Genomic DNA, 230,686 nt, shown 5'->3' with positions numbered 1-230,686 from the left:
GTTTACCTTTATATCAGTGCCGTTATTGCGCTACGGTTTTACGGACTACCCTTGTCGCTCATCTTTTCGCCGGCATTTACCAATCATAATTTTTCACAACAGATCAATATACACGCCACGTTCTTTTCATTGCAAGTAGCCCTTGCGCTGGTATTTATGCTGTCGCTGTTTATCAAAGAAAAGATTCGCTACAACAAAATATTTTGCGGCTTTGTCTCGCTCGTATTACTTGCTGGGATCATTCAATTGGGCTCAAAATCGGTATTTGCTGCTTTGTTCCTCACTATAAACGTTGCCTTGCCGCTGTTTCTTTTAACGGGCAAAGCCAGGAAACGATTCATCTTAATCTCGGCATCGCTGACAGCGCTGCTTATTGGCGTTATATGCAGTTCAGGTATCTTCAGAGAGCGCTATTTGATAGAGCTCCGGACAGATTTCTCAGGCTCAAAAAACGACATTGATGTAGAGCCCCGGGTTTTAAGATGGGGCGCCGCAGTTGACCTGATCAAACAGGCTCCGGTCATAGGGCATGGGGCAGGGTCGGAAATACCTTTGCTGAAGGAAAAATATTTTGAACGGAAATATTATACCTCGTACCTGAACGGACTGAATGCCCACGATCAATACTTAAGCCTGTTGATCAAATCGGGGATATGGGGACTGCTTGCTTATCTTACCACCTTGATCTTTGGGTTCAGGCTTGCCATCAAAATAAAGGATATTATGCTGTTTAGTTTGATGACGCTGGTAGCTGTTGTATCCGTTTCGGAAAACATACTGGACATGGATAAGGGGGTAATATTTTACAGCCTTTTCTTTACATTCCTGGTATTCAGGTCCACACAACAGAAAAATTTGATTTTAGCTGTAAAAAAGCACGAAAATCCCGAAAAGGTGGCAACCAATCACGCACTTGTCACGTCATCAGTATAGGAAAGCAACCGATACTATCTTGTCAGACCTCAGGAGAAATATATTAGCCACGCTCGCTTACTTCGACCTGTTCAGTTACCCGCTGACGATGGACGAGATATACCTGTTTTTGCCAACCAAATGCGCGGTTGAAGAATTTGAATACGCCTGCCGCGGCCTGGTTATCGACAGGCACGTACACAAATTCGACAAATTTTATACATTGCGTAACGATTATTTTTTAATCGAGCGGCGCGAAAAAGGCAACTTTAAAGCCGCAGAACTAATTGCCACCGCAAAAAAAGTAGGCGATTTGCTGATCCGATTCCCCTATGTGCGGGGTATCGCTATATCGGGCTCGCTTTCCAAAAACTTTGCCGATAACGATTCGGATATCGACCTGTTCGTCATCACGGCAAAAAACAGGCTCTGGATAGCGCGCACCGTAATGCACCTGTTCAAGAAACTGACCTTCCTGGTAAAAAGGGAGCATTATTTCTGCATGAATTATTATATAGATGAGCAGGATTTGCTTATCCACGAAAAAAATATCTATACAGCCACAGAGATTGCCACATTGATCCCGCTGAACGGCGACACAATGTTTGAGCAATTTTTTACCGCCAACACCTGGACAAGGGAGTATCTGCCTAATAAATACCTCCGCATCGCAAGTGCAAAACCGGTAAAGGATTCGCTGCTTAAAAAAATAACTGAATTCATTTTCAATAACCAGGCGGGCAATGCTTTGGATAATTTGCTGATGCGGATCACTGCAAATCGCTGGCACAAAAAAATGCTTTTAAAGAGAACGAACAACCGGGGTATCATATTGGCAATGGATGCCGGAAAACATTATACTAAACCCGACCCTGTAAATTTTCAAATGAAGCTGTTAGTGAGTTACCGCAACAAAGTGTCGCAAGTATTGGAGCGATGCGAGCGTGTGGTTGTGCAATAATAAAAGCAGCAGTTTTGTTATTCCACTTAGAACGCCACTGTTACTATTATTTCTTCCTTAGCGAAACAATATAATAGTCGCCGATCACTCTCCAGGGCCATTTGGTTTTCAGCCTGTTTTCCCATTTTTTAAGGAACCGGAAAGCTTTGGGGTGTTTCTCGGCGAAACCTTCGATATACGATGGCGGGACAATGGTGCACAGTCCTTCCAGTCCAGCAAGATCGAATTCATTTTTCAATTTTTGGGTAATGTAAGACGGGTTGTAATACCAGCATTTGAAAAACGTTCCTTCCACCCTCGCTTTTCGGCCGCGCCGGCTGAAGAATCGCCGGAAAGCTGTACGCAGCTTTCCCTTAAATATCAACAAGGTTTCCCACAGGCAAAATTTGGGGAGAACAACAAACGTTATCATTCCGCCAGGATTAAGCAATTGCGGTAAAAACGCCAGCACTTTGTCAAGCTCTCCGGTGCAGTTAAGTCCGGCGAAATTGGAGAATATAAGGTCGAAAGGTCCTTTGTTTTTTAATTCAGGCAGATTATTATAGGAACAAAGTTCGAAAGTGATCTTTTTGTTCATTTTATGTTTGCCCACCTTTTGTACCAGTTGGTAAAGCATACCTGCAGAAATATCTGTTGCGTGTACTTTATGCCCCTTGCCCGCAAAAAAGACGGCATCCTCCCCGGTACCGCAATTCAGCTCGAGGATAGACCCGCCGGGCTTTAGACGTTTTAATACATGACGGCGAACGCGCTCTCTTTTATAAGCGATGATAGTATCGTCGCCATAAATTTCGTCGAACACCGCAGACTGGCCGCTAAATGCTTCGGCGGCTTTCCTTTCGTTAATATAGTCCACAGCCGAGCTCATCCAAGTGCCTTCTCCAGCCGGTTTAGTTTGAATTTTTCTACCAGGGTGGCTGGCGCGTGATAAAATACGGACAGCGCTTTCCTGATGCTTTTGATATCAATACTTAACGGATCTTTTAACAGCTGTACTGCACTGTTGCGGGCCAGGTGCTGATGATAATTCTGGTGCACGTAACGATGCAGTTGCTTATAAAAAGTAGGCGGAAAGGTATTACGGAACATCAAAGCCATCTCGTCCGAGTCGGTCCAGTTAGTTTTGGTTCTAAGCTCTTCCTTTACCCGTTCGTAAAACGCCGTACCGGGCAAGGGGTATGAAACCGAAATGCCGATCTCGAAAGGCAGCAATGCGTTTATCATGTCGATGGTTTTGCCGATGTCCTCCTTCATCTCGCCGGGGTACCCAAACTGGATAAAAAACGAGGGCTTGATGCCGGCATTCTTCATCAACCTGGTGGCAGTAAATATTTGCTGAACCGTGATACCCTTGTCCATGGCATCCAGTATTTTTTGCGAGCCGCTTTCGGCGCCTATCCATACATTTTCGCAACCTGAGGCCGCCAGCGCCCGCACTAAATCCTCCTCCAGTAACAGATCGGCACGCGATTGTACTTTGAACCTGATACCGATCTTTTCCTTTTCCATCAACCCGGCAAACGCTAATACCCAGCCGGGTTTAAGGCCGAAAATATCATCGCAAAACCAGATGTGATCCATATCAAACCTATTTTTCAGCATTTTGATCTCTTCAACCACATTCTGCGGGCTGCGTGAGTTATAACGATTGCCGTAAATGGGTTTTGCGCACCAGTTACATTTGAACGGGCAGCCCCGCGTGGTACTCATATTCAGCGAAAAATATCCCACATGTTTTAACCAGCTTTGGCGGTATTGCTCTATGTTCACCAGGTCCCAGGCAGGGAAAGGCAAGGTATCGAGTTCTTTCAAAACAGGGCGCGGAGGGGTTTTAACAACACAACCGTTATACATATAAGCCAGGCCCATTACTTGCGAAAAATCGGTTGTTCCGGTTTTCAGAGCTTCCGCAAGCTCCAGTAAAGTATGCTCCCCCTCACCGAGAATGACAAAATCTGCCCCTTCATTTAAATATTTTTCATAACGGTCGGTAGAATCTGAGCTGCACACAATTACCTTACAACCACGCGATCTTGCCACTTTGCACATACCAAATGCTGCTTCGCGCATGTTGGTGAGGCACATTTTGGTTAGGTAATTAAAGCCGTCATCGTATACCACGAACAAACCTGGCTGATGCTGGTCGAGCGCGGCTATAACCTCCCCGGGGCCGTCAGCAAACATCACATCGAACAGGGAAACCTTATAACCGTTTTGACGCATCAAAGCCGCGGCATAAAGGGTACCCAGCGGCGGGTATGGTTGCCCCAGCGACCACTGTTTCGGATCGAAGCGCAGGAAATAGGAATGCGAGAACAGTATCGTGCTTTGCGGCTCCATTATAGGCACTACGCCCATGGTTGATAATGGGTTGCCTAAAGTTTTGGGTGTGCAAAAATAATTGCGGCGGAGATGACTCGCAGCGTCAGTGCACTTCCATAGAAAAAAGGAGGTGAATTAAACAACAGGATTCATTCGCGGCGGCAGGTTAAGCGAACAAACGCACTTTACACATGTTTCGTTCTTACTCATGTCAAGGGTTTTGCGGAAATGCACTGCGTTTTCGCTGTTAAGAATATGGGTAAGCGAGTCTTGCCTGATGTTACCGAGGGGATCATGAAAGAAACACGGGCGCACCGCACCGTCGGCTTCGATCACAGTTGAAACCCAGGGGGCGTTGCAGCGTTTATGCGGAAAAGGACTCAGCCCGTAAAAGGCAGCGTAGTACTCATATATCTGCTGTATCTTCTCCCGCGATTCAGCAATAAAACCGGTATCAAAATCCACACTGTTTTCCTTCAGCATTTTGTTTATCACGCTTTGCAGTTCCGGCAATTCCTTTTCCGATAACAATATCTCGTGCTGCCGCGGCTCTTCCCATGCCATCTGCCGGTTAAAGGCGTGGCTGCTTACATCGGCAGGCAAAAAGCTGATCTGATCCAGGCCCATCGCCTTTGCCTCATGAATCACAGAAAGCCAGTTCCAAAAATTGAGGCGGTGTATCACCGTCCGCGCAGTAATTTTATAGTTAGGATCCAGTTTATGAATGCATTGTACGCCATCCTTTAATTTTTGAAAAGCGCCCGGTATATTTCGAATGGCATCGTGTAATTGCTGGTCGCCGTCAAGTGACACGATGATATCGTTCACCCATTTAAGCAATAGTTCCGCATGATGTTTTATTGTCAGACCGGTGGTGAGCAACGATACCTTTATACCTACATTATTCAGCATTTCGCACAGCCTGAAAAAGTTCTGATTAAGCAGCGCCTCGCCACCCGACATTACCACCTGCTTTGTCCCTAACTCTACCAGCGACAAAAGTAACCCTACGACGTCCTGCTCGGTAAGCTGCTGCAGGTTTTTGTTATCCTTCCAGATGTCGCACATCACACAACGGCAATTGCACGCACTATGCGGCATCAGGATGACAATAGGCAGCGCCGAAATGCGGTGCGTACGCAGGGTTTTGTACCGTTGATAGGTGTGACGAAGAGATACCGCCATGCTTTAACGATTTACGGTGATCCAGTGAAACGGCCCGCGTTTATCCAGCAATCGCATCAGGCTGTTCGGGTTCAGCAAAATATGGTGCCGCATGCCGGAAAGTTCTTCCATGGAGTGATGAAAATAGTGCTCCGCCATTCCGGAGAAACCTAATGCGTTGTAATAGTTGTAACTGCGCACATTGGCACGTTCAATTTCGTCGGGTTTATAAAAGTGCGTATCCATAATATGCACCTCGCCATTTTCATTAAGCAATGAAAGCGCCAGGTCCAATACGGATCTCACCGATGGAAAATACTGTAAGGAGGCGGCAAACACGATCACGTCAAACTTAATGTCCGGGAAAGTATCCTCGTTAAAAACGTCGTAAACAAACTCGAGGTTATCTTTAATAAACACCCTGTTTGCCTGGTTGATCTCGAGCTGGTTAATGTCGAGCCCGATAACGTCTACACCGGGAATTTCGGCCATTTTAGCCGAAAGCCACCCATTACCGCAGCCTACTTCCAATATCCGTAACGAACGGCTTTTCCGGCGCAGGTAATTGATCAGCCTGAGCGACGAACGTTTGCGAAGGCTCCATTCCCCTGCGTGTACGTGCAATGGGCCGATATCGGGCAGTGCCCTAAGCTGATCGTCGGTATATATTCTTTTCTCGGCCTTCCTTACAGCAAGGTAAAGTTCTTCGAAATCGGTTTTATTAGCTATTGGCGCTTTGGCTATCATAGGTCGGTCGTTTTGAAACTATGCCACTTAAAACCCCGAAATTTCCGGCTGCCGGTATTTCCATACCCGCTGCAACAGTTTTATTTCGTACGGATATTTATACATATTAACCTTATAGCGCACACCGGCCACCAGTTTAATGGCGCGGCGCTTCAGATCGTTAAGGCGTATATCGGTTACGGTCGGATATACGCCGTTAAGAACTGTTTCAAAGTTCCTGATCTTATCTATCATTTCCGGGGTGAGCCATGGCGTAAGCGGATTTTTGCGCATGTCAAAATTTTCCCAGGCCGGGCTTATCCAGTCCTCCAGTACCCGGGGATATTTGAATCCCTGCTCCTGCACCTGCTTGAAAAGCGCCGAGCCTTCGGTAGGTACAGGGCTATACGTATACAATACAATTTCGGTGCGCGGGTTAACCGCCTTAACCCTTTTTATAAAATCTATCTCGAAATCTATCTGGGCCTCTACCTGCTTTGCGGTTGGCGCGGGCGTGCCCAGCACAAAGGAATATTCAGGTATAATATCAAATTTTTTTAAACGTTCGGCAAAGCGGATGATCTGGTCGCCGGTTTGGGTGCCTCCTTTGTCCAGTTGCTCCAGGATAAGATTGTTACCGCTTTCGGCACCGAAGAAGATGATCTTGCAGCCGCCTTCGCGTACAGCGGCCAGCGAGGCATCGCTGAATTTATCCATCGTGTCGATACGGGCCATTCCCCACCACGACATCTTTTCGGGCTTTATCAGTTTGGAAAATTCAACCGTGCGCTTTTCAGACACAAAGAAGTTATTATCATGGAATTCGATCGCGTCGGCGCCCCATTTATCGTGAATGTATTTGACATCATTATAGACATTCTTAGCCGATTTAGCTTTCCAGCGCGCCTCATAAATAGGCACCACCGCGCAAAATGAACAGGTAAAGGGGCAGCCAATACTCGAATGGTACGCCATGGTGCGTTCGCCCAGGTAAGTACGGCCGAGGTACCATTTATCTATCCCGTAAAAATCGTTCAGTTTATCATAAGGCAATGGCGGCAGGGGGTCCTGTTCAAACAGGTCTTCTTTAGGATTTTTGATAATATCCCCATTGGCATAATAGGTCACATTTTTGATAAACTCATAAGGCGTGCCTTTTTCCAATGCATCGATCAATGACGGAAAAGCATGATCGCCCGGGCCGTTGATCACGAAATCGACATACCCTGATTCGAGCACAGCTTTGGGCTGAGTGGATGGAAAATATCCACCCCATATCATAACCGTCCCCGGGAATCTCTCTTTTATCGCTTTCGCAAAGGGGATGCCCTGTTTTAACTGCGGGCCGGGCATAATCGTAAAGCCGATATATTTGTATTCGCCTGTTTCAAGGTAGCTTTCCAATTTGGCTAAGGGATCTGCCTCGCAATTACCATCCACAATGGCCCATTGATATTTCCCCTCGACAGACGCCGCGATACTTAATATGGAATTTGGTATACGATGTTTTGCAACCGCACTTTTGGGATTAAATAACAGGATCTTATTCATATAGGCTCAACCTTCTAAATAACGATGGGCCGAAACCCATCGTTATTAAACAGCTAATAAAACAGGAACAACCAAGCGATTAATTATGCTCCACGTCATAAACAGTTACGCTTTCCAAAATTGCCGGGTTGCCTGTGGGCCCAAATAAAAATTGCGTATGGCAACCCTTAATAAAAAGCACCCGTAACCCAAATAATAAGCTAATAAAACTTGATCCCCGCAATTAAAAACTATATCAGCCGGCGCATTTTAAAGCGTAGTATCCCGGAGAAGGGTTCGGCAGATGCTTACGATCTGTGGTCGGCAAATTACGACAGGCAGCCGGGCAACCTGATGCTTGATCTCGATGAGATACTTTTCAGTAAACTTTTAACGTCAATTGACCTTGAAAATAAGAATGTCGCGGACATTGGTTGCGGTACCGGAAGGCACTGGAACAAAATATTAGCCAAAAACCCGGCCCTGCTCACCGGGTTCGATGTATCTGAAGGCATGTTGGCCAGGCTGAGGGAAAAATACCCGACAGCTTATGCATACAAGATCAGGGACGACCTGTTCGAGGGCACGCGCAATGCGCCGTTCGATGTTATTCTGTCCACCCTTACAGTAGCGCATATCGAGAACCTGGAACGGGCCCTGGAAAACTGGTGTAATATACTAAAGGCCGATGCGGAGATTATAATCACAGATTTTCATCCAAAAATGCTTGCTTTTGGCGGCAAAAGGACATTTAAATATCAAAATAAGAGCCTTGCTGTACGCAACTATGTATACCCGGTAGAAACCATAAAGCATGTTTTGCAGAGCAATGGTTTTAGAATAGTGAAGGAAGAAGAATTCAAAATTGATGAAACGACGCGGAGCTATTACGCCGAACAAAATGCGCTGCCCGTTTACGAGCAATTTAAAGGGTTCCCGGTGATCTATGGCGTTTACTTGAAACGGGGTAATGATCCTGAATAATTTAAAAATGGCAATTACTGGCGCCCCGGTAAATATCAGGGTTGCCGGGGGCTGCATCGCAAATGTCTGGGCCTCCCCGCCGGATCACGTACCGGGGGAGTTTAACCTGGAATTTAAAAACGCGATCGTTTTTCCGGGATTGATCAATTCGCACGATCACCTGGACTTTAACCTGTTCCCTGCACTTGGCGACCGGACTTACAAAAACTATACGGAATGGGGCCGGTACATTCATAAAAATTACCCGGATAAGATCGGCCGTATCATGAGGGTGCCAACGGTATTGCGCGAACAATGGGGCGTGTATAAAAACCTGCTGAACGGTATTACCACTGTAGTGAATCATGGTAAAAAGGTAAAAAAAAATGAAGGTCCTATCACCGTCTTTGAGAATTGCCAGTGTATACATTCCGTCCGGTTCGAAAAAAAGTGGTGGCTTCAATTAAACAACCCGCTCAAAAAGAATGTGCCGGTAGCGATTCATACCGGTGAAGGTATCGATGAGGCATCGGCCAGGGAGATCGATAAGCTGATCAGCCGCAATATGCTAAAAAGGGACATTATTGGCATCCACGGCGTTGCGATGAACGAGGACCAGGCGCAATGGTTAAAGGCGCTGGTTTGGTGCCCGGAGTCCAATTATTTTTTACTTGGTAAAACAGCGCCAGTGGGCCGATTGAAGGAGAATGTACCTATTGTGTTCGGAACTGATTCTACTTTAACGGGTGACTGGAACTTGTGGGAGCATATCCGCAGGGCAAGGGCCACCAAACAATTAACAGACATTGAATTGTTTGAAACACTCACTATAAACCCTGCAAATACATGGAAGCTAAAAACCGGGGAAATAGCGGAAGGAAAGGATGCGGATATCGTTGTCGCAAAAGAAAAAAAAAGCGCACCGGCAAGTGATGCATTCTTCGGGCTTAACCCGGAAGATATATTGATGGTTGTACACAAAGGACATATTGTACTGTTTGACGAGGACATCTATCCCCAGCTGAAAAGTATTGACCTCGACAATTACGGCCGCGTGTATATTAAAGCTGCTTGCAAATATGTTTCGGGCAATTTACCACAACTCATGCACAGGATAAGTGAATTTTATCGCGGGGTTAATTTCCCGGTCATATGACAAAATGCCGTTTGCTACCAAAATGTGCTCAAAAACGACAGATGACAACCGGGACAATAAGTATGAGAATAGTGATAAGTATGTATTATCTTTATTACAGGAAATACCACACCAGGTGGTTTTGATGTTAACGCTGAGATGATGAAGCACTTGTATCCGCTGGCCCCCTTCAGAGAGAACAAGCCCACTTACACTGGTTGCCGGGAAAAACAATTCCCGGAAAAGGTAGTTAATACAACGGTACATAGCCTCACATTTCCTTGTACCGTTTATACTCGCGAAACGGTCGGTGAGGTTAAGAAAAACGGTTACTTAGTGTTGGCAGCGCCAGGGTATATTATTGCTAAATATCACAAGAGTATCGCAATAGAAACGTTTCTGACGGCAATCCTCTTGCAGTTGTTCATTTGCCGGCCACGCACTACCCTAACTGCCGCATGACATGAGCGATAACAACAAGGCACGGGATTATACTATTGAGAGGCTTAACAAAAGCAATTTGCCCGACCTTGACCTGTTACACAGGGCCATCTACCGGAAAAACCATGCCCCCGGGTATTATGAAAAAAAATATGATACTGCCTACACAGGTGTTCAGCATGTAGGGTATATCGCTTATGATATGCAACATGCTCCTATCTCTTTTTACGGCGTGGTCCCTTGTTTTATACGTTACAATAACGAGCTGCATCTGGCCGCCCAATCAGCCGATACAATGACGCACCCCAGGTACAGCTTCAAAAACCTGTTTGTGCAACTGGCTAATTTAACCTTCGACCTATGCCGCGAGGAAGGTATAGTACTTGTATTCGGTTTCCCAAATCAAAACTCACTCCATGCATTCCTGGTCAAACTTAAGCTGCAAATGACCGAAATGATGGATTGCTATGTTATCCCGGTGAGCCTGATTCCGGTAGAAAAACTGGTAAAAAAAATACCTTTCACCCGCCGACTTTACAAAGACCATGAGATGCGCGTATTGAAACCTTACCTGGCAGAGGCGAACGGGGTCGAAAATTCGGTCATCAAAAATGGGTTTGCAGGGGTAAACCGCAATGCCCATTTTTTAAAATACAAAGCCTATCATCCAACACACGTAATTAAAATTGGGAATGCCTTGCTATGGATAAAAATACGCAACGGGCTCATTATCGGCGATATCAGCTGCGATCCCGCTGAATTCGACAGCATGATGGATGAACTGCACAGGCTCGCTTTCCGGCTCGGCGTGCAACGCATCGTGTTTCATACGAGCCACCAGACGCAACTGGCGTCATTATTTGCCGGACGTTATGAAGCTATACCCTCGTACTATGTTTTATTTAAAGATATGGGCTCGCACATACCGCTCGAAAAAATAAAGTTCACCTACGCTGACATAGATATTTTCTAACCAAACGAGCAATATTCGCACATGAAATTTGTCTTTGCCAGCTACATTTCTACCGGGGAATTTACAGACCCGGCATCATGGATAGAACGTATAGGAATCTATACCGGCATGCTGGAAGCCCTGGCTGAAAAAAACGATGTGACAAGCATTGAACAAATAGCGTACGAAGGTGAATATAAAAAGGCAGGGGTTAAATACGCATTTAAACAGTACTCCCGGCTCGGTTTGCTGTTCCCTATCAGACTTAACAGGTTTATCCTTGCTCAAAAGCCAGAAGTAATTGTTATACAAAGCTTTCAATTTCCGCTACAGGTGATACAACTGCGATTGATGGCAGGAAAAAAAATAAAGATCATCGTCCAAAATCATGCTGAAAGGCCAATGAAGGGCCTTAAAAGATATGTGCAGCGGCTGGCCGACCGATGCATCAACGCCTACTTATTTGCATCGGAAGAATTGGGCGCCGAGTGGGTGGTTAAGGGTAATATTTCATCGGCGCGAAAGATACACGAGGTGATGGAGGTATCGTCTGTATTTTCGCCAATGGATAAGGAACTGGCAAGACAACATACCGGTGTATACGGCGGACCCGTTTTCCTGTGGGTTGGCAGGCTGAACGCTAATAAAGACCCCATTACGGTAGTAAAAGCATTTTTACGTTTTGCAAAAGTTAACCCTTCGGCTCGCTTATACATGCTTTATCATACCGAAGAGCAATTGGGCCAGTTAAAAGAGTTGTTGAATACATCGCCGCAAAAGGGAAGCGTTACCTTAGTGGGCCGGCTGCCTCACAGCGAACTGCGATACTGGTTTAACAGTGCTGATGTTATCCTGTCCGGATCGCACTATGAAGGCAGCGGAACAGCGGTGTGCGAGGCTATGTCATGCGGTTGTATGCCTTTAGTTACGGATATTGCTTCTTTCAGGATGATCACCAACCATGGCAATTGTGGCTTGTTGTACGAACCCGGGAACGAAGAAGCGCTATTATCCGCGTTGAAAAAAACAATGGAAACAGATATAAATGAAAAGCAAAAGCTTTCCCTGGATCATTTCAGAACCAATTTGTCTTTCGGGGCCATTGCTGCTAAAATTCATCAAATAGCATCTTCGTTATAATCAAACAGCTTCATGATAGCTTTATTGCTGTCGTCTACAAGATAAGGTATCACCGGCGTGTGGTCGGTACCGGGATCATCCAGCAAACCCTTTACAATTTTTAGCATGTCATCCTGCATGTGTGCAAAATGCCAGTTCCTGATCTCTGCATCCATCGGTTTTACAAAACTCACCACCTGTGCGCCGGCATATAACGCTTCAAGGCAAACTACGCCGAAGCCCTCATAGGCAGATGTGTGCACAAATATTTTTGCGCGACCCATCATGTCCAGCACGTCCTTGTGTTCCAGTTCGCCCATCAGTGTTATATTATTTTCCAGGTCAAGGTTCCTCACCATCGTTCTTAATGATTCCATTTCGGGGCCGTCACCGCAAATGATGGCCTTGATATCAGGGCGCGTTTCGCGCAAAACGCCTACGATATTTACCAGCAGAAAGTATTGCTTTAAAGGAATAAGCGAGCCCGCACCCAAAATATCGATATCCCGTTCGGCAGCAGGTAAATTAAACATAGCAGGGTCGATACCGACCGGGATAACATGAGTGGGCCTTATTTGGTAATTGCGGTTAAATTCGGCCGCAATGAAATCTGATAATGCTATGAGTGATGCGGCCCTGGGTTGTATACGATCGAAATATTTGTTCCATAATTTGGCGTCCTGCCCAAGTACCCAGCTGAAATGTTTCACTTTGTACCACCTTGCAAACCGGAACGCAACCAGGGTACATTCTCCCATCCAGAAGCTGAGTAAGCCGACAAGATTATGCTGCCGTTTTAGCTTTCTCAATTTTAACCAGGCACGTATCCAAACAAGCATGCGAAATACTCCTCCCCGGTTTTTCCCGCCAAAAGAGAACACGGTTACCCCCTGCCACTGGTAACGCGATGAAGTAAACGGGTACTGGAAAGCAAGCACCACAATGTTTAAAGCGGGAAAGTTCTTTTTCAGGTTTCGGACAAAAACCTGTTGCGCGGGAATACAAGTGCTATCTGCCTCATTTTCGGGGAAACCCGGGCTGAGGATCACCAGGGTATTCTGCTTAATCATCAATAGTAATCAATTTGTTACAAAACAATAAACTTGCCTGATTGTGTGTAATAAATAAAATTATTTTCCCCTGATTAGCAACACTTTGCAATTTTTCTAAAATCAAATTCTCCGATTGCTGGTCCATTTCACCGAATGGTTCATCCAAAATCAACAGGTCAAATCCATGATATAAAGCTCGCGCCAGCATGATGCGTTGTCTTTGCCCTCCGCTCAGGTTTTTACCGTTCTCGGTAATCAGCAGGTTTACACCATCGTCGTACGGTTTTAGCATATTGTCTAACCCGCAAAATGCTATCACTTCGTTCAGCTTCAATTTATCATACTCGTCGGCAAGTGCAATGTTTTTTGCGAGTGTATCATGAATTAAAAAGGGTTGTTGTTTAATGTATGCTACCCGGTTGCGGTACGCTTTCCGTTCTTCTGTTGTTACGATCTTGTTGTTAATGCTGATCGTTCCCTCTCCCTGTTCAAGAAAACCAAGTATGATGCTGATCAGGGTTGTTTTACCCCGTCCCGAACCGGCGGAAATGCCGGCAAGGTCCCCCGGCGATAATTGAGCACTAACACCGGTCAATACAGGCCGGTTGTTATATTTAAAATGGAGTTTTTCAAAATTGACGGACCGAATATTTTCTGTTTGAAGGTTGATCCTGTCTTTTCCGTTGTCGCCAGGTATGGCAAGGTCATTTAATATAAACCCATAAGTTTTCATTTGCCCTATGCTATTCAATATTTTTACCACACCAGGTATGATCTTGTAAGCGGCCGCGATAAATATGCCCACTGTTAGCAAGTCGATAGCAGCACTGCGCCCTGACCATTTATTGATAACGATCAATATAAACAGTCCAAAAATGGCAAATATCTCGATCAGCCGCGAAGGGAGGCCCTGCAATGTTTGTTGCAGGCGCATGTCATTATTCAATTGCGCCTGCCGTGTGTAATAGCGGTCGGCGAAAAAATCATCCTTGTTATAAATATTGTTTTCTATATATCCTGCCAGAGCTTCTTTCAGATTTTTAAGGGTATCGGCGCTTCTTCTTTTTATATTTTGCCGCAAGCGTTTCAGGCGTTGTTTCAGTACCATGCCGATAATAGTTACCGCCGGCATAAGAAGCAGTAAAAGAAGAAAAAAAAGCGTGGCGTTATAGAAAAGAATTGCCACCACACTAAAAAGAATGAGCACGCTTTGCGATACCACCTGCTGTAGGTTAGTAAGAATGTACGTACTGAACTCGATAGGCTGATGACTTATTTTGTAGATATTAACCGATGAATCGACATTGATATAATTTAAATAATCTCCGCGAAGGTACCTGCGGATGTTTCTTTTGGATAGCCTTGAGGCCACACCATAAATAAACCTGAATTGAAAAGTTGATATCCAATACGCAAATATATTTTTTATACCGAACAGTATAAAAAAGACGCTTATTAACAAAACCGAGTTTTGATCGGCTAACTGTTTGGGGAGGAATGTAAGACCGGACAGGCCGGTATTTTTAATATAAAAGTTGATAACTAATACGCTTAGGCCAAGGAAAGCAATATCAAGCGCGCTGACGATGACATCCAAAAAGGCGAGCAAAAATAATCGTGCCCGTTCTTTTTGATCAAGTATGTTTAATACACCTGATAAAAATCGCACCAGTTAGTGATAATTAGAGTAAACGCCGCAAACAGTTAAAGAAAATACGGAGAGGTAGCGGGTAATGGTTGCCTGGACACGATTTTAGGATTTGATTGATTAGATAAGTTGGATTGAGCTGGATATCCTGTCTATCTTTTCAATCCAAAAATCGTGTCTTAATAGGGTGATGGACTGGTAGCGGACCAGCCGCCATCAACAATGATGGTTTGGCCGGTAATGTGGCGGGACCGGGGCGAAACAAGGAAAAGTACTGCGTTAGCCACATCCTCAACAGTTCCGGGGCGGCCCATAGGTGTAATGCGCGACCAGACGGACTCGTAATCAGCATCTTCCAGCGTACGCTCGGTGGCGGTGGCGCCGGGAGCCACGGCGTTTATGGTGATATTTAAACGTGACAGTTCGAGTACCAGGCTTTTGGCCAGCATTTCGAGCGCGGCCTTGGTCATGCCATAGGCGGCAAGATTTTTATGCGCCTGGTGACCAGTGACGGACGACATCAGTAAGATGCTGCCCGCACCGCCTTGCTTCTTCATTTGGATGGCTGCCTTTTGCGCCAGGAAAAAGCTGCCAAACAGGTTGAGATCAATAACGCTTTTGAGGTTTTCGGGTTGAAAATCCAGAAACTCGCCATAGGCAGTGATACCGGCATTGGCTATAACGATAGTAACAAAACCAAATTTACGTACCGCTTCATCTACCATTTGCTGGATAAAATCGACATCGGAAGCATCGCCGGGAAATGCATGGCACTTGCCTCCCATCGCGCTGATAACGCCTGCAGCCCGGTTTGCCATAACCGCATCGATGTCATTCAGTAACACCGCGCCCCCCTGCATAGCTATCTGCCGGGCTATTTCAAAGCCGATACCCTGCCCTGCGCCTGTAATAATGGCTGTTTGATTGGTGAATTGGTTTTCCATAACACAAATATGCTGTCATTTCGACGAGGAACGAGGATAAATCTTATACAGGCAATAACGCCTATGAATGATGTATAAGATTTCTCACTATCGTTCGAAATGACACCCTTTTATATATCAATGCGAATCTTTATGTATCTCGCTCCCGCTGCCGCCTTTCAAAAAGTCGAGGTCCGCGCCGAGGTGTGCCTGTTCCACGTGCTGCTGGTAAAGATAAACATATCCGCGTGTCGCCCAATCGGTCGGCGCTGTTAGTTGTTTTTTACGTTCGGCTATCTCGGTATCAGAAAGATCGACATTCAATGTTCCTTTAAATACGTCCAGCGAGATCATATCGCCATCTTTTAATACCGCAATTGTTCCACCGGCAGAAGCTTCAGGCGATACGTGCAATACCACCGTTCCAAAACCTGTGCCGCTCATGCGGCCGTCGGACAAACGGACCATATCATGCACACCTTTTTCCAAAAGCTTTTTAGGGATATTCATGTTACCTACTTCGGGCATGCCGGGATAACCTTTAGGGCCGACGTTTTTCAGCACCATTACGCAGGTTTCGTCAATATCCAGGTCGGGGTCATCCAATCGCGATTTATAGTCGTCGATGTTTTCAAAAACCACAGCCCTGCCGGCATGCTTCATTAAGCCGGGTGTAGCTGCTGATGGTTTAATTACCGCGCCGTGCTCGCAAATATTGCCTTTGAGCACACTGATGCCAGCAAGTTTATTAAATGGAGTTTCAACCGAAGCGATCACATCACGGTTATAGCATTCGGCAGTTTTATAGTTATCCGCCATCGGTTTGCCGTTGACGGTTATTGTATCGCGGTAGAGGAATTTATCCAGTTCCTTCATCACCGCGGGGATACCGCCGGCGTAGTACAGGTCCTCCATAAAATATTTGCCCGAGGGCTGCAGATTCGCCAGCAAGGGGATACCAAGAGCGCTGGTATTGAAATCATCAATAGAAAGCTCTACCCCTATCCTGCCCGCAATAGCCAGCAGGTGAATGATAAAATTGGTGGAGCCGCCGATGGCAGCATTGGTAACAATAGCGTTATCAAATGCTTGACGTGTCAATACATCGGACAGTTTAAGGTCCTCCTTTACCATATCGACGATGCGCATACCGGATAGGTGCGCCAAAACTTTCCGGCGCGAGTCGGCTGCGGGGATAGCGGCGTTATCGGGCAGGGTCAAGCCCAAAGCCTCGGCCATCACCGCCATGGTAGAAGCTGTGCCCATAACCGCGCAATGTCCCCGGCTGCGCGACATGCAGGCTTCGGCGATGTTCATCTCATCTTCGCTCATCCGACCGGCGCGTTCTGCTTCTGAAAAACGCCACACATCGGATGTGGCAATATCACGCCCCTGGTATTTGCCGGTAAGCATCGCCCCCCCTGAAACAACGATGGTTGGAATATCCACACTACAGGCACCCATAATGAGGGCCGGTGTGGTTTTATCGCAGCCGCAAAGCAGTACTACACCGTCCAGCGGGTTAGCGCGAATGGATTCTTCCGCATCCATGCTGACGAGGTTGCGGTACAGCATAGCGGTGGGTTTGATCAGCGTTTCGCCCAGCGACATCACCGGGAACTCTACCGGGAAACCGCCGGCTTCGTAGATACCGTGTTTAACAGATTCGGCCAGTTCGCGAAAGTGAGCGTTGCAGGGTGTCAGCTCCGACCAGGTATTACATATACCAATGACCGGCTTGCCTTTAAATTCGTGCGCGGGTATGCCCTGGTTCTTCATCCACGAGCGGTAGATGAAACCGTCCTTGCCTGTACGGCCAAACCATTCGGCACTGCGGAGTTTTTTGTCTTTCATTGTAGTTATCAATTGTCATTTTGACGAGGAACGAGGAGAAATTCTATTGGACTGGCTTAAAGCTATGCAAAATGTATAAGATTCCTCTCTTCGTTCGGAATGACAAATCTATTTTTTCCTTAACTTATCGCCCGGTCCAAATGTACATAACCGCCGTCAACATGGATCAATTGCCCGGTGGTATGGCTGGATTTTTCCGATAGCAAGAAAGCAGCCATATTAGCTATCTCTTCGGCAGTGGTCATGCGCTGGTCCAACGGTATTTTGGATATGATCGATTCCAATTTCTCACCTGGGTTGGGTAATGTTTTTATCCAGTTCTCATACAATGGTGTCCAGCATTCTGCTACGATGATGGCATTCACGCGGATGCCATAAGGTAAAAGCTCTACCGCCCATTCGCGGGTCAAGGCATTGCGCCCGCCGTTGGCAGCAGCATAAGCCGATGTATTCCCCTGCCCCGTTTCAGCAGTTTTTGAGCCGATGTTGACGATAGCGCCTTTGCTTTTCTTTAACGCGGGCAGGGCGTGGTGCGCCAGCAGGTAATAGTGTACAAGGTTTTTATGCATCGAGGCCATAAACTTTTCATAGTTCCCGCTTTCCAGCCCTACGCCATCGTTTACGCCTGCATTGTTGACCAGGCCATCTATCCTTCCATATTTTTCTATAACCGCATCTATCGCTTGTTTGCACTCGTCCGGAACGGTCAGTTCGGCAATAAACTGGAACGCGTTGCCGCCATCGGCTTCAACCTCGCGAACGACTTTTAAATTATCATCTTCGTTACGGCCAATAATTACCGGGATGGCCCCTTCGGACGCCAGTACTTTTACGATGCCTTCGCCGATGCCCTTGGCGCCGCCGCTAACGACGATAACCTTGTTTTTAAGTTGCAGATCCATTGTATCTTGTTTATCAGGTTCCGTACCTACGGCACGGGTGGTTCCCTTTATATTTTTTTTCTACCGGCATTTGGCCCCGACGGGGCCGGTTGCGTGGCATTTATCCGTTGACTCACCCGACCGACGCTTCGCTCGGTCACCCTCTCTACCGCGAGCAGTAAAGAGGGTTATTTTTTGCTTTTCTACCGACGTTTGCGCCGATAGGGCCGGGTGCGTGGCGGATGCTTATCCGTTGACTCACCCCGACATCGCTACGCTTGTCGGCCCTCTCTACCGCGAGCGGTAAAGAGGGTTGTTTTTCTATTATCCCCTCTTTTTGGCTTGCCAAAGGGAGGGTGGTCGAGCGAAGCAACGACCGGGTGAGTCAATTCGCCACATCCCGGTCGAGATCTCTGCGTAATGAGATTTGGCAATTTACAAATTATAAAAACTAACCGCGTTTCCACCGAAAAACAGATCCTGTTCATGCTGCGAGAAACGGGAAAGATAAATTTGCAATATTTCCATCGCCCGGTTATATCCTCCAGCAAGCATGCATACCGGCCAGTCTGAACCGTACAGCAGCCGCTGAGTGCCGAAAGCATTAAAGACCGCATCAAAATAAGGTGTAAAATCCGATGTCTTCCAGCCGTACCAATCGGCTTCGGTTAACATCCCTGATACTTTACAATACACATTTGGATATCGGGCCAGTCCTTCCATATCTCTTTTCCAGGCATCCACCATTTGGGCCTTAATATAGGGTTTGGCTAAGTGATCGACCACGAATTTTTGACCGGGAAATTCTGCGACCAGTTGTGAAGCGTATTTGATGTGGTTTGGGTAGATAAGAATATCGTACGTAAAACCATATTCATTCAACAACCCTATACCACGTTTGAATGCGTCCCGCAGCATAAACTGCTCATCCGGTTCGGCTTGCAAAACATGCCGGAAACCTTTCATTTTAGGGTGATTGTCCTTATAAAACTGCAACCTTTCTTCAACGTTCAACGCCTGCAGATCGATCCATCCCACTACGCCTTTTATCCAATCGTTTTCCTGCGCCAATTGCAGCATAAACCGATTGTCCGTTTCGGCCTGGCAGGTTTGTACCAGTACCGTGCCTTCGATCTGATTCCGGTCGAGTATCGGTTTCAGATCATCCGGTAAAAAATCGCGGCGGATGACCGACATTTCGGAAGTTATCCAATTATCCCTTACCGGGTCGAATTGCCAGAAATGCTGATGGGCATCAATTCTTTGCATAAGCAACCAATTTTTGGGTGGATGAACCTAAGCCGTCAACACCTAATTCCACCACGTCGCCGGGTTTCAGATATAAATTCGGTTTCATTCCCAAACCCACGCCTGCGGGCGTACCTGTCGATATGATATCGCCGGGCAACAGTGTCATAAATTTGCTGGTGTAAGCGATAAGGAATGGGATATTGAATATAAAATTCGAGGTGTTACCGTCCTGCATCACTTTGCCGTTCAGCTTCAGCCAAAGGCGAAGGTTGTGCGGGTCGCTGATCTCATCAGTTGTGGCCATAAAAGGGCCTATCGGTGCAAAAGTATCGCAACCCTTGCCTTTGTCCCAGGTACCGCTGCGCTCCAGTTGAAATTCACGTTCGGACACGTCATTATGGAGCACATATCCTGCCACGTAGTCCATGGCTTCCGCTTCGTCAACGTAGCTTGCCTTTTTACCGATAACAACAGCCAGCTCCACTTCCCAATCGGTTTTCACCGAGTCTTTCGGGATCACAATGTTATCATTCGGACCGACAATGGCGGTAGTCGATTTCATAAATATCACCGGCTCAGGCGGCGGCGTTGCGTTGGTTTCGCGGGCATGATCGATATAATTCAGGCCGATGCACACAATTTTTGAGGGGCGGCCCAGGGGGCAGCCAAGGCGTACATCATCACCTACCTGCATCAGGTTGCTGGTCCGTACAAATTCGGCCAGGCGGTTGAGGCCGTCATTTTCAAAAAAGCGCTCGTCATAATCCTCGCCAAAGGCAGAAGTGTCATAACGTTTATCGTTGTGTATAATGCCTGTCTTTTCTTTGCCGGCTTCGCCGTAACGTATTAATTTCATAGGTTATAAATATAATGTCATTTCGAACGAAGAGAGAAATCTTAAACGATCTGCATAGCGGACCATGCCCGTTGTATAAGATTTCTCCTCGTTCCTCGTCGAAATGACATGGGATTATTGGGTTTTAGTTTATTGTTATTTTAATTACCGTATCATAAGGGTCCGTTTCCAAACCATTAGTGTAAACGAAAACGCCTTCGGGCTGCTGTTTAAATTTAAGCGGATTTCCGTTACCCAGGGCACTAACTTTCGCAATTTTTTCTTTCAGCGATGGTATCAGGATATAACCGTCAGCAGGATTGGAAAGTATATGCGCATAAATCGTTTTCCCCTTTGACGTTATCACACCCCATTGCTGCGGGGCTATCAAATTACCGCGGGTGCCATAAATGCTTTCGCCGTTCTTTTTCATCCAGTCGCCTACTTTGGTTAGCGTGTCTACAAACTCCTGTTGTATCTTACCGTTTGGCATGGGGCCAACGTTCAGCAGGAAGTTACAGTTGAGGCCGGCATCGGTTACCAGGTAGTGGATGATCTGCTTAACCGATTTGTAGCTCCTGTCGGTAATATTAAAACCCCAACTGTTGTTAATGGTTTCGCACGTTTCGAGTGGCAGAGCGCCTATCTTTGATTCGCCGCTGAAACCGGTTGTGTTGCCACCGGGGAGGTCCTTTTCAAACATCTGGAAATCCTCGCCTGTCAGCGGTGCCAGGTGATGATTATTGCCGATCAGGATAGCTGAATTAAGCTTATGTATAAGCGGGTATATCTCATCAAAATGCCAGTTCACCGAACGGCGTTCCCATTCACCATCAAACCAGATCCCTTTTACGCCCGGATAATTGGTTATCAGTTCGGTTAACTGGGTTTTCATAAAATTGATATAACTGTCCCAATCACCATCCACGGGCTTGCCATTTACGATAGGGCTGCCAAAGGCATAATCTGGTCGCCCCCAATCCAGCAGGGAATAATAGAAATGCAGTTCGATGCCTTCTTTTTTGCATTCTTCAGCCAGTTCCATTAATGGATCCTTGTGATATGGCGTGGCATCGACAATATTATACGGACTGGCCTTCGTTTTGAACATACTAAAACCATCGTGGTGGCGCGAGGTGATGGTGATATACTTCATCCCTGCTGCTTTGGCTATGGCAACCCATTCTTTCGCGTTAAAATCTTCAGGACGGAAAAAGCTGGCGAGCCGTTTGTAGTTATCATAAGGTATTTTGCGCTCGTGCATTACCCACTCGCCGGCACCAAGTTCGCTATAAATTCCCCAATGGATAAACATACCGAACTTCATATCCTGGAACTCCTTGCGCGACTCGAGGTTTTCCTGCGTCGGCGTATAGGACTTTAACATCCCCAAAGCCTCGTTCTGCGCTTTGGCTGTGATGGTTGCCACCAGGCCTAAGCCGATCAGTAAAAGTTTTCTTTTCATAGGTCAATTATTAAGTTTTGTAAACCCTCCATCGATCACGTAATCGCAACCGGTGACAAAAGCCGCCTCGTCCGAACACAGGTAAAGCGCAAGCGTGGCTATCTCGTCCGGGGTGCCCATGCGACCTATAGGCTGACTTTTTGATAGCTTGTCAAAAATCTCCTGCTCCTGCCCCGGATAATTTTTGGCTATAAAACCATCCACAAAAGGCGTATGCACCCGGGCCGGGGAAATGCTGTTACATCGGATATTGTCGTGCAGGTAATCCCGAGCTACAGAAAGCGTCATGGTATAAATGGCCCCTTTACTGGCCGAATAGGCAAACCTGTCGGTAATGCCCACCGTTGCAGCAATGGATGCCGTATTCAGGATGACACCGCCGCCTTTTGCTTTCATCAGCGGAATTACCGCAAAAAGACAATTGTACGCCCCTTTCACATTTACGTTCATCACCCGGTCAAAATCAGCTTCGCTGGTGGTATCGGCTTTGCCGATATGGGCTATGCCGGCATTATTCACCAAAATATCGATCTGCCCGATGCCATTAAAGGTATCTACCACCTGGTGCTGCTTGCTTACATCGCAATAATGATGAAATGCGGCACCGCCATTTTGTTGTATTTCGCCGACTGTAGCTGTGGCAGTGTCGATATCCAGTTCGATGATATGCACCTTAGCCCCCTGTTTGCCGAAAAGCATAGCCATGGCTTTGCCGATGCCGCTGCCGCCGCCGGTGATTACTGCTGTTTTATTTTGTAGGCTGAACATCAATTCTTATTAATAATCTAATCGTCTATTTGACTCACCCCGACATCGCTACGCTTGTCGACCCTCTCTACCACGAGTGGTAAAGAGGGTTGGGTTTATTATAATGAAACGCCCCGTTTCCATGGAATAAAATCATCCTGTTCCAACAGCACTGCTTTGGGTTGTATTTCGCCATTGGCTACCTGTATCACATATTCTAAAATACGCTCGCCGGCTTGCGGGATGGTCTCAGTGCCTTCGATGATCGTGCCGCAATTGATGTCGATAATATCCGGCATACGGTTATAAATTACCGAATTGGTTGATAATTTGATTACCGGGGCAACAGGGTTACCGGTTGGCGTACCGAGGCCAGTGGTGAATAAAACGACATTCGCCCCGGAACCTACTTCAGCAGTGGTGCTTTCCACGTCGCTGCCGGGGGTACATAGCAAATTGAGACCTGGTTTGCTGGCCTTTTCGGGGTAATCCAGTACGGCGGTTACAGGCGATGTGCCGCCCTTTTTTGCAGCACCGGCCGATTTGATGGCGTCGGTTATCAGGCCGTCCTTAATATTTCCGAACGAAGGATTGGCATAAAAACCAGAGCCCCCGTCCTCCGCTCTTTTATTGTAGGTAATCATCAGGTCCATAAAGCGTTTGGCAGTGTCCTCGTCAACACAGCGGTCGCTTAACTCCTGCTCTACGCCGCACAGTTCAGGAAACTCTGACAAGATAACCGAACCACCCATGGATACCAAAATATCTGATACATAACCTAAAGCGGGGTTTGCCGATATTCCTGAAAATCCGTCCGAACCTCCGCATTCCAGCCCAATACATAGTTTGGACAGTGGTGCCGGCCGGCGTTCGTTTTGGTTGGCTTCCATCAATCCGGTAAATGTTTGCTTCAAGGCATGCTGCAATAAATTACGCTCGGTACCCATTTTTTGCTGCTCGAGGATAATCATCGGTTTGCTGAAGGCCGGGTCGCGTTTAGCTATCTCTGTTTGCAAAATATGTCCCTGGGCATGCTGGCAACCCAAACTCAACACCGTGGCGCCTGCCACATTCGGGTGGGTAATATAGCCCGCTAACAACCCACATAATGCCTGCGAATCCTGCTGGGTACCACCGCAGCCGAGATCGTGCGTTAAAAATTTAATGCCATCGATATTTTTGAACAGGCGCTTGTTAGCAGCTTTTTCGGCAGAGGCCTGCATATCAGCCTGTAATATTTCCTGGGGCGATTTTCCGGCCTGGTAAAGGCTCATCAGCTGATCCACCTCACTTTCGTAAGTTTTAGCTTTTTTGTAGCCGAGCTTATCCACCAAAGCCTCCTTCATCACCTGGATGTTGCGGTTCTCACAAAATACCAGGGGTATAACCAGCCAGTAATTTGCCGTGCCTACTGAGCCATCGGCGCGGTGATAACCCATAAAGGTGCGGCCGTCAAATTTTGAAGTATCGGGTTTGTGCCAATTCAGTTTGCGCTTGCCTAAGTGAAACTCACTTGAAGCGTGATGGATATTTTCAGTGGAAACCAGTCCGCCTTTGGGAATATCTTTTGTCGCCTTACCAACCAGTACGCCGTACATGTAAATGCTGTCATCGGCGTGAAGGTCGGTCAGGGTAAATTTATGTTTGGCAGCAACACGGTCAATTAATGGGAAACTTTGTCCCTCAAAATCGATCACAGTGCCCTGCTCCAGGTCGCGCAGGGCGACGAGGACGTTATCATCTTTATGTATTTTTAAATAACTATGCATTACTTATCGATTACACCGATGTTGTTGTGATTACACCGATTTTGATCAATTGTTTAATTTAAAAACCCTGTCCATCAAAACCCACTTTTCGCCCGGTTTGGTATTTGGCAGGGGCTTTTGGAATTTCCACATCAGTTTCTCCCATTCCCGTACTTTCGGGTTTGCAGCGTCCATAGCCGCTTTTCGCTCGAAAGTAAAAGTGTCGTCCGTTTCCATGATCATGAACATGCGGTTGGAAAAGCGGTATATCTCCATATCGGTGACACCCGAACCGGTTATGCTCGCTTTTATCTCGGGCCACACATCCTCGTGATAAGCTTCATATTCCGCTATCAATAACGGATCGTCCTGCAGGTCGAGGGCCAGGCAATATCTTTTCATATTTATTGCAATACTAATTCAACAACAGGGATATCATACCGCGGTTTGCTTTTCGGCAATTCCAATGTCAGGTCATTACTACCTGAAGATTCGTACTTTAACTCAGAATAATCATTCAAAAACTGCGCGTATTTTACTTTGCCTTTATATCCAGGCAACTCCAGCTTGCCGTTTGCCGGGTATTCATATAAATGAACGTATAATCTTTTCGTCTGCGGATTATAGGTGAGTTTGGTATTGTCCGGCACTTTGAAATCTGCAGGCGCGTAAGTACAATTGTAGATGGCCTTGTCGTTGGCGTGCATCCAGTAAGCAAGACTATCGAGCGCGTTGGTGGCGCGGTAATCGAACTCGCCGCGGGCGGTTGGCCCGACATTCAATATCAGGTTGCCGCCGTTGCTTACTGATGTTATAAGCAAATCGAGCAATTGGCGGTGCGTTTTCCAGGTATTTTCATCGCGGTAATAGCCCCATGAGCCTGAGAATGTCTGGCAGGTTTCCCAGGTTTTGCCTTTGTATTTTTCAAGTTCTTTTGTGCTCACCTGCTCGGGGGTCACAAAATCTGCACCGTCGCTATAATCTTCAAGACCTAACCGGTTGTTAACTATAATGCCGGGCTGTAACTGGCGCACCATTTTCAGCAGGTTTACAGCGTCCCAATCCTTATCGCGCTTGCCGTGTTTTGCCCCCTTGTCCCACGACCAATCCAGCCATAAAATGTCTATCTTGCCATAATTGGTCATCAACTCCCGTACCTGGTTTTTAAGGTACAGGCGGTATTTATTCATATCGCGACCTTTGTTCAGTTTATCATAGTTGGCCTGGCTGGTATCTACCTGTGTTAGCGGGTGGGCGTCATCCATGGTATAATCAGGGTGGTGCCAGTCGAGCAGGGAATAATAGAAGCCCACCTTCAGGCCCTCTGCACGGAAAGCCTGCACATATTCTTTCACCAGGTCGCGTTTGGCTTTGGTATTAGTGGCTTTGTAATCGGTATATTTTGAATCGAACAAACAGAAACCCTCGTGGTGCTTGGTCGTAAGTACGGCGTATTTCATGCCAGCTGCTTTAGCTGCCCTCGCCCATTTATGCGGATCGAAATGATCGGGGTTGTACATATCAAAATACTTCTGGTATTGTTCGTTGGTCATATGCTCGTTATGTTTCACCCATTCGTGTCGCGCGGCCAGCGAGTAAAGGCCCCAATGGATGAACATACCGAAACGGGCGTCGGTCCACCATTCCATGCGTTTCTTTTTTTGTTCGGCTGTTTCGTTGCCGATCCTTTTCTTTTGAGCAGTTACCGATGAGGTGATAACCGACGCGAGTAATACAATAAGTGTGAGCTTTTTTAACATAGTTTGATGATTAATGGCCTGCAACCTGTTCAATATTTTTGACCCGGATATTGGTAAAAGCGAAATAAAGGATATAAGCAAAGCAGATGATTGGCACCAGGTAAGCTACACGAATATTGGTAGCATCCGAAACGCGGCCCAACAGCAGCGGTATTACCGCACCGCCTACAATACCCATGATCAATAACGAAGAACCCTTTTTGGTTTTCTCGCCAAGACCGCGGATGCTTAGCGAAAATATAGTCGGGAACATGATGGACATAAAGAACGGTACACCCATAATAGCATAAACGGCCAGGTTGCCCCGCAGGGTAAAGGCCAGCATCAACAACAAGCAATTGACAACGCTATAGGCGATTAGTATTTTAACCGGCGAAATAAATCGCATAAGGAAAGTACCAAAGAAGCGCCCGATCATAAAGCCAAGCATAGCCAGGCCGAGAAGACCGGCAGCATCTTTCTCGCCAATTGCTCCTGCAAATTTTGAAAACCTGATGAAGAAACTTGTAACACCCGCTTGTGCACCCACATAGAAAAATATACCACCAACGCCCAGCATCAGGTTTCTTTCTTTGAATATCGAACCTCCACCTTTATCGTCAGCAGCGGTATGTTCTTTTATATCGGGGAGTTCGGTTTTCCATATCAGTATTGCGACGGATAAAACAACCAGCCCGATAATGATATAGGGTATTTTTACCGCATTTGACTCGCCCTGCAAATAGACGCCCAAATCATGCGGTGATAAATGCGCGTTCGTCATGTCCTTACCTGAAAGAATAAATATCCCCCAAGAAATGGGGCCAGTGTAGCCGCAAGCCCATTAAACGATTGCGCAAAATTGATTCGCTGCGTAGCGCCCTCCGGCTCGCCCAGGTTGTTTATGTAAGGATTAGCAGCCGTTTCCAGGGTACCACAACCACTGGCCATAATAAATAGTGCAAAAAGGAAAAATGCGTAAGTGCGGGTTTCAGCGGCTGGGTAAAAAAGAAAAGCTCCTGTTGCAAATAATATCAATCCAAATACTATGCCCTTTTTATACCCGAATTTATGCATAAACAAGCCGGCAGGAATGGCTATGACGAAATAAGCCAGGTAAAATGCTGAGTCGACAAAGGCTGATTGCAGATCAGTGAGTTCGCAGGCCTTTTTCAGGTGGGGCACCAAAATTGAATTGAGGTTGAGAGCAATACCCCATAGAAAAAACAAAGAGGTAATAAGCGCTATCGCAAAGAGATAGTTTTTTTTGGTCATAATAGGTTTTAAATAAAAGTTCGCCCTTTTCGCCGCGCTTTAACTTCCCCTCACAAGGTTGATCTGTGAATAATTGGTTAATACAAAGAAATAAATATAGCGGGTTTAAACTTTTCTTTTATTATCAAAATATTAAGCTATTTTGGCATAAAATAAGGCAAAGACGCGCATTTAGTGTACTTTGTTCATAATTATGAGGCCCCAGCTATTAAAAGTTCCGCATCAGCCGTTAAACTCTTTCAGCGTGAGGCAGGACAAGGTACCGTATATTAATAACAAATGGCATTACCATGCCGAGGCCGAACTCATCTATTTTAAAAAAGGAAGCGGCACGCAATTTATCGGCGACCATATCCAGAATTTCAAGGACGGCGATGTGGTTCTTGTGGGCTCGAACCTGCCGCATTACTGGCGGTTTGACGATGCTTATTTTGAGGAAGGAAGCGACCTGCAGGCGGACATATTAGTGGCGCATTTCCGTGAAGATTTTTGGGGCACCCATTTTCTGAACCTGCCCGAGAACAAAGGCATTCGTGCTATGCTGGAAAAGGCTAAACGGGGTTTATCGGTTGACGGTGAGCGGGGAGAATTAGTAGCGGTATTATTAGCGGGAATGCTACAGGTTGAAGGCCCGCGCAGGATCATGCTTTTGATAGAGGCGCTCGCTGCTATAGCCGAAGGTAACTTTGGTGTCCTTGCATCTATCGGTTTTAATAATGATTTTAAGGAGGCGGAAAGTGAACGGATTAACGCTATATATGATTTTACCCTCGCCAATTTTAAAAGGCCGATAACTACCGAAGAAATTGCGGCAGTGGCCAATATCAGTCCGCATTCGTTTTGCAGATACTTTAAATCGAGAACAAGGAAGACGTATTCACAGTTTATCAATGAGATAAAGGTGGGACATGCCTGCCGGCATTTGATAGAAGATAAGATAAGCGTTAAGCAAATATGTTTCGAAAGCGGGTTTCAGAACTTTGCAAGTTTTCATAAGTATTTTAAAATGACAACGGGGAAGAGTCCACTACAGTATCAAAAGCAGTTTTTGGCAGTTGGGTAATTACTTTTCATAATAAACTTTGTTATATTGAGCGCAGCGAAATATCTTATACAGGAGACCGGTAATCAATAAATTTATTGGGAAATACAAGCGTCGGCCCGCTCAGTCGCCGCGGGGGGCTGTTACTTTTGGCTTGATCCAAAAGTAACCAAAAGATCAAGACAGAAAAAAGCTTCCGCCCGCTCTGCCGGTTCTTTACGCTTTTGTAGCGCTCCGCGCATAGCGAAAGCTAAACCGTCATTCACGCCTTTACCCCGGCCCGCTTTTCTGTCGAGCCTACGCTCTTTTGAATTATACTAATAGTTTCTTCTAATCACAAGTCTCAAATCACTAAAGCATACTCACCTTATTGGCATACTTGTCCAAATAATCCCGCGGCGAACTTCCCATAACGCTTTTGAATACACGGTTAAAGTTGGTTATGCTGGTAAAACCACATTTATAGGCTACTACTGAGATGCTTTCGTATTTGTTGCCGGTGAGTTTTTTACAGGCTTCGTTGATGCGCATTTCGTTGAGGAAAGATACGAAGGTATGACGGGTGTGTTTTTTGAAATAGCGGCAAAATGCCTGTGGTGTCATGCAGGCTTCGCGGGCGACATCGTCCAGCGTGATGGCACGGCTGTAATGCTGCAGGATATAGTTATAAATATTGCTGATACGTATGCCCTCTGCTTCGTTAATACTTTGAGACAGGCCAAAATCGGACAAATGCCCGGGCTTTACCGGCATGGAGCTAAGGATGCGCATCATCTGCAAAAACTGGATCAATTGGTCGGACCCTTTTGAGCTTTTGATATCGAGCATCGCCCTGGATATCTTTGCAACATACTCCGGCGGCAACTTAAACCCCAGTTTATGTTGCAGGATGAAGTCTTTAAAAGCCTTCATTTCGGGCAGCTCAAACATTGGCGCCAGTGCCCCGTTGGGATCGAAAAATACTGTAATGGCTTTGATGGAGAGTTTACTTTCAGTTTGAAAATATTCGGGGTTGCTTTTAAAAAGATGGGGCTGATCGGCGCCGATAAAGTATATCTCGCCTGCCTTAAAAGCGTGCATGTTATTACCCGCTATCAAAGTTCCCTCGCCCTGTTGTATCCACGTAACCTGTGCCTCTTTGTGGCGGTGCAAATGCGGGTAGAAATGAGGCATATCTTCTTCCTGTACAATGACGCTTTTATCGTGGGCGACGGGAATAGTGAACTGCAATACCTTCATCAGCAAAAAAACATTAAGCAAATATTAACAAACTAAAGATTACAATACGAATTTAAGGTTAATATATTGCACTCTCGAATAGTCTTTGTGTCCATTTGACACTTGCTATTGCCTAATAATCAATTATTTAACCTTTATTATTGATGATCAGGGTAGTTACAACTGCTATTTAAAGAGTTTTAAACCGATGCACTACATTTGTCAAATAACCGTTACATTTACATTAGTATTCTACCGATACTAAAAACAGTCTGATACGGGGGGCATGATCTTACGGTGTGCCGGGGAGATGATTCCCCTCAACTATATCTAAAAACGGAAGGCGCTTCGACCACTTAGGTCGGGCGCCTTTTTATTTACCTCAACCCGGCCCTCCAAAGGAGAGGGAGGAAATTGCTAACCTATTTTCTCTGTTAAAATATGGTCAGTATTGGTAAAAATAACCGCTGCCAATGAATTGATTTACCTTAATTTTACCTTATATACTATTTATACCTGATGAGGAATCAAACAAAGTCGATGCTATTACTATGTGGCGCTCTTGCTTGCGGTCACCAACTTTTTGCGCAGCAAAGAGACTACCCCATACAGCCAGTTCCTTTTACCCATGTGCATGTAAATGATAATTTCTGGGAACCGAAAATGGAAGTAAATGCCTCGGTAACCATTCCGTATGTGCTGGCGCAATGCAGGGCGCACGGGCGTGTAGATAACTTTTTACGCGCAGCAAAGCTGGAAAGTGGCGATAAACTGAGCGACTTCCCTTTTGATGATACCGATATATATAAAGTAATTGAAGGTGCATCATACGCGATGCAGGTAAAAAAGAACCCTGCATTGGAACGCTCTATCGATACGCTCATTGGCATCATCGGCGCCGCGCAGGAAAAAGACGGATATTTGTATACTTTCCGTACCGTAAACGCAAAAAAGCCACATGAATGGATAGGGAGCAAACGCTGGGAGAACGTTGAAGTACTGAGCCACGAGCTTTATGACGCCGGGCACCTGTATGAGGCCGCCGTTGCACATTACCAGGCGACGGGTAAGCGTACCCTGCTTAACATAGCCTTGAAAAATGCCGATCTGCTGGTCGCTACCTTTGGTTACGGCAAAGAGGAAAAGTATCCCGGTCACCAGATAGTCGAGATAGGCCTGGCGAAACTTTACCGTGTAACGGGGGACAAAAAATACCTGGACCTGGCAAAGTTTTTCCTGGATATACGTGGCCCGAAAGGCGACGCCTATAACCAGGCCGATAAAAAAGTTATTGACCAGCACCAGGCCGAAGGCCATGCGGTGCGCGCAGGCTATATGTACACCGGCATGGCCGATGTGGCCGCCCTTACCGGGAACGAACAATACCTGCATGCTATTGATGATATATGGAACGACGTTGTTTTCAAAAAGCTTTATATAACAGGGGGTATTGGCGCTACCAACGCGGGCGAAGCTTTCGGCGAACCTTACCAGCTGCCTAACATGTCGGCATACGCTGAAACATGTGCGGCCATTGCCAATGTGTACTGGAACAGCCGTATGTTTTTACTGCACGGCGATTCGAAATACATCGATGTGCTGGAAAGAACGCTGTATAACGGCCTGCTGTCGGGCGTTTCGCTCAGCGGCGATCGTTTCTTTTATCCTAATCCGCTGGCTTCCATGAACCAGCATCAGCGTAGTGCATGGTTCAGTTGTGCCTGCTGTATCAGTAATATGACGCGGTTTTTGCCTTCGGTGCCTGGTTATGTTTATGCAAAAGATAAAAACAACCTGTACCTGAATCTTTATATGAGTAATGCCAGCGACATCACGCTTGCAGGCGACAGGCTAAGCCTGATAGAAACTACGGATTATCCATGGAACGGAAATATAGATGTCATCGTAAACCCAGAAAAGAAATTTGATTTTACCCTCAGGCTACGCATCCCCGGCTGGGCACAAGATAAACCAATAGCCGGCGACCTTTATACGTTTGACAATAAACAACTGTCGCCGGTTGTGATAAGCATTAACGGTAAACCAATAAAATACACGACCGAAAAAGGTTACGCCGTTTTGGAACGCAAATGGAAAAAGGGCGACAGGATAACCATGAATCTTCCTATGCCAACCCAAAAAGTGATGGCCAATGCACAGGTAAAGGATGACCGCGACCGCTTTGCCTTTGAGCGCGGACCCATAGTTTATTGCCTTGAAGGGCCCGACAATAAAGATAGCCTGGTACAAAATATCACTATCGACAAATCGGCGATAGTGAATGCGGCTTTCAAACCCGATATGCTGAATGGAGTGGAAGTAATAACTACTGAAGGCAAGAGCACCAGGCGCCAGCTGAATACAGATGTATTACTGGAAACAAACCAAAAAGTGACCGCTATTCCCTACTATGCCTGGGCCAACCGCGGACCGAGTGAGATGACAGTATGGATACCTTACGAAGCATCGGCAGCAAGACCGCAGCCTGCACCAACAATTGCCAGCACAAGCAAAGTAACGGCATCGGTAAAAAACACACGGATGTGGAAAGCGCTGAATGATCAGTACGATCCTGAAGATTCAAAAGATGCCAGCGCCCCTTACCTGCATTGGTGGCCAAAGCAAAATACAACCGAGTTTGTGCAGTACGACTTTGACCGGGAGCATACGGTTTCCGAATCAAAGGTATACTGGTTCGACGATGGTCCTTGGGGGGGCTGCCGCATACCGGCTTCGTACAAAGTTTATTACAAAAAAGGCGACGAATGGATCCCGGTAAAAAACACCATTCCTTATGAGATAGCAAAAGACAAGTACAACGTGCTCACCTTTGAGCCGGTAACCACCACAGCGCTAAAACTTGAAGTACAGCTTCCGGCAGATAATTCAGCGGGGATACATGAGTGGGCGGTAAAGTGAATAGTCAATAGTCAATAGTCAATAGTCAATAGTCAATAGTCAATAGTCAATAGTCAAAGCCTCCATCTCCTTTGAAGATGGAGGCTTTGTTATTTGTCTGTACGATTATGGATCTTTCGGGGATAGTGTGGGCTATTAATCGACGGCAGTTTTAAATTTTTTTTTCGTTTGTTATTTACACGCATCATTTTTGTAATTTTATGCTTCATTAAAGTATCGTTATGCGCATTTTGAAATTTATGGCCATAGGCGCCGCTGTCGGTTATGGCATTTATTACCTTACAAAGGAAAAAGAAAACGGCAAATCAATACTGGAAGAACTCATCGAAGACGGGCCCGATTACTTCGACCGCGCCAAAAAATACGTCGAATTTACGGTCGATCAGATAGCCGAACGGTTACATACCAATTGAGCCCGGAAGGTATTGCAATAATATTGATACAGGCAAAATTGCCTGTAAAAGAAAAACCTCTCCAATGGAGAGGTTTTTCTTTGGCTGTTTATTTCTTTTGATAGATAATTATTCCGATCAGGCTTCGCTTAAGTTAAGCGCAAATTCACCTTCTGCGCCGACTGGCTGTTTAACAGCCTTGCTTTCCTCGTGCTCATGCAAAACTTTCGGGCTTGTCAGGTAGAAATAGATCATACTGAATACCAGCGACACCAATACGCTTGAGAGAATGGCAACCTTTGCGATATCGCGGAAGGCTTCGGTTTTGAAGGCAAGCATGGTAGTAAATATCGACATAGTAAAACCGATACCTGCCAACGCGCCCATACCGAAAACCTGTTTCCAGTTTACGTTGCGTGGCAGGCTCGCTACTTTCAAGGCAACCAAAATACGGCTGAAAAGGAATATGCCGATTGGTTTGCCTAAAACCAGTCCGACCATAATACCCAGGCTGAGTGTGGAACCGAAAGAACCCATTATATTCGCCGGCAAAAGTATAGCAGTATTGGCGAAGGCAAATAGCGGTAATATCAGGAAGTTGACATACCTATGTATGTACTTTTCAAATTCGGGCAGTATGCCTACAGGCGTTGCAAAAGCAATGAGTACCCCTGCAATACTGGCCTCTACACCTGAATTGAATAATGCGAACCATAGGCCAAAGCAAAGTACTATCTGTACTACACCGAATTTCAATTTGAAATAAGTACAGCCTATGAGCCCCAGGTAGAGCGCCGCGGCTATGCCAAGGAAAACCATATTGATATGCCCGCCATAAAACAGCGCGATAACTACAATGGCGCCCAGGTCATCGATTATAGCAAGGGCCATCAGCAATATTTTAAGCCCAACAGGAACACGTTTACCCAAAATTGAAGCTATGCCTACTGAAAATGCAATATCAGTTGCAGTAGGTATGCCCCAGCCTTTGCTGTAATGGGTGTGGATGTTAAAGTAAGCGAAAATAAGTGCAGGTACTATCATTCCGCCTAAAGCGGCGCCAAATGGCAGAACAGCTTTTTTGAAAGAGGATAACTCGCCGGTTACCAGCTCCCTTTTGATTTCCATCCCTGCCATCAGGAAGAAGAAAGCCATAAGGTAATTATTGATCCAGCTTAAAAGCGTTTCAGGAAGATGAAAATGAGCGGTAAACCACTCCATATCCCAAAGGTTTTTGTAAGCAGCACCGAAACCGGAAAAATTGGCTAAAAATATGGAAACCACTGTACACACAATCAGCATTACACCTGTGAACCGGCTATCGTTAATTAAAATACGCAGCGGGTCTATCGCTCTTTTAAGTATCCTTTCCATACTGGCCTCTCTTTCTTTATAATTAGTAGTATTAAATCAAAAAGATTACCTGCCATTTTAGCGGCAGGTAATCTTCTATATTTTATGTTAGTCAACGTATCCCTGAACACCCATCTCAGGCATATCCAAACCGGCAATTTCGTCAGCAGCAGGTACCCTGATAGGTGTGATCTTGTTCGATAATTTGAAGAAGACGTACATCACCACGAATACGAATATGAAGCAGGTTAATGTGCCTATACATTGTGCGCCAAACTGGCTTGCATCACCGTAGAATAAGCCGGTTACATTTCCCTTTACACCGTTCCAGCCATCACCGTACGAACCATCGGCAAATAAGCCAAGTGATAATACTCCCCATGCGCCGTTTACACCGTGAACTGCAAATGCACCAACCGGATCGTCAATTTTCAATTTGTAATCCATGATATAGATGGTTAACACAACCAACGCACCTGCAATAGCACCAATGATCACCGATCCTAAAGAGTTTACGAAAGCACAAGGAGCGGTAATTGCAACCAAACCTGCCAGCAAACCGTTGGCCAGCATACCAGGATCTGGTTTTTTACCTTGCATATATAAAATGATCAAAACAGATAATACACCTGCAGTACCAGCCATCATGGTATTAACTGCAACAATGCTTATACGAAAATCGGCGCCGGCCAATGTTGAACCCGGGTTGAAACCGAACCATCCGAAAGCAAGGATGAACGTACCAAGCAAAGCCATTGGGATGTTATGACCTGGGATCGTATTCGGAGTGCCGTCTGCATTGAATTTCCCGATACGCGGACCGATCACTATAGCACCTGCAAGGGCAGCCACACCGCCAACCATGTGTACAACTGATGAGCCTGCAAAGTCGACGTGGCCATGGCCTAAACCGAAGTTAGCGCCAAGCTGAGAAAGCCATCCGCCACCCCATACCCAGTTGCCAAACAATGGATAAACGAACATTGATATGAAAAAACCGAATATCAGGAATGATTTGAACGACCATCTTTCTGCCATCGAACCCGTAGGAATAGTAGCAGTAGTGTCCATGAAAACCATTTGGAACAAGAAGAGGGTAAATACACCCACATCATAAACCTTACTGTTCAGGAAGTAACCAACAGTACCGATAATGCCGAAATCGTGGCCAAACATATGTACAACATACTCGTGCGGGATAACGCCCGGCGCGCCGCCAAGTGTGGCAGCGTTAAGGCCGCCACCGAACATGAAAGCAAAACCGCAAATCCAGAAACCGAACATTCCCACCGCATACACCATAAAGTTCATACCCATAGTGTGGGCAACGTTTTTCTTTTGAGTGAACCCGGTTTCAACAAGAGCGAAACCAGCCTGCATAAACATTACCAGGAAACCTGCAAGCAATGTCCACATGATATTGGTGGCAATCCTGTTGTGGCCTACAGCATCACCTAATTCAGCCGGGGTGGGTGCACCTGCTTTAGCAGCCGGTATATCCGTGATAGTACCTGTCTTTGCACCGGTCGGGTCTTGTGCATGAACAGCATGTGGGGCAAATACCACTAAAAGTAAAACCAATATCGCACCCATTAGCAGGAACGACGGGACCTTTTTTTGTAAGTTTTTAAATTTCATAATCATGATTAATAGTTAAAGTTGATTGATATGTGTTTGTTTGAATGTTTGCGATGTTGAAATTGGCAAAAAGTGTAAATTTTTAAAAATAATTCAAGAAATCCGCCTTTCGAATGCCAAGATAGAAAAATATATTGCATTTTTTCAAAAATTTCATGAAAAAATTAATGATTTTTTAATTTTTTATTAATTTTATAAAAACAAAGCCTGTTTTACCGTTATTTTTTCGATTTTTTTATAAAAAATAAATTCATAAACCATAAAATTCATTTTTTGCAATAAACCTAACTGATTTCGTCAAATTTTTAAGCAATTCATACCTATTATCCCGGTCTTATTTCAAAAAAAGGGAGTAACAAAGATCAATTGCACCAATTGTGCCCTTTTTCGATCCTGAAAAGAAAAAAAAGTGTAGGGAGAACGCAATTATATCGCGATGATGAAAAAATCTAAATGCAGGAGGTTGAATTTTTAAAACCAACGCGAAAACACTGAAAGCTTAGTGGGCGCTTTACAAAACAAGCGAAACGCTTGTGAAGGAATGAGGAATGAGCAAAAAAAAAGCGTTCCGGGATCTCACTCCGGAACGCGATCAACTAAATCAAGCAATCTCATGCTTAATTCTTCCATCTTTCTCAAGGATGGGAAGGTCTTGTGTGGGGTTGATTGAGTTAAGTGGTTAATTAAATTTTTAACTTATTTGATTTAATCTAACTCACTCAAGTAAGGGTCATTGCTGGTGGAATTCGCCCACTGCCCTTATTTCAACATCGTCGCTCACCATAGCCGACGGCATGTGGCCCACGCCAAAATCGTTACGGTTAATAGTACCTGTCACCTTAATACCAACTACCGGCTTTTGGCTGCGCATGTCTTTTGTAAACCCGTTCACCAACATATCAAGCGTAACCGATTTGGTAACGCCATGCATGGTCAGGTCGCCGGTTATCTTGTAATGCTTATCATCAACCTTGCTTACACTTTTGCTGATAAAATGTATCTGCGGAAATTTGGCCGCATCAAAAAAGTGGTCGCTTTTCAGATCGTTATCACGAAAATCATTATCTGTATTTACTGATGCAACATCGGCGGTCATCTCAAAAATGGCATCGGTAAAGTCTGCCTTTGACGTGGTGATGCTTGCATCAAATTTTTTAAAGTTACCGTCAACGTCTGATACTGAAAGGTGCGTAACGGTAAAGCCAACTTTAGAGTGTGCTTTGTCGGCATCCCACTTGCCTTGCGCAAATGCTGTAGCGCCAAATACCAGGGCGGCTGCTAATAAACTGATCTTCTTCATTTTTTTGTTTTATGTTTAAATTATTGGAGTTAAATAATCGCAAGTTCCGATCAATCCGGTTCACCCGGAGGACGGCCGCCACCCGGGCCGCGGAAACCACCGGGGCCACCCGGACCGCGAGGCGGCTGCCCGGCAAACTTTTGCAGCCTTAAAGTAAAGGTAAGCAGGTAATACCTGCCCAAACGGTTTACATTGCTTTGCGAAATGGAATAAGCTGTCTGGGTTGAAGTAAAACCGGTATTTTCGTTAAATACATCGAATACCGAGAAACGGAGTGTGCCGACATTGCTCTTTAAAAAGCGGCGCTCCACATAAGTATTCAGGATATTCGGATTGGTTGCGCCGGTATACCCCTGGTAAATGGTTTTGGTATAGTCGTAGCTCAACGTCCAATCCTTCCACAAGTAGTTCTTGCCATTCAGACCTAAAGTGATCGTACGGAAATTATTATTGACGTTGGCCTGCGATATGGAATTGTTTGAATGGTTGATACTGTAGCTTGCATTGGCTTCCGCATCAATAATATCAGTAATATCAACCCTGAAACGGGCACCCTGTGTAAGCACCAAGTTTTTGGCGATGTTCTTTTGCGTGGTCTCATCAAAATTTACCGAATCGATATTACTTATATAAGATATGTTGTTGTTGTACGAGATATTACCGTTGATAAACAAGGTGTACTTACGTTTTTGCCATGGCTTGGCATACAAATAAAACGCTGATGCCGAATAATAGCCCGAAGCATTAGTATACTGCGTCAGGATAGTCCCGGCCAATTTAGGGTCGGTATAATTACGGGGGAAAGTTACCGTATTGGCGACGATCTTATTATTGGTCTGCGTGAAGTTCAGGTTCGAGAAGAACACGTTGCCCGAAGCAAAATCGAATTTGTTATAACGAAGGCTGAACGTATTGTTATACTGCGGACTAAGATTCGGATTACCCTGAACCGGGTAGCTCGCGCTGGAATAATCAACCACGGGCTGTAATTCGGCATACGTTGGCGACATTGGCGAACCCGTGTAATTGATGGTTATTGCCTGGGTGCGCGAGAAATTATAGATAAACCGCGCCACCGGCGAAAAATTAAAGGTGCTGACATGGGTAGGCGCCGATATAGATGATGAACCTTCCAGAACGCTTGGCACTGCGGCAACACCTAAGGTATAGTTGTATTTTTTGTCGATATACCTGAAATTCAACCCAACACGGTTAGTGATGAAATTAAAATTGTAATCGTTGCTCAGCAGATCGTACCGGTTGCTTTGGCCGGCATCGGTTAGCGTGTCCGTCAACTTATCGGCGGTGGTATGCGCGTTGTGATAGTTATAATTAAGCTCGAGGTACGATTGCTTGCCTATCGGTTCGATATAAGAGAACGATGCACCAACGCTGTCCGTACGGCTATCGGTATTGATCATCTGGTTCACCGGTGCATTCGCCTTCCCCGCCAGGTAATCGTACACCGGGTTTTGGTAGTAATTACTGGTGGTACTACCTCCTGTTATAAAAACACTGAAATTACGGCCATGGCTGTTAAAGCGGTGATTATACAGCAACCCACCGCCAAAATTAGGGGCCGAGGAATGCGAGAGCAATGCCAGGTTGTAGAATGACGTCGTATCTGCGTTCGATGTCAGCAAGCTGGTTGCTGTTTCGTTGGTATGCACCCCGCCGTATGAAAATGTCGGGCTGAATTTGATATAGTTGACCGTATCGGGCTTATATTCAAGATTGAAATTGACGCGGTGGTTGATATTTTCGTCCTTTTCGACACTATTCGAAGTATTGGTACTTGGGAATTGCAACGAGATATTGTTTTGCAACGACGAAGTGATGGTATTCACTGTATTATCAGCAAAGCTATAGCTTCCGTATACGGTTATTTTTTTACCCCAGCTATCACGGTAGTTGAACCCTAATGAACGTGCGGTAGTGATACCGTTGGTATTGCCTCCGAATAATCCCGGGGGACCTCCGCCCCTGCGGCCGCCGCCAGGGCCGCCACCGCCAAAATTGAACAGGTTGGTGTTGGTATTGTTCAGGTTGCCTGATACCGCTATCTGGCGGTCGCCACTAAAAGAAAATATATTGGTTGATGCTATATAGCGGCCCCCTTCTTTGGTACCGTCCACCTGCGGAATGGCATCGCGGCCACCGCCTAATGTACCCTGGCCAAAATAACCATAGTTTTTATCCTTACGGATATTGATATTCAGTACTTTTTGCGGATCGCCTGATTTTATGCCCGTTATATTGGCCTGGTCGCCGTAGTCATCAACTACCTGCACGCTCTGCACAAGGTCCGCAGGGAGATTACGGGTAAGACTGGTTACGTCGCCTGCCATGTAATCTTTACCATTTAAACGCACTTTGCTGACGCTTTTGCCCTGTGCAGTAATGTTACCATCCTTATCCACATCCAGTCCCGGCATCTTTTTTATAGCATCCTCTACCACTGCTCCCTGGCGTACCTTGTAAGCAGCGGCGTTATATTCAACCGTATCCTCTTTAATTTTTACCGCATTTACATCAACTATATTTACCTGGTTAAGGGTCCTGGACTCGCTTTTCAGTATAATAGGCGCCAGTTCGGCATCCGTATTACCAGGCGCCAGGTTATATTTCCGTTTCAGGCCCTCATATCCGATAGAATAAATAACCAGGCTAAATTGGTTCACTGTAACTGCCGAAAATGTAAAACGGCCGTTACCATCGGTTGCGACTGTAACACTATCCTTGCCGGTCAGCAATTTTACACTTGCGCCGGGCAGGGTCGTTCCCGTTGAGTCTTTAACAACGCCGCTGATCTGCCGGCCGTTTTGTGCGTAAACATTGGCGGTTAGTATAAAGAGTATGGCCGCCAGTAGATATTTCAGTTTCATGGTATCGGTTAGTTATGATGATACAAAAAAACCACATCCTTTTCACAGGGGGAAATACAATAGACCATAAGCGGCCGATCATAGACGGGAGGCTGATTTTATCCTATGAAAGACTGTTTGCAGGCGACAAAGCCCGGCTTTGCCCGTTAAAAGATTGTGACAGGTTATTTGTCGGTAAAATATACCTGCCGGGCGGTTTAAATTGCGTGCTAAATTGTTGCTATGTAATATTGTACCGGATTTGTTACATTTCGATGCAAATCCTTTAAACTAATTGATAATGAAAGGACAGAGTTCTTATAGCAAGCTTATCGGCGTAATGATACAGATATTGGTGTGGGTGGTATTTGCGCTGGTGTTATTCTTCTATCAACCCTATCTCTCCAATATTGATGTACCATACCAGTTTTGGTTAAAGCAGGTTATTATACTGAGCATGCTGGTAGTGGCTTATTATATCAATTCCATTGTACTGGTACCCCGTTTCCTGCTTAAAAATCTTACGGGTTATTACTTCATGATCATCGCTTTACTGTTCGTGGTCATCATTTTCGTAACTGCCCAGGTCGATAAATCGCTGCATGTACACCAGTTAATGGATACAGCCTTTCATAAACGCTGGGAGATGATGAACGAAGGTAAACATGGCCCGCCGAAACCCGGCAAAGGCGGCCGTGGCGGACTGGATACCATCGGCATCGCTATCATAGCCCTTGTATTGGGGATCAGCACCAGCGTAACCACCATTCAGAAATGGCAGAAGGACAAACAGGAACGCGAAGAACTGGAAAAGGATAAAGTAACTTCCGAATTATCATTCTTAAAGGCACAGATCAATCCCCACTTCTTTTTCAATACGCTGAATAACATTTATGCGCTCACGGTTGTCGATGCGGATGTTGCCGGCAAGGCCATTCACCAATTATCGCGCATGATGCGCTACTTGCTTTACGATACGCAATCGGGGCATACCATGCTGAGCCAGGAAATAGCCTTTGTAAAAGATTATATAAGCCTGATGCAATTGCGACTTACCGATGTGGTGAAGGTAAATATCGACACGCCTTCGGATCTTAAAGATGAGCCGATAGCGCCGATGATATTTTTACCATTCGTAGAGAATGCCTTTAAACACGGAGTAAGCGCAACACAGGACAGCCATGTCGACATAATTATCTGGCAACGCGACAAAGTGCTCGACCTGACAGTAAAAAATTCGATAATGAACGATAATAGTATTAGCTTAGATACCAATAGCGGCATTGGCCTGGTAAACACCAAGCGCCGGCTCGACCTGCTATACCCTGGCAAATATAAACTGGATATCAGCGAGGCTAATGCCAGCAACGAGTATACCGTTCATTTGACCATCGATCTGTCATGACAATAAACTGTATTGCTGTAGATGATGAACCATTGGCGCTTGGCCTGGTTTGCAAATTCATCGAACAAACACCTTTTCTCAATTTGGTGGGGCGCTTCCCGAGTGCACTGGAAGCGTTAAAGGCCATACATACGCAAAAGATAGACCTGCTTTTCCTGGATATACAAATGCCCGATCTGAATGGTATTGAGCTGGCAAGGGTGCTGGGTAAAGGGCCGGAAACGCCGCGGGTGATATTTACTACGGCTTATAACCAGTTCGCCCTTGAGGGGTATAAGGTTGACGCACTGGACTACCTGTTAAAACCATTTAATTACGAAGAGTTTTTACGCGCGGCACAAAAGGCATATAACTATGCCGAGTTGCTTAATAAGACAGCAACGGCGCCGTCAGCTATTGCCGAACCGGAACATGCCGACGACGAATACCTGTTTTTGAAAGTTGAATACCAGCTGGTAAGAATAGCCCTGGATGATATATTATATATTGAAGGGCTTAAGGACTATGTAAAAGTGCACCTGAAAGGTGTTGACAAAGCAGTATTATCGCTTACGAGCTTAAAAGCATTGGAAGAGAAGCTGCCCTCAAAGCGGTTTATGCGTGTGCACCGCTCTTTTATAGTTGCGCTGGATAAGATAACCTCGATGACAAAAAATTCGCTGCAGATAGGCAAAATGATGATAGCTGTGGGCGACCAGTATAAAGAAGCTTTTGGCCAGTTTGTGGGAAAGTGGATCTGATTTAGGCTGAAAGTCCGGGGTCGGAAAGACCAAAAGACAGGTTAATGTCAGATAAAACTATCAACCCGAATTAAACACGACTCGTTGCCTGGCGAGTTTTTAGTTTAAAAGAATCTCATAACTAGCTCCAAATGTGGAGTTTCTATATTCCCCAATCGGGTAATCTATTCTTATTTTGGGGAAATTCTTTCTAAGCGAATGCGCATTTAAGGCCCTTTAGCTACTGGCCTGAATTTTGCGTTGGTAATGGCAAATAGTTGCACAATGCTATACCTTTCACTATTTGTATTATTGGTTGCCGCGATAGCTGTTGTTACGCATAAGCTGAACGCCAAGCCCCAATGCGACCATAACTGGGAAGAGAAGCACAATTCGTTCAAGTGCAGCAAATGCGGTAAGAAGATCCCCGATTATACAGTTGAAAATAATGACGCTTACCGCAGGTCGCTTACCGACGCTGCATAAAAAAAACAGCCATTACCTCGCGTAACGGCTGATTATCCACTAAACTAAACTAACTATTAACCATCAATCCCGCATACCTTTTTACAGGCTGCCCGGGCAGGCGCGGGTCAATGATATTGAGAGGCTAATAAATTCAAACCAGGTACTCCTTTTTTAAAAATATGGTAGCGGTCTTTGCTTACGCAAGGACCGGCTACCAAACAAGCAGGAATTTTAGACCCTAACTATTATCCTGTTGTTTTATCATAGGAGTATAAATTTCTGCATCGCTGCAAACATTTGTTCATACTTCCCGTCATGCGCCGGTTAACCTGTAAATCAGTTCGGCGCAGGCATGTTCAAAATACATTACCGACTTCCGGCCAGTTAACAGCAACACAGTGATGACAATCATATTTATTTAATTTACCCATGTCAAAGTTGGGGATTGGCAAAAAGAATTTCGGCAGTGCTAACACGGTAATTGATACGTGTTTTTACGTAAGTTTCCCCTGTGTGACCATCTGAACGCCTGTTATGAAAAATATTTACACCATTGTGTTGCATTGACGCAATGATTGATTATCTTTCAGAAATCAATTTGTAAAACCAAAAAAACTATGCTCAACAGAAGAAATTTCCTCATAGGCTCGGGCGCCGCAGCGCTCAGTGCTATGGTCATACCAAAAGCAGCTTCGGCATTTTTTGCAGGAGGAGGCAAGCACGCGTTAGGTGTTCAGCTTTTTACTCTCTTTGGAAAAATCGAAAATGATGTTAAAGGCAATCTGAAGAAGATCGCCGATATTGGTTACACTGAAATAGAGTCGGCTTTTAGCAGGCTCCCCGGTTATTACGGCATGAGCCCGAAGGAATTTGCCGCCACCTGTAAAGATTTGGGCCTGTCATGGCAGTCGCATCACGTTCTGGGCGGTGCGCTTAAATTGCCACCGGGAGCAAAGTTACCTCCGGGCTTTCCGGACCACATTCCTAACCTGAAAGAAGATATGCAGAAACTGGTGGACGAAGCCGCCGGGGGTGGGCTATCATACCTGGTTTGCGCCAATATCCCGACAGGCACGCTTGATGAGATCAAGGAGGCCAATGAGATACTGAATAAAACCGGCGAAGCTTGTAAAAAAGTAAATATTCAGCTTTGTTATCACAATCACGACATGGAGTTTAAGGAAGTAGAAGGCAAAATTCCATATACATTGATGCTGGAGGGCACCGATAAAAACCTGGTTAAAATGGAGCTCGACCTATGTTGGGTAACTAAAGCCGGCGTAAACCCTGTAGACCTGTTCAAAGCTCACCCGGGTCGCTTCCCTTTATTACACGTGAAAGATTTAGACAAAGAACGTAAAGGCCCGGCGCCGGTTGGCGAGGGCGTGGTTGATTTTAAAGACATTTTTGCCCATGTGAAAGAAGCGGGTGCGAAGCATTATTTTGTAGAACATGATATGCCGCCTGATGCATTTGTCAGTTTAGCAACAAGCTATAAAAATTTAAGGGCTATGGGTGTATAACGAAGTCAGAGATCGGACGTCAGGCTTCCGACCTCCGATTTTTTTTTAAAGGGTATTGATGGTCATTGTACTGTCAATACCCTATTTTTATTTCGGCACTAACCAGTATGGGCGGTAACAAATACCGGCTGTATTCATCCAACATTAAAATAAAACATTTTGGACACTATTCTTGATATCTCCGGCCTGGGCAAAACTTATCAAAGCGCGGGCAAAACATTGACGGTACTCGATAATATCAACTTCTCGGTAGAGACCGGCTCGACCAACGCCATTGTGGGCCCGTCAGGCAGCGGGAAGACAACGCTGCTGGGTTTGTGCGCGGGGCTCGACCGTTCCACAACCGGGACGGTAACCTTAAGCGGTATCAACCTTGGCGACCTGAACGAGGACAAGCGCGCGCAGGTGCGTAATCAATATGTGGGTTTTATATTCCAGAATTTTCAACTGTTGCCGACATTAACAGCACTGGAAAACGTGATGGTACCGCTTGAACTGCGGGGAGAAAAGAATATCCGCGCACGTTCGCTTGACCTTCTGGATAAAGTTGGGCTGGCCGACCGCGGGCACCACTACCCTGCCCAGCTATCAGGCGGCGAACAGCAGCGCGTGTCGCTTGCCCGGGCGTTCAGCAATCAGCCTAAGATACTGTTTGCTGATGAGCCTACCGGTAACCTGGATGCCGAAACAAGCGAAAAAGTGGTGAACCTGATTTTCGACCTGAACAGGGAAGCCGGTACCACATTGGTGCTGGTGACACACGACCTGGAACTGGCCTCGAAAACGCAGCGGATACTGCGCATTAAAGGCGGCAAACTGGTTTCGGACGATAAAACCAACGCATAGAAAGCCATGGCAGAACTTCCCTTTACCAAACGGAAAATAAGTGTCCGCTGGCTGTTTCAAATGGCCTGGCGCGACAGCCGCAAGAGCCGCTCGCGATTGTTCCTGTTCGTGTCGTCCATTATATTCGGCATCGCGGCGCTGGTGGCTATTTACACTTTTGGCTTTAACCTAAAAAAAGATATCGATACCCAGGCTGCCACCCTCATAGGCGCCGACATGGCTGTGCACGCGGGCAAGCTGCCCGATAGCAAAACGCAAAAATTTCTCGACTCGCTGGGCGACCGCCGTTCGCAGGAACGCAGTTTTGCCTCGATGGTTTATTTCCCAAAAACACAAAATACAAGGCTGGCACAGGTAAAGGCTTTGGAGGGCGAATTTCCTTATTACGGCAAGTTGGAAACCATACCTGCAAATGCAGGCACCGATTTCCGCAACGGGAAAAAAGCTTTGGTGGATCAAACTTTGATGCTGCAGTACAATGCCAAAGTTGGCGATTCGATAAAAGTAGGCTATGTTACCTTCCTTATCGAAGGTACGCTAACTAAAGCCCCGGGCCAGGCCGGCATAGCTTCGGGTATAGCGCCGATGGTGTACATCCCTATGCAATACCTGGATCAAACCGGGCTGATGCAAAAAGGCAGCCGCATCAATTACACATTCTACTATAAATATGACCACCCGGTAGACATGGTGAAGCTAACCAAAAGCCTCGATGCGAAAATGGATAAGCTGGAGCTTGGATATGAGACCATTGAAACACGTAAGCAAAATACAGGTCGCGCTTTTGCCAACCTGACCGATTTCCTGGCGCTGGTGGGTTTTATTGCGCTGTTGCTGGGCTGCGTGGGTGTGGCCAGCGCCATCCATATTTATGTGCGTGAAAAAATAGCCTCTATTGCCATCATGCGCTGTTTGGGGGTGAAGGCCTATGAAGCTTTCCTGATTTACCTGATACAGATCATTGGCATCGGGCTCATCGGGTCCATAGCGGGGGCTGCGCTGGGTACCATGGTTCAGCATTTGCTCCCTGTTGTTTTCAAGGACTTTTTACCACTGTCGGTCACAACCGATATTTCGTGGGCGGCCGTTGGGCAAGGCGTGATCTTAGGGGTAGCCATATCCGTCCTTTTCGCGCTGCTGCCGCTCATCGCTATCCGCAGGATATCGCCGCTGAATACGCTGCGCATGTCGTACGAAAACATCAACCTGCTCCGCGACCCGTTCCGCTGGCTGGTTTACGCGGTTATACTGGCATTTATTGCAATATTCACCCATAGCCAGATAGACGGCTGGCAGGCTTGTACATTTTTTACCATCGGCATTGTAGTGGCCTATTATATCCTGGTAGGCATCGCCCGGCTGCTGATGTACCTTACCCGTCTTTTTATCAAAGGTAGCTGGAGCTATGTATGGCGGCAGGGTTTTGCTAACCTTTACCGGCCCAATAATCAAACCATTGTCCTTGTCGTATCCATCGGTCTCAGCGCCGCTTTCATCTGCACGCTGCTATTTGTCCAGGGTATTCTTATCAAACAGGTTTCGCTTTCGTCAAGCGGGAACCAGGCCAATATGATCCTGTTCGATATCCAGGTGAAACAAAAGGATGCACTGGCAGCATTAACCAAAAAGGAACACCTGCCTGTATTAGAGCAGGTGCCTGTTATTAGTTTACGCATCGACAAGTTCAAAGGGAAGAACGAAGCTGAAACAAAAAAGGACAGCTCGATGAACCACAGCATGTGGATATTCAGCAACGAGTTCAGGGTTACTTACCGCGACAGCCTGACGCCTAACGAGCGAATGGTTGACGGTGAATGGATAGGTAAAACAACAGCTGACAATGATATTCCCGTATCGGTTGAGGACCGTTTTGCCAAAGGCATGAAGCTGAAGATAGGCGATAAGATTACCTTTAACGTGCAGGGCGTCCCGCTGAATGCGCACGTTGCAAGTACCCGCGAGGTAAACTGGAACCGGATGCAAACCAATTTTATTTTCGTGTTCCCGAAAGGCGTTTTGGACGACGCGCCGCAGTTTTACGCCTTTGCCACGCATGTGCCTTCAAAACAGGCATCGGCTCTGTACCAGCAGCACGTGGTAAAAGCATTTCCCAACATATCGATGATAGACCTCGGTTTCATACTGAGCGTACTGGAGGAATTGATGGACAAAGTCGGCGGCATTATCCGCTTTATGGCGATGTTCAGCATTGTAACAGCTATCGTAGTATTGATAGCATCCGTCCGCATCAGCAAATACCAGCGCATACAGGAAAGCGTACTATTGCGCACCATGGGTGCCAGCCGCAGGCAAGTATTTGCGATCACGACTATAGAATATCTCTTTTTAGGCGGCTTATCAGCCTTTACAGGTATCCTAATCGCTTTGGCCGCGAGCTGGCTCTTAGCTAAGTACAATTTCCAGGTACCGTTTACGGCAGATCCAACACAACCATTATTGTTGTTTTTGACGATAGCTGTACTGACCATAGTTATCGGGTTGCTGAACAGCCGCGGTACTTTGAATAAGCCGCCGCTTGAGATTTTGAGGAGGGATGTTTAGGCCCATCTGGAATCTCTACACGCCCGGAGACTTTTGTTATATTTACAAAAACAACATTTATGTCATTTCGAACAAGGAACGAGGAGAAATCTTACAAACCAGGCATGGAGCGTTATTTCAGTCGTATAAGATCTCTTGCTATCGTTCGGGATTACGTTCTGTTTAAATTGATGTGCGTATTCTTTGTCCTATTGGTTTTCGCCGCATGCAACAATAACAAAACCTCAGCAACCGATACCCAACAGGCCCCGGCGCAAACGGCTGACGCAACGGCACCGGGCAAAAAGAATATCCTATTTTTCGGCGATAGCCTGACTGCCGGGTACGGGCTCGACGATGAGCAGGAAGCCTTCCCGGGGGTGATACAGCGCAGGATAGACTCGCTGAAACTACCTTATCACGTTATTAATGCCGGAGTAAGCGGCGAAACTACCGCCGGCGGTCTTGGACGTATCGACTGGACGCTGAAACATAAGGTGGACATTTTTATACTCGAACTTGGCGCCAACGACGGGTTGCGTGGCGTGCCGGTTAGCGAAACCAAAAAGAATCTGCATACTATCATTACCAAAGTAAAGGCCAAATATCCTGATGCGAAGATCATCCTGGCGGGTATGATGGTGCCGCCAAGCATGGGTGCCGACTATGCCAATAGCTTTAAAGCGGTATTCCCGGCTATTGCCGAAAAGGATAAGGTTGAATTAATACCGTTCCTGCTCGATCATGTGGCGGGCATCCCCAAACTGAACCAGGGCGATGGGATACACCCTACTGCCGAAGGCGCTAAAATTGTGGCGGATAATGTTTGGGTGGTGTTAAAGGGGGATCTGTGATTTACGATTTCGGATTTATTGTTTTGAAGCAGTAATGTACCTGGCAAACCATGATGTTACGCTGATCGTGGCGAAGTATCTGCTGAACCGTACTTTTTCAGCCCTATTGCTCGGCTGTCATTACCGGGATATGGCTACTTAGGTAGCTTCAAAGACCAGTTTGTGCTCATTTTCCCGTCATTGATTTGTATAAAATTGATCAATAGCGCATTAATGTTGCCTGTTTTGACCGGAAGAGGCCGCAACGTGAACACGTTAATTTCCCGCATTATCCTTCTGCGAGACATCTACCCCGCCTGATCTTTTGTCGAACGCAACCGATATAGTGGCGCGGAAAAGGGAATTATCAAAACGGTATATATTTTTATTGACATCGGCGCCCTGGAAAATGAGGGTAAGGGTCGATTTTTTGGCCTGCGCAAGCAGGTTGTCCAGGTCGGCATTCTGGATAGTAGTGTAAGACACGTCGCGCTTTGTATTTCCATTGGGGGTTTTTGAACCCTGGCCTATATACATCATTTCGATTTTATCGGGTGTGCGGCCGCTCTTGTACTGGTCGAACACTTTACCGTTGAAAGTTTGTGTGCCCTCCTGCTTAAAGCCTTTCGATATCATAAAATCGTGCGCCTGCGTATTGCTCATGCTGGTAAGGTTCAGCAGGTTGGTAAACGACACGCTTTGGGCACCAGCTGTTTTCACAGCAAAACAAATTACTACGACCAATAGAAATTTTCTCATTCGTATCAAATATAGTTGTAATACAGCCGGTTTTATTCACCGGGGTGGTATGTTCTTTCCACATGTTTCAGCACATCCTCACGGTAAAAAAGTACATCCTTGAACTTGCCATTGATATACCCTTCGGCCTGGTCGGTAAAGTGCTTCGACGCGGGGTCGAACGAGATACCGCCGGTGATGATGCTCTTTGCCTTAATGCGCGGACCAAATTCAACCGCTGCAATAAAACTGTTGCCGCTGTACCCGTACCGTTTCTGCGTATTTACCGTACGGCTCTGGAACGACGGCAACTGCCCAAATTGCGAGCCAACCATCCCCACCGGGGTGCCGGGGAGTTTATCATCAAATGTGATGCCATCGGCGGGGCGTTGATAAACATTAATATCGCCCCATTCAATTTTCCACTTTCCGTAGCGTTTTTCGAGACTTTTTATGGCTTCGGCAAGCAGCCCGGTTTGCTTGCCAGGAGGTATATTTTCGAGCATGCTACTCATGCGTGTGGTTTGAGCGGTAGACTCTTCCACAGTTTGGGCACGTGGCATGGACATCAGCATACGTGTGCCCCACTCCACTGCAAGCGTAGTAGCTACCGAGTGCACAGCCGAGCGGCGGTCCCAATCCTTTAATATTTTTACAGGCTCAGCAAGCGCGATTTTGGTTGAATCATCTGCCATGCCGCAGGCCTTAAATAACGCCGGCAGCAGCACATCAAACGCACTAAGATAATGATCATAGCCTTTGGCTACCAGACTGTCAAGGGTCATGTTATTCGCATTCTTCAGCAGCCTGATGGCGTTCACACCGCGGTAGTTCTCGCCGTCGGGCGACATATAAGCCGGGTATTTACTTTTATCAGGACTGGCCGTCCCGGAGCAGGTGAAGGGGGTGGAATTACAATTCTCTATCCAGCCTGTAGAAGGGTTATACACATGCACGATCTCGTCCAGTTTATGGATGCCCTGCCATTCCGTTGCCGAGGTGGTGCCATCAACCGGTAATGTCCAGTCGAGCTTTGGATCGCGTTTGGGCATATAGTTACCGTACCAGAAAGCAATGTTCCCCCGGTCGTCGGCATAAACCGTATTGTTCGAGTTATTCGACAGCAAGTCCATTGCTTTTTTATATTCGGCAAAAGTGTTGGCCTTAGTGATCAGCCACGATTCAAGCAAAGCGTTATACGAGCGGTTATTCGCCTTCAAGGCCAGCCACTTGCCATCCCTGCTACCCAACACCGGTCCGTGATGAGTGTAAAACCCTGTAATGGCGCGTTGTTCGGTTTTGCCATCTTTCACTACGTTCAATACCAGCCGGCGCGTGGTAACCGGTTTTTGCTGACCGTCATATTCATAGTACCATTTGCCTTCCATTTTGCTAACCTTTTCGGCATACAGATCGGCCACATCGGCATAACTTGAGGTGTGCATCCAGCCGCAATGCGGGTTAAAGCCCTGGTATATGAAGAACTGCCCCCAGGTAACGGCTCCGTAAACGTTCAGTCCCTCATCGCTGACGATCTGCACCTCGTCGCGGAAATAAAAAGGCACGTGGGGGTTTATATAGAGCATTGCATGGCCATCAGCTGTTTTTGAGGGTGCGATGGCAAAGCCGTTGGAACCGGTCTCTTTTTCCTGTATTGCGTTTTCAATTTTTGGCCGGTCAAAAACGCCGCCCATATTATCGGGACCTTTACTGTAAAAATTTCCTGTTTCGTTCAGGCCGATGCCACCCGTTTCGGTAGCGGCTACACTCCCATCGGTGAACATGAGTGCGTACCAGGGTTGAAAATGGTGAAATACCTGCGGTTTAACGTCGGGATGCTTATAAAGATAGTAATTGATGCCGTCGGCGAAGGCATCCATCAGCTTACGGAACCAGGGTGCGGCAGTATTATAATCCCTGATAGCGTCGGCGGTGTCGGCTATCAGTTGCAGTTGAATATCGGTGTACAAATTGTTTTCCCCGTCAACTTCCGACTGTTTGCCCAACTGGTAGAGGTAGTTGCGTTCTATGCCCTTGAAATTCTCTTCGCATTGGGCGTACATCAAACCAAAAACAGCATCGGCATCGGTTTTCCCGTAAATATGCGGCACGCCCCAATTGTCGCGTATGATAGTTACCGCCTGAGCTTCTTTTTTAAAACGCTGTAATTCCTGGCTGCTGAATTTTTGACCGAAGCCAAATACCGGCACGCATAACAACGAGACAAGCAACAACTGTTTTGTTGTAACAAAAAATTTACAGTAACAAAAAGTCATAATTTATAGTCAAAAAAGTGTGAATAGAGTAAAAAGAGCTATTTTTGTCGAATTGACATTTAATATGGATGTCATATAAAAAAGAAAAATACGCTTTAGCACAATTTTTAAAGCAAACTTCTGTTCATATTACTGGTTTTATTTGTAACAATTGTAAAACAACAACCTCAATCAGTTGATTTACAACCATATAAAACCAAAAACATATAGTAAGCGATCAATACGATCATAAAGAACTTGGATCAATATTAAACATGTTATCTGAGATTTAGTTGATTCAATATCATTGAGAGTGATATTGATAGTGCGTTCCGGGGTGAGATACGGAACGCATTTTTTATACCTGCTCACTTTTATTTGTCAATGGCAAAGTGAACCAGAAGGTTGAACCCTTGCCTTCCTCGCTCACCAGGCCAACCTTGCCCCCGTGCCTGCCGATGATCTCTGACGAAATGTATAACCCGAGGCCAAGGCCCGAGAAATTATAAGACGATTCGTGCACCCTGAAGAACCGGTCAAAAATATAGGCCTGCTTATCCTGCGGGATCCCGATACCAAAATCAGTGACTGAAAATTTGAGATTGGAGCCCGCTTTTTCAATATTCACGGTTACCTTATTTTGTTCGGGTGAATATTTAATAGCATTACTTAAAAAATTCACCATCACCTGCTCAATGCGGGTACGGTCGGCGTACACTTCAAGGGGTTCATTTTTGTTTACCACGATCTGGTGAGAAGATGTGTACTGAGCGATCTCGTTTATACAATCCTGAACCGACTCACTGAACAAATAATTTGTACAATTCAGCTGCATTTTGCCCGACTGTATACGGGTTACGTCGAGCAGGTCGTCGACAATATCGGTTAGCTTTCCAACCTGCTTGTTGGCCATGGCAACAAAGGGGCGGATCTTAGCCGGGTCGAAATCCTTTTCCGACAGTTTTTCCAGTATTTGCATGGATGCCTTCAGGCTTGTTATCGGTGTTTTTAGTTCGTGACTGGCGACGCCTAAAAATTCGTCGCGCTGCTTTAGCAGTTTGCTTGCCGCCTTTTGCGCCCTCTCCTGGTCGTCTATGTCAATTATGCTGCCGATATACCCCGCGAATTCAGGGTTAAACAAAGGGTTTGCGTATGTAAGTACCCATCGGTACTGCCCTTCCTTATTACGAAACCTGAATTTGGTTTGCAGTGGTGTTCGCGCCTGGAATTCGCTTCCCAGCTTTTCAACAACGGCCTGGACATCGTCCGGGTGGACCGCCGCAAGGGTCTGCTCTAACAAATCGTCGCTTATACCGAAACCCGTATAGTTTTTCCAGGTGTCGTTAACGTAAATCAAAGCGCCCTGCCCGTTCGCCTGCCATATGATGATCGAATTATTATTAGCTATGGCCTTAAAATGCTCTTCGCTGACTTTCAGCGCTTCCTGCGTCATTTTTTGTTCGTGAATATTGGTGCTGGTACCCACCCACATGATCACCTTTCCATTTTCATCCTTGTGCGGGTAAACACGGGTAAGGTGCCACAGGTATTCACCATCTGTATTTAAAAAGCGCTGCTCCGATTCAAGGCTCTCGCCATTTTTTACTACCCTGGTCCAGGCTTCTTTCGCTGCTTCAAAATCATCAGGGTGGATAATTTCCCACGCCCTTTTATTAAGGGCCTTAAAATCAGTTACGCCTGTATAATCGTACCAGCCCTTGTTATAATAGGTGGCGTGACCATCGGGGCCCGATGTCCACATTTTATGCGGAATGGCATCAGCTAAAAACCGGAAACGGTTTTCGCTTTCCTTTACTTCTTCATTTGCCTTGATCAGTCCGGTAACATCAAAGCCAAAAAAAGCAACGCCGTCAACATTTCCATCGGCATCATACACAGGTTCCAGCACCATATCCAGCCATATATCCTCGGGCTTCCCATTACCAACACGGTCCATTTGTATATGAAACGCCTTAGCGCTGAAGGGCACCCCAGTCCGGTAAACCTCCTGCGATAATTGCGGATCGGCCATCACCTTAAACTTTTCCATTAGTTCTTTGGTTGTCAAACCGAGACCCGAACCCAAATTTGCAAAGTCAGATGCTACCTTATTTGAAAATTCAAGCCTCAGCTCCGGCCCCCTGCGTATGGCGATCATGGCCGGGGCATTCATCAATATACTGTAAAGCTCTTCCCGCTGTTTTTTAATCGTGCGGTTTAATTCCTGCTCCCGCAATTCTGCCTGTTTTTTATAACTTACATCAATTACATAGGTCACCGCCTCGGCAAAGTCATTTTCTGCGAGCCGCGAAGAACCTAACATGATACTAACCCGCCTGCCATCCTTGCGGATATATTCTTTTTCAAATGGCGAACAGTAGCCCTGCTCGTGCATCTGCCTTACACCTTCTTTGGTAATATCAGCATACTCCGGCGGCGTAAGCTTATTCCAGTTTACCTCGCCTTTTTTCACATCCTCTTTTGTATAACCTATTATATCGAGAAAGGCCTTGTTTGCTTCTACAACTTTCCCGTCGAGATTGGTGAAGATCAAACCCACCAGTCCCGCGTCGTACAATTTCCGGAATCGTTGGTCGCTGCTGTAGGCCCTGGAGTGAAGCCGCCGTAATTGCCTTTCGCGGTAGGCGATCACTATTAACAGCATAACTACCACCGCAACCAGCAAAACATTCATCTCCGATATTTGTGCGCGGGAACCAGTAGCTATCGAAGCAAAAGTTTTAACAGGCGAACATAAGATCATCGCGGCTACGATCATTTTAATCATCGCGCACCTGTATTTTCCATATGGGTGTAGTTGCGGTTTGTTCACTCTCATATATGCTTCACAGCACACGGGTTAAATTGGCTCAAGATCAATATCCGACCGGCTGCGTAAAAGCTTTATCCTACCAGGGTAAATTGTGAAGGTGTTGTGTCCTATTCCGAAGACAGATGTATCCAATAAAGATATGGATTATTTTACATCATTTGGAATAGCCATCGTTAGCCGCCTTTGCTTTGCGGTATCCGCAAAATAATATCACTTTTAAGCTGACGGGGAGTATATTTGCCGGTATGAAACTCGATCTTTTTGATAAGTACATCTATATTGGGCGCAGGCACCAATTGAAGCAGAATATGGGCCAGGACGGGCTGATACTTTTGCTCGGTAACGAAGATAGCAGCATGAATTATAAGGATAATACTTACCTGTTCAGGCAGGATAGCAGTTTTCTTTATTATTTCGGGCTTGATGTCCCCGTACTGGCGGCCATTATTGACACGGATTCAGGCGAGGAAGTGATCTTTGGAAACGAACTGACCATAGACGATATCGTATGGACAGGAACACTGCCTACCGTAAGCGAAATGGCCTCGATGGTTGGGGTAGACAAAACCAAACCTTACGCCGATATAGCCCGTTATGTACACAAGGCGCTGACCGATGGCCGCAAGGTACATATCCTGCCCCCTTATCGACCTGAAAATAAGATCAAACTGGCGGAGTGGTTCAATACCAGTTTAAACGACCTTGCCGACCATGTTTCGTTGAAGCTAACCAAAGCGGTGATAGCACAGCGTGTTATTAAATCACCGCTCGAGGTGGCCGAGATGGAAAAAGCGGTTAATATCAGTGTTGATATGATGCAGGCTGTGATAAAGCATACGCGTCCCGGTATAAAAGAATATGAGTTGGTGGCGAAAGCCCATGAAGTTGCCATTGCCAATGATGCGCGGCTGGGTTACCCGGCTATCATCACCACGCACGGCCAAACATTGCACACGCATTATTACGGCAATACACTCCAGGAAGGCCGCATGGTATTAAGTGACATAGGCGCTGAAAACGCTATGCACTATGGCGGCGACCTGACACGTACCTTCCCGGTTGGAAAAACTTTCACACAGGAGCAAAAGGAGCTTTACGAGGTGGTTTTGAATTCGATGGACCATGCCATCGGCATGTTGAAACCCGGAACAAGGTATAAAGATATACACCTGGCTGCCTGTCAGAAACTGGTAGAAGGGCTAAAACAAGTAGGCTTGATGAAGGGCGACGCTGCCGAAGCCGTGGCCGCAGGAGCGCATACCATGTTTTTCCAATGCGGCCTGGGGCATATGCTCGGGATGGACACCCACGACATGGAAGACCTTGGCGAACAATACGTTGGTTATACCGATAAACTGAAAAAGGAAACTTCGATTTTCGGCCTCAAATCATTGCGCCTTGGGCGGGAGTTGCAGGCCGGCTTCGTCCTTACGATTGAACCGGGCATCTACATTATTCCTGAACTGATTGACCGCCTGCAGGCTGAAAAAATGTATACTGAATTTATCAATTACGATATGCTGAATACTTACCGTGATTTCGGCGGTATCCGTATTGAGGATAATTTTTTGATAACGGACGACGGCTACCAGCTTTTGGGCAAATATTTGCCGAAATCGCTTAAAGAAATTGAAGCGCTGAAGAATTAAGATCCGAGATCCCGATTTCAATTGTGCATCACCTTTGGCCGTTCGGTTGATGGCTTAAAATAATTGTTATCAGACAACCAGTCGGCGAGGCGCTGGGGCCAGGTATTTACGGTCTTTAACTTCGACCGGTTACCCATGTTAAAACCATGTCCGCCACTTTGCAAAATATGTAGTTCAGCCGGTGCTTTAGCGGCACGATATGCTTCAAGCAATTTGATCGTAGGAAGCGAACAGCATGGATCGTCGTTGGCGGCAAGCAGGAATATTGGCGGCGCGTCTGCTGAAACGGTTTCCGGCACATATAGTGGGCCGGGATATATTTGCACGAGGAAATCGGGCCTGCCGTTAAGCCGGTCGACAGGATCGGCTGCATGGGGATCACCCTTGCCGTCGCCAAAACCAACCATATCCACTACTTCGCCCCCGGCCGAAAATCCCATCATCCCGATGCGGTTGGTATCCAAACCATATTGACTTGCCAGGCTCCGCACCAGGCGCATGGCCCTGTATCCATCCTGTTTGGCGTGCACCTCTATTTTGTATGGCGAGTTTGTGTCGCGGGCCAGGCGATATTTCAATACAAAAACCGTTACGCCAAGGTTGCTTAAAAATTGGCCTGGTTCGACGCCTTCGGCATTAAAAACCAGCAAACGGTGCCCGCCGCCAGGGCATACAACGATAGCCGAGCCATTTGCCTTATCTTTTGGCGGGAGAAAAACTGTGAGCGAAGGGTTATTGATATTTTTTACCCAGTAATCCTTTGCCTGTTCGGGTACGTCCTTCAGTTTTTCAAAACCGGGGGCGCCATTTTTCCATAGGGGAATTACTGTTGGTTGTGTTTGGGCGAATGCCATTGCCGGGATGAGGCAAGCGAGAAAAAGGAGTTTCTTAAGCATAGCCTAATGTAAGGAAATAGTTAAAGATTCTTCACTACGCTCAGAATGACAATTTGAAAATTTACTTCCCCACCATCGATGGTTCAAACAAATTTTTATCAACCGGGCCGCCGGCTACAACATCGTGGTATCTTTCTACCTGCAACACATGATCGTTGATATAAAATTTGCACAAGGTTTCGCTCCAGGCTTTTTTGAGGGCCACCTGGTCCTCGAAAGTGCCTTCTTCTTTTGTATCGCCATCATATTTTATAAAGCGAACGGAAACAAGTTTTTCCTGGTCTATCCAAAGCTGGTTGACCTTTTCATCGGGCTTATCGGCCCCTATCACAAATACGGGCTTTCCTTTCCAGGTGTCTTCATGAAATTTCGCCAGATCGTAATTCAGCGCCTTAAAATGCGCCAGCACCTGGTCGAAAGGCACGAAATACATGCCGCCGAGGAAAAATATTAGTTCGTTCTCATTTTTTATCGACCGGGTTACTTTATTGTTACTGATGACATAGGTCGAATCGCCGCGAAAGATAATACCATTGCCGCTGCCGGGTTTGTCAAATTCTATCCGCAGTTTATCCGGGTACAATATATGCTCGTACCATGTTTGGGATTTAAAAAGGCTATCCTTCCGGTACATTTCGGTGGTCTGATTGAACGAAAGGTTATTGTGCCATTTGCCATGGTATTTTGCATACATTTTTTTCAGCAGTTCAGTGGATGTCATATCCTTTGGCTGCGCGAAGGGAATAAATAGAAAAATGATGGCCGCGAACAATTTCATATCGTAATTTATTAACTCGTGAATTCCTGGTAAGCCGCCTCAAGGCTGCGGTTAATGCCGTCGCCCTGCCAGTCGGTAACGCCGGGGATAGATTTTGCCTGCAATATCTCGTCCTTACTTTTACCGTCCTTAATGCTACCCTGAACAAAATCGGCCAGCTTTTCCATATAATTTTGCATGGCCTTTATATCTTCCATATCGCCCGTCACTTTCAATGGGTCAAAGGCATGGCCAAACACAAACAGCGTATCCTTATCAAATTTCTTTTGTGCCATTTCAAGCGTCACCGGCCAGTTCTTTACCGATGCGCCGGCACTTTTATCGATAAAAGGATAGCGGCGGTTAAATATCAGATCGCCCATGTGAACGACGTTTGCGTGCTCAAAATGGATCATACTATCGCCATTGGTATGTCCCGGGCCAAAGTAATACGCTTTGATACTTTCGTCGCCCACCCTGATCTTCCAGGTGTCGGTGAAGGTCGTATCGGGGTATAACTGCTGGTCCTCTTTTTTTTGGGCAATAGCCGAATTTTTCTGGTTGGTCAGCGAATTGGCATGAGCAGCAACATTTTTCACAATACCCTTGAATGAAATGTTCCCGCTGGTATGGTCGCCGTGGTGATGGGTGTTGATGAGCCATTGAAAAGGCTTGTCCGATTGCTTCTGTAGCTCGGCTATCAAGTGTTTGGCAGGATCGGGGAATTCAGCATCAACCACCACTATTCCTTCCTTGTTTACCAGCCATGCGATGGTACCACCCTGTTCGGCAAACATGCCTACATTCCGGCGCAATGGTTTAAACTGGTAGCTTTGGTCGGCCAATACCGAAGCAAAACTGCTTTTACCAAAAATACTGAACGCGCCTGCTGCAAGCGCGGTATTGAAAATGAAATTACGGCGTTTCATAATTTATATTTTTTGAAGTTAGCGGATATTTTGTTTAACCGTTTATGCCAATGGCATAATGTTGGTTTTCACATATTATCAATTACGGCAAATGACTCAACCAGTTGCTTCTGTTTAAAATTTCCCTAATACTGATGGAACGCCTGGGACACAAACTCCAGCACCTTTGGCAGCGACTCGCGCCAGTAGGTCCAGGTGTGCCCGCCATCGCGAACGCGAAACTCGTGCGGAATCTCCTTTTTTCGCATCGCAATGTGCACCATGCAGTTACCTTCATATAAAAAGTCGTCGTCGCCATCGTCAATATACCAGCGCACGGCTTTTTTCTGATCATCGGGCACGGCGTTGACAAGCGCCACCACGCTCTGGCGATTATAATATTGGGTAACAACCGAATCGGCTACATCAGGGATTGTTCTCATCAATTGCTTTTTCGCGTCCTCGATGGTCAGCGGGCCGGTGGCCGCGCTAAGCGGGCAGGCTGATGAAAACATTTCGGGATGATGCAGGGCATAAACAAAGCTTCCGCCACCGCCCATCGACAAGCCGGCCACAGCGCGATAGCGCTTATCACTTTTGATATGGTATTTCTTTTCAACATACGGAACCAGTTCTTTAAAAAAGAAGTCCTCGTAGTTCCAGTCGCCTTTTGGGTCGTTAAAATATCCGCGGCGGCCGGTATTGGCATCAGGCATAATAATAACCATAGGAGTCGCAGTGCCTTCTTTTATCGCGTTATCGGCTATTCTCAATACTTCGCCAAATTGTACCCAGCCGGTCTGGTCGTCACCGCTGCCGTGCAGCAGGTACAGTACCGGGTAAGTGCGAGTAGATGTCTCATAATCTGGTGGTAGGTAAACAGCATATTTGCGGTCCATCTTTAAAATTTTGCTTGGCAGGCTAAGGTTATCATAAACCTTACCCGACTGCGCAAAAATGGCCGTGGACAAAAACAACAAAGCGACAAAGACGGAGAGCTTTCTCATAGCGTTTTAATTGGTTTAAACTGGAAATGGCTGGGGTACACGTAAAGTTATGATTTAAGTCGAAGTATCAAAAAGCGAACAGGTAAATGTTTTGTTGCCTGTAACAATTTAGCCGATCGGCCCGTAAGGTTTAAAAAAGAACTTATTATGAAGCGTGTCCTGCTGCCCCTTAGCCTTGTTGCTGTTTTGTTTGTTATCGCCTCCTGTAAAAAGGATAGCAAAAAGCCGTCGCCCGATACGGGCATAAACCTGAGCTTAAATGCTACGGAACAGCAGCAGGCGGCAGGGGACAACGCCTTCACTTTTAACCTGTTCAAAACAGTGGCTGCTTCCAGTACCAACGGCACAAATCTTTTTATTTCGCCTTTGAGTGTCAGCATGGCACTCGGCATGACGGCAAACGGTGCTAATGGCCAAACACTCACGGATATGCGGTCAACCCTCGGTTTTAACGACTTTAGTGAAGACCAGGTAAACAGTTACTACAACAAACTTGTCACACAACTGCCGCAGCTCGATCCCAATACGACACTGAAGATCGCCAATTCAATTTGGTACGATAAAAAGTTCAGCGTATTGCCACAGTTCATCAAAACCGACAGTACCTATTTCAATGCCAGGGTACAATCACTTGATTTTAAAGCACCGGCTTCCGTTACTACCATAAACGACTGGGTAAGCAATCAAACCAATGGGAAAATAAAAGAGTTGCTTCAGGAAATATCAGATGACGAAGTAATGTTCCTGGTGAATGCTATCTATTTTAAAAGTACCTGGAAAAGCAAGTTCGATCCGGCCAACACGCGGAAACTGCCTTTTTATAATGACGGAACAAATTCGGTACAGGCTGATTTTATGCAAGACGACATCAGCTATAATGCGTACACCGATAATAATGTACAACTGATAGAACTACCTTATTCAAATGAAAAGTACAGCATGGTGATCGCTCTTCCGAACGAAAACAAAACCCTGGCCGACCTGATACCTATGCTAAATAGCGACAACTGGAATGACTGGGTATCAAAACTGTCACCTACCAAACGATCTATCTACATTCCTAAGTTTACGTTCACTTATTCTGTAAATCTGAACAGCACACTGACTAATTTGGGTATGGGTGTTGCATTTACCAAAGCCGCTGATTTTACCCGGATAAACCCGGCCGGCAACCTTTTGATCACCAAGGTGCTGCATAAAGCCTATGTAGGGGTGGATGAAAGTGGCACAGAAGCTGCCGGGGCAACCTCTGTAGGCGTAGGCACGACAACAGCACAACAGCCAATGCTTGTAAATAAACCGTTTGTGTTTGTCATCCGCGAAATGAAAACGGGGCTTATCCTGTTTACCGGAACTGTGAACGACCCTACGCAAAGCGGCCTCTAAAAAAAGAAAACCCTTTCAGCATAAGCTGAAAGGGCCCAAACACATTCAATCATATAACTATATCTAAAATTTCGATAATACGCCGAGGCCCGTGCAGGCATCCCAGCCCGGCCCGGCACTGTACCCCGTGTTAGCAGCAGTGGTGTTGTTATTGCCTACAGTAATATCGCGGCATAACGAGGGATTGGCATAAATTACCGGGTTAATAAAGCCCGCCGATTTACCTTTTTGCTGGTTGATGCGTGCCACCAGGCCGGCATATAAAGGCGCAACTGCACTGGTACCGCCTACTACCATCTGTTGCCCGTCGACCAATACTTTGTAACCTGTATCCGGATCAGCGTCTCCTGCTACATCAGGCACGCCGCGACCTTCGAACCGCGAATTGAGCGAACCCGGCACATTAGCGTTTGCCTGGTAGTCGGGCAGCGGGAAAAACTCGCTGACACCGCCGCCGCCGGCCGATGTATTTGAATCGTGCCACACAGTTTCTGAGGCGATCTTGCTGCCGTTCATTGTCAGCCGGGTACCGCCGCAGGCCAGCACGTAAGGACTTGAAGCAGGGAAATCGACATGTACGCGCCCGTCGTTAACCGAATCGCTCGAGCCGCTATCGCCCGATGCCACACATATCGTTACCCCAAGCAGCGAGGCTGCTTTAAAGGTCTCATTCATGCTTTTCATCGTCTGGTCGGTCCAGTTAGCTTCGGCCGAGCCCCAGCTGATGGATATAACCGATGGCTTATTGTGCGTATCATGAAGCGCTTTGGTTATCATATCCAGGAAACCTTTATCGGTATTAGGGGCAAAGTATACCACAATTTTGGCTCCCGGCGCAACGGCGCCTGCCACTTCAATATCCAGCATTACTTCGCCGTCCGCGCTGTTTGGCGTACTCGGGGTATTTTTACCGTGGTCGACAGAAACCGCTTTAACCGATGGTTTTTTTATACCCAGGCTTTTGAAATAATTCCTTATATCCTTTGCCCGGTAGCCGCCGCCAAGTTCAAGTATCGCTATGGTTTGACCCTTACCATTGAACCCTTCCGGGAATCCGTATATCCTGGCCAGCTGATCAGCAGTGAACGCATTAGGAGCCGCCGCATGCGATACTACTTGTCCGTCCCTGGTGGCCAGCCTGACCATGGGGCGGGCAACGGGGCGGTTATCGAGTCCAAAAACGCCTTCAATAATATCTTTCAGTTTTGCAGGGATGAAGATGTCTCCCTCGCGAACACGGATATCATTTCCGTCCGTGTCTTTCGATCCGTTCAGTTTAACGCCAAAGGCAGCTTCCATATCAGCTATGCTACCTCTTAGAATAAGGCTGCGACGGGCCAGGTCAACCTCTGCGGTGCTCAGGTGGTACTGGCCTGCAAAAGCCTCTACCCTTTCCACATCCTTTTGCGATGCGCCAAATTCCTTTTCATAATTTTTTTGGCTGATGCGGTCTTCTGAACCGATCTTATGTTCAATGGATTTTTTTCTGCGGATACGTACAGTTACTTCAATAGCTTCGCTCCTGTCGAGCGTGCCGGTGTCAGGTGCAGCATGCGCTTTTTTGTGACTGCCAGGCAGGACAATTTTCTTTGGGGTTCTCATGTTAATTCTTTTTAGGCTGAAGGGTAAAACATGAATAAAGATAACACCGCCTTTTTCAAAACCTGACAGTACGAACACGCAAAAATGATGCGTGTTTTTACGCTATTTTATTACCGTCAAAAAGCGGTATCAGGAATAATGTTTTCGGATGCCTTTTTTGATCTGGGTAAGAATCCTTGGTTCAACCTCGCAATGCGCAGATACGCAATTCAGGTGACTATCGTAAGCAAGTTCGCCTAACACACGGCCCTGGTCAACCACCAGGAACTGGCCAACCTGGCTGGGTAATACGGCCACACTGCGCTCGTCGTCCTTAAAATGGATGAGCAGGTGAAATTGCTGTTGCGGAATATATGCTGTTCCCGGTTGCATGGCAGACCTCCTTTTATTTGTCGTTTACAGGCAGATCAATCAGGGTATATAAAATTAACGAATAGTTATCCGAAATAATACAACAAAACATTACTATTTTGTTAAAAATCGTTAATATTATGGAATAGGCTATAACTAAATTTAATAATTAGTTAATCAGGCGAAGGCTCCCGGCTGAAACTTTACAGCGTGTCAACAATAAGTTGCGATATCTGTTGTTAACTTTGACCAAGCAAAATAAAAACCATGGCAAACTTCCAGGATATTATCAATTCAGAAAAGCCGGTGCTGATCGATTTCTCAGCCGAGTGGTGCGGCCCATGTAAAATGATGCCACCAATTTTGAAAGATGTAAAAGATACACTGGGCGACCAGGTAACTATTATCAAAATAGACATCGACAAAAATCCGGCTGCGGCAAATGCTTACAACATACAAAGCGTGCCTACGCTAATGATATTTAAACAGGGCGAAACCAAATGGCGTCAAAGCGGTGTTGTACAGGCATCGCAGCTAAAAACCGTGATACAACAGTTTATTTGATCAGCTACCTTAAATATAGCTGAGCCACCACTTAGCGTGTGTTTGTTTGTATTTGCTGTACCAGCGGCAAGGGAAATACAATATTACTATCACGCAAAACCAGATAAGATAGACACCGCCAAGGCTGAAGCCAAAATCGTCGGGCTGGAACATGATGGGCCCCTGGTGCGGGTTGTATATCTGGCTGCTGTTATGGCCGGTAATAAAGAAAACAGCAACTGTAGTGAACCTGATCAGGTACCAATGGCACAGGTAATAAAAGAAAGGCACATTGCCGTATATATATAGTATCCCCGTAAATTTATTCTTAACGTTTTCAGTCAGTGACAGGACGATCAAAGCGGCACCGACCGTCATGCAGGTATAGAGCAGCGAGGGCGGGTATTTGGTTACATTGAAGAATGAAATAATACTAAGCGAAGCCGTCTTTTGCGATGCCCACGGAGCCGGATCGCCATAAATATTGAAGTATCGAAAAAGAAAAAACAAAGCAAGCGCCCCCAATCCCGCGTAAAGCAAAATTTTGCGGCGTTTAACGGCGTCATAGGTTTTTACATAAAGCGACCCGAATACATACCCGATCATCATCAGGCCGGCCCACGGCAGTAATGCATACGCCAGCAAAAAGCCGCGTTTGGGAGCAAACGGCCAGAATTCGCCAAAGCCCTGTCCTGATACCAGCAACTTGCCTGCAAAGGTTTTATCGATGAGGCCGACATGCCACGTATCAAAAACATTGTGACCGAATACTAAAATAAAGCCTATAGTACCTATAACGGGCAGTGAGGCCCCCGATAGCAGCCCCAGCAATACCATACTGCCGCCAATGGCCCATATCACCTGCAATACAAATACGTTATAAAGCGGGTTGAATGTGATGGCAAACGTTATAAATATGAGTTCGATGGCAATTAGCCAGAGTCCCCTTTTGATGAGGAACGCCCGGATAGCGTTTTTGGTGCGGCGCGTGCCTGCAAGGTAGGCCGATATCCCGCTTAGAAAAACGAATGTAGGTGCACAGAAATGGGTTATCCAGCGGGTGAAAAACAAAAATGGTGTAGTTACTGCAAGGTCCGTAGCCTCGGGGTGCCCATAGTGAAAAAAATCGCGAACATGGTCAATGGCCATAATGAGCATCACCAGGCCACGCAAAATATCAATTGAGGCAATACGCTGTTTTGGTCCGGGTTCTTTCAGGACGGTGTTACTGCCTGCTAAAGGCATTGAGGCTGCTGTCATTGTGAGGGCTGGCTTAAAAATGTTCATACGAATATAAACAGATTTAACACCGCAAACAATAGAATGCTAAAAAAATTAGTTCACCGATCGCTGATTAATCAATTGTCTATAAATAACTTAGCCACCACTGGTGATGGGTTTGCTTATATTTCCCGTACCATCGGCAGGGCAGGTACAACACGGCAATAACACAAAACCAAACAATATAAACGCCAAACAGGCTAAACCCAAAAGTAGCGGGCACAAACGCAAAGCCTTTTGGGTTGGCAATATCTTTTCCGGTGTATCCCACGGCGAAAAAAAGGATCACGTTGTAAAGCCTGATAAGGTAAAAATGCAGTACGTAATAAAAGAACGGAACTGTGCCGTATACAATGAATATACGGGCAAGCCGGTTATTCGCCCCTTCAAAAGCACGCAACAGCAGCAGACCCGGACCGATGGTCATGCATAAATACAATAACGATGGTGGATATTTGCTGACATTGAAGAACGAAATAATGGTCAGCGCGGTACTCTTTTGTGCCGACCATGGCGCAGGATCGCCATAAATATTGAACGCCCGCAGGATAATGAACAACCCGATAAGCACAAGGCTTGCGATAAGTAAATTGCTTTTTCGCTTTGCCTGCTCAAACGATGAACGGAACATTGACCCGGCGGCATAGCCCAGGATCATTACGCCGGTCCAGGGTAGCATAGCATAAAAGTCGCCCAAAAAATGATTCTTATCCAGCGGAAAAATAGAGCCCTGGGCGGTAAAGAATACCTTCCATTCAACCGAGGCAGCGCCTTTATCCGGAAGCTTGATATAATCCAGTATATCGTGCCCAAAGAATAGCACCACGCCCACAGCAGCTAACGCAGGCAAAGGCAGCCATACTAGTAGGCCCAGTACTATCATACTGGTTCCGATGGCCCAGATGACCTGGAATATAATGAAGTGATAACCAGGATCAAGCGTAAGCGCAAAGGTTATCACCACCACCTCGATCAATACCAGCCACAAGCCGCGTTTGATAAGAAATGAACTAAGCCCGCCTTTTGTACGCCGCGTACCTGCAAGATGTGCCGAGATACCGCTAAGAAAAACGAATAAAGGGGCGCAGAAATGCGTTATCCACCGTGTGAAAAATAAAAACGGCGTGGTTACAGCCAAATTGGTCGGGTTGATGCCGCCAAGATGGAAGTAATCGCGCGTGTGATCAATTGCCATAATAAGCATGATCAATCCGCGTAAAATGTCGATGGATTGAATACGTTGTTTTGGTCCTGGTTCTGCTAAGGCGGTCATATTGTTCGATGGTTATGGTTGAATATAAACGTATTTAGGCTTTAGCACATACATCCGGTCAAACTTTGTTGATTTCGGCACATATCTTCCAGGGATAATAAGTTGATCGGCCGTTTACAGGTAACTTAACCACCACTGATCGTGCGTTCGCTTATACCGGCTATACAAGCGGCAGGGGAAATATAGTGCGCACACTAAAATGGCCCAGGCCATGTAAACCCATCCCAGGTTAATACCCATATCAACCGGTTGAAACAGTAAAGGAAATGAATTAGGGTCGTCTATTTGTTTAGCTGAATGCCCGGTTGCGAAGTACATCATTATCGTTCCAAGCCTGAGGATGTATAAATGGCACACGAAGTAAAAGAGCGGCACACTACCGTATGTAGTTAGAATAGCGGCGAACCTTGTTTTAATATTTTCTGCAAACGACAGGAAAATAAGCGCCGTACCCACTGTGATACAAGCAAAAAGCAGTGAAGGCGGCTGCTTTGTAATATTCAGAAACGATAGTATGTTGTAAACGGGCTTGCTTTGGGGCAACCATGGACGCGGGTCGCCGTAAATATTAATGAAACGAAGCGACACGAAAGTAATTAGCGCCGCAAGTCCCAGGTAAAATAACGTCTTTCTGCGTTTCACCGCGTTGTAGCCCGACCGGTAAAGAGCCCCTATACCATAACCAAGCATCATGATACCCGCCCAGGGTAAAATAGCATAGGCAACCAGGAAACCCCGGCTGGGCGCAAAAAAATGCATATTGCCCTTCGCGGTTAAAAATAAATTCCCCAGCAGGCCATTGTTAACCACCTCAGCATTAAAAAATTGTGGGTCGAGCAGGTTATGCCCGGCGATCAGGATAGCGCCTGTAATACCAATGACTTTTGAAGACAGACCGGCCATCAGTCCGAGTAAAATCATGCCGCAGGCTATCACCCATATTACTTCGAGTACAAATACATGGTAGCCGACATCGGCGGTAATGCTTAAGGTGATCAGGAGCAACTCTACTATTATCAGCCATAAACCCCGTTTTATCAGAAAAGCCCTGAACTCATTTTTTGAACGGCGTGTACCAGCCTGGTATGCTGATATGCCACTGAGAAACACAAATGTCGGCGCGCAAAAATGCGTTATCCAGCGTGTAAAAAACAAGATGGGCGTGGTCGTCGCCAGGTTCATCGGGGCCGGGTGCCCGTAATGGAAAAAATCGCGTACATGATCGAGCGCCATGATAACCATTACTAATCCTCTTAATATATCGATCGACGCAATACGTTGTTTGGAGCCGGGCACAGTTAATGCTGTCATGTTTTGCTGATATCCTCCGAATATAAACGGATTAACGCTTACTTTCCCGGTCGTTCCTTATTTTGTTGATTTCCACATATCGATTGCAAAAAAAACAGCAATATCTATTACCGACAAAAGTATAAGCAGCGGTTTAAACCAATTAAAAAAAATTTAGTCTTTCATAAATAAACTTATTGTGTTAATTTTACACAACCACCAATTAAACAAACTAATTTATGACCTCGAGACGTGACTTCCTGAGAACTTCTGCGCTTATTTCGGCAGGGCTGTTAGTTGCCCCCAGCCTATTCGCGTATGATAAAAAATATATAGGCCTGCAATTGTACACCGTGCGCGACCATATGGCAAAGGATGTTGCCGGCACATTGGCCAAAGTAGCACAGTTGGGCTATAATTCTGTTGAGGCAAGCTACAGCGCCGGCAAATACTACGGCACGGAACCAAAGGCGTTTGCCGACTTGTTAAAGCAAAATGACCTTATAATGCCAAGCTCGCATTACTTACTGGGCGAGGACATGAAAGGCCCAGGAACTATATTGAACGGCTGGGATAAAGCCGCGGAAGATGCCGCATCTATAGGTCAGAAATATATGGTTTGCGCGTGGCTGTCGCCAAAAGAGAGAGGTTCACTCGATCACTACAAAAAACTGGCCGAGGATTTCAATAAGGCTGGTGAGACCTGTAAAAAGGCAGGGGTACAATTCTGTTACCACAACCATGACTTTGAATTTATACAGGAAGACGGCGAATATCCCTACGAAACACTGCTGGAAAATACTGATAAGAACCTGGTAAAAATGGAAATAGACCTTTATTGGCTAACCAAAGCCAAGCAGGACCCAATTGCTTTGATCGAAAAGCACCCTGGAAGGTTCCCTTTGTGGCACATGAAGGACATGGATAAAACCGAAAAACAAATGTTTACCGAGGTTGGCAACGGGGTTATCGATTTCAAAAAGATACTTGAACACAGCAAAAAAGCGGGCTTAAAATATTTCTTTGTAGAACAGGACATTTGTCCCGGTGATCCCTATAATAGCATCACCCAAAGTATTGAATATATCAAAAAGAACCTCGTATAAATCTAAATTGAATGACTGATGTAAGCCGGACACGCGAGGGTCCGGCTTTTTTGTTTTATGGCCAGATGCTTTTCAGCTGGGAGTATGAAATGCCACTGGCGGAAAAGCCATCGGCAGAGCTGATAGAAATATTACTCAGCGGCTTTTTTGGAAAAAATATCGATGTCATTACCGTTAAGCCCTTATCGGCAAACAGCTCTACCGATGCAGCGTCCACAATCAGCGTCACGTCGGTTCCGGCGGTATTGGCTATGCGCTTCACGGCAAAACGCCCGGCAAAGTCTTTGTTAAATCCTGATTCACCTGCGTGGCTCCGGTCAACGAACCATGAATTTTCCTTTTCGTCAAACCCAATGATCAATTTTTCCCCGGCGCCGTTTGACAGGGTGATCGAAAAACTTTTTAACTGTTTAGCCGATAAGTTAAGCTGAAACTGATTATCCGAGCGGTTCAGCATTTTCGTGATGTTTACCTCCCCTTTCACGGCGATAGCAGGCAAGGCTTTAGTTTCGTCTTTCAGGTTACCTAATTCTTTTACAGGTTGAGATGCAACATAATATGCGGAGTCAACCCTGACGAGCTTCAATTCGCGCGGAACGGTCATGGCGCTGCGCCAGGCTTTGGTGGGCACCGATGTAGCGTAGTTCCAGTTACTCATCCAGCCTAAAAAAATGCGGCGGTTACCGGTATTGCTCCAGGTAACGCCGGCATATTCGTCGGTCCCCTGGTCTATCCAGCGTGTAGCAGTATTGTTGGGCCGGAAAGTCTTTCCGTCAAAATCGCCGGTAAAGTATTGCGTAGCCGAACCACCCTGCGGCCCGCCGGGGTTAATGTTTACGATAAGTACCCAAATTCTTTTACCGTCAGCAGCTGTCATCGGGAACAAATCCGGGCATTCCCAAACGCCGCCATGCGCGCCGAGGGTTTCGCCAAATTCGCTCTCTTTTGTCCAGTCTTTTAAATTTGGCGACGAATAGAAGGTGATCCTGTCCTTGGTGGCCAGGGTCATTATCCACTTTTTATCCGGCGCATACCAGCTCACTTTAGGGTCGCGAAAGTCGCTGATACCGGGGTTTTTCAATACAGGGTTGTGCGCGTATTTGGTCCATGTATTGCCGCCATCATTGCTGTAGGCCATACTCTCATTCTCGGTATCATTCTTGCCATCTTTCTCTTTCGCCTGGTCGTGATGGGTAAAAATGGCTATGAGCGCTGCCTGCCCGTTTTTGCCCAGGCCGCTGGTATTGTTAACATCGACCACTGCGCTGCCCGAGAATATCAGTCCCAGGCTATCGGGATATAACGCTATCGGTTTGTTATTCCAATGAACCAGATCGGTACTGGTGGCATGGCCCCAATGCATAGGCCCCCAAACGGTAGCCTTTGGATAATATTGGTAAAACAGGTGGTAAACACCTTTATAAAAAACAAGCCCGTTGGGGTCGTTCATCCAATGCGCCTGCGGCGAAAAATGTATCTGCGGCCGGTACTGCTCGTGATACGCTTTTTGCCCGAAAGCCGACGACGTAATTATTGATAAAACTGTAAAAAGAAAAATAGTCCTTTTTATCATATCAGTGCATGGTTAAAGTACGCTCCATATTTTCTAACGATTTGCCCTTGGTTTCGGGCATCAGTTTCCAAACGAACAATAGTTGCAATACCATCATTCCGCAGAAAAACATAAAAATATACTGCCCTTCAACATGGGTTCTCACAGCGGGGAACAGAAAAGTAATAATGGTAGCCAGTGTCCAGTGCGTAAAGCTGCCAAGCGACTGCCCCTTGGCCCGCACCTGGTTTGGAAATATTTCGGACAGGAACACCCAAATCACTGCACCTTGCGAAACGGCAAAAAATGCTATATATGCCATCAAAAGCCATATGATATACCCCCCGTCGGTATTATTAACTACCCCATTTGCACCCGCGACCGCTACGTGGCTTTCCTGTAAATGGAAACAATAAGATACCAGCCCCAGCGCGGCAATAAGGCCCAGTGAGCCGATCATCATCAATTTGCGCCGCCCCGCGCGGTCGATCAGAAAGATAGCCAGCATGGTGAAAGCAAAATTGACCAACCCGAGATAGAACGAAGCTGAAAAGGAGTCGCTTTTATCGAACCCGGCAAGGGTGAAAATACTCGGCGCAAAATAAAGTATCGCGTTAATACCCGATACCTGGTTGAAAAAAGCAATAAGGAAGGCGAGCCAGGCCAACTTGCGATATCGCTTTGAAAACAAGTTTTCGCTTGTGGCATCCTTCACCTCCTGGTTTTTGCTGTCGATAATGTTTTTCATATCCTGCTCGTAACCATCGGCGTTCATCAGTTGCAAGGTAGTGCGCGCCTCGTCATATTTTGATTTATGCAAAATTAGCCAGCGGGGGCTTTCAGGAACAAATTTCAGCAGTATCAAATACAATAAAGAAGGGACGGCCATTACAGCCAGCATTAACCGCCATGAACCGTGATAGGATGTTACGATGATATAGTTGGAAAGCAGGGAAACCACAATGCCTAAAACAATATTGAACTGAAACAATATCACCAGGCGGCCCCTGAAGGATGCAGGAGATATTTCCGAAATATAGATTGGCGCAATTACAGAAGACGCGCCGATACCCAACCCGCCTATGAAGCGCAGGATAACGAACAAATACCAGTTGTTGACAAATGCCGTACCAAGCGACGTGACCAGGAAAATTACCGCAACGATCATTAACGCAGCTTTACGGCCAAGCTTTTCTGCAGGCATGCGGCCCGCAAAAGCGCCGGTCATGGTACCGACGAGCGCGATAGCAATGGTAAAGCCGTGCTGGAAATCGCCCAGCTGCCAGAATTTCTGTATCGCCTGTTCGGCACCCGATACAACAACGGTGTCAAAGCCGAACAGAAATCCGCCAAGGGCCGTAATAACCGCCCAAAAAATTACTTTCCGATTCATAAACGGTTTATAAGAGGTTGAAAGGTAAATATAATTTTTTTACCCGTAAGTATATGGCCGGAGGGAAAATAGAAAAAACAAAAAACCGGGTCACTTCACGCTCCCGGTTTTTTTATAAGATTTTTAATCATCAATTACCATGTGCCCGGTCCATATCGACAGAATGATACAGCGCTTCGGGTATCCGGGCCAATGTCGATTCGTGCACCTGGGCTCCCAGGCCATAAAATTGTTGAAAGCTCATGATAAGCGGCCTCCATTTATCCGGGTCGACCCGGTTTGGGGCGCCATCCATTAATATCGATTCCTCTGCATGAACCCTTTGTATACGTAGTTCTATTGTGAGCAGCCGCCCGCGTTGTACATCATCGGCCTCAGCAAGGCTATGCACAGCTTCAACAACGGCTTCCATTTGCACAGGGCATTCGTTTACGCGGGGAGCCGACACGATGTGAGAATCGACCGGTGTAAGTCCGGCGGTTCCGAATTTATCAGCTTCGAAACGGTAGCCTTTAAGCAATTTACCCTGGGGCACAGGATTTGTCCCTGTAGTGCGTGCCAGTTTGTTAACTGCAGCTACCTGGTCGGTCGACGGCAGGTTTAGTACGCACTGCCAGGTGCGGAGCATGTTTTCAGTTGTTTTGGAAAATGCGGATATACCGATCACACAGCGCCATCCGAGCCAAAAGACCGATGATATCGGGGCGAGGTTAAAGGAACCATCCTCGTTACAGGTACTGATAAGAACAACAGGAGTTCCGAAGTACAAAATTTCAGGTTTACTAACTTTGTGCATATTGATCTTGTATTAATTATAACACAAAATTATGCCTGTGAGCAACGCCCGAAAACCCGGTTCTTGCGAAATATCAATCACGCAATCACCGGGTCTGCTGGTCAGTTATTTTGCCGCCAGAACGGTTAGCTTTTCAATTACCGGCGGCGAGGCCAGTAACCTGTCTGCATTGGCCATTAGCGCCGCTGCAATGGGCCCGCTGAGATGAGCCTCACGTCCCTCTTCGGCCTCGAACGTATCGAAGATCCCGAAGGTCGATTTCCCTGTCTGCCAGGCGTACCACGTAACTGTACCTGTTTCTGACTGGGCCAGCGGCAGCGCGCTTTTTAAAAAATCAGCTACTTCCTGTTCCATGCCTGGCTTTGCCTCGAGCCTGGCCAATAATGCTACTTGTATCATATAAATTAAGTTTTTTGCGGTTTTTCCAAAACTACAAACCGGATTGAAACTCCAATGTCATTTTTTGCTTAAAGGTTTAAATCAGTAAAAACAATTATGCCTGTTGAAGTTTTATATAGAAAAACTTACGGCCATGAAATATGCATTTCTGCTCGGCTCCAACTTGTTTGTTGTTCCCGGCAATACCATCAGCTTTACAGATAACGAAGGTGCGCACCGTTTCCTGAGGATATTATCTGTTAACCAGCCCACGCCCCCCGATCAGCCCAGGGCAGTGCTGACCATAGACGCGGACATAAAGGATAACCAGGGCAATGAAATACATTTGATAGCTAATAAACCGGAAGTTGCACCGCCTTACGACATAATGGAACAGACTGACCGCGTGATTGTTACCCGGCCAAACGGCAGCACCGTACTGGATGTTCACCAATTGGACGATCATTCGGCACGCAGCCTCGAGCATAACATTGTGGCCGAAATTGAGGTAAATGCCCCGGTAGCAGTTATACGGGTGCGGGGCGATTTCATAGTTGGCGACCTGCACGTTGAGATAGATAACGAAAAATTGTTCCTGGGCGAAGATTCGTATGCGAATTCAGTTTTGGCCGGAAGCGATGAACTCCAATTTTCGCATTCGGGAGTATTAATTTAATGAATAAGTTGGTGTTATTATCCTGGTGATTAAATGTTTTAGCTAAAAAGAGCTTTTTTGTAAAAAATTTATCACACAACTTAAAACATTCCTAAAACTTTTAAGTTATCCATTTAATCTACCAGATTTAAATTAACGCAGCTACTATGAAATTAGCATTCCTGTTTGGGTCGAATGTGTTTATTATCCCCAATAATATAATAAGTTACGTTGATAACGATCAAACCAATATATTTTTAAAGATCCGGTCTATATTCAAAAAAAACACAGAGCAATCGTCGCTAAGCATCGACACTGATCTGAAAGATACAGAAGGGCGCGGTTTAACGATCCATGATAATGAAATTGTTTCATCATTTGGGTACAAAGTATCTAAAACGCATAACCGTATTTTGGCCAAAGGATTAAAAAACGATACCGTGTTTGATATACAGCAACTCGACAATGAATCGGCTACCAAACTTGATCGCAATATACTGGCCGAATTGCAGGCGCACTCACCCGATGCCGTTTTGCGCATAAGCGGCGATTTTATGATGGGCAAAATGCATGTAGCCGTCGATAACGAGCGGTTGTCGATAGGACGCGATTCATATTATGCAAGCGAGGCCAGGGCCGGGCTTAACGAACTGACGTTTACCCCTTCGGGCCTGGTTGTGGCTTAAGCAATAAATTACAATTGGTGTTTTTTACGATAGGCTAAAACCAATAATACCATACGGTTGTACGTCTTAAGGCCCTGCGGCTGATTGTTGGCCTTCAGGAAATTATCGTAAAAGAAGCTACTAACGCTTTCAAGCTTGCCTTCGTACGACATCCAATAGTCCCGTTCTGTTTTAAAGTCATTAAGCACAGCGGGTGAAATACGTTTACGCAGTTCTTTTCGTGCCAGGCTATCCTGCGATCTTAGGGCATACATAAACTCCTGCACGCCGAGGTAGTAGGCGGAATAACGGAAAAAATTATCGCCCGACCGTGTGGCGGCAATAAAGCCGACAAAATTTGCCTCATCTTCTGGGCCGTAACCCATCTGGTGCGAAAGTTCGTGGCAAGCGACAAACGGGCGCACAAATGAAGGCATTTCATAATTCATTTGCGATTCGGAAGTAAACGGGTTATAATATCCGGAAGTACCCAGGTAATTCAGCAAGGGCGAAATAAGGGACGATTTTATTTCGGGATCATACACCTTGAAATTAGGAGAGCCATCGTCTAATTGCTTCACTGCCCTTACGGCTGTTTGATAAATGCTTGCGTTGGTACGCCCCAGGTCTACCTGATTCACCCTTTGGCGGCAGGCGTTAGCGCTGTCTATCAGCATAGCAGTAACAGCTTTAAGATCGGTAAGGGTGTAAGTACTATCTTCCAGGCCCAGGCGCTCGCCCGCCGACGGGCGATAATAGTTCATCCCCCAAAAAAAGTAGAATGCGATTATGGCGGACTGCATACCTATAGTCATACCACAAACATAAATAGCAGCGCGCTTCCAGTTTCGTTTAAACAGCATCCTCACCAGTTTGACGAACGCGTAACCCATGTAGATAACCGTGGCTATATAAATAATATCGCCAACGCTGAACGGGAAAAGATTGAATACAGCGTGAAAAATATGGCAGATAACGGGATAAACGCCACGCGAATAATACCGTTCGACAGTGGATGGATGATCTTCGAGGAGGGTGATCAAAAAGATCAAAATGGCAAGAACGGCTATTGTAATTAACCGGGCTTTGACAGGATTTTTTTTGAAAGGGCTAACCATTATTTGGAACAAATATAACAGATGGCGCTAATGATAGTGCCGGTTCATTAAATGCCCTTTCTTACAAATCCGCAACTCCTGGCACAAAAAAAGCCCTCCGGAGTATAACCGGAAGGCCTTAATTTTTTTGACGCTCACCAGATCATTGAACTGCCACGGGCACTTCTACATTTCCCCAAAGGAATGTAAAGCCCTTAGGTGTGATCTTAAAGGTCATGCGTTCGTTCATAGTTGGCGATTTCATCGCTTTGGCCATAACGGTCAGCACATCCTTCGAAGCATCGTCGTTAGCCGAGCCATCCATTTTGATTCCCCATTTGCCGGTTACCGAATTGAAGATAAATTTCCACTCCGTTTCCCCGGGTACAGAGAACAGGCTGTATTTGCCGGCCGGCAAAGTTTTACCACCTATTTTAAGCGCCTTACTGGTTTCAAAAGTGGTCATTTCGTTCGCGCCTGTGCGCCAAATTTTTCCATATGGGGCAATTTCTCCCCCAATTTTCCTACCCTTTACAGCGGGACTGCCAAAGGCGATTTTAACGGTTGCGCCGGCAATTGTGCCGCTAACACTATCGCGTGGGCTTGCTATGGGCTTTTTTTGTGCGAAAACCGCTGTTGAGGTCATAAAAACAACGGCAAATAAAAGAGTTAACTTTCTCATAGTTTTTTGTTATTAATTTGAGTATAAATATAGGGTGAAAATACCATTGATTGAAATATGTAAAAGTCACCAATCTGACATGACTTTGAATGTTGAAATAACATTTCCGTTATTGCTTAAAACCAAAACCTTATGGATTTGTTTTATAGAAAAATCACACTGCAATTAGGAATAGCCGAAAGGTTAAACAATTGTTGTGAGTTTGGCTCCCCGGCGCAAGCAGGGGGGCTTTTTTATTGATAACAAGTTTGTTACAAACTCAGTTGCCCCTGTTTAATGGCATGATGCTTGGGTAATTCTTTACACAAGGAATGTGATCTTAATGTTTATGACGGGTTGGTTGCGGGGGGTGTTATTAAACTTCAATAGTTTATAATAAGCATTAATCAGGTGTGTTGAAAAATTGGGGTGCGTTTTGCCCGTTAGTTATTCACATCTCTCTACTTTGGAATATGTTTTGCAACTGATTTAAAAAGTATTTTTTTTAGAAATAACCCAACCAACCAAACCACTGTTATGTCAAAACTTATCATAATTGACGACGACCCGATCCATCACAAGATCGTTCAATACATGCTTACGAAAAATGAGCTGTCGAAAGAGACCACCTACACTTTTGACGGAAAGCTTGTGCTCGATTACCTGGAGGAGAACAAGACCAAAATAACGGCGCTACCCGATTACATTTTCCTCGACCTGTATATGCCTGACAACAGCGGCTGGGATTTCCTGAACCGTTTCCAGGAGATATACAAAACATTGAAAAAAGAGATCAAGATTTACATCGTGTCCTCATCGATATTCCAAATGGATATAAACCGTTCCAAAAGTTATCCCTTTGTAACATCGTATATTACCAAGCCCCTGATCAAGAGTGTTTTTGACAACATCAGGGGACGTTCGTTAAAGATCACCGGGGCACAACTAAATTAAGCTAAACCATATCGCATAACATTCGGGCCATTTCGATACTAAAAAAAGTACCGGGATGGCCCGAATTGTTTAGATCGCCTGTAATTTAGGCGACCGTTTGCATTTACCGCTAAACTTGCTTTGTTTTGGGCGATGAAAGATAACCACAGGCAACTGTACCTCCTGCTATTTGCTTTGGCGCTTGTGGTCAACTTTGCGGGCATCAACCTGGATTTCTTTACTGACGACCCGGGCCTGTACGCATCCATCTCCAAAAATCTTATTTACAGGCATCAATTTTTTGAACTGTTTACTTATAACCAGGACTGGCTGGATAAACCCCATTTTCCGTTTTGGATGGTGCTGGCGAGTTTTAAGGTGTTCGGTATATCAGTTTGGGCCTACCGGCTACCGGCATTGCTTTTCTTCCTGTTGGGGTTACGCTATACCTGGCTTTTCAGCAAAAAATATTATGGGGCGGAAACAGCCTGGGTAGCCGTACTTATTACCGCCACCGCCCAGCACCTTGTAATGTCGAATACAGATGTTAGGGCCGAGCCTTATCTTTTGGCATTGGTTATTGGCAGCATCTATCATATCAGCAAGCTCGACGAACGTTTTACTATAACCGATATGTTATTGGCCGCACTGCTTACCGCCTGCGCCATCATGACCAAGGGGATATTTGTTATCGTGGCAATTTACGGCGCTTTGTGTCTGCAGTTGCTTTTTCAAGGCCGATTACGGGAACTTTTCAGCCTTAAATGGATTGGTTTGGTAACTTTTTCGGCTGTTTTTGTCCTGCCCGAGCTATACGCATTGTATGTTCAATTCGACCTACATCCTGAGAAAACAGTTTTCGGCCGGCATCATGTATCCGGCATCAAATGGTTCTTTTGGGATAGCCAATTCGGGCGCTTTGTAAATAACGGTCCCATTACCCGCCAGTCGGGCGATGTGTTCTTTTACCTACATACGCTGCTATGGGCGTTTGCACCCTGGTGCCTGGTGTTTTATTATTCTATATATCAAAGCATCAAACAAATAGTTCAGCGGAAACCGCTTGCCGAATATTACAGCTTCGGTGGGGGTATGTTACTGCTGCTGCTTTTCTCACTTTCGAGGTTCCAGTTGCCATTTTATACCAACACTGTTTTTCCGCTGTTTGCAGTTATGACAGCGCCTTACTGTTATAAACAATTAAGCACATTCGGAAGCTATTATCGAAGTTTTGGCCTGGGTGTTTATATCGTGCTGCTGCCTCTTGCCGTATTGGCCATTCATTACTTTTCGGAGCCGGGACATGTGGCCTACCTTGTAACAGATTGCCTACTTTTTGGGATCGTTGCATTCATGATCGTCAAAACAAGTGCGCAGCCCGCGAGGTTATTTTTACTGGCATGCGCGGCCTCACTGTTTGCGAACTTTTACCTGAACGCGGTTTTTTATAAGCTGGTGATAAGCTACCGCGGGCAGATAAAAGCTGCGGACTACGTTAATCAAATGAGCCTTGATAAGTATCATTTGTACAACCTGAGCGCCGAGAACAACGTGTTCCAGTTTTATACGCAAAGGCAGGTAAATTATCTTCCGCCTGAAAGCTTTAAAACAATAAATCCGGTGGGACCAACACTATATTTTGCCAATCAAAAAACTGTTGATTCATTAAAAGTATGGCATGTAAGTTACAAAACCATCAAGGCTTTCCCGAACTACCGAACTGAAAGCATTTACCCGGATTTCATTAATAAAAACACAAGGAAAAACACGATAGACAGTGTTTACCTTATCAGCAAATGATGGCTATTTATCCCCTCCGCCATTGATCATATCCGATACAATGCCTTTGCTGTCTTTCCTTTCGGCAAGATACACACCGGCAATGTGCACCACAATAAATGCGAGTACGAGGTACATACAGAATCCGTGTATCTCTTTAATAAAGTGCAGCTTTTTTATAGCCGGCACATCATCGCCGAACGCAAGTGTAAGGCCTGTAACGGCCATGATAATGAGTACCAGGTAAAACGCAGCATACAACGACTTCACGATCAGTTCGTGCCGGGCTATTAATTTATCTTTACCGCCTTTAAATTTACGGTATGCCGTTTTGATGTTCGAAATAAGCTTCTGATCGGTAAGCTGGAAAAACTCAGCAATAAACCGGAACAGTAACAAAGCGGCAAGGCAGTAGCCAAAATAAATATGGTAATCCCATACCCTATCGCGCAAACCGCCGACTATGGATCTACCCTGCTGCTCGGTAAGCGTTGTGCCCGACTTTTTCAACTGGTCCTGGATAAACATCAATGTCGGCCAGCCGCTTAGCACAGTTGAGTTCACCAGCACGGTAAGCAGCGAACCGGTGATAACCGTTGCATTGGCCCAGTGCCAGAACCGTAACGATGACGAATATTTTTTAACTTTCTGTGGATTTTCAATGTTCTTTACTGATGGTTCGATGCCTGCCATTTGTTATATAAATTATTCGATCTTAAAGCTATCCGAAGAATTTGAATTAAATCTGGATTCTTAAAAATAGTTATTTACCGGCAGGGTTTCAGATTTTGAACAGAATTAAGTCATAGCTTTATTACAAAACTTTTGAGCCTTTTATTTTAGTTTTGGCTTGATAACTACGTATCTATGCTGAAAAAACTACTCCTGATAACTTTGCTGCTGGCCGTTTTCGGCAAACTTAAGGCACAAGACAATTACGAAATACAGGTTTATGGTTCAGAAACCGTGGAAAAAGGGCACACGATGCTGGAACTGCACAGCAATTATACTTTCAACGGCACCAAGACGATAACAGACGGCGAGTTTCCGACCAATCATATTTTACATGAAACCATCGAAATAACCCATGGCTGGACGCCCTGGTTCGAAACGGGCTTTTACATATTCAACGCTATAGGCAGCGATGGCCGGACCAATTATGTAGGTTCGCACATTCGCCCCAGGGTAGCCGCACCTGAAGAATGGAAGTGGCCGGTTGGTGTAAGCATCTCATTTGAATTTGGTTTTCAGAAGAAAGAGTATTCGGCCAATACCTCGTCATTGGAGATACGCCCAATAGTGGATAAAAAATGGGGGAAGTTTTACATGGCTTTTAACCCTACGCTGGAACAAAGTTTCGCAGGACCCGATGCACATGCAGGCATGATATTTTCCCCTAACCTAAAGGGTAGCTATGATGTATCAAAAGTTGTGGCGCTGGGCTTTGAATATTATGGCAGTACCGGTCCGTTTTTCCATTACGACGCTATACAGCAGCAACAGCACCAGCTTTTTGCAGCGATTGACCTAACCACCAGCCCCAACTGGGAATTCAACGGGGGCTTTGGATACGGGCTTACCAGCAGCACTGATAAGGCTATAGTAAAGATCATTATTGGCAGGAGATTCTGAGGCTGGTTAAAATGGCTTGAACTCTTTGTTCGTTAGTCTCCTATAATCTGGTTACTAAAAAAGCCGGTCAAATTGAACCGGCTGTCCAAAAAAAATTCAATTCAACTAATTGTCCTTTATTCCACATTATAACGGTACACCTGCCACCCCACATTACCGTTGGCATCTACCCCTTCTACTATTACGCGTTTGCTACCGCGCCCATCCGGATTATAAAACTGGAAAGTGGCGCTACCGTTGCTGTCTGTCACAATATTGGGGTTCCAATAAAGCGTACTACGCTGATCGGGGACATTGGCAGCGGCTGACGAAACGTCGTATTTAGGTGAGTAAAACTCCCTTGCTTTGTAAAAACCATGAGCCCTGAATCGCAAACTGCCTATGGAAGATGATACTGCAGTAATATCGTCGCTTTGCTGACGGGTAGTGATCACTATTACACCCGGCCCGCCGGCGACACCATAAATAGAGGCGTTGGCCCCCTTTAAAACTTCCACAGTTTCAACGTTATGAGGATTGATATTCTCTAAGCTTCCCCCTGGCACACCATCTACAACTATATACATGGGCTGGACGCCTCCACCCCCGCCGCTTACCACTGCATTGCCACGAAGCGTGGCTACACCATTCTCAAAATCGACGCCACGAAGCCGTCCGTTTAAAGCTGTAATCAAACTAGTTGCATTTTCAAAGGCATCGGCATGTAAAACCTGGTCGGCATGACCCGGACCTGCAAGGTTCGACGAGCGATAATGATCGTCGTCGGCGCGGTGAACATCGTTATTTTTTACTTTTACGGCATTTTGAGCCTCGTATTTATAATCGTTCTGTGCATTCAGGTCTGCGCCGGATGAACCTCCAACTGTGTTGATAACCAGCACGCCTGAGCTGCCATTGATACCATAGGCGTCGGCATTTTTACCTTTTAGTAATTGTACTTTGGAGATGTTTTGAGTACTAAGATTATCCAGCTTCACCAGGCTGCCCCTAATCTTGCCATCAACCACAATCAGCATCGGGTATTTATTCCCTTTAAGATAGGGTATGCCGGAATTGAAAGTTACGCCATTTAAATGGCCCGCCAAAGCAGCAGTAAGCGTTGTAGAACCGTTAAGATCGGCGCTGCCCAGTTCCTGGTCGGCGCTAACATTTCCCGGTAATTTGCCCGGCTCCCCTATTTTCTGACCGTGAATAAAAGTTTTCATCAATTGCGCCGTATACTGGTCGGTTAAAGGGTCCGCTTCTACAGGCGGTTCAGGAGAACTTTTTACGAGAGCAATGACGCTTGAATTTTTGTCTTTTGATGATCCGGTCGCCTGTAATGCGAACTGGGTACCTTCCTCAAAATCGATGTTGTCGAATCTGAAAGCTCCGGATTTATCGGTTTTTTCGCCCAGCATGTTGCCTGTTTTTGTTGTAAGCAGCATCACATCTTTATTTGCCATTGGTGCCCCGGCCGAATTTTTCTCGATACCTGAAATTGAGAGAGACTTTTCCGGAGCATAGGTATAATGCGTTGTGTCGGTTGCCAGCTGTTTCCAGTCAAAACGCCGGTATCCCTGTGTAAGCATTAATGCATCAAGGTCCTTGTCTCTTCGCGCGGTATTTTCGACGAAGTAGTAATTTGGCTTTTCGATATAACCTTTCAATTCAGAACTCAACAATAGATAGGATAGAATAGTGGTTTCGTCATCATCGCGATAAGGCACCTTACTTTCGTCAACCACCGCCGCTGATAAAAACCCACCGGCGGCAACACCTTTACTTTTTGAAAACAGGTTTACCGTAACCTTCTCCCTGGTTTTATATAATGGCTTATCGCTGCTGACAGAAAGATTCAGCATGTCTTGATTTTTCAAAAATACCAGCCGTTCACTCAAAGGTTCGCCATCCTGCGAGAACAGTGTTATCCGCAATACTCCCGATGGAAACTTAGCTTTAGGCAGGTCCATACCCATTTCCTTATTATCAAGCTTGGTGGTTACCTGGCTAAGCAAGCCGTTTGAATAGATGAGCAGGTTTATGTCTTTGTTCATATTCTCCTGCAGATAGGCTTTATTGCAAACAATTTCTATCCCAACTTTATCTGTGGTATCCGTTACATGTAAAACAATACCTTTATCAGCAACCACGGGCAAAGCAATGGTGCTCTGGGTTCCGTTCGCAAAGGCTATTTTTGCTTTGTATGTTTTCCCCGCTTCGGGCTGGATGTAGAAAAAACCCATACCGAGGTCATTAGACGAAAATGTAGCTACCTGTAAGTTGGCATTATCAACTATGGTTCCCTTTGCTTTCATGCCCATCCCATTCGTGCCGATAGCTTTAAAAGCCACTTTGGAAATTACGGATGTGACCAGTTCACCCCCCTCCGGAAAAAACTGCATATCAGGGTTAACTGCCTGGCGGGTATCAACTTCGCCCGAATTAATGCCATGAGAAGAAGAGATAGCAATGGTTTTATCGAAAAAATACCTTGGTTCATTTTGCATGTAACGCGTGTATGCCCGTATGCGGTATGCGCCTGCCTTTAGTGTATCCGGAAGTGAAAGATCGCCCCAGGCCATACTGTTGTTAACGTGAAGTATAATGTTGTTAACGATAATGTTTGACGGATCGATCAGGTCGACATGTAAAATACTGCCTGTTTTGGAAAGTTCGTGCCGCTCGCCAATGGTCATGTAGGCCTTAAAGTACATCGTGTCCCCCGCTGTGTAGTAAGGTTTGTCGAACTGCAGGTACGCTTTTTCGGCAATATGACTGGCAGAATAAGCTTTTAACTTAGTTACAATGTTCTGCAAGGCCGGGTTGCCCTGGCTAAACGAAACGCTGTTGCAAACAATTACAAACAAAATAGCAAAGAAACCTATCTTTCTCATGGTACTACAAGGTTGATATGTAAAAAAATGACGCAAAGCATTAAAAAGAGGACATATCCCTTTTTTACTGCTTAAGCAAAAAAGTGTATTAGAATTGGCTTACTAAATTTATAACTAAATTTTTAATTTTCAAAATCATAAATACAGTTATAAATATACCGTGCTGATAATCAGCGATTAAATAAATATGGCGGGGTATTAATTATTGACAGATCAGTTGGTTGCGTTAAACCACTGTGCCACTTTTTCCAATTGTTCGTCGACAATCTGCTCAGGCGCCTCAAACTGTTGCATCACAAGTGCCGCGGGTATCCTTATATTCCCTCCCGAAGTTTTTACAATTACTTCGTCATCGTACACAGCGTGATCTTTGTAATTGCCGATCGCCGAATCGAACTTGGCCAGCCTGATCAATAATTCAACAATGGCGTACGTAGGTAAATTGCTTTTGGGCATAGCCTCAAAAATACATTAACCACACAATTAGATAACATTAAGTTTATGTAAATAAGTAACGCTAAGTTAACAATAATTTGATGCCTTAATTTAAAAATATCCTATTTCCCTCCACTATCAGAGTTGTCTGGCATACTATTACTGTCATCCCTGTTATTATCTCTATTTTTATCCTTTTTAACATCAAGCTTACCGAACCTGTAACTTAAAGTGACGCCAAATGACCTGAATGGCAACTGGCGCAAATTCGACTGGTAAAAACTTGTTCCGGATGTAGTGGAACGCTGATTGATGTATTGGCTAAACGGATCGGAAGCGGTAAGCCCCAGGCTCATTTTCTTTTTCATAAACTGCTTACGTACTGCCACGTTATAAAAGCCAAACGCGGGCCGGTTGCCCTGTATGGTACGTTGCGACGAGTGGTACACGCCAAATATTTCGGCAGTAAAATCGTGGGGGAACTGGTAGGTGGCATTCAGGTTAATACGCGACGTAAAGCCATGCACCGTGGGGTTACCAGGGTTTGTATTTATCCTGTTGGCAAGCATGATATTAGAACGCAAGGTAAGCTTGCTGGTTACCTGCACCGAACCAAATAACGAAAGGCCCTCGGTGGTTTGCGTGCCAATATTGTAACGCTGATCAAGGAATACGTTGTTGTATTGATTTCCGCCTACGGACAAGGTATCATAAAAGGTTGTATACGACTGCAGATCGTTAGTATTATGCCTGTAAAACCCGCCGATATAGAGATCGGCACCTTTATTAAAGGTTTTACTGTAGCCAAACTCATAGTTATGACCTATCTCAGGTTTTAGGTTAGGATTACCTGTGCTGATATTGTGCGGATCGCTTATATCGTAAAAAGGGTTCAAATCACGATACTCGGGCCTTTCAATCCTGTAAGTGTAGCTTAATTTAAATGATTGGGTCGCGTCTATCTTGTGCGACAGCACGGCTGACGGGGCCACTGTATTGTAACCCGGTATATTTGTCCCGGGGAAATCGGCCGAAGTAGACGTATACTCGTCCCGTAGTCCGGCCTTACCGTCTATAAACCCGTTAAATAACGAGAATGTAGCAGAAAGATAGCCTGCGTAAATCTTCCTGTTATAGTTAAACCCGTAGGTCTGGTTGGCATTCGGTACGAAAACATCCCGGATAACGTATCGGTAACAACTGTGTTATTAATATTTTCAAATATGGCTTTGGCTCCAGTCTCCAGTGTAAATGTCTTGCTGAACGGTTGCGCATAGTCGATTGAAATATCCGTTTCATGGTCCTTACCCGGGTTATTGCTTGTCGACCCCGACGAAGGGTACCCGCCACTCAGATAGTCCTGCTGCTGAAAGAAGCTGGAATTGTTACGGCCATAGCTTGATGTGTACAGCACATCAAGTTCCTGCCCTTCGGTATTAAAGGTCTTTTTATAGGATGCACTGTAATCAAAATATTTCCCACTGAACCGGCTGTTCGAGTTACGCAGGCTTAAAACATCCGATGCTATATTGTTATTGGTTATGTCGTAAGCTGTTTGCTCCTGGTTGGTCAGGCCATTATTATGGAACCCAAAATGATTATACCCGCCGGACACTGTTAACTGATCTTTGGGTGTGATATCCCAATTTAAACTAAGGCCCGACTGGAAACCTCCCCGGGTGAAATTGCTGTTGCCGTTCTGTACCAGGTGTGTTGAGGTATCCCTTGCTCCGTTGTACGAAAGGCGGTCTGTGCTGTTAACAGTTGTGCTGTTGATCATCTCGCCACCATTAAAGAACGCGTTCACGCCAAAATTACCTTTGCGCACATTCAAATTAAGCGAACCGTTTTCGCGGCGCGTGCCGGCTGTCAGGTTGACACTCCCGTTAACACCCTGTATCTTGCTATCTTTTAGGACTATATTGATGATACCCCCGGTTCCTCCGGCATCGTACTTAGCACCGGGGCTGGTGATCACCTCTATGGTTTTGATCTGGCTTGCCGGTATGGATTGCAATGCATCGGCTACGCTTGCGCCGAAAATGCTGGAAGGTTTACCATTGATGAGGAATTTAATATTGGAATTACCCTGCAGCTCGACGTTACCGTCAATATCCACAGAGACCTGCGGAACTTTTTGCAGCACTTCGGATGCTGAAGCGCCCTGGGCAGTTAGGTCGTTGGTGACATTGTACACCATCTTATCTATCTTATTCTCTACAACAGGGGCCTTGCTTACGATCTCGACCGTTTTTAACTGGTTTTGAACAGAAGCAAGCATGATAGCGCCAAGCGAAACGGTAGGTGCGCCTTTGCTTATTACAATGTTGTTGATGGTTTTTTTGCGGTAACCAATAAAATCCACAGTGATACGGTAGCTGCCCGCACCAATATTATTTATGGTAAAAGCACCATTATCATCGGTTATAACGCCATTGAACGGGCTCTTGCTGTTGTTTTTAAAAACACTTATTGTAGCATATGACACAGGAGCTTTTGTTGCCGAGTCGACTACCCTGCCGGTTACCTGTCCCTTTACGACATCGTCATCAATACGCGCAACTGCGCTTGCCCCAAAAGAGATAAAAAGGAGCAGTAATACCGTTAAAAAATACCTTATTATACAGATCTTAGTTCTCATATCTGCCGCGAAATTGCGCAGAAATACTGGATTAAATCTGTAACAGATGTGTTAGTAGTGTGATTGTTACATAAAAATACCTAAAGTTATTAAAGACCAAAATAGTGCTTTGGCAGTATTAAAACCACAGTTCCGCTGATGATTAGGAGAGCTCCAATTGCGGTTTGCCAGTTCAGCGACTCCTTTAAAAACAGGGCCGCAAGAATGATAGCCAGCGCCACGCTTAACTTATCCACCGGCGCCACCTGCGATACTTTCCCCAGTTGCAAAGCCTTGAAATAGAATATCCATGAAAGCCCGGTCGCACAGCCCGAAAGCGCAAGGAACAGCCAGTTGGTTTTGCTCAAACCACCAATATTTTCTGCGCTGCCTTTAAACAGGGCAATACCCCAGGCTATGACAAGAATGATAACTGTACGGATAGCGGTTGCGAGGTCGCTGTCCATACCTTTGATGCCAATTTTTGCGAATATTGCGGTAAGCGCCGCAAAGAGGGCTGATAGTAATGCGTAAATCCACCACATGTTACTGTCGATTTAATGACTGACTGAATTATTAAATTTAAACCCGGCTGAATTTTAATCATTCTGCCGCAGGCAATGTAAAAAAGAAAGTTGAGCCTTCGCCCCATTCGCTCCGTACCCCTATCTGGCCGCCGTGTTTTTTGACGATCTCCGAACAAATGTAGAGCCCCAGGCCCAATCCCGAATTTTTGTACCCGTCGGCATTACCCTGGTAATAACGCTCGAACAGGTGCGGGATCTTTTCAGGTGCTATCCCCGGGCCGCTATCTTTTACAGATACTCTGATCATGTCGTTCTCTTTCTCAACGGAAAGCTGAATTTCCAACGAATCCGGGGCATACTTAATGGCATTGTTTACGAGGTTAACAACTACCTGATCTATAGCGTGTTCATCGGCATACACTTTTAAATTGGCATCACCTTTTACAACAAGATTGTATTTACCCACAACCCTTACATGATTACAGCAATTTTCAAGTAATTGAAAAATATTAAATTCTGCTTTATTAAGGGCAAGCTGCGATTCGTTGGCACGACTCACATTTAAAAGATCATCAACAAGGGCGCTGATCTTTTGCATACTCCGGGACGATTGTTCTATGAGGCGGGGTAACACCTGCGGCGAGGGGTTATCTTTCATTCGTTCGAGCAATTGCAGCGAAGCTTTCAGGCTTGTGATAGGGGTCTTCAGTTCATGGCTCGCTATGCTGATAAAATCGTCCTTCTGTTGCTGCAGTTGTTTAAACTGGGTAATGTCCAGCACAGTACCCAATATCCTGACAGGTTTCTTGTTATCATTATAATATACCTGGCCCTGTATTCGTACCCAGTGCATCGACTTATCCGGAAAACTTACCCTGGCCTCGTAAAATAGCTTGCCGGTTTTTAATGCCTGCTGATGTGCCATAGTTCGCGCCGATTGATCATCCGGATGAATAACAGCCGCATATTCCTCCCACGAAACAGAATGTTGGAAACCGAAAATAGTGTCGAGCCGTGGAGAGGTAAGCATCACACCTTTAACCAGGTCAAGGTCAAAGGTTCCGGTCTCAGCCGCTTCGATGGCCAGCCGCGCCCTTTCCTCCATCTCCTCGATACTGCGCCGGGCCATTACCTTGTCCGTTACATCGATAACCAGTACAAGGATCGAATCAACACGTCCTTTATAGATGATGGGCTCATAAACAAAATCGAGAAAGAACCGCTGGTCTACTCCCTGCCGAACAAGCATTACTTCGGCCTCCCTGGCTTTAAAAGTCACGCCTGTATTTATAACCTGGTTCATTATCGGCGCATAAACTTCGGCTGCCTCATAAACGGCCTCCCAAATTGTACGGTTTTGCATTTCGGACCGCGTACGCCCCACCAGTTCAAGGTATGAATCGTTAACGTCTTCTATCATCAAATCGTGCGCCCGGATGATGCATATACCTATGGGCGCCTGTTTTACCAGGTTGCGAAAACGTGTTTCACTGTCGTTAAGGGCATCATTGGTAACCTGCAACACTTCCTTCGACTGTACCAATTCCTCGTTCGCCGCATTCAGTTCCTCATTTGCCGAGAATAGCTCTTCATTGGCTGCACGCATTTCTTCCTGCAGAGCCTGCTCGCGCTGCCGGCTCAAAAAACGTTCGGTAACGTCGGTGGCTGTATGAAGTATGCAGTAGGTTTTACCCGCATCGTCGGTCATGGCGCGGTACTCAAAATCGAAATAGAAAGTTTGCAATTCGTCGTCGATCAGCAGGTCGGCTGGGGTATCTTTACCACTTACCGTAATTCCCTCATCCCATACCCTTTTGAAAAGTCCCAGAAAGGGCTGCCCTTCCAGTTCGGGCAATGCCTCGGCCAATGGCAACCCGACCACATCAGGGCCCTTACCCCAAATAGATAGCATGGCATTACTTGCATACCTGATATTAAACTTGTCGGTAGTGTGAATTGCTACGGCATTTTTACCCTGCGCCAATACACTAATGAGTTGATCGTTGCTTAAGGCCGGTTGAGGGTTGTTCATAAAATGCAATTGCAAAGAGAGTTTTTAAAGATAGAATAACTTTATAAGGACAAAAAAGTTTTCATGCTGACTTTGGGTTGAAATTTATTCCCGCAGGTTGTCTGATTTGACATAATTCAAAATGTATACAAATTGTGTTTGTACATTTATTGGGAAAATATATCGGCCCAGCCGAACCATTTATGAAGATTCTGATAATTGAAGACGAAAAGGGGCTGCGCGAAAGTATTGAAGAATATTTTACCGAAGCCGGCAATATTTGTGAAACGGCATCGACTTATGCCGAAGCTATATCCAAAGTAAGTTTATACCGTTACGATTGTATTTTATTAGACATTACGCTGCCCGGGGGCACAGGTATCGACATACTTAAAGCGATAAAAGAAAAGGACCATCCGGATGGGATACTTATTATATCGGCAAAAAACTCGCTTGACGACCGCCTTGAGGGCCTTGATCTTGGGGCTGATGATTACCTGGTAAAACCATTCCACCTGTCGGAATTGCGGGCAAGGGTAATGGCCATTATCCGCCGGAAAAATTTCAGCGGTAACAACCTGCTGCAGTTCCACGAACTGACCATCGACCTGCTGGCGAAATCGGTAAAAGTGAAAAACCAGGCGGTAAAGCTCACAAGAAAAGAATATGCACTGCTGCTTTATTTTATTGCCAATAAGGGAAAGGTAGTTTCTAAAAACGCCATTGCAGAACACCTTTGGGGCGATGGTATTGATATGGCCAATAATTTCGACTTTATATATTCTCACATCAAAAACCTCAGAAAAAAACTGATAGAAGGCGGTTGCGGCGATTATATACACGCATCATACGGTATGGGCTATAAATTTACCGACCAATGAAACTGCTGGCCAGGTATAACCGGGTAACACTTGTAACCAGTGTCGTCATGATGCTGGTAACCGGCATCATCTATTACTACGCCATCAACCTGATATTGATAGATGATATTGACAAGGACCTGGAGGTTGAAGAAAATGAAATATTTGAATACGTAGCCAAAAACAACCAGTTGCCGCAGGTTTTTGAATCTAACGACCAGCAAATATCATTTTGGGCAGCGGCGCCTGGTTCGGTAAAGCGCAGCTATATTGATACTGTTTACAAAAAAAGCGAGGTGCGCCGCAGGCACAGGCGGCGTCATGAAGAATACGAGTCGGGCAGGGCGCTCATCAGTTCTATATCGGCCGGGGGCAAATATTATCGTATTGCCATCGTAAAGTCGACAGTGGAAACCGAAGACCTGCTTAAAATTATCTTCGGTATTACCATCGGTGTAATTTTATTGCTGTTACTTGCTTTGTTTACCGCAAACAGGCTGCTACTGAACAGGCTTTGGCAACCGTTCCACAATTTACTGAAAGAGCTGCGCTCGTTCAGCATATCGGATAACAAAACAATACCCCAGCCGGATACGAACATTGACGAGTTTAAAGAGTTGAACCAGGCCGTAGCGGCAATGTCATCCAAGGTCAAAAAAGACTATAAGGAGCTAAAAACATTTACCGAAAACGCCTCCCACGAATTACTTACACCTATAGCGGTCATTAATTCGAAACTGGATTCATTATTGCAGACCGAAGATTTCAGCCAGCAGCAAAGCAAATTACTGAACGATCTGTACACCTCGGTATCCCGGTTAACCCGGTTGAACCAATCGTTGCTTTTATTGGTAAAAATAGAAAACCGGTTGGTGGACGGCGACGAGGAAATAGACCTGAAACCCATTATTGAAGAGTTACTGGCGCAGTTCGAGGAGATATTTAACGATAAAGACCTGAAAGTGAGTTTTACCGGGATTGATAAAAAGCTGAAGGCAAACCGTTACCTGGTTGATGTATTGTTGAACAATTTATTGAGCAACGCGATACGTCATAATATAATCGGCGGGCAGATAGTCATCGGGTTGACAGCCGAAAAACTGACGATCCGAAATACAGGCGACGATGCCCCATTGCAAAGCGACCTGCTTTTTAAACGTTTTCAAAAATCGTCGTCGTCCGAAGGCAGCGGGCTCGGTTTAACTATCGCGCAGCAGATATGCGAGAACCTTGGCTTCAGCCTGAACTATCGGTTCAGTAACGGATTTCACACATTTACCATGACGTTTTGAAACGGCCATCCTAAATTATTCCAGAATTTAATCTTTATTTTAGCGAAACAAACCCCATAACCAGCATATTTGATGAAGTGGATCTCCGGCGTGATCATTGGCCTATTTGCCTGCTCAGTTTCACTTGCACAAACCCGTACGCTGGACCATTATATCGACATGGCCAAAAGCAACAGCCCGTTGCTAAAGGACCTGCGCAACCAGGTAGCTTCAAATCAATTGGATAGTTTACGGCTAAAAGCAGGGTACAAGCCGCAGGTTAATGCAACAACCGGCGGACTCTACGCTCCTACCATTAATGGATTCGGCTATTCATCCGCCATCACCAATGAGCATACCCTGAATGGTTTGGTAGCCGTAAATCAGCAGATCATTGGCAAAAACAACCTTGCGGCACAGTTGGCGGGCATTACGTTGCAATCGTCGTCTACCCTCAACACGCTTAAAATATCAGAACAAGACCTTAAGAAAGCAGTTACAGCGCAATATATAACCACGTACGGCGACCAGCAGCAGCTAAATTTCAACAAAGAGATCGTCGACCTGCTACGTACAGAGGAAGAGTTATTCAAAAAGCTGACCCAAAACAACGTATATCACCAAAGCGATTACCTTACCTTCCTGGTGACGCTGAAACAGCAGGAATTACAGCTATCGCAAGCACGGTTACAATATAAAAATGACTATGCAACGCTCAACTACCTGTCGGGCGTGGCCGATACAACTACTGCTGACAGCCTGGTTTATCCCGGTTTACAGCGGATGATCGCACTACCCGATAACCGGAGCAGCATTTACTTTGCCCAATACAAACTGGACAGCCTGAGGATAGTTAACAGCCACCAGCAGCTGGATTATTCCTATAAACCCAAGACCAACATTTTTGCTGATGGTGGTTACAACAGCGACTTTATGGGGCAGGCCTGGAAAAACTTTGGGGTGAGCGCCGGGTTTAGCTTAACCATCCCTTTATATGATGGCGGACAGCGGAAAATGCAGCACAAAAAACTTTCGCTGGAGGAAGAGACCCGCGAGAATTACAAAGCATTTTTTGATATACAATACCGGCAGCAGATAGCGCAGTTGAACCAGCAGATAAGCGAAAATGAAAAGCTGCTGCCACAGATAAACGACCAGATAAAATTTTCGAAAGCTTTAATAAAAGTAGACACAAAACTGCTGGAAACAGGGGACGTGAAAATTGCCGACCTGATACTGGCCATTAACAACTACCTGGCGGTGCGGAACCTGAAAATGCAAACCGAGATAAGCAAATTACAGCTTATTAACCAGCTAAATTACTGGAACAAGTAATATGAAAGAAACGACAACCAAATACCCGTTACTGGTGTTTGCCCTTGTGTTGGGGCTCACATTGTTCCTGGGTTCGTGCACGGGCAATAAAAAGGATGACGATGAGGACACGTCGAAAGTTGCTGCGCAAACTCCTGTAACAGTGACTACTATTGACCAGGACGCTATGGCCGATTATATAGAGGTAAACGCCACGTCGGTATTTTTGCAGAAGAATTATGTAAAATCGAACGCTAACGGTTATGTGGAAAAGGTGAATGCCCAGCAGGGGCAGCCGGTACACGAGGGAGAAGTGCTTTTCACCGTTAAAACCAAGGAGGCGCAAAGTATTGGTAATAGCATCACCGTTTTAGATACCACGTTTAAATTCTCGGGGGTAAACAAGATCAAAGCCTCAAGGCATGGTTATATCTCGCAGGTAAACCACCAGGCCGGCGATTACGTGCAGGATGGCGAGGCGCTGGCAACGATCAGCGATCAGTCGAGCTTTGTATTCCTGATGCAGCTGCCGTACGAGCTGAGACAATACGTCAACATAAATGATAATATACAGCTTACGCTGCCGGGCGGGCAAAAACTGGATAGCCGCGTGGCATCGTTCATGCCTACCGTCGATACCGTGTCGCAAACGCAGGCCGTAGTGCTGAAAGTGAACAGTAACCAGCCGATACCCGAAAACCTGGTGGCGAAAGCTCGGATCGTTAAATCGCAAAAAAATAAAACCGAATCGCTGCCAAAAGAAGCATTGCTGACCAATGAAACGCAAACCGAATTTTGGGTAATGCGACTCATTGACGACACAACAGCAGTGAAAGTTCCGGTTAAAAAAGGCATTGAAAACGGCGATCGTATTGAAATAATCTCACCTAAATTTTTGCCGCAGGATAAGATCATTGTCACCGGCAATTACGGATTGCCCGATACCGCGAAAGTTAAAATTGTGCAACCATGACGGGTATCCAAAACGCATTTGTATCGCACAGGAAACCGCTTAGCCTGGTACTGGCGCTAATCGTGATCGGGGGCCTGTTCGCTTACTCGAAAATGCAGACCTCGCTGTTTCCCGAGATAACCTTCCCCAAGATCAAGATCATTGCCGACGAAGGGCTGCAGCCTGTAAATAAAATGATGGTGACTGTTACCAAACCGCTGGAAAACGCCATAAAACAAGTGCCCGATCTGCAAACCGTGCGCAGTACAACTGGTCGCGGCAGTTGCGAGATATCAGCCTTTATGAACTGGGATGCGGATATCGACCTGGCACAGCAGAGGATACAAGCCAGCATAGACCAGGTAAAAAACGACCTGCCCGCCGATGTGAATATCACCGTTGCTAAAATGAACCCGTCTATTTTACCGGTAAGCGGGTACACGCTTGAAAGCCATACCCGCTCGCCCATTGAACTGCGGCAACTGGCAACCTATACTATAAAGCCTTTCCTGTCGCAGGTGGACGGTGTTTCGGAGATCAGGATCATTGGCGGGAAAGTAAAAGAATACTGGCTCACGCTGAACAAGCAAAAAATGAGCTCGCTCGGGTTAACGCCCGACATCATCAATACGGCACTAAACAATACCAATTTTGTAAAATCGGAAGGCTATTTGTCCGATTACAAACGGTTTTACCTGACAGTTACTGATGCTACCATCAACGCAAAGGATCAACTCGAAAACCTGGTGATCAATAATAACCGAAAAAGGGTAATACGCCTCAAGGATTTTGCTGATGTTGCAGTGCGGGAAGGAATAGCATACACGAAAATAAATGCAAACGGTCACGACGGGGTACTGATAGCCGTAATCAAACAGCCGAATGCAAACCTGGTGTCGCTGTCAGCCGATATGCAGGCAAAGGTAGCGGCATTACGAAAACTGCTGCCCAAAGATGTAACTGTTAAGCCTTATTATGTGCAGGCCGATTTTGTGAACGATTCGATAAAAAGCGTAACCGATAGCCTTTGGGTAGGATTACTGCTGGCAATAGTTGTCGCCATAATCTTTTTACGATCGCTGAAGGCAAGTGCCACTATCCTGTTTACCATACCGGTTACCCTTTGCCTTACACTTATTGTGCTATACGCTTTAGGTTATACCTTTAATATCATGACGCTGGGGGCGATAGCCGCAGCGATAGGGTTGATTATTGACGACGCAATAGTCGTAATGGAACAGATACACCGCACGCACGAAGAGCAACCCGAAGAACCTACAAAAAAACTATTGCAAAGCGCTATCGACTACCTGTTCCCTGCAATGGTTGGATCATCAATAAGTACCATAGTGATATTTATACCTTTCTTTTTGATGACGGGTGTAGCGGGGGCTTATTTCAAGGTGCTGACCAACACCATGATCATTACGCTGGTATGCTCCTTCTTTGTTACCTGGATAGGCTTGCCGGTTATATACCTGCTGTTAACCAAACCCAAACACAGGAACGTGCTGGCAGAAAAGAAAGAAGAAAGCCACCAGGTGCACAAGCAGCGCTGGGTAAAGTGGTTTATTTTAAGGCCCTATGTGAGCCTGCTGATCGTTGGTTCGCTGGTGGCAGCCATTGTTATCATTCCCAAATTGCTGGAGACGGGTTTCCTGCCCGAAATGGATGAAGGCAGTATTGTGCTCGACTACAATTCGCCACCGGGCACATCGCTCGAGGAAACCGACCGGATGCTGAGACAGGTTGAAAAAATAATAGGTAAACAGCCCGAGGTAGAGGCCTATTCGCGGCGTACAGGCACGCAGATGGGCTTTTTTATAACCGAACCGAACCGTGGCGATTACCTGATACAGCTGAAGAAAAAACGCGACAAGACTACCGAAGAGGTGATAAGCGAACTCAGGCAAAAAATTGCGGCGGACCAGCCGGTATTGGCCGAGAAGATCGAATTCGGCCAGGTTATCACCGACATGCTTGGCGACCTGACAACATCTGTGGAACCGATACAGATAAAAGTTTATGGCGATAATCCGCAAAAATTGCGTGAACTATCTGCAAAAATAGCCGATGCTGTAAGTCCGGTAAAGGGCACTGCCGATGTTTTCGATGGGGTTGTAATAGCCGGGCCGTCGGTAAGCATCGACCCCAATTACAGCAAACTTGCGCAATATGGCATTACCCCGGCCAGCCTGCAGTTCCAGCTTCAAACATCACTGGAAGGCAATATTATCGGCAGCATGCTCGAACGTGAGCAGTTATCACCCATCCGGATGGTATACCCCGGAAATTTGAACCTGAAGGTTGAGGACATTAAAAACCAGAACATATTTACACCTTCGGCTAAATTGATCCCAATAAGCGAACTGGCATCTGTAACCGTTAAAGCCGGCGATGCCGAAATAGAGCGCGAGAACCTGCAATCGATTGGTATTATAACCGCAAGGCTGGATAAAGGCGATATAGGAAGCGTGATGCCCGCCATTAAAAAGAGTATAGAACAAAAGGTAAGCCTACCCGAAGGTTATCATGTTGAATACGGCGGCGATTACGCCCAGCAGCAACAGTCATTCAAAGAGCTGATGATGATACTGGTGGCGGCTTGCGCATTGGTATTTGGGGTGATACTGTTTTTGTTCAAACAGTTCCGTATTGCATTGCTGATACTCATTATTGCCGCGCTGGGAACCGCGGGCAGCCTGCTGGCGCTATACGTTACCCAAACTCCGCTAAATGTGGGCAGCTATACGGGCCTCATCATGATCGTAGGTATCATAGGCGAGAATGCGATCTTCACTTTTCTCCAGTTCAAACAGCGGGCCATGGAAAACATGGACAAGGACCCGGAAAACATCAAAGAGGACATCAATGAAGCTATCATCTATTCCATATCCACCCGTTTACGGCCAAAACTGATGACGGCCATAGGCGCCATTATTGCGTTGATGCCGCTGGCGCTCGGTATCGGGGCGGGGGCACAACTCCATCAGCCACTGGCTATTGCGGTTATTGGCGGCTTTATCGCGGCCTTACCCCTGTTGCTTATCGTACTCCCAAGTATGCTGCGTATTCTCTACCGTTCGGGCGAATTTCATCGCCCTTATCACAACTATTTGTAAACAAAATGTCATAAATCACAATTTTATCCAGAATTAAGATTTATATTTAGCAACCGGAATTTTAGTTTTCTGTCCGCCACTATTACTAAAATACCTTAATTTCATTAATTTTTTTATTATAATTGTAAATAAATTTAACTATTTATTAATACATAGGCCCGTCTGGCAATACTTTTATGGCAATTAGAAACGACTTTGTTTATTCACACGAATCTGAACCCCACCGCGTCCGCACCAAGAAAATTTTAAAACAATTTCCGCAGACAAGAGAGTTGATCGGGAAAAATCCGGCAACCTTTTTGGTTATCCTGGGAATTGTAGGATCAATGATCGGCATATCATGGCTGCTTCGCGATCAGTCGTGGTGGCTCATCTTTGCAGTTGCCTATTTATATGGTGCCTTTGCCAATCATGCACTTTTCGTGATGATTCACGAATGTGTACACCAGCTATTATTTAAAAATGCCGTAGCTAACCGCTGGGCCGGTATTATTGCAAACCTGCCGCATATCGTACCAGGCGCTATTTCGTTCGAAAGATATCATATTAAACACCACTCATTCCAGGGTATTCACGAACTGGATGCCGACCTGCCCAATAAATGGGAAGCCAAACTGATCAATAATTATTTTTTAGGCAAGGTGCTCTGGCTGTTTTTCTTCCCGGTATTCCAGGCAACGCGTGTTTCAAGATTAAAAGAGATCAAATTTTATGATACCTGGCTTTTGGTTAATATTTTGGTACAAATAGCCTTCACAGCTGCCATCTGGTACTTCTTCGGTATAAAAGCTGTCGGATTTATGTTTATCAGTTTCTGGTTCTCTATTGGCCTTCATCCTGTTGGTGCGCGCTGGGTGCAGGAACATTACCTTACCTTTGAAAGCGAACAGGAAACCTATAGCTATTACGGCGCTTTAAATACAGTTGCTTTTAATGTAGGCTACCATAACGAACACCACGACTTCCCATCCATTCCATGGAACAGGCTGCCACGTTTAAAAAAGGCTGCCCCTGAATATTATGATACCCTGTTATATCACAGCTCATGGTTCAAGCTGTTTTTCCGCTTCCTGTTTGAGCGCGAAATATCACTTTATAACCGCATACTGCGTAAAGAGCGGGGTAAAGTTCCCCTTAGTGATGTATCAAAACCTGACGTAGAACTGGAAACGGTTAGCTAAAAAAATTCGCTAAAAACTATTTGCATTTGTCATAGCTATCGTTATATTTGCTAATATTTTTAGCAATATGGTAAGGGTAAGCACATCGGAACAACTGATCATTTTCAGCCGTTATATAGGTCAGCAGGTAGTAATTAAAAGCTTTTTGAATAACGAAGAGAACATTGGCACCCTGAAAGGTATCCGGCAGGATGCTTTGCTGGTGGCTATTGATGAAGTGAACCGGTGGATACCGCTGAATGATAACTTCAGGGTATGCGATGTAAAGTTGTTGCTGAAACCTTTAAAGAAACTTACATCCTCTATCATTGATACCGCCAACGGTTTGCCCGTGCAGGCGTTCATTACCCCCTATTACCAGCAGCTTGGGTTTGACATGCCTGTTTTTGTAGCGCCGGGGCATAGCTGTAACTGTAAATACGTTCAGGAACTTGGCCTTGCGGATTACCGTTCGGCCGACGAAATAGCAGAATGTGCGCAACAGGTGTTTGCGCGGGGCTGATATTGATCATTACAGCAAAACATATTATAATTTTGTCCGTTTTAAGGCGTGTAGACAAGTGCAGCCGATAAAAACCTCGCGTTTTTTGGCTTTCTTTGCATGTTTTTTAACGTGGCTAAAATGAGCAGCACAAAAAAGATCAAGATATTAGTTCCTGTCATTATCGCGCTGTTCTTTGTTGCTTACGCCGAACATCGCCACAATAACAAACAACTGGACACTACCGGCCGGCTGCGTGATAAGGAGATGAATGAAACATCGGGAATAGCAGCCTCCGGCATCCGCGAAAATATTTATTACGTCCATAACGACAGCGGCGACACCAGCCGTTTGTTCGCCATTACTCCCGAAGGCTTCATAAAAAATACCATCTATTTTAAAGGCGGTCCGAAAGAACCGCTCGGCGTGCGCGACTGCGAGGATATTGCGGTTGGCGGTGGCCCGGCGAAGGGTAAAAGTTACATTTACCTGAGTGACATAGGCGACAATGACAACTCTAGAAAATTCCTGACAGTTTACCGCATCGAAGAAAAAAAGACATGGGATAAGGATAGCCTTATAAAGGCCGCTGCCACACCTGTGATTTATAGATACCCCGACGGTGCAAAAGACGCAGAAACAATGATGATAGACCCGGTAGAAAAGCTGATATACATCGTTTCAAAACGGGCCGACTCGGTAAGCGTTTACACCGCGCCGCTAAATTTTAAACCGAACGATACCGTGACACTCGAGAAACGCTGCAAGCTGCATTTCGAGGGTTTCAGACCATTTAAGTGGATAACAGCCGGCGATATTTCGAGAGACGGGCAGCAGGTGCTGCTGAAAAGCTATGAAAAGGTTTATTACTGGAAACGTGAAGCCAACGAACCTATTTGGAAAACCATGATGAGAAAGCCTGCCGAATTACCCTATAAACCTGAAAAACAAGGTGAGGCCATTGGCTTTACACCGGATGGCAAAGGCTATTACACTACCAGTGAGGGTGTTTTCGCGCCCATTTATTATTACAAAGTTCCCTGAGCTTAATTTCTTGTATGCATTCCTGTCGTATCTCACAAATTGTGCAACGAAAGCTGGTTGTGCTGCGTCATTTACAGGGTAAATATCTAATCCGTCTCCGAACCGACCGAAATGAAAAAAACGCTGTCCCTGTTATTCCTGCTGCTGTGCTTTGATAAGACCTTCGCCCAGGAAAAAGAACTTCTCCCATTGCTTAAGGACTACGGCATACCGGGCATACAATTGGTGTGTATTAAAGGCAACAAAGTTCAAAACGTTAATCTTGGTGTTATCAGCAAGGGATCTGACAAAAAGGTCACTTCTAATACTGTTTTCGAAGCCGCTTCGCTAAGTAAATGCGTTTTCGCCTATATCGTAATGCGGTTATACGACCGAGGAATTATCGATCTTGATAAACCGCTTGTGGATTACTTTGGCAGCTACGACCGGTTCGACCCAAACGATCCACGGTATGCTAAAATAACTGCGCGTATGGTGATGCGCCACACAACAGGTTTGCCTAACTGGGGTAACAAGAAGTATGCGAGGCTGATATTCACTCCCGACAGTACCTTTTCTTATTCGGGCGAAGGGTTTCAATACCTGCAGCGTGTAGTCGAAAAATTAATGAAAAAACCGCTTAATGACATTGCCCGGCAAGAAGTATTTACGCCGCTTGGGATGACGAACAGCAGTTATACGTGGATGGATAAGTTTGATACGCTGGCTGCTTTCGGGAATGGGCTCGATGTAGTGAGCAGTCATCAAAACCAGATGGCTGCCGCCAGTCTGCTAACCTGTGCACACGATTATGCTATTTTTTTACAGGCACTGATAAACGGTAAGGGTCTAAAGCCGGAAACCCAAAAGATGATGTTCGCTACGCAGTCAAATGCTGATTGGTTTCATCATAACATTGATGCTGATACGAAAAAGCATGTTTCGTGGGGTCTGGGCCTTGGCCTGCAGGAAAACGAAACAGGCAAATGGATATGGCATTGGGGTGATAACGGCGATTTTAAAGCTTTTTATATTGCCAACCCGGAGAAGAAGGAAATACTCGTTTACTTTACTTACAGCACCTGGGGCCTGCACATTACTACAGATGTTTTAAATACTTTTTTCCCAAAACAAACGTGGTGGCCCTGTGTCTGGACCGGGTATCAATTTCATGAGCTGGAGAGAATGAAAGTATTCAGGGCGCAGCTTGAAAAACAGGGCTATGAACATGCAACCGAAATTGCGGAACATCTGAAGCAAAAGGACAGTTCGTTCAAAATACCTGAAGATGATATTAATGACCTCGGCTTCATCCTGATGAGAGACGACAGGAAAAAGGAGGCTGTGGAAATATTCAGATATAATCTTTCCGCGCATCCCGGCAGCGCCACTGCTTATGATAGCCTAGCTGAAGGATATGAAGCAGACGGAGAAAAAGACCTGGCGTTAAAAAACTTCAAAAAGGCCTACGAGCTGAATCCTAAAAATGATTATGCGGCGGAGAGAATTAAGGATTTGGAAAGTCAGGGTGATAAATAAAAAAAATCAGAAAATGCCATTTCGAGCGAGCGTAGCGAGGAGAAATCCTATACATCATGTCAGCCGGACATTAAAGGCGTTCAAGATTTCTCTCTATCGTTCGAAATGACATAATTTTTTGTTGATCAATTACGCAAACCTGTCAACCGCAAAAGCGCTCGTATTCATACTTCTTGCCGAACCGTTCAGCGCTTCGGCTATCAGTTTCCCGGTAGCAGGGCCAAGGCTTAAACCGATCATTGCATGACCTGTAGCTACGGCCAGGTTACTGTATTTTTTTGACAGGCCGATATAAGGCATGCCATCCGGTGATACCGGGCGAAAACCGAACCAGATATCTTTTTCGGCAGGGACCTCAACTTTAAAATTCGGGAAATATTTTGGTACCGACTCGACGATGCCCCGCACACGGTTCATATTAACCTGGCTGTTTATTTTACCAACCTCCATGGTACCGCCATAACGGACACTGCCGTTCATTGGCGTAACTGCCACCCGGGCCTCGCATAATATAGAGGGAATGGTCATACGTTTAGCATCATCCTGTGGTACCATGAACGAATAGCCCTTGCCCGGCATCAATGGCACGTTTAAGCCGCTCAGTTTGGCCACCGCGGGTGAAAAAGCACCTGTCGCAATAACAAAAGCGTCGCCCTTAAACTCCTTGTCGCCACTGCCCACGGATGTGATTTTGCCCGCATCGTTACTTACCCGGTCGATACGCGTATTACGATGAAATTTAATACCGTTTTCCTCGAGATACTTTAAAAATACCTTCATCAGTTTATTTGGATACAGGTGGGCGTCGCAATGATAATGTACAGCCCCTGCAATATCCAGTTCCACTCCGGGCTGTAGTTTCTGACAATCTTCGGGGCTCAGGTATTGCGCATCAAGGCCAAGGTTGGTGGCCTCTTCTGCCAGGTGCTTTTCTTCCTCAACCATTTTCGGTGTTTTAAAAAGCATCAGGATACCTTTGTCCTCGAGGCCAAATTCGAGGTTAGTGTCTTTTTCAAACTGGAAAAACAGCTTTTTACTTAGTACAGAAATATCACGCAAAGCCCCTGCCGAGCGGTCGACATGCTTTTTGGTTGCGCTTTTTACGAATTTCAATCCCCACCCCAAAAGCTCGGGATCAAGAGAGGGCCTTACGTAAAACGGGCTTTTGCTGTTGAACATCCAGCGAATGCCCTGCTCTACCATACCGGGCGCCGCCAGGGGCACAAAATGGCTCGGTGTTATCATACCGGCGTTCCCATAAGAACAATTGTCGGACAGGTCGCCCTGGTCAACAATTTCAACTTCCCAGCCAGATTGGTGCAGGTAGTAGGCCGAAAAAAGCCCGATTATACCACCGCCGATTATGATCGCTTTCATACCCGCTTGCCCCCTAAAGGGGGAACTTTTTTTTAGTTTAATTTTATTGTTCATTCCCCAATCTTAAGCCCTCCCTACAGGAGAGGGTTTGGGTGGGGTTTATATCACCTGGAACCCATAAGCGTACGGATCCTCATCATCAATTTTAATTGTGTTATATCCATAAACCCTTGCCCAGCCTTCAATACCCGGAACAATGGCAGGCTTGCCCCCCACTGTAGCTTCACCTTCGATAGTGCCGATAAACTGGCTGCCAATGATACTTTCGTGGATAAATTTATCACCTTTTTTTAATTTTCCTTTAGCGTACCATTGCGCCATGCGCGCCGATGTGCCGGTACCGCAGGGTGACCTGTCGATCGCTTTATCACCATAAAAAACCGCGTTGCGGGCGGTAGCTTCGGGCGATATGGTTTTACCTGCCCAAAGTATATGTGTGCAGGTATTAATGGTTGGATTATCCGGGTGGACGAAGGTATATTTTTCGTTGATACGCTGCCGCATCGTCCTGCTCCACGAGATAAGCTGATCGGCGCTGTAATTTTCCAGTCCTTTAAAGTTTGGCTGCGGATCGACAATGGCATAAAAATTACCGCCATAGCTAACATCAAAAGTGAGCGTTCCCAGGTCGGGACATTCCACCTGCAGGTTTTCGGCAGCCAGGTAGGCCGGCACATTGGTCAGCTTTACCGATTTTACTTTGCTTCCTTCCTGTTTATATGCTATCAAAACCAAACCGGCAGGCGCTTCCATGCGAACGACACCCGGAGTTTTGGGGGTAATCAAGCCCTCCTCGATAGCAATGGTGATGGTACCAATTGTACCATGCCCGCACATAGGCAGGCAGCCGCTGGTTTCAATAAACAATACGGCTACATCGTTCGCCGGATCGTGCGGCGGGTATAAAATACTGCCCGACATCATATCGTGCCCGCGCGGCTCGAACATCAGGCCCTTGCGTATCCAGTCATATTCTTTCAGAAAATGCTGCCGCTTCTCGCTCATGTTGGCGCCCGCCAGATTTGGACCGCCGCCGGCCACCAAACGTACGGGATTGCCGCAGGTATGCGCGTCGACACAGAAAAAGGTTTTTGTTGACATATTCTTTTTAGTCCTTAGTCTTGAGTCTGAAGTCCTGAGTCAAAGTTGACTTTCGACTGCCGACTATTGACTTATGACTTCTCTTTACTCCATTTGTTATTAAGCAGCCGCCATATTTCCAGCGGGTTGCCGTCTTTTAATTCATCCGGAAGCATGTCCTGGTTCCAGTTTTGCCAGGCTACCGGGCGTACGAAACGTTTAATGGCGCCCGTACCTACAGAGGTAAAACGCCCGTCTGTAGTTGCCGGATAAGGTCCTCCGTGCTGCATGGATTGCACCACCTCGACTCCTGTGGGTACATTATTCAAAATTACCCGGCCCGCTATGTTGGTGAGGTTTTGAATCAGGTCCCTGTGCGTTTTCAGATCGCCTTCATCGGCTACGATGCTTGCTGTAAGCTGGCCCTGCAAGGCGTCTATCACCTGCTGCAACTGTACCTCGTAGTCAGCTATCACCAATAGCGAATACGGGCCGAAAATTTCTTCCCTCAGTTTCGGATTGACGAGAAACGACGAGGCGCGTACTTCTGCTATTACCGGCTGTACCTGGTTATTTTTACCTTCGCTTAATTTGCCTTTACCCAATAAGGTAACCCCCTGTTCACGAAGTGATTCTTCCGAAAGATTTGAATAATTTTTGCAGATACCAGGCGTGAGCATGGTGGCCGAAGTGATCTTTTCTATCGCACCGCCTAAAGCATTTTTGAACCTATCCAGCGTTGGCGATTTAAGGGCGATGAGCAAACCCGGGTTGGTACAGAATTGGCCGGCACCTAAAGTTATAGATGCCGCGTATTGTTCGGCTATTTGCTGATATCGGCATTCCAATGCTTCAGGCAATAGTATGGTTGGGTTGACGCTGCCCATTTCGGCGAAAACAGGGATAGGATTTTCGCGCTGCTGTGCCAGTTTGAGTAATGCTGTTCCCCCTTTAAACGATCCGGTAAAGGTGACTATTTTGGTTTTGGGGTGTTTCACCAACGCTTCGCCTACTGCATATCCATCGTCATAAAGCATGGAGAATACGCCGTCGGGCATATTGTTCTTTTCAGCTGCTTTTTTTATTGCTTCGGCAACCAATGCGCTGGTACCCGGATGAGCAGGATGCGCCTTAACAATAACCGGGCAACCGGCAGCTAAGGCCGAGGCGGTATCACCGCCTGCTACGGAAAAGGCCAGCGGAAAATTGCTTGCGCCAAATACCACCGCTGGTCCCATAGGGATCAGCATTTTGCGGATATCGGCGCGCGGTGCCGGCTGGCGGTCGGGCAAGGCAGTGTCAATCACTGCTTCCACCCATGAGCCTTCTTCCACCAGGTCGGCAAACATATTTAACTGACCTGTGGTGCGCCCGCGTTCGCCCTGTAAACGTGCCTGCGGCAGGCCGCTTTCGGCCATGGCGCGTTCTATCAGTTCGTCGCCTATAGCATTTATCTCCTCGGCTATATTGCGAAGGAAAGTTGCCTTAGTTTTTTTGTCGATGTTACGATATACAGCAAAAGCCTTTTCGGCCAATGCCAAAGCAGCATCAACATCCTCTGCGGAAGCAATGGAAAATTCGCCGTCAAGCTCATTACCGGTAGATGGGTCAATGGCTCTGAAGGCTTTCTTATTGCCGGTATATTTATAACCAATCAGGTTTTCTGTTTTCATAAGGCTTTCCTCTGTGAACTTTGTGTGTTCTCTGCGTTCTTTGTGGTAAAATCACCACAGAAATCGCAGATCGTTTCACAGAGAACACGAAGTTATTGATATTGTTGAATTATGCCGATTGCAATTTACTAATCCTGCCCCAGCTGCCTTCAGGTAAAACCGGGCGGACAGCTAATGCATCGTTGATAATCTTCAGTACTTTTTCGCGTTCGGCGCCTTCAATTTTCAGGCGCGGTGCACGAACGTTTTCGGTGCCGATACCGGTGGCTACTTCGGCCAGCTTAATATACTGAACCAGTTTCGGATGAATGTCGAGCTCCAGTACGGGCAGGAACCAGCGGTAAATCGCTAATGCTTCGGCTATTCGGCCTGCTTTTACGAGCCGGAAAATAGCCACAGTTTCTTTCGGGAAAGCATCCACCAGCCCGGCAACCCAACCATCGGCGCCCATAACCAGGCTTTCCATGGCAAGCGGATCGACCCCGGTCAATATTTTGAAGCGGTCGCCAAAGCGATTGATCATGCGGGTAACGTTTGAAATGTCACGGGTCGACTCCTTCACCGCCTGGATATTATCGTATTCGGCCAGTTGGGCAAACATATCCAGCGTCACTTCTATCTTGTAATCAACAGGGTTGTTATAGATCATAATTGGTAGCGGCGTGCTTTTCGCCACTGCCGCAAAGAAGGCGACAGTTTCGTTATCGTCGGCTTTGTAGCGCATTGGTGGCAGCATCATCAGTCCGCTGGCGCCGTTGTCTAGTGCCCTTTTGGCGCAGCTAACGGCCGCTTTGGTGGTTTGCTCGGCGATGTTCAGCAGTACCGGAACTTTGCCGTCGACATATGCTACCGTATGTTTAAGCAAAGCGAACTTTTCTTCGTCGGTTAAAACGCTGGCTTCGCCAAGCGAGCCGCCAAGTATAAAGCCATCCACGCCGGCTTCCAGTTGTGCATTGATATTGATGTTAAATGCGTCGAAGTCAAGCTCATCGCTATCGGTAAATTTGGTCGTAACCGCCGGGAAAACCCCTTTCCATGTAAATTTCATATTTGCCCCCTACCCCCTAAAGGGGATTGTTTTTATTGTTGAATTGCTGTATTATTTGATTGTTGTATTGCTATCATTCCTTTTTTAAAGCCCTCTCCTCCAGGGGAGGGTTTGGGTTGTTTCGGATCGCCCGGGCGCCCCAAACACGCCCGGTTATGCCTATCCGCTTTGCCCGAAGGCTTTCAATATTTTATTTACTTAAAATGTCCACATATTTTACCTGCTCGGGGAACCACACCGTCATTTCACCTTTGCCGCGGTTCGCCCACGAATAATAAGGTATAGCGGTAAGCGTTACGTTTTGCGTACTTACATTTTGCCCTGCAGCGTCAATGGTAATGCTCTTTGCCGGCGCCTCAAGGGTCATTATGCCGTTAAGCATATCGGCCCGGTAGGCTGTTTTGAATTCCGCCGCCTTCGGCAGAATGATATTGCAGGCAAGCCCGTTGTTGTCCTTCCACTCGGCGCAGTACATAATGGGGCCGCGCTGAAGGGCAACTTTACCCTGGTCGTTGTCTATCTTGCTGTTCGCTAATACCCGGCGTACATTCATCGGCAGGTTTACTTCCACCTTATCATTCTTTACCCATTTTTTGCTTAATACGGCATAACCATTCTCTATCCTATAATTTACCGGCTGCCCGTTTATTTTGATGAGAACATTTTGTGCAGAGGGCATTTTATAACTATAAAGGTCGGACGGAATGGCCTCATTACGTGCCCAACCCGGTATGCGTATTCTCAGGTCCATATCCATAGCCGATGCAGGGTTTATTGTAAAGGCCAAGCCACCATCCCAGGGATAATTATTTTCCTGCGTTATGCTGACCTTTTTATCGTTCACCACTAAATTGCCCGTGCCGCTTATGAACAGGTTAACATACACCGAATTACCCTGCTCGGCATATACATAGCCGGGGATTGATGGGATAAGCCGCACTACGTTGGTAGGGCAGCAGGAACAAACAAACCAGCCCGAACGCTCACGCTCGATATCCGGGTGCGAAAAACTATTGCTGATCTGCATAGCATTGGTGTAGAAAAATGATTTGCCATCCAGCCCAACGCCCGAGATCAAACCGTTATATAGCGTCTTTTCCAGTACATCAATATATTTTGAATCGCCGTGCAGCAGGAACATGCGCTGGTTCCAGAATACACTGCCTATTGCGGCACAGGTTTCGTTGTAAGCGGTAGTATTGGGCAATTCGTAGTTCTCGCCGAAGCGTTCACCATCGCCAACGGCACCTATGCTGCCCTGCACGTACATTTTTTTACCAACCATGTTGTTCCATATCTTGTCGATGGCTTTAATGTAAGCGCTGTCGCCTGTCAGCGCGGCAACATCGGCCATACCCGAGTACAGGTACATGGCACGCACGGCGTGTCCCTCTGCCTCATCCTGTTGTATTACCGGGATATCATCCTGGAAATATTTGCCATTCTCGTATTCGTTTTTGCTTTTTTTATCATACTCCTTGTGACCGCGCTGATCGATGAAGAATTTGGCGAGGTCGAGGTAATCTTTCTTACCGGTGATGCGGTATAATCTTACCAGGCCCATTTCCACTATCTCGTGGCCGGGGGCAACATGTTTCTTATCGGGCCCGAAGGTGTGCACCAGCAGGTCGGCATTTTTCAGGGCGATATTGAGGAAGTTGCGTTTACCGGTAGCCATAAAATGCGCCGCAGCGGCCTCATACATGTGGCCGCAATCGTACAGTTCATGGCTCATCTTCTGCTCGTTCACCCAGCGTTCGGGACCGGCCCAGGGGCCAGGGTGCAAGGGATCGATAGTACGGGCCGTGTACAGGTAGCCGTCCGGCTCCTGCGCTTTGCTTACAATTGTTATAAGCGAATCGAGGTAAGCGGAAAGTTTTGGATCGGGATGCTCGGCTAACGAGTAGGACGCGCCCTCAATAGTTTTATAAATGTCGGTATCATCGAAAGGGTAAACCGTGCAGAATTTACCCTGGTGCTCGGCGGCCATCACAAAATTTTTGATGCGGCCGGTACTGTCGCAGCGGGCAAAAGAAGCAGGGATGGTAACCGTGCGGTTGGTTTCGATACGCGACGTCCAGAAATGATCGGTCAGTTTTACGCTGGTAAAAGGCACCGGCTGTATCGGGTAGTCTTTATTTTGCGCAAATGCGGGTAAACTTAAACCTGTTAATAACGCAAGACTGATATACTTCTTCATGGCGTTGCTGCTGATGCACAAAGTTACGCCGGCAGATGAAGCAAATGGGCGTACTTCTTAGCAGGATATAGCAGGATTTTAACCTAAATATTAAGATAACGGTATTTTTACTGCAAAATCAGGGAAAAACACGGGCCGGTTTGTTGAAAATTTAATATACCGGTGATTTTTACTTTGTAATAAAAATCTTACATTTATTACCCAGAAACCAAACTGTTTTATGAAAAGAAAAATTTTGATCGCAAGCGCGCTATTGTCCTGCTTTATTTTTGTGATGGCTGTCGTGGCCGACCTTACCGGCAAGTGGAAAGGCACTATTCATACTCCCGATGGCAACGACCTGCAGGTTGTTTACAATTTTAAGGCCGATGGCGACAAGCTGACGGGTACGGCCGAATCGCCTGCCGGTACGGTAACTGTGGACGACGGCAAGATAACCGGTGATACCTTCAGCTTTAAAGTTACCGTTGATGGCAACGATTATCCGCACAAGGGTAAAATGTATGCCGACTCCTGCGGCATCGACATCGATTTTGGCGGACAAACGATACATACTACCGTTGTTCGCGACACAAGCAAGTAATATTCAACCCAAACAGTTCATAGTTCAAAGCCCCTTGCGTTAATTAACGGAGGGGTTTTTAGTTAGGGCTGCATTTAATGTATACGATCTAAAATCAAACCAACATGAAAAGAAAAATATTTATTACAGCTGCCCTATTGTGTTTTTTTATGGCGGCATATGCCATGTTTGCTGATATCAACGGGAAATGGTCGGCGATGTTAAAAGGCCCCGACGGCAACGAGTTCCCGATCACTTATACTTTTAAAAGTGATGGTGCAACATTAACCGGCACGGTTACATCAGCTATCGGCACGTTCGATATATCAGACGGCATGGTTAAAGGCGACAGCCTCTGGTTCACCGCCAACATCAACACGATGAAGATAAAGAACAAAGGCAGGTACTACGCCAATGGCGACTCGATAAGTCTGCATGTAGGTGCAAGGTCGACCCATACTACCCTGACACGCGTGATAGAGAAATAGGGAACCAAATAAATCACTGATAGTTTGTAACTTAGATAACCATCAGTAGTCTTATTATCAATCAAAACTCAACAAACCAACCATGAAAAGAAAAGTACTAATCACCTGCGCGCTGCTGCTGAGTTTCACCGCTGTATTTGCGTATTTCGCCGACCTGAACGGCAGCTGGAAAGGCACGCTTGTAGCACCCGATGGCAATGAATACCCATTGGCCTACACATTTAAAATTGACGGCGATAAACTGACCGGCACGGGCAATTCGCCCCAGGGATCGGTTGACCTGACAGAGGGAAAAGTAAAAAGCGACAGCCTTTCCTTTGCTATAGACGTTAACGGGGTAAAAGTGATCAACAGCGGGAAATATTTCGCCGAAGGCGATTCCATCAGCCTGAATATCGATTACCAGGGCTATATAATGCATTCGACCCTGAAACGCGCTACGGATAAATAAGCAACCATTTACAATAGTTTTCATAAAGTGCCCCTTCGCCGGTTTTCGGCGGAGGGGTTTTTTCCAACCTCAAATTCACCCGGCTGTAGTTATCGGGACTGCGTTCGCAGAAAGTACCGGTTACGGAACCTGTTTATTTCCAGTACAATGTAACGTAAATGGCCGATCATGCATCTTATTAAAAACTGAAAATAATGAAAAGAAAAACACTTATTACCGGGGCATTGCTTTGCTTTGTTACGGTGGCCCTGGCGGCTATCGCCGGCTTGTCGGGCAAATGGAAGGGCTCGTTAAAAGATCCTGAAGGTAACGACCATAATTTTCACCTCGTTTTTAACGTAGACGGCGAAAAACTAACCGGCACTGCCCAGGCCGAAGGCGATCCGCTCGACATCCAGGAAGGTAAAGTAACCGGCGACGACTTTAAATTCAAACTGACCGACCCTGACGGTAATGTTATTCCCGTGTATGGAAAGTACGTTGCCGCAGGCGATTCCGTTTCGTTAAATTTCGAAGAGGGCGCGGCCAAATTTCACGTAACTTTCCTGCGCGACGATAAATAGGCTATCCATTTTGTTGAACATCTGATCAAAACACATAAACTATGAAAAAGAAGATTTTTATTGCGGCAGCGTTATTCTGCTTTGTAACAGTTTGTATGGCAGCCATAGCCGATTTCTCGGGAAAATGGCGCGGCAGCGTAACTACCCCCGATGGGAATGAGGTTGTACTGACCTACACCTTTAAAATAGACGGGGATAAACTAACCGGTACCGGCGAATCGCAGGACCACGAAGTAACCATTGACAGCGGGAAGGTAAGCGGGAACGAATTCAAATTCAGCGTTACCAATAGCCAGGGTATTGTTATACCACACAAAGGCAAATATTATCCTGCCGCCGATACCTGTGGCATCGATCTTGATTTCCAGGGAACGATGTTCCACACTACGTTGAAGCGGGTAACCGATAAATAAGCGCCGGTATTATATAATTTTCCACAAAACCCGTCTTGCGGCGGGTTTTTTTATGCCTGCAAAATCCTGGTTTGTTTTGTCGGCTGTATTACTTGTATAATAAAAAAAGTGGCCTACCTTTGCGCCATGAAGTACAGGATCACAGCCGTATTGCTTATCTTTTGCATTGTCAGCTGTAGTTTTTCGCGCTTTTTTGTATACGCGGGCTTCGAGCTTAACAGGAATTATATTGCCGCCAAACTTTGCGAGAACCGCAGCCGACCATGGCTGCATTGCAACGGGCATTGTTACCTAATGAAAAAGCTGAAGCAAGCCGACGAAAAACAAGCCGCGAACGAGCGTGAAGCGCAAAAGAACCTGGTACAGGAAACCTATTTCCAGGCCCCGGGCCAGGTAAAATTCTTCACCCATGTTATCATGGTGCTGACCATCCCCAACAACCGCATCCAGCTACCGCAGGGACACGGTTCCATCTTCCAACCGCCTCAATTGGGTTGATCCGCTAACTTTTCGACTTATTTATTAATCTGTTATTTTGATTTCGCTACAAGCGAACGGGATTTGGTACAACATTGTATCTGTTTGCTGTTTTAAGGGAATCCTCGCCGCTATTCCGCGGATATAAATGGCGATCCGCTTTAAATAAGCCGCAATAATATTGTTAACTGATTTTTTAATTAAATCCGGGTCCACGGCCCGTGAACTAATATATCATTCATGAATACACTTAAAAAAGTGGTTCTGCTTGCTATTATCGCAGCTTTCGCCGCGCCGTTTGCAAAAGCGCAGCATCTTGTAAAAGGGAAAGTGATAGACAGTGCCACAAAACAACCTATACAATACGCCACTATTTATACCGATGGAAAAACATCCGTTACCAACCAGGATGGTGATTTCCGGATACAGGTAAAAAGCGATACATCTACCCTCAGGATAAGCTGCATCGGCTGCCGGTCAAAGTCGATGACCTGCGGTATGGCCGGACAGAAAATGACCATAGCTATTGCCAAAGGCGCCATCGACCTGGATGAAGTAGTGATCTCTCCCCAGTTAAGCGCCAATTCGTTCCATACCCTGAGCACTGTCGACCTGAGTCTGCGGCCGGTGAATTCGTCACAGGACCTGATGCGGCTGGTGCCGGGCCTTTTCATAGCCCAGCACATGGGCGGCGGCAAGGCCGAACAAATATTCGTGCGGGGTTTCGACGCCGACCACGGCACCGACCTTAAAGTATCGGTGGATGGTATGCCGGTGAACATGGTTTCGCATGTGCACGGGCAGGGTTACGCCGACCTTCACTTCCTGATCCCCGAGACCGTATCGACCTATGATTTTGGCAAAGGGCCCTATTATGCAGAACGCGGTGATTTCGCCACGGCTGGTTATTTGAATTACACCACCAAAGATGCTCTGGACCATAGCATGATAAGCCTGGAAGGTGGCCGGTTCAATACATTCCGCGTTGCGGGCGTTATCGATCTGTTAAGCGCCAAAGCAAAACAAAATGGCGAGAACGCTTACGTAGCCGGAGAATATAATTACACAGATGGCCCTTTCCAACTAGCGGAACACTACAAGCGTTTTAACCTGTTTGGCAAGTACACCAAACAATTGGGGTCAAATAATAAATTATCGCTCAGCGCATCTACCTTCAGTACAAGCTGGATACCGTCAGGAGAAATTCCGGAACGCGCCGTCGCGAACGGAACCAGGGCGATCGGTGACGAGGGGAATATTTACACCGCCACATCTCCGGGCACGCTTATTAACCGGTTTGGGACAATAGACAGTGCGCAAAACGGCAAAAGTACGCGTACCAACGTGATTGCCAAACTCAGTTCGGACCTGAAAAACGACTGGACGATGGAAAATCAATTGTATTACACGCACTATACTTTCCGATTGCACGTGAACTCAACTTTTTTTGCCGAGGACAACGAGAACGGCGACGAAAAATTTCAAAACGAAACAAGGGATATGTTCGGCTACAATGGCAGGTTGAGTAAGCGCAGTTATTTCGGGAACGCATCGTTAACATCGACCTTTGGCGTAGGCGACAGGGCGGATAGAACCAATGCTTTATATGCAGGCGTTAACAGGCAGAATGTACTGTTAGATGTTATAAACAGCGGCGATGTCCATCAGAATAACGCAAGCGCTTATATCGACGAATCGCTGGAAACAGGAAAATGGCTCATCAATTTTGGAGCGCGGGTTGACTATCTTCACTTTAACTATCACGATACCACGCAAAATAAGGCCATCATCAGTCCGAAGGTGAATATCCAGTATACTGCCAACGACCAAATTCAGTTTTACCTGAAGGCGGGTAAGGGCTTTCACTCGAACGACGCGCGCGCCGTTATCGGCAACAACCGCCTGCAAATACTGCCCGCAGCTTACGGGGCCGACCTGGGTTTGAACTGGAAACCAATACCGCACTTATACCTGAACGCGGCCCTTTGGTACCTGTACCTGCAGCAGGAGTTTGTTTATACGGATGACGGCACCATTGAACCAGGGGGAAAAACCCGCAGGGAGGGCATCGACTTTTCGGCCCGTTACCAGCTGGCTAAGTGGCTGTTTGCCGACCTGAATGTGAACCTGGCCAAACCGCGGCTGGTTGATGCTGCAAGCGGGGAAAGTTATCTGCCGCTTGCCCCTACCTTTACCAGCACAGGCGGGTTCGATTTTAAATTTGAGAATGGTATAAACGGCGGCATCAGTTACCGGTATATGCACAGGCGGCCGGGCAACGAAAACTACTCGCTGGTGGCAGACGGCTACTATGTTACCGACCTGAAAGTGAACTATACGCAGAAGCGGTATGAGATAGGCTTATCTGTCGAGAACCTTCTCAATACCAGATGGAACGAGTTTGAGGCCGAAGAAGTAACACAACTAAGGAGCGAAACCGCGCCGGTTGACCAGATGAGCTTTACCCCGGGAACACCGTTTTATGCGAAGCTGAGGGTGGCGTTGTTCTTCTAAATTTCAATTGCCATTCCGAACGAAGAGAGAAATCTTATCGGCCATGCATATTCGTTAAGCAAGACGTTTAAGATTTCTCCTCGTTCCTCGTCGAAATGAGATATGGATTTTATTTCCAAAATAATGTGCCGGGGTGAAAATGCTGCCAAGAATGCCAGTATTCCTGGTAGGCTTGCACTTTAGCCAGTTGCTTGCCCTTGCTGGCACCGGATATACACTTTCCTTCCCAATCCCAGGTGGATGCGGTTTCATTGTCGGTGAAACGACCGCTGGTGTCCTGCTTAAAAGTCAGCGTTTTACCATCAACCCGGCGTTTAAAAACATGAAAGGTATGATCGTCATCTTCCAGTCCGACCAGTAGCGGCGTAGTGCCGAACTGATCGTTCAGCAGGCATATTTTTTGCATTTTTCGCCAGTCGTATGCCTTATGTTTCCTGTCAAGCACAACACCGATCACCCAACTTTTGCGCACCAGCGAATCCTTATTTTTCAGGGTCGAATCTTTGTCGACAGCCTGCCGGATGTCGTAATCCTTCAGGTCGTCATAGTCACTTTTGAAATGACCGTCGGGCTGTAGTATAAGCGAACCTGGGTGCTTATTGAGCCATGCGCCGAGAGACGATTGTTCATAAGGCAATTCCTTTAAATAAGAACCGTGCATGGGTCCGACGGCCGCCTCGCCCGTGGCCTGGTACCACCAGGTGCCGGTGCTTTCGTCTTCGATAATAGCATTGTAATGCCTTGCCCCTACCAGCCTGAAACTTTGCCTCGCACCATTGATAACCGGGCTGTACACGCGGCCCGTACGGCACATGGTACAATAAGTAACCAATACCGGTAGATCGCCGACGTTATCCTGCACTTTATGATGGTAGCCTAAATAGACAAGCGGGTAAGCCTTCGCTGCGCCATTATTTACCACACCAAGCACAATATAGCTTTCGGGTACCTTATTGGCTACTGCATCGGCAAATTTGATGGTTTTAGGCTCCTCGAACATGGTTGACGCCTTAAAGGCAAAATCGGTTATATAAAAACTACCCAGGCCCAAAACCAGTACTGAAATCTTCACTACTTTACCCCATCGCCGGTTATTCGTAAAATATTTTACAAGATACCAGAGGATAACCAATGCGCCGGCGATGCGCAGCGGCAGTATGACCTTTTCGAGGTAATAACACAACTTAATAGCTTCGAGGTTTTGGCTGCCGGGGAATGGCATCAGTAAATAGGCATGCAATAGCCCGGGGAAGAACAGCAACAACATGCCTGTCCAGAAGATATAGGACTTTGGTCTTTTCTTCATCCTGATCGTAATAGCAAACGCTTGGTTTAATAAAGTTATTAAAGATATTAATTTACTTAAGAAAAAAGTCTATTTAAAGCCGATGTTCAGCTTAAACCCGTTTGTTTATAATAATTGGCTTTATTTGGCTATTTTTGTTATAGTAACTCAACTGATGATACAGATATGGTAATTACTATAAAAAAGAACACCAAATCCGAAGATATTGCAATTGCCCTGAAGAAACTGGGGAAGTCAAAAGAAACAAAGACCTTGTCAAGTTTCTATGGAAAACTTAAAGGAGCTTTCGGCGATGACCTGCAATATCAGAAAAAGGTGAGGGATGAGTGGGATTAAATACCTTGCCGATACCAATTGCTTCATCTACCCGTTAGATGAGAGTCCCCTACTTTTGCCATTTGCTTCCGACACCTGGGCATTTTCCTACATTACAGAGATAGAGTTATTGAGTAAAAAAGGGATCACCAGCTTAGGAGAAACAGTGATCGGGACTATGCTTGACACTTGCTATAAAGTCGATCATTCTCCAATATTAACTGCTTTTGCTATCGAATTAAAAAGGACCAACTCAATAAAATTACCAGACGCTCTTATTGCTGCTTCAGCTAAATTAATGAACTTACCGTTACTTACGGCTGATAAAGGCTTTTCTGGTATCAAAGGCATAGATTGCATTATTTTAGAACTCTGATGCCCGCAATGCCAATTTACCCATAGAATGGAAATAACGAGAGACGAAATAAAATCCCGTTTATCGCTCCGGATAGCTGTTGGCGCCATGTTTTTTATGGCTGGGCTAAGTTTTGCGAGCTGGGCATCGCGGATACCGGCGATACAGCAATCGCTGCATTTATCTGAAGCGGCGCTCGGTGGCGTATTGCTGGCCATACCTACGGGCCTGATGTGTTCGCTGCCGTTTACCGGTTGGGTGATCACCAGGATCGGAAGCCGTAAGTTGCTGATCATAGCCATTACCTGCTATGCCATCCTGCTGGTGGGACTCGGCGCGGCGCGGACTGTTTATGAATTGCTGGGGTGCCTTTTCCTGTATGGTTTTGCAGGTAATGCCGCCAATATAGCCGTCAATACGCAGGCCGTAGCCACGGAGAAATTATATGCGAAACCCATTATGGCGTCGTTTCATGGTATCTGGAGTATGGCCGGGTTTACCGGCGCGGGTATCGGTATCTTTATGATCGGGCAACATATTGTTCCTTTATATCATTTCATCGTGATCATGGTCCTTATCATAATCGGCGTCGTTATTACATCGCGTAACCTGGATGAGGATTGTGATGCCAGGGTGAAGGACGAGGTAGTGGTTTTATCGATCGGTGAAAGGATAAGGTCGATGACGCCTTTATTGAAGCTGGGAATAATTGCCTTTTGCTCCATGATCTGTGAGGGAACCATGTTCGACTGGAGCGGCGTATACTTCAAAAAAGTAATACTTGCGCACAATGGCTGGATTGGCGCGGGTTATTTTGCGTTTATGTGTACCATGGCTTTAGGCCGGTTTACCGCCGACTGGTTTGCTGGTGTATACGGATTAAGGCGGACGCTTATTTTGAGCGGTTCGCTGACGGCTACGGGTTTGGTTGTGGCCGTGGTGTTTCCCTACCTATGGCCGGCCATCATCGGGTTTATGCTCGTTGGCGCGGGTGTATCGTCCGTTGTTCCGATGATCTATAGCTCGGCCGGGAAAACTACCATCATGTCGCCGGGTGTTGCGCTGACAGCGGTATCAACTATCGGCTTTTCGGGTTTCCTCATCGGGCCGCCGCTTATCGGTTTTATTGCGGGGATAGCTACATTAAGGGCATCGTTCCTGCTTATTGCCTGCATGGGGCTGAGTGTGGCTATTATTTCCGGCCGGACCAGGCTTAATTAACCACCCGACTCCAGATCCTCCTGGCTGGGGTTCAGGATATAATCAAAACCCTCGTTGCCATTTTTAAAAATAAAACGCAGCCTGTCCTTCGGCACGTCAATGTCCAGCGAAAATGCTGCAATTACCTGGGGGACATTGTCGCGTACGATCTTCAGGTCGCTTACGTTTGGCATCTCGACCAGGATATCATATTCATCCACCGCTTCTATCTTCCAGCCTTCCAAGCCGGCGGCCTCCAAAACTTCTATCCATTTATCCTGGTATGCGCTCATAATCCCCTCTGTTTTATATAGATATAACGGTTGAGGGCAGGATTGGTTTTAGGGATTGGATTAGACGTAGATGCAGGGATATGCCTAACTTAAAGATGGGAACGCCAATAATATAAGTTTGAGCGACACTACAAATACTGATATGAAAATTAAGAGCAGACCCGTTTTTTTTGTTTTGATTTGAAAAGCTACAAAAAAAGAAATAATAACGTCGAAAACACTAACACCAATTACACCACGCAGAAAATAGTAAAGCTTATCAGATTCCAACGTAAATAAATGGACGAATTGAAAAAACAGTTCAGCAAAAAAACAAATTACAGAACCCAGTATTGTCAACTTCGTCGTGTTTGTACCGGGCTCTGTTTTTAATATTTTTTTAATAGCGATTATTAATACGACAATGGTAGTCGCAATTAATGATAATCCATTGAATTTAATAGGAGTGAAAGGAATGTACTCTGGAATATTAAATGGTGATAAATACAAAACCCACCATTCGAATATCATCAGAGCCAACAGAATCAATGCATACTTTAAATAATCCCTAATAAATTTCTCACCGCTGCATATCGCCTATTATCATTGAAACATCTATCAAAATTAGTTACTTTAACTAAATTACTTACTTAGCTTCACCATAACCACGTCATAATTAGGAATGGGTTGTTTGAATACTTTTTGCGTCGTGCCCAGGTCTTTTTTCGACCATAGGTTACGGATCTTGAAAGTGGTTTGGGTAAAATCAACACTCGTTTTTGATGTGGTGTCGTTGATCAGGTGCGCTGTCCAGTCGTAGTTGAGTGTTTGTGCCCGGCCTGACCGGTTCAAAAAGCAAACGGCCAGGTCGCCGCCGGTCAAAGGTTTCACCCATATTTCGATACCATCAAATGCATAATAACGGAACCCTTCGATACCCAAAGCGTCCTGGTCAACGGCGATCACCTCTTTGTTCGTCAGGATATTTTTGGTTTGCTCGGACAGTTTGCCTAAATCGTTACCAGCCATCAGCGGGGCAGCCAGCATACACCAAAGCGAAAAATGAGCCCGGTCCTCGTTCACGGTCATACCGTTGCCCACTTCCAGCATATCCGGGTCGTTCCAGTGGCCGGGGCCTGCGTACTGGCGGATGCTATCCTGCCGATCCAGGATATTCAGCACGGTAAGCGGTGTCCAGCCATTTTTTGTTACCGGTTTATCAAAGTATGGACCGATATCGCCTGTTGTGCGCCATAACTGCCCGTCGTCCTTTCCCCATACCCATGGGCGGTGTGAACCCCATTCGCAAAGGCTGAAAACAATTGGCCTTCCGGTTGCTTTCAGCGCCTGGCTCATCACTTTATAGGCTTCGCGGGCATTCATCCCTTCGGCATAGCACCAGTCAAATTTCAGGTAATCCACACCCCATGATGCGTACAGGCGTGCGTCCTCATATTCGTGGCCGCGGGTGCCCGGGTAACCGGCGCAGGTTTTAGTGCCCGCACAATTGTATATGCCAAATTTCAATCCTTTGGAATGTACATAATCAGCAAACTCCTTCATACCGTTCGGAAATTTCTTCGGGTCGGCAACCAATTGGCCGTTCTTGTCCCTTTCCATCGCCATCCATCCATCATCCAATACAAAATAGGTATAACCTGCATCCTTCATTCCCGACGAAACATAGGAATCAACCATCTGCTTCAGCAGGGGTTCGTTGATGTTGGTCTGAAAAATATTCCAGCTGTTCCAGCCCATAGGCGGGGTTGGCGCAAGCATGGTATTGTCTTGGGCAAAGGTGTGCAGGCCTGCCATGGCAAGCAACAACACGATCAAAAGAAGTCTTCTCATGCGATAAAGCTATAAAATTCATTTATTACTTTGTATCGGGCGTCAAATAAATTATGCCTGTGGCAGGACCACCCCACCCCACCGCGACATGCCCGCCAACCGATATTGTATTAAAGGATATTTTCGGAAGCGATCAGAGGCATTTGCGAATTGATCCGGTTAACGATGGTAATGCACGCCCTGCTGTTGTGGTAAGGGCATTTCCATATCCCCACTTTGTCTTCGGCGGCCATAGGGCTGCCATCTTCATAGATTCCCCAAAGCCACTCGCCATTTGCCTTATCGAGTATTTTATTTTTGACGAATTCCCAAACGCCGGTAGATAATTGGAGGTATTTGCTGTTGCCTGTTATCTGCCAGGTATGGAAAAACCCAACCATCGCCTCGGCCTGTACCCACCAATGCTTTTCCTTTACCAGGTAATCTGCGGCAGGTTCATATTCGTACCAAAGGCCGCCGTCATTATCCAGCCCTTCCATCACGGCTTCGGATATTTTAATGGCGCAGGCCCTTAGTTTTTCTATCAATGCTGCATCGTTGATGATCTCGGCCGAATCCAGTAAAAGCCAGGCGGCTTCGATATCATGACCGTACGAGATGAGGGTAGAACGTAAGCTCCAGTTCTCATCAAAAAACAGGTTCAGGTGGCCTTTTTTTTCGTCGATAAAATGATCGGTAAAATTATTCAGCAGCAGGATGATATGACTGCGCAGTGTTTTATCGGGCCAAACCCGGTAAAGGTTGGTGTACCCTTCGATGACATGAAGATGCGTGTTCATTGTTTTCTTTTCATTCGCATCCTTCGCACTTAGCCGCAAATCAGCAATGGGCTGCCAATCTTCTGCAAAAGCTTCGAAATAGCCGGTTTTCGCCCAGTCAAAACTCTTATCCACCAATAGCCTAAACAGTTCTATCGCTTTCCCAAGCGCATCCTGCTTTTTCGATGCCTTATAATATTCGCTTAAAGCGTAAATAGTGAATGCACTGGCATAAACCTGTTTTTTGCCATCGAGCTCATTGCCCGCATGATCCACCGACCAATAAACACCGCCATAGGTTTTATCAATGATATGATCGACGATATACCGGTAGGCCCGGTCAGCGATATCAAGATATCCGGGCTTTACGTTGAAATTATAGGCCGCCGAAAAGGTCCATAAAATGCGGGCGTTCAACACCGAGCCCTTGGGTGAGCCGGGAATTGAACGGTTGCCGTTATCTATCCTTCCCAAAAACCCTCCCTCCTTCTTATCCTGTGTATTGTTGATCCAATAGTCGAGAATATTAGTCAATTCGGCATCCAATTCGTCCCGGTAAGCCAGTAGCATCGAGCCCAGGTTTTTATCTCCGTTCATTATTTGTTAACCGGCTGCACCACTTCATCAGTGGCGGCGTATAAAAAATTCTTGTTTTTTCTTATCAGTTCCGAAAGCGTTTTGACAGACAGCGCCGAGCGTAAGCCATCTTCCGGCGTATTCATCACGTAATCAAGCAGTTTATCTACTGAACTAACCGCAACATGCATCCGCGTATCGGATGAGGCATAGTAAATGTAAACCGTGCCATCGTCATCCGCAATCCAGCCGTTGCAGAACACCACGTTGGATACATCACCGATGCGCTCTTCTCCTTCCGGTGCCAGGAAATACCCGGCCGGCTTGTGCAGCACTTTCGTAAGGTCGTCAATATCTGTCATAAACATATAAAGCACGTACCTTAAGCCGGCTGCGGTATTTCGCACACCATGCGCCAAATGCAACCAGCCGTGCGCCGTTTTGATCGGCGCCGGCCCCTGGCCGTTCTTTGATTCGTAAACGGTATGATAATTTTTATTGTCGATGATGGCCTCATGGCCGATGTAGGCGTTCTCCATCGAATCTGTCAAACCGAAACCTATTCCGCCGCCTGTGCCCGCGCTTATAAAGCCATCCTGGGGGCGGGTGTACAATGCATATTTTCCATTCACAAATTCGGGATGTAAAACGACGTTACGCTGCTGCGGCGATTTGGTTACCAGGTCTGGCAGCCGTTCCCATTTTACCATGTCTTTCGTACGGGCTATACCACATGCTGCCACTGCCATGGACTGGTCGTGCGCCGGTGCTTCCGGGTCGCGGCGCTCAGTACAGAACAGGCCGTAAATCCAGCCGTCCTCGTGCGTGGTAAGGCGCATGTCGTAAACGTTGGTATCGGGCTCGTCAGTTTCCGGCAGATCGATGGGGTAATCCCAAAAGGTAAAATTGTCCACACCATTCGGGCTTTCCGCTACAGCGAAGAACGATTTACGGTCGAGACCCTCAACCCTCGCAACCAGCAAATATTTGCCGTTCCATTTAATGGCGCCGGCGTTGAAGGCAGCGTTAATACCGAAACGCTCCATTAGGAAGGGGTTGCTTTGGGGGTTGATATCGTACCTCCAGAAAACCGGCGCATGCGCAGCTGTAAGCACCGGGTTTTGATAACGGTCGAAAATGCCGTTGCCCAGTTTCTGCTTTTTATTGGGTTTGCCTATCAACTGGCGGTAGCTATTTTCCAGTTGATTAAGCCTTGATTCGAATTCGGTCATATATTATTTATCGTGTATTATTATTTGGTTACTTGTAGCTTGCATAGTTGACTCACCCCGACATCGCTTCGCTTGTCGACCCTCTCTACCGCGAGCGGTAAAGAGGGTTGGCTTTATGCATTCCTTCAAAATCCCTCTTTGCGCCGAAGGCGAAGAAAGGGTGGCCCTGCGTAGCGTCGACAGGGTGAGTCAACTATGCAAGCGGTATTGTAGTCGTTGCATTGCGGCGGGGACTCACCCCGACATCGCTGCGCTCGTCGACCCTCTCTACCGCAAGCGGTAAAGAGGGTTGGCTTTATTTATTTATCCCTCTCTACCGCGAGCGGTAAAGAGGGTTGGTTTTATTTATCTTTCTTTTAATAGTCCTTCAATTTATTCCACCAGGTTTTTTTCAAAATGATGATGGCGACAGCCAATATGGCGATGGTGTAAACCAGCGGTATTTTTTGTGATAGCACCAGGTACATGGGCAATATGGTGAGGCAGCATTGCGCTATGGTACCTATCACCACATTGAACATATTGAGCCTGAAATTTTTGTTTGCCTGGAACGAAGGGTCCTCTTTCAAAACAGCTTGCTTTATTGGCTCCCAAAATCCCCATGGGCGCACGTTTTTGTAGAATGCGATTAAAACGCCCTGTTCTGTCGCTGCTGAGGTGTATGAGCCGATAACCGACCCGGCAAGTGATAGTCCAAATAGCACCGGGAACCAATATAAAAGCTGGGAATTATCAATAAATAGCGAAAACACCATAGCTGACACGATACCTGCAAGCATTCCCCAGAAAAATCCGCTGGCGTTAAAGCGCCACCAATGCCATTTGAGTACGTTGGATGCAATGTAGCCGCCATATAGCGCTGACACGATCCACTGCAGCATTTCATTTACATTTTTTACAAAAAATCCGAGGAATACGCCTGTGGCCACCACGATAATACCTACCAGGTAATTCATAGTAATGATCTTTTTGGTGGAGGCTTTAGGGTTGATGTATTTGATGTAGATATCGTTGACGATATAGGCCTGCGCGGCATTCATGGTGCCGCTGAAGGTGCTCATGAAAGCGCCCAATAAACCTGCAAGCAATAGTCCAACGAGTCCGACCGGGAGAAAATTATTGATAACGGCAGGCAGTATCCTTTCAAAATCGATGCCGCCGGAAGCATCCTTCAGGTTCATCTGGTGGTAGTAGATAAGGCCGAGTATAGTTAAACTAACGATGAGCGTATAACGTATCGGCAGCAGGATGATATTGACAAAGCCGCTCATTTTACTGGCTTCTTCCGGTGAGCGTGTAGAAAGTATCTTTTGCATATCGTAGTTCGGCGCTGGACCGGCAAGGGCCGCGAAAAAGCCTTTGAAGGTCATCATCATAAAAAACAGGCCGAAAAGCGAATAACCATCGCTTTGTATCTTGGCATTCACCTCCTTAATAATATGCGACCAGTCGAGCCCGAGATGCTTGCCAAAAAAAGGGCTGTGCCAACCGTTGGGAACATCCAGGTGGTGGCTGCTTAGCTGCCCGGCAGCTATGAAACCTATCCAAACACAGGCCACCGTCATAATACTGTATTTGATCATATCACCCACCACAATACTATGCATACCGCCCAAAATGGAATAAAACATAGCGAAAAGCGTGAAAATGATGCCGTAAACATGCGGCACGTATTGCGGCGCAACGTGGAAAGGGACATAGCCTTTGATCATTTCCCAGGGCACAAAAATTTCGATGAACTTGCCCAGGCCTATGAACCCGTAGGCCATAAAAGCCAGGCAGCTCAATAAAGCGAAGGCAATAACCACAACCTGCGACCCATTTACACCCGGCCCGGATTTACCAAACCGCGTTTGCAGCCATTCGGCCCCGGTGGTAGCGTTGGAACGGCGCAGCCAGCGCGACAGGTACATCATCAAAAATACCTGGTTAAACACCGGCCACAGCCAGGGGATCCAGATGCTTTTCATGCCATAAACAAAGCACAGGCTCACCATCCACATGGTGCCGCTGATATCGAACATATCCGAGGCATCGCTTAGGCCAAGCTTATACCAGGGCAGCGATTTACCACCCAGCATATAACTATCCTTATTCTGGCTGGCCTTTTTGCGGTACCATATACCGATGAAAATGGTGCTTAAAAGGTAGAGCAGGATGATGGCAATATCGTAGCCGGATAATCTCATTTATAGTTCAATTGGGACAATAATTGGTATTACCTAAAATAGGTTGGTATATAACTTTTAACTAATACTATTTTAACGTTTTGTGGTTTGTGATTAGTTAATTGGTGATTAGTGATTAGTTAATTTGTGGCTTATTAATTTGCCGCTACTACTAATCACTGGTTAACTTATCACTAAATAAAGACCCGGTTCCCGGTGTAGGTTTCCCTGAACTCCTTGGGGATGCAGAATTTTTTGCGCTTGAATATCCTGTTAAAGTTTGAAATGTTATTAAAACCGCACTTGTAGGCTATCTCGGCGATGGTGTTTGTGGTATCGATGAGCATGCGGGAGGCATGACCCAGGCGGATCTCGTTCAGGCTGTCAATGAACGTTTTACCGGTGCGTTTTTTGATAAAACGGCTAAAGGAGGCCTCGGGCATATTGGCTATGCGCGATACTTCGGCCAGCGACACCTGCCTATTATAATTAGTGTTCATGTATTCGAATACTTTCTCAATACGGCGGCTATTATAATAGAACTTCTCGTTGGTGAACGTCAGGTCGGACAAGGTGCGCATATTGCGTGATATGGACAGATCGTGCAGGATGGAAAGCAACTCGAGCACCGAATCGAAACCAGTTTTTTTATCGAGCGAAAGCAGCCGCTCTTTCAGCGCCAGTACCGTATCGTGCGAAAACAAAATACCGCGCTGCGAATGTTCCAGCATGCTTTTTACAAAACTCAACTGGTTACGTTTCAAAAATCTTTCATCAAAAAGGTCCTTATGAAACTGTATAGTAACTTCGGTTATCTGCTCGCTCTGGCACTGGTGGGTAAACCAGGCATGATACAAATTCGGGCCTATCAGCACCAGCTCCACATCGTCAATCATTTCGATATGCCCCCCTACTACCCTTTTCGCACCGCTTGCATTCAAAATGAGGTTCAATTCATACTCCTCGTGGTAATGTAACGGAAAATCAAATTTTTGCTTAACCCTCGAAAAAATGGTAAAACAATCACTTGGGGTAAGTGGGGTTATTTCCCGCATCACGTTGCTTGTCATATCACACTTATTAGGTTTTACGGCCGCCCGGCTTATAATACAAATTTAACCTAAATATAGTAATATATTAAGTTCTGTCAAGCGTCAGCGATGTTATTGCTCATATAATTAAATAATAAACCCGGCAAACCGAAGCCATATTTCTGTGTTATTCAAAAAATTGCAATATGTGCAGGTATTAAATATTTGTTTGTATAACATCATTTTTAGAACCCATGCATAAGTTTTGCAGGGATAAATAATTACTATATGCATAAATATTTACCTTTGTGGCCTTAATGGACAGCGCAAAAAGCTTACAGGAATCACCCAACGAAAAAAAAGGTCCGTCTATCAGGCAACGCCTGGCGGACACCTTCGCCACACTGTATAAGATCAATAATTTTATTCTCCGTTTTTTTAAAGAGGCGTTTTTGCCCCCTTTCGAACTGAAAGAGGTAATGCGGCAATGTTACGAGACAGGCGTTCGTTCGTTTACGCTGATCACTTTTACCGGTTTTGTTACCGGTTTGATATTTACCAAGCAGTCGCGGCCTTCGTTATTAAGCTTCGGCGCGCAATCGTGGTTGCCTTCGCTGGTTTCCATCGCCATTATGCGTGCGCTTGCACCGCTGATAACCGCCCTGATAGCGGCCGGCAAGGTGGGATCGAGTATCGGGGCCGAAATAGGTTCAATGCGGGTAACCGAGCAGATAGATGCTATGGAAGTATCGGGTACCAAGCCGTTTAAGTTCCTGGTATGTACCCGGGTGCTGGCAACCACACTTACCATTCCTATCCTGGCCACTTACACGGGCTTTATTGCCTTAGTTGGAGGATACCTGAACGTGGCGACAAACGAGGGTACAAGCTGGGCCTCGTTCTGGGAGCAGGTTTTTGAGCCGTTAACTTTTATAGATTTTATTGCGTCACTGGCCAAAGCCATTGTGTTTGGCTTCACCATAGGTATTGTAGGTTGTTACCAGGGTTATTATTCGACCAAAGGAACTGAGGGAGTGGGTAAAGCAGCCAACGGCGCGGTAGTTACTGCCATGTTTTTAGTTTTTGTTGAAGAAATACTGATCGTACAGATAGCGGGATGGTTCCGCTAAAATAAAGAGATGGATAAACCGAAGGCACATATCGACCATAATGACACCGTGATCAAAATACGCGGGCTTGAAAAAGCATTCGGCGATTTCCAGGTATTGCGCGGTGTCGATCTTGACCTTTACCAGGGCGAAAACCTGGTTGTGCTGGGCCGGTCGGGTACGGGAAAGTCTGTGCTTATCAAGATCATATCAGGTTTGCTTACCGCCGATAAAGGCGAAGTGGTTGTATTGGGCGAAGATATGAACACCATATCGGACGCCAGCCTGCAGGAGTTGAGAAAACGGATAGGCTTTTCGTTCCAGAACAGCGCCCTTTACGACAGTATGACGGTTAGGAAAAACCTGGAGTTTCCGCTGGTACGTAACCGTAAAGGCGTAACCCGCAAAGAAATAAACTCCTCTGTCGAATCGGTGCTGGAAGCAGTGGGGCTGTCGCATACCATCAACCAGATGCCGTCGGAACTTTCGGGCGGGCAGCGCAAGCGTATCGGCATTGCGCGAACACTGATACTGAACCCCGAGGTTATGCTGTACGATGAGCCCACTGCTGGGCTCGACCCCATAACCTGCCTTGAAATTAACGACCTGATAAACGAAGTTCAGGAACGCTATCATACATCGTCCATCATCATCACGCACGACCTTACCTGCGCCAAAAGCACAGGCGACAGGATAGCGATGCTGCTTGACGGGCAATTCCAGCGGGTGGGTTCGTTCGATGAGATATTTGACACGAAGGATCCGCGTGTAAAACCATTTTTTGATTATAACTTTATACAATAGAAACCCTATCATTATGGATAGAACAGATAACCGGAGAGCAGTAATAGTAGGCATTTTTTTAGCCCTGGGACTCATCATCTTCGTGGTTGGCGTGCTTACTTTGGGCAGCGCGCAAAAAACGTTCTCGAAAAGTATACATATCAGCGCCATATTCGATGACGTAGCCGGACTCAAGAAAGGCAATAACGTTTGGTTTTCGGGTGTTAAGGTAGGCACGATAAGCGATGTGCACTTTACCGGCCCTTCGCAGGTTGATGTGCGGATGAGTGTAGACCAGGAATCGCAGCAGTATATTCACCGCAACGCGGCAGTGCATATCGGCTCAGATGGGTTGATCGGCAATAAGATCATTGTAATAGACGGGGGAAGTCCGCAGGCGCCTATTATACAGGATGGTGATAAATTGCAGGTGGCCAAACTGCCATCGACAGATGATATCATGAACACCCTGCAGAAAAACAACGAGAACCTGCTGGCTATAACAACCGATTTCAAGAACCTGAGCCACCAGATACTGGCCGGCAAAGGAACTGTAGGCGCACTGCTGGCCGATAGCACCATGGGGCAACAATTAAAAGCCTCGATGCGCAATTTGCAGGTTACCACGCAAACAGCGGCAGCAATGGCTGCACAGCTTAATGCCTTCAGCAAAAAAATGAATACCAAAGGCGGCCTGGCTGATGAACTGCTTACCGATACAATAACATTCAATAAGTTGCGCGCTACGGCAACTCAACTGCAGCAGGTGGCCAACAATGCCAATACTTTTGTTGAGAATATGAACGCCGCCAGTAAGAAACTTACCACCACCGATAACGCCCTGGGCGTATTGCTGAACGATCCGAAAGGGGCCGAACAGGTAAGAACAAGTTTGAACTACATTCAGCAAAGCACCATAAAACTAAATGACGACCTGGAAGCTGCACAGCATAACTTTTTACTGAAAGGTTTTTTCAAGAAAAAGGCAAAGGCGCAGGCGGATAGTTTGAAGAAAGCGAACGGCGGTCGATAGTCGATGGTTGACAGACCATAGTAAAATCACCATGGACCATCGACTATGGTCCAAGGACAAAAAACCAAGAATGAAACCCGGCGATAAAGTGATATGCATCGATGCCAGTATCGACCCGGAAAAGGCGGAGGAGATACGGCGGGATTTCGAGATATGGATAACCAAAGACAAGGAATATACCATACGCGAGATACTGGAGAACAATGGCATTGTACCCGGCGTTCTGCTGGATGAGGTACATAACTTCCCGAAATATTTTAAACTGATAGACCGTATGCAGGAACCCGCATTTGCTATCTGGCGCTTCCGTAAGCTGAACTATGCTATCGGCTCGGCCGAAGAAGTGAAGGAGGCGGAGCTGGTGGAGGTTGGGAAGAAGGAAATTACTTTGCCAGATAAATTGTCAAGCTGAACCCGGCTGCTTGTGTAGCAATGCATCCTATATTTTAAGCCTCTCGCCGATTTACTGCTTTTATAAGATTCTTCGCTGTCGCCAGCCTGCGGCAGGCTGGCTCAGAATGATAATGAAAAGAACAAAAAAGGCACACTTTTCGGTGCGCCTTGACATATTTTCCTTTCAGAATTACTCGGTCCGTTTGTCGGAACCATCGTCCTTCTTTTTTGGCTGATCTTTTTCTTTGACTGATTCGGCCTGTAGCTTTTTCAGCATTTCGTTGCCTATCAGGGCATCTATCATGCCATTGCCTTCGCCGGTTTTGCCGCTAACCAGTATATCAGGCACCAGTTTGATACCATTGCTGGCCAGCGTTTCGGCCACGCGAACGATAGCATACTGTTCGGAACCCATGGCCTGGGTTTTCTGCTTGGTAACTTCGGCTTCGGCCAAACCAATGGCTTTTATCTTGCCTGCTTCGGCAGTACCGTTCAGCTGGGTTGCATTTGCGTCGGCGGTGGCGTTTACGGTCTTCACTTCGGCGTCGGCCTTGGCGTTGATGGTTTTCACCTTAGCATCGGCCTCAGCGTTGATGGTTTTAGCTTCAGCTTCACCCTTGGCCACAGCAACCTTTGAGGCAGCCACCTGCGTATTGATCTCTACCGTCCGGGTCGATTTAACAACCTCAGGCTGCATATCGGCGCCGGCTTTGGCACTTTCAAATTCCTTACGTTCAACCTGGGCGTTACGCTGTATCTCGTAAGTTATCTTTTCCTGTTCGGCCAGTTTACGGTCGGTCAGGGTCTTCATCAGAGCCTCAGGAGGCACAATGTCACCGATCAGCGTGTCCACGCCAACCACGTTATAGTCGGCAAGCACCTGGCTTATATGGTCCTTGGCGTCGTTCTGGCGCTGCACACGGTTGGCCAAAAATTCGATCACGTCGCTCTTTTGCGCCGAGTTACGGAAGTAGTTGGCAATCGTCGGTTCCAGCACCTGCGAAACCAGGTTTTTCATATTACCAAAACGAGCGATCACCTTTGGCGCTTCGTTACGTGGTATGTGGATGATCTGCGACACATCAAGGTTAAAGGTAAAACCGTCAGACGAGCGCACGGTGATCGTGCACAGGTTCTTGTCAAGTTCATGTGCCTCGGTGCGGCTATTGGCCCAGTTCAGCACGATGTTGGTTGTAGGTACTACCTCTACCGCGTGAGTATAAATATTCACCGGGTGCTTGCCTGGATCAAGGGGTTCGTCCCAAACACCCTTCTGGCTCTTTTTAACAATATTACCATGTTTAAAGCTATCGCCGCTGGTATCCTTGCCTTCGGGGCCAACGAACGAGTTAACCACGCCCACATAACCGATGGGGATGTATATCATATCCACCTGTTCCACCAGCACGAACCACGGGTTCAGGTAATACGTACCGGCCAGCACCACATCTTCCTGCAAACCTTTGCGGCCGCCGGCATTTATAAATGCTATCGGGTCCTGGAAGTTTTTGTGGCCTGCAACCGAACTTCCGGCTATTTCGCCTTTGTCCAAAGGCTCGCCGTCCAAAGTGGTAATGATACCCACCTTGTTTTCCTGGACCTGGGTTATGGGCACCATTTCTATCTCGAACAAAAAGTTGTTGATACGATAGCTACCCGGCGTCAAAAACGCAGCTTGCGGACCTTTTTGGCCATTGTTTTCCAAAAATGCGGCGGCATCCTGGAACTTGTCGCATTCCACAGGCTTGCCCAGCACGCGGCCCGTATCCATCGGCGCGCCGTCCTTGGCTTTTACCAGGCCGAGCTTATTTTGCTCGATGATAGTGAAGGGCGCCATGGTTATGGAATATTGCCACGGCCACATGCCCCAGTAAAGACCCGGCGCAAGTGCCTTGGCCTGCATACCGGCCTCGCCGTTTGTGGCGATAATGCGGCCGTCGGGCAAACGCTTGTTACCCGAAAGCACATACTTTTTAACTACTAAACCGATACGGTCATCAGGAACGATAACCATACCAAAAAACACGCGGAGTACAAATTTGTACATCAGCAGGAGCACAATAATGGGCACACCCCACCATAGTGACTGGATCAATAAATTGTTCATCTTTTTATGTTGATTTTTAAAACGGGAACCTTAAGGTGCGGCTCCCTCACAGAAACTTATAGCTTGTTTTGGCCTTAGCTATATAGCGATATTTAGATACTTGTGCTTGCATATTGTTACAATTTGTGACAGGTTTTCGATAATCAAATATGCTTTTTGCAGCTTGGATTTCCAACAGAACGCCGGGAAATATTTTCGATTAAATAATCGTAATAGATCGTTTTCGCGCCGGTTAAAAATAAAACCGGCCAGCCACTCCTATAAAATGCTGACCCTAAATAGATTTGCTGTGTTTGCCTCGCCTAAATCCTCTCCAAAGGAGAGGACTTTGTTTATCATCTGATGTATTTTGTTCATATTTGAAGCAGATCATAAATATTAATATGCTACGCCAGCTTTCTTTATTATATTCATTCATCGGGCTGCTGTTATTCACTTCGTGCAAACAGGAAAAGATCAAACTTAAGTCTGGCGACCTGTACGGTAAATGGAAATATATTAAGGTTGACAACCCGTACAGCCATCCGCCGGATAGTGTAAAAAGCGAGGAACTACAAATACAAAAACCCTATATCCTGTTCAGCAGGGACAGCCTGCAAATATGGTGGGGTGGCGGCATACTGTCGAGAGGGAGTTACAAAGTTGCCGGCGACAGCATCCGTTTTACCGAGATCATGACCGATGGGAAAACCCGTGAATTTCCCTTTATAGTAACCAAACTTGCCGGAAAGGATTTAATTTTCGAAACCAGCGGCGAGGACGGTTCGAGGGTGACTGCTGTCAAACAATGAATTTATTGTTTGACATAATGCATGGCTACAGCTCCGGAATTAAAGGTTTTACTGTCAACCAGTTTTAATTTCAGCCGTTCCTGCAACCCGGAATGGTCGAACAGGCGCCTTCCTTCGCCTGCGATAACAGGATGAACGACAATATAAAATTCATCGATCAGGCCAAGCCCGATCAACTGACCGGGCAGGTCGACCCCGCCAACCGAAATATTTTTGCCGGGCTGTTGCTTCAGTTTCATGATCTAGTCGCCAAGGTTTTCGCGGACAATTCTTGCATTCTCTACCACGCTATCCAATGTTCGTGAAAAAACAACTTTGTCGATAGCGCAAAATGCTTTCGCAAAGTCAACTTCTGATTGTTCCGAGGCAGGATCGTCAATCACATCCGGCCAGTAAGGGATCATCAACTCATAGGTGACACGGCCATAGACGATCAGGTCAATATCATCAAAAAAGTTGGTGTAAAACTCAAGCATCTCTTCGCTGCCGCCAATTTTGGTGTGGTCGGAACAACCGTCTACGGTCAGGTTGATGGCATAGATCAGGTTTCTCATTGGATTTATTTATTGGATAGAGTCAAAATAAAAGAGTTCTTCCTTCGCATCAAGAGGTAATTTGCGACAAAAAAGGGAATATTTAGGTCAAAAGGTGATATTTCGTCCCTAAATTGCACATAGTAATAAAACAGGCGCTATGAATGAAGGCAAGATCATAGTTAATACTGCTGAAGACCGGGAAAAGATCTTTATAGCATTGTATAAAAGTACGTTTCCGGCTGTGGCAAGGTATATCAGCAAAATGGGCGGCACGTTTGATGAAGCGAAGGACATTTTCCAGGATGCGCTGGTTATCTATTATGAAAGATCGGTCGCTGGCAGCTGCGATATCCAAATAAACGAAAAAGCCTATTTAATGGGCATTGCCAAACATTTATGGCTGAAGAAATTTGGCCATGACAACAGGTATGTACCGATAGACGGACTTGATGCGGAAAGCAACGAAGATATTGGCATATCAGGGCACAAATTGCTGAATTTCCTGCAAACCGCTGGTAAAAAATGTATGGACCTGCTGCGTTCATTTTATTATGACCAGTTACCGCTGACTGATATTGCCGAAGCGTTTGGCTTTTCGGGCGTACGGTCGGCAACCGTGCAGAAATACAAATGCCTTGAAAAAGTTAGGGAGACCGTTAAAGAAAAAGCACTGACCTATGAGGACTTCCTTGATTGAGACCGAACAGATAGAGGCGCATTTGCTGCAATTATCCGGCGGCGGGGACGCCCTGGTGTTTGAGGCGAAAATGCTGATCGACGCCGAACTGACAGAGAAAGTATTATGGCAGCAAAAAACCTATCAAATGGTAAAGCTTTACGGCCGCGACCAGCTGAGACAGGAGATTGAATCGGCTCATCAAAAATTATTCAAAGACGAACAGCACCAAAGTTTCAGGCAAAAGATCATGCGCCTGTTCATAAAAAAGTAATCCAGTAAAATTATGAATACCGACAAAAATGAGTTCCGCAAATACGCGATGGGGCATCGCCATGTCCAAAGTTTACATGTGGATAATTATATCGCGAAGGTTGAAAACAGCATTTACGCCATGACGCCCTATATTATTGAAGAGCGCGAGATGCGTATGGCGCAGATGGACGTTTTTTCGCGGCTGATGATGGACCGTATTATCTTCCTGGGCGCCGCGGTCGACGACAACATAGCCAATATCATCCAGGCGCAGATGCTTTTCCTGCAATCGGCCGATCCGAAAAAGGACATCCAGATGTATATCAATTCGCCGGGTGGTTCGGTTTACGCAGGCTTTGGCATTTATGATACCATGCACCTTATAAGTCCGGATGTGGCTACGATATGCACCGGGATGGCAGCATCTATGGCAGCAGTGTTACTATGCTCAGGTGCAAAAGGCAAACGGGCGGCGCTTACCCATTCGCGGGTGATGCTGCACCAGCCGCTGGGCGGCGTGCAAGGCCCGGCTTCGGATATCGAGATAACGGCCCGCGAAGTATTGAAGGTTAAAACGGAACTCTATACCATTTTAGCGAAACACAGCGGGCAGGAATACCAAAAGATACACGACGTATCGGACCGCGACTTTTGGATGGTAGCGCCGGAGGCAAAGGAGTTTGGGATAATTGATGAGGTGCTGGCGTGAGTCAATGGTCAGTAGTGAATGGTCAATTATTATTTATAAATTCTTGTTAACTTGGCCACAATGCACTAATGATGCTTCCCTCAGGGAAATTTTCAGAGAGCTATTTAACGAATTATTATCTCAATCAAGATCACATGCTCCGGAATTATTTAACAATTGCATGGCGCAACCTTGTCAAAAATAAGGCTATGTCGTTAATTAATATCGGCGGTCTGGCTGTAGGTATGGCAGTAGTGATGCTGATCGGTTTGTGGATTTTGGATCAAGTATCATTTAATAAGTATCACGATAATTATAGCCATATAGCCGGGGTGGCACAAAATGTGACTAATAACGGCGAGGTGAAAACCTCGTTCCAGGTACCCTATCCCCTGGCGGCGGCACTGCGCAAAAACTACGGCAGTGATTTTAAGTCTGTAGCAATGGCTACGCTGCCGAGAGATTATATAATGGGCCTAAGCGACAAAAAACTGACCGAGCAAGGCGTCTTTATGGAAACCGGCGGGCCGGATCTGTTCACTCTCCATATGCTCCGGGGCAGGCGCAATGCTATAAAGGACCCATCGTCCATACTAATATCCGAATCGACAGCTAAGGCATTTTTCGGAGATGCCGACCCGATGGGAAAAGTATTGGAGCTGAACAGCATAAATAACCTGCAAATAGCCGGCGTTTATGCAGATCTGCCCGAAAATACCACGCTTTACGGCATAGCTTTTATTGGTTGCTGGGACCGCTTTGCAACGGATTACAGGCTGAGCGGGATGCGCGATCCATGGGGGAACGGCATTGTTAATTTATATGTTCAATTGGTTGACAATGCCGACCTTGACAAAGTGTCTTTAAAGATCAGGGACGAAAGCCTGCGGCATTTAAATCCGCTTTCAGCTAAAACAAAACTGGCGCTGTTCCTGCAGCCAATGAGTAAATGGCATTTGTACAGCGAGTTTAAGGACGGAAAAAATACTGGAGGTAAAATACAATATGTGTGGCTGTTTGGCATTGTAGGTGTGTTTGTACTTCTGCTGGCCTGTATTAACTTCATGAATTTAAGTACGGCCCGGTCTGAGAAACGTGCGCGCGAAGTGGGCATTCGCAAGGCAATAGGTTCATCCCGCAGCCAGTTGATACACCAGTTTTACGGCGAATCGTTACTTTGCGTATTGCTGGCATTTTCGGCCTCACTGCTGCTCGTAAAGTTAAGTCTTCCGGCCTTTGATCAACTGGCCGGTAAACAAATTAACATCCCGTGGAACAGCCCTGCGTTTTGGCTCGCCGGAATTGGCCTCTGTTTTATCACGTCTATTATCACCGGCAGTTATCCGGCACTATACCTGTCGTCATTTAAGCCGGTAGAGGTACTGAAGGGGGCGTTCCGGGTAGGGCGGCTGGCTTCGGCCCCGCGTAAAGTACTGGTGGTAATCCAGTTTACAGTTTCCATTGTGCTCATCATAGGTACCGTTGTCGTTATCCGGCAGATTATTTTTGCCAAAGACCGCCCTGTAGGCTATATCAAGGACAGGTTGGTTGTCATACCCGTCCGCACCATTGAGCTCCACCAGCATTTTGAGGCTATAAAACAGGCCCTTGCCAGTACAGGCACGATAACAGAAATGGCCGAAGCAGATGCTCCGCCTAACAAACGTGCCGGTACTACCAGCGGCATCGGATGGCCCGGAGAAGACCCTAACCTGAATGTCAATTTCGGGCAGGAAGATATTTCATATGATTATGGCAAAACCATTGGTTGGGAATTTAGCACAGGCCGGGACTTCTCACCGTCATTCCTTTCAGATTCAGCAGCGGTTATCATCAACCAGGCGGCGGCTGATTTTATGACCATGAAAAAACCGACCGAAAACTACGTCACCTTTTATGGTCAGCAATTTAAGATCATAGGCGTAACTAAAGACATCATTAACCGTTCGCCTTATGAACAGGTGCAACCTATGGTTTATTTTTTAGCTAAATGGGCGGGAGGCAGCTTACTGCTGAAGATAAACCCGAAAATGAGCGCTGGTAAAGCGATCAGCAACATTGCTTCGGTATTAAAAAAAGAAAACCCGGAACAGCCATTTGAATACCACTTTGTTGACCAGGAATATGCCAAAGAATTCGGTAATGAAGAACGCATAGGTAAGCTGGCTACAGTTTTCGCCGGCCTGGCTATATTTATCAGTTGTCTCGGGCTGTTTGGCATGGCATCATTCATGGCCGAACAGCGCATTAAAGAAATAGGCATACGCAAGGTGCTTGGTGCTTCCGTATTCGCCCTTTGGCAATTGTTATCTAAAGACTTTGCCATACTGGTGCTTATTTCAATAATTATAGCCTCGCCTGTAGCTTATTATTTTATGCACAATTGGCTCAACAGCTATCAGTATCATACCGATGTTGCCTGGTGGATATTTATCGTTACCGCTATTGGCGCTGTACTCATCACACTAATAACAGTAAGCTTCCAGGCCGTAAAAGCAGCCCTGGCCAACCCGGTGAAGAGTTTGAAGGCGGAATGAAGGGAACTGAAAGCTAAAGGCAGAAAGCATAAAGCTTTAGTCCCCGCGGGTCTCCGCCACGGGACCCAGCGGGGTAGAAGCCAACCTTCGCCCACAAGCAAAACAGGAAAAGTTTACGCCTCCAAACTGCCCGATCCTGTCTTTAACAGGGTTTTACATAGCTTGGTTTTACCTTATTTTCCGGAAATCTCAGTGATGCGGGAATGGTGACCCAGCAAAGAACGCAGAAGCTTCTCGTGACTTCGTGGTCAACAAGCCCGGCATGACGTAAGCCAATAGTTAGAGTTATCACTTGATAACTTAAAGTTGTATATTTGAATTATTGTTAAATGAAAAACATCAAAGATGAATTACAAAATATCATTCTCGGAGATGAACAAACTGGCCGAGACAGCCAACTCAAAAAAATCCAAGGTTTCCTTAGAGGATATGCGGAAACAAGCGTCGTTTTTGAAAAACAGCAGCGTTTCAAAAATGAAGAAACGGCAGCACTCATAGGTTTTGCGACAGCAGAAAACCTTTTCTATAATCATCTTATTCTTTCAAAAAATTTCATCAGTGAAGGTGCTGAGCAGAAGGTATATAAGCTTGATGACACCCACGTTTTAAAAACTAATCAAAGTATTTTTTACGAAAGCTGGCTTGACTATTTTAACAGCCTTCTGATTCATAACTTTTTCTTTCCGGCTACTGCTTACTCTTTGCTGGGTTTTCAAATAATCAACGATCATCTGCATGCTGTGGTAAAACAACAGTTTATTGTTTCTAATGAAACTACAGACCTTGAGGCGGTAAAAGAATTTTTAGAGTATAACGGCTTTCAGCATAAACGCTATAATGATTATTTCAATCCCGAAATGGGTTTGATCTTTGAAGACCTGCATGATGAAAATGTATTATCTTACAATGGAGTATTATATTTCATCGACACTGTGTTTTATCTGACGTCAGCATTTTATGCCATGTAAAAAGGCTTGATCTTCGCGTCCACGCAGGGTCTCAGGAACGGGACCCGGCGGGGCTAAAACCAACTTTCCCCCAGAAGCTAAAACAGGAAAGTTTAGGCATCCAACCTGCCCAAACCTGCCTTTAACAGGGTTTTACATAGGTTGATTTTACCTATTTCCAACACCCACATTTTAAAGCGGAAATATTTTCTATTTAAAACGAAAGAATTATGGTTACACACTGTAACAGTTAACAACTTAATAATCAATGATTTACCATTATAAAACCATAAAAAGTGTAAACCATGTAAACCATGATTTGCGCGGGGGGTAAAGGCCCGGTTAAGCGGGCTCAGGCGATAGAAGCTAATGTACAGGCGCACCGGCCGGCGTCTCGCTTTCGACAGGCTGGACGATATTCCTTCGTCCTATGAAAAGAACAAATGATGCCAGCGCAGCCGAAACGGCCATAATGGTCGCCAATGGCACAGCCGACCTGCCGCTGAACAGCCCCATTGCCGATGACGACAGCGCGCCAAGGCCAAGCTGCATAGCGCCCAATAAAGCTGAGGCCACACCGGCGTTGCGCGGGAAAGGCGCCATAGAAAGCGCGGAGGTGTTAGGATTGGTAAGACCGACGAAAAACAGCACCACAAATACCATGGCAATGGTGCTCCACAGGCCAAACCAGCCGTTAAGGGCGCCGGTCAAAAACACGACAGAGAATATTACCTGCCCGATAGCCGATACTGCGATGATCTGTTCGCTTTTAAATCGTTTCAATAGTTGGGTATTAACCTGGCCTGCCCCAATAAAGCCAACCGCTATGCCTGCAAATACCCATCCAAATTCTTTTTTACCCAAACCGAATACATCCATAAATACCAGCGGCGAACCGGCCACGTACGAAAACAGCGAGCAAAAGGCTACCGACCCGGAAATAGCGTATGTGTAAAATTGAGGATGGCGGATAACTGTTAGGAAACTCTTCACTATCGGTCCGGGTTTTAACGAGTAGGATCTATCAGGCTTATAACTTTCGGGAAGGAAGAAAAACGAAGCCAGCAAAACGATGACCGATATGGCAAGTAAAACTACAAAAACGGCCTGCCAGCCAAAAGCCAGTGTAAGATAGCTGCCCGCTGTCGGCGCCAGCAGCGGTGATGCACCCAATACCACGAATAACAAAGCATATACCTTGGCAATATCTTTTACCGGGAAAAGGTCCCTTACCATTGCAATACAGGCTACCTGCGCGGCGCAACCTCCCAGCGCCTGGAACAGGCGCATGGTTATCAGCATATCCACCGATGAGGAAAGAAAACAGCCAACGGACGCTATGATATAAAGGCAGAGGCCAAAATACAATGGCACCTTACGGCCGAACCTGTCCATCAATGGCCCATAGATGAGCTGCCCGAAAGCAAGGCCGATAAAATAACTGGATAGTGAAAGCTCGACACGCCCGGTAGTACTATGCAGCGATTTGGCAATATCCCCAAATGCAGGAAGGTACATGTCGATAGAAAACGGGCTTAGGGCAATGAGCATGCCCAGGATCAATACAAGGAAGATGTAGCGTTTTTTTGTCATGCGTTCCAAAAATCGTTTGTTTATTGCTGATTAGCACTATGCCAGCTTAGAAATTTTGCAGGTATTCTGTAAGTTTTTTTCCTGCGATCAGAGCCACATTTCTTATTTTTCGCAAAAAAAGATAACAATGATAACACGGGAACAGGCATTAGCATTTGCACACGACTGGGTTGAAGCGTGGAACGCGCACGATCTTTCGAGGGTTTTGGAACATTACGAAGAGGATTTTGAGATGAGCAGCCCTGTAATGATACAACTTGGCGAAAGTGAAACAGGGACTTTAAAGGGTAAGGACAAAGTTGGCGCCTATTGGAAAAACGCGATGGTTAAATACCCCGACCTGCATTTTAAGCTGATCGAGGTTCTTTCGAGTGTAAATAGCATTGTAATTTATTACCACACCATCAACAATAAGTTAAGTGCGGAATTTTTTATGTTCAATGAAAAAGGTAAGGTTTATAAAGCTATAGGGCATTATAATTAACCTGGCAGGCTACTTAACGTTCACCCTGCTAATCAAAGCTTACTCTGCCGGCGGCTCCCAAAGCTCAATCTTGTTTCCTTCAGGGTCGAGGATATGAACAAACTTACCGTATTCAGAGTCCTGTATCTCGTCAACTATGGTCACACCATCTTTTTTTAGCTGTTCTACCAGGCCCGCGAGATCTTCTACCCTATAATTGATCATAAAATCCTTATCTGAAGGCTCGAAGTATTTCGTATTTGCCGGGAAGGTGCTCCAGGCGGTAGAACCCTGCACATCGCTATCCAGCTCGCGCCATTCGAAATTAACCCCCCAGCCTTTGTTGTCTAAGCCCAGGTTTTTGGTATACCAATCGTTCATCGCTTTCGGGTCGTTGCATTTAAAGAATATGCCGCCGATGCCGGTCACTTTTTTCATATAGGTTGTTTTTTACGTTTTTTTCAACACAAAGCTAATAAACAAACTCAGGCCGCTGCTCATACTTTCGGGTGATTTTGAACAAATACATCAATTTGTTATTGCTTTAAAAAGATTAACTTTGATCATTAGCAATTCAAATACGATGAGACTGGTAATAGACTTTGATGAGAAATATAAGGGTTTGTTCCTTGAAGCTGCAAAAGCTGCAAAGGCCACAATTATAACAGAAGAAACCGATTTCTGGACAGAATTACCTGAACATGTAAAGGCTGGTATTGAACGGGGCCGCGAGCAGGCGAGAAATGGACAGACCAAGTCGTACGAGGAGGTGAAAAAAATACTCGCTAACAGATGAGCTTAACTGTCGTTTTCACAGAAGAAGCTACCGAAATACTTTTATACATAACTAATTTTATTGAGAGCGGATGGGGTGCAAAGGCGGCCAGTAAGTTTTTAAAAAAGGCTTATAAAACTATTGATCTTGTTGCTAAAAATCCTTATATGTTTAAAGCATCTGCGATCAAAACCGATATACGAGTTGGCTCAATAACCAAACAAACTTCTTTCTTTTATGAAATACAGGAAAATGAGCTAATTATTTTGTTTTTTTGGGATAACCGGCAAGAACCAATTTTTAACGGCTGACCCAATTATTCACAAATGGCCCTGCTCACTATCCTGTTTTGCATCATATTGCTTGTCCTGCTTGTAAGCTGGGCAAAAGTCAATCCATTCCTGGCGTTTATCATTGTCTCCGTTATAGCGGGGTTATTGTTGGGTATTCCGATAGACAAGATAACAGCATCGGTACAAACCGGACTCGGCAAAACGCTGGGTGAGATAACCATTATCATTATCCTGGGTGCTATGGTAGGTAAACTGGTAGCCACCAGCGGCGCCGCGCAAAAGATCGCCAATATACTCGTCAACCTGTTCGGAGTAAAGTACATACAATGGGCGCTTGTGGTAGTGGGTTTCATTGTCGGCATACCGCTGTTTTACAATACTGGTTTCGTGCTGATGGTCCCGCTCATTTTCTCGGTAGTATATAAGTACAAATTGCCCGCAGTTTATATCGGGCTGCCTATGCTGGCTGCCTTGTCGGTTACACACGGGTTTTTGCCGCCTCACCCCTCGCCTACGGCATTGGTAGGCATGTTCCATGCCAATATGGGCACCACTTTGATGTATGGGTTGATCCTGGCTGTCCCCGCTATTGTGTTAGCCGGCCCCGTATTTGCGCGGACCTTAAAAAAAATGCCATCGACCCCTTTGGAAACTTTCAGGGCCGAAGAACTGCCTGATGATAAACTTCCGGGCGGATTCACCAGTTTTTTTACCGCGCTGTTACCGGTTATCCTGCTAATGGCAAGCGCCATATACCTTAACAACGACCACGCCACGGGCGGTTTTCATAAATTTATCGCATTTATCGGCGATGCGCCCGTGGTAATGCTCATTTCCATTATCACCGCTACATTTACGCTGGGTACCATGCAGGGCCGCAGTATGAAAGATGTGGGCGTGTTATATGTCGACGCTATAAAAGACATCGCTCCTATCCTGCTCATCATCGGCGGGTCCGGGATATTTAAAGAGGTATTGGTTGACAGCGGCGTTAATAACGTCATTACGCAATCCATGCAAAACCTGCACCTGCAACCATTGCTTTTGGGCTGGCTGCTTGCGGCTATCATCCGCATTAGTTTGGGCTCGGCAACGGTAGCCGGACTTACTGCTGCAGGTATTATGTCGACCATGGTATTGCACGACCCATCCATCAATCCCAACCTGATGGTATTGTCCATTGGTGCAGGCAGCCTGGCTTTCTCGCACGTCAACGACGGCGGATTCTGGATGTTCAAGGAATATTTCAACCTTTCGATAAAAGACACCATCAAATCCTGGTCGGTAATGGAATCCATCGTGTCGGTGGTAGGAATAGTCGGGGTACTTATATTGAATCAATTCGTATAATTTTTTAACCATAGACGATGGCCGATAGTCCATGGTATGCATATCTTTGAAACAAAACTATGGACTACGGTCATTCAGCGTTGACCATTCGCTATTGACCATTCATCATTCACCACAACATGGAAAACAAAACATACGGCATCATTGGCCTCGGAAAAATGGGGCTGAACCTGGCCCTCAATGCAGCGGAAAAAGGCTACAAGATAATCGGTTACGATATGCACACCCCGGCAGGCGTAACGCAGGATAACCTGGTATTTGCTGACAGCCTGCAGGCGCTCATCCATCAATTAACAACACCCCGGAAAGTATTTATCTATATACCTGCCGGGAAAGCGGTCGACATCGTTATCGATCAGCTTACTCCCCTGCTGGAAAAAGGCGATGTGATCATCGATGGTGGCAATTCATACTGGGGCGACAGCATCCGTCGTGCTGAAAAGCTAAAAGAACAGGGTATTTACCTTATCGATTGCGGCACCAGCGGCGGAACCAGCGGTGCGCGAAACGGGGCCTGTTTTATGATCGGCGGCGAAAAAGAAGCGGTAAGCCAGGTGGAAGGATTGTTAAAGGACATTGCCGTGCCCAATGGTTACACACATTGCGGCGCACCGGGTTCAGGCCACTTTGTCAAACTGGTACATAATGGCGTGGAATTTGGCATGCTGCAGGCCATAGGTGAAGGGATGGACCTGCTGGAACACTACCGTGAGAAACTGAACATCAGCGAAATATTATATACCTGGAACCACGGTTCGGTGGTGCGCAGCTGGCTCATCGAGTTAATGAAAAAGCTGTATGATGAAAAGCAGGGCTTCAATGTGCCATCGTACGTGGAGGATACCGGCGAAGTGAACTGGCTGGTTAGCGATGCGATGCGGATGGAAGTTTCGATACCGGTAATTTCACAATCAGTTATGCAATTGATCGCTTCGCGCGATAAGGACCATACATCGCCCAAAGCCATCGCCATGATGCGTAATGGTTTTGGTGGCCATCCGTTCGGTACCGATGCCGGTATTGAACACGAAAGGCATTTCGGGCGCGTAGGCGGGTACGAAGAAGATAAAAAATAATGCGCGGATGTACAGATTTTAAATGTGCAAATGGGCCGATAAATTGAAACCATGAAAAAGTCGACTTTGGTATTTCTATTTTTACTAACTGCAACCCTTTGCGTCGGGCAATCCGCCAGGCCAGGCAAACCGGTTGAAGCACCAGCGGATATTCTGAAAAACATGGACAGCTTTTCGTATTACGTGGGCGATTATGTGAATTTTTACGAAGATTACATTACTTACGATGACGCTTCAAATATCATCAGTAAAGAACGGTCCTACCAACTGATGCTGACCGAAAAGTATATCCCACTCAGGCTGATTTCAACCGATGGCAATATTTATTATCAGCTGTATAAACTAACCCCTGCGCAACAAAAGAATTACAACGTCGCCGGTTGGGTTGCCGAGGCGTATGATTCGTTTAAACGGGAAGGGAAAAAACTACCGGATTACAATTTCACCGATTTGAAGGGTAATGTATACAATCCCGCGACTACCAAAGGCAAAATAATGGTGCTAAAGACCTGGTTCGTTGCCTGCTCCACTTGCGAAACGCAGCGCCCGGCCTTTAATCACCTGGTAAAACGGTATAAAAACCGTAAGGATATTCTTTTTGTGAGCCTGGTAAATGATAGCGCGGCGAAAGTTATTCCTTTTCTTAAAATGAAAAAGATGGACTATATGGTTGTTCCGGGCGAGGAAGAATACAACAGCAAAAAATTAAAGATTTCGGGCTACCCAACCTATTATATTATTAACCGCGACGGAGTTATTGCAAGGGTCGTTAACAATCCCGAAAATGTAGATTATGTACTTAAGAAGCTAAATTAAGATTGGTCCTTACTGTCGTGATGAAATCGGCCAGGTCAAATGGTTTGGCGATATAAGCATCGGCGCCTGACTCTTCCTGAACAGCCTTGATATCCCGGTTTGCTGACATCAGCACAACTGAGGTTTGCTTCAGGTCATCATTACCCTTAATGTATTTGCAGATATCCTTGCCGTGATATCCCTGCAGGTTCAGGTCCAGCAATACAAGGTCGGCTTTGCTGTCATTTATTTTTTCCTCAAAACCCGGGTACTCGCTGATGCTCGATACCTCATATCCTTCGTCCTCAAGTATGAGCGTTGCTATATCGATAATATCTTTTTCATCCTCGATGATCAGGATCTTCTTCATTGCGTTTAGTTTAGCTGGCTCTTGTACGGCGCTGATAATAAGAAAGTTTCGATAATAGTGTCGAATATACACAAAGGTTGGAAATTTCCAATTTATTTATGCCCGGTTACTTTTTTTCAGAAAACTGTATTATTTTTAAACTTATATACCCTTAACACAAAACCCCTGACATGAAACCTTTTAGCCTCCTTTTTATCTTCGCGGCTGTGCTGTCTGCAAATGCTTACGCACAGCAGGAAAGCCTGGACACCGCCGCTTTCCGCCAAATACGGAATGCGGAAATGAGCAACTCTCATATCCCATGGATAGCACACAATATAACCGATGTTTCGGGCCCCAGGCTTACCAATTCGCCGGGCTTTTTACGTGCAGCCAACTGGGCCGCGGAAACGATGAAAAAATGGGGCATGGTAAACGCCGGGCTCGAGGCATGGGGCGAATACGGGAAAGGGTATGAAACAACCGAGTTCAGCATTTCGATGAGTGCGCCTTACAAACAAATGATGACAGGCTATGCAATACCGTACAGCGCAAGCACCAACGGCGAAATACACGGGCAGGTATATCCAACCGGTTTTTTCAGCCTTTTCGATCCCACTTTTGTCGATAAACATAAAGCTGAACTGAGCGGCAAGATCGTGATGATAAGCAGCCAGGCTAAACGAAAGAGCGATTTCAAACAGTATTCGACCCGCTACGCAGATAGTAACCTGGTGAACATGAAGGACTTCTACATGGTGTCGCGTAAAGAGATCGAAACGGATGTTAAATACCTTACGCTGCTCTCGCAGGCTATGGATAAGATGAAGGAAGCCGGGGTATTGGCCGTAGTACTCGTTGATAACAGCAACCGCGATGGTACCGTTGCGGTGCAAAGTTTCGGGGGCCAGAAAAAAACCGATCATGAAAATTTACCCCAGGCCGAAATATGCGCCGAGGATGGGCTTAAGATCAGCCGCCTCATCGCTTCGGGGCACCCTGTCGAACTGACTATGAATCTAAAGGGTAAATTTTATACCGACGATCTGCAGGGGCATAACGTAATTGCGGAAATACCCGGTACCGATCCTAAATTAAAAGCGCAGGTGGTTATGCTTGGCGGTCACCTCGATTCGTGGAACGCGGGTACTGGCGCCACCGACAATGGTGCGGGATGTATTGTGATGATGGAAGCTGTTCGCCTGCTCGATTCATTGCACCTTCGCCCGAAACGAACCATCCGCATTGCATTGTGGGATGGCGAGGAACAGGGGCTATATGGGTCGTACAACTACGTAAAGAATCATTTTGGTAATGCCGAAACGGGTATTTTTAAACCCGAGCAGGCAAAAGTATCAGCCTACTTCAATCTCGATAATGGCACGGGAAAAATAAGGGGCATTTACGCACAGGGTAATGCGGCGGTAAAACCCATATTTGAACAATGGTTCAAATCTTTTTATGACCTTGATGCCAAAACCGTAACCCTGGCCAATACCGGTTCTACCGACCACCAGTCATTCGATTGGGTTGGCATACCCGGGTTCCAGTTTATACAGGACCCATTGGATTACGAGGAGAAAACGCACCATACCAACATGGATACCTACGACTTTTTGCAGATGGACGACCTGAAACAGGCCGCTATTATAGTTGCGTCATTCGTTTACCAGGCCGCAAACCGTCCCGATATGCTGCCGCGCAAACCGGTGGTTAAGGAAAAATTCGTATTCGACGGTTTATGATCGCGGCGACAGGTAGTTAAGCTGCCCCAGGTGCGTACTCAGGTGATTGGTGCGGTTGATAATGATGTTCAGTTTATTGCGATGAGGCTCTTTCAAAAAATCCTCTTCGGATACTGAATTGTGCCTTTTGAACCACTCATCGGGTTGCGTGGCGTTAATATGCTGTTCCAGCGTTTCGCTTACTTTTTTCCAGCAATCGCGCAGGTACGGCGTGGAAGGTTTTGGAAGGCCTGATCTGTCAGGATTGTGAATAAATACTTCATCCAGTTCGGGGTAAAGCCTGTCGCCAAAACCTAATATCGTTAACATACCATCGTGTACCGCTGCCATGTGCCCAAGTAAATAGACGCCGGTATTCCGCCCGGGGGCCGTTTCTTTTGCGAGTTCTTCGTCACTCAGTTTATCAAGAAGCGCGCTAAGCCGTCCGTTTTGTGTTTGCCAGTTAGATAATACCATTTTTATGAATAGTGCAGAATTTTCCATAATTTGATCTTTAAAGGTTACGGCTCAAATATCATTCTCAGCATTTAAAAGTATCAACATACCTGTGTAAACTTTTCGGCAATAAATTTTTCATTACTTTTAAACTTCAGGACAAAAGCATGAAAACTTCAAACAGGCGTAAATTTATTGCGACTGCAGCAACCGTTGTAGCCGGCACCGCAGCAGCTACAGCTTTGCCGTTGAACCCGGCTGAAAGTAAATATCCTTTGATACACCATGTATTTTTCTGGCTGAAGAACCCATCATCAAAAGAGGACCTGGACAAGTTAATTGCAGGTGTAAAAACTCTTGCCAAAATCGAGACCGTGCGCGAGTTACGGGTGGGCGTTGTAGCCAAAACCGAGAAACGCGATGTAGTGGATCAAAGCTGGGCCGTATCAGAGCATATGCAGTTCAGCGACCTGGCCGGGCAATTGGTTTACCAGACACACCCAGTGCACCTGGATTTTATCAAAAACTGCAGCCACTTGTGGGAAAAAGTTGTTGTATATGATGCGATGGACGTTTAATATAAAAAATGAGCCCGATTCTGCTCATCTGCTAATATAAATCTACCAACTATGAAAATATCCAGGAGAAAAGCTGTTAAAACCCTTGCGCTTGCCATACCCGCACTTAAGTTTATGCCTGGCTATGCATTCGGGCAAACTGTCCCTGCTATACAGGACGGCCCTTTTACAGGCACACGGGAGTCATTAAAAAGCTACGTGATACCCGAATGGTTCCGTGATGCCAAGTTTGGGATATGGGCACATTGGGGGCCGCAATCGGCCATAGAGGCAGGCGATTGGTATGCCCGCAATATGTATATGGAAGACAGCGGCCAATACAAGCACTTTGTAACCCATTACGGGCACCAGTCTAAGATCGGCTATAAGGATACCATCCCCAAGTGGAAGGCTGAAAAATTTGATGCCGACCACCTGGTGGGATTATACAAAAAGGCGGGTGCCAAGTATTTCATGTCGATGGGGGTGCACCATGATAATTTTGACTTATGGAACTCAAAATATAACCATTGGAATTCGGTAAAAATGGGTCCGAAGATCGATATCGTCGGTGAGTTTAAAAAGGCGACCCAAAAGCACGGATTAAAATTCGGTATCAGCGACCATCTTTGGATAAGCCCAAACTGGTTCTCGACCAGCAAAGGTGCGGATAAAGACGGCCCTTATGCTGGGATCAAATATGATGGCGCCAACCCGCAATATGCCAGCCTGTACGGCAATTCGCCAAAAGTTTACACCGACCTTCCCTGGAACGAAGACGGGATTCCGGAGAGCTGGAAAAAGCATTGGTTCCTGAGGATCAAAGACCTGGTGGACCAATATCAGCCCGACCTGCTTTATTGCGATGGGGCCATACCTTTTGAAGAACATGGTTTAAGCATGCTGGCCCACCTTTACAATCAAAGCGCGGCAAAAAACGGCGGCATTGCGCAGTCTGTTTATACCAGCAAACGGGCGGAAGATTCGCAGGTGGGCACCTGTGTTTTTGATGTGGAGCGCGGCGTGGTCGATTCTATCTGGCCACGGCCTTGGCAAACCGATACCTGCATAGGCGACTGGCATTACAACCGGGATACGGTGGGTCATTATAAGTCGGCCAAAACGGTGGTGGATATGCTGGTAGATATTGTGAGCCGCAACGGCAACCTGATGCTGAACTTCCCTTTGCCGGCAAGCGGCATGCTGGACAACGACGAGTTGGTTACGCTGGATGGTATAACCAAATGGATGGCCGTAAATAATGAAGCTATTTATGCAACCCGGCCCTGGAAAATATACGGCATCAGCCCGCCGGCTGTAGTACCAACCGGAACCTCGTTCAACGAAAGTAAACGGCTTGACCTTACTTATAATGATATTCGTTTTACCACCAAAGGCAAAACGCTGTATGCCTTTTTTATGGGTTGGCCACACAACGGGCAGTTGCTGATAAAGCCCTTAGCTGAAAATAATGCCCAGCGAACCGGGAAGATCGAGAACATCGAACTATTGGGATACGGGAAAGTTGAATATAGCAGGGATAATGAAGGCTTAAAAGTTAATTTACCATCGCAAAAGCCTTGCGAACACGCGTATGCTTTGAAACTTTCGGGCATCGATCTGACTTAACATGAATACACTTGTTTGCACGCAACCCGGAAATTTTGAATACCGGACCGCGCCGGAACCTGTTTTAACACCCGGCAATACCATTATCAAAATAAAACGCACCGGCATTTGCGGTACCGACCTGCATGCTTTTGAAGGCACGCAGCCTTATTTTGAATACCCCCGCATTTTGGGACATGAACTGGCAGGGGAGATTATTGAAACTGACAACGCCCCCGGGTTCGGGAAGGGCGAAGCAGTAACCATCATCCCCTACTTCAACTGTGGCAGTTGCGTTGCGTGCCGGTCGGGTAAGCCTAATTGTTGTGTGAACCTGAAGGTTTGCGGAGTGCATATTGATGGCGGCATGGCCGAATACCTGTCTGTCCCATCCTATTCGCTTGTCCATAGTAACGCCCTCAGCTATGATGAGCTGCCGCTGGTAGAGCCGCTGGCTATCGGCGCCCACGGTATCAGCAGGGCGAATGTTCGCCCCGGCGAGTTTGTATTGGTCATCGGCGCTGGGCCAATAGGCCTGGGGGCTATGGAATTTGCCCGCGTTGCCGGTGCGAAAGTTATCGCAATGGATGTCAATACATCGCGTTTGGCGTTTTGCAAAGACAAATTAAAAGTCGACCATATCGTAAACGCACTTTCAGAAAATGTTATCGGGCAGGTTAGGGAGATAACGCTTGGCGATATGCCCGGCGTAGTAATCGATGCGACAGGCAGTCAAAGGGCTATCAATAACGCCTTTCAATACATGGCCCACGGTGGCAGATACGTTTTAATAGGGCTACAAAAAGGAGAGATCAGTTTCAGTCACCCCGAATTTCATAAACGCGAAGGAACATTAATGAGCAGTCGCAATGCTACCCGTGCTGATTTCGAACTGGTGATGAATGCTCTTAAAAACAAACAGGTTGACCCACTAACCTATATTACCCACCGGGCAAAATTTGAGCAGGTGAAGGACGAGTTTCCTAATTGGTTTAAGGTGGAAACAGGGGTTATTAAAGCGATGGTGGAGATGTGATCATACCGGCTCAACAAGCGTGGCATTACCTTCGCCCTGCTGTCCCTGCTCTTCAAAATATTTCCTCCTCACCAAATGCGCCATCTTATGGTCGCCGGTATGGCTCCAGCCGGGGGGCATAAAAATGTACAGGACTTTATTTTTAATACCCGGCGCTTTGGCTATATCGCGACCGAGTGCGACCAGTTCGCCAAAATAAGCATCCAGGAAGCTATTTTTCTTCATCGGGCGGGTGATGCCATACTCGATAGGAATATCGCGGTATTCGGGCTGATAGGTGCCAAATACGCGGTCCCATATATTGAGCAGGTTACAATAATTGGTGTCCATATAGGCCGGGTTACGCGCATGGTGCACACGGTGAAAGGAAGGCGTCAGTACGATCTTGCCTAAAAAGCCAAAACGGGCATCTTTTACCAGGTTTTCGCCGATATGGATAAAGGCGCCCCAAAAGCCGTCGATAAACATGATAACGAACAGCATACCCGGATTTACGCCAAGCAGGATGCAAATGGTTGTACGTATCACGTCGGCATAAGGCGCCTCCAAAAAGAAATGAGCATAGGTTACCGACAGGTTCATGGATTCCGGCGCGTGGTGCGTAGAATGCAAACACCAAAGGATGCGGACCTTATGCGCCAGGAAATGGTAAACAAAATGGGCCAGTTCCCAAACAATATAGCCGTAAATAAACCAGTACCACGTAAAAGTGGTTTTGAAAATAGCATACCTGGCAAACCAGCCGATACAAAGGGCCACCATGGCAAAGGATATCACCCTGCCGATAAAAGCGTTCAGCACATAGGTAAAAAAAGATATTTTATAGTGGATAACTTTGAACCGTTTATAAAACGCGCCCCTGATTATTTCGATCAATAAGATGAACGGTATCAACGGACCCAACGCGGCCGTTACACCATGCCAGGTAAGCAGTTCATCATATTTGCCCGACTGCAGGATACCTATCAGATCGCCCAGGCCCCAGAAGCCCGTAAAATTGTCCCATATTGCTTTCAAAAATTCCATGGCAGATTGTTGGTCGACGCTAATTTAATGGTTTATAAAAAAATCGGCCGCCAAAATGAGGATTTTTGTACACAGTAATGTTAGCGTCCCCCATACCTCATTTGCGGCTCAAACTCAGCAAAAAAATTTGTACAATTTCGTTTATCAACTAAACAGACAATATGCTAATTCCAAATTAATTTATATTATACCGCATCTTAAAATTATAACCTAAGGTTAAATAAAAATATATAACCCATTCTATTTCAGTTGGTTAATTTTTTTAATAGATTTGGTATATCGTTTGCCACATACGCTCTGTTAACTTCTAAACTTAATTGACTATGAAGCGATTACTTTTTCTAACCAGCACCATATTCCTGTTTGTCGCTGTTGCAAATGCACAGACAAATAAAGCTGACCGCGCAATTAACAAGGCTAATAATTCTGTAAATAGTGCGACCAACAGCGTCAATAATGCAAGCGCCACCGGGGCCAACGCTGTTAGCGCAGCTGCTAATTCAGCATCGCAGGCGAAAAACCTTGCCGACCAGGTAAGCAACCTTTTTGGCGCGAAAAAGAAGCCTGAAAATGCTATCGTTATCAAGGTACCGGGTGCTAACCGTGCCAGGTTAAAAGAACTGTGCGCAGCTTTGAAGGAATGCCCCGGCGTTGATGCCAAAGGCCTTGACTATGACGACGGGCAGCAAACTATAACGCTCGACCGCTATAAAGGCAAATTGAATGATCTGCTGGACGACCTTGAAAAGAAAGCGCCTATGGTGACCGACAATAATGCGCATGCATCAAAACCGGATAATACCATCACCATTAACTTATAAAAAGCGCTTATCTTTTTGCGGATATATTACTGCAATTAGCAAACAGCAATTTGAAGTTCTTCCCATCGAGATCAACGGTATACACATTGGATACCATCGATTGTATCTTGCCGCCGGTAAACAATATCTTATCGCCCTGTAGCCATACGCCTGTTGCATAATATCCCTTAGGCGATAATCTTACCGACGTTTTATTGCCAATGTCGTATACAAAAGCGGCTGAAGGCGGCCCGTCATACCCGGGCTCATCAACGTCGCATGTATAGATCATCTTCTTCCCATCTTGCGAAAACAAAACCCGGTCTGTACTGCTCAGCCCAATACCTTTTACGACGTCGGTAACCTTGTAATCGTCAATAATATTGCCGCTGAGATCAAAAACAAATATATCGTCCAGGTTCTGGGCTACCACACTTTCGCTGTCACTTCTCCACGCCGGTGCATAACATTGCTCCTGCTTTTTGGTGATCACTTCGGGCGTACCATTGGCGCTGCCAATGACAGCTATTGACCAGTTGACCTTTTGTTCGTCAAAAACATGATAAGCGATATATTTCCCGTCGGGCGACCAGACCGGGCCATAGCAATTATGGCTGTTGGTATGCAATAAGGTCTTTTGCTTTGTGTTCAGGTCGATAACGCCTATCGTGCGATCGCCGCTTTTGCTATAAACTGTATAAGCCAGTTTTGTACCATCGGGCGATATGCAGGGATCGTGCCCCCGGGTAACCAGCACCTCCATTTTGCCGGCTAAGGAGTAAACACAAATGCCTTTTTTCTTTTCATAGGCATAATCGTAGGATCTAACCTGCGCACAAAGCCCGGATGTGCAGCAGCTTAGTATCAGTATCAAAATAACTTTCATTGTATGGGGGATCAGGTGCTAATAAAGATAAGCAATTTCCCTTACTATCAAAGAGTTATCGCCTTGCCTTGCTGGGGATAAATAAGATGCAGGCCCAGGTTATTTTCGGCAGCCAGTTGTTTCTTTATTTTTTCGATGCTGCTTTGTGGGGGCTTTACGTGCGTTACCACCAAATTTAAGCCACTGAGGGGGCCGGCCAGAGTTTGAAGCTTGTGCATTTCCTTCATCAGCCAGCGCGGTGTCAGGTGGCCGAATAGTAATTTATCAGGCTGTTCGTCTGGGAACGACACCTCGATCATGATCGCTTTCAGCTTTTTTGCCTTAATCAATGGGGCGATAGTTTGCCATACGGCTTCCAGGTTGTGGCTTTTTTCGACTTCGTCGGGGCCTGTATCGCCCAGGTACAAAACATAATTGTCTTTATTCCTGACCAGGAAAGCCGAGCTTGTAAGATTGGAATGGCTCAAAGGGAAAGCCTGAACCGTCATATCTGTGTTTTCGATAGGTGTTTCGGCAGTTGGGACAAGTGTTTTATAATGATATTTTATTAGTTGCGGTGTTTCACCTTCATCGGCAAAGTTTGCCCAGCTTTTCCGGGTAAAATAATGGGTTTTGAATGTTTCGATACAATCAGCAAAAGCGTAAATATTTTTCGCCGTATCATCAGGCGAATTGATGATCAATCCGGAAAGGTGGTCCAAATGCGAGTGCGATATAAGGTAGCCTTTGATGTATTTCCTTAATACTTGTTCGGCAGAAATATTAAAAACCTTATTATCAACGGCTTTTTGAATACCTGCATGCAACGTCCCGGCATCGAGACATACATAATTATTGCTGCCTGCAGGGGCAAACATGTAGGCCGACAGGTTACTCTCGTCTATCCCGCCTTTTACACCAAGCGGAACTATACTGAAAGAACCCTTTCCATCCTGGCCAAAAACCGCTGTACTGAAAAGCAGCGTCAACATGAATATGCAAAGGCGGTGTATCATCCCCAATTATTTACGGCTAAAAATAAGCAACCACAGTACATTAATGTCAATTTATTTAATTTCGCGGCATGAAAACCAGCCAGATCGTCGTTAAAGCCGTTACCCGGATATTTTTTGTCCTGCTGTTACTTGGCGCTTTCACCCTTTACCAGGATAGCAGCAAAATAACACATCTTTACTTTATCGGGAATAATAAATGGACGCTGGTTTTTCCGGCGTTGTTACTGGCAGGTTTTGCGGCCTTGTTCATCACCTGCGCTAAACAAAAATATACCAAAACCGACTGGAACTGGCTGTTAGTGCTCAATACAGTTGTCCTGATGATCTATTGTGTTACGCTTTATACCCGTATAACCGACCTGGTTAAATAGAAGTATCGGTCTTTGGCTTTTTCAGTCGCTTGCCTGTTATTTTCGGTGGCTCATAGTCTGCACCCAGCAGCAGCCCCCACGCTTTAAGGGTTTCGAGCCTGTCAAAAACAATTTTTAGCATTGCGATTACCGGTATCGCCAGGAACATACCTGACAAGCCCCATATCAGCTCGCCGATGACAATCCCGAGAAACGAGATGAGCGCATTCAACCTCACTTTCGAGCCAACTACCATCGGCAGCAATACATTTGAATCGATTATATGTATGCCCAGCACGCTGATCGCCACCCATAATGCATCCTGCGGCGTGCCGGTAGCGAATGTAATGAGCGAACTGAGAAATAATGCTGAAAAAATACCGATATAGGGAATAATATTGAACAACCCGACTATAATGCCCAGCAGTACCGCGTAGTTGATACCGAGCGCCAGGAATATGGTACATGCTACGCAGGATACGATAAACATCTCCAACAGCAGGCCAAGTATGTATTGCCTTAATATCTTTTGTATGTTCTCCACTATATCATAAACAATCTGCTGGTTTTCATCGCCCGATACCTGCAATAAAAACTTGAACAGCAATCGCCTGTACAACAATATCAGGAAAGTAAAAATGATGATAAAAGAATAGAACAGGAGTAACGACGAGAGTGCGCCAAAAGTGGTACCGATAACCGCCGTGCTCGACGACATGGCTTTGTTGGTGGCATTATGTACATAATCCATCTGCTTTTCCATGTTGACATGGAAGGTGCCCTGTATCCAGCCCTGCATATCCTCTATCGACCCGCTCACCTGCTTTTTCAGCATCGGCCAGTCATCAGCCAGCCTGGCAATTTGCGAACCTACCAGGTAAATAATGCCCCCGATAAAAGCGACCATAGCTATAATGGCTAAAAAAGATGCAGCGCTGCGGGGAAGGCGAATCTTCTTCTCAAAAAAATCGGCTATTGGTAACAGCAGGATCGAAAACAGGAAGCCAAAGATCAACGGATCGATAAAATCCTTACCCAATATAACGAGGTAACCTAATGCAGTAAGACCAACCAATACAAGCGCAAGCTTTTCGTAAAATGGATGTGCGGAGTTTTTTAAAGGCATAAGCTGGTATGTTTACCGGTTTCCGGCGGCATTTTTGTCTAAGTGAAAGATAAGTATAAATCTTTTACAGTAAACTCATCGCCCTAATAATAGTTTTGGAAAACCGCTTATCATTTGCCACGGGCTACAGGCACCGGCTTATGCAGGCTGTTGAGCTTAATTTTTGAAGAAGTAATGGTTTGCCCTTTTGGCGATACGATGATAGCATACGGCCACCATACAGAAGTGGCAGATTTTATACTGTAATCGATGTAATAACGATCCTGGCCTTTCAGTTGGCCGTTGGTTATAACAGAGTATTTGTTGTGGTTCGAATAAGGATCGTATATCTCAAGGTAAAAATTAGCGTCGGTCTGCTTATATCCCTTAACGAGCAGGAAGTGCCCCCAGCCTGCCGACTGCGTATCATAAAATTTTTGAACGTGCTGATAAACCGCTTCGTTGAGGGGAACGCTAAACATATCAAGGCATACGATCACCAGGTTACCATTGTCGATGCTTTTTTTAACCACGGCGGCTACATTGTCCAGTGTATCTACTGCGCTATTGATATTATTTTGCGCCAGGTAAAACTGTATATCGCTGGTGTACCACCAACCGCCGGATTCGGGTATCCTCGCGCGGGCATCAGCCGGGGTTTTGGTAAAAGTTGAATCGGCCCACTTAATGGCCATGGTAGACACGGTCGGGCCGCAATTGATACCCTGGTACTGGCTGCCATCAAATTGGTCGTAATAAAAATTGTATCCCCTATCGAGGCTGTTTTCGGCCTGTACATGCCCCAGTACGCCAAAATACTGCAGATCAGTACTTACATACACTTTAAAATTGAGCGAATTTTTGGCATCTTCCGAAAGCAGCGTAAAATCAACAGGCTGAGAAAAATCAATAACGCTGCCAGTTGATGCAGTGACATTATTCATCTTCGCATTGGTACCGGGCGATAACGTAAAATTGGCTGCAAGTTTATGCATGTCCGCATTCCGGGATACCACAACATGTATCTCGTGACGGACCGTATCGATAGTTGAGCCTATCAGTTGACCATCAATAGAAAACGTAAGGAGATCCTTGTTTAAAGAAACGCCTTGCGCCTTTTGTACTACTTTTGACGAGTCTTTTTTGCAGGCAGAAAAAAGCAAAACAAAGACAAAAAGCGACAGAATAAGGCAACGTTTTTTCATTTTAAAGCCCGTTTTAGTCAAAATTAATAAAAACTAAAATGGCTTAAGCAAGAAAAATGACTAAGAATTTAGTTGGCATGTCAAAAAGTGAGATCAGCTTATTTCAGCACGGTCAATCTTTCCAATACCTGGCGGATGGAAGCATCAATGATCTGCTGCGGCTGCATGCTGAATTGTTGCGTTATCCGGTTGGCCAGTATGACATTAAAGGAGATGGCCCTGTGCCCAAGAATGGACGCCATGCCATAAATGCCGGCCGTTTCCATTTCCAGATTTGTGATATGTTGGGTGCCCAATGAAAACCTTTGAATTGCCTCCATTAATCCGGCGGTGGCGAGTTTCGCCCTGACCTCTCTTCCCTGCGGAGCATAAAAACCGGGGGCGCTAATGGTGATGCCTTGCGGAAGCCCTTTTGCAAGGAGACCAATTAATGATCTGTCGGCGGATGCAACATAAGGTGTGAAGGGATGGATTCCTGGTAACGCTGCCTTAAATTCATTTATCAGCTGTTGTTCGACGGCTGATAGTCTTTGCTGATAATAATGCATCAGGGTATCCATTCCGAAGGCCATTTCGGAAACCAGCAGGCTATCCACCGGTATATCAGCCTGTATGGCGCCTGATGTTCCGATGCGGACAATATCCAGGCTTTTTATTTCTTTTTTAGGCTGCCGGGTTGAGAGATCGATGTTTACCAGTGCATCAAGCTCGTTCATCACGATATCGATGTTGTCCGTCCCGATACCGGTGGACAGTACCGTCAGCCGTTTACCACCGACAGTACCTGTATGTGTGGTAAACTCGCGTTTTGATTTTTTGAGTTCGATATGATCAAAATATTTACTTACCTCTCCTACCCGGTCGGGGTCGCCTACGGTTATTACCGTACCGGCAACATCGCCGGGCAATAAATTCAGGTGATAAACGCTGCCGTCGGCGTTAAGTATCAGGTCGGTTTCAGAAATCCGGTTCATCGAAGTAAATGTAATTAACAATACAAATAAAACCGTTTTTATCATTGATTTGTTAAGGAAATATTATCTACTTAAAACATACTACCATGGCAAAATATTCAGAAAAAGCAGGAGAAAAAGTTGAAAAAGCCATGCACGAAATGCATGAGGGCAAACTCAAAAGCGGCAAAAGCGGCAAAAAAGTGACCAGCCGCAAGCAAGCTATAGCGATCGGGCTTTCAGAGGCACGTGAAGAAGGTGCTAAGGTGCCGAAGAAGAAGAGTTTATAGCTATGTCATTTCGACGAGGAACGAGGAGAAATCTTATATAAGCGATACCGCTTCTGTATAGTGTATAAGATTTCTCACTACGTTCGAAATGACATTTTTATTTACCCGTGAAAGCATCCAATATTTTCATCAATGTCACCGCCTCTTCAATCGGGCAGGGGTTCGGTCCTTCGCCCCTGAAATAGGCAACAATCTTCTCGATCATCGGCTGCTGAATATGCTCGGGATGAGTGAAGGTTATGGTTTGCTTGTCCTGTTCATTTTCCCAGGTTACGAAATTACCAAAGAATGGGAAGCTGATCTTTCCGGCAGTACCAATTATCTCGCACAGATCAATGGACTGGCTTTCGGCAACATTAAAACTCCATGAGCCGTTGACCACCACCTTGTTTTTGAATAATATTTCGCCGCAAACATGGTCGTCCGCAAGGTAGGTATTTGATTGATTTAACGAGAATCCATGATATTTTTCCGGTTCGCCAAAAAAGTAAAGCATCAGGTCAAGCTGGTGGGGCGCCAGGTCGTGGAAATACCCGCCGCCTGATAATTCAGGGTTCACCCGCCAGTTAGTTTCCGAGTTGGCTACCAGATCGGGTTTTATGCTCTTCCACATCCTGATCTGGACGGTCCTTACGTCGCCGATGACATGCTTCGCCAGCAGGTCCTTCACATAAAGAAACATTGGCAGCGCGCGGCGGTAATGAGCGACCGTGAGTTTGCCATTATATTGCCTCACGGCGTCAGCCATTGCCTGTGCCTCCTGCGAGGTCCGGGTGACCGGCTTTTCGACATAAACGTTCAGGCCCTTTTTTAGCGCGGCAATGGCATATTCCAAATGCGAAGCGGGGGGGTTGCCACTGATACAGCAGTAACTTCTGCGTCGTTCAGCAACTCACCGGCATTGGCATACCAGCGGTCCACGTGATGGCGTGCGGCATAATCGGCGACTTTGGCAGCGTCGCGGCGCATTACCGCAACCAATTTGCTGTTTGGCGCTTTATTATAGGCCTGCCCGCTTTTTTTTTCGGTTACGTTACCGCAACCGATTATACCCCATTTAACTTTATTCATGGTTTATTTAAATATTATAAGGCGTATAGTTGACTCACCCGGTCATCATTTCACTCAACCACCCTCTCTACGGCAAGCCGTAAAGAGGGACTTTTAATTATCGCGATTTACAAAACCCTCTTTGCGCCAAAGGCGGAGAGAGGGTGACCCAGCGAAGCGTCGGTCGGGTGAGTCAAACGCGCCATTTATTTCAGAATACCTTCTATCTGCCCTAACTCCTCCGACGAAAATTCGATATTATCCAAACATTTCAATGAATCTGCCAACTGTTCAGGGCGGCTTGCACCAATTAATACTGAAGTCACGCGCTGATCTTTCAGCAACCAGGCCAGGGCCATCTGCGCTAACGTTTGATCGCGTTTAAGGGCAATATCATTTAGTTTTCTAATCTGTGTTATTCTTTCGTCTGTTACCTGGCTCACCTGCAAAAACCCAGTCGATTTTGCAGCGCGCGAGTCTTCAGGAATTCCATGCAAGTATTTGTTCGTTAATAACCCCTGCGCCAATGGCGAAAAAGGTATACAACCTACACCTTCCTGCTCCAGTACATCCATCAAACCGCCTTCTACCCAGCGCTCAAACATGGAATATTTAGGTTGATGTATCAAACAAGGCGTTCCCAGCTTTTTCAATATGGCTATAGCTTTAGCGGCCTCATCAGCCGGGTAATTGGAAATACCCGCATATAATGCCTTTCCCTGGCGAACGATCAGGTCGAGCGCGCTCATCGTTTCTTCAAGCGGCGTTTCAGGATCGGGCCGGTGGTGATAAAAAATATCGACATAATCCAAACCCATACGCTGCAGGCTTTGATCAAGACTGGATACCAGGTACTTTTTCGAACCCCAGTCGCCGTAAGGGCCGTCCCACATGGTATAGCCCGCCTTGCTTGAGATGATAAGCTCATCACGATAGCCGCGGAAATCTTTTTTTAACAGTATACCAAAATTTTCTTCGGCCGAACCCGGGGGCGGACCATAATTATTTGCCAAGTCGAAATGGGTGATGCCGCAGTCAAAGGCAAGATGTAATATCTTGCGAAAGTTATCCATCACATCCACACCGCCGAAGTTGTGCCAAAGCCCAAGCGAAACTGCGGGTAGTTTTATGCCGCTGCGCCCGCAACGGCGATAGATCATATTTTTGTATCGGTTGGAAGATGGAAGCCAGGTCATTTTGGAAATTGATTTAGTGCGCCCTAAAGTAAGGTTTTTATATAAAAAATGTTTGTTCAATACTCCCTATTTCAGAAAAGAGCCCGGCAAAGCCTCGATGTGATTTACCAGCATCTGTTCTTTTGCCCAATCCCTTAATTGCGCCAAAAAAGGGAGCAATTCCCGGCCCGGTCCGGTTAAAGAATATTCAACTTTCGGGGGAACCTCAACATAAACTTTTCTTTCGATCAGTCCATCGTCTTCCAATTCTCTCAGCGCTTGCGTAAGCATTTTGGCCGTAACACCCGTAACTGTTCTTCTCAACTCACCATAGCGCAGGGTTCCCAAACGGAGCCGCCACAAAATTCTCCCTTTATATTTCCCGCCGATACGCTGAAAAGCATAGTCAATGCCGCACTTTGGCTCCGGATGTTTGGTTCTTTTTTCCATTCCATTAAAATTAATCTATCTAACAATCAGCATGGTAACTATCTGGTAACCTGGTTACTTTTTTGTGCATACTTGATTCGCCCATTTCACAAATATAGCTTTGAAGCATGAAAACGAGATTGATTTTAAGCTTTTTCCTGCTGATGTGCAGCTTTGTACAAGCACAAAACAAAATGATGAAACAGAGCTTTGCGGGCACTTATACCTTGCTTGTGGTTGATAATATAAGGCCCGATGGCAGCAGGGTACATCTTTACGGCGAAAACCCAAAAGGTATGCTGATACTTGATGCGGCCGGCAATTACAGCCTGCAAATATTAAGCGCGAACCGGGTAAAATTTGGATCGGCTGATAAAAGCAAGGGAACAGACGAAGAAAACCGCCAGGCGGTACAAGGAAGTAATTCCCATTTTGGAAGATACGTGTTAGATAGCCCGAAACACACTATTACATTTATGATCGACCATGCTTCGTTCCCCAATTGGGAAGGAACCAGGCAAGTAAGGCCATTTGAGTTTGACGGTAAGGTTTTTAAATACACTGTTCCGTCACCAACAACCGGCGGAGCAGCGACCGGCGAAGTTATTTGGGAAAAGCAATAAAACAGCTAACTACTAGTTTACTTTTATATATTACCGGTATTAAATACCATACCGCCAAAAAACTAATGCGGTAATAGTACCTTTGAAATATGAAAAGCAATCTTTTAAAACCGTTTTTACCTTCTATCCTACTGATCTTATTAAGTATTACATCAAAAGCACAGGTTTCTAAAGACCCCAATGTTTTATTAGGCTTGAAGACCCCCTGGACAAGCAGCGAATTGATAGAACCATCTGCATTAGCTGCCGATCTGAAGACCAACAGCACCACAACTCCGCTGATATATAATATAGGTGCAGTGGAAAATATTAAAGGTGCCAGGCATATCGGTTCGGCAAGTAATGCCGAAAACCTGGAAAAATTGAGAAGTACGGTGAAGGACCTGCCCAAAAATACGACTATCGTGATCTATTGCGGTTGCTGTCCTTTTTCGAAGTGCCCCAATGTAAGCCCGGCATACCTTGAGCTGAAAAAGCTTGGATTTTCAAATATTAAAGTGCTCGACCTGGCGACTAACCTGAAGACCGACTGGATAGATAAAGGTTACCCGCTTGGAAAATAGTGGCATAACTCTTAGCCGATTTAGCCCTTGTCAAACTACTTCGGCTACCACAAAGGTACTTCCGCCGGCAAATACCAGGTCGTCTTCGCCGGCATTGGCCCGTGCCGCATTAAACGCCGTTAAAACAGACGGATAAGTTTTACCCTGCAACCCGAAGCTCTCTGCTTTCTGCTTGAGTATCTCCGCTTCCAATCCGCGCGGAATGTCTGGTTTACAGAAGTAGTAAATCGCATCACCGGGCAGCATAGCCAGTATTTTGCTAATGTCCTTATCGTTTACCACGCCCATCACAAAATGAAGACGATGGTAATCAACGCTGCGGATATTTTTCAGCACCTCGGTAATACCTTCGGGATTATGGCCGGTATCGCAAATTGTTAGTGGGTGGTGGTTCAGCACTTCCCAGCGTCCGTGTAAACCCGTCAGCGTTTTAACTTGCCGCAGCGCCTCCCTGGTATGTTCATCTGTAATAACAAAGCCCTGGTGTCTCAATTCCCCTACTGCCGACAAAACTGCTTTTACATTTTTAAGCTGGTAGGTCCCCGGCAGATCAAGTTGCAAATGATAATTCATCAGCGGTGAATCGCTTTTGACTATCACAAAATCCAACTTTTCTTTAATGCTGTCCAGCCCCGGCTTTTCAACGGTAGTTTCCCTGATATCCCAAAGCGCGGAAGCAAAAGCGATGGGGGCATTTTCCAGTTCGGCCTTAGTTGTAAAAACATCGGCAACCTCGGACTGGTATTCTCCTATGATAACCGGTACACCAGGTTTAATAATTCCTGCCTTTTCCCCTGCTATCAGTTGCAGCGTATCGCCAAGCATATTAACATGGTCCCATCCGATATTGGTTATAACCGAAAGCAAAGGCGTTATTACATTGGTCGAATCCAGCCTTCCGCCTAATCCAACCTCAATAACAGCAATATCAACACTCTCCTTGGCGAAGGCATCAAAGGCCATGGCTACGGTCATCTCAAAAAAGGATGGTTTTATCTCCTCAAAATCGGTTTTATGACCAGCCACAAAATCAACCACATGCTGCTCGCTGATCATATCGCCATTGATGCGGATACGTTCCCTAAAATCCTTTAAATGAGGCGATGTGTAAAGCCCGGTTTTGTAACCTGCCGTCTGCAATATCGCCGCCAGCATGTGCGATGTCGAGCCCTTACCATTGGTACCGCCGACATGAACGCTTTTGAATTGATGCTGAGGATTGCCGAGCCGCTCACACATCTCCAGGGTATTGGTCAGGTCCTTTTTAAATGCCGACGCGCCATCCCGGGTGAACATCGGGAGCTGGCTGTAGAGGTAATCGAGGGTGGCTTTGTAGTCCATTGTTCAGTTGGCAGTTTGCAGGAAGCAGTTGCCATTAATATGGAGCAAAATTATACAATTTGATTTTGCAAACTGCGAACTCAAAACTGCAAACTGAATTATTGCACTTTGAAAACAAAGGTAACAAACCCAATTTGTGTGTCGGGGGCAGTGTCAAGGGCGTTCAGCTTGGCATTCCTAACAGCGTTCTCACATCGCTGGAACAGGTCATAATCGCTTATCGTAGTGCCTTTTGCCCCCGCTTTCGCCGATATGACGTTACCCTGTTTGTCCACGTGTATTTCTACCACTATCTTGCCTGTGCTGCGGTGGTTATCTTCTACCTTTGGGCTCGAGACGAAGCTACGCTGGTCCATCCGCAGGTTACCGCCATTGCCCGATCCGGTGCCATTATAATTATTTGCCAGCGTTGATCCTGTTGGCTTGCCCTGGTTGCCCGGGGTGTTCGTGGTACCGTCACCTTCGCCCGCGCCGCCCGTGCTTTTGCCTTTGTAAAGCGCGTTTTGGTTAAGTGTGGGTTTGGCCGGCTTGGTAACAGGCTGTGTAGCTACCGCCGTGCTATGCGCTTTGGGGTTGCTGTTCACCTCCGGCGCATCCTCGGTATTTTGCGTAACCACCTTTTTATCGCTTTGCTGCTCAACCGCTTTCTGGGGCGTGGGCTGCGTTTCGGTTATTTTAGTGGGCTTGGTATGATTCGGTTTTTCGGCTTTTGAAGGCTCTTCGGTACTCATGTAATCGCTGCCCATACCTTCGTCGGTAGTGCCGTAGTTAACCAATATGCCCCCTGTTCCCATCTCGGGCGGCGGCGGACTGGTGAATACAATAAAATAGCACATCGCCATCAGTACGGCCATAATAATGCCCGTAGCCAGAAACGCTTTAGGGTAATTATTTTCCTCCTGTTGCTGATATTCCATTTCTTTTAGTCAATTGTCACTGGTCAATAGTGAACGGGGGTACGAAATATTGACCACTCACTATTCACAATTCACCCCTTGGGTTCCGTTGCCAAAACCAGTTTGATATTCATTTTTTGCGCTATGTCCATTATCTGCACCACGTTCTGTATCGAAACGGTGCGGTCGACGGCCAAAACGATCGTCAATTCCGCGGTCTGTTGTTTGTACGTCATCAGGGTAGCCTGCATATCTTCTATTTTAACGGGCTTGTTGTTAACCGTATATTTCAGGTCCTGCGTTATGGTTACCGAGATTGTCTTTTTCGATACTGCCTGCCCCGAGGACGATTTCGGCAACAATAGCTTAATTACGTTAGGGTTGGTTATAGCCGAAGCGATGAGGAAAAAAAGCAGCAGGAAGAACATGATATCGTTCATCGCCGAGGTTTGAACTTCGGCCGGTATCCTATTGTGTCTTTTTCTCAGGTTCATTTGCTTGGCTCTTCTAATAGGTCGATAAATTCAATAGCGTCGGTCTCCAGTTTCAATATAACTTTATCCACCATCATGTTCAAAATGTGGTAGCATACATAAGCTACGATACCTACCATCAGGCCCGCGGCCGAGGTCACCATCTTTACATAAAGCCCCCCGGATATAACGCCCATACTGATATTATCTGTTTTGGATATGTCATAAAAAATCTTGATGACCCCGTAAATCGTTCCCAAAAACCCGAACATCGGCGCTATACCGGCTATAATACCCAGGATATTGATATTCTTTTCCAATTTGGATACTTCCAGTTTACCAATATTCTCGATGGCTCCTTCGATATCCTTTATCGGTCTGCCGATACGAAGCAAACCTTTTTGGAGCATACGGCCCAGCGGCGAATTGCTGTTGCGGCAAATAGCTATCGCCGACTCCAGTTTGCCCGTGAGTATACTCGTACGTACCTGGCTCATCAGGTTCGACTCATCCTTAGCGGCCTTACGTATGGTAAAATAGCGTTCAAAAAATATGACCAGGCCAAGCACAGCCAAAAGACCGATGGGCAGCATTATCCATCCGCCCTTGATCAGCAGATCGCCAAACCGCAGATCGTCCTGCGCTGCAACTTGTGGTAAATTTTTAGCCGTATCGACCAATTTGTGCGTGGTATCGACTATTTGCGCTAATAGCATCATTTTTTCTTTGGTATGTATGGTTGTATGTAAATGAATTTCTTATTTATCCCGGTAATATTTAAAATACTGTCATGCGCCCTTTGAGCATCTGCCTTGTTAAAATAGGTGCCCAGTGTAATTTTATAGTAGTTCCTTAAAGCATGTTTCAGCAGGCGCGGCTTCAACCCAAGACTTGCATAGTTTTTCAACGCCTCGTTAACTTTAGGTAACGATTTAAAGGCTCCTCCCAATATATCGTAGTGCCTTATCGCAAATGTATCTACAACTGCAGTTGTCGCCGTCGTATCCCGTGGCGCGGCGCTTTTAACCGTATCCTGTTTTTTTACCGGCGCCGGCGGTGGGCCATTGATAATAATGGTAGTATCAACCGGTCGTTTCTTGCCAAACCATTCAGGCTTATATTGATAGCTGACACCAAACGCCAGCAGCAGCACCATGATCACCAGCAATATCACTACCCATTTCCTTCCGCTGCTCCTGGGTTCCTCCTCCACATATTCATAACCAGTTTGCTCTTCATCTGTGTTGATATCCGAAACCTCTTCCTCAGCCGGTCCTTCCCACACCGGCGTTTCAACAGCAGCCGGGATCTCTTCCGCCTGCTCATCAACCGGCGCTGCGTCCTGCGTTAAAGGCTCGTCTTCCACTACAGCCGCTTCGGTCGCCTTGTAAGGCTCAACCGGCGCAAGCCCATAAAATGCAGGGTCATTAGCCTGCACATTTTTATCGGCTTTAAAGGTTAACGTCGAATATTCATAAAACAATATGCCAAGGCCGGTGATAGTTGCACTTTGTGACGAGGCTTCCTGCTGAATACCTGCCGCATATTTTTCGATAAAATACTTAGCCGATGCAGGCGAAATGTTTTTTTTCTGCGAAATATAATCGGCCAGACCACTGTCTTCAGTCGGTTCAGGATCGAAGACTATCTCGTGATGCGGGGGATAAAATTTACCATCCGCCTCATTGTAGTAGCCATTAACGCGCTTTTGGGAAAAAACTCCTATCCCCGGCACATTTACCTCGCCTTGCAAGCCCAGTAATTCGTTTATATAAATGGCTAAATCCATCCCAACTTATTAAAAATCAGGCAACACCAACAGTTAAAAATGAAACCCGACACCGCCAAATATATTAAATCCGTAGCTAGGATAGTATAGCCAAACCTGATTTGTTGAATTTAAGATGTTATTCACCTGCCCGAATATCGATATGCGGTTGTTGATCTTATACTCTACGCCGCCGTTCAGATCGGCAAAGCCTTTTATAGTTACCACGTTTACGACCGGCGGATCGCCAAGCGTTAACGGCGCAGTATAAGTACGGTCGAACGTGCTGCCGCGGTAATATAAGGTGCCGTTCACTGTCAGCTGTTTAGTGATATGTACCGTTGCCCCGGTCGTCAGCTTGAACTTAGGCAGGTTCCATGCCTCTGCCTCGGTGGTCAGTTCGTAATTTTTAAACTCAACACGGCCAAAAAGGTCGAAATCTTCTGATGCCCTGAAGTCCAGTTCGCCGTTAAAACCACTTATCTTCGAATTGCCGCCATCATAAATAACCGAGAATTTATTATTTGTGCCGGTAAATGTGGTATTGGCAAACATCGGCAGGTTTTTCACACTGTTACGGAATACGGTGGCCTTAAAGCCCAGTCCGGGTGCTATAGTTCCTTTTAAACCTAAACTCAGGTCCAGTTTGTCGACAGAGTTGATAATGGTTATATTTTGACCGATGAACGGATTTTCGTCTGAAAAGTCGCGCAGGGATGCTTTGTTAACGTCGCCCCTGGCCTCGCCGAATAACCGCAAATACTTAGGTATTACCTGCAATTCGAGCCTCACGGCAGGGAAAACAAACGGACGTGAAGAAAACCCGAACTCGCGTACCAGGTTCAGACCGGCATCGATCTTATAAAAATCTCCCTGGAACTTCAGGTACGGGTTCAACCGCACGAGGCTGTTGCTGTACGAGTAAAGGCTATCCTTTTGGGTGCCGAGGTCGAGCGAGGCATTCAACCCGGCATAGAACTGTTTTACGGTTTCGTTGATGAACCCGGTCAATACCAGGTTGTTTTCGCTGGCCTGGAAAGCGTCGTTCCATTTATAACCGTCAACCTTCACCGCGTAAGTAAAGGCATTGGGTTCATCCTTAAAGTTTTTAGTGATCTCGGCCTCGCCGCTCAGGGTGCTGAAATGCTGTTTCTGCGGTGTAAATGCACCCGGGGGATTAAGTTCGTCAAAACCGTAGAAATACGTACCCCTGCGTTTGTAATTAACCCTTGCACTAAAGGTGTTATCATCCGTTATCCCCTTAACAAAACCACCTATCTCGTCGCGCATTTCGTTTTGTTTATTGATGGAACCACTTTGCGCCAGGTGTTTGGCAAATGCGCCTATCTGCAAAGCCTCGTCCTTGCCATTGTTCACATAAAGTTCGCCGTAGGTCGTTTTGAGGTTGCCCACGCCCAGCCTCGCATAATTATTGGAAGGTACCGAGTCAACCTCGGGCGGCATTTTCATCGGATCAAGCTGGCGGATATCGGTGTTGCGTTCTAAACGTTTATCGAGTGTCACATAAGTAAGCGGCGCTTTAAAAGGCGTCTTGTCGGACAGGTCGGGGTTAAGGCGTATTTTAACCGCATCGGCCAATACCGGCTTGTAATTCGTCGTCACAATGATCTCTTCCGACAAGCTGCCCCCGCTTTGCTGCTTACCTTTTTGGGTGGTATCCTGCGCGGTAGTCTTTGCTGTGGTTGCTGCAGGCTTAGCTGCCGGCTTTTTCGCCGGTGCTTTTTTTGTTGTTTTTGTATTCTTTTTAGATGTTTTGTTCTGTGCGTTAGCAGGAGCAAGGAAAAACACCATTACTAAGGCAAGAAGCGCGTATATATATCTGAATTTCATCTTTCTGTCCTCTTATGCTTAGTTGTCCTTCTGGTTAGTTGTATCGGGTTTGGCATCGTTCGTCGTATCGGGCGCTGTTTTTTGATCCGTATCCGGTTTCGCTTTCCGTTTTCCTCCCGGGCTTATGGCGTCAAGCTTTTGCCTGGCCGCCGGCAGGATATCGTCGTTACCTTTATAATTGTCAATGATACTTTGTAAGGTAGCCTTGGCCTGGAAATCGTCTTTCAGCGCTACATAATCGTCAGCAAGCAACATGAAGGTTTTTGCCACCCAGTAATCGTAGTTTGGCAATTCCTTTACCAGGTCGAAGCATGTTTTTTGCGATGTTTTATACTGATGCTTGCGGTACTCGATATTGGCAATATTATATTTTGCTTCTGCGGCATCGATTGTTTTGGTGTTGGCCACAGTATATTCAAACTCTTTTACTGCGGATGTTGTATCACCCTTTTGCAGGTAAGCCAACCCGGCATATAAACCTGTTTTGAACTTGTCTTCCTGCGATGATTTCTCGTAATCCCGTATTAACTTGGCGTATTTTAAAGCGTCGTCCGGCGCGTTCATCTGCGCGTAGCACAATAAAAGGTTGTTGATGGCAAAAGAATAATCTGCTTTATATTCCGAGGTTGTTTCCAGTTTTTTCAGGTAAACTATGGCATCGTTGTATCGTTTTTGCGCGATATATAGTTTAGCCATGCTGATTAGCGATTTTTCGGTATAAGCGCTGGTCCAGTCGTTCAGTATAACGTTATAATCAGCAACCGCATCGTTAGGTTTGCCTAAAGCCACTAAACTCTCGGCACGGATAAATCTTGCCTGTTTCTCATAGATCGGCTTGGTCGGGAATTTATCGAAATAAGCGCTTACGGCTTGCACGGTGCCGGCTGCATCGCCGCGCAGGTACAAGCTGTTTGCCGCATTAAACATAATTCCTTCCTGTTCCGATGCTGTATAATTGCCGATAGGCGTGGTAGCGGCATAAGCTATAAATGTTTGGGCATCACCTTTATCGGTATATATCTTTTCAATTTGCTTTAGCGCCTGTTTGGCTTCGTCGGTAGATGCGTAATCGGCTATCACCTTTTTAAACGATACAATGGCCAGATCATCGTTACCTGCATTATAATCTATCAGGCCCATGGTCACCAACGCCCTCGGTATATAACTGCTTCGCGGGTATTTATCTATCATGGCAAGCAGGTCGGCTTTGGCGGTAGTCCCGTCGCCCTTCAGGAAATAAGTGTATGCTATCTCGAACGAAGCATCGTCTGCATAATCCGAATTAGGGAACTGGTTCAACACATCGCCCAGGGTACCGATCTTGGCGTCGGGATTTCCCTGCAAACCCTGTATCATGCCACGCTGAAACAAGGCATAATCTTCGCCTTTGCTGTGCTGATTTATTATCCGGTCGTAATATTCGCGGGCTTGCGCGTAGCTTTTCAATACAAAATAGCTATCGGCCAGCCGGGTAACAGCGTCGTTAATGGTATTCTTATCGGTTTCGCCGCCTCTAAGGAACTTTTCAAAATAGGTAGCTGCTTTACGATATTGTTCCGCACCAAAAGCTGCATAACCCAGTCCGTAATTTGCGTAATTAAAATTTGGCAGGTCGCTGGCAGCATCCATATCCAAAAAGCGCTCGAAATTGGTAACCGATTCGCTGTATTTGCGTACTTCGTACATGGCCTCTGCCATCCAGTAAACAGTTTGGGCCTGAATTTTTTTGTCCATCGGGTACTTGAGCGATCGCAGGAAAATACCTATTGCATTTTCAAAGGCCCTTTCGTTATAAAACTCCAGTCCGCGGTAGTAGGTCACCTTCTGGTAGGCTGTCTTTGCGCTTGCCGACTTATTCGGTATCGGCTCCAGTATTTCTACGGCTTCCTTATAGTTATGTGAATTCAACAGTTCCTCACCCAATAGGGTCTTCATTTCGTCGGTCCTGGCCGAGCGGGGATAGTTTTTCAGGTACAATTTGGTAGCATCCAGCGCCTGGGTGTTAAAGTCAAGCTCGTACGACAGCTTGGCGTATTCATACAAAGCATCCTCCTGCAATTGCGGATCAAAACTCATTTTCGAAGAAACGAAGAAAGCATTGCGCGCACTTTGTTTGTTATTGAGTTTCAGGAATACATTACCAAGCGTATAATTACCGTTTTGGCTGTAAATGTCGTTCTGGTCAACCAGCTTAACCAGTTCGCGGGCAGCTTTGGTATAATTGCCGATCTTATAATTGGCATAACCCATCTGGTAACTGTCCTGTGTGTTTTGGGTTTTGCCTTTGTCCTGCTGGGCAAAACGATCGTAATAAACAACCGAGTTTTTATAATCGGCTATCGCGAAGTAGGAAGCCGCAACAATATCCAGCATTTGGGTCTCGTGCTGCTGGTGCGTGGTTTTCAGTATCGGTACGGCGTAGTTTATGACATCATTGTAACGCCTGTCCAGGAAATAAACAGCGGTTATATAATAAGGATAGCTATCCTGGTATTTTTTTGATGTTTTTATCCGTTCAAAATTCACCAGCGCCAGGTGATAATCCTTATTCAGGTATGCGATATAGGCAAAATAGTAAGTTGCGTCGACAGTAAACGGCGAATTGGTGTTTTTCACCTCGCTGAACAGTGGCTGCGCCTTCGCGAAATCCTTCGTTTCAAAATAGGCATACCCTTTCCGGAATTTATATTCCACGTTCTCGCTACCACTAAGTTCGCCTGCCGAAACTTTATCAAACCATTTGAGCGATTCCTCGAATTTACCCTGTTTAAAGTAAAATTTGCCGATATCAAAATAAGCCAGCTTGGTAAGCGGGTTCTCGGGATGGTCCTTAATAAATTTCATAAAAAGGCTCTCGGCATCATCGTTACCTAACTGCAATGCACAAAAAGCCTCGTAATATTGCGCATCCTCTTTTACCAGCGATAACTGCGATTCGTATTTTGGCTGTGTCGTTGTTTCCAAACGCGGCCTTTCCACCAGGCGGAATTGTTCGGCAGCGGCAACATACTTACCTTTGCTCATCAGGTCGAGTGCGGTATGATAAGTGCGGTATATCTGGTATGATGGGTCTTGCTGGGCGCTGGCGGTAACAGTAAAAAGTATCAGGAAAAACAGGTAAACGTATTTCAATTGGCTCATAGCGCGAGATATATTATGCGAAAGTAATTATAACGCAAAAATGCAATCCACACAAGTAATTCACAAATGTGAGTAACACATTTTAATTAATGAACGGCGCTGTTTATGCCTTGTTATCGGTGTGGAAAACTTTCTTACAGTGTAATACAATTACAATCAATTCGTTGCAAACAGTATGTGCATTAACCACCTAAAATTTCTATTGTTTTTATTTGTTAATATTTTGTTTTGGGGTGGCGCTAAAGCGCAAACAGCGAACAATACCATTACCCTTCACGACGAAAAATTAAATTTCACCCCGCGCGAATTTTATATCGCCGGGGTGGCTGATGAGCGTTCGGATAAAGATGCGGTGGCTACGCTTGTTTATAAAGAGGGCGGGATATTCAAAACCAGGTCCGCCGATCTGAAAAGCGGAGCAGTTAATGCTATTAAACTGTTTATCGGCCACAACCTGGACCAAAAAACAGATCTGAGGCCGGTAATTATTACCCTGCACGATCTTAAGCTTATGGAAACAACCTCCGGCGCCGGAGCCATAAACGGGCGCCTTACGATAGCGATCTCCTTCGGGCTGCAGAAGGACTATGGCGTTTTGGACTTGGTTGAATATAAAGGCGGCGTACGTTATACGCGTCCCTACGGCCAAGCCGAACTGCCCGAAACCATATTAAGGCATGGCATTGAGGATGCACTTAAATGGTTTAATAACTGGATAGAGGAATATGCCCATAAAGATATCAGGCTGGCGAAGGCTGTGAAGGTCAGGTTTTCAGATTATACTGAACGTCCGGAAGGCGATACTATTTACTACTCCGTAAACCGGCCGCTTACCTGGGACGACTTTAAGGACAGGCCCCGCGCCGGCGTTTTTGATGCGGAGATATTTGCCGGCCTTGGATACGGCGAACATATAAACGTTGTAAAAGGCGTTATCGATGTTGAAGTAGTAACAAAAGTGTATATGCCTAAAAGCGGCAGTTGGGTAAAAAGCGGCGCATTGGACGATTATTCGCTAAATCATGAGCAAAGACACTTTGATATCGCCAAAATAGTCGGGGAACATTTCAGGAAGAAGATAGAAGCGATGACGCTGTTGCCCGACAATTATGAAGGCCTGATAAATATGGAATACCTGGAGACATTGCGTGAACTAACACGAATGCAAAACCAATATGACCACGATACTCACCACGGTAACGATCGCCAGGCACAGGCCGATTGGAACGCCCGCATTGATAAAGAACTAAAAGAGTTAGGGGTTAAATGATCCTGTCCTGAAAACAGTACTAAGCAGCCGCCATGTTATGTTCAACCTTGGCAAGCAGATCGTTAATATCAAAAGGCTTCGCCAGGAAATCATCAGGCGCCCCGCTGTTCAGCGCGAAACGCTCTGCAACCTGGTGGCTTGCCGAAACCAGGATAACGGGTATGTCCTGCATTTCTGCCCTGGCTTTTATTTCTTTACATAATTCGCGCCCGTCGGCATTCCCAAGCATTACATCAAGCAAGATAAGGTCGGGATGAATTTGTTTTATAGCATCAAAAATAGCATTACCGTCTGTAAGTGTTTCTACCTCGTAACCACAATCTTCCAGTATAAGCTTCATGATATCCAGTATATCTTCGTTGTCGTCAACTGCTAAAATCCTACGCATCTTTTTGGTTTTATAACTTATTTGGGTAGACAATGACAAATCCTGTACCAAAAAACCCTTCAAATCCTTGCATATCAGCCTAAAGTGTGCTAATTATAGTCAACATAGCCGTCCCCGGCTGCGTTTTATTTTTACAATTTGTTAATAATTTCCGTAATGTTAAAAAGCTGGCCGGCGGCTTATTTGAAAAGTATACAGATTTTAGTGCATTAAAAGAGCACTTTTTGGTACACAAATATTGGCGTGTTATCCCTTGTAAGGCTCCCGTGCCGAACCTTTTTTAACCATAACGTACCTTGCTTTACGGCACTTGGCGCAAAAGTATTTTCGGAGGGGTAAAAAGAATAAGAGGTTTTTCACAAACCAGTTCCGGTGTAACTGGAAATGATACGGGGCACCGCACCGGCGGCAATAATGTGATTTATCAGGTTTAGTTTTTATGGTCGAATCCATAAAGCATACATCAACACTCCGTTTTTAAAGAATGCCAAATGTAGCAAATATGTATTTATAAAAGGATACACTTTGCTTAATTAAAATTTAACAAAAAATTAATTCCAGATATAGTGCCTGCGTTTGCATTTATAGCAATAATATCTTTTTACAGGCAGCCAGTTTAGCAGCTGTTTGAAAACAAAGCCGCGCCTGACCCTGTACCCAAGTTCGACCTTACATTTGGGACAAAGCGGCATTTTATCGCGGGCTTTTTCGGCTAAATCGGGGACATTTAGTAACGTTTCCATGCGTGATACAATTAGGGGATATTGTATTTATTATATAATGACGGTAAAGATAGTTACGTCATCAAAACTGAGCTAAAAATCTATGTTAACAATGTGTTAAGCCGCTGTTTAACCAATAAATACAAAACCACCCTTACAACAATCAGGAATTAATTATTGTTTAAAGAATTTCACATTTAACGAAATCAGTAACGAGCGATTCACAGTTCTACTTTAATAAACCAGCTCATTCACCTTAGCTATCAATTCGATAAGGTCGAATGGTTTATTGATAACAGCGTCGCAACCATAAGCCAAAATCTCATCGTCGTGGTTGATATAGGCCGAAAAAATGATCACCGGCAGGTTGCCGAACGTGGGGTGGGTTTTAATTTGACGGCAAATATCGCCGCCGTTGGTTCCCGAGATGCGGTAATCGAGCAATATAAGGTCGGGTTTGAACTCGTCCAGTATGGCCATAAGCCCGTCACACTCCGAAATGCTTTTTACTTCGAATTGCGAATAAGACAAAGCCTCGTGGACAACCTCAAGGATGTCCTCATTATCATCAAGGACAAGTATACGTTTCAACATAAAAATACGCGGAGTTTTATTTACTGCCAGTAAATGTAGCGGAACGATAAATTAACAAACGCCTTCCAGTTTAACCTGTGCGTATCAGAATGTTTATCAGACAGTTACTCTCAACCAAATATAATATAATATTTGATTTACGGGAAATATATTTTCGCAATTATTTACTACAGGGCTGTAACAATACACTTACAATATAAAAGCCTTTATTAATGAGGCAAGGGAGCATATTATTTGATAAACTGCATCACAGCGTAAGCAAACTGGGCGGTACCCTGGGCCACATTGTGATCGCCCGGAACATAAGCAAGCTGGGCGCCCGGTATCATTTTTTTCAAAGCAATTTCAGAACCGTTCTCTTTATCTTCACTACCCCGTATAATAAGCACCGGTTTTTTCACCTGGGCCAGCTGCGCCGGGCTGGTAGACGGTTGGTACTTTTGCTGCAAAGCAAGGCACAATTTATCAAAAGGCTGGCTGTTAACCCACTTCATCAACCCGTCGGTCTCCCGGTAGGAGGTATCCCCCATCAACGCCTTATAAAAATGTATCCGCCGCGGCCATTCCGGGTCGGTGTAACCATCGCCCATGCCACCCATTACCGTTTTGTTCACCCGCTTGTCCATGATCATCAGGCTCGAGGCGATAATGGAACCCCTCGAATAACCCACCACGTCGTATTTCTTAAGGCCAAGTAAGGTGGCCAAACCTATTATATCCTTTGCTTCAGCATTATTGGCATAGGCCCCATCCGTGTGCGGCTTGTCCGATCTGCCGTTTCCGCGGAGATCCATGATAATAACCTGGTAGCCGGCGTCAAGCAGATCGCCATAAAGTTTTCCTCTCTTCCAGCCCTGGCTGGTACCTGTAAATCCATGCACCAGCACCACCGGGTAGCCCGTACCTTTTACTTCGTAATAGATCTTAACACCATCAAACGATGTAAAATATTTACCAGTGTCGGTTTGCATTGCCGATGCAGCCGCACCGGTAAAAAGTAACGCCAGCAGCAGGCTTATCAATTGTTTCTTCATTACAGGTGGTTTAAAGCGTGGGCTAAAAATAAATAATTGGTTTTATTACTTTGTTATTATTCATTTTGTATATTTGGTTATAAGCCTGTTTGCCACTAAATCTGTAAGTTATGAAAAAAGTTTCGGATATACTCGCCCGTAAGGGAGGGGGCGCTATTACGATTGATGCTGAGACCTCAGTATTAGATGCACTGCGCCTGATGGACGATAAGAACATAGGATCGGTAATTGTTACCGAGAACGGTGAATATCTTGGCTTACTGACAGAACGTGATTATGCCCGTAAAGTGATACTGAGAGGCAAATCATCCGACGAAACCACCGTACGCGAGATCATGACTACAGATCTGCCCCATATTATACCTGATAACTCGGTGGAGACCTGCATGCACATTATGAGCGAGAATAATATCCGTTATCTACCTGTTTTCAGGAATGATAAACTATGCGGAATTATATCGATCAACGACCTGGTAACTGAGACCATATTGACACACCTCGAAACCATCGAGCATTTAAAGAGCTATATCCACTCCTGAATCAACTGGTCATGCGGTGGCGGTGCCCGCCTTCTGTGTCCTGATCGCTTACAGGTATTTCCACAGGCTCAAGGTGAATATCGTTGTCAGCCGGGAATAATTGCTTTGCTGCTTTATAGCTTTTCAATAGTGCTTCGGCCATTTCATCCTCATTATAGCTTTTGCCGCTGAAAAAAAGCTTTTCGTTTTCTTCTTTCACCAGGTCGAAAGTGCTGCCGTTCCATAGATAATCCTTATCATCCGGAGCTTTATATGTAATGTTGTAGATTGCCATCGGAATATAATTTAAATTACAACAGCGGGAATGATATTTAGTTTAACTATCGATTAACATTATTTACCCAAATCTTCCCCCTATTCCCATCAGGATTTTATAGCAATTTGTAATAATTGCGTTCTGGCAGCCGCTATTTTCCCCGGATTATCGCATTTTTTACCATCGCAATGACAAAATTTGATCAGGATGGACAAAAAATTGGCCACCCCGGCTGCAAATTCCCCAAAATTGGGAGAGATTTTACAGCTGTTTTTTAAAAAATCAAAATTAGTGCGCCATACTTATTAAAATATTTACAATTCTTTAATTGTTATTATAAAAAATTGCCTTAGTGTGTTTGAAACACAAAACAAACTCTTTAAATTAGCTCCTGAAAAGCAATAATTTAATACATCTACCTCATTTCTATTGAAAAAATGGCAAACATTCTAATGTATTGTTAGTTATTGCTCAAAACGAATACATGTTAACGGCCCAGGCCCCTAATCGCTTTTATTATGTACTCATTAGTTTGTGTCCTATCAACATTGATTTTTATCGTCCTTACGATTGCGTATGTGACCGCGCGTATAAATTTGAGAGCCAACTGCGACCATTACTGGGAAGATAAGGGCGGCGGCGACATCAAATGCGCTAAGTGTAACAAGAAATTTCGCAGTGCGTAGCGCCGCCAAAATTTCTTTCCCAATGGGTTAGGGCTGGCTGTATATTGCCCTGTTTTTCTTATAATTGGATATGTCATTGTCCATCCGGCCCGCTGCTCTTGACGAAACATCCGTTTTGCTGGAACTTATCGCTTTGTCTGCCCGCGGGCTGAGCGCCGGTTACTATACTCCGGCTGAAACAGAAAGCGCTATTAAATATGTTTTTGGAGTGGATACGCAATTGATCACCGACCAAACTTATTTGTTGTTGAGGAAGACGGGATGATCATTGCATGCGGCGGATGGAGCAAGCGTAACACCCTTTTTGGCGGCGACCAGTTTAAAGCCGAAGCCGATCCGCTGTTGGACCCCTCAAAAGATGCTGCGCGGGTACGTGCCTTTTTTGTACATCCCGGCAAAGCACGCAAAGGCGTTGGTAAGTTACTCATCAATGCCTGCGAACAGGCCGCCGTCGAAAACGGGTTCAACAGGATGGAAATGGGTGCTACCTTACCGGGTGTCCCTTTTTACGCAAAAATGGGTTATGCTGAATTGGAGCACATTAAACTCCCGCTACCCGATGGTGAAATAATGGGCATTGTACGAATGGTAAAAGATTTAAGACAACCCCGATAAACCTTCCATTTAAAATTGCGTCGAACCAGCATGAGAGCATTTTTATTATCCATTTTGATGCTGCTTTACCTGGCAGCACCGGCACAGCAAAAAAATGAAACCATTACTGTTGATGGGATCAAGCGCAAGTTTATCACCTACAATCCGCCGGGCGTCAATGCAAATGATAAGCTGCCCGTCATCATTTCCCTCCACGGCAGGCTGGGAACGGCCGAACGGCAGATGAAATTTTCCAACTTCAAACCCATATCCGACCGTGATAAAGTGATCGTCGTTTGCCCGCAAGGAATAGATCGCAGCTGGAACGACGGGCGGGGCACACCGGCACACGATAAGGGCATAAACGATGTAAAGTTTATTGATGAACTGATAAGCTATGTACTCAAGACTTACAACGGCGATGCGGCAAGGGTGTACGTAACAGGGATGTCAAACGGCGGGTTCATGACATCGCGGCTGGCATGTGAATTACATAATAGGATAGCGGCAATAGCTGTGGTTGCTGCATCAATGGATAATAGCGAAAGCTACAAGCCGGAAAAACCGATACCTGTAATGTATATACAGGGCACGGACGATCCGCTGGTACCGTTTGCCGGGGGAAAAATGAAAAGGGGCGCCGGCGGCACTATTTACGGGCATGAAGAGGTATTAAGAAAATGGGCTTCGGTAGATGGATGTGATAACAAACCGGTTATTACCAACCGGCCGCCGAAAGTGAACGATGGCACCACCATTACGAAGGAAGAATACGAAAACCCCTCAACCCACATCAAAGTAATAGGTTATACCATTGTGAACGGCGGCCATACCTGGCCGGGCGGATCGCAATACCTGCCGAAAATGATAGTGGGTTCGGTAACCCACAACCTTGATGCGTGCGAAGTGATATGGGATTTTTTTAAGAGGAACAGGTTAGCTGCAAACTAAACCTGCTCCGGGTATCATTTACCTATCGGGAACAAAAGTCCCACGTTAAAACCTGAGCGTATATTTTGAAAGGTACCACCCTCGCTGGTGCTGAATACATTGTTAAGCCCGCCCTGCCCGTCGTATTCAAAAAACACACTGGCTGTGCGCGATACGGGAATCTTTACGCCGATGCCAAATGCAATACCCACATCGGTGTTGTTAAACAACGGCTTTACATCGGCACTGTGTGACGTTTCGCTTGCACTGGCAAGGAAGCCGACATACGGGCCAAAATCCAGGTACCAGTTACGCCTTCTGCCGAAGTGCCAGTCGGCCATTACGGGGACGGTGATATAATTCAAATGGTAATCCACGCCGTCGATTTCGGTGCCATCGTCCAAAACAAGGAATCCGTTGCCCCATCCTTTTTGATCGTAAGATACTTTTGCCTTGATGCCCCAGCGGTCGGAGAAATAGTATTCGCCGGAAATGCCGATATTAACGCCTGCCTTGTAATCGCTGTTTTCGCCGGTGCCCGAATACTGAACCGATGAGGTATTCAACCCTACATTAACGCCAAATTCGCCGGTGTTGAGAGACTGGGCAGACGCCGCTGTATATATGCCTGATAAGATGAGGATAGTGATGATAATTTTTTTCATATTTAGTGATCTGGAACGTTGCCAAAAGTAACTATAAATTTGCCAATTTATTGCTTTGCCCGAAAACGAAATATGGTTGCGCAAATCCAAATGTTAGCAAGAACCGGGTTTTACGCCACTGCCTGCCAGGGTACCTTTGTTATATAAAAATTAAGACAATGGAAACACAGGAAACGATCAACTATCAGCGTATAGCCGATGCGATCAATTACATCAGGACAAACTTCAAGGATCAGCCTAACCTGGATGATATAGCCGAAAAGGTAAATATGAGCCCCTTCCACTTTCAGCGTATGTTTACCGACTGGGCAGGCATCAGTCCAAAAAAATTCCTTCAATACCTGAGTGTTGAATATGCAAAGGGTATCCTGAAGGAAAAACAGGCGACATTATTCGACGCAGCATTCGAAACGGGGCTGTCCGGCACGGGCCGCCTGCACGACCTGTTCATCAATATAGAAGGGATGACTCCGGCCGAATATAAAAATGGGGGTATGGCATTGCAGATAAACTACAGTTTTGCCGATAGCCCTTTCGGCAATATCCTGGTGGCATCAACTTACAAAGGCATCTGTTATCTTGCTTTTGCTGATAACCGCGACGAGGCATTAAAAGGCTTGCAATCGCAATTCCCGAATGCGGCCTACAACCAGGTGGTGGACCATATACAGCAGGAAGCAATGTTCATATTCCAGAAAGACTGGTCTAAACTTTCAAACATAAAACTTCACCTGAAGGGAACGCCGTTCCAGCTAAAAGTATGGGAAGCATTGCTGCAGATTCCTATGGGTGGACTGGAAACCTACGGCTCACTGGCTAAAGTGATACAATCGCCAAATGCAAGCCGTGCAGTGGGAAGCGCCGTGGGCGACAACCCGGTAGCCTTCCTGATACCCTGCCACAGGGTGATCCGTTCCACAGGCGAGTTTGGCGGCTACCATTGGGGACCAACCCGCAAATCGGCCATTATTGGCTGGGAGGCTGCGCAGGTTCATAAAATGGCGGTATAAATTAAGCCGCTGTGCCCTCTGTGAAAAATCTCAGTGTCCTCTGTGGTAAAAAATTAAACCACAAAGTGCACTGAGAAAAGGGCACAAGTACACAGAGACTATCAATCAAAATCTCATGAAACAACAAATTGATCAATTGGACTGGCAGCAGGTTGCCGGCCAGATGAACGATACCGGCTATGCCATTATTAGTAGCCTGCTTACCGCGGAAGAATGTGATAGCCTGCGGCAACAATACGACAACAAGGAACTATACCGCAAAACCATCGTGATGGAGCGTTACCGCTTCGGGTTGGGCGAGTATAAATATTTCAATTATCCGCTGCCCGCCATCATCGAAACTACCAGGCAGGCGGTTTATCCTCACCTTGCGCCTATTGCCAATAAATGGATGGAGGTATTGGGTATACAAAAGCAATTTCCGGATAGCCTGCCGGAATTGTTGGAACAATGCCACGCAGCGGGTCAAAACCGCCCGACGCCTTTGATTTTACGGTATGGCATAGGCGGTTATAACACCCTGCACCAGGACCTGTATGGCGATATCTACTTTCCAATGCAAATGGTGTTGTTTTTGGACGATGCTTATGAGGGCGGCGAGTTTGTATTGATAGAGCAGCAGCCGAGGGCACAATCCAAAGCTATTGTGCTGAAACCCCAAAAGGGCGATGCCCTGATCTTCACCACGAATTTCCGGCCGGTGAAGGGTACGCGGGGCTACTACCGCGTTAATATGAAGCACGGTGTGAGCCAGGTAACGTCCGGCAGCAGGCATACCCTGGGAATTATCTTTCACGATGCGGCATGATAGCGCATACCGACCTGGGCGATACTTTTTTCCGGCGAAGCCGGAAATTAAAAGAATTAATAAACAACGGCGAAGTGCAATGGGGCGGCAACAAAAAGCTGAAAATATATGGGACATTGAGTTGTGTATCGGGCAAACGAATGAAAATGCAGAACCGGGTGTTCTTTCAATCGGAACAGGAAGCAAAAGCAATGGGGTACCGCCCATGCGCACATTGCATGCGGCAAGCTTATTTAATATGGAAAGCGGATGCGTATATTTAGGTCGCGACAGCTTGCAGTATGAAAAAATTCCTCTCCGTTTTATTTGCTTTGACCGGATGGTTTGCCGTGACAGCGCAGTTTGCGCTGATGATCGAAAACAGGTCTGCGCCGGTAGCTGAAACCATCATTCGCTTTTTTAGCTTCTTCACCATCCTTACAAATATCCTGGTAGCCGTTTATTTTACGCTGAACACTTTCAATCCGGCAATCGTGCGCAAACCTGGCACGCTCACCGCCGTTACCATTTATATTTTTATGGCGGGGGCTGTGTACCAGGTTATATTAAGGGCGACCTGGAACCCCGAGGGTTTGCAACTCATCGTCGACGAACTTCTTCATACCGTAATACCGGTTTTAGCGATCATTTTCTGGGCCGTGTATGAAGATAAAAAAGCGGTAACATTACGGCAAATCCCCAAATGGGTTATTTACCCGCTGGCTTACCTGGCGTTTATTCTGATACGCGGAAGCTTTTCTAATTTTTATCCCTACCCTTTTGTCAACGTCAGCGAAATAGGAATGACAAAAACGCTCTTAAATTCTGCTGTTTTAGTGCTGGTATTTTTCATTATCTCCGCACTGTTTGTTATTACAGGTAAATATTTTTCGAAAAAGCAGCAAGAGGAAACGGCTTCATCGTAAATTTCTCCGCTGCACACTATGCGGTAGTGTATATTCGTTGGTTAATACGATATTTGTTTATCTCCGCTTTACATCCCATGCTTAAAAGATATATTTTCCTGTTGATACTGGGTTCGGTAACAACCCTCGCCAAAGCACAAACAGCGGATACCGTGTTGCTTAATAAGCTGGGGGACTTTGATATGGCTACTTTAAATGACGATAGCTACGGTGCTGTTATGGCCGGTCAAAGGATTCTGCCCGACACAGCAAAACTTGAGCCTAAGGCTCGCATTGCTTTTTTTGCCAAGCTCGCCAAAGTTTTTGATGATGTGGAGCAGGATGCAGATGCGGTTATCTACTACGAAAAAGTAGCCGCTGCCGAACCCAACTATTTTGTGGTGCAACGGGCGCTTGGCTACCTGTATAACGACCGCGCCGAGGATATCCAATTGAAACTATACCGCACACCCACTACCGACCCATCCTACCCTCAAATAGCCGATGTTTACAAAAAAGCCGTACTTAAGGCCCTGCCCTATTTGGAAAAGGCCCAGGCCTGCGACCCGGATGATGATACTTTAGACCTGATCAAGACACTTTATTTAAACACAGGCGACAAAAAGGGCTTGCAATCACTAAGCAGCCGTCTGCCCGCTATGGCGAAACATTGTGTTGATCTATTAGACGATAAGTAATGCATACTTTTTATTAAATTTGTTAGGTTAATTATCAGGTTATGGTTTTAGTATTAGAAAAAGGGGCTAGTAAAAGTGATATTGAAGCTATTGAAAAAGCAATCTATAAACAAAAGAAAACTGCTGGCTTCAATGCAAAAAAATACAATGGCGCGATAAAACTCACAGAAGATCCCTTAACAATTCAAATAAAACTTCGCGATGAGTGGGAAAGAGATATTAGTTGATACCAACATAATTCTATACCTCTTAAATGGGAGCGACACGTTAGAGGATTTTTTGCAAGGTAAATACATTTATCTATCCTTTATAACTGAGTTAGAATTAGTTGGCTACAAGAATATCACCACAAAGGAAGAAAAGCGCATTAAAGACCTTTTACATGATTGTTCAGTGATTGCTTTAAATGACCTTATTAAGCAGGAATATATTGAACTAAGGAAAAAATATCATTTGAAATTAGCAGATGCCATAATAGCAGCCACAGCGTTAACTCTGGATTATCCGATTATTACAGCTGATAAACAATTTAAAATTATTAAAGAATTAAAGCTGATAACTTATCAGCATACTGCAAACCTTACGGGTGATCGCTGATTTATCAGTATTAATCTTCAACCTTTATAAATCTTCGCGAGCTTTAATCCAGCCAACTCATATAGCTCTTCTTTAAGCTTTATAATTTTTTTTAAAGCACTTGATATTTCCTAATAATTTAGTTTATATTTAACCAATAGTTTAACAAACATCTTGTGATGCCCTCATTTCACCGATGCACCTTAATCAACCTGGTAAAATTTCCCCTCTATTTTACCAATACGAAATACCGGCTATGCATTCATAACCATAAAGAAACTTCTCGCGAAAAGTAAAGAAGCATGCACTTTGATACTACATGCCGCCAAATTGCCGGGCGTGGTACGGCAAGTTTATCCATTATAAAATCGTTTTTATGAAAAACAAAGTAAAACTAAGCAGAGATGAGATGAAAATTGTTAAAGGCGGCACCCCTCCTACCTGTACGGTTACCTGCTATTTTCCGGGCGGAGGAATTACAACTGTAACAGTGGGAAACTATCCGTATGGCTCAGGCTGTAACGACCCTTATTTGCATTGCCCCGACGGTGCAACATCTGCCACATGTGCCTGCCCTTAATTTGATACTTTACATTAAGCAACATTTTCTTTAGGTAGTAGCCTATAATCAAACTTACGAAGTTCTTAAACTTCGTAAGTTTTTGATTTTATAACCTTCCAACGTTACAACCTTCCAACAAAAACCCTATCTTTGCCCATGCAAGAAAAAATCCTGATTCTTGACTTTGGCTCGCAGTTCACCCAACTCATCGCGCGCCGTGTCAGGGAGCTCAATATCTATTGTGAGATCCACCCTTTCAATCACTTTCCCGAACTTGACAGCAGCGTAAAAGGCATCGTCCTTTCCGGCAGCCCCTACTCCGTAAGGCAGGAAGACGCACCGCTTTTCGATTTTGCCAAGTACCATAAAACGCTGCCTATTTTAGGCGTATGCTATGGCGCTCAAAACATCGCCCATTTCAACGGTGGCGAAGTTATGAAGTCGAGCTCCCGCGAATATGGCCGGGCAAACCTGCAATACATTGAAAAGGGGAACCCCTTATTTAAAAACGTTCCTTCCGGTTCGCAGGTATGGATGTCGCATGCCGATACCATTGTGAGCCTCGGTAAAGATTTCGAGATCATTGCCAGCACCGATACCGTAAAGGTGGCGGCGTTCCATATTAAAGACACACAAACCTTCGGTATACAGTTCCACCCCGAAGTGACCCATAGTATTGACGGCAAGCAATTGCTTGAGAACTTCCTGGTTGACATTTGCGGCTGCGTCCAGGACTGGACACCTGATTCGTTCATCGAAACTACCGTTGCCGGATTGAAAGAGAAACTGGGCGGCGATAAGGTTGTCCTCGGTCTTTCCGGCGGTGTCGACTCGTCGGTAGCAGCGGTTTTGCTGCACCACGCCATCGGCAAAAACTTGTATTGCATATTTGTAGACAACGGCCTGTTGCGTAAGGATGAGTTCGAATCGGTTTTGGATTCGTACAAGCACATGGGCCTGAATGTAAAAGGTGTTGATGCCAAACAGCGTTTCTATGATGCCTTAGCCGGGTTAACCGACCCCGAGAAAAAACGCAAAGCTATCGGCCGGGTGTTTATAGAGGTATTTGACGATGAGGCCCACCAGGTACAGGATGTGAAATGGCTTGGCCAGGGAACCATTTACCCGGATGTGATCGAATCCGTTTCGGTAAAGGGCCCTTCGGCTACCATCAAATCGCACCATAACGTGGGTGGCTTGCCCGACTTTATGAAACTGAAAGTGGTTGAACCTTTAAATACACTTTTTAAGGACGAAGTGCGCAAAGTTGGCAAAGCTTTAGGCATCGACCCAAATATTTTGGGCCGTCACCCCTTCCCGGGTCCCGGACTGGCAATCAGGATATTAGGCGAGGTTACCCCGCAAAAAGTGGCTATCCTGCAGGAAGCCGACGCAATTTATATCAACAATTTGCGGTCGGCAGGTGTTTACGATAAAGTTTGGCAGGCCGGCACCATATTTTTACCGGTACAGTCGGTAGGTGTTATGGGCGATGAGCGTACTTACGAAAACGTGGTTTGCCTTCGCGCAGTGGAATCATTAGACGGCATGACCGCCGACTGGTGCCATTTACCATACGATCTGCTGGCTAAAATATCCAACGAGATCATTAACAATGTTAAAGGAATAAACCGGGTAGTATATGACATCAGCTCGAAACCACCTGCCACTATTGAGTGGGAATAGGTGGTTATTTTTTGCAGGTATTGCCTTGCTGGCCGCAGCTTGTTCGCCCAAAGTGCGCCCGGTAACTACCGCAGCCAGTTCAAAAAAAGAGCAGCCCGCAGTTACTAAAAAAGAGCAGGAAAAGCCCGAAGCCAAGCTGGTTGCAGCCAAAACGGCAAGCATAGCTATGCTGCTGCCGCTGGAACTGGATAACCTTAATCCCGGCGGGGCATATAACTCCACCACGCTATCGCACGCCAACCTTTCACTCGATTTTTACCAGGGTTTCAAACTGGCGCTTGATACACTTGCCGAACGCGGCTATAATTTCAAACTTCAGTTGTTCGACACCAAGGACCAGGTGCCCGAGGCGCAAAGCCTTGGCTATAACGCCGCCATCCGCAGCAGTAACCTGGTAGTGGGCCCTATTTTCCCTGACGACATGCACGCTTTTGCCGATATACTTTCGGGGCCGCCAAAGCTTATTGTATCGCCCCTGTCGCCGGCTTCGCCATCAAACATTAAAAACCCCAACCTGGTTACCGTGGCTACCCCGCTGGTGTACCATGCCAAAGGCGCCGCGGATTATATTAATGAGCACTACAGGCCGAAAAAAGTATTCATTCTTAAATCCGGGTTTAGCGACGAGAATAATTACATCATACCTTTCAAAAAGCAAATTGACAGTATTGGCAAGGGGAAGATAAAAGTGGTTGCCGAGGTCATCCAACGGGGTCAACTTAACGGACTAATGCCGCAGTTGTCAGCCACCGAGGAGAATATATTTGTCGTACCATCAACCAACCAGGGTTTCCTGATGGTTACCCTGCATTCGCTCGACTCATTATCAAAAAACTATAAAGTGGTAGTGTTCGGCCATCCTAACTGGCGCAAATTCGCTTACCTGAAAACCGATCTGTTGTCCGACCTGAAAACGCATATCACATCTACCAGCCGCGTGGATTGGAAGGACGCCGCCATAGCGGCCTTTGCGCGCGATTATCGCAGGGCCTACCGTACCGAGCCAAACTATTACGCCATTATGGGATATGACGAGGGTATGTACTTTGGCGGTTTACTTACGGGTGGTACCGATATCAAAACGCTGGATAAGGCTGACTTCACCGGTATACTTAACAAATACCATTTCATAAAGCGCCCGGGCGTAGGCTGGATAAATACGCATGTAAATGTGCTCCAATATGATAACTTTGAGCTGAAAAAAGCAGAATGAAGGCACTTAACCAGCTTAAGACATTTCAGCGAATATTGGGTGCCTACCCTGCCGAAATGCCCTTAAGCAAGTTTTTGCCGGGCTTTTACCGTCAAAACAAACAAATGGGCTCAACCGACCGCAAGGTAGCCAGCCGGCTCATTTACAACTACTTTCGCCTTGGTAAAGCTTTAGATAATACGCCAACCGAAGAGCGCCTGATGGTGGCCGAATTTCTGTGCAACAACCAAACGAATTCGTTTTTGCAGCATTTTAAACCCGAATGGGCATTGTGCATCGGGTTTGACATAGGCGAAAAGCTGAAACTGGTTAAAAACGCCTACCCTGCCTTTAAACTGGCAGACGTATTCCCCTGGTCGGCGGGGCTGTCGGATGGTATTGATAAGGATATTTTTCTCAAATCATTCTTTATCCAGCCCGACCTGTTCATCCGCGTACGCGAAGGTTCGGAAACCATGGTAAAGGGTGTATTGGCGAAGGCCGATATTACCTATAAGGACGAAGGCAACGGCTGCCTGGCCCTGCCTAATGGCACCCGGCTGGATGCACTTTTCCCGCAGCAAAACTGGTTCGAGGTGCAGGATCATTCCTCGCAGCAAACGGCTAACTGGTTTAAGCCTAATAAATGGGATGCCTGGTGGGATGCCTGCGCGGCATCGGGCGGTAAGTCGTTGCTGCTGCACGAGCTGCAGCCTGATATCAAGCTGGTGGTATCGGATATACGTGAATCTATATTAGATAATCTTGACGGCCGCTTTCAAAATGCCGGGCTGATCAAATACCAGAAAAAACTGCTCGACCTCACCAAAAATGTCGACCCGGAACTGCACGATTATGCTTTCGATGGTATTATCCTTGACGCGCCATGCAGCGGTTCGGGCACCTGGGGCCGTACGCCCGAAATGATCAGCCAGTTTCAATCGCAGAAAATTGAGTTCTTTCAAAAACTGCAGCAAAGCATCGCCGCTAACGTGGCCAAATACCTTAAACCCGGTAAGCCGCTTATTTACATCACCTGTTCGGCCCTAAAAGCCGAAAACGAAGACGCCGTCAATTTTATGGTAAAACAACTGGGTCTGAAAGTGGAAAGTATGCAGGTATTGAAAGGCTATGAACGCCGGGCCGATACGATGTTTGTGGCGAGATTAAGCCCCCCTGCCCCCTGAAGGGGGAGTTGATACGTGCGGATGCGCAAATGATCTTAATAATTCCTATTTTTAGTTTCCAATTCCTGAACCATTCAATGAAAATAACAGCTTTCACTCTACTTCTGTGTTTAAACGGTTTGTTTTCTTTATCACAGACTTTTCAAAAAAAACAGACTTTAATTCCACTGGACAACATCAAAGGTGTGCCCTTTATGAAAGATCCCGATGTACCTATGGACCTACTTATCATGGGTTTTGACGTTGACTCTAAAGGGAATTTTTATTTTTTTGGTGGGAAACAGCCCTGCCTCGCCGTTTTTGATTACAACAGACAGATCTATCGCAAAATCTACAAAGAATTAAATTCGGGAACCGAGCTACATTCCTACAAAGGCAGTTTTTACGATTTTACCTTCGATAAGAAAGGTGAGTTGATCTTTATAAAAATAAATATGACTAATGGATCGCTTTATAAAATAAATAACCCATTGGTTTCAAAACACTTTGTTGCTAAAACCATTATGGACAGTTGCATAATATTGCAAACACCATCAAAGAATTCAGACGATTACATTTTTGAGAAATTTGATTTAAACGGCAAGTTTCTGAAGCAAGTTAGTAATGAGTATGATATACCTGTCAATATTTTTCCCGATAAAAAAGAACCTTCCGATTGGGATTTAGTGGGTAAGTGGGATGGGAATTTTATTTTCTGGACCATTGATCCGGAATCGTCCGGGCATGAAAAACTGTGCATGGTGAATAAAGATGGGAAGATTTTAGCGACAAAACTGCTTCCCGCAAATTTTTCCGGGAAAGGGTACGCCGAGAACCCCTCTGAAGATAGAAAGGTAAGGAATGGCAGTTTCTTTGTTTTAGGCCGGCAAGGCAATTACGCATTGATAACGGAAGTACCGTTGCAAACCTTCTTTTATAAATAAATGAGAAGCCTGAACTAAGATTTGGAAACCGCAAAGTACATTTTCAAAACCACCGGCATATACCTGGTTTTGTGCGTCGCGACATTTTTAATGCTGCTGGGCATTGTGCGTTACATCCCGATGCAGGATAATATCGGCTTCCTCAAATTCAAACAGGATTACATCCACATCATTCCCTGGAAGATCGCTTTTTATACACACGTATTCTCGGTAATATTCGCCCTGCTGGCGGGCTTAACACAGTTCTCCAGTTTTATCCTGAAGGAACACCGCCGTGTCCACAAAATAATGGGCAAAATATATGCTTATGATATCCTGTTCATCAATTTTCCGGCTGCTTTCATCATGGCTATTTATGCCAACGGGCAGCTGCCGGGCAAAACCGCCTTTCTTGTTCTGGATTGCCTGTGGTTCTGGTTCACCTACAAAGCTGTAGCCGAAGTGAGGCGCAAAAACATCAAAGCGCATAAGGAATACATGATACGAAGCTACGCACTCACCCTTTCGGCAGTAACGCTGCGGACTTGGAAAATTATTATTTTAGGTTTTGTTTACGTCGATCCCCTGCATCTTTACATGATAGATGCGTGGATGGGTTTTGTGCCGAATTTGTTGCTGGCCGAATGGTTGATACGAAGGAAGAGAGCAGCCAATAAAAAGGCTATCGCTCTATCCTGAAGTTATTACCAATGATGATTAAAATCGCCAGAAATATGACCGCAAAGCTGCCGATGAATACAATTGCGTTAATGGTCTTAGGATATTTATTGCCCGTTTCTACCAATCTATTATAAACTATACCGGATACAAAGGCAGCACCACCTATTGATACCGCAAACATCATAAGGATAATAAATCCAAGCATTTATCTTTTTTTGCTCATTAAAACGAAAGAAATAACATTTTAATATCGATCGCTTTCATCTTTCCAGCCTGATGCTGTTGAGAATAATAATAAAAATGGCAGCAAAAATGAGGACGTAACAGCCTGCAAATACCAGGATACTGATCAATCGCGGCGACTTATTGCCGACCCTTATTAACCTTTTATACAAAAAGTAACACACCAAAGATGAGCCCGCTAACGGTATACCGAATAGCAAGCCAAGCAAAACTGCATCAGGCATAGGGTTTTATTTATTATGCAAAACTAAGATAGTGAATTAATTGGCAAACAACCCCAAAAGGCGGGATTGGGAATATCATAATACGATCAAAAAAAGCATTACAAAAAACATAACAATGAATCCACCGATAAAGATCCAGATACTTGCCACCCTTGCATTACTGTGCCCGGCTTCCTCAAATTTTCTGTACAACACAGTTGAAGAAAGAAGAGATATTGCAAGTGGTATACCGAATAATAAGAGAACCATTTTTAGGCTGCCTGAAAAGGAATAAGCGATCTTGTTAAATCTATCGCCAATATAGCTATTCCCGTTGTTATTTCTGGTATCCTGTAAAAGCGAACATCAATTTTGCCAAGCCAAATTGATATATTTATTTTGAGTCATATTAAAACGATCCTTCCATATCCAATTCGGTAAGCTATCCGACCACTCGCTGGATTATTTACAGGGGATATTGCAGGATGCCCGGCTTACCACCATCCTGTCGCTCAAAAACTTAACGGTGGCCGAACTGCACTGGCAATATAAAACAGGGTGGAACACTATTGGCGCTTTGCTCTCGCACATGGTAGCTATTGAGAATTATTTTCGGGTGGAGTTTGTGGAGGGGCGAAAGTTAACGGACGAGGAAACCCAAAAATGGCTGCCTGCAATGGATATGGGCAAATACCTGCCGCAACTGATAACCGGGCAAGCTGTTGAACATTATGTAGCCGAACTTAGCCGGTCGCGGGAAATGATGCTTGCTTCATTAGCTAACGTTACGCACGACGACCTTACCCGCCGGATAAACGATTACGATGCCGAAACCGGCTGCAACCTGGCCTGGGTTTTATATCATATGGTGGAGGACGAAATATACCATCGCGGGCAGATCAGCATCATCAGGAAGTTTTACAGAGATATGGGTGGGGTGTGATCTTCGTTATTCCGCCATGTCATTTCGAACGAAGTGAGAAATCTTATACGGGCGACAAGCAGGGCGAGTAAGATTTCTCCTCGTTTCCCTCGTCGAAATGACAGAACATATAATTCCTTTGCTTTATCGGGCTTTACAGACGATACAGCACGGCGAATCAATTATTAGCGTAAGCCGGGTAATACAGCATCCTGGATTTGGTTTCAGTAACCAGGCTTCTGCTTTTCATATCCAGGGTTGATACCAGGGGCCTGCCGCAGCAATTACAAGTATGGCGGGTAAGCAAATTTTCTGTCGTCTCCGGCAGGCGGGTCTCAACCATTAATTGGAAAACCGAATAGGGGCATTGCATATTTATGCAATATAAATGATAAACTTCTATTGTCTTTTTCATGACCTGTTTGGTGTTAACAGATCAAAGTTGTTGAATAGGAAGCCGCAGAACTATAGACGGGTTTATGAAATATCTGTAGTTGTTTGGTTGACAAGCGGCCCCCTCTAAATACCCCCCGGCAGAGATACTTTATTTGCACATCCGCACATCTGGAATCAGCACATTAAAGATGCGTATTACTCCTGAACAGCTTGATAGCTATGGCCAGCAGTATCACCCCGAACGCTTTTCGCAGGATGCTGACACCGGTTTTGCCGAGTAGCTTCTCCAGCCATTTTACATTCTTTAATACCAGGTAAACAAACAGTGTGTTCAGCACAATACCCACAATGATATTCTGTGTTTGGTATTGTGATTTGAGTGAAAGCAGGGTGGTCATGGTTCCGGCGCCGGCTATAAGCGGAAAGGCCAGCGGTACAATGGATACGGTATCGGGCACGTCGTCTTCTTTAAAAAATTTGATGCCCAGTATCATTTCCATCGCAATAAAAAATATCACCAGCGAACCGGCTATAGCAAAAGACGCTATATCGATACCAATAAGGCTAAGCAAACCATTGCCCGCATACAGGAAACCTACCATGAGTATCAATACGGCAACCGACGCTTTTTCGGATTGAATGTGCCCGGCCTTTTGGCGCAGCTCGATGATCACGGGAATGGCGCCCATAATGTCGATAATGGCAAAAAGGATCATCGTTACCGAAATGATCTCCTTAATGTTGAATATATCCATCGCTTTTAATCTTGTTGTTTTTTGCGCAGGCGCATACTAAACAACAAAGCTATTAAAATATAAAATGCTGACAGGAAGAATATTGCATGAACTGACAATGCGCCGATAAAACCCGCGCCGATCGGGCCCAATATCTGCCCTAACGACACATACGACTGGTTGATCCCCAATACCCTCCCCTGCTCCGACCGTGAATTGTTTTCGGCAATAATGGCATTAAGCATAGGGTTTCGCAAGCCGTTGAACAGTCCGTATACCGTAAGGCAAGCTCCGAAGATGAGAAAACCCGTTGCAAAACCGGCAAGCAACATCGCGACAGCACAAAACAGCGTTGAAATAAACAGGATCAATGTTTTTGATTTTAAGGCCCTGGTTACTGCCGAAATACTAAGCTGCGCGACGATGCCAACAATACTAAAGGCCGCAAAGAACCAGCCGAGCGTGGTAGTATCTACCTTCAGCACATCGATGCTGAAAACCTGGAAACCTATAACCATGGTAAATTGCGCCATGGTGAGCAAAAACCCGGTAAAAATAGCCGTGCCGACAATAGGCTTGGTCATGATGGTAGCAAGCGATTTAAATATTTCGAGATAATGCGGGGTTTCCGCACTTTTCTTGCCTTCGCCGTTGGTTTCCTGTAAAAAGAATATGGAACACAACACTCCCAGCAACGATACCCCCGCCGCGAAGAAAAAGGGCACCTGCAACCCGAATTTACTCAACAATCCGCCAATAGCGGGCCCTATAATAAAACCGAATGCAAAAGCCGAGCCCAGGATACCAAAGTTTTTCGAACGATTTTCAGGCGTTGAACTATCGGACACCATGGCTTGTGCCACGGATATATTACCCCCTGTAAGACCATCCAGTATACGCGACGCGAACAACATCAGCATGCTTCGGGCCTCGGCAAACAAAATGAAGGATACAAACGTGCCCGCCAAACTGATAACGAGAATAGGCTTGCGGCCAAACTTATCGGAAAGCGCGCCCAGCAGCGGTGTGGCAAAAAATTGTGCAATGGAAAACGAAGCGGTAAGCAGCCCGAGGGTTTGCTTGGTTAGGCCGAATTCCTTGCCGTATTGGTATATCAGCGGAACGATAAGGCCAAATCCCAGCGAATTGATGACACAAATAAGTACTAATACCCACAGGTTTTTATTTCCCCGCATAAATAATATTCACAAAAAATTAAAAACGGTAATATTAGGTGTTTGCCCGCACAACGCCCGCCATGGCAATAAAAAAAGTGGCATCAGCACATCGCCAGGCCTATAACGTGTTTAATATTATAAAATTTTACCGGGCCGCTATAACCTAATATAAGTATTCGCGTAAAAGTAGCTGAATCTAAAGCAATTATATATCAAAAAATGAACGAAGTTAATACATCAGTTTTGGTTATTGATGACGAGGAAATGGTGAGGGATAACATTGAAGACATCCTGATACCACGCAACCAGTCCGAAGAACAGGAAGACATTGACAATGCCTTCGATGTGTTGTTTGGCAATACTAAACCATTGTTACTGACACGTACTCCCAGCATTCCGGTGTTCACCGTCGACAAAGCTTCAAACGGCATGGACGGCCTCAAAAAGGTTCAGAAAGCCATTGAGAACGGCACTCCTTATGCGGTTATATTCCTGGACATGCGCATGCCCGGCTGGAACGGCCTGGAAACCGCCATCGAGATACGCAAAGTTGACGCCAAAGCTGAAATTATCTTTATTACCGCCTACAGCGACCGCTCCATCGACGAGATCGTAGACCAGGCCGGCCAGAATGTGGGCTATCATTGCAAACCATACGCTCCCGAAGAAATTATACAGCTGGCTACCAAAGCCTGCACCGATTACAACAAACTTAGGAATTTGGAGAAACTGATCGAGTCGATAGCGAATATCGGCCTGAATAAAAATCAGCTAAATTCATTATTAAAAAACATACTGGAACAGCTTGCCGGTTCGCTGGACACCACCATGGCCCTGATCGGCAAACTGGATAAGGACCTGAATTACGAGAAAATATTATCCATTGGCGCTATTGAAGAGCGCATTAATATCGACGAGCTTACGGCCCGTGTAAAAGCTGCCGACCTGGAGAAAGACGAGGTTTGCCAGTTAGATGAGCTGGTGCTTGCCCGTATGGAGAACTATTATGTTTTCGCCCTGCTTCAGAAAGTTGAAAAGCTGAAGACGGAGAAAATGTACCTGCTGAAACTGTTTGTACAAAACGCGGCACACGCTATCCGCAATGCAGAGTTAAATGACAAATTGATACAGAAGGAAAAGCTATCCGCTGTGGGCCAGGTTATCGGTATGGTGATGCACGACCTGCGGACGCCTATCAAGAACATCAAATTTATGACGGATATGATGCGCGAGGAAGGCGCCGAAAACGACCTGATAGACATGATAGACCAGTCGGCTGAGCAGGCATCGGATATATTTGAAGACTTTTTAGATTTTATCAAAGAAATACCTGTACAGAAGAAACCTGTCGACATCAATAAAATAACGCTTGAGGCTATTGACCAGGCTAAATGTATTGAAGGATGCGGCTGCATCTCCATCCAGGCCTACATGCCCGACGGCCTGATAGTGCCCGGCGACGAAAGCAAATTGCGCAGGGTGATAAGCAACCTCGTAAATAATGCGGCTGATGTGCTGTTTGATCATAAAGTTCAAAACCCGTTTGTACACATTTCGGGGTGGGTTGAGGAAAAAAACCTGATGCTGGCCATTTGTGATAACGGGCCGGGCATTCCGCAGGATATAATGGGTACCCTTTTCGACCCGTTCGTCACCAAAAACAAGAAGAACGGTACCGGCCTTGGCCTGGCCATAGTAAAGCAGTATGTGAGCGCCCATGGCGGTAAAATTGCGGTAAGCAACAACAAGGGTGCGGTGTTTACTATCAGCCTGCCATTAGCCTAACCCAAAATAGCCGAAAATACCATGATGGATTTTGTTTTAAAGAGCGAAGGTACCGATAAAAGCACGGTTCAGCATACCGCGGAGGAGCTGGAACAAACGATAAAAAAGTATCGTGCGCTCATCTCATCGTCAAACACGGGCGCATGGGAGTATTTTCCAAAGGCCGATTTCCTGGATTGCAACAGTGTTTACTTTTCCATGCTTGGCAGGGAAATTAACGATTACGACCTGTCGGGAAGAAAAAACCTGGATAGCGTTTGGGCCGAACTGATACACCCCGAGGACCGGATGGAAGCTGTAAGCTGCTTTTTCGATTACCTGGTCAATCCCATAGGGATGTATGAGAGCTTCTTCCGGATGAAACATGCTGACGGAAGCTGGGTTTGGATATGCTCGCGCGGAAGCTCGCTTAAAGACGAAACTACCGGCAAGATAACCAGCCTTATCGGAACAAATGTTGACGTAACCGGCCAGAAAAAGGCTGAATCGGATATACAAAGTGAAAAGATACTGTTGCGCACCCTGATAGACAATTTGCCCGACACTATTTATGTAAAAGATGCCGAAGGCCGTAAAATAATTGCCAACAAAGCTGATGTAGCCTGCATTGGGCTAAATTCGGAAGCTGACGTGATCGGCAAGAACGATATCGAACTTTTTCCCGGCGAAATTGGGGAAAGGGGTTATAGCAACGATATGGAGGTGCTGAGCGGTAAGCCACAACTGAACAAGGAGGAATTCTTTTTTGACAAGGACGGTAAAGAACGCTGGCTATCTACGTCGAAGGTGCCGGTTTATGGCAAATCCGGCGTGATAGACCGCATACTCGGCATCGGCCATGATATAACTGAAAGGAAACGCTCGGAGGAAGCGCTGAAGAAACTTAACGAGGAGCTTAATGCGCAATCGGATGAGTTGAAAGTGCTGAACGGGCAGATACTTCTGCAAAAAGAGCAGGAGCTTGAGAAGGCCATTGCACAGGGCAAATTCGAAATAGCTTCAGAAGTTTTGCATGATATTGGTAACGCACTGGTGGGCTTTGGTTCGTACCTGAACAGGATAAACCGCGCAACCGAAAAGAACAGCCTTGATGCATTGAAAAATCTCAACGCTTTCCTGAAAAACCAGCATGGGCTTTTGAGTAACGCCATTGGCGAGGATAAGGCGAATGCTTTAGTCACCATAACGGATGGTATCTCGAAAACGCAGGCAGAGAATCAAAAAGAGATAAGCACCTCGGTAGGCGAATTGCTGCATATCGTATCGCACATACAGGAAATACTGAACATACAGCGCCAACTGGTACGCAACCATGGCGCATCGCACGAACGCAAACCGGTTAACCTGGTTGATCTGCTCGACAATTGCCGCTCAATGCTGCTGGCGTCGATGGAGAAAAAGGGCGTAAAACTAAGCGTTAATATCAAGGCTGGCAATCACGTGATCAAAGGCGATCATACCAAGCTCATGCAGGTGATACTAAACGTGATGAAGAACAGCCTCGAAGCTATCAACATGGAAGCCGAAGGCAAATGTATTTCCATTTCGTTGGATTCGGCCGACAAACACATTGAACTAAAGATTACCGACAACGGGCAGGGATTTGATGAGGAAACCAGCCAGAAATTCTTCCAACGCGGGTTTACCACCAAAAAGAGCGGCACAGGCTTAGGTCTTTATAATTGCCGGTCGATAGTGGAGAGCCACGCCGGCACTTTCGACATCAGCAGCGAAGGGCCGGGTTTAGGCTCGGTAACTACCATAAAATTTGCTATCTAATTTGCCTCATAAACAGTTCACAATGCAAACAGCCCCGGAGTGATCCGGGGCTGTTTTGTTATGTTAAGGGCAATGGGCAGGTTAGCCCAACTTCTCAAAATCAGAAGCGGTAGGCAATGCATCGCCTGCACTGCCAAGCTTACTATTTTTCTTGCTGTAGCTAAAATAAATCAATAAACCTACAACCATCCATGCAAGGGCGCTTAATTGTGTCCTACCTGGTAAGCTTAGGATCATGGCCGCACAAATGATAATACCCAAAATAGGAACAAGTGGCACAAGTGGTGTTTTGAAAGGCCGTACAAGGTTAGGATCTTTCTTCCGTAGTACCATTACGCCAACGCATACTACCACGAACGCAAACAGGGTACCTATCGACGTTAAGTCTCCCGCGACGGTTTCGGGCAGGAACGCTGCAAATGCACCTACAAAAACGAATAACAACATATTACTCTTGTAAGGCGTCCTGAATTTAGGGTGAAGATCGGAGAATACTTTTGGCAGCAAGCCATCTGTCGACATGGTATAAAACACCCTCGACTGGCCCAGCAGCATCACTAGTATTACTGACGAAAAGCCAAGTAATATGGCTACTGTTACCAATGTGGACAACCATCCGTAGCCTATCATATAGGTACTTATAGCATAAGCTACCGAAGCTTCCTTACCTGCATGCATAAAGTCCTGGTAAGGGGCAACGCCTGTTAGCACCCATGAAAATAAGATATACAAAACAGTACATATAACCAACGAACCAAGGATACCTATTGGCATATCTTTCTTTGGATTCTTAGCTTCCTGGGCAGCTGTCGACACTGCGTCAAAACCAATAAAGGCGAAGAACACAATACCCGCACCTCTTAGTACACCACCCCAGCCATGCCGGAAGAAATCGAGATAGGAATATGTCGTACCGTCGGGCAGCAACGCCGCCGGCGCGGTAGCCGGAATAAGATAAGGCGTATGATTTTTTGCCTGTATAAATCCCCATCCGATAGCTATAAACACTAATACAATGGCTACTTTCAGTATCACGATAATAGCATTAACGATAGCTGACTCCTGGGTGCCTTTTATAAGCAACAGGGACAATGCCAGCAGGATAACCAGGGCCGGCAAATTGATAATACCGTGGTGACTAACGCCGTTGATAATTGCCGACTCCATTGGAGAGTGGCACCATTCATAAGGTATCCCTTTCCCCGGGACTCCACCGCTAAGCAGCCGGTTGGCATATTCGCTCCAGCTTATCGACACGGTCGCGGCACCAAGTGCGTACTCCAGTATCAGCGCCCAACCAATAACCCAGGCAATGATCTCGCCCATAGTGGCATAAGCATAAGTGTAGGCACTTCCCGCAATAGGAATAATGGAGGCAAACTCCGCATAACATAAACCCGCGAAGGCGCAGCCGATGGCTGCAATAATAAATGAAATGGTAACGGCAGGACCTGCGAAACCACCTGCTGCTGCGGCTGTCCTTACGAAAAGGCCCGCGCCGATAATGGCTCCGATGCCCAGGGCGATCAAACTGCCCGAGCCAAGCGTCCGTTTCAGGGACTTTTCTCCGTCAGCAGTTGAAAGCAGTTGCTGGATCGATTTTTTTACGAATAAACTCATTATAAGATCAGTTGTTGTTTTATTGAGATAAAATCAGTTTTTCCAAACGTAATTAAATTTATTGAAATCTTAAAACCTTGCATGTAACAAAGGGATAACTGCATGTTTTTTCAAATTAGTATTTGAAACAATTAACCCTATCTACGCAAAAAGGCCTCCTTCCGGAAGCCTTTCTTTATATCTGTTTGGTTATTTATTAACCTTTCTTGTCTGTTTTCATTACCTGAACGCTTTTTACCTGCATCACGATCTCCTTTTTAACCGGGTTATCGATGCTGGCGGCAGCTTTGGGAACCTTATTGGCATTCAGATGCGGCGCGATAACCAAAGACACGATCGACATCAGTTTGATCAAAATGTTCATAGAAGGGCCCGAAGTATCTTTGAACGGATCGCCCACGGTATCACCTGTTACAGATGCTTTGTGCGGATCAGATTTTTTGTAGTGCATTTCGCCGTTGATCTCCACACCTTTCTCGAATGATTTTTTTGCGTTATCCCATGCACCACCTGCGTTGCTTTGGAATATACCCATCAACACGCCCGACACCGTAACACCGGCCAATAAGCCGCCTAAAACTTCAGGGCCAAAGATAAAACCTACAATGATCGGTGTGATCAAAGCGATCAAACCAGGGGCAACCATCTCACGGATCGATGCTTTGGTTGATATGGCCACACATTTTTCGTACTCGGGTTTAGCCTTATATTCCATAATGCCCGGAATATCGCGGAACTGGCGGCGAACTTCTTCCACCATCGCCATTGCTGCCCGGCCTACTGCCGATATAGCCAGGGCTGAAAATATGAAAGGTATCATACCACCCACAAATAAACCAGCAAGCACAGGCGCTTTATAGATATCGATATGTTCGATGCCGGCTACACCTACAAAGGCGGCAAACAGGGCAAGCGAAGTAAGAGCGGCAGATGCGATCGCAAAACCTTTACCGGTTGCTGCGGTAGTGTTACCTACAGCATCGAGGTTGTCCGTCCGGTGACGAACTTCTTCGGGTAAACGGCTCATTTCGGCAATACCGCCGGCGTTATCAGCTATCGGCCCGAAAGCGTCGATCGATAACTGCATGGCTGTAGTGGCCATCATACCCGCGGCAGCGATGGACACGCCGTATAAACCTGCGCAATAGTACGACCCGTAAATACCAGCAGCAAGTACCAGGATAGGTGCTACTGTCGATTCCATACCTACAGCCAAACCGCCGATAATGTTGGTGGCGTGACCTGTGGACGACTGGCGAATAATGCCCAATACAGGGCGTTTGCCCATAGCTGTGTAGTATTCGGTGATCATCGACATCAGCGTACCCACTACCAGGCCAACTAAAATAGCACCGTAAACACCGCTGCGTGTAAAGTGTGAAGCGCCGTCTTTCAATATGCCGGTCGCACCTTCGTCGCGTACCATGTGCAGGTCGTCGGCAGGTAGCATCCATTGTACCAGGAAATAAGTAGCAATAGCTGTTAAGATGATCGACATCCAGTTGCCTATGTTCAGCGCATTTTGAACGCTATCAGTTTCATTTTTTATTTTTACAAAGTAAGAGGCTATTATTGAAAAGATAAGCCCCAAACCGGCAATAACCATAGGTAACAACACCGGCGCAATACCACCGAAGTTATCGTGCGATACGATCTCGCGACCCAGTACCATAGTAGCCAGCATGGTAGCAACGTATGAACCGAAAAGGTCGGCGCCCATACCGGCAACGTCGCCCACGTTATCGCCCACGTTATCGGCAATGGTAGCAGGGTTACGCACGTCGTCCTCGGGGATACCGGCTTCAACCTTACCTACCAGGTCGGCGCCTACGTCGGCAGCTTTGGTATAGATGCCACCGCCAACACGGGCAAACAATGCAATAGATTCTGCTCCCAGCGAAAAACCGGCAAGCACTTCAAGCGCTTTAGCCATTGCTTCGCCGTTGATGTTGGCTCCGGTTACATTCTTCACATACATGGTATAAAAAACAATGAACAGCGAACCCAGCCCGATGATGGCCAAACCAGCCACGCCAAGACCCATTACCGTACCGCCCGTAAACGACACATTTAAAGCCTTGGCCAAACTGGTGCGGGCAGCCTGTGTTGTACGTACGTTAGCCTTGGTAGCGATGCGCATACCGATAAAACCGGCAAAAGCCGAAAGGAAAGCTCCCGTTATAAAGGAAATTGCAATGACCGGGCTCGAATTCTCAACCGTGGTACCTGAATAAGCCAGCAAAAGCGCGGCAACAACTACGAAATAGCTTAGAATTTTCCATTCAGCTTTCAGGAAAGCCATTGCCCCATCAGCAATGTAACCCGAAAGTTCGGTCATGTTGGCGTCGCCTGTTTCCTGTTTGGTAACCCAGGCAGACTTGCCGAGCATGAACAGGATGCCGATGATCCCCATAACCGGAATAAAGTAAATTAGGTTATTGTACAAAAAATCCATGTTTAAATTTTTGGTTTATAAATGATTGTTTTTAAGCGTGATTGCGTTCAAAAATAAATTGCCCGCGAAAATAACAAATTTAATTTCTTTGTGACACATCGCCCAATTATAAATTTTTAAATAGCTTAGGCGTTTAAACCTGTTGCAGCTAATGAAGGAAGATTTGAAACAGCCCCATTTAAAACACGAGCTTGGCCTGCTCGACGGCACCATGCTGGTGGCGGGATCGATGATCGGTTCGGGGATATTTATTGTAAGCGCTGATATTACGCGTAACGTGGGTTCGGCAGGATGGCTGATTGTAGTTTGGCTCATCACAGGTTTTATGACCCTGACAGCCGCTTTAAGCTACGGCGAGCTTAGCGGGATGTTCCCTAAGGCAGGCGGGCAATATGTATACCTCAAAGAGATCTACAACAAACTAATGGGCTTCCTGTACGGGTGGAGTTTCTTCGCCGTCATCCAAACAGGAACGATAGCAGCCGTGGGGGTGGCATTCTCTAAATTCACCGCATACCTGATACCGGCGGTAAGCGAGGATAATATTTTGTTCAACCTTGGATTTATAAAGATCAGCGCCGCGCAGATAGTTTCTATTTGCGTTATTGTACTTTTAACATTCATCAACACCAGGGGGGTAAAAAGCGGCAAGATCATTCAAACAACTTTTACGCTAACCAAAATATTGAGCCTGTTTGGCCTGATCATTTTTGGTTTTTGGGCGCTAAGCAGCAACACCTGGCACCTGAACTGGAGCAACGCCTGGACATTGCATAAACTAAACACTGATGGCAGCTTTGCTGAATATACCAGTGTCGCCGCTTTAGGTGCGATCGCTGCATCAATGGTCGGTTCTATTTTCAGCAGCGACTCGTGGAACAGCGTAACTTTTATTGCCGGCGAAATGAAAAACCCTAAACGGGACGTTGCGTTGAGCCTGTTTTTAGGAACGATGATCGTGACACTTATTTATGTAGCGGCAAACGTAATGTATACAGCAGTTTTGCCCCTGCATGATATTGCAACCGCTGATAAAGACCGGGTGGCTGTTGCCGCCTCGCATGTGATATTCGGAAATGGCGGCACCATTGTAATCGCAGTGATGATCATGATCTCGACCTTTGGTTGTAACAACGGGTTGATATTTGCCGGGGCACGGGTTTACTATACGATGGCTAAGGATGGATTGTTCTTCAAAAAAACAGGGACATTGAACAAATTTTCCGTTCCTGAATTTGGCTTATGGATACAGGCTTTGGTCGCATCGATCCTTTGCCTTAGCGGAAAATACGGCGACCTGCTGGATATGATCTCATTTGTGGTAGTGCTATTCTACGTGTTGACCATAATCGGCATTTATAAACTCCGTATTACCCGGCCCGATGCTGAACGACCATACAAAGCATTTGGTTACCCCGTGTTGCCTGCAATTTATATCGTGATGGGAATAGCATTTTGCATATTGCTCATCATTTATAAGCCAAACTTTACCTGGCCGGGTTTGGGCATTGTGTTGTTGGGTATACCGATCTATTATTTTTCTCAGCGTAATCTAAAAGATGAAGTTCCGGCAGATACTGATAATTAGTCTTTTTTTCGCCCCGGTTGTTTGCCCGGCGCAAGGCTTACAGTCGAAGCTGCAGGCTGCCTTTAACCGCTTGGAGCAGGACAGCCAATGTAAATATGCATCCGTTTCGTTAACGGTACTCGACGCTAAAACCGGCGAAACCATATTTGCAGCCAACCCGAACATGGGCCTGGCGACGGCATCCACTTTAAAAACCATTACCTCCATTACCGCCTTCAACATTTTGGGGAGGGATTTTCAATATCAAACACAATTTGGTTACACCGGAACTATCGACGCGGGCGGAACGCTCAACGGCGACGTGATCATCAAAGGCAGCGGCGACCCGACCCTTGGAAGCTGGCGCTACGCCGGGCATAAAGAAAGTGAAGTGCTGACGCAGATGACAACCGCCCTGCAAAAGGCCGGCATCAAAAAAATAAACGGTCGCGTTATCGGCGACGATTCCATTTTCGGTTCGCAGTCGGTGCCCAACGGCTGGATATGGATGGATGTGGGCAACTACTACGGAGCCGGCACATCGGGCCTCACCTGGCGCGAGAACCAGTTTGATATCAAACTCCGCACCGGTCGCGCGGATAGCCCGATAGGTGTATCGAGAACGGTTCCTTCAATGCCTTACCTGGATTTCAAAAGCGAACTGGTAAATGCTCCTGCCGGAACCGGCGATAACGCGTACGCATACCTCCCGGTCGGTGGCAAGCTGATGTACCTGCGCGGCACCTATGCACAGGACCAGGAAAAGAAAAGCATATCCGCAGCCATACCCGACCCGGCATATGACGCCGCGTACCGTTTAGCCGATACCCTGCAACGCATCGGTATTATGGTAACCGGCGGAGCGGAATCAACCGGAACATTAACCGCCAAAGGGCAGCAAACACCGCAGATCGGGCAAAATCTGACTACCATACTTTCCCCAACTTTAAGCAAAATAGTTTACTGGCTTAACCAGAAAAGCATTAACCTGTATGCCGAGCAGTTGCTGAAAACCGTCGCCTGGAAACAAGGCAAGCAACCAAGCACAGACAACGGCGTAGAGGTGGAGCAGAATTTCTGGAAAGCGCGGGGCATCGACCCAAATTCATTAAACGTTGTCGATGGCAGCGGTCTATCCCCCGGCGACCGGGTAACTACCATGACCATGGCAACCGTGCTAAAATCAGCCAAAGGCACCGACTGGTATGCCGATTTTTACGAAAGCCTGCCAACCTACAACAACATGAAAATGAAAAGCGGCAGCATCCTGAACGTACTAACCTATGCCGGCTATCAAACCCACAATGGGCGAGAGCTATGCTTTTCTATCATGGTGAATAATTTTAACGGATCGTCAAGGGGAATTAAGGAGAAGATGTTTAGGGTTTTGGATGAGTTGAAATAAACGCAATACGTCATGCTAAACTTGTTTCAGCATCTTACATGCAGGTCTGCGCCATCGCAAATATCTTGTACTGTGGAGTGCCGTAACACGTTCGGCATGATGTAATTTTCAATTAAATAATTCCATACAACGCTCCTCCCTTCTCCCCCATCTTATCCACTAATTTTTCAACTCCCGGATCTTTTTCCAAAACCGGCGCGTGATGCGGTTTAATGCGTGCATCGATGATGAGCGGGCCTTTGCAGCCCCAGTGCTTGTGTTCGGTAAAGCTGTTAATGCCGTAAATATCGTGCGAGGGGTTGCTGCGGGTAAAGGTTACCCACACAAAGTTATTGAGATTTTGGGCAGTGAACCCGGCGTCATCGCAAAGCACGATTAAAGGCAGGCCATCTAACTGTTTATCGGACAAATGTTCTTCCAGTATCTCGAAAATAAGCGGCGTATCGCTGTGTTTGATATTTTTAGGAACTTCCACCGCCAATATGCCGGGCATCACCATTTTATAATTTACGAATGGCCGGGGCATATCAAAACCCGGTGGCAGTTCGCCCCATAGCTCTCTTTTCACCGCCCCTGCCACTGCAACTGCCACTTTACTGCCCGAGTTTAACCCGCTTCCGCTGTAGTCGAGTGTGTCAATAGTGGTATTGGTATAAAAATGCAGGTCGCGGCTTAGGTCGATACGTTGAAGGACATGTTTAAGAAATCCGCCAATGTCATCCACACTCAAATCACGATCATCTTCTTTGGCTGTGATGAACAGATATTTGGCCAGGCTTAACTGGTTAGTTCCCAAAATACGGTTGGCAATGGTCAGTATTTCCTGCGGTTTACGTTCCTCATTGGAATAAGGCGTATAGCGCTCGCTGCCGATAGCAAATAACAAGGGGTGTACTCCGGCAGCGTCAACAGCATTCACGGCATGCAGGCCGGGTATTTCCTTACCGATAGCTTCTCCCGTTATCTCATGTATTAACGCCCCGAAGCTGGTATCCTCCTGCGGCGGTCGGCCAACTACAGTAAACGACCAAATGGCGTCTTTCCTGTGGTAAACGTTGTGTACCTTCATCAGCGGGAAATCATGTTTCAAGCTATAATAACCCAGGTGATCCCCGAAGGGCCCTTCCGGTTTATTCTCATGCGGCATCACCGTACCTGTTATAACAAAATCGGCATCAGCCGATATGCAAAAACCTTCGTCGTCATAAAAATACCGGAACCTGCGGTTGCCCAATGCCCCGGCAAAGGTTAGTTCGGATAATCCTTCGGGCAATGGCATCACAGCCGCTACCGGGTGTGCCGGCGGTCCGCCTACAAAAATGCTCACCTTTAATGGTTGCCCTTTGGCATTGGCTTTGGTTTGATGGATACCGATACCGCGGTGCAGTTGGTAATGCAGGCCAATCTCCTGGTTTTGGATATAATCGTTACCGGCCAACTGGATTCGGTACATGCCCAGGTTGGCGTTCATAACGCCGGGTTTGTCTATATCCTCGGTATAAACCTGCGGCATGGTCACGAACGGACCGCCGTCCATGGGCCAGTTCACTATCTGCGGCAAATCGCTAATCTTCGCTTTTCCGAAACTTACAGGCGCACTACCGCTTACTTTCATGGGCAGCGCCGACCATGCAGTCAGACCGACATGAGCATATTTAAAAGGCTGTTTAAGTGCCTTCATCGGGTCATTCTTCAGTTCGATCAAAGTTTTGATCTGTTCCAGCGTATCGCGAAAAATGAATTTCGACCTGTCGAGCGTTCCGAATAAATTAGATAACGCCGGGAACTTACTGCCTTTCACATTTTCGAACAGGATAGCCGGGCCCTTGTTTTCAAATACCCGCAGGTGTATGGCTGCCATTTGCAGGTATGGGTCCACCTCTTCTTTGATACGGATAAGATGCCCGTTTTTTTCAAGATCGGAAATGCAGGCTTGTAAATTCGGATACCCCATTTAACTGCTGAAATGTTTTGCGCCAAATGTAGCTAAATCCGGCAAATGTTATTCTGCCTTCATTAACAGCTTCTCTTCAACTTTGGTGCTGCGCGAAAAAAATATATAAAACACAAGCGCTGCAAAGATGAAGAAAAAGCTGATGTATGGACTGATAAAGCTGCCGCCTGCAGCCAGGATATAACACACCGGACCCACAGCGCCTATACGCAAATACGACTGGTATATTTCAGCAGTGAAGACTTCGCTGCGGACGCGTTTATTGGCATAGATGTGGTTGAGCAGTAAAAAGTGCATAAAAGCGATAATGAACAGAGCCGTTGAGTAAACAAGTATCCCAGTGGTTAAAAAAGGGTTTTCGGCGAGCAAAGCGGTTGGGTAAGGCATAATAGCCACGAATAAAAGATAGAACACATTGAGCCACAAAAGCCCGTTATCCACCTTTTTAGCCATAGAAAATATACGATGGTGCGCCACCCAAAAAACACCCACCACCATAAAACTAAATGCGAAAGTTATAAGGTGAGGCACGGCCCTCCGGAGAGCGTAATTGAGCTCGTGGTTATCGTAATTTTTTGCGTCGGGTATTCTGACACTTAAAATAAGCAGGGTTACCGCTATGGCAAATACCCCGTCCGAAAAATTCTCGAGTCGTACTTTGTTCATTTTATGCCGGGTTAGGCAATGCTGATCTCTTTTGCCAAATACACATCCTGTATAGTGTGCAGGAAATCAACGCCCTCCTGGAACGGCCGCTGAAACGCACGCCGGCCCAGTATCAGTCCCGTACCTCCTGCCCTCTTATTTACTACTGCATGTTTTACTGAGTCAGCCAGGTCTGAAGCACCTTTGGATTCGCCGCCTGAATTGATCAGCCCGGCCCGCCCCATATAGCAATTCGCCAACTGGTAACGGCAAAGATCGATAGGATGGTTCGTGCTTAATTTACTGTACATCAGCGGATCGCTTTTGGAGAAATTAATAGCGGTAAAGCCACCGTTAACGTCGGGCATTTTCTGTTTGATAATATCGGCCTGTATTGTCACGCCGATGTGATTAGCCTGCCCGGTAATATCAGCCGATGTTTCGTAATTCACCCCATCCTTTTTAAAGGCATTATTGCGCGTGTAGCACCAAAGGACGGTCGCCATACCCATTGCGTGGGCCTCTTCAAACGCTTCCGCTACTTCGATGATCTGCCTGTCCGACTGCTCCGACCCAAAGTACACCGTGGCGCCAACCGCGGCGGCGCCCAGGTTCCAGGCGTCCTTCACCGTACCGAACATGATCTGGTTATACTTGGTTGGATAGGTGAGTAATTCGTTATGGTTGAGTTTTACCAGGAATGGTATTTTGTGTGCATATTTTCTCGACATCATTGCCAGGTTGCCAAAAGTGGTTGCCACGGCATTGCAATTGCCTTCAATAGCAAGTTTAATGATATTCTCAGGATCGAAATATAATGGATCCTTCGCAAAAGAAGCTCCGGCAGTGTGCTCAATGCCCTGGTCCACAGGCAAAATAGAAAGGTAACCCGTTCCGGCCAGCCGGCCGTGATCATACATGGCCTGCAAATTGCGCAGCACTTGCGGGTTTCGATTGCTGAGCGCAAATACTCTGTCCACAAAATCCGGCGACGGCGTATGAAGCTGCTCTTTGGGAAATGTTTTGCACTGGTAACTGAGCAGATCGTCTGCTTCCTTACCCAATAGATCGGTAATCCTGGCTAATGACATGGCTTTGAAGTAAATGGTTATGCTATATTACAGCAGAAACGTGATGTTGTTGACAAATTTATTCAACAATTACATTTAACCGATACCCTATCGTACTTTTTTACTGAAGGCCCCTTCCGCTTCATTAGCCTGGTCGGCATTACCAAGGTAGGCCCATCTTAATCCGGCAATGTATTTATTGATGGCCCCCGATATTTGTTCGGCTGTTACTTTGTTAACCAGGTCGGGTAAATTCTCGGCGGTTTCCCACCCGCCTAAAACTTCCGCCTCACCCAAACTCCCGGTTATCGCCGACGAACTTTGCTCCTTCATAAAATAGCTTGTGATATAACTGCTTTTGAGTTCGGTAAGGCCCTCAGGCGTAACACGGGAGTTCCTTTCCAGGTTCAGGGCCTCCGTCATCGCCCTTACAGCTTCTTTGGGACTTGATGTACTTACGGACATGATCGCGAAGGGCATCAATTGGTTCACCGTTTCGGCACCAGGATCGTAGGAAAGATGAAGACGTGTTCTTAATTCGCCAAAAAGTTCGCCGCTTAAAACGCTGATCCCTAAACGATAGGCAAAAAAATCGGCACTGTTAACCGGCGGGGCATTCATCACACCATTAATGTAGTTGGTCTGCAGGTCGCGCTTTTCTGTAAGCACTTTGTAGTCGTTCCATAGCGGAGGATCGTATGTTACAGGGGTGTACGGGCGTGAAGGCAACGAACCAAAAGAGGCCCGTACTTTGCTTATCAATTCATCCTTACTGATGTTTCCGGCAACAACAATGAACATTTGATTTTTGTTCAGGATACTGCTGTAATAGGATTTAAGCCCTGCAGCCGTTAATTTATTTACGGCCTCTTCCGTACCTTTCGGGTCGGTGGCATAGGGTGTGCCGGCAAATGCATTGGCGATGGCCAACTGCCGGATATGGTCGTCAGGGTCTGATTCCGACTGGCGTATCCTGGCGATGGCCTTCGACTTCAACTGTTCAACCTCCCCCTCATCAAATACGGGGCGGGTAACCGCCTCGGTAAGCAGGTCCCAGCTTTCGTTAAAGTATTTCGAGACACAATCCAGCGTAATATCACCATAGTCATAGTCAGACTCGCCTGAAATAACGACACCAAATTTATCCGTACGGTCGCGGAAAACGTCTGCGCTGTATTTTTGGGTACCGCATTGCCCGGCGGCTTCCAGTGCAATATCTTCAATACCCGCCTTATCGGCCGGGTAATTGGCAACGCCGCCACGATAAAACACGCGGACACTAATGACATTTTTTACGGTCGGTTTGAAGATGACCTTGATGCCATCGACATCGAAAGAGGTTGCGGTGCGCTGAGCAAATGCAGCAAACGCAATAAAAAATAAACTTATGGTGAGTGTGATATATCTTTTCATATCGGGGGTACATTAGTTGTTAGCGGCAAAAAATTTCTCGGGCTGAACCTGTTGTTTCAATTCGGGGCTCAATAGCAGGCCAGCACAATAAGGGTGGCCCTTGATATATTTCCGGACGTAGCTTTGCAGATCGGCACGCGTCATCTTTTGCAGGTTCGCGTTGTACCCGCTAAAGTAATCCATTGATGCCGCGGACCACCAAAAGGCCAGCACCTGTGTAAAATCAGAGGTAACTTCTTCCTCCCTTATTTTGATGATCTCCAGCTTCTCCTTCGCCGTTTCTATCTGTTCATCAGTCACATAATCGTCGTTGTCCATCATTTCTATCTGTTTTTTCAACTCAGCCATACATTCCCTGATCTTTGACGGGTTCGGAACAACATGCAATGATATCGGGCCAACATGACTAAGCGTCAAATAGCCGATATCAACCTGCAATGCCAGGCCCGACTGCACAAGGGCCTTATGCAATTTCGAGGAGTTTTGGTTGATAATATAGGAGAATACGTCGGCCGCATAAGTGGCTGGTACATCGGTGCGCATATCGGGGCCGTGCCATTCCAGGTCGATCACCGGCACATTAGATAAGGGGGATTCGACAATAAAATAATCTGTCTTTTGGAGCGGCTTAAATTCGGGCACGGGCCATTTCTGAAAAGGGTCGAACCCGGAGGATTGCCAGGAACCGTATATTTTGTCGACCTGGCTGAAAACGTCCTCGTGCGAAACGCTTCCCGCTACAGTCAACAGGCAATTATTGGGGAAATAGTATTTATTTTTGATCGAGTCCATCAGGTCAGGCGTGGCCGACCTGATCACCTGGTGATTGCCGATAGGGTTTTTCCGGCTATAGAGGTTACCCCAAAGGTGATGTTCCATAGCGTCGTTCAGGGCATGAAACGGGTTCGACTCCAGGCGCTGAAACTCGTCATCCACCACAACGTTTTCGCGCATCATTTCCCGCCGGTCAAATTTCGGAAAGCGTATAGCCGAATTCATGAATTTGAGACCCTCCTCCAGGTTGTAATTGGGAAGGGTAAAATAATAGTTCACATTTTCAAAAGAGGTCTCTCCATTAAATTTGATCCCTAACTCGCTTACGCGCGTCATAAATTCCTCCTGGCTGTTGTAGTCGCGGTTAGCCTTAAAAAACATGTGTTCGTAAAGGTGGCTTAAACCATTAAAACGCGGGGTTTCGGTGTACGCTCCGTTTTTGCAGGTTATCATAATGGTGGCCAGCGGCACACTGTTATCTTCTATCACAAGCACATCGAGCCCGTTTGGCATCTTGCGCATGAACATATTTTCGGGCAATTTAGCCTGCGCAAAAAGCATAACAGGCTGCAGGATAAGGAAAAGAAAAAGAAGTGCTTTTTTAGTAAACTGATATTTTTTATGGATCATGATAAAGGTTTTTTCAACGGTTTAAAATAGCAAAACAAAATTGTTAGTTCATAACGTTTTGAAAGTTCACAAAATTATTTTTCAAACCAAACGGCTAAAACTTTATTCCTACCTTAGCTGCTCTCAATAATCTGCTCCGCCTATGTCGGTAATTGTATTTACTGTCATCGTTTTGCTTGGCTCCTATTTCGCGGGCCTTCTTGGTTCGCTCACGGGCCTGGGTGGCGGTTTTATTGTCATTCCGTTGCTCACGCTGGTGTTGCATGTCAATATCCATTATGCCATAGGTGCTTCGCTGGTGTCGGTTATTGCAACATCTTCCGGTGCCGCCGCTGCCTATGTTAAGGAAGGCATTACCAATATACGAATAGGTATGTTCCTGGAAATAGCAACCACGGCGGGTGCCTTCACCGGCGCCATACTTGCCATCTATATTCCTGCGCAATATATAGCTGTTCTTTTTGGCGGCATCCTTCTTGTTTCTGCTGCTATGTCTTTCAGGCAACTGGCGGAGCGTACGGTTAACCAGCAAAGTTATCTTGCCAGTAAGCTGAAACTTGGCGGAAGTTATCCCGTCAATCATGAAGTGGTCGAATACGGTGTAACCAATGTTGTTGGAGGGTTTGCGACAATGATATTGGCGGGTGTTATTTCGGGCTTGTTAGGCATCGGTTCGGGCGCCCTGAAAGTAATTGCCATGGACGGAGTAATGCGCATTCCCTTTAAAGTATCAACCACCACCAGCAATTTTATGATCGGGGTTACTGCGGCGGCGAGCGCGGTAGTTTACCTGCAACGCGGTTACATACACCCGGCTATTGCTATGCCCGTGGTTATCGGCGTATTGTTGGGTGCGCTCAGCGGCTCGAAAATATTGGTGCGCGCCGAATCCTCGGGGTGGCTCAGAAAGATATTCGCTATCGTTATCACGCTTATCGCAATTCAAATGATCTATAATGGCATCGCGGGAAAAATCTAAAAAACATATACCCCGGGATACGGATGCAGGAACAAAGACGCCCGGCAGTTTTAAAGATAAGGACATGCAGGCTGTTATCGGCTGGATATTGCGTATCGGCGTTTTTGTGTCGACAGCCTTTGTTATTACCGGCGGCATCATTTTCTTATTCAATCATGGTCACAGCCAGATCGATTTTGTAAGTTTCAACAAAGTGCCCGATTTCATAGGTCATATCAGCGGTGTTATGGATGGCGTTATCCATTTGAAGGGACAGGCGATCATCCAGTTTGGTATTGTTTTGCTGATAGCTACACCTGTATTACGCGTAGTATTTGCCGGTATCGGGTTCCTTATAGAGAAGGATTACCTGTACACCTTTATCTCCATACTGGTGCTCCTTATTATTTTAACCAGCATGATAAGCGGCCATGCCGGATAACCGGTCAATTCTCATTGCTGCTTCCGCTGAGCCTTTTTTGCTCATCGGTTGTATTATTCCGGTTTTTTAACGACGATGTCCCGAAATGGTACGAGAAGGTAAAGCCAATAAAGCGGGTCGGTCTTTTGTCGCGCTGTGTAATATCCAGGTTGCGGTAATCAGAATGGATCTTGTCAACATCGGTATTGAAAATATCCGACGCGGTTAAACTTAAGCTGGCGTTCTTTGCAATGGCATAACGCAGGCCCGCATTCACGAAATAGTCTTCCCTGTAATCGTTAATTACAAAATATGTCGGTGATTGATAGATGGCCTCGAGCTGGGCACTGAGTTTTTTGGTGATCGTAAAATCCTGGCTAAGTGTGGTTTCAAGGGCAAAGCTTCCCCTGTTTGGCTGATCCGCTGCGAAATAATCGTACTGATCGTGCAGCCCCGTAAGGTCAAGGTTTAAATTCCACCAGCGGGTAAATTCAAACGGTATACCCAATTGAATAGAATACCGGTAACGTGTAGCAATGTTCTCTTTTACTGTAGTGTACACTTTTGTCACGTCGTCCTGCGAGAAGATGGTGCTGAAATAGTTATTTGTCACCGACGCATTCAACGTGATCTTATATTTATGAAGATAGAGATCTGACACCTGGATGGTGTTTATATAAAATGGCTTTAAAAAAGGATTGCCGGTACTATAAAAAAACTGATCCACGTAGCCCACGAAAGGGTTCAGGTCCTGGTAGTTGGGCCTGTTGATGTTGCGGGAGTAGAACGCGGTAAGCTGGTTATCTTTATCGGGCTCAAAAGTAAACTGTACGTTGGGGAACAGGTTAAAATAGCTGCTATCCACCAGCCTGTTAGGGCTTACAGACAGCGAGGTTGAATTTGTTTGTTCGGCACGCAGGCCAAGCGACAAGCTACCGTTTGTAAATTTAAGTCCGTACCTGATATACGCCGCGTTGATCCGTTCGTTATATATGAAATGATCGGTCAAGTCTGCAACCGGCGTATTGGTATTGTTGATCTGTTGTTCAAAATCAATCGTATTATCGCTTTTTACCTGGCTGTTTTTTATCCCGAAGTCGAGGCTACTGTTTTTTGACAATGCCTGGCTAAAATCAATATTTTCGGACCGGACATGTATTTGCGAAGGAGAATTGTCTGTATAAAACAACGGCGTGCCGTCGGGTTGGCCCTGTGCATCCAGAAAATCATTTTGCAGCATTTCTATCGAATGCCTGTTATAGGTAGAATAATTAAAATCCGCAGATAAAACGCTTTTGCTCTCATTGCCAAAGGCCCCCCTGTAATTGGCGTTATAATTGAGGTTGGTAATGTGCCTGCTGATGTTTGATCGGGTGAATATACCCGAATCTGTTTGCCCGCCGGTTTTGATGACGGTGTTATTCCGTTTATCAATATCGATAAAATTATCCGTGCCGTAAAAAAGCACACCTATGGTATGTTTTGGTGCTAATGAATAGTCTGTGCCCAAATTAAAACTATGATTTTTTGATAGGGTTGCTGCCGTGTAATCCACATCGAAATTATTGACGATGTTGTTAACATCGATCACTCTTTCATTCGTAAAGTTGTGTACTGTTTTGTTATCGGTAAAATTGTAACTGGCAAACAGGTTAAGTTTATTGGTTTTGAGGTCCCAGTTGATGCCGGCGTTCGATCTGTATTTATCGCCAAGCGCTCCCGAAGCGGTCAAACCCACATTCGAACCAATATTTTTATTCTTTTTAAGGATGATGTTGATCATCCCACCACCACCAGCAGCATCGTATTTGGCCGAAGAATTATCGATCAGTTCAATCTGGCTAACGGCGCTGCTCTGATAATTCCGCAACGTATTGATCAATTCCTCCCCCGACAAAGACACCGGCTTGCCATTTATAGTGATAAGCGCCTTTTGCCCGCCTTTCAGCACCTCGTCGTTAACAATCTTCACACCGGGGGCTGTTCTAAGCAGGTCATATACTGTCGAGCCCGAAGCTACAATGTTCCGGTCGACGTTTAGAACGGTCCTATCTGGCTTAATTTCAACAAAGTCCTTTTTTCCGATTATGTTCACCTGGTTAAGTTCCTTTGAATTCATTGTCAGCGTAACTACTCCTGCATCAAGGTCCTTGCCCTGTGCCAACTGGTAGGGCCCTGAGTATAATTTGGCGTAATTTAATTTGGTGATGAATAAAAGATAGGCGCCGGGCTGCAATTCGGCGAAGGCAAAATTACCCTCATTGTTGCTTATTGCCGACTTTACAATGGATGAATCGCGTGCTTTCAGAAGTACCACCGTGGCGCCGTCGGCAGGAGTTGAATCCTCTGTGCGGATATTACCGTGTACCGCCGAAAGTACTGACTGGGCCAATGAAGAATTATAGGCAACTGTAAGTAAAACGGCAATTAAGTATCCGGCAATCAGCTTCATTAACAAGGGGTAGTAAAGGTTTAGCCTATAACTTTACGGGTTTAAAACTGCGTGCAATATAACAACTAAAAACCACAATTAATAAAATTTAGTAGCCTTACATTAACGATAAATTAATAATAACCGTTTCCAGCGACTATGATTTTAGTTGTATATTAATAAATTTAATCACTGAAATATGCCCGGGTATCCGGCTTTTAAAAAACTCATCCTCTGTAACAAAGGGGATCAAAACAGTACCGGAGTAAGTTTATTAAATTTGAGATACTATATTTGTTTCCCCGATGACCATCAAATGAAAAAAACTATTCTTCTATTGTTCGCAGCCATTTCTTTCAAAGTTTCGGCACAAACGGAGCCGGCCAATTATGCCGCGGCGGTAAATAAGTTCAAGCTTTTTTATAATAACAATCAGCCCGACAGTATTTATAAAATGTTTGGCCCGCAGATGATCGCTGCGCTTACGCTGGATAATTTCAAAGCTACTACTGTTCAATTACGAAACCAGCTTGGCAACCTTAATCAAACTGATTTCACCAGTTTTACACCGCCAGTGGGCCTGTATAAAGCTACGTTTCAAAATGCAGCGCTGGCTTTGCGGATATCGTTAAATGACAAAGACCAGATCATCGGATTGCTGTTGAAGCCACTTGATACGCCGGCGCCGGCAGAAACAGCAAAAACCGGGTCAGCCGAAAGCGCGCCAAAGCAACCAAGCATGGACCCTTCGCTGGCCGAGTCTCCGATAGCATTAAAAACATTATCAGCTACCATACATGGCACTTTGACCATGCCTAAAAATGCATCGGGTAAAATACCGGTAGTGCTAATTATTGCAGGCTCGGGCCCGACTGACCGTAACGGCAATAGCGAAAAACTTGGGCTTGAAACCAATGCCTATAAAGATATTGCCGAAGGTTTGGGCAAAAACGGTATAGCTTCCGTCAGGTATGATAAACGGATGATAGGCGAGAGCCAGACCAGTAATAAAGAATCTGACCTGCGTTTTGATGATTACGTTGATGACGCTGTTGGACTGGTGCAAATGCTGAGCAACGACGAACGATTTTCGAAAGTGATCATATTAGGGCACAGCGAAGGTTCGCTGGTTGGCATGCTTGCCACGCGCGACCAGCCGGTTAAGGGCTATATCTCTGTAGCAGGAGCCGGGCAACGAGCCGATAAGATCATAACTGAGCAACTTAAAAGCCAGCCCAAATTTATACAGGATGGTTTTAAAACCCTTACCGACAGCATGAAAAAAGGCAAGACCATTGATAATATCGACCCGGGGCTTTATTTCATAGCAAGGCCGAGCATTCAAAAATACCTGGTATCGTGGTTCAGGTACGATCCTTTTTATGTTATTAAATCAGTAAAAGTACCAACACTCATCCTCCAGGGTACAACCGACCTGCAGGTTGCTGTAACTGATGCGGAAAGATTGAAAAAGGGCAAGTCGGACGCGACACTGATCATCATACCGGGCATGAACCATGTTTTAAAGGAGGCACCGGCTGACAAGGATCAAAACCTGGCAACCTACAAAAATCCGGACCTGCCTTTAAAAGCAGAGCTGATACCGGATATCGTTAAATTTATTAATGGGATCAATTAAGAATTCCAGGCCCCGAGCAACCTGCGGATGACGATGATCTCGGCTACGTGGTAGGCATTGTGGTCGGCTATTTGCAAAGCCTCGCGCAAAATACTTTGGCCGTCGCCATGAGGGATAGCTTTGTAAATATCACCTTGCTTTAAAAGTTTGATAAACTCGTCGCGGTCATCACCTATCTGTTTGATCGATCTTTCCCATGCCGATTCATCGGCCGGGGCGGTCTCTTTAACCCAGTACTCACCGGGCCAGGCCGGCGACTCATGTTTTTCGCTTTTGCTGAATTCGAGCATATCCCATTGTGCAATACGTATATGCTCCACCAGTTGCCAGATGCTATACGGCAATTTATCCGGCTTAATACCTCTCGCCTCCTTTGGCAACCCCTTAATTGCATCGTCAAAACCTGCATGGGCGCTGCCGCCGTTCAGCAGCTTTACCAATTCATCTGTCAATATTTTGTGCTGATCCATTTCGTATCCTTTTCTTTTCAACAAGATATCATCAAATTGGTTGGCAAATAACTATTTAATTTCATACCGGTACACCTGCCTTGCCAAATTACCGTCGTCATCAATACCTTCTATAACTACCCGGTAAGTTCCTTTTACATCCGGCGTAAAATAATCCAGCGATGCTTTGCCGTCTTTATCTGTCAGCATATTGGGGTTCCAGTATATGGTGCTGCGGGCACTCCCAGGGCTATCGGCTTTTGGTGCGTATTTAGGCTGATAAAAAGCTTTGGTTTTGTGGAACCCTTTGTACTTAAGGGTGACTACACCCGCCGGTGGAATATTATAGAGGTCGGTGGCCCATTCAGTACCTCTTTTAGTGGTGATTACCAATGCTCCGCCACCCGAAATACTTCTCCCATAAATATTGGTCGCAAAACCACTACGAAGTACTTCAATACTATAAACCTCGTCTGTATTTATTTGACTCAGATATGAAGGCGGCAACACTTGGCCATCTAAAATTATTGACATCGGACTGCGTCCGTTGTTTAAAGCGACTATAGTGCCATCGACTGACGAGCTACGGTAAATAGTTACCCCTCTGATTTTACCGCCCAGGCAATCACCAATGCTCACACATGGACCCAAATCAGTATACATGATCACCTGGTCCGCGTTACCCCCGCCGTGCAAGTTGGCAGAAAACCTCATGTCAGGTTTCTTTGCTTTCTTCAGGCCCACGATGTTGACCGTCTTTAGTCCCCTGCCGTATCCCGAAAGATCAATCTTTTGATCCTGCTGGTATTGTTTGTATTGCTGCTGCGCTTTTAGGGTGTCGGTATTGGGTATATTGCCTGTGTTGGTGGTGGGTTCTATCTTCGGGTAGTCCGGGGGGATGGCTTTGATCAGCACATTGCTGCCCTTGTTGGCCTTTCGTGCCCTTAGTACCAGCGTGGTGGTATCGCTGATGTACAGGTTATTGAAAGTGAAGTGTCCTTCTTCATCCGCCGTGGTGTCCCTGAATATTTTTTCCTTGACGGCTGCCAGTGTTATTTTGCCATTGGGTACCGGTTTGCCGCCGGGGGTGGTCAGGATGCCGCTGATCTCCTGGCTGCGTTCGGGGGGATATTTTATTGCTGTATTGTTAGTCGTGGTGTCCAGTATTTGTTTCCATTCATACCTGCGGTAGCCCTGCGTAAGCATCAGGTTATCCAAAGCTGTATTGGTTTGTTCGCTTATATTGGTAAAATAATAGTTGGGCTGTTCGATATAGCCTTTTAGTTCCGAGGTAAGCAGCAGGTTGTTGATGATGCTGCTTTCGTCGTTCTCATCGGGCTGTACCTTGCTTTCGCTGATCACCGATACCGAAAAAGTGCCTTGTTTGCCTTTGTTGTTCTGATCGGTTGCCGTGATGTTTAGCGTGGTCTTTTGACCGGGGGTTTGGATCGGGCTTATGCCGACTTTAAGCTCATCGGCTTTGTTATTAATAAAGGCGATCCGTTCGGCTATGGGTTCGCCGCTTTGGCTGAACAGGGTGAACTGGGTAATGCCTTCGGGGAATTTACTTTTTGGTATCTGGGCGATATAGCTTAGGCTTTCCAGTTTGCCTTCAGTGGTATAGTATACTTTGCCATTGCTTTGGGCGATGATGTAAAAGCTCTGGCCCTTTTGTTTGTTCAGCGTTTCCTCGTTGGTGCTTATTTTGAGGTAGATGCTGTCGGGTTCGTTATTGTTAATTGTTAAGGTGTAGCCTTCTGTTTTGGCTTTGGGCAGATCGGTGGTGTATTTGCTTTCGCCGGGCAGGGTGATGATGGCTTTATAGGTTTTTCCTGCTTCGGGTATTAAGGCAAAGGTGCCCATACCCAGGTGTTGGGTGGTAAAATCGGCTACTATGTTGCCGGTATTGTCCTGTATGGTTCCTTTGATGTCTTCGCCCAGCCCGTTCATTCCGGTGCATTTGACGGCTACTCTTGACCGTACGCCGTTCACCAGTTCGCCGCCTTCGGGGAAGAACCGGATATCAAGCGGTTCTGTTGTTGCTTTGTTAGTTGTTTGCGGGGCGATGCCGCCTATCCTTATCTTTTGTTCATCAATATATTCCGGTTTGTTCCGCATCCAGCGGGTATAGGCGCGCAGGCGGTACGTGCCTTGTTTCAGCGTATGGTCCAGCGGGATCTCGCTCCAGCTGACGCCTGATGCCAGCGGCAGGGCCTGGCGTGTTACCAGCGTGTCTTTAGGGCTGATCAGTTCGACATACAGCACCCCGCTTAGCGCCGATAGCTGGTGCTTTTGACCGATGACCGTGTAGGCTTTGTACCAGATCGTGTCGCCGAAGCTGTAGTTGGGTTTGTCTAAATGTAAATAGACTTTTTCCTGTGCGGGTTGGCGCGAGAGGGTTGTTGTCGCTCGGGTAAGGAAGAGGCTGTCTGAAGTCCGCTGGTAATTTACAACATTGGCAATTCTATTTAAAAAAACAGTTTCCTGACTATAAATTAGTGGTGCAGTACTTAGAAATAATAAAAGGCACGTGATTTTTTTCATAGGATATCCAAATTCTAAATGCGTATCATTGCTTATTTGGTAAATTAGGTAATGACCGGATGAAACCATCCGGTCGTCCTTATTATAAATCTGTATTAGTGCAAAAACCGTAGTTGGAGCCCCCTCCACTATCAGGAATACAATTACAAGAAACGTCGCATTTACCAGGTCCAGTTACAGTATTGTGTCCGTCGAAGAAAACAGCCGTGCAACTTTTGTTTAATGTGCAGCCACCGGGTCCGCCAGGTTGCCCACCTAATACATTTTTCATCTCAGCCCGGCTGAGTTTTTGAAACTTTTGCATAAAATTAAATATTTTAAATTAACAGGTATTTGCCGCAACCACGCCCCGGCATTTGGGCCACATGTATGTTAAGTGCATGCTCCTTTATTTTGGCCAAAAAGTATTTTATTGCTTATAAAGCATTGATTTAAATACAATTGCCGATGTGCGGAACTATTCGAAAGCATAGGTTCAGGTCATGTGTCTAATTTATGGCCTCTATTTTTCCCGGTCAACCCGTGTTTTCACGGTATTTTCAAAAACTAACGAATAAGTATGTGAAGCCAATAGGAACTCTCTGAATAATTTACTTCAACAATTTTACTTTGCCTTTGCCCAAATTGTTTTTAAGTTTATCCATCCAAGTTAAAATCCATCCGACGTGATAAAAAAGATAACCATCTTCTTCCTGCTGGCCTCTACGCTCACTGCATGCAAAAAAGACTCGACAGGGCCTTTGCAGGGGAGTATTGACGATGCTGCCTTCAACGACTATGAAAAACATTTTCTCGACGAGTTCTGGAAACTGAACCCCGACTGGGGCACCAGCGTCGGTTATCATAAATATGACAGCGTGTTACTGGTTCCCGACAAGAAGAACCGGGAAAAGCTGATCAAATTTGCCAAAGTTCAGCTTGACTCATTGGGCCGCTACTCGCCGGCGACATTTTTGGAATCGAACAAAATGGATTACGCTATCCTGCAAAACCAGATGCAGTACATGGTGTGGCGCGAGCAGCAACTAAAAGCCTACGAGTGGGACCCGTCATCGTACAATGTCATCGGTACCTTTGCCTACATCCTGAACGAACATTATGCGCCGCTTGCCAAACGGCTAACCAGTTTTTATGAAAAGATGTCGGCTATACCGGCATTTTATAAAGAGGCTGAAAAACAGATAAAAAACCCGGTTACAGAGCTTACAGAACTGGCCATTGACCAGCACATGGGTGGTGTGGGCGTATTTGAAACCGACTTTGCCGATTCGCTTAAGAAAACAAATATCCCCGATGCGACCAAAAAGCTGATGCTCGACCGCGCAAAACTGTCTGCCGACGCCATCAAAGGTTTTGCCGACTTTCTGAAAAACCTGAAAAACGACAAACCCCGCAGCTTCAGGCTGGGTAAGGACCTGTACGAGGACAAATTTAAATACGAGATACAATCGTCAAAAACGGCGCAGCAGATTTACAATGCGGCGGTAGATCGTAAAAAAGCCGTGCACCATGAAATGGCGAAGATAAGCGTCAAACTTTGGCCAAAATATTTCGGTAACGCGCCAATGCCTGCCGATACGCTGGAGCTGATAGGCAAAATGATAGATACCCTGTCTTCAAAACACGTACAGCCCGGCGAGTTCCAAAGTGCCATTGAAAAGGAGCTGCCAAAACTTACCCAGTTTGTCACATCGAAGGACCTGCTTACGCTCGACCCAACCAAGCCGCTGCTGGTGCGTAAAGAACCGGGCTATATGGCCGGGGTAGCCGGTGCCTCTATGAGTTCGCCCGGTCCGTACGATGCGGGGCAAAACTCGTACTTTAACGTGGGCAGCCTTTCGGGATGGTCGCCCGACCGCGCTGAGAGCTATTTGCGGGAATACAATGACTACATTTTACAGATACTCTGTATCCACGAGGCGATACCGGGGCACTACGTGCAATTGGTTTATGCCAATAAAACCCCCAGCATGATAAAATCCATCTTTGGCAACGGCGCCATGGTTGAAGGCTGGGCCGTATACAGCGAACAAATGATGCTCGACGCCGGTTTTGGCGATAACTCGCCCGAAATGTGGCTGATGTGGTACAAATGGAACCTGAGGTCGGTATGTAACACGATATTGGACTATAGCGTGCATTGTCTTAACCTGTCCAGGCAACAAGCCATTACGATGTTAACCCGCGAGGCCTTTCAGCAGCAAGCCGAGGCTGACAACAAATGGAAGCGCGTGAGTGTGACCAGTGTACAACTGGATAGCTATTATACCGGCTACAAGGAGATAATGGACCTGCGCGACGATTATAAAAGCAAAATGGGTGACAAGTATAACCTGAAGGAATTTAACGAGCGGTTTTTGAGTTTCGGCAACGCACCTGTAAAACTGATAAAAGAGGCTATGCTGGCCAAGGAGGCCCCCGCCCAGCATTAAACCGGAATTCCCGGAAAAAAAGAACAGCGATGATCCTTATTCATCGCTGTTCTTTTATTGCACCGGTTTAAATACAGGTGCATTATTAATCCGTACAAAAATACTTTACACCGGCTGAAACTTTTTTGCCCGTAACGTGTTGTTACTTAGAAATTTACACGAAACCATCATGGACCCTATTCGTATAAGTACTTTAATAATCAACGGCTTAGGCATTCAAACGGTTTCTTACCCCTGTCATGAAAAAACTTATATCATTCAGCATACTCCTGCTTACAGGCATATCCTCCTTCGCACAAAAATCGACCCTGGCGCTTCACCTGGTCAAGGGTAACACCTATTACATGGTCACTAACACCAATATGGCTGTCAGCCAAACTATCAGCGGCCAGTTTCAGAATATTAATTCCACCATTACGGCAAAAATGGCATTCACGGTAACTGCTGTTATGGATACCGCGTACGCCATGCAGGTTAAGTACGACCGTATAGGCATGCAAATGACACTGCCCGGCGGTACTATAAATTTTGAATCGGACAAAAAGGATCCCAACGACATCTTCTCGGTCATCATGGGTAACATGACCAATAAACCGTTTTCGATCGTAATGTCCAAAACAGGCAAATTACTTTCGATAAGTAATACCGGGGCCTTGTCAAAAGGGCTTTTTGAAGGCGTGACGCAATTATCGGAGGAACAAATGACCCAATTCAGAGAGCAGTTGATGACCTCGTTCGGCCCAAAAGCATTCAAAAGTAATATGGAGATCGGTACGGCAATATTTCCGGATGTGAAGGTAGAGAAAAACGATAAATGGTCTGTGAATACTGATATGCAAACAGCGATGCAAACCAAAATGACCACCACCTTTACTTTGAACGATATTACTGCCAGCGCTTATATGGTGCATGGCGAATCGGTGATCTCGCCGTCAAACAATACCGAATTCACTGAAATGAATGGCATGCCGATGAAATATAACATCAACGGCGTTTCGCAATACGATCTGAAAATTGACCGGGAAAGCGGCTGGATAGCCGAGGCCCGTATAAACCAGGTGATTAAAGGTAACGTCGAGATCAAAGATAACCCCAAACTGCCCGGTGGCATGATCATCCCGATGACGATCACGGACGACCAGACGATCAGCGATAATTAAGTACGGTTTGCTGCTTCCTTCTTCTGGCTAAAAAATGTGTTCATCCTGCGCCGAAACGCATCCATAGTCAATCAGGCAATACCGGCTTCTTCTGCCTGTTTAAGAATTAAGTGAGCAGATAACGATATTATTAATTGGCCCTGGCGAGTTTAGCCTCGCGCGCGGCGTCGAGCGAAATGGTGTTGACCATTACTTCCACTACGTTTTGCTCCAGGTCGGCAACAGTAACGCCCGAAAGCACGAAGCCCGGCGTTTTACTGATGATGCACATCGCAAATTCAAACGAAGCGCCCTGTTTGGTAATGATGTCTACTACTAAATTTGTCCAGTAAGAAGTGTTAACTGTGTTCATGTCCGAAGTCCTCCCTCACGTTTGTCAATATGAATTATTTATACATAGTGAAACGAGGTTCGCGGCCTATAAGTTACAGTTGTTGTGAAAAATAAAGAAGAGAGGAAGGGGAACGCAAAAAGGAGAAAGTTGTGCAAAGGATGCCACTATTGACTGAATCAGAACCTGAGAATAAACAGAATTCTGTAAATTCCAATTCAAATAAAAAAAAATAACTTACCATGCCAAAAATCTATCGACTATCGACTATCGACTATTGACTATCGACTATCGACTATCGACTATCGACTATTGACTATTGACTATTGACCATTGACTACCTACTCCCTATCTTCGTTCCATGTCATTTGAGGAAGCAAAAAAACGTATCGCGGCGTTATCGGCCGAACTAAAGGAACATAGTTACAGGTACTATGTGCTGGCCATGCCATCCATCTCGGATTTTGAGTTTGATAAGCTGCTGGAAGAACTGGTTGCGCTGGAAACACAGTACCCCGAGCTGATAGACCCGGATTCGCCGACGCAAAATGTGGGCGGGTTTATTACGAAGGAGTTTCAGACGGTAAAGCACCGCTGGCCCATGTTATCGCTGGGCAACACCTATAATGAACAGGAACTGGTCGACTTTGATCAGCGCATTAAAAAAGCCATAGGCGATAATTTTGAATACGTATGCGAGCTCAAGTTCGATGGGCTGTCCATGAGCCTGACCTATGACAAGGGCCACCTGGTGCGCGCCGTAACCCGCGGCGATGGTACGCAGGGCGACGAAGTGACCACCAACGTAAAAACCATACGCAGCATACCCAAGCGACTTCACGAAGGCGACTACCCGGATGATTTCGAGATACGCGGCGAGGTATTTATGCACCTGAAAGCATTTGACCGGCTGAACGAGGAGCGCATTGAGAACGGCGAGCCGCCCTATGCCAACCCAAGGAACTTTGCTTCGGGCACCATCAAACTGCAAGATTCGGCCGAAGTAGCCAAACGCCCGCTGGATAGCTTTATGTATTTTTTATATACCGAACGAAGGCTGTTCAGTACCCATTGGGAAAGTTTACAAGCGGTTAAAAGCTGGGGTTTCCCGGTAAACAGTGAGAGCCGGCTTTGCGGTAATATCGAAGAAGTATTGAAATTTATTGGCGACTGGGAAAGCAAACGCTTCGACCTGAGCTATGATATAGATGGCATTGTAATTAAAGTAAACAGCTACGCGCAGCAGGAGGAGCTTGGTTTTACGGCCAAATCGCCACGCTGGGCCATTGCCTACAAATACAAGGCGCAACAGGTGGAAACCGAGTTGCAAAGCGTAAGCTACCAGGTGGGTCGTACCGGTGCGGTAACGCCGGTGGCTAATTTAAAGCCGATATTTTTAGCAGGAACTACGGTCAAACGTGCCACACTGCACAACGCGAATGAGATCATCCGGCTCGATCTGCACGAAGGCGATTGGGTATACGTGGAAAAGGGGGGCGAGATCATCCCTAAGATCATCAGCGTAAACCTGGAGAAACGCAAACCGGGTGCCGCGCCTATCAAATACATTACCAATTGCCCGGTATGCGGCACGGCATTGGAACGCAAGGAAGGCGAAGCGGCGTTTTACTGCCCTAATGATGAAGGCTGCGCCCCACAGATCGTCGGTAAAATGCAGCACTTTACAGGGCGGAAGGTGATGAATATTGACGGGCTGGGCGACGAGACGATAGAGACGCTTTACGAGAAGGGCTTTATCTGCCACATAAGCGATATATACGACCTGCATACCAAAGCCGATCAGCTGAAAACGATGGAGCGCTTTGGCGAGAAATCGATCAACAATATGCTGGATGGGATAGAAAAATCGAAACAGCAGCCGTTTGAAAAGGTGTTGTTTGGCTTAGGCATACGTTATGTTGGCGCTACGGTGGCGAAGAAGCTGGCGATGTATTTCAAGACGATAGATGCTTTAATGGCAGCATCATTTGACGAACTAAACGCCGTGGAAGAGATAGGCGAACGCATAGCCAAAAGCGTGATAGAATATTTTACCGACCCGCAGCACCGGGCTGAAATAGAAAAGCTGCAGGCCCAGGGCCTGCAGTTTACTGCCGAAGAAAAAGAAGTGGTACTGGCCAGCGATAAGCTTTCGGGCAAGACATTTATTATATCCGGGACATTTGCCAAATCGCGCGATGAATTGAAGGACATCATCGAGCAAAACGGTGGCAAGATACTGAGCAGTATATCGGCCAAATTGGATTACCTGGTGGCGGGGGATAATATGGGTCCGGCTAAGCTGGAGAAGGCGACGAAATTGAACATCCCTATAATTAGTGATGAGGAGTTGATGGGGATGCTGGGACACGATTAAGAGATTTGATGGATTTTAAAGATTATATCCATTTGCTTAATCTCAAAATCCTGCTAATCTCAAAAATCATGAAATCGTGTTTTAACACTAATTAACACCTCGCCTCTCGTAACTATTCCCAATTAAACTCATCTTAGCATAAAGTCTGCTGTATATGAGATTTACCTTACCTGCTTTCATTTTTCTATTTATCTGCACAGCTGCATCGGCCCAGGTAACGCTGAGCGGGAAGATCACCGATCAAAGTGGCAATTCGGTTCCCTTTGCAAGTATCTACGTTAAAACCACTACCAAAGGCACTTCGGCAAACAGCGAGGGTGAGTATACACTAAAGCTGCAGCCGGGCAGGTACGAAATTTTATACCGCGCCGTGGGCTATAAGCAGGAAAGCCGCGCCGTCGATCTTAAAACCAATACAGTACTCAATATTACGCTTAATGCCGAGGTATACCAACTAAGCGACGTCACCATCAGCGCTAAAGGCGAGGACCCTGCCTACGCTATTATCCGCAAAGCAGTACGGCGGCGGAAGGCCCACTTAAACGAGATAAAAGCTTATACCTGCGATGTGTATATCAAAGGTTTACAAAAACTTGTTGCCGCACCAAAGAAATTTATGGGTGCAGACATCAATCAAATAGGCCGGGAAATTGGGCTGGACTCCAACCGCAGGGGTATTGTTTACCTGTCCGAATCCCAGTCAAAACTGAGTTATAAATATCCTGGCCAATTACACGAGGAGATGGTATCCTCCAAATTCTCGGGCAGCAACCGCATGTTCAGCTTTAACCGGGCAACTGATGCCAAGGTAAACTTTTACGAAAATTTCCAGGATTGGCAGGGGTTGAGCAACAGGCCGCTCGTTTCGCCGGTGTCGGACAATGCCCTGTTCTACTATAAATATAAACTGATGGGCACCTCTACCGAAAACGGAGTGCTCATTAACAAGATACGTGTTACGCCCAAGCGCGGCCATGATCCCTGTTTCGACGGCTTTATTTATATCATCGACGGCAGCTGGCGCATCTATGCACTCGACCTGTATATTACGAGTCGCGCCAATATCAACTTTGCTGATACGCTGCGCATCAACCAGCAGTTTATGCCAGTCGACTCCAACAGGTGGCTTCAGTCGTCGAACAAGTTCGAATTTAGCGGTGGCCTGTTTGGTTTCAGGCTAAAGGGCTACTTCATATCGGTTTATAAGGATTACGACCTGAACCCAACCTTTAAAAAGCACGAGTTTAACGAATTGCTGAACATCCCCCAAAAAGTCAACAAAAATGACACTGCCTTCTGGAACAGGGAAAGGCCGATACCCCTTACCGAAGAGGAACGCACCGATTACAGGAAAAAGGAAAAGCTGGCGGCGAAAAGGGAAACAAAAGCCTACCTGGATTCATTGGACAAAGCCACTAACAAAGTAACACCAACGGGCCTGGTATTAACCGGCATCAACATCATCGACCGGTATAAGCATGCGTTTTATCACCTTGACCCGCTGGTGACGTCGATACAATACAATACGGTAGAGGGTCCGGTTTTGAATTATGGTTTCAGCTACCGGAAACAGGCAGACAGCAATAGCAGGAAGTTTGTTTCGTTTGGGGCGAAGGTACGGTATGGTTTTTCAAATCATTTATTCAACGCCAGCGCCAATACTACACTGCCCGTGGGCAATTTTTACCTTAATCTTGGCGGAGGAACCGATGTGGTCGACCTGAATAACCACGAGCCGATATCCCCGTTTGTTAATTCAGTTTATACACTGTTCGAGCGCGAAAACTACGAGAAATTATACCAAAAGAAATTCCTGGCCGCATCGCTTTCCGGCAGGATAACCGGCGGATGGCAGGCAAGCGCATCCGTTGAATGGGCCGACAGGAAATGGCTGCCCAATACAAGTGGCTACAGCTTCTTTCACCCCGGCGATCATGCATTTACGTCGAACAACCCTTTGACACAGGCTGTTGATCATCCATTATTTCCGCAAAACCAGTCGTTCAAGGTAACCCTGAGAACCACCTACGATTTCAGCAATAAGTACGAAACTTATCCTTTCGGCCGCAGATATTTGCCATCGGAGTACCCAACCATCGGGTTGACCTTTACCAAAGGCATCAAAAACATCTTTGGCTCCGCGGTGGATTACGACCTGCTTGCGGCTGATATCAGTAAGCAGGACATCAGCCTGGGTATGTACGGGCGTACATCATTCTTCGTCGGCGCGGGTAAATTCCTGAATGCGAACAGCCTGTATTATCCCGACTTTAAACAATTCAGCGGCAACCAGGTAACCTTCTACAAAAGCGGCATCAACAGCTTTTTACTGCTGGATTATTACCAGTTCAGCACACCTGATCAATATATCGAGGCCCATGCAGAGCACAACTTCTCGGGCTTTATTACCAACAAGATACCACTGATACGCAAGCTGAAATTACAGGAGATCGTCGACTTCAATTACCTGTCAACGCCGCAGTTGAAAAACTATATGGAGCTGGGTGTGGGCCTGCAGTATTTTGGTTTCAGGGTAATGTACGGTACGTCGTTCAACAGCGGCAGCAATATTAAGAATGGGTTGAGGGTGGGGGTGAGTTTTTAATCATACTGCCTAACATGCTGCCTTAATATAACATATTGTATATAATCCTAATTTTTTATAAGTTTGTATTACGTTTAATATTGGTATGCTAACAATTAAACATTCAAAAGAAGCGCTGGCATTCTGGACACTTTTTAAAGCGATGAAACCGGAAATTAAAAAGGAGGTGCGGGATATGATGCTGTATGAAACTTCTTTGGATAATGGTAACGAAGTAACCACCGACATGATGACTGCCATATCTCTGGAATCTTTTCAGGAAGTATGGGAAGGCACCGAAAATGAACATTGGGATGATTTTATAAAGGACCGCCTTCAATGTACAAACAAGGGGATGTAATTGCGGTACATTATCCGTTAACCGACAAACCTGCCAAAACCAAACTCCGGCCTGCAATTGTTGTTTCTAATGAGATAAGCAACCAATTGGATAATGATGTCCTGGTTTGCCCGATAACCACAAAAACCCGCGATTCTGAGTTCTCGTATGCTTTAAACAATGACGATCTGTCGCAGTCATTGCCCTACGGTAGTGAAGTGCGGTGCAACAAAATTATGACGATCCGGGTTTGGGAGAAGCAAATTATAGGTAAGATCAGCGAGGTTAATTCTCAAACTTTATCCGGTATCCTTCATTTGATAAAAAGGGTCTTTTGACCGGAGTCTATAGTTCGCAAATCACTCAATATAACGTCAAATCCTCTTTAGCCTTTTCCCAATCAATTAATTCATCGTTCTTGCGGCTTTCGGCAATTAAGGTATCAATAAGATCATGAACATCCTCTTCGTGCTGCTCAATAGTTTTCAAATCGATCACTACTGCCTTTTTGCGGTTATGATGATCTGTCATATAACTTACACCTTCCATGACTTACTTTTTTATAAAATTAAACAAAATTTATAAAAAAACCCTCTTTACCGCTTGCGGTAGAGAGGGTCGACGAGCATAGCAACGTCGGGGTGAATTAAAATACGCGTTTCTTCTATCCCAACAACCCATGTATATAACTGGCGCTATCCTTATACGTATCAAAATTCATTTCGACAAAGAAGTTCTTCACGCCTCCGGTTTTTGCCGCGGCGAAAAACTCCTTCCAATCAATAACACCCTGCCCTACCGGCACCTGTTTTTTATCAGCCGTCCAGTCGGATAAGTGAGCCGAAATAAACCTGCCGGGGTATTTTTTGAAGTAATCGGACCCTTTATAACCTAATTTGATCACCTCTGTCTGGAACTGCATTTTTACCAGGCCGGCGTCAAGCGCACCCAGGATCGCGTCATAAATAAGCTCACCATCCAGCATTTTAAATTCGCCTTCATGGTTGTGCAGGCCGGTTGCCAGGCCTTCGCTTTTTGCCTTAGCGGCAATGGCGTTTAATTCGCCGCAGGCTTTTTTAAAGTCGTCAATGGTTTTTCCCGGCGTTTCCAAACCAGGGGTTACAACCTGCGTCATGCCGAGTGCGTGGGCAAATTCGATGCAATCGCCAAAATTGTTCTTCAGGTTATTCATCCCGAAATGGCAGCTCGGGCACTTCAGCCCGGCATCTTCGATCATCTTTTTCAGATCGGAAGCTTTGACCGATGCCAGTGGTTTAAAGTCATCATACCCGGCGGGGTAACACATTTCTGTATACTGGTAACCCATGCCTGCCATCGTTTTCATGGTGCCGGCAAAATCCCTGGTAACCATATCCCTTATCGGGTAGGTCTGGAAACCGATGGGGTGTTTAACTTTCGCTCTACCATCAGCTTTTAAAAATTCCGGTAGCAACAGCATTGCCCCTGCGCCCATTGTGCTTTGACTTATAAATTTTCTCCTGTTCATTTTCATGAATTTAATAGTTATAAAAACTGCCTATTGTCAGCCTCATCTAAATCCTCTCCAAAGGAGAGGACTTTTAAATTCGAGATAATAGACCCTTCTCCTTTGAAGAACGGTTGGGGTAAGGCTAAATAGTCGCAGGGTCCCAGCCGGTTCTGTAATCGCGTTTCAAATATTTATTGGCGTCAGGTATATTGGTTATCTGCCTGGCGGTTGCATCGTATTTAAGCAAATGGGCCGAACGCAGCGAAGCTGCATAAAAGTTAACTGCTTCGGTAAGGCCCTCAGCTTCGGGGAAACTGCCGGGATATTGGGTACCGGCTTTGCAATTGGTAGCAAACAACGTCAAAGCATCTACCATTTTATTTTGCGCATAAGAATTGATGGCCTGTGTTGGCGCCGATACCGGTTTTTTCTTCTTCGAGAAAAGCCGGGGGTTCTGGATGTTGAAGCCGGACAATATCTTGCCCTTTTCGCCCACAAACATCATCCCTTCTGCAGGTAACTCTTCGTTATTGGCTATCAGTTCGTCGGGCAGTGCGGGGCGTATGCCGCCGTCGTACCATACCAGGTCGACAGCTGGCCGGTCGCCATTTTTCGGGTATTTGAACCGCACCGAACTACCCATCGGGAACGAGAAATCGTTGCGCACCTGGTGGGGAACAACGCCGCTCATGGTTACAAAATGTGTTAAATTTGGTTCAATAACTTCGGGCGAGGTTAATTGCAAGGCATTAAATACCGTCCATAAGCTATAGTGTCCCATATCCGCCATCGACCCTCCGCCGAAATCATACCACCCCCTGAAAAACATGTTGGTATATTCGGGCGAATAGGCGCGGTCAGCTTCAGGGCCAAGCCACAGGTCCCAGTTCAGGCCGTCGGGTACGGGCACGGTTTCCGTTGGCAGCGTCGGAAACTGCGGCCATACCGGGCGGTTGGTCCAGTTATGCACCTCCTTTAACTTACCTATCTTACCCCCGTTTATCCACTCCATCACCTGGTCCATCGAGCCGTTTGAATCCCAGGGAACAAGGTGTGTTACAATATTGGGTTTCTGGCGTGCCAGTTCTATCACCGTCTTCCCTTCCAGCAGCCTGTTAGAAACCGGTTTATGCATCAGCACGTGCTTATTGCGCTTAAGGGCTGCAATAGCAAATAACCCGTGCAGGTGGTCGGGTGTCATTATCTTAACCGCATCAACGTCTTTTTCCTTTTCAAGCAGTTCGCGGTAATCGGCATAAGCGTTGCAGCCTTTAAAATTATCCCCGCCGCGCTTATTGCTGTAATAGGTATCAACAATATCTTTCCCGTTATCCCGCCCGCCGGGGATAGTGTTATCGCCGCCCGGATTCCAGTCGGGTTTGCCAATGGCGTTCCTTATCTCGCTCTTCAATCCGTTCGGCGACCAGTCCCGGTACCCTACCGCATCTTTATTAGGGTCGCAAACGGCCACTACCTGCACATCGTTAACAGCCAGCAAAGGCAGCAACTCCCTGAATCCCTGCGTACCGCAGCCGACATAAGCAAGCGTTAATTTATCACTTGGCGCAACATAGCCATTTCCGCCAAGTACATATCGCGGCACAATACTAAAAGCCAGCGCGCCTGTTGCAGCAGTTTTGATAAATTTCCGGCGATCGATATGCGAAGCGCCATTTTCAGATTTTTCTTCGCCGGAAGGCGGCAGACCATTACCATTTTGAGTAAGCTCTTTTTTCATTTTAGGTGGGTTTATAATTGGTGAGAAGAATAGCAATATTAAAATTGACAGAAAAAAAGGAATATAACAATCTATTTATCGAAAATATGAGGCTGCGCCACAAATCTGTTACATTACCGCAGCTAATTTTTACGGGCCGCTGATAAGGCCTCTTAACTTTAAGGTGCCTGTAAAAAAACAAATTATTATCTTAGCGTCCTTTTTATAACGACCATGAACAAATTTTACGGCACCGGCGTAGCTATGGTAACACCTTTCCAAACAGATGGACAGGTTGATTACAATGCGCTGCGCGATCTCATCAATTATTTAATAGACGGCGGGGTTGAATACCTCGTTTCCCTTGGTACAACCGGCGAAAGCGTTACATTAAGTAAAGATGAGAAAAAGAAGGTGTGGGCCTTTACCGCCGAAGTTAACAATGGCCGCGTCCCGCTGGTTGCGGGTATAGGTGGGAATAATACCTTTGATGTTGTAAACGAAGTAAAAAGTTTCGATACAGCAGGTTACGATGCCATCCTGTCGGCCAGCCCGAACTATAACAAACCTACGCAGGAAGGCATTTACCAGCATTATAAAGCGATAGCCGAAGCATCTCCCCTGCCAATTATTCTATATAACGTACCGAGCCGTACCGGAAGCAACATGTCGGCTGAAACGACGGTGAGGCTTGCCTGTGATTTTAAAAATATCATAGCCATGAAGGAAGCATCGGGTAATTTCGACCAGCTGAACCAGATCATGCGCGACAAGCCGTCAGATTTCCTGCTGATATCCGGCGACGATCCGATCAGTTTACCCATGATCGCATTGGGCGGCGCCGGTGTCATTTCGGTAGTTGGCAACGCATTGCCGCGCCAGTTTTCGGATATGATAAGGCTGTGTTTAAAGGGTGATTTTAAATCAGCCCAAAAAGGGCATTCCTCCGTAATAGATTTTACCCGTATGATGTTTGCCGAAGGCAGCCCAGCGGGTGTAAAAACTGCGTTAAAGGCCCTTGGTGTTTGTGGCGACATCGTACGCCTACCCCTGGTGCAGGTAAGCAGCGCGCTTGCTGACAAGATCGTAAAAGAAACCCAAAAATTAGCCAAATAAAAAGCCCGTAGGGTTAGTACGGGCCTTAAGTGATAAAGTAAAGCTATACTTTATGCTTTGTTTTTTGATTCCTGAATTTCCAGGCGGATCGCTTGAGCTAAGTTTTTAAGATCTTGCATGCCTTTACGAACACGAGTTCCGGCCGCGCTGTTTCCTTTGTTGTAGAATTTGTCAGCATCAGCTTCTAAAGACGCAACAAGGTTTTTTACATCAGTAAATTTTTTCATTTGAGTTACTCCTTTTAAATATTGAGGTTTATTGTTTTAATTAAAGCTAATCTAAATCCTTTTTATTAAAAAAAAAACTTTTAACTATAAAAAATAATGCCTTAGCAGTGGTTTTTTTCCACATTTTGAATATCTACATACCCCGTAGACAATTTTAATATTCAATAATACTTATAACTAAAAAATCATAAGTATTATGCTATTTCAGTATTGAAGAATTAATTATCCAGCAATTAAATATAACACCAATTTTACATTAAATGCATTTAGAGGCATATTAATTTAAAATATTGATTACACCAATAACAAAACAATAGTTATATAACCTGTTTTAATATTTGAGGGTGATTTTGGTGAATTTTGATGATCAATTCGCCAAAAAGCGTATTTGCCCAGGCAAACCACTTGCGTGTAAAGTCGGCCGGATTGTCTTTATTGAACGATTCGTGCATAAAACCGGTGTCAGCATTGGTATTTTTCAGCCATTTAAGGCAGGTTATTATCTCGGCCTCGCTTGTGGAGGTGATGGCACGGATAATAATACTCATTGGCCAGATGTAACCCATGCCCACATGGGGGCCGCCAATACCTTCGGCGGCTTTGCCCCTGAAGAAATATGGATTAGCCGCGCTCAGTACAAATTTACGTGTGCTTTGATAAAGCGGATCGCTCACCTTCATAGCACCCAGGTAAGGCATGGCCAGTAAACTCGGTACATTGGCGTCATCCATAAACAGCTGGT

Annotated in this window: 214 protein-coding genes and 1 pseudogene (2 of these 215 only partly in view); 103 read left to right on the top strand and 112 right to left on the bottom strand. The window is 46.0% G+C overall.

Going from position 1 to position 230,686, the window contains the following annotated elements:
• Window positions 1-933, top strand: the 3' portion of a protein-coding gene (locus FRZ54_RS12125) for an O-antigen ligase family protein (RefSeq protein ID WP_187359821.1). It extends 384 nt beyond the left edge of the window; the window shows 933 of its 1,317 coding nt (coding positions 385-1,317); its start codon lies off the left edge, out of view; its stop codon occupies window positions 931-933.
• 19 nt (window positions 934-952) lie between these two features.
• Window positions 953-1,873, top strand: coding sequence for a nucleotidyltransferase domain-containing protein (locus FRZ54_RS12120; RefSeq protein ID WP_147031866.1), 921 nt, complete (start codon window positions 953-955; stop codon window positions 1,871-1,873).
• Between the two features lie 46 nt (window positions 1,874-1,919).
• Here the strand turns inward: FRZ54_RS12120 and FRZ54_RS12115 are convergent, their stop codons facing one another.
• The 5 genes from FRZ54_RS12115 to FRZ54_RS12095 form a co-directional block, all read right to left on the bottom strand.
• A complete protein-coding gene (locus tag FRZ54_RS12115; protein WP_147031865.1) occupies window positions 1,920-2,741 on the bottom strand; it encodes a class I SAM-dependent methyltransferase in 822 nt (273 codons plus the stop codon).
• Window positions 2,738-4,231 carry a B12-binding domain-containing radical SAM protein gene (locus tag FRZ54_RS12110; protein ID WP_228462706.1) on the bottom strand — a complete coding sequence of 498 codons (1,494 nt, stop codon included), beginning with the start codon at window positions 4,229-4,231 and terminating at the stop codon, window positions 2,738-2,740. Before FRZ54_RS12110 ends, FRZ54_RS12115 begins: the two co-directional genes overlap by 4 nt.
• A gap of 99 nt (window positions 4,232-4,330) precedes the next feature.
• Window positions 4,331-5,380, bottom strand: a complete 1,050-nt coding sequence (locus FRZ54_RS12105) for a radical SAM protein (protein WP_147031864.1) — start codon at window positions 5,378-5,380, stop codon at window positions 4,331-4,333.
• 3 nt (window positions 5,381-5,383) lie between these two features.
• The gene (locus FRZ54_RS12100) at window positions 5,384-6,106 is read right to left on the bottom strand and encodes a class I SAM-dependent methyltransferase (protein WP_147031863.1); all 723 of its coding nucleotides are present in this window, start codon (window positions 6,104-6,106) and stop codon (window positions 5,384-5,386) included.
• A 27-nt stretch (window positions 6,107-6,133) separates the two neighbouring features.
• A complete protein-coding gene (locus FRZ54_RS12095) occupies window positions 6,134-7,636 on the bottom strand; it encodes a B12-binding domain-containing radical SAM protein (RefSeq protein WP_147031862.1) in 1,503 nt (500 codons plus the stop codon).
• 210 nt (window positions 7,637-7,846) lie between these two features.
• Here FRZ54_RS12095 and FRZ54_RS12090 point away from each other — a divergent pair, with 210 nt between their 5' ends.
• From FRZ54_RS12090 to FRZ54_RS12075, 4 genes are all read left to right on the top strand, one after another.
• Window positions 7,847-8,599: a class I SAM-dependent methyltransferase gene (locus FRZ54_RS12090; RefSeq protein WP_147031861.1), complete on the top strand. Its 753-nt coding sequence runs from the start codon at window positions 7,847-7,849 to the stop codon at window positions 8,597-8,599.
• The gene (locus FRZ54_RS12085; RefSeq protein ID WP_147031860.1) at window positions 8,586-9,734 is read left to right on the top strand and encodes an amidohydrolase family protein; all 1,149 of its coding nucleotides are present in this window, start codon (window positions 8,586-8,588) and stop codon (window positions 9,732-9,734) included. The genes FRZ54_RS12090 and FRZ54_RS12085 overlap by 14 nt, the downstream gene beginning before the upstream one ends.
• Window positions 9,735-10,176: 442 nt before the next feature.
• Complete coding sequence (locus tag FRZ54_RS12080; RefSeq protein WP_147031859.1) at window positions 10,177-11,127, top strand: GNAT family protein; 951 nt, start codon at window positions 10,177-10,179, stop codon at window positions 11,125-11,127.
• A 21-nt stretch (window positions 11,128-11,148) separates the two neighbouring features.
• Window positions 11,149-12,246 (top strand): glycosyltransferase family 4 protein, encoded by a 1,098-nt coding sequence (locus FRZ54_RS12075; RefSeq protein WP_147031858.1) that lies wholly within the window; start codon window positions 11,149-11,151, stop codon window positions 12,244-12,246.
• Here the strand turns inward: FRZ54_RS12075 and FRZ54_RS12070 are convergent.
• From FRZ54_RS12070 to FRZ54_RS24710, 14 genes are all read right to left on the bottom strand, one after another.
• Window positions 12,225-13,295, bottom strand: coding sequence for a glycosyltransferase (locus tag FRZ54_RS12070; RefSeq protein WP_147031857.1), 1,071 nt, complete (start codon window positions 13,293-13,295; stop codon window positions 12,225-12,227). The genes FRZ54_RS12075 and FRZ54_RS12070 overlap by 22 nt on opposite strands.
• Window positions 13,288-14,946: an ATP-binding cassette domain-containing protein gene (locus tag FRZ54_RS12065; protein ID WP_147031856.1), complete on the bottom strand. Its 1,659-nt coding sequence runs from the start codon at window positions 14,944-14,946 to the stop codon at window positions 13,288-13,290. The genes FRZ54_RS12070 and FRZ54_RS12065 overlap by 8 nt, the downstream gene beginning before the upstream one ends.
• A 158-nt stretch (window positions 14,947-15,104) precedes the next feature.
• Window positions 15,105-15,869, bottom strand: coding sequence for an SDR family NAD(P)-dependent oxidoreductase (locus FRZ54_RS12060; RefSeq protein ID WP_147031855.1), 765 nt, complete (start codon window positions 15,867-15,869; stop codon window positions 15,105-15,107).
• Window positions 15,870-15,986: 117 nt separating this feature from the next.
• Window positions 15,987-17,702: an IlvD/Edd family dehydratase gene (locus FRZ54_RS12055; protein ID WP_147031854.1), complete on the bottom strand. Its 1,716-nt coding sequence runs from the start codon at window positions 17,700-17,702 to the stop codon at window positions 15,987-15,989.
• Window positions 17,703-17,821: 119 nt separating this feature from the next.
• Window positions 17,822-18,604, bottom strand: coding sequence for an L-fucose dehydrogenase (locus FRZ54_RS12050; protein WP_147031853.1), 783 nt, complete (start codon window positions 18,602-18,604; stop codon window positions 17,822-17,824).
• 414 nt (window positions 18,605-19,018) lie between these two features.
• Window positions 19,019-19,852, bottom strand: coding sequence for an amidohydrolase family protein (locus FRZ54_RS12045; protein ID WP_147031852.1), 834 nt, complete (start codon window positions 19,850-19,852; stop codon window positions 19,019-19,021).
• Window positions 19,839-20,690 (bottom strand): fumarylacetoacetate hydrolase family protein, encoded by an 852-nt coding sequence (locus FRZ54_RS12040; RefSeq protein ID WP_147031851.1) that lies wholly within the window; start codon window positions 20,688-20,690, stop codon window positions 19,839-19,841. Before FRZ54_RS12040 ends, FRZ54_RS12045 begins: the two co-directional genes overlap by 14 nt.
• Window positions 20,691-20,814: 124 nt before the next feature.
• Window positions 20,815-22,134 (bottom strand): alpha-L-fucosidase, encoded by a 1,320-nt coding sequence (locus FRZ54_RS12035; protein WP_147031850.1) that lies wholly within the window; start codon window positions 22,132-22,134, stop codon window positions 20,815-20,817.
• 3 nt (window positions 22,135-22,137) lie between these two features.
• On the bottom strand, window positions 22,138-22,902 hold the full coding sequence (locus tag FRZ54_RS12030) for an SDR family NAD(P)-dependent oxidoreductase (protein ID WP_147031849.1): 765 nt from the start codon (window positions 22,900-22,902) through the stop codon (window positions 22,138-22,140).
• A 98-nt stretch (window positions 22,903-23,000) separates the two neighbouring features.
• Window positions 23,001-24,650 carry a UxaA family hydrolase gene (locus FRZ54_RS12025; RefSeq protein WP_147031848.1) on the bottom strand — a complete coding sequence of 550 codons (1,650 nt, stop codon included), beginning with the start codon at window positions 24,648-24,650 and terminating at the stop codon, window positions 23,001-23,003.
• Between the two features lie 45 nt (window positions 24,651-24,695).
• The gene (locus tag FRZ54_RS12020) at window positions 24,696-25,031 is read right to left on the bottom strand and encodes an L-rhamnose mutarotase (RefSeq protein ID WP_147031847.1); all 336 of its coding nucleotides are present in this window, start codon (window positions 25,029-25,031) and stop codon (window positions 24,696-24,698) included.
• 2 nt (window positions 25,032-25,033) lie between these two features.
• The gene (locus tag FRZ54_RS12015; protein WP_147031846.1) at window positions 25,034-26,389 is read right to left on the bottom strand and encodes an alpha-L-fucosidase; all 1,356 of its coding nucleotides are present in this window, start codon (window positions 26,387-26,389) and stop codon (window positions 25,034-25,036) included.
• Window positions 26,390-26,399: 10 nt separating this feature from the next.
• A complete protein-coding gene (locus FRZ54_RS24715) occupies window positions 26,400-27,152 on the bottom strand; it encodes an MFS transporter (RefSeq protein ID WP_228462704.1) in 753 nt (250 codons plus the stop codon).
• Window positions 27,149-27,643, bottom strand: a complete 495-nt coding sequence (locus tag FRZ54_RS24710) for an MFS transporter (RefSeq protein WP_228462703.1) — start codon at window positions 27,641-27,643, stop codon at window positions 27,149-27,151. Before FRZ54_RS24710 ends, FRZ54_RS24715 begins: the two co-directional genes overlap by 4 nt.
• Before the next feature lie 193 nt (window positions 27,644-27,836).
• Here FRZ54_RS24710 and FRZ54_RS12005 point away from each other — a divergent pair, with 193 nt between their 5' ends.
• Window positions 27,837-28,706, top strand: coding sequence for an AraC family transcriptional regulator (locus FRZ54_RS12005; RefSeq protein ID WP_147031845.1), 870 nt, complete (start codon window positions 27,837-27,839; stop codon window positions 28,704-28,706).
• 330 nt (window positions 28,707-29,036) lie between these two features.
• On the opposite strand, the gene FRZ54_RS12000 is transcribed toward FRZ54_RS12005, so the two are convergent.
• On the bottom strand, window positions 29,037-29,924 hold the full coding sequence (locus tag FRZ54_RS12000; protein WP_147031844.1) for an AraC family transcriptional regulator: 888 nt from the start codon (window positions 29,922-29,924) through the stop codon (window positions 29,037-29,039).
• A gap of 498 nt (window positions 29,925-30,422) precedes the next feature.
• On the opposite strand from FRZ54_RS12000, the gene FRZ54_RS11995 reads away from it, so the two are divergent.
• Both FRZ54_RS11995 and FRZ54_RS11990 read left to right on the top strand, forming a co-directional pair.
• Window positions 30,423-32,822, top strand: coding sequence for a glycoside hydrolase family 127 protein (locus FRZ54_RS11995; protein WP_147031843.1), 2,400 nt, complete (start codon window positions 30,423-30,425; stop codon window positions 32,820-32,822).
• Window positions 32,823-33,043: 221 nt separating this feature from the next.
• Window positions 33,044-33,235, top strand: a complete 192-nt coding sequence (locus FRZ54_RS11990; RefSeq protein ID WP_147031842.1) for a YtxH domain-containing protein — start codon at window positions 33,044-33,046, stop codon at window positions 33,233-33,235.
• Window positions 33,236-33,352: 117 nt separating this feature from the next.
• Here the strand turns inward: FRZ54_RS11990 and nhaA are convergent, their stop codons facing one another.
• The 4 genes from nhaA to FRZ54_RS11970 form a co-directional block, all read right to left on the bottom strand.
• The gene (nhaA, locus tag FRZ54_RS11985) at window positions 33,353-34,588 is read right to left on the bottom strand and encodes a Na+/H+ antiporter NhaA (protein WP_228462701.1); all 1,236 of its coding nucleotides are present in this window, start codon (window positions 34,586-34,588) and stop codon (window positions 33,353-33,355) included.
• A gap of 87 nt (window positions 34,589-34,675) precedes the next feature.
• The gene (locus FRZ54_RS11980; protein WP_228462700.1) at window positions 34,676-36,205 is read right to left on the bottom strand and encodes an ammonium transporter; all 1,530 of its coding nucleotides are present in this window, start codon (window positions 36,203-36,205) and stop codon (window positions 34,676-34,678) included.
• Between the two features lie 730 nt (window positions 36,206-36,935).
• Complete coding sequence (locus tag FRZ54_RS11975; protein ID WP_147031841.1) at window positions 36,936-37,505, bottom strand: YceI family protein; 570 nt, start codon at window positions 37,503-37,505, stop codon at window positions 36,936-36,938.
• Between the two features lie 50 nt (window positions 37,506-37,555).
• Entirely contained in the window at window positions 37,556-40,390 is a 2,835-nt protein-coding gene (locus FRZ54_RS11970) for an outer membrane beta-barrel protein (RefSeq protein WP_147031840.1), read from the bottom strand.
• 280 nt (window positions 40,391-40,670) lie between these two features.
• Here FRZ54_RS11970 and FRZ54_RS11965 point away from each other — a divergent pair, with 280 nt between their 5' ends.
• The 7 genes from FRZ54_RS11965 to FRZ54_RS11935 all read left to right on the top strand — a co-directional run bounded on the left by FRZ54_RS11965 (window position 40,671) and on the right by FRZ54_RS11935 (window position 48,725).
• On the top strand, window positions 40,671-41,774 hold the full coding sequence (locus tag FRZ54_RS11965; RefSeq protein ID WP_147031839.1) for a sensor histidine kinase: 1,104 nt from the start codon (window positions 40,671-40,673) through the stop codon (window positions 41,772-41,774).
• A complete protein-coding gene (locus FRZ54_RS11960; protein ID WP_147031838.1) occupies window positions 41,771-42,514 on the top strand; it encodes a LytR/AlgR family response regulator transcription factor in 744 nt (247 codons plus the stop codon). The genes FRZ54_RS11965 and FRZ54_RS11960 overlap by 4 nt, the downstream gene beginning before the upstream one ends.
• Window positions 42,515-42,778: 264 nt before the next feature.
• Window positions 42,779-42,979, top strand: a complete 201-nt coding sequence (locus FRZ54_RS11955) for a hypothetical protein (RefSeq protein ID WP_147031837.1) — start codon at window positions 42,779-42,781, stop codon at window positions 42,977-42,979.
• A gap of 599 nt (window positions 42,980-43,578) precedes the next feature.
• The gene (locus FRZ54_RS11950; RefSeq protein WP_147031836.1) at window positions 43,579-44,484 is read left to right on the top strand and encodes a sugar phosphate isomerase/epimerase family protein; all 906 of its coding nucleotides are present in this window, start codon (window positions 43,579-43,581) and stop codon (window positions 44,482-44,484) included.
• A 159-nt stretch (window positions 44,485-44,643) separates the two neighbouring features.
• Window positions 44,644-45,330: an ABC transporter ATP-binding protein gene (locus FRZ54_RS11945; RefSeq protein ID WP_147031835.1), complete on the top strand. Its 687-nt coding sequence runs from the start codon at window positions 44,644-44,646 to the stop codon at window positions 45,328-45,330.
• A 6-nt stretch (window positions 45,331-45,336) separates the two neighbouring features.
• A complete protein-coding gene (locus FRZ54_RS11940) occupies window positions 45,337-47,892 on the top strand; it encodes an ABC transporter permease (RefSeq protein ID WP_228462699.1) in 2,556 nt (851 codons plus the stop codon).
• A gap of 59 nt (window positions 47,893-47,951) precedes the next feature.
• The gene (locus FRZ54_RS11935) at window positions 47,952-48,725 is read left to right on the top strand and encodes an arylesterase (RefSeq protein WP_228462698.1); all 774 of its coding nucleotides are present in this window, start codon (window positions 47,952-47,954) and stop codon (window positions 48,723-48,725) included.
• A 255-nt stretch (window positions 48,726-48,980) separates the two neighbouring features.
• Here the strand turns inward: FRZ54_RS11935 and FRZ54_RS11930 are convergent, their stop codons facing one another.
• From FRZ54_RS11930 to FRZ54_RS11920, 3 genes are all read right to left on the bottom strand, one after another.
• Window positions 48,981-49,463, bottom strand: coding sequence for a hypothetical protein (locus tag FRZ54_RS11930; protein WP_147031834.1), 483 nt, complete (start codon window positions 49,461-49,463; stop codon window positions 48,981-48,983).
• 32 nt (window positions 49,464-49,495) lie between these two features.
• Complete coding sequence (locus FRZ54_RS11925) at window positions 49,496-51,718, bottom strand: penicillin acylase family protein (RefSeq protein ID WP_147031833.1); 2,223 nt, start codon at window positions 51,716-51,718, stop codon at window positions 49,496-49,498.
• Window positions 51,719-52,055: 337 nt separating this feature from the next.
• Window positions 52,056-54,485, bottom strand: coding sequence for a PAS domain S-box protein (locus FRZ54_RS11920; protein ID WP_187359820.1), 2,430 nt, complete (start codon window positions 54,483-54,485; stop codon window positions 52,056-52,058).
• Window positions 54,486-54,775: 290 nt separating this feature from the next.
• Here FRZ54_RS11920 and FRZ54_RS11915 point away from each other — a divergent pair, with 290 nt between their 5' ends.
• Complete coding sequence (locus FRZ54_RS11915; protein WP_147031831.1) at window positions 54,776-56,179, top strand: aminopeptidase P family protein; 1,404 nt, start codon at window positions 54,776-54,778, stop codon at window positions 56,177-56,179.
• Window positions 56,180-56,196: 17 nt separating this feature from the next.
• On the opposite strand, the gene FRZ54_RS11910 is transcribed toward FRZ54_RS11915, so the two are convergent.
• The 4 genes from FRZ54_RS11910 to FRZ54_RS11895 form a co-directional block, all read right to left on the bottom strand.
• Complete coding sequence (locus FRZ54_RS11910; protein WP_147031830.1) at window positions 56,197-57,075, bottom strand: alpha/beta hydrolase; 879 nt, start codon at window positions 57,073-57,075, stop codon at window positions 56,197-56,199.
• A 61-nt stretch (window positions 57,076-57,136) separates the two neighbouring features.
• A complete protein-coding gene (locus tag FRZ54_RS11905; protein WP_147031829.1) occupies window positions 57,137-57,853 on the bottom strand; it encodes a LolA family protein in 717 nt (238 codons plus the stop codon).
• Window positions 57,854-57,864: 11 nt separating this feature from the next.
• Window positions 57,865-58,761 (bottom strand): MBL fold metallo-hydrolase, encoded by an 897-nt coding sequence (locus FRZ54_RS11900; RefSeq protein ID WP_147031828.1) that lies wholly within the window; start codon window positions 58,759-58,761, stop codon window positions 57,865-57,867.
• Between the two features lie 125 nt (window positions 58,762-58,886).
• Window positions 58,887-59,747, bottom strand: coding sequence for an alpha/beta hydrolase (locus FRZ54_RS11895; protein WP_147031827.1), 861 nt, complete (start codon window positions 59,745-59,747; stop codon window positions 58,887-58,889).
• Window positions 59,748-59,894: 147 nt separating this feature from the next.
• Between FRZ54_RS11895 and FRZ54_RS11890 the strand changes: the two genes are divergently transcribed.
• Entirely contained in the window at window positions 59,895-61,133 is a 1,239-nt protein-coding gene (locus FRZ54_RS11890) for a serpin family protein (protein ID WP_147031826.1), read from the top strand.
• Between the two features lie 63 nt (window positions 61,134-61,196).
• Here FRZ54_RS11890 and FRZ54_RS11885 read toward each other — a convergent pair whose 3' ends face one another.
• Both FRZ54_RS11885 and FRZ54_RS11880 read right to left on the bottom strand, forming a co-directional pair.
• A complete protein-coding gene (locus FRZ54_RS11885) occupies window positions 61,197-62,735 on the bottom strand; it encodes a S53 family peptidase (protein WP_147031825.1) in 1,539 nt (512 codons plus the stop codon).
• 129 nt (window positions 62,736-62,864) lie between these two features.
• Window positions 62,865-63,107, bottom strand: a complete 243-nt coding sequence (locus FRZ54_RS11880) for a hypothetical protein (protein WP_147031824.1) — start codon at window positions 63,105-63,107, stop codon at window positions 62,865-62,867.
• A gap of 246 nt (window positions 63,108-63,353) precedes the next feature.
• Between FRZ54_RS11880 and trxA the strand changes: the two genes are divergently transcribed.
• Entirely contained in the window at window positions 63,354-63,650 is a 297-nt protein-coding gene (gene trxA, locus FRZ54_RS11875) for a thioredoxin (RefSeq protein ID WP_147031823.1), read from the top strand.
• Window positions 63,651-63,659: 9 nt separating this feature from the next.
• Here trxA and FRZ54_RS11870 read toward each other — a convergent pair whose 3' ends face one another.
• The 3 genes from FRZ54_RS11870 to FRZ54_RS11860 form a co-directional block, all read right to left on the bottom strand.
• Window positions 63,660-64,889 (bottom strand): DUF1624 domain-containing protein, encoded by a 1,230-nt coding sequence (locus FRZ54_RS11870; RefSeq protein WP_228462697.1) that lies wholly within the window; start codon window positions 64,887-64,889, stop codon window positions 63,660-63,662.
• Window positions 64,890-64,995: 106 nt separating this feature from the next.
• Window positions 64,996-66,183, bottom strand: coding sequence for a DUF1624 domain-containing protein (locus FRZ54_RS11865; RefSeq protein WP_147031822.1), 1,188 nt, complete (start codon window positions 66,181-66,183; stop codon window positions 64,996-64,998).
• 114 nt (window positions 66,184-66,297) lie between these two features.
• Window positions 66,298-67,494, bottom strand: coding sequence for a DUF1624 domain-containing protein (locus FRZ54_RS11860; protein WP_147031821.1), 1,197 nt, complete (start codon window positions 67,492-67,494; stop codon window positions 66,298-66,300).
• A gap of 218 nt (window positions 67,495-67,712) precedes the next feature.
• On the opposite strand from FRZ54_RS11860, the gene FRZ54_RS11855 reads away from it, so the two are divergent.
• On the top strand, window positions 67,713-68,579 hold the full coding sequence (locus FRZ54_RS11855; protein ID WP_147031820.1) for a sugar phosphate isomerase/epimerase family protein: 867 nt from the start codon (window positions 67,713-67,715) through the stop codon (window positions 68,577-68,579).
• Window positions 68,580-68,634: 55 nt separating this feature from the next.
• On the opposite strand, the gene FRZ54_RS11850 is transcribed toward FRZ54_RS11855, so the two are convergent.
• The 4 genes from FRZ54_RS11850 to FRZ54_RS11835 form a co-directional block, all read right to left on the bottom strand.
• Window positions 68,635-70,152 (bottom strand): glycoside hydrolase family 32 protein, encoded by a 1,518-nt coding sequence (locus FRZ54_RS11850; protein ID WP_147031819.1) that lies wholly within the window; start codon window positions 70,150-70,152, stop codon window positions 68,635-68,637.
• 1 nt (window position 70,153) lies between these two features.
• Entirely contained in the window at window positions 70,154-71,524 is a 1,371-nt protein-coding gene (locus FRZ54_RS11845) for a sugar porter family MFS transporter (RefSeq protein WP_147031818.1), read from the bottom strand.
• A 130-nt stretch (window positions 71,525-71,654) separates the two neighbouring features.
• Window positions 71,655-72,320 carry a flavin reductase family protein gene (locus FRZ54_RS11840; protein ID WP_147031817.1) on the bottom strand — a complete coding sequence of 222 codons (666 nt, stop codon included), beginning with the start codon at window positions 72,318-72,320 and terminating at the stop codon, window positions 71,655-71,657.
• A 105-nt stretch (window positions 72,321-72,425) separates the two neighbouring features.
• Window positions 72,426-72,719 carry a putative quinol monooxygenase gene (locus FRZ54_RS11835; protein WP_147031816.1) on the bottom strand — a complete coding sequence of 98 codons (294 nt, stop codon included), beginning with the start codon at window positions 72,717-72,719 and terminating at the stop codon, window positions 72,426-72,428.
• A gap of 133 nt (window positions 72,720-72,852) precedes the next feature.
• Here FRZ54_RS11835 and FRZ54_RS11830 point away from each other — a divergent pair, with 133 nt between their 5' ends.
• Complete coding sequence (locus FRZ54_RS11830) at window positions 72,853-73,374, top strand: hypothetical protein (RefSeq protein WP_147031815.1); 522 nt, start codon at window positions 72,853-72,855, stop codon at window positions 73,372-73,374.
• Window positions 73,375-73,520: 146 nt separating this feature from the next.
• Entirely contained in the window at window positions 73,521-74,039 is a 519-nt protein-coding gene (locus FRZ54_RS11825; RefSeq protein WP_147031814.1) for a hypothetical protein, read from the top strand.
• Window positions 74,040-74,047: 8 nt separating this feature from the next.
• Here the strand turns inward: FRZ54_RS11825 and FRZ54_RS11820 are convergent, their stop codons facing one another.
• Both FRZ54_RS11820 and FRZ54_RS11815 read right to left on the bottom strand, forming a co-directional pair.
• Window positions 74,048-75,061 (bottom strand): DUF3810 domain-containing protein, encoded by a 1,014-nt coding sequence (locus FRZ54_RS11820; RefSeq protein WP_187359819.1) that lies wholly within the window; start codon window positions 75,059-75,061, stop codon window positions 74,048-74,050.
• Between the two features lie 217 nt (window positions 75,062-75,278).
• The gene (locus tag FRZ54_RS11815) at window positions 75,279-75,797 is read right to left on the bottom strand and encodes a DUF2911 domain-containing protein (protein WP_147031812.1); all 519 of its coding nucleotides are present in this window, start codon (window positions 75,795-75,797) and stop codon (window positions 75,279-75,281) included.
• 516 nt (window positions 75,798-76,313) lie between these two features.
• Here FRZ54_RS11815 and FRZ54_RS11810 point away from each other — a divergent pair.
• Together FRZ54_RS11810 and FRZ54_RS11805 are read left to right on the top strand one after the other, a co-directional pair.
• The gene (locus FRZ54_RS11810) at window positions 76,314-76,730 is read left to right on the top strand and encodes a response regulator (RefSeq protein ID WP_147031811.1); all 417 of its coding nucleotides are present in this window, start codon (window positions 76,314-76,316) and stop codon (window positions 76,728-76,730) included.
• A gap of 132 nt (window positions 76,731-76,862) precedes the next feature.
• Complete coding sequence (locus FRZ54_RS11805; protein ID WP_147031810.1) at window positions 76,863-78,509, top strand: ArnT family glycosyltransferase; 1,647 nt, start codon at window positions 76,863-76,865, stop codon at window positions 78,507-78,509.
• Between the two features lie 3 nt (window positions 78,510-78,512).
• Here FRZ54_RS11805 and FRZ54_RS11800 read toward each other — a convergent pair whose 3' ends face one another.
• Window positions 78,513-79,181, bottom strand: a complete 669-nt coding sequence (locus FRZ54_RS11800; RefSeq protein ID WP_147031809.1) for a cytochrome b/b6 domain-containing protein — start codon at window positions 79,179-79,181, stop codon at window positions 78,513-78,515.
• A 174-nt stretch (window positions 79,182-79,355) separates the two neighbouring features.
• On the opposite strand from FRZ54_RS11800, the gene FRZ54_RS11795 reads away from it, so the two are divergent.
• Window positions 79,356-80,120, top strand: a complete 765-nt coding sequence (locus FRZ54_RS11795) for a hypothetical protein (RefSeq protein WP_228462696.1) — start codon at window positions 79,356-79,358, stop codon at window positions 80,118-80,120.
• Window positions 80,121-80,236: 116 nt separating this feature from the next.
• Here FRZ54_RS11795 and FRZ54_RS11790 read toward each other — a convergent pair whose 3' ends face one another.
• From FRZ54_RS11790 to FRZ54_RS11765, 6 genes are all read right to left on the bottom strand, one after another.
• Window positions 80,237-82,996: a TonB-dependent receptor plug domain-containing protein gene (locus tag FRZ54_RS11790; protein ID WP_147031808.1), complete on the bottom strand. Its 2,760-nt coding sequence runs from the start codon at window positions 82,994-82,996 to the stop codon at window positions 80,237-80,239.
• Between the two features lie 213 nt (window positions 82,997-83,209).
• A complete protein-coding gene (locus FRZ54_RS11785; RefSeq protein ID WP_147031807.1) occupies window positions 83,210-83,452 on the bottom strand; it encodes a hypothetical protein in 243 nt (80 codons plus the stop codon).
• Window positions 83,453-83,553: 101 nt separating this feature from the next.
• Window positions 83,554-84,555 (bottom strand): outer membrane beta-barrel family protein, encoded by a 1,002-nt coding sequence (locus tag FRZ54_RS24835; RefSeq protein WP_262712293.1) that lies wholly within the window; start codon window positions 84,553-84,555, stop codon window positions 83,554-83,556.
• Window positions 84,504-86,072 carry a TonB-dependent receptor gene (locus FRZ54_RS24830; RefSeq protein ID WP_147031805.1) on the bottom strand — a complete coding sequence of 523 codons (1,569 nt, stop codon included), beginning with the start codon at window positions 86,070-86,072 and terminating at the stop codon, window positions 84,504-84,506. Before FRZ54_RS24830 ends, FRZ54_RS24835 begins: the two co-directional genes overlap by 52 nt.
• An 89-nt stretch (window positions 86,073-86,161) precedes the next feature.
• Window positions 86,162-86,596 carry an EamA family transporter gene (locus FRZ54_RS11770; RefSeq protein WP_147031804.1) on the bottom strand — a complete coding sequence of 145 codons (435 nt, stop codon included), beginning with the start codon at window positions 86,594-86,596 and terminating at the stop codon, window positions 86,162-86,164.
• A 58-nt stretch (window positions 86,597-86,654) separates the two neighbouring features.
• Window positions 86,655-88,610 carry a PAS domain-containing sensor histidine kinase gene (locus tag FRZ54_RS11765; RefSeq protein WP_147031803.1) on the bottom strand — a complete coding sequence of 652 codons (1,956 nt, stop codon included), beginning with the start codon at window positions 88,608-88,610 and terminating at the stop codon, window positions 86,655-86,657.
• Window positions 88,611-88,792: 182 nt separating this feature from the next.
• Between FRZ54_RS11765 and FRZ54_RS11760 the strand changes: the two genes are divergently transcribed.
• From FRZ54_RS11760 to FRZ54_RS11720, 9 genes are all read left to right on the top strand, one after another.
• Entirely contained in the window at window positions 88,793-89,470 is a 678-nt protein-coding gene (locus FRZ54_RS11760; RefSeq protein WP_147031802.1) for a response regulator transcription factor, read from the top strand.
• Window positions 89,467-90,741: a sensor histidine kinase gene (locus FRZ54_RS11755; protein ID WP_147031801.1), complete on the top strand. Its 1,275-nt coding sequence runs from the start codon at window positions 89,467-89,469 to the stop codon at window positions 90,739-90,741. The genes FRZ54_RS11760 and FRZ54_RS11755 overlap by 4 nt, the downstream gene beginning before the upstream one ends.
• Window positions 90,742-90,813: 72 nt before the next feature.
• Complete coding sequence (locus FRZ54_RS11750; protein WP_147031800.1) at window positions 90,814-92,055, top strand: TolC family protein; 1,242 nt, start codon at window positions 90,814-90,816, stop codon at window positions 92,053-92,055.
• A gap of 1 nt (window position 92,056) precedes the next feature.
• Window positions 92,057-93,007, top strand: coding sequence for an efflux RND transporter periplasmic adaptor subunit (locus tag FRZ54_RS11745; protein ID WP_147031799.1), 951 nt, complete (start codon window positions 92,057-92,059; stop codon window positions 93,005-93,007).
• Window positions 93,004-96,108: an efflux RND transporter permease subunit gene (locus FRZ54_RS11740; RefSeq protein WP_228462695.1), complete on the top strand. Its 3,105-nt coding sequence runs from the start codon at window positions 93,004-93,006 to the stop codon at window positions 96,106-96,108. Before FRZ54_RS11745 ends, FRZ54_RS11740 begins: the two co-directional genes overlap by 4 nt.
• A gap of 176 nt (window positions 96,109-96,284) precedes the next feature.
• Window positions 96,285-97,289, top strand: a complete 1,005-nt coding sequence (locus FRZ54_RS11735) for a fatty acid desaturase (protein WP_147031798.1) — start codon at window positions 96,285-96,287, stop codon at window positions 97,287-97,289.
• 67 nt (window positions 97,290-97,356) lie between these two features.
• Window positions 97,357-97,791 (top strand): hypothetical protein, encoded by a 435-nt coding sequence (locus FRZ54_RS11730; RefSeq protein ID WP_147031797.1) that lies wholly within the window; start codon window positions 97,357-97,359, stop codon window positions 97,789-97,791.
• Between the two features lie 120 nt (window positions 97,792-97,911).
• The gene (locus FRZ54_RS11725) at window positions 97,912-98,814 is read left to right on the top strand and encodes a hypothetical protein (protein WP_147031796.1); all 903 of its coding nucleotides are present in this window, start codon (window positions 97,912-97,914) and stop codon (window positions 98,812-98,814) included.
• Between the two features lie 111 nt (window positions 98,815-98,925).
• Window positions 98,926-100,332 (top strand): serine hydrolase, encoded by a 1,407-nt coding sequence (locus FRZ54_RS11720; protein ID WP_147031795.1) that lies wholly within the window; start codon window positions 98,926-98,928, stop codon window positions 100,330-100,332.
• Between the two features lie 129 nt (window positions 100,333-100,461).
• On the opposite strand, the gene FRZ54_RS11715 is transcribed toward FRZ54_RS11720, so the two are convergent.
• The 5 genes from FRZ54_RS11715 to FRZ54_RS11695 all read right to left on the bottom strand — a co-directional run bounded on the left by FRZ54_RS11715 (window position 100,462) and on the right by FRZ54_RS11695 (window position 107,710).
• The gene (locus tag FRZ54_RS11715) at window positions 100,462-101,709 is read right to left on the bottom strand and encodes an NAD(P)/FAD-dependent oxidoreductase (RefSeq protein ID WP_147031794.1); all 1,248 of its coding nucleotides are present in this window, start codon (window positions 101,707-101,709) and stop codon (window positions 100,462-100,464) included.
• A 99-nt stretch (window positions 101,710-101,808) separates the two neighbouring features.
• On the bottom strand, window positions 101,809-102,810 hold the full coding sequence (locus FRZ54_RS11710; protein WP_147031793.1) for a 4-hydroxyproline epimerase: 1,002 nt from the start codon (window positions 102,808-102,810) through the stop codon (window positions 101,809-101,811).
• A gap of 71 nt (window positions 102,811-102,881) precedes the next feature.
• Window positions 102,882-104,462 (bottom strand): aldehyde dehydrogenase (NADP(+)), encoded by a 1,581-nt coding sequence (locus FRZ54_RS11705; protein ID WP_147031792.1) that lies wholly within the window; start codon window positions 104,460-104,462, stop codon window positions 102,882-102,884.
• A 109-nt stretch (window positions 104,463-104,571) separates the two neighbouring features.
• Window positions 104,572-105,510, bottom strand: coding sequence for a dihydrodipicolinate synthase family protein (locus tag FRZ54_RS11700; RefSeq protein WP_147031791.1), 939 nt, complete (start codon window positions 105,508-105,510; stop codon window positions 104,572-104,574).
• A 190-nt stretch (window positions 105,511-105,700) separates the two neighbouring features.
• Entirely contained in the window at window positions 105,701-107,710 is a 2,010-nt protein-coding gene (locus tag FRZ54_RS11695) for a glycoside hydrolase family 127 protein (protein WP_147031790.1), read from the bottom strand.
• 220 nt (window positions 107,711-107,930) lie between these two features.
• Between FRZ54_RS11695 and FRZ54_RS11690 the strand changes: the two genes are divergently transcribed.
• The 7 genes from FRZ54_RS11690 to FRZ54_RS11660 all read left to right on the top strand — a co-directional run bounded on the left by FRZ54_RS11690 (window position 107,931) and on the right by FRZ54_RS11660 (window position 113,178).
• Window positions 107,931-108,293, top strand: a complete 363-nt coding sequence (locus tag FRZ54_RS11690; protein WP_147031789.1) for a glycoside hydrolase — start codon at window positions 107,931-107,933, stop codon at window positions 108,291-108,293.
• A 104-nt stretch (window positions 108,294-108,397) separates the two neighbouring features.
• A complete protein-coding gene (locus tag FRZ54_RS11685) occupies window positions 108,398-108,760 on the top strand; it encodes a hypothetical protein (RefSeq protein WP_147031788.1) in 363 nt (120 codons plus the stop codon).
• Between the two features lie 82 nt (window positions 108,761-108,842).
• Window positions 108,843-109,211, top strand: a complete 369-nt coding sequence (locus FRZ54_RS11680; protein WP_147031787.1) for a glycoside hydrolase — start codon at window positions 108,843-108,845, stop codon at window positions 109,209-109,211.
• A gap of 194 nt (window positions 109,212-109,405) precedes the next feature.
• Window positions 109,406-109,774, top strand: coding sequence for a hypothetical protein (locus FRZ54_RS11675; protein ID WP_147031786.1), 369 nt, complete (start codon window positions 109,406-109,408; stop codon window positions 109,772-109,774).
• Window positions 109,775-109,815: 41 nt separating this feature from the next.
• Window positions 109,816-110,187, top strand: coding sequence for a glycoside hydrolase (locus FRZ54_RS11670; protein ID WP_147031785.1), 372 nt, complete (start codon window positions 109,816-109,818; stop codon window positions 110,185-110,187).
• A gap of 126 nt (window positions 110,188-110,313) precedes the next feature.
• Entirely contained in the window at window positions 110,314-110,685 is a 372-nt protein-coding gene (locus FRZ54_RS11665) for a hypothetical protein (protein ID WP_147031784.1), read from the top strand.
• Window positions 110,686-110,904: 219 nt separating this feature from the next.
• On the top strand, window positions 110,905-113,178 hold the full coding sequence (locus tag FRZ54_RS11660) for a TonB-dependent receptor (protein WP_147031783.1): 2,274 nt from the start codon (window positions 110,905-110,907) through the stop codon (window positions 113,176-113,178).
• A 109-nt stretch (window positions 113,179-113,287) separates the two neighbouring features.
• Here FRZ54_RS11660 and FRZ54_RS11655 read toward each other — a convergent pair whose 3' ends face one another.
• On the bottom strand, window positions 113,288-114,484 hold the full coding sequence (locus tag FRZ54_RS11655; RefSeq protein ID WP_147031782.1) for a DUF3179 domain-containing (seleno)protein: 1,197 nt from the start codon (window positions 114,482-114,484) through the stop codon (window positions 113,288-113,290).
• Between the two features lie 165 nt (window positions 114,485-114,649).
• Between FRZ54_RS11655 and FRZ54_RS24460 the strand changes: the two genes are divergently transcribed.
• Genes FRZ54_RS24460 through FRZ54_RS11645 form a run of 3 tightly spaced genes read left to right on the top strand, consistent with a single transcriptional unit; the run spans window position 114,650 to window position 116,375 of the window.
• The gene (locus FRZ54_RS24460) at window positions 114,650-114,820 is read left to right on the top strand and encodes a hypothetical protein (RefSeq protein ID WP_187359818.1); all 171 of its coding nucleotides are present in this window, start codon (window positions 114,650-114,652) and stop codon (window positions 114,818-114,820) included.
• Window positions 114,807-115,175, top strand: coding sequence for a PIN domain-containing protein (locus FRZ54_RS11650; RefSeq protein ID WP_147031781.1), 369 nt, complete (start codon window positions 114,807-114,809; stop codon window positions 115,173-115,175). The genes FRZ54_RS24460 and FRZ54_RS11650 overlap by 14 nt, the downstream gene beginning before the upstream one ends.
• 27 nt (window positions 115,176-115,202) lie before the next feature.
• Window positions 115,203-116,375, top strand: a complete 1,173-nt coding sequence (locus FRZ54_RS11645; protein ID WP_147031780.1) for an MFS transporter — start codon at window positions 115,203-115,205, stop codon at window positions 116,373-116,375.
• On the opposite strand, the gene FRZ54_RS11640 is transcribed toward FRZ54_RS11645, so the two are convergent.
• The 6 genes from FRZ54_RS11640 to FRZ54_RS11615 form a co-directional block, all read right to left on the bottom strand.
• Window positions 116,372-116,647 carry a hypothetical protein gene (locus tag FRZ54_RS11640; protein WP_147031779.1) on the bottom strand — a complete coding sequence of 92 codons (276 nt, stop codon included), beginning with the start codon at window positions 116,645-116,647 and terminating at the stop codon, window positions 116,372-116,374. The two genes, FRZ54_RS11645 and FRZ54_RS11640, sit on opposite strands and share 4 nt — an antisense overlap.
• A 621-nt stretch (window positions 116,648-117,268) precedes the next feature.
• Window positions 117,269-118,477: a glycoside hydrolase family 27 protein gene (locus tag FRZ54_RS11635; RefSeq protein WP_147031778.1), complete on the bottom strand. Its 1,209-nt coding sequence runs from the start codon at window positions 118,475-118,477 to the stop codon at window positions 117,269-117,271.
• Between the two features lie 110 nt (window positions 118,478-118,587).
• Window positions 118,588-119,832: an AGE family epimerase/isomerase gene (locus tag FRZ54_RS11630; protein ID WP_147031777.1), complete on the bottom strand. Its 1,245-nt coding sequence runs from the start codon at window positions 119,830-119,832 to the stop codon at window positions 118,588-118,590.
• Complete coding sequence (locus tag FRZ54_RS11625; RefSeq protein ID WP_147031776.1) at window positions 119,832-121,043, bottom strand: glycoside hydrolase family 130 protein; 1,212 nt, start codon at window positions 121,041-121,043, stop codon at window positions 119,832-119,834. The genes FRZ54_RS11630 and FRZ54_RS11625 overlap by 1 nt, the downstream gene beginning before the upstream one ends.
• A 356-nt stretch (window positions 121,044-121,399) precedes the next feature.
• Window positions 121,400-123,232 (bottom strand): sodium:solute symporter family protein, encoded by a 1,833-nt coding sequence (locus tag FRZ54_RS11620; RefSeq protein WP_147031775.1) that lies wholly within the window; start codon window positions 123,230-123,232, stop codon window positions 121,400-121,402.
• A gap of 173 nt (window positions 123,233-123,405) precedes the next feature.
• Window positions 123,406-124,281 (bottom strand): AraC family transcriptional regulator, encoded by an 876-nt coding sequence (locus FRZ54_RS11615; protein ID WP_147031774.1) that lies wholly within the window; start codon window positions 124,279-124,281, stop codon window positions 123,406-123,408.
• Between the two features lie 278 nt (window positions 124,282-124,559).
• Between FRZ54_RS11615 and FRZ54_RS11610 the strand changes: the two genes are divergently transcribed.
• The 4 genes from FRZ54_RS11610 to FRZ54_RS11595 are packed head-to-tail and all read left to right on the top strand — an operon-like array spanning window position 124,560 to window position 127,579.
• Window positions 124,560-125,372, top strand: coding sequence for an MlaE family ABC transporter permease (locus FRZ54_RS11610; RefSeq protein ID WP_147031773.1), 813 nt, complete (start codon window positions 124,560-124,562; stop codon window positions 125,370-125,372).
• A gap of 9 nt (window positions 125,373-125,381) precedes the next feature.
• Complete coding sequence (locus FRZ54_RS11605; protein WP_147031772.1) at window positions 125,382-126,155, top strand: ABC transporter ATP-binding protein; 774 nt, start codon at window positions 125,382-125,384, stop codon at window positions 126,153-126,155.
• Window positions 126,156-126,168: 13 nt separating this feature from the next.
• A complete protein-coding gene (locus FRZ54_RS11600) occupies window positions 126,169-127,167 on the top strand; it encodes an MlaD family protein (protein ID WP_147031771.1) in 999 nt (332 codons plus the stop codon).
• Window positions 127,168-127,198: 31 nt separating this feature from the next.
• Entirely contained in the window at window positions 127,199-127,579 is a 381-nt protein-coding gene (locus FRZ54_RS11595; RefSeq protein ID WP_147031770.1) for a hypothetical protein, read from the top strand.
• Window positions 127,580-127,750: 171 nt separating this feature from the next.
• On the opposite strand, the gene FRZ54_RS11590 is transcribed toward FRZ54_RS11595, so the two are convergent.
• Complete coding sequence (locus FRZ54_RS11590; RefSeq protein ID WP_147031769.1) at window positions 127,751-129,667, bottom strand: SPFH domain-containing protein; 1,917 nt, start codon at window positions 129,665-129,667, stop codon at window positions 127,751-127,753.
• Between the two features lie 383 nt (window positions 129,668-130,050).
• On the opposite strand from FRZ54_RS11590, the gene FRZ54_RS11585 reads away from it, so the two are divergent.
• Entirely contained in the window at window positions 130,051-130,458 is a 408-nt protein-coding gene (locus tag FRZ54_RS11585; RefSeq protein WP_147031768.1) for a hypothetical protein, read from the top strand.
• Window positions 130,459-130,460: 2 nt separating this feature from the next.
• Here FRZ54_RS11585 and FRZ54_RS11580 read toward each other — a convergent pair whose 3' ends face one another.
• Window positions 130,461-130,697, bottom strand: a complete 237-nt coding sequence (locus tag FRZ54_RS11580; RefSeq protein WP_147031767.1) for a dihydrofolate reductase family protein — start codon at window positions 130,695-130,697, stop codon at window positions 130,461-130,463.
• 3 nt (window positions 130,698-130,700) lie between these two features.
• The gene (locus tag FRZ54_RS11575; RefSeq protein ID WP_147031766.1) at window positions 130,701-131,012 is read right to left on the bottom strand and encodes a dihydrofolate reductase family protein; all 312 of its coding nucleotides are present in this window, start codon (window positions 131,010-131,012) and stop codon (window positions 130,701-130,703) included.
• Between the two features lie 139 nt (window positions 131,013-131,151).
• On the opposite strand from FRZ54_RS11575, the gene FRZ54_RS11570 reads away from it, so the two are divergent.
• The 5 genes from FRZ54_RS11570 to FRZ54_RS11550 all read left to right on the top strand — a co-directional run bounded on the left by FRZ54_RS11570 (window position 131,152) and on the right by FRZ54_RS11550 (window position 136,118).
• A complete protein-coding gene (locus tag FRZ54_RS11570) occupies window positions 131,152-131,691 on the top strand; it encodes an RNA polymerase sigma factor (protein ID WP_147031765.1) in 540 nt (179 codons plus the stop codon).
• Window positions 131,672-131,944 carry a hypothetical protein gene (locus tag FRZ54_RS11565; RefSeq protein WP_147031764.1) on the top strand — a complete coding sequence of 91 codons (273 nt, stop codon included), beginning with the start codon at window positions 131,672-131,674 and terminating at the stop codon, window positions 131,942-131,944. Before FRZ54_RS11570 ends, FRZ54_RS11565 begins: the two co-directional genes overlap by 20 nt.
• Window positions 131,945-131,956: 12 nt before the next feature.
• A complete protein-coding gene (locus tag FRZ54_RS11560) occupies window positions 131,957-132,634 on the top strand; it encodes an ATP-dependent Clp protease proteolytic subunit (RefSeq protein ID WP_147031763.1) in 678 nt (225 codons plus the stop codon).
• Between the two features lie 134 nt (window positions 132,635-132,768).
• Window positions 132,769-135,150, top strand: coding sequence for an ABC transporter permease (locus FRZ54_RS11555; RefSeq protein WP_147031762.1), 2,382 nt, complete (start codon window positions 132,769-132,771; stop codon window positions 135,148-135,150).
• A 329-nt stretch (window positions 135,151-135,479) separates the two neighbouring features.
• Window positions 135,480-136,118, top strand: a complete 639-nt coding sequence (locus tag FRZ54_RS11550; protein WP_147031761.1) for a putative polyvalent protein kinase domain-containing protein — start codon at window positions 135,480-135,482, stop codon at window positions 136,116-136,118.
• Between the two features lie 345 nt (window positions 136,119-136,463).
• Here FRZ54_RS11550 and FRZ54_RS11545 read toward each other — a convergent pair whose 3' ends face one another.
• Window positions 136,464-137,690 carry a multidrug effflux MFS transporter gene (locus tag FRZ54_RS11545; RefSeq protein ID WP_147031760.1) on the bottom strand — a complete coding sequence of 409 codons (1,227 nt, stop codon included), beginning with the start codon at window positions 137,688-137,690 and terminating at the stop codon, window positions 136,464-136,466.
• Between the two features lie 127 nt (window positions 137,691-137,817).
• Here FRZ54_RS11545 and FRZ54_RS11540 point away from each other — a divergent pair, with 127 nt between their 5' ends.
• Window positions 137,818-138,174, top strand: a complete 357-nt coding sequence (locus FRZ54_RS11540; protein WP_147031759.1) for a nuclear transport factor 2 family protein — start codon at window positions 137,818-137,820, stop codon at window positions 138,172-138,174.
• A gap of 39 nt (window positions 138,175-138,213) precedes the next feature.
• Here FRZ54_RS11540 and FRZ54_RS11535 read toward each other — a convergent pair whose 3' ends face one another.
• Window positions 138,214-138,591 (bottom strand): VOC family protein, encoded by a 378-nt coding sequence (locus FRZ54_RS11535; RefSeq protein ID WP_147031758.1) that lies wholly within the window; start codon window positions 138,589-138,591, stop codon window positions 138,214-138,216.
• 145 nt (window positions 138,592-138,736) lie between these two features.
• Here FRZ54_RS11535 and FRZ54_RS11530 point away from each other — a divergent pair, with 145 nt between their 5' ends.
• From FRZ54_RS11530 to FRZ54_RS11510, 5 genes are all read left to right on the top strand, one after another.
• Window positions 138,737-138,949: a hypothetical protein gene (locus tag FRZ54_RS11530; protein WP_147031757.1), complete on the top strand. Its 213-nt coding sequence runs from the start codon at window positions 138,737-138,739 to the stop codon at window positions 138,947-138,949.
• Window positions 138,946-139,239: a type II toxin-antitoxin system RelE/ParE family toxin gene (locus tag FRZ54_RS11525; RefSeq protein ID WP_147031756.1), complete on the top strand. Its 294-nt coding sequence runs from the start codon at window positions 138,946-138,948 to the stop codon at window positions 139,237-139,239. The genes FRZ54_RS11530 and FRZ54_RS11525 overlap by 4 nt, the downstream gene beginning before the upstream one ends.
• 15 nt (window positions 139,240-139,254) lie before the next feature.
• Window positions 139,255-140,571, top strand: a complete 1,317-nt coding sequence (locus FRZ54_RS11520; protein WP_147031755.1) for a GntT/GntP/DsdX family permease — start codon at window positions 139,255-139,257, stop codon at window positions 140,569-140,571.
• Between the two features lie 119 nt (window positions 140,572-140,690).
• Window positions 140,691-141,647, top strand: a complete 957-nt coding sequence (gnd, locus tag FRZ54_RS11515; RefSeq protein WP_147031754.1) for a phosphogluconate dehydrogenase (NAD(+)-dependent, decarboxylating) — start codon at window positions 140,691-140,693, stop codon at window positions 141,645-141,647.
• Window positions 141,648-141,698: 51 nt separating this feature from the next.
• Window positions 141,699-142,463, top strand: coding sequence for a TlpA family protein disulfide reductase (locus FRZ54_RS11510; protein ID WP_147031753.1), 765 nt, complete (start codon window positions 141,699-141,701; stop codon window positions 142,461-142,463).
• Here FRZ54_RS11510 and FRZ54_RS11505 read toward each other — a convergent pair.
• Window positions 142,447-142,812, bottom strand: coding sequence for a response regulator transcription factor (locus tag FRZ54_RS11505; protein WP_147031752.1), 366 nt, complete (start codon window positions 142,810-142,812; stop codon window positions 142,447-142,449). The two genes, FRZ54_RS11510 and FRZ54_RS11505, sit on opposite strands and share 17 nt — an antisense overlap.
• Before the next feature lie 170 nt (window positions 142,813-142,982).
• Here FRZ54_RS11505 and FRZ54_RS11500 point away from each other — a divergent pair, with 170 nt between their 5' ends.
• Window positions 142,983-144,536 (top strand): M20/M25/M40 family metallo-hydrolase, encoded by a 1,554-nt coding sequence (locus tag FRZ54_RS11500; protein ID WP_147031751.1) that lies wholly within the window; start codon window positions 142,983-142,985, stop codon window positions 144,534-144,536.
• On the opposite strand, the gene FRZ54_RS11495 is transcribed toward FRZ54_RS11500, so the two are convergent.
• Window positions 144,531-145,019: a DinB family protein gene (locus tag FRZ54_RS11495; RefSeq protein WP_147031750.1), complete on the bottom strand. Its 489-nt coding sequence runs from the start codon at window positions 145,017-145,019 to the stop codon at window positions 144,531-144,533. The genes FRZ54_RS11500 and FRZ54_RS11495 overlap by 6 nt on opposite strands.
• A gap of 119 nt (window positions 145,020-145,138) precedes the next feature.
• On the opposite strand from FRZ54_RS11495, the gene FRZ54_RS11490 reads away from it, so the two are divergent.
• The 3 genes from FRZ54_RS11490 to FRZ54_RS11480 are packed head-to-tail and all read left to right on the top strand — an operon-like array spanning window position 145,139 to window position 148,172.
• Window positions 145,139-145,549, top strand: coding sequence for a Dabb family protein (locus FRZ54_RS11490; protein WP_147031749.1), 411 nt, complete (start codon window positions 145,139-145,141; stop codon window positions 145,547-145,549).
• A 51-nt stretch (window positions 145,550-145,600) separates the two neighbouring features.
• Window positions 145,601-147,157 (top strand): alpha-L-fucosidase, encoded by a 1,557-nt coding sequence (locus FRZ54_RS11485; RefSeq protein ID WP_147031748.1) that lies wholly within the window; start codon window positions 145,601-145,603, stop codon window positions 147,155-147,157.
• Window position 147,158: 1 nt separating this feature from the next.
• Entirely contained in the window at window positions 147,159-148,172 is a 1,014-nt protein-coding gene (locus tag FRZ54_RS11480) for a zinc-binding alcohol dehydrogenase family protein (protein WP_147031747.1), read from the top strand.
• On the opposite strand, the gene FRZ54_RS11475 is transcribed toward FRZ54_RS11480, so the two are convergent.
• Window positions 148,173-149,198, bottom strand: a complete 1,026-nt coding sequence (locus tag FRZ54_RS11475; protein ID WP_147031746.1) for a sterol desaturase family protein — start codon at window positions 149,196-149,198, stop codon at window positions 148,173-148,175.
• A 323-nt stretch (window positions 149,199-149,521) separates the two neighbouring features.
• Here FRZ54_RS11475 and FRZ54_RS11470 point away from each other — a divergent pair, with 323 nt between their 5' ends.
• Complete coding sequence (locus tag FRZ54_RS11470) at window positions 149,522-150,019, top strand: hypothetical protein (RefSeq protein WP_147031745.1); 498 nt, start codon at window positions 149,522-149,524, stop codon at window positions 150,017-150,019.
• Window positions 150,020-150,026: 7 nt separating this feature from the next.
• Here the strand turns inward: FRZ54_RS11470 and FRZ54_RS11465 are convergent, their stop codons facing one another.
• Both FRZ54_RS11465 and FRZ54_RS11460 read right to left on the bottom strand, forming a co-directional pair.
• Window positions 150,027-150,884, bottom strand: a complete 858-nt coding sequence (locus FRZ54_RS11465) for a TolB family protein (protein ID WP_147031744.1) — start codon at window positions 150,882-150,884, stop codon at window positions 150,027-150,029.
• Between the two features lie 47 nt (window positions 150,885-150,931).
• On the bottom strand, window positions 150,932-151,855 hold the full coding sequence (locus tag FRZ54_RS11460) for an MBL fold metallo-hydrolase (RefSeq protein ID WP_228462694.1): 924 nt from the start codon (window positions 151,853-151,855) through the stop codon (window positions 150,932-150,934).
• Window positions 151,856-151,947: 92 nt separating this feature from the next.
• Here FRZ54_RS11460 and FRZ54_RS11455 point away from each other — a divergent pair, with 92 nt between their 5' ends.
• The gene (locus tag FRZ54_RS11455) at window positions 151,948-152,250 is read left to right on the top strand and encodes a hypothetical protein (RefSeq protein WP_147031742.1); all 303 of its coding nucleotides are present in this window, start codon (window positions 151,948-151,950) and stop codon (window positions 152,248-152,250) included.
• On the opposite strand, the gene FRZ54_RS11450 is transcribed toward FRZ54_RS11455, so the two are convergent.
• The 3 genes from FRZ54_RS11450 to FRZ54_RS11440 form a co-directional block, all read right to left on the bottom strand.
• The gene (locus FRZ54_RS11450) at window positions 152,243-153,355 is read right to left on the bottom strand and encodes an AI-2E family transporter (RefSeq protein ID WP_147031741.1); all 1,113 of its coding nucleotides are present in this window, start codon (window positions 153,353-153,355) and stop codon (window positions 152,243-152,245) included. The genes FRZ54_RS11455 and FRZ54_RS11450 overlap by 8 nt on opposite strands.
• 110 nt (window positions 153,356-153,465) lie before the next feature.
• Entirely contained in the window at window positions 153,466-154,539 is a 1,074-nt protein-coding gene (locus FRZ54_RS11445) for a C39 family peptidase (protein WP_147031740.1), read from the bottom strand.
• A 98-nt stretch (window positions 154,540-154,637) separates the two neighbouring features.
• Window positions 154,638-155,513 carry a nucleoside phosphorylase gene (locus FRZ54_RS11440; RefSeq protein ID WP_147031739.1) on the bottom strand — a complete coding sequence of 292 codons (876 nt, stop codon included), beginning with the start codon at window positions 155,511-155,513 and terminating at the stop codon, window positions 154,638-154,640.
• An 86-nt stretch (window positions 155,514-155,599) separates the two neighbouring features.
• On the opposite strand from FRZ54_RS11440, the gene FRZ54_RS11435 reads away from it, so the two are divergent.
• On the top strand, window positions 155,600-155,782 hold the full coding sequence (locus tag FRZ54_RS11435) for a DUF6496 domain-containing protein (RefSeq protein ID WP_147031738.1): 183 nt from the start codon (window positions 155,600-155,602) through the stop codon (window positions 155,780-155,782).
• Between the two features lie 97 nt (window positions 155,783-155,879).
• On the opposite strand, the gene FRZ54_RS24700 is transcribed toward FRZ54_RS11435, so the two are convergent.
• The 4 genes and pseudogenes from FRZ54_RS24700 to FRZ54_RS11420 all read right to left on the bottom strand — a co-directional run bounded on the left by FRZ54_RS24700 (window position 155,880) and on the right by FRZ54_RS11420 (window position 158,457).
• Complete coding sequence (locus FRZ54_RS24700) at window positions 155,880-156,464, bottom strand: Gfo/Idh/MocA family protein (protein WP_228462725.1); 585 nt, start codon at window positions 156,462-156,464, stop codon at window positions 155,880-155,882.
• Window positions 156,465-156,542: 78 nt separating this feature from the next.
• Window positions 156,543-156,853, bottom strand: a pseudogene (locus tag FRZ54_RS24695) (Gfo/Idh/MocA family protein); the annotation flags it as partial.
• Between the two features lie 185 nt (window positions 156,854-157,038).
• On the bottom strand, window positions 157,039-158,028 hold the full coding sequence (gene mgrA, locus FRZ54_RS11425) for an L-glyceraldehyde 3-phosphate reductase (protein WP_147031737.1): 990 nt from the start codon (window positions 158,026-158,028) through the stop codon (window positions 157,039-157,041).
• Between the two features lie 66 nt (window positions 158,029-158,094).
• Window positions 158,095-158,457 carry a winged helix-turn-helix transcriptional regulator gene (locus tag FRZ54_RS11420; protein WP_147031736.1) on the bottom strand — a complete coding sequence of 121 codons (363 nt, stop codon included), beginning with the start codon at window positions 158,455-158,457 and terminating at the stop codon, window positions 158,095-158,097.
• A gap of 107 nt (window positions 158,458-158,564) precedes the next feature.
• On the opposite strand from FRZ54_RS11420, the gene FRZ54_RS11415 reads away from it, so the two are divergent.
• Window positions 158,565-159,059 carry a lipocalin-like domain-containing protein gene (locus tag FRZ54_RS11415; RefSeq protein ID WP_147031735.1) on the top strand — a complete coding sequence of 165 codons (495 nt, stop codon included), beginning with the start codon at window positions 158,565-158,567 and terminating at the stop codon, window positions 159,057-159,059.
• 89 nt (window positions 159,060-159,148) lie between these two features.
• Window positions 159,149-159,622, top strand: a complete 474-nt coding sequence (locus FRZ54_RS11410) for a rhodanese-like domain-containing protein (protein ID WP_147031734.1) — start codon at window positions 159,149-159,151, stop codon at window positions 159,620-159,622.
• Window positions 159,623-159,652: 30 nt separating this feature from the next.
• Here the strand turns inward: FRZ54_RS11410 and FRZ54_RS11405 are convergent, their stop codons facing one another.
• From FRZ54_RS11405 to FRZ54_RS11375, 7 genes are all read right to left on the bottom strand, one after another.
• Window positions 159,653-160,963 (bottom strand): bifunctional folylpolyglutamate synthase/dihydrofolate synthase, encoded by a 1,311-nt coding sequence (locus tag FRZ54_RS11405; RefSeq protein WP_147031733.1) that lies wholly within the window; start codon window positions 160,961-160,963, stop codon window positions 159,653-159,655.
• Window positions 160,964-161,061: 98 nt separating this feature from the next.
• Window positions 161,062-161,880: an energy transducer TonB gene (locus FRZ54_RS11400; RefSeq protein ID WP_147031732.1), complete on the bottom strand. Its 819-nt coding sequence runs from the start codon at window positions 161,878-161,880 to the stop codon at window positions 161,062-161,064.
• A 71-nt stretch (window positions 161,881-161,951) separates the two neighbouring features.
• Window positions 161,952-162,353, bottom strand: a complete 402-nt coding sequence (locus FRZ54_RS11395; protein WP_147031731.1) for an ExbD/TolR family protein — start codon at window positions 162,351-162,353, stop codon at window positions 161,952-161,954.
• The gene (locus FRZ54_RS11390) at window positions 162,350-163,051 is read right to left on the bottom strand and encodes a MotA/TolQ/ExbB proton channel family protein (RefSeq protein WP_147031730.1); all 702 of its coding nucleotides are present in this window, start codon (window positions 163,049-163,051) and stop codon (window positions 162,350-162,352) included. The genes FRZ54_RS11395 and FRZ54_RS11390 overlap by 4 nt, the downstream gene beginning before the upstream one ends.
• Complete coding sequence (locus FRZ54_RS11385) at window positions 163,048-164,121, bottom strand: HU domain-containing protein (RefSeq protein ID WP_147031729.1); 1,074 nt, start codon at window positions 164,119-164,121, stop codon at window positions 163,048-163,050. The genes FRZ54_RS11390 and FRZ54_RS11385 overlap by 4 nt, the downstream gene beginning before the upstream one ends.
• 33 nt (window positions 164,122-164,154) lie before the next feature.
• Entirely contained in the window at window positions 164,155-165,951 is a 1,797-nt protein-coding gene (locus FRZ54_RS11380; protein ID WP_147031728.1) for a TonB-dependent receptor, read from the bottom strand.
• Window positions 165,952-165,969: 18 nt separating this feature from the next.
• Window positions 165,970-169,092 carry a tetratricopeptide repeat protein gene (locus tag FRZ54_RS11375; protein WP_147031727.1) on the bottom strand — a complete coding sequence of 1,041 codons (3,123 nt, stop codon included), beginning with the start codon at window positions 169,090-169,092 and terminating at the stop codon, window positions 165,970-165,972.
• A 175-nt stretch (window positions 169,093-169,267) separates the two neighbouring features.
• Between FRZ54_RS11375 and FRZ54_RS11370 the strand changes: the two genes are divergently transcribed.
• Window positions 169,268-170,362, top strand: a complete 1,095-nt coding sequence (locus FRZ54_RS11370; protein ID WP_147031726.1) for a DUF922 domain-containing protein — start codon at window positions 169,268-169,270, stop codon at window positions 170,360-170,362.
• A gap of 19 nt (window positions 170,363-170,381) precedes the next feature.
• Here FRZ54_RS11370 and FRZ54_RS11365 read toward each other — a convergent pair whose 3' ends face one another.
• From FRZ54_RS11365 to FRZ54_RS11350, 4 genes are all read right to left on the bottom strand, one after another.
• Window positions 170,382-170,750, bottom strand: a complete 369-nt coding sequence (locus tag FRZ54_RS11365; protein WP_147031725.1) for a response regulator transcription factor — start codon at window positions 170,748-170,750, stop codon at window positions 170,382-170,384.
• A 551-nt stretch (window positions 170,751-171,301) separates the two neighbouring features.
• Entirely contained in the window at window positions 171,302-171,493 is a 192-nt protein-coding gene (locus tag FRZ54_RS11360; RefSeq protein ID WP_147031724.1) for a hypothetical protein, read from the bottom strand.
• Window positions 171,494-171,706: 213 nt separating this feature from the next.
• Window positions 171,707-172,066: a response regulator gene (locus FRZ54_RS11355; protein WP_147031723.1), complete on the bottom strand. Its 360-nt coding sequence runs from the start codon at window positions 172,064-172,066 to the stop codon at window positions 171,707-171,709.
• Window positions 172,067-172,296: 230 nt separating this feature from the next.
• Window positions 172,297-173,100 (bottom strand): alpha/beta fold hydrolase, encoded by an 804-nt coding sequence (locus tag FRZ54_RS11350; RefSeq protein WP_147031722.1) that lies wholly within the window; start codon window positions 173,098-173,100, stop codon window positions 172,297-172,299.
• Between the two features lie 110 nt (window positions 173,101-173,210).
• Here FRZ54_RS11350 and FRZ54_RS11345 point away from each other — a divergent pair, with 110 nt between their 5' ends.
• Window positions 173,211-173,639, top strand: coding sequence for a CBS domain-containing protein (locus FRZ54_RS11345; protein WP_147031721.1), 429 nt, complete (start codon window positions 173,211-173,213; stop codon window positions 173,637-173,639).
• Between the two features lies 1 nt (window position 173,640).
• Here the strand turns inward: FRZ54_RS11345 and FRZ54_RS11340 are convergent, their stop codons facing one another.
• On the bottom strand, window positions 173,641-173,913 hold the full coding sequence (locus FRZ54_RS11340; protein ID WP_147031720.1) for a hypothetical protein: 273 nt from the start codon (window positions 173,911-173,913) through the stop codon (window positions 173,641-173,643).
• Window positions 173,914-174,651: 738 nt separating this feature from the next.
• Between FRZ54_RS11340 and FRZ54_RS24690 the strand changes: the two genes are divergently transcribed.
• The 3 genes from FRZ54_RS24690 to FRZ54_RS11330 are packed head-to-tail and all read left to right on the top strand — an operon-like array spanning window position 174,652 to window position 176,126.
• Window positions 174,652-174,846, top strand: coding sequence for a hypothetical protein (locus tag FRZ54_RS24690; RefSeq protein WP_228462693.1), 195 nt, complete (start codon window positions 174,652-174,654; stop codon window positions 174,844-174,846).
• Window positions 174,843-175,196, top strand: coding sequence for a GNAT family N-acetyltransferase (locus FRZ54_RS11335; protein ID WP_262712287.1), 354 nt, complete (start codon window positions 174,843-174,845; stop codon window positions 175,194-175,196). Before FRZ54_RS24690 ends, FRZ54_RS11335 begins: the two co-directional genes overlap by 4 nt.
• 30 nt (window positions 175,197-175,226) lie before the next feature.
• Complete coding sequence (locus FRZ54_RS11330) at window positions 175,227-176,126, top strand: extracellular catalytic domain type 1 short-chain-length polyhydroxyalkanoate depolymerase (RefSeq protein ID WP_147031719.1); 900 nt, start codon at window positions 175,227-175,229, stop codon at window positions 176,124-176,126.
• Between the two features lie 14 nt (window positions 176,127-176,140).
• Here FRZ54_RS11330 and FRZ54_RS11325 read toward each other — a convergent pair whose 3' ends face one another.
• A complete protein-coding gene (locus tag FRZ54_RS11325; protein WP_147031718.1) occupies window positions 176,141-176,770 on the bottom strand; it encodes a porin family protein in 630 nt (209 codons plus the stop codon).
• A gap of 158 nt (window positions 176,771-176,928) precedes the next feature.
• On the opposite strand from FRZ54_RS11325, the gene FRZ54_RS11320 reads away from it, so the two are divergent.
• From FRZ54_RS11320 to FRZ54_RS11260, 13 genes are all read left to right on the top strand, one after another.
• The gene (locus FRZ54_RS11320; protein ID WP_147031717.1) at window positions 176,929-177,780 is read left to right on the top strand and encodes a bifunctional helix-turn-helix domain-containing protein/methylated-DNA--[protein]-cysteine S-methyltransferase; all 852 of its coding nucleotides are present in this window, start codon (window positions 176,929-176,931) and stop codon (window positions 177,778-177,780) included.
• A 115-nt stretch (window positions 177,781-177,895) separates the two neighbouring features.
• Complete coding sequence (locus FRZ54_RS11315) at window positions 177,896-178,588, top strand: 2OG-Fe(II) oxygenase (RefSeq protein WP_147031716.1); 693 nt, start codon at window positions 177,896-177,898, stop codon at window positions 178,586-178,588.
• Entirely contained in the window at window positions 178,585-178,851 is a 267-nt protein-coding gene (locus tag FRZ54_RS11310) for an Ada metal-binding domain-containing protein (RefSeq protein WP_147031715.1), read from the top strand. Before FRZ54_RS11315 ends, FRZ54_RS11310 begins: the two co-directional genes overlap by 4 nt.
• Before the next feature lie 18 nt (window positions 178,852-178,869).
• The gene (locus tag FRZ54_RS11305) at window positions 178,870-179,493 is read left to right on the top strand and encodes a Pr6Pr family membrane protein (RefSeq protein ID WP_147031714.1); all 624 of its coding nucleotides are present in this window, start codon (window positions 178,870-178,872) and stop codon (window positions 179,491-179,493) included.
• A gap of 77 nt (window positions 179,494-179,570) precedes the next feature.
• Complete coding sequence (locus tag FRZ54_RS11300; RefSeq protein ID WP_147031713.1) at window positions 179,571-180,170, top strand: tetratricopeptide repeat protein; 600 nt, start codon at window positions 179,571-179,573, stop codon at window positions 180,168-180,170.
• A 41-nt stretch (window positions 180,171-180,211) separates the two neighbouring features.
• Window positions 180,212-180,397: a hypothetical protein gene (locus FRZ54_RS11295; RefSeq protein ID WP_147031712.1), complete on the top strand. Its 186-nt coding sequence runs from the start codon at window positions 180,212-180,214 to the stop codon at window positions 180,395-180,397.
• Window positions 180,372-180,767: a type II toxin-antitoxin system VapC family toxin gene (locus FRZ54_RS11290; protein WP_147031711.1), complete on the top strand. Its 396-nt coding sequence runs from the start codon at window positions 180,372-180,374 to the stop codon at window positions 180,765-180,767. Before FRZ54_RS11295 ends, FRZ54_RS11290 begins: the two co-directional genes overlap by 26 nt.
• A gap of 355 nt (window positions 180,768-181,122) precedes the next feature.
• The gene (locus FRZ54_RS11285; protein ID WP_147031710.1) at window positions 181,123-181,326 is read left to right on the top strand and encodes a hypothetical protein; all 204 of its coding nucleotides are present in this window, start codon (window positions 181,123-181,125) and stop codon (window positions 181,324-181,326) included.
• 138 nt (window positions 181,327-181,464) lie between these two features.
• A complete protein-coding gene (guaA, locus tag FRZ54_RS11280) occupies window positions 181,465-182,994 on the top strand; it encodes a glutamine-hydrolyzing GMP synthase (RefSeq protein ID WP_147031709.1) in 1,530 nt (509 codons plus the stop codon).
• Window positions 182,951-184,207 (top strand): ABC transporter substrate-binding protein, encoded by a 1,257-nt coding sequence (locus FRZ54_RS11275; RefSeq protein WP_147031708.1) that lies wholly within the window; start codon window positions 182,951-182,953, stop codon window positions 184,205-184,207. Before guaA ends, FRZ54_RS11275 begins: the two co-directional genes overlap by 44 nt.
• The gene (locus tag FRZ54_RS11270) at window positions 184,204-185,373 is read left to right on the top strand and encodes an RsmB/NOP family class I SAM-dependent RNA methyltransferase (RefSeq protein WP_147031707.1); all 1,170 of its coding nucleotides are present in this window, start codon (window positions 184,204-184,206) and stop codon (window positions 185,371-185,373) included. Before FRZ54_RS11275 ends, FRZ54_RS11270 begins: the two co-directional genes overlap by 4 nt.
• 77 nt (window positions 185,374-185,450) lie before the next feature.
• Window positions 185,451-186,296 carry a hypothetical protein gene (locus tag FRZ54_RS11265; protein ID WP_147031706.1) on the top strand — a complete coding sequence of 282 codons (846 nt, stop codon included), beginning with the start codon at window positions 185,451-185,453 and terminating at the stop codon, window positions 186,294-186,296.
• A 21-nt stretch (window positions 186,297-186,317) separates the two neighbouring features.
• Window positions 186,318-186,974 (top strand): DUF2306 domain-containing protein, encoded by a 657-nt coding sequence (locus FRZ54_RS11260; RefSeq protein WP_228462692.1) that lies wholly within the window; start codon window positions 186,318-186,320, stop codon window positions 186,972-186,974.
• A 242-nt stretch (window positions 186,975-187,216) separates the two neighbouring features.
• Here FRZ54_RS11260 and FRZ54_RS11255 read toward each other — a convergent pair whose 3' ends face one another.
• Complete coding sequence (locus tag FRZ54_RS11255; RefSeq protein ID WP_147031705.1) at window positions 187,217-187,423, bottom strand: hypothetical protein; 207 nt, start codon at window positions 187,421-187,423, stop codon at window positions 187,217-187,219.
• Between the two features lie 115 nt (window positions 187,424-187,538).
• Here FRZ54_RS11255 and FRZ54_RS24455 point away from each other — a divergent pair, with 115 nt between their 5' ends.
• Together FRZ54_RS24455 and FRZ54_RS11250 are read left to right on the top strand one after the other, a co-directional pair.
• Window positions 187,539-187,697, top strand: a complete 159-nt coding sequence (locus FRZ54_RS24455; protein WP_187359816.1) for a hypothetical protein — start codon at window positions 187,539-187,541, stop codon at window positions 187,695-187,697.
• Between the two features lie 183 nt (window positions 187,698-187,880).
• Complete coding sequence (locus tag FRZ54_RS11250; RefSeq protein WP_187359815.1) at window positions 187,881-188,345, top strand: DinB family protein; 465 nt, start codon at window positions 187,881-187,883, stop codon at window positions 188,343-188,345.
• Window positions 188,346-188,502: 157 nt separating this feature from the next.
• On the opposite strand, the gene FRZ54_RS11245 is transcribed toward FRZ54_RS11250, so the two are convergent.
• The 3 genes from FRZ54_RS11245 to FRZ54_RS11235 form a co-directional block, all read right to left on the bottom strand.
• Window positions 188,503-188,739: a hypothetical protein gene (locus FRZ54_RS11245; protein WP_147031703.1), complete on the bottom strand. Its 237-nt coding sequence runs from the start codon at window positions 188,737-188,739 to the stop codon at window positions 188,503-188,505.
• A gap of 163 nt (window positions 188,740-188,902) precedes the next feature.
• Window positions 188,903-189,475 (bottom strand): MarC family protein, encoded by a 573-nt coding sequence (locus FRZ54_RS11240; RefSeq protein WP_147031702.1) that lies wholly within the window; start codon window positions 189,473-189,475, stop codon window positions 188,903-188,905.
• Window positions 189,476-189,480: 5 nt separating this feature from the next.
• A complete protein-coding gene (locus tag FRZ54_RS11235) occupies window positions 189,481-190,650 on the bottom strand; it encodes an MFS transporter (protein ID WP_147031701.1) in 1,170 nt (389 codons plus the stop codon).
• Window positions 190,651-190,851: 201 nt separating this feature from the next.
• On the opposite strand from FRZ54_RS11235, the gene FRZ54_RS11230 reads away from it, so the two are divergent.
• Window positions 190,852-192,417 (top strand): ATP-binding protein, encoded by a 1,566-nt coding sequence (locus tag FRZ54_RS11230; protein ID WP_147031700.1) that lies wholly within the window; start codon window positions 190,852-190,854, stop codon window positions 192,415-192,417.
• Window positions 192,418-192,438: 21 nt separating this feature from the next.
• The gene (locus FRZ54_RS11225; RefSeq protein WP_147031699.1) at window positions 192,439-194,196 is read left to right on the top strand and encodes a PAS domain-containing sensor histidine kinase; all 1,758 of its coding nucleotides are present in this window, start codon (window positions 192,439-192,441) and stop codon (window positions 194,194-194,196) included.
• An 81-nt stretch (window positions 194,197-194,277) separates the two neighbouring features.
• On the opposite strand, the gene FRZ54_RS11220 is transcribed toward FRZ54_RS11225, so the two are convergent.
• Both FRZ54_RS11220 and FRZ54_RS11215 read right to left on the bottom strand, forming a co-directional pair.
• The gene (locus FRZ54_RS11220; protein WP_147031698.1) at window positions 194,278-195,816 is read right to left on the bottom strand and encodes an amino acid permease; all 1,539 of its coding nucleotides are present in this window, start codon (window positions 195,814-195,816) and stop codon (window positions 194,278-194,280) included.
• A 196-nt stretch (window positions 195,817-196,012) separates the two neighbouring features.
• Window positions 196,013-198,271: a sodium-translocating pyrophosphatase gene (locus FRZ54_RS11215; protein WP_147031697.1), complete on the bottom strand. Its 2,259-nt coding sequence runs from the start codon at window positions 198,269-198,271 to the stop codon at window positions 196,013-196,015.
• 151 nt (window positions 198,272-198,422) lie between these two features.
• Between FRZ54_RS11215 and FRZ54_RS11210 the strand changes: the two genes are divergently transcribed.
• Both FRZ54_RS11210 and dacB read left to right on the top strand, forming a co-directional pair.
• Entirely contained in the window at window positions 198,423-199,859 is a 1,437-nt protein-coding gene (locus tag FRZ54_RS11210) for an APC family permease (RefSeq protein ID WP_147031696.1), read from the top strand.
• Window positions 199,831-201,243: a D-alanyl-D-alanine carboxypeptidase/D-alanyl-D-alanine endopeptidase gene (gene dacB, locus FRZ54_RS11205; protein WP_147031695.1), complete on the top strand. Its 1,413-nt coding sequence runs from the start codon at window positions 199,831-199,833 to the stop codon at window positions 201,241-201,243. The genes FRZ54_RS11210 and dacB overlap by 29 nt, the downstream gene beginning before the upstream one ends.
• A 112-nt stretch (window positions 201,244-201,355) precedes the next feature.
• On the opposite strand, the gene FRZ54_RS11200 is transcribed toward dacB, so the two are convergent.
• The 5 genes from FRZ54_RS11200 to FRZ54_RS11180 form a co-directional block, all read right to left on the bottom strand.
• Window positions 201,356-203,197: a UbiD family decarboxylase gene (locus FRZ54_RS11200; RefSeq protein WP_147031694.1), complete on the bottom strand. Its 1,842-nt coding sequence runs from the start codon at window positions 203,195-203,197 to the stop codon at window positions 201,356-201,358.
• A gap of 48 nt (window positions 203,198-203,245) precedes the next feature.
• Window positions 203,246-203,863 carry a TMEM175 family protein gene (locus FRZ54_RS11195; protein WP_147031693.1) on the bottom strand — a complete coding sequence of 206 codons (618 nt, stop codon included), beginning with the start codon at window positions 203,861-203,863 and terminating at the stop codon, window positions 203,246-203,248.
• Between the two features lie 11 nt (window positions 203,864-203,874).
• Entirely contained in the window at window positions 203,875-204,933 is a 1,059-nt protein-coding gene (locus FRZ54_RS11190) for a class I fructose-bisphosphate aldolase (RefSeq protein ID WP_147031692.1), read from the bottom strand.
• Window positions 204,934-205,020: 87 nt separating this feature from the next.
• The gene (locus FRZ54_RS11185) at window positions 205,021-206,325 is read right to left on the bottom strand and encodes a M16 family metallopeptidase (RefSeq protein ID WP_147031691.1); all 1,305 of its coding nucleotides are present in this window, start codon (window positions 206,323-206,325) and stop codon (window positions 205,021-205,023) included.
• A 12-nt stretch (window positions 206,326-206,337) separates the two neighbouring features.
• Window positions 206,338-207,729 carry a M16 family metallopeptidase gene (locus FRZ54_RS11180; RefSeq protein WP_187359814.1) on the bottom strand — a complete coding sequence of 464 codons (1,392 nt, stop codon included), beginning with the start codon at window positions 207,727-207,729 and terminating at the stop codon, window positions 206,338-206,340.
• A gap of 142 nt (window positions 207,730-207,871) precedes the next feature.
• Here FRZ54_RS11180 and FRZ54_RS11175 point away from each other — a divergent pair, with 142 nt between their 5' ends.
• Complete coding sequence (locus FRZ54_RS11175; RefSeq protein WP_147031690.1) at window positions 207,872-208,708, top strand: sulfite exporter TauE/SafE family protein; 837 nt, start codon at window positions 207,872-207,874, stop codon at window positions 208,706-208,708.
• On the top strand, window positions 208,686-209,129 hold the full coding sequence (locus FRZ54_RS11170) for a DUF1634 domain-containing protein (RefSeq protein ID WP_147031689.1): 444 nt from the start codon (window positions 208,686-208,688) through the stop codon (window positions 209,127-209,129). Before FRZ54_RS11175 ends, FRZ54_RS11170 begins: the two co-directional genes overlap by 23 nt.
• 4 nt (window positions 209,130-209,133) lie before the next feature.
• Here FRZ54_RS11170 and FRZ54_RS11165 read toward each other — a convergent pair whose 3' ends face one another.
• Window positions 209,134-211,560, bottom strand: a complete 2,427-nt coding sequence (locus FRZ54_RS11165) for an outer membrane beta-barrel family protein (RefSeq protein ID WP_147031688.1) — start codon at window positions 211,558-211,560, stop codon at window positions 209,134-209,136.
• Between the two features lie 295 nt (window positions 211,561-211,855).
• Between FRZ54_RS11165 and FRZ54_RS11160 the strand changes: the two genes are divergently transcribed.
• A complete protein-coding gene (locus tag FRZ54_RS11160; RefSeq protein WP_187359813.1) occupies window positions 211,856-213,178 on the top strand; it encodes a serine aminopeptidase domain-containing protein in 1,323 nt (440 codons plus the stop codon).
• Here FRZ54_RS11160 and FRZ54_RS11155 read toward each other — a convergent pair.
• The 3 genes from FRZ54_RS11155 to FRZ54_RS25030 all read right to left on the bottom strand — a co-directional run bounded on the left by FRZ54_RS11155 (window position 213,175) and on the right by FRZ54_RS25030 (window position 216,475).
• Complete coding sequence (locus tag FRZ54_RS11155; protein ID WP_147031686.1) at window positions 213,175-213,648, bottom strand: DinB family protein; 474 nt, start codon at window positions 213,646-213,648, stop codon at window positions 213,175-213,177. The two genes, FRZ54_RS11160 and FRZ54_RS11155, sit on opposite strands and share 4 nt — an antisense overlap.
• A gap of 51 nt (window positions 213,649-213,699) precedes the next feature.
• A complete protein-coding gene (locus tag FRZ54_RS11150) occupies window positions 213,700-216,171 on the bottom strand; it encodes a carboxypeptidase-like regulatory domain-containing protein (RefSeq protein ID WP_147031685.1) in 2,472 nt (823 codons plus the stop codon).
• 82 nt (window positions 216,172-216,253) lie between these two features.
• A complete protein-coding gene (locus FRZ54_RS25030; protein ID WP_446685952.1) occupies window positions 216,254-216,475 on the bottom strand; it encodes a bacteriocin-like protein in 222 nt (73 codons plus the stop codon).
• 361 nt (window positions 216,476-216,836) lie between these two features.
• On the opposite strand from FRZ54_RS25030, the gene FRZ54_RS11145 reads away from it, so the two are divergent.
• Window positions 216,837-218,603 (top strand): DUF885 domain-containing protein, encoded by a 1,767-nt coding sequence (locus FRZ54_RS11145; RefSeq protein ID WP_228462691.1) that lies wholly within the window; start codon window positions 216,837-216,839, stop codon window positions 218,601-218,603.
• A 239-nt stretch (window positions 218,604-218,842) separates the two neighbouring features.
• Entirely contained in the window at window positions 218,843-219,763 is a 921-nt protein-coding gene (locus FRZ54_RS11140; RefSeq protein ID WP_147031684.1) for a DUF6263 family protein, read from the top strand.
• A gap of 130 nt (window positions 219,764-219,893) precedes the next feature.
• Here the strand turns inward: FRZ54_RS11140 and FRZ54_RS11135 are convergent, their stop codons facing one another.
• Window positions 219,894-220,115: a hypothetical protein gene (locus tag FRZ54_RS11135; protein WP_147031683.1), complete on the bottom strand. Its 222-nt coding sequence runs from the start codon at window positions 220,113-220,115 to the stop codon at window positions 219,894-219,896.
• A 340-nt stretch (window positions 220,116-220,455) separates the two neighbouring features.
• Here FRZ54_RS11135 and ligA point away from each other — a divergent pair, with 340 nt between their 5' ends.
• The 4 genes from ligA to FRZ54_RS11115 all read left to right on the top strand — a co-directional run bounded on the left by ligA (window position 220,456) and on the right by FRZ54_RS11115 (window position 225,733).
• Complete coding sequence (gene ligA, locus FRZ54_RS11130) at window positions 220,456-222,471, top strand: NAD-dependent DNA ligase LigA (protein ID WP_147031682.1); 2,016 nt, start codon at window positions 220,456-220,458, stop codon at window positions 222,469-222,471.
• A 154-nt stretch (window positions 222,472-222,625) separates the two neighbouring features.
• A complete protein-coding gene (locus FRZ54_RS11125) occupies window positions 222,626-225,076 on the top strand; it encodes a DUF5686 and carboxypeptidase regulatory-like domain-containing protein (protein ID WP_147031681.1) in 2,451 nt (816 codons plus the stop codon).
• 85 nt (window positions 225,077-225,161) lie between these two features.
• On the top strand, window positions 225,162-225,416 hold the full coding sequence (locus tag FRZ54_RS11120) for a hypothetical protein (protein ID WP_147031680.1): 255 nt from the start codon (window positions 225,162-225,164) through the stop codon (window positions 225,414-225,416).
• Complete coding sequence (locus FRZ54_RS11115) at window positions 225,395-225,733, top strand: type II toxin-antitoxin system PemK/MazF family toxin (RefSeq protein ID WP_147031679.1); 339 nt, start codon at window positions 225,395-225,397, stop codon at window positions 225,731-225,733. The genes FRZ54_RS11120 and FRZ54_RS11115 overlap by 22 nt, the downstream gene beginning before the upstream one ends.
• Window positions 225,734-225,758: 25 nt before the next feature.
• Here the strand turns inward: FRZ54_RS11115 and FRZ54_RS11110 are convergent, their stop codons facing one another.
• The 3 genes from FRZ54_RS11110 to FRZ54_RS11100 all read right to left on the bottom strand — a co-directional run bounded on the left by FRZ54_RS11110 (window position 225,759) and on the right by FRZ54_RS11100 (window position 228,622).
• On the bottom strand, window positions 225,759-225,944 hold the full coding sequence (locus FRZ54_RS11110; RefSeq protein ID WP_147031678.1) for a hypothetical protein: 186 nt from the start codon (window positions 225,942-225,944) through the stop codon (window positions 225,759-225,761).
• A 115-nt stretch (window positions 225,945-226,059) separates the two neighbouring features.
• Entirely contained in the window at window positions 226,060-226,902 is an 843-nt protein-coding gene (locus FRZ54_RS11105; RefSeq protein ID WP_228462690.1) for a sugar phosphate isomerase/epimerase family protein, read from the bottom strand.
• A gap of 124 nt (window positions 226,903-227,026) precedes the next feature.
• Window positions 227,027-228,622: a Gfo/Idh/MocA family protein gene (locus FRZ54_RS11100; protein ID WP_147031676.1), complete on the bottom strand. Its 1,596-nt coding sequence runs from the start codon at window positions 228,620-228,622 to the stop codon at window positions 227,027-227,029.
• A gap of 213 nt (window positions 228,623-228,835) precedes the next feature.
• Here FRZ54_RS11100 and dapA point away from each other — a divergent pair, with 213 nt between their 5' ends.
• Entirely contained in the window at window positions 228,836-229,717 is an 882-nt protein-coding gene (gene dapA, locus FRZ54_RS11095; protein ID WP_147031675.1) for a 4-hydroxy-tetrahydrodipicolinate synthase, read from the top strand.
• Window positions 229,718-229,767: 50 nt separating this feature from the next.
• Here dapA and FRZ54_RS11090 read toward each other — a convergent pair whose 3' ends face one another.
• Complete coding sequence (locus tag FRZ54_RS11090) at window positions 229,768-229,944, bottom strand: histone H1 (RefSeq protein WP_147031674.1); 177 nt, start codon at window positions 229,942-229,944, stop codon at window positions 229,768-229,770.
• A gap of 317 nt (window positions 229,945-230,261) precedes the next feature.
• Window positions 230,262-230,686 carry the end of a glycoside hydrolase family 125 protein gene (locus FRZ54_RS11085; protein WP_147031673.1) on the bottom strand. Its footprint extends 1,003 nt past the window's final position, so 425 of the gene's 1,428 nt are visible here — the last part of the coding sequence; the start codon falls outside the window, past its right edge; its stop codon occupies window positions 230,262-230,264.

Origin of the sequence: Mucilaginibacter ginsenosidivorans (assembly GCF_007971025.1) — a bacterium.
GTDB lineage: Bacteria > Bacteroidota > Bacteroidia > Sphingobacteriales > Sphingobacteriaceae > Mucilaginibacter > Mucilaginibacter ginsenosidivorans.
Note: the sequence above shows the minus strand (reverse complement) of the source record. Positions and strands in the feature narration are given on the sequence as shown.

Coding starts and splice junctions, on each gene's coding strand:
- FRZ54_RS12115 (WP_147031865.1), bottom strand. CDS start 2,741: ATGAGCTCGGCTGTGGACTATATTAACGAAAGGAAAGCCGCCGAAGCA.
- FRZ54_RS12110 (WP_228462706.1), bottom strand. CDS start 4,231: ATGGGCGTAGTGCCTATAATGGAGCCGCAAAGCACGATACTGTTCTCG.
- FRZ54_RS12105 (WP_147031864.1), bottom strand. CDS start 5,380: ATGGCGGTATCTCTTCGTCACACCTATCAACGGTACAAAACCCTGCGT.
- FRZ54_RS12100 (WP_147031863.1), bottom strand. CDS start 6,106: ATGATAGCCAAAGCGCCAATAGCTAATAAAACCGATTTCGAAGAACTT.
- FRZ54_RS12095 (WP_147031862.1), bottom strand. CDS start 7,636: ATGAATAAGATCCTGTTATTTAATCCCAAAAGTGCGGTTGCAAAACAT.
- FRZ54_RS12085 (WP_147031860.1), top strand. CDS start 8,586: ATGATCCTGAATAATTTAAAAATGGCAATTACTGGCGCCCCGGTAAAT.
- FRZ54_RS12080 (WP_147031859.1), top strand. CDS start 10,177: ATGAGCGATAACAACAAGGCACGGGATTATACTATTGAGAGGCTTAAC.
- FRZ54_RS12075 (WP_147031858.1), top strand. CDS start 11,149: ATGAAATTTGTCTTTGCCAGCTACATTTCTACCGGGGAATTTACAGAC.
- FRZ54_RS12070 (WP_147031857.1), bottom strand. CDS start 13,295: ATGATTAAGCAGAATACCCTGGTGATCCTCAGCCCGGGTTTCCCCGAA.
- FRZ54_RS12060 (WP_147031855.1), bottom strand. CDS start 15,869: ATGGAAAACCAATTCACCAATCAAACAGCCATTATTACAGGCGCAGGG.
- FRZ54_RS12055 (WP_147031854.1), bottom strand. CDS start 17,702: ATGAAAGACAAAAAACTCCGCAGTGCCGAATGGTTTGGCCGTACAGGC.
- FRZ54_RS12050 (WP_147031853.1), bottom strand. CDS start 18,604: ATGGATCTGCAACTTAAAAACAAGGTTATCGTCGTTAGCGGCGGCGCC.
- FRZ54_RS12045 (WP_147031852.1), bottom strand. CDS start 19,852: ATGCAAAGAATTGATGCCCATCAGCATTTCTGGCAATTCGACCCGGTA.
- FRZ54_RS12040 (WP_147031851.1), bottom strand. CDS start 20,690: ATGAAATTAATACGTTACGGCGAAGCCGGCAAAGAAAAGACAGGCATT.
- FRZ54_RS12035 (WP_147031850.1), bottom strand. CDS start 22,134: ATGAAAAGAAAACTTTTACTGATCGGCTTAGGCCTGGTGGCAACCATC.
- FRZ54_RS12030 (WP_147031849.1), bottom strand. CDS start 22,902: ATGTTCAGCCTACAAAATAAAACAGCAGTAATCACCGGCGGCGGCAGC.
- FRZ54_RS12025 (WP_147031848.1), bottom strand. CDS start 24,650: ATGCATAGTTATTTAAAAATACATAAAGATGATAACGTCCTCGTCGCC.
- FRZ54_RS12020 (WP_147031847.1), bottom strand. CDS start 25,031: ATGAAAAGATATTGCCTGGCCCTCGACCTGCAGGACGATCCGTTATTG.
- FRZ54_RS12015 (WP_147031846.1), bottom strand. CDS start 26,389: ATGTTAAAAAAGCTCACACTTATTGTATTACTCGCGTCGGTTATCACC.
- FRZ54_RS24715 (WP_228462704.1), bottom strand. CDS start 27,152: ATGACGAACGCGCATTTATCACCGCATGATTTGGGCGTCTATTTGCAG.
- FRZ54_RS24710 (WP_228462703.1), bottom strand. CDS start 27,643: ATGACCAAAAAAAACTATCTCTTTGCGATAGCGCTTATTACCTCTTTG.
- FRZ54_RS12005 (WP_147031845.1), top strand. CDS start 27,837: ATGAGGCCCCAGCTATTAAAAGTTCCGCATCAGCCGTTAAACTCTTTC.
- FRZ54_RS12000 (WP_147031844.1), bottom strand. CDS start 29,924: ATGAAGGTATTGCAGTTCACTATTCCCGTCGCCCACGATAAAAGCGTC.
- FRZ54_RS11995 (WP_147031843.1), top strand. CDS start 30,423: ATGAGGAATCAAACAAAGTCGATGCTATTACTATGTGGCGCTCTTGCT.
- FRZ54_RS11990 (WP_147031842.1), top strand. CDS start 33,044: ATGCGCATTTTGAAATTTATGGCCATAGGCGCCGCTGTCGGTTATGGC.
- nhaA (WP_228462701.1), bottom strand. CDS start 34,588: ATGGAAAGGATACTTAAAAGAGCGATAGACCCGCTGCGTATTTTAATT.
- FRZ54_RS11980 (WP_228462700.1), bottom strand. CDS start 36,205: ATGAAATTTAAAAACTTACAAAAAAAGGTCCCGTCGTTCCTGCTAATG.
- FRZ54_RS11975 (WP_147031841.1), bottom strand. CDS start 37,505: ATGAAGAAGATCAGTTTATTAGCAGCCGCCCTGGTATTTGGCGCTACA.
- FRZ54_RS11970 (WP_147031840.1), bottom strand. CDS start 40,390: ATGAAACTGAAATATCTACTGGCGGCCATACTCTTTATACTAACCGCC.
- FRZ54_RS11965 (WP_147031839.1), top strand. CDS start 40,671: ATGAAAGGACAGAGTTCTTATAGCAAGCTTATCGGCGTAATGATACAG.
- FRZ54_RS11960 (WP_147031838.1), top strand. CDS start 41,771: ATGACAATAAACTGTATTGCTGTAGATGATGAACCATTGGCGCTTGGC.
- FRZ54_RS11955 (WP_147031837.1), top strand. CDS start 42,779: ATGCTATACCTTTCACTATTTGTATTATTGGTTGCCGCGATAGCTGTT.
- FRZ54_RS11950 (WP_147031836.1), top strand. CDS start 43,579: ATGCTCAACAGAAGAAATTTCCTCATAGGCTCGGGCGCCGCAGCGCTC.
- FRZ54_RS11940 (WP_228462699.1), top strand. CDS start 45,337: ATGGCAGAACTTCCCTTTACCAAACGGAAAATAAGTGTCCGCTGGCTG.
- FRZ54_RS11935 (WP_228462698.1), top strand. CDS start 47,952: ATGTCATTTCGAACAAGGAACGAGGAGAAATCTTACAAACCAGGCATG.
- FRZ54_RS11930 (WP_147031834.1), bottom strand. CDS start 49,463: ATGAGAAAATTTCTATTGGTCGTAGTAATTTGTTTTGCTGTGAAAACA.
- FRZ54_RS11925 (WP_147031833.1), bottom strand. CDS start 51,718: ATGACTTTTTGTTACTGTAAATTTTTTGTTACAACAAAACAGTTGTTG.
- FRZ54_RS11920 (WP_187359820.1), bottom strand. CDS start 54,485: ATGATTAAAATGATCGTAGCCGCGATGATCTTATGTTCGCCTGTTAAA.
- FRZ54_RS11915 (WP_147031831.1), top strand. CDS start 54,776: ATGAAACTCGATCTTTTTGATAAGTACATCTATATTGGGCGCAGGCAC.
- FRZ54_RS11910 (WP_147031830.1), bottom strand. CDS start 57,075: ATGCTTAAGAAACTCCTTTTTCTCGCTTGCCTCATCCCGGCAATGGCA.
- FRZ54_RS11905 (WP_147031829.1), bottom strand. CDS start 57,853: ATGAAATTGTTCGCGGCCATCATTTTTCTATTTATTCCCTTCGCGCAG.
- FRZ54_RS11900 (WP_147031828.1), bottom strand. CDS start 58,761: ATGAAACGCCGTAATTTCATTTTCAATACCGCGCTTGCAGCAGGCGCG.
- FRZ54_RS11895 (WP_147031827.1), bottom strand. CDS start 59,747: ATGAGAAAGCTCTCCGTCTTTGTCGCTTTGTTGTTTTTGTCCACGGCC.
- FRZ54_RS11890 (WP_147031826.1), top strand. CDS start 59,895: ATGAAGCGTGTCCTGCTGCCCCTTAGCCTTGTTGCTGTTTTGTTTGTT.
- FRZ54_RS11885 (WP_147031825.1), bottom strand. CDS start 62,735: ATGAGAACCCCAAAGAAAATTGTCCTGCCTGGCAGTCACAAAAAAGCG.
- FRZ54_RS11880 (WP_147031824.1), bottom strand. CDS start 63,107: ATGCAACCGGGAACAGCATATATTCCGCAACAGCAATTTCACCTGCTC.
- trxA (WP_147031823.1), top strand. CDS start 63,354: ATGGCAAACTTCCAGGATATTATCAATTCAGAAAAGCCGGTGCTGATC.
- FRZ54_RS11870 (WP_228462697.1), bottom strand. CDS start 64,889: ATGACAGCAGCCTCAATGCCTTTAGCAGGCAGTAACACCGTCCTGAAA.
- FRZ54_RS11865 (WP_147031822.1), bottom strand. CDS start 66,183: ATGACCGCCTTAGCAGAACCAGGACCAAAACAACGTATTCAATCCATC.
- FRZ54_RS11860 (WP_147031821.1), bottom strand. CDS start 67,494: ATGACAGCATTAACTGTGCCCGGCTCCAAACAACGTATTGCGTCGATC.
- FRZ54_RS11855 (WP_147031820.1), top strand. CDS start 67,713: ATGACCTCGAGACGTGACTTCCTGAGAACTTCTGCGCTTATTTCGGCA.
- FRZ54_RS11850 (WP_147031819.1), bottom strand. CDS start 70,152: ATGATAAAAAGGACTATTTTTCTTTTTACAGTTTTATCAATAATTACG.
- FRZ54_RS11845 (WP_147031818.1), bottom strand. CDS start 71,524: ATGAATCGGAAAGTAATTTTTTGGGCGGTTATTACGGCCCTTGGCGGA.
- FRZ54_RS11840 (WP_147031817.1), bottom strand. CDS start 72,320: ATGCACAAAGTTAGTAAACCTGAAATTTTGTACTTCGGAACTCCTGTT.
- FRZ54_RS11835 (WP_147031816.1), bottom strand. CDS start 72,719: ATGATACAAGTAGCATTATTGGCCAGGCTCGAGGCAAAGCCAGGCATG.
- FRZ54_RS11830 (WP_147031815.1), top strand. CDS start 72,853: ATGAAATATGCATTTCTGCTCGGCTCCAACTTGTTTGTTGTTCCCGGC.
- FRZ54_RS11825 (WP_147031814.1), top strand. CDS start 73,521: ATGAAATTAGCATTCCTGTTTGGGTCGAATGTGTTTATTATCCCCAAT.
- FRZ54_RS11815 (WP_147031812.1), bottom strand. CDS start 75,797: ATGAGAAAGTTAACTCTTTTATTTGCCGTTGTTTTTATGACCTCAACA.
- FRZ54_RS11810 (WP_147031811.1), top strand. CDS start 76,314: ATGTCAAAACTTATCATAATTGACGACGACCCGATCCATCACAAGATC.
- FRZ54_RS11805 (WP_147031810.1), top strand. CDS start 76,863: ATGAAAGATAACCACAGGCAACTGTACCTCCTGCTATTTGCTTTGGCG.
- FRZ54_RS11800 (WP_147031809.1), bottom strand. CDS start 79,181: ATGGCAGGCATCGAACCATCAGTAAAGAACATTGAAAATCCACAGAAA.
- FRZ54_RS11795 (WP_228462696.1), top strand. CDS start 79,356: ATGCTGAAAAAACTACTCCTGATAACTTTGCTGCTGGCCGTTTTCGGC.
- FRZ54_RS11790 (WP_147031808.1), bottom strand. CDS start 82,996: ATGAGAAAGATAGGTTTCTTTGCTATTTTGTTTGTAATTGTTTGCAAC.
- FRZ54_RS11785 (WP_147031807.1), bottom strand. CDS start 83,452: ATGCCCAAAAGCAATTTACCTACGTACGCCATTGTTGAATTATTGATC.
- FRZ54_RS24830 (WP_147031805.1), bottom strand. CDS start 86,072: ATGAGAACTAAGATCTGTATAATAAGGTATTTTTTAACGGTATTACTG.
- FRZ54_RS11770 (WP_147031804.1), bottom strand. CDS start 86,596: ATGTGGTGGATTTACGCATTACTATCAGCCCTCTTTGCGGCGCTTACC.
- FRZ54_RS11765 (WP_147031803.1), bottom strand. CDS start 88,610: ATGAACAACCCTCAACCGGCCTTAAGCAACGATCAACTCATTAGTGTA.
- FRZ54_RS11760 (WP_147031802.1), top strand. CDS start 88,793: ATGAAGATTCTGATAATTGAAGACGAAAAGGGGCTGCGCGAAAGTATT.
- FRZ54_RS11755 (WP_147031801.1), top strand. CDS start 89,467: ATGAAACTGCTGGCCAGGTATAACCGGGTAACACTTGTAACCAGTGTC.
- FRZ54_RS11750 (WP_147031800.1), top strand. CDS start 90,814: ATGAAGTGGATCTCCGGCGTGATCATTGGCCTATTTGCCTGCTCAGTT.
- FRZ54_RS11745 (WP_147031799.1), top strand. CDS start 92,057: ATGAAAGAAACGACAACCAAATACCCGTTACTGGTGTTTGCCCTTGTG.
- FRZ54_RS11740 (WP_228462695.1), top strand. CDS start 93,004: ATGACGGGTATCCAAAACGCATTTGTATCGCACAGGAAACCGCTTAGC.
- FRZ54_RS11735 (WP_147031798.1), top strand. CDS start 96,285: ATGGCAATTAGAAACGACTTTGTTTATTCACACGAATCTGAACCCCAC.
- FRZ54_RS11730 (WP_147031797.1), top strand. CDS start 97,357: ATGGTAAGGGTAAGCACATCGGAACAACTGATCATTTTCAGCCGTTAT.
- FRZ54_RS11725 (WP_147031796.1), top strand. CDS start 97,912: ATGAGCAGCACAAAAAAGATCAAGATATTAGTTCCTGTCATTATCGCG.
- FRZ54_RS11720 (WP_147031795.1), top strand. CDS start 98,926: ATGAAAAAAACGCTGTCCCTGTTATTCCTGCTGCTGTGCTTTGATAAG.
- FRZ54_RS11715 (WP_147031794.1), bottom strand. CDS start 101,709: ATGAAAGCGATCATAATCGGCGGTGGTATAATCGGGCTTTTTTCGGCC.
- FRZ54_RS11710 (WP_147031793.1), bottom strand. CDS start 102,810: ATGTCAACAAAAACCTTTTTCTGTGTCGACGCGCATACCTGCGGCAAT.
- FRZ54_RS11705 (WP_147031792.1), bottom strand. CDS start 104,462: ATGAAAACAGAAAACCTGATTGGTTATAAATATACCGGCAATAAGAAA.
- FRZ54_RS11700 (WP_147031791.1), bottom strand. CDS start 105,510: ATGAAATTTACATGGAAAGGGGTTTTCCCGGCGGTTACGACCAAATTT.
- FRZ54_RS11695 (WP_147031790.1), bottom strand. CDS start 107,710: ATGAAGAAGTATATCAGTCTTGCGTTATTAACAGGTTTAAGTTTACCC.
- FRZ54_RS11690 (WP_147031789.1), top strand. CDS start 107,931: ATGAAAAGAAAAATTTTGATCGCAAGCGCGCTATTGTCCTGCTTTATT.
- FRZ54_RS11685 (WP_147031788.1), top strand. CDS start 108,398: ATGAAAAGAAAAATATTTATTACAGCTGCCCTATTGTGTTTTTTTATG.
- FRZ54_RS11680 (WP_147031787.1), top strand. CDS start 108,843: ATGAAAAGAAAAGTACTAATCACCTGCGCGCTGCTGCTGAGTTTCACC.
- FRZ54_RS11675 (WP_147031786.1), top strand. CDS start 109,406: ATGAAAAGAAAAACACTTATTACCGGGGCATTGCTTTGCTTTGTTACG.
- FRZ54_RS11670 (WP_147031785.1), top strand. CDS start 109,816: ATGAAAAAGAAGATTTTTATTGCGGCAGCGTTATTCTGCTTTGTAACA.
- FRZ54_RS11665 (WP_147031784.1), top strand. CDS start 110,314: ATGAAGTACAGGATCACAGCCGTATTGCTTATCTTTTGCATTGTCAGC.
- FRZ54_RS11660 (WP_147031783.1), top strand. CDS start 110,905: ATGAATACACTTAAAAAAGTGGTTCTGCTTGCTATTATCGCAGCTTTC.
- FRZ54_RS11655 (WP_147031782.1), bottom strand. CDS start 114,484: ATGAAGAAAAGACCAAAGTCCTATATCTTCTGGACAGGCATGTTGTTG.
- FRZ54_RS24460 (WP_187359818.1), top strand. CDS start 114,650: ATGGTAATTACTATAAAAAAGAACACCAAATCCGAAGATATTGCAATT.
- FRZ54_RS11650 (WP_147031781.1), top strand. CDS start 114,807: ATGAGTGGGATTAAATACCTTGCCGATACCAATTGCTTCATCTACCCG.
- FRZ54_RS11645 (WP_147031780.1), top strand. CDS start 115,203: ATGGAAATAACGAGAGACGAAATAAAATCCCGTTTATCGCTCCGGATA.
- FRZ54_RS11640 (WP_147031779.1), bottom strand. CDS start 116,647: ATGAGCGCATACCAGGATAAATGGATAGAAGTTTTGGAGGCCGCCGGC.
- FRZ54_RS11635 (WP_147031778.1), bottom strand. CDS start 118,477: ATGAGAAGACTTCTTTTGATCGTGTTGTTGCTTGCCATGGCAGGCCTG.
- FRZ54_RS11630 (WP_147031777.1), bottom strand. CDS start 119,832: ATGAACGGAGATAAAAACCTGGGCTCGATGCTACTGGCTTACCGGGAC.
- FRZ54_RS11625 (WP_147031776.1), bottom strand. CDS start 121,043: ATGACCGAATTCGAATCAAGGCTTAATCAACTGGAAAATAGCTACCGC.
- FRZ54_RS11620 (WP_147031775.1), bottom strand. CDS start 123,232: ATGAGATTATCCGGCTACGATATTGCCATCATCCTGCTCTACCTTTTA.
- FRZ54_RS11615 (WP_147031774.1), bottom strand. CDS start 124,281: ATGACAAGCAACGTGATGCGGGAAATAACCCCACTTACCCCAAGTGAT.
- FRZ54_RS11610 (WP_147031773.1), top strand. CDS start 124,560: ATGGACAGCGCAAAAAGCTTACAGGAATCACCCAACGAAAAAAAAGGT.
- FRZ54_RS11605 (WP_147031772.1), top strand. CDS start 125,382: ATGGATAAACCGAAGGCACATATCGACCATAATGACACCGTGATCAAA.
- FRZ54_RS11600 (WP_147031771.1), top strand. CDS start 126,169: ATGGATAGAACAGATAACCGGAGAGCAGTAATAGTAGGCATTTTTTTA.
- FRZ54_RS11595 (WP_147031770.1), top strand. CDS start 127,199: ATGGACCATCGACTATGGTCCAAGGACAAAAAACCAAGAATGAAACCC.
- FRZ54_RS11590 (WP_147031769.1), bottom strand. CDS start 129,667: ATGAACAATTTATTGATCCAGTCACTATGGTGGGGTGTGCCCATTATT.
- FRZ54_RS11585 (WP_147031768.1), top strand. CDS start 130,051: ATGCTACGCCAGCTTTCTTTATTATATTCATTCATCGGGCTGCTGTTA.
- FRZ54_RS11580 (WP_147031767.1), bottom strand. CDS start 130,697: ATGAAACTGAAGCAACAGCCCGGCAAAAATATTTCGGTTGGCGGGGTC.
- FRZ54_RS11575 (WP_147031766.1), bottom strand. CDS start 131,012: ATGAGAAACCTGATCTATGCCATCAACCTGACCGTAGACGGTTGTTCC.
- FRZ54_RS11570 (WP_147031765.1), top strand. CDS start 131,152: ATGAATGAAGGCAAGATCATAGTTAATACTGCTGAAGACCGGGAAAAG.
- FRZ54_RS11565 (WP_147031764.1), top strand. CDS start 131,672: ATGAGGACTTCCTTGATTGAGACCGAACAGATAGAGGCGCATTTGCTG.
- FRZ54_RS11560 (WP_147031763.1), top strand. CDS start 131,957: ATGAATACCGACAAAAATGAGTTCCGCAAATACGCGATGGGGCATCGC.
- FRZ54_RS11555 (WP_147031762.1), top strand. CDS start 132,769: ATGCTCCGGAATTATTTAACAATTGCATGGCGCAACCTTGTCAAAAAT.
- FRZ54_RS11550 (WP_147031761.1), top strand. CDS start 135,480: ATGAAAAACATCAAAGATGAATTACAAAATATCATTCTCGGAGATGAA.
- FRZ54_RS11545 (WP_147031760.1), bottom strand. CDS start 137,690: ATGACAAAAAAACGCTACATCTTCCTTGTATTGATCCTGGGCATGCTC.
- FRZ54_RS11540 (WP_147031759.1), top strand. CDS start 137,818: ATGATAACACGGGAACAGGCATTAGCATTTGCACACGACTGGGTTGAA.
- FRZ54_RS11535 (WP_147031758.1), bottom strand. CDS start 138,591: ATGAAAAAAGTGACCGGCATCGGCGGCATATTCTTTAAATGCAACGAC.
- FRZ54_RS11530 (WP_147031757.1), top strand. CDS start 138,737: ATGAGACTGGTAATAGACTTTGATGAGAAATATAAGGGTTTGTTCCTT.
- FRZ54_RS11525 (WP_147031756.1), top strand. CDS start 138,946: ATGAGCTTAACTGTCGTTTTCACAGAAGAAGCTACCGAAATACTTTTA.
- FRZ54_RS11520 (WP_147031755.1), top strand. CDS start 139,255: ATGGCCCTGCTCACTATCCTGTTTTGCATCATATTGCTTGTCCTGCTT.
- gnd (WP_147031754.1), top strand. CDS start 140,691: ATGGAAAACAAAACATACGGCATCATTGGCCTCGGAAAAATGGGGCTG.
- FRZ54_RS11510 (WP_147031753.1), top strand. CDS start 141,699: ATGAAAAAGTCGACTTTGGTATTTCTATTTTTACTAACTGCAACCCTT.
- FRZ54_RS11505 (WP_147031752.1), bottom strand. CDS start 142,812: ATGAAGAAGATCCTGATCATCGAGGATGAAAAAGATATTATCGATATA.
- FRZ54_RS11500 (WP_147031751.1), top strand. CDS start 142,983: ATGAAACCTTTTAGCCTCCTTTTTATCTTCGCGGCTGTGCTGTCTGCA.
- FRZ54_RS11495 (WP_147031750.1), bottom strand. CDS start 145,019: ATGGAAAATTCTGCACTATTCATAAAAATGGTATTATCTAACTGGCAA.
- FRZ54_RS11490 (WP_147031749.1), top strand. CDS start 145,139: ATGAAAACTTCAAACAGGCGTAAATTTATTGCGACTGCAGCAACCGTT.
- FRZ54_RS11485 (WP_147031748.1), top strand. CDS start 145,601: ATGAAAATATCCAGGAGAAAAGCTGTTAAAACCCTTGCGCTTGCCATA.
- FRZ54_RS11480 (WP_147031747.1), top strand. CDS start 147,159: ATGAATACACTTGTTTGCACGCAACCCGGAAATTTTGAATACCGGACC.
- FRZ54_RS11475 (WP_147031746.1), bottom strand. CDS start 149,198: ATGGAATTTTTGAAAGCAATATGGGACAATTTTACGGGCTTCTGGGGC.
- FRZ54_RS11470 (WP_147031745.1), top strand. CDS start 149,522: ATGAAGCGATTACTTTTTCTAACCAGCACCATATTCCTGTTTGTCGCT.
- FRZ54_RS11465 (WP_147031744.1), bottom strand. CDS start 150,884: ATGAAAGTTATTTTGATACTGATACTAAGCTGCTGCACATCCGGGCTT.
- FRZ54_RS11460 (WP_228462694.1), bottom strand. CDS start 151,855: ATGTTGACGCTGCTTTTCAGTACAGCGGTTTTTGGCCAGGATGGAAAG.
- FRZ54_RS11455 (WP_147031742.1), top strand. CDS start 151,948: ATGAAAACCAGCCAGATCGTCGTTAAAGCCGTTACCCGGATATTTTTT.
- FRZ54_RS11450 (WP_147031741.1), bottom strand. CDS start 153,355: ATGCCTTTAAAAAACTCCGCACATCCATTTTACGAAAAGCTTGCGCTT.
- FRZ54_RS11445 (WP_147031740.1), bottom strand. CDS start 154,539: ATGAAAAAACGTTGCCTTATTCTGTCGCTTTTTGTCTTTGTTTTGCTT.
- FRZ54_RS11440 (WP_147031739.1), bottom strand. CDS start 155,513: ATGAACCGGATTTCTGAAACCGACCTGATACTTAACGCCGACGGCAGC.
- FRZ54_RS11435 (WP_147031738.1), top strand. CDS start 155,600: ATGGCAAAATATTCAGAAAAAGCAGGAGAAAAAGTTGAAAAAGCCATG.
- FRZ54_RS24700 (WP_228462725.1), bottom strand. CDS start 156,464: ATGTTTCTTTATGTGAAGGACCTGCTGGCGAAGCATGTCATCGGCGAC.
- mgrA (WP_147031737.1), bottom strand. CDS start 158,028: ATGACCTGGCTTCCATCTTCCAACCGATACAAAAATATGATCTATCGC.
- FRZ54_RS11420 (WP_147031736.1), bottom strand. CDS start 158,457: ATGGAAAAAAGAACCAAACATCCGGAGCCAAAGTGCGGCATTGACTAT.
- FRZ54_RS11415 (WP_147031735.1), top strand. CDS start 158,565: ATGAAAACGAGATTGATTTTAAGCTTTTTCCTGCTGATGTGCAGCTTT.
- FRZ54_RS11410 (WP_147031734.1), top strand. CDS start 159,149: ATGAAAAGCAATCTTTTAAAACCGTTTTTACCTTCTATCCTACTGATC.
- FRZ54_RS11405 (WP_147031733.1), bottom strand. CDS start 160,963: ATGGACTACAAAGCCACCCTCGATTACCTCTACAGCCAGCTCCCGATG.
- FRZ54_RS11400 (WP_147031732.1), bottom strand. CDS start 161,880: ATGGAATATCAGCAACAGGAGGAAAATAATTACCCTAAAGCGTTTCTG.
- FRZ54_RS11395 (WP_147031731.1), bottom strand. CDS start 162,353: ATGAACCTGAGAAAAAGACACAATAGGATACCGGCCGAAGTTCAAACC.
- FRZ54_RS11390 (WP_147031730.1), bottom strand. CDS start 163,051: ATGATGCTATTAGCGCAAATAGTCGATACCACGCACAAATTGGTCGAT.
- FRZ54_RS11385 (WP_147031729.1), bottom strand. CDS start 164,121: ATGGATTTAGCCATTTATATAAACGAATTACTGGGCTTGCAAGGCGAG.
- FRZ54_RS11380 (WP_147031728.1), bottom strand. CDS start 165,951: ATGAAATTCAGATATATATACGCGCTTCTTGCCTTAGTAATGGTGTTT.
- FRZ54_RS11375 (WP_147031727.1), bottom strand. CDS start 169,092: ATGAGCCAATTGAAATACGTTTACCTGTTTTTCCTGATACTTTTTACT.
- FRZ54_RS11370 (WP_147031726.1), top strand. CDS start 169,268: ATGTGCATTAACCACCTAAAATTTCTATTGTTTTTATTTGTTAATATT.
- FRZ54_RS11365 (WP_147031725.1), bottom strand. CDS start 170,750: ATGCGTAGGATTTTAGCAGTTGACGACAACGAAGATATACTGGATATC.
- FRZ54_RS11360 (WP_147031724.1), bottom strand. CDS start 171,493: ATGGAAACGTTACTAAATGTCCCCGATTTAGCCGAAAAAGCCCGCGAT.
- FRZ54_RS11355 (WP_147031723.1), bottom strand. CDS start 172,066: ATGTTGAAACGTATACTTGTCCTTGATGATAATGAGGACATCCTTGAG.
- FRZ54_RS11350 (WP_147031722.1), bottom strand. CDS start 173,100: ATGAAGAAACAATTGATAAGCCTGCTGCTGGCGTTACTTTTTACCGGT.
- FRZ54_RS11345 (WP_147031721.1), top strand. CDS start 173,211: ATGAAAAAAGTTTCGGATATACTCGCCCGTAAGGGAGGGGGCGCTATT.
- FRZ54_RS11340 (WP_147031720.1), bottom strand. CDS start 173,913: ATGGCAATCTACAACATTACATATAAAGCTCCGGATGATAAGGATTAT.
- FRZ54_RS24690 (WP_228462693.1), top strand. CDS start 174,652: ATGTCATTGTCCATCCGGCCCGCTGCTCTTGACGAAACATCCGTTTTG.
- FRZ54_RS11335 (WP_262712287.1), top strand. CDS start 174,843: ATGATCATTGCATGCGGCGGATGGAGCAAGCGTAACACCCTTTTTGGC.
- FRZ54_RS11330 (WP_147031719.1), top strand. CDS start 175,227: ATGAGAGCATTTTTATTATCCATTTTGATGCTGCTTTACCTGGCAGCA.
- FRZ54_RS11325 (WP_147031718.1), bottom strand. CDS start 176,770: ATGAAAAAAATTATCATCACTATCCTCATCTTATCAGGCATATATACA.
- FRZ54_RS11320 (WP_147031717.1), top strand. CDS start 176,929: ATGGAAACACAGGAAACGATCAACTATCAGCGTATAGCCGATGCGATC.
- FRZ54_RS11315 (WP_147031716.1), top strand. CDS start 177,896: ATGAAACAACAAATTGATCAATTGGACTGGCAGCAGGTTGCCGGCCAG.
- FRZ54_RS11310 (WP_147031715.1), top strand. CDS start 178,585: ATGATAGCGCATACCGACCTGGGCGATACTTTTTTCCGGCGAAGCCGG.
- FRZ54_RS11305 (WP_147031714.1), top strand. CDS start 178,870: ATGAAAAAATTCCTCTCCGTTTTATTTGCTTTGACCGGATGGTTTGCC.
- FRZ54_RS11300 (WP_147031713.1), top strand. CDS start 179,571: ATGCTTAAAAGATATATTTTCCTGTTGATACTGGGTTCGGTAACAACC.
- FRZ54_RS11295 (WP_147031712.1), top strand. CDS start 180,212: ATGGTTTTAGTATTAGAAAAAGGGGCTAGTAAAAGTGATATTGAAGCT.
- FRZ54_RS11290 (WP_147031711.1), top strand. CDS start 180,372: ATGAGTGGGAAAGAGATATTAGTTGATACCAACATAATTCTATACCTC.
- FRZ54_RS11285 (WP_147031710.1), top strand. CDS start 181,123: ATGAAAAACAAAGTAAAACTAAGCAGAGATGAGATGAAAATTGTTAAA.
- guaA (WP_147031709.1), top strand. CDS start 181,465: ATGCAAGAAAAAATCCTGATTCTTGACTTTGGCTCGCAGTTCACCCAA.
- FRZ54_RS11275 (WP_147031708.1), top strand. CDS start 182,951: ATGACATCAGCTCGAAACCACCTGCCACTATTGAGTGGGAATAGGTGG.
- FRZ54_RS11270 (WP_147031707.1), top strand. CDS start 184,204: ATGAAGGCACTTAACCAGCTTAAGACATTTCAGCGAATATTGGGTGCC.
- FRZ54_RS11265 (WP_147031706.1), top strand. CDS start 185,451: ATGAAAATAACAGCTTTCACTCTACTTCTGTGTTTAAACGGTTTGTTT.
- FRZ54_RS11255 (WP_147031705.1), bottom strand. CDS start 187,423: ATGCCTGATGCAGTTTTGCTTGGCTTGCTATTCGGTATACCGTTAGCG.
- FRZ54_RS24455 (WP_187359816.1), top strand. CDS start 187,539: ATGAATCCACCGATAAAGATCCAGATACTTGCCACCCTTGCATTACTG.
- FRZ54_RS11245 (WP_147031703.1), bottom strand. CDS start 188,739: ATGAAAAAGACAATAGAAGTTTATCATTTATATTGCATAAATATGCAA.
- FRZ54_RS11240 (WP_147031702.1), bottom strand. CDS start 189,475: ATGGATATATTCAACATTAAGGAGATCATTTCGGTAACGATGATCCTT.
- FRZ54_RS11235 (WP_147031701.1), bottom strand. CDS start 190,650: ATGCGGGGAAATAAAAACCTGTGGGTATTAGTACTTATTTGTGTCATC.
- FRZ54_RS11230 (WP_147031700.1), top strand. CDS start 190,852: ATGAACGAAGTTAATACATCAGTTTTGGTTATTGATGACGAGGAAATG.
- FRZ54_RS11225 (WP_147031699.1), top strand. CDS start 192,439: ATGATGGATTTTGTTTTAAAGAGCGAAGGTACCGATAAAAGCACGGTT.
- FRZ54_RS11220 (WP_147031698.1), bottom strand. CDS start 195,816: ATGAGTTTATTCGTAAAAAAATCGATCCAGCAACTGCTTTCAACTGCT.
- FRZ54_RS11215 (WP_147031697.1), bottom strand. CDS start 198,271: ATGGATTTTTTGTACAATAACCTAATTTACTTTATTCCGGTTATGGGG.
- FRZ54_RS11210 (WP_147031696.1), top strand. CDS start 198,423: ATGAAGGAAGATTTGAAACAGCCCCATTTAAAACACGAGCTTGGCCTG.
- dacB (WP_147031695.1), top strand. CDS start 199,831: ATGAAGTTCCGGCAGATACTGATAATTAGTCTTTTTTTCGCCCCGGTT.
- FRZ54_RS11200 (WP_147031694.1), bottom strand. CDS start 203,197: ATGGGGTATCCGAATTTACAAGCCTGCATTTCCGATCTTGAAAAAAAC.
- FRZ54_RS11195 (WP_147031693.1), bottom strand. CDS start 203,863: ATGAACAAAGTACGACTCGAGAATTTTTCGGACGGGGTATTTGCCATA.
- FRZ54_RS11190 (WP_147031692.1), bottom strand. CDS start 204,933: ATGTCATTAGCCAGGATTACCGATCTATTGGGTAAGGAAGCAGACGAT.
- FRZ54_RS11185 (WP_147031691.1), bottom strand. CDS start 206,325: ATGAAAAGATATATCACACTCACCATAAGTTTATTTTTTATTGCGTTT.
- FRZ54_RS11180 (WP_187359814.1), bottom strand. CDS start 207,729: ATGATCCATAAAAAATATCAGTTTACTAAAAAAGCACTTCTTTTTCTT.
- FRZ54_RS11175 (WP_147031690.1), top strand. CDS start 207,872: ATGTCGGTAATTGTATTTACTGTCATCGTTTTGCTTGGCTCCTATTTC.
- FRZ54_RS11170 (WP_147031689.1), top strand. CDS start 208,686: ATGGCATCGCGGGAAAAATCTAAAAAACATATACCCCGGGATACGGAT.
- FRZ54_RS11165 (WP_147031688.1), bottom strand. CDS start 211,560: ATGAAGCTGATTGCCGGATACTTAATTGCCGTTTTACTTACAGTTGCC.
- FRZ54_RS11160 (WP_187359813.1), top strand. CDS start 211,856: ATGAAAAAAACTATTCTTCTATTGTTCGCAGCCATTTCTTTCAAAGTT.
- FRZ54_RS11155 (WP_147031686.1), bottom strand. CDS start 213,648: ATGGATCAGCACAAAATATTGACAGATGAATTGGTAAAGCTGCTGAAC.
- FRZ54_RS11150 (WP_147031685.1), bottom strand. CDS start 216,171: ATGAAAAAAATCACGTGCCTTTTATTATTTCTAAGTACTGCACCACTA.
- FRZ54_RS25030 (WP_446685952.1), bottom strand. CDS start 216,475: ATGCAAAAGTTTCAAAAACTCAGCCGGGCTGAGATGAAAAATGTATTA.
- FRZ54_RS11140 (WP_147031684.1), top strand. CDS start 218,843: ATGAAAAAACTTATATCATTCAGCATACTCCTGCTTACAGGCATATCC.
- FRZ54_RS11135 (WP_147031683.1), bottom strand. CDS start 220,115: ATGAACACAGTTAACACTTCTTACTGGACAAATTTAGTAGTAGACATC.
- ligA (WP_147031682.1), top strand. CDS start 220,456: ATGTCATTTGAGGAAGCAAAAAAACGTATCGCGGCGTTATCGGCCGAA.
- FRZ54_RS11125 (WP_147031681.1), top strand. CDS start 222,626: ATGAGATTTACCTTACCTGCTTTCATTTTTCTATTTATCTGCACAGCT.
- FRZ54_RS11120 (WP_147031680.1), top strand. CDS start 225,162: ATGCTAACAATTAAACATTCAAAAGAAGCGCTGGCATTCTGGACACTT.
- FRZ54_RS11115 (WP_147031679.1), top strand. CDS start 225,395: ATGTACAAACAAGGGGATGTAATTGCGGTACATTATCCGTTAACCGAC.
- FRZ54_RS11110 (WP_147031678.1), bottom strand. CDS start 225,944: ATGGAAGGTGTAAGTTATATGACAGATCATCATAACCGCAAAAAGGCA.
- FRZ54_RS11105 (WP_228462690.1), bottom strand. CDS start 226,902: ATGAACAGGAGAAAATTTATAAGTCAAAGCACAATGGGCGCAGGGGCA.
- FRZ54_RS11100 (WP_147031676.1), bottom strand. CDS start 228,622: ATGAAAAAAGAGCTTACTCAAAATGGTAATGGTCTGCCGCCTTCCGGC.
- dapA (WP_147031675.1), top strand. CDS start 228,836: ATGAACAAATTTTACGGCACCGGCGTAGCTATGGTAACACCTTTCCAA.
- FRZ54_RS11090 (WP_147031674.1), bottom strand. CDS start 229,944: ATGAAAAAATTTACTGATGTAAAAAACCTTGTTGCGTCTTTAGAAGCT.